Here is a 227,278-nt window from a genome sequence, read left to right on the forward strand (position 1 = left end):
TTCGGACCCGTCCTTGGCGTGGGGCAGATCGGGGTGACGACGGATCGTGCCCGTGGCAGAGCAAGGCGCATCCAGCAGAATCGCGTCAAACGTCCCCTCGAACCGGCGCGCATCGACGACAACGACTTTGGCCGGCAGATGCACCCGTGCAAGGTTTTCCCGAACCCGCTGCATCCGCTGTTTGGAGTTATCGACCGCCGTCACCTGCGCACCTGCGGCGGCAAGCTGCATGGTTTTGCCCCCGGGCGCGGCACAAAGGTCGAGCACGGCCTCGCCTTTTTGTGGCGCAAGGATTTTAACGGGCAGCGCCGCGGCGGCGTCCTGCACCCACCAATCGCCTTCGGCAAAACCGGGCATGGTGGTGACCTGCCCCGCATCGGCGACGCGCACCGATCCGGTGGGCAAGACGGTGCCGCCCACGGCCGCGGCCAAACCTTCAGGATCTCGTTTCGCGGTCAGATCCAGTGGCGCACCTGCGAAATGCGCGGCCTCGATTCCCGTCATCGCGTCGGGCCCCCAGGCTTCGGTCAGCGGACCCCGTAGCCATTTTGGCAAGCGCGGCGCGCGCAAGGCCGCCCATGCCTCTGGCCCTTCGGCGGCGATTTTGCGCAAAACGGCATTGGTCAGCCCCTTGAGGTGCCCGAGTTTCTTATGCGTCGCGACCAGTTCGACCATCGCATTCACCACCCCGTGGGCCGCGCCGCCCTGGCACAGTTCGACCGTGCCGACGCGCAGCGCGTTGCGCACGGTCAGCGGCGGGTATTTCGACAGGTGTTTCTGCAACAGACGGTCGGCGCGTTCCATCCCGCGCAGGGTATCCATCGCCAGACGCTGCGCCCGTGCGCGGTCATCGGGGGGCAGCTTGTCCAACGCCCCCGCCGACAAGAGCTCAGACATCAGACGTTCTTCCCCCAGGATCATATCCAATAGGTACACCGCACTTCTGCGGGCCTGAACGCCGGTGTCTGACATGCGATACGCTTTCTTCTTTGGGGTGCCCGGGTTGTCTGGGCTTGGTTCCGGCGTATATCAAGGGGACAGTGGCCTCAAGAGGATGAGAGTATGACCGAAGCCGGCAAACGCCCCATGCCAAGCCCACCCCATGATCCGACACCCATGCCGGAGCCCGGGCCGGATATTCCGCCAGAACCCACGCCCGATCCGATGCCGATGGTACAAGAGCTTCCCGCCGCCGCGCAGCGCGCGCTGGCGGAGGCCGCCGAACGCCGCAAGGCCGCGCAGGCGCTGGACCTGCCGACGGAGCTTGGGGGCCGCGACGGACCAGAACCTGTCCGCTACGGCGATTGGGAGAAAAAGGGCATCGCTGTCGATTTTTAAGACACGTGCCCCCTATTCGCTGACAATGCGTCGCGCAGATCAAGATTATGGCCAAGCGCCCTGTGGCGCTTGCACTTAGGCGAGGCTATTTCAACGAGAAGACTGCCGACTGCCCTGCACCCTTATCCGAGGTAAAGCGGATTTTCCCACCGTTTACAGCGACTTCCTGACAATTGTAGCCAAGGTCGTCATCGCCCCAGATCAGGCTTCGGCAGAAATACCCGCCCTTCCAGACCCATTGGCCCGACACATCCCACACGGCACCTGTACCCGATATGCCGCCGCTTTCAGTAACGCGCAATTCGACCAGCGGGCGGGTCAGTGTTTTACCCTCCACCACCGAAACGAAATCGCGCTGACTGTCCAGTTTCTGGAATTCTGCCCAAGCGGCCCCGGTCAGCGCAAAGAACGCTGCGCAGGTCAGTAACGTCAGTTTTTTCATCACACCCTCCAACCAGATTGTTCCCATGAACATACGGGCCAGAGGTTAAGATAGTTTCACCACGGTTAAGCGACAGGGCGGCGGCTGGCGTCAGTCGTTCAGGCCCAGAACGTCAAGCATATCATAGGCTCCGGCAGGTTTCCCCTGCCCCCAAACGGCAGCTTTGATGGCACCGCGCGCAAAAACCGCGCGATCAGACGCGATGTGGCGCAAGATGATTCGCTCGCCCGCGGCAGCGAACATCACGTCATGTTCGCCCACAATGTCGCCCCCGCGGATCGCTGTGAACCCGATGTCACCCCGCTTGCGCGCGCCGGTGATCCCGTCACGCCCGCGGTCAGAGACATCCGCCAGCGCAACCCCGCGCCCTTCCGCGGCGGCTTCGCCCAGCATCAGCGCGGTGCCCGACGGCGCGTCGACCTTCTGGTTGTGATGCGCCTCTATCACCTCGATATCAAAGTCTTCATCAAGCGCGGCCGCGACACGTTTGGTCAACTGGGTCAAAAGGTTAACGCCCAGGCTCATGTTGCCCGCCCGCACGATCACCGTCTGCTTTGCAGGTCCGTCCAGCTCGCCAATCTGCGCGTCGGTCATACCGGTGGTGCCGATAACATGGACCACACCCGCATCGGCCGCGATCTTGGCGAAGGCGAGCGTCGCTTCCGGAGCGGTGAAATCGATGACCGCCTGCGCGCCCTGCATCGCCTCTGCCGCGTTATCGGTCACGATCACGCCAACAGCAGTGCCGCCCATAGCAACGCCGATATCCTGACCGACCCACGCATGTCCGGCACGTTCTACCGCACCCGCCAGATGCACCCTGTCGCTGGCAGAAACCTGCCCAATCAACATCTGGCCCATGCGGCCCGAAGCCCCTGTAATCACTATGCCGGGTGTATCGCTCATGTTATGCTCCTTATTCGGTTCCGGTTTAGCGCGTGGTGATCTGCTTGGCAAAACCTCAGCGAACCCTTAGATGAAGCGCATGGCAAAGAACAAGTTTCATGAGGGCTCAGGCCCGTCGCAACGGCAGCTTCGCGTAGGCGAAACCATTCGTCGCGCCCTATCGGATGTTCTGGCGCGTGGCGATGTCCACGACCCTGAGCTGAACCGGATGTCGATCACCGTGGGCGAAGTACGCGCCTCCCCCGACCTGAAGATCGCGACGGCCTATGTGCTGCCTTTGGGCGGAGACGGCCAGGAAGACGTGCTTAAGCTGCTTGCGCGCAACAAGGGCGAGCTCCGCCGGTTGATGGCGAAGAAGCTGGTCCTGAAATACGCACCGGACCTGCGGTTCCAATTGGACGAAACGTTCGACCGTATGGACGAAACGCGCCGGATGCTGGCGCAGGACGTGGTGCGCCGCGATGCCGACGCCCCCGACCGCGGATCGGAAGACGCGTGAAACGGTTCTGGGCCGCGCTTGGCTTCATGGGCTGGGCCGCCGCGCCCGTCCAAGCCGAAACCTGCGAAACCCTGACCTATAACGGCACCGGCTATACCCTGTGCCACGTCGACCTGACGCAGGACCGGCTTGAGCTGTTCCTCTATGATGCGGACGGCAAACCGTATGGGTATTTCAACACATTGAATACGGCGTTGAAAAAGCGCGGCGCACAGCTGGGCTTTGCGATGAACGCGGGCATGTATCACGATACCCGTGCGCCGGTGGGCTATTACCTTGAGAATGGCAAAGAATATCAGCAGGTGATCAGCAGCGACGGCCCCGGTAACTTTGGCCTGCTGCCCAATGGCGTGCTCTGCCTGCGCGACGGGCGTGCCGATGTTATCGAAACCAAAGCGTTTCTGCGCGACGCCCCCGACTGCCGCAGCGCCACACAATCGGGACCGATGTTGGTGATCGATGGCAAGATGCATCCGCGCTTTCTGAAGGATGGCGCCTCGCGCTATATCCGCAACGGCGTCGGCACCAGCGCCGATGGCAAACGCGCGGTTTTTGCCATCTCGAACGAGACGGTGAATTTCTATGATTTCGCACTGCTGTTCCGGGATCACCTAAAACTGCCAAATGCGCTTTATTTTGATGGCAATATCTCGAGGATGCGCGCACCCGATCTGGGCCGCAATGACCTGGGCTTTAGCGCGCTTGGCCCTATCATTGGCGTCGTGAAGCCCGACGCGCCGTAGCGCAACAAGAGTTTTCTTGCCTTCGGCGAGGATTTTTCACCATTTGGAAGCCAGAGTCTCTGGGCAATCTTGCCGGACCTTTGATAGGAGGCGGGCAAATCAATTAAGGGCATTTGATATGGGACGCAGGCGCAAGGGACGGGATATTTCGGGGTGGTTGGTGGTGGACAAGCCCGCTGGCCCGACCTCTACGACCGTGGTGAACAAAGTCCGTTGGGCGCTGAACGCGAATAAGGCGGGCCATGCGGGCACCCTTGACCCCGAGGCCACCGGCGTTCTGGCGATCGCGCTTGGCGAGGCGACCAAGACGGTTCCCTTTATCACGGACGCGATGAAAGCCTATGAGTTCACGGTCCGCCTTGGGATCGCGACAAATACCGATGATGCCGAGGGCGAGGTCATCGCAACCTCGGAGCTGCGACCCGATGACGACGCGATCAAGGATGCTTTGGGCAAGTTTATCGGTGACATTCAGCAGGTGCCACCGCAGTTTTCCGCCGTGAAAATCGACGGCCAGCGCGCCTATAAACTGGCGCGCGACGGTGAAACGATGGAACTGGCAGCCCGCCCGCTTTTTGTCGAACAGCTGCTGCTGGTGGACCGCCCCGATGCCGACCACGTGACGTTGGAGATGGTGTGCGGCAAGGGCGGCTACGTCCGGTCGATTGCGCGCGATCTGGGACAAGCCTTGGGATGTCTGGGCCACGTGCGCGAATTGCGCCGCATCTGGTCGGGCCCGTTCGAGGCCTCTGAAGGGCTGACGCTGGCGCAGATCGAAGAGATGGCGCGCACAGACGCTTTGGACGCGCATTTGCTGCCGTTAGAGCAAGGGTTGCAGGACCTGCCAGAGGTGAAAGCCACGCCGGAAGGGGCCACCCGTCTGCGCAACGGCAATCCCGGCATGGTGATCGCCCATGACGTTGAATATGGCGACGAGGTCTGGGCGTCGTTTGAGGGCCGCGCCGTTGCTGTTGGGCGTTTCAAGGCGGGCGAATTGCATCCGTCGCGTGTGTTCAACCAGCCCGGTTCTGCGTGATCACGCGCAGCCATACCAAGGGCGACGCGCCGTCGACAGCTGTCTATTCGGACTGCGAAAACTACCGCTATAGTCTGACCCGCGTCTGGACCCCCGAGGCGGAGCGGGTGCTGTTCGTCATGCTAAATCCGTCAAAAGCGACGGAAATTGAAAACGACCCAACGGTCGAGCGGTGCGAGCGCCGTGCCCGCGCCTTGGGCTTCGGGGGGGTTCAGGTCACCAATATCTTTGCCTGGCGCGAAACCAGCCCCAAGCTGATGCGTCAGGCCAAAGACCCCGTCGGCCCTGATAACGATATGATTTTGAACGAAGGTATCTTGTGGGCCGATCAGGTGATCGCGGCTTGGGGCACCCATGGCGCACATCTTGGACGGGGTGCGCAGGTGCAAGAACTGCTATCGCGCAGCCAAACGCCCGTGTACCATTTGGGCCTGTCCAAAGACGGGCACCCCAAGCATCCTTTATATATCCGATATACTCAGGAACCGATTTTCTGGGGTCTTTAGGGCAAGCTTAACTTTCTTGATTCTATGGTGCTGATGCGGCCTTGGGTTTTGGGGCTGTTTCATCTGTATCCCCGCGTGATGCGGGCAATAGGGTCGGGTTTGCACATGCTGTTTCTTGCCGGATTAATGGGGTTGATCACCGTCGGGGCCGCCGCCTTTATCGACATCGGGGTCGAGGAAGAGGAGTCTGCCACCGACGATGATGCACCGGCCGGCGATGTGATCTCCGGCACCCCCCGGGATGACCTGATTATCGGCTCGGGCGGCAGCGATCAGATCGCGGGCTATGGCGGTGATGACCTTGTGGAGGCGCGGAATGGCGATGACACCGTGTTTGGGGACAGCGGCGATGATACCTTGAGGGGCGGCGCGGGGAACGATGACCTGCATGGCAATGATGGCGATGATCTATTGGTGGGGGCCGAGGATGCGGATGGGCTTACCGGCCATAATGACGATGACATCCTGCAGGGCGGCGTGGGCCACGATACGCTAAACGGCTCTGCCGGGGGTGATACGCTATTTGGGGATAGCGGGGATGACGCCGTGATGGGCGGTTTGGGCGATGACCTGCTGATTGGGGGGCGCGGGCAAGACGCGCTCTTTGGTGGATGGGGGAACGATACGATAGACGGCACTGTCGATCCGGACCGGCAGGATGCGCGCGTCACCGATATTGACGAAGGGGATTACCTGAATGGCGGCGGCGGCGATGATGTGATCCTTGCGGGATCAAACGATACGGTGACCCCGGGCGCAGGGCGTGATGATGTGATCCTTGGTGATTGGGTCAGCCCCGATGGCATCGTCGATATCCGCAGTTTCGACATAGAAGATGACAGCCTGCTGCTGGTCTGGGACGACAGCGATGCAGCCGCGACAGCGCCCAAAGTGGCAGTTGCGCCGGATCCGGAGGATCTGCACTCCCATCTGATATCAATGGACGGTGCGATTGTGGCGATGGTGCAGTCGGACCAGTTGCTGATGCCGGGCGACCTATCGCTTATCCCCCTCAGCTCGGCCCTCGCTGCGGGGCTAACGCGCGGCTGAACCGCCGATGCCCTCTCACCGGACAAAGAAGCCAACGCGCCCCGCGACGCATTAATCCTTTGCCAAGGGGGCGAAACTTTCCTATACGCCCCCATCGCCCGATGATTCCTGTCAGCGGGTGATACTCCATGGGCCTGTGCTGGACGACATCCCGGCCTGTGCCATCACTTTAACCTTTCGAAAAGGAGACCCCGATGTCGATTACGCAAGAAGAAAAAGCACGCGTCATGAAAGAATTCGGCACCAAAGAAGGCGACACCGGTTCGCCCGAAGTACAGGTTGCCATTCTGTCCTCGCGCATCGCAACGCTGACCGAGCACTTCAAAACCCACAAGAAAGACAACCACGGTCGCCGTGGCCTTTTGAAAATGGTTGCGACACGCCGGAAGCTTCTGGACTATGTCAAAGGTAAAGATGACGCGCGTTATCAGGACCTGATCAAACGTTTGGGCCTGCGCCGCTAATCAGCGCTGCACCGCCACAACGATGAAAACCGCGCCCTGGCAACAGGGGGCGGTTTTTTCGTTTCCCCCTGTGCTTTAGTGATGTTCGCCAAAAGGAAAGCCTATGCCAATCAACCTGCGTGATCTCACCCCGCAAGATACCAATGCAGCCGCGCTGCTTTTCTTTGCTGCGGTGCATCAGGGCACCGCGGATGTGTATTCGGCCGAACAACGCATCGCTTGGGCCGGAAAAGTCCCCGCACCCGCCACATGGCGAGGGCGGTTTGATAGTGTCGCGGGTATCGTGGCCGAGATAGACAACCGTATGGCGGGCTTCATGACCCTTGACCGCGAGGGGCTGATCGATCTGGCCTTTGTGCATCCCGATCATATGGGCACGGGCGTGGGGCGCACTGTGTATTTTGCCATCGAAGACCGTGCCCGCATATTCGGCGTGCGACATCTTCGGACCTTTGCCAGCGAAAAGGCAAAGCCGTTTTTCACGCGTATGGGCTGGACCGTCGAGGCCCCCAACATCGTCACCAAAGGCGGGATCACCTTGCAAAACTACAAGATGTTCAAGACCTTGTCAGGCTGACCCTCCCGCCGCTCTGCTGCGGCTTGCAATCTGTGGCCTACAGGGCCGCGTGCAGCGATCAACGCTTCCCTTCCCATCGCAGGCAAACTGCTGTATGGCCGCACAATCTGAAAGCCGGCGCCCGGACTCCAGCGCCCGACAAAGAAGATACCGGAGTCAGGGGGAATATGCCCTCTACGCAAATGGCCCGATCCGGGCCGAAACAGGAAACGTAGATGTTTAATGTAACGAAAAAATCCATGCAGTGGGGCGAAGAGACGCTGACACTGGAAACTGGCAAAGTGGCCCGTCAGGCAGACGGTTCGGTGATTGCGACACTGGGCGAAACCAGCGTCATGGCGAACGTCACCTTTGCACGCCAGCAAAAACCCGGTCAGGACTTCTTTCCGCTGACCGTCCACTACCAAGAGAAATACTATGCCGCCGGTAAAGTACCGGGTGGCTTCTTCAAGCGTGAGGCCCGCCCCACCGAGAAGGAAACCCTGACAGCCCGTCTGATCGACCGTCCGATCCGCCCGCTGTTCGTTCCCGGCTTCAAAAACGAAGTTCTGGTGATGTGTACCGTTCTCAGCCACGATCTGGTCAATGACCCCGATATGGTCGCCATGATCGCTGCCTCCGCAGCGCTGACCATTTCCGGCGCGCCGTTCCGTGGCCCGATCGGTGCCTGCCGCGTTGGTTTCGAGGATGGCGACTACGTTCTGAACCCGACCGTCGACGACATGCAGGACCTACGCCTGAACCCTGATCAACGTCTTGATCTGGTTGTTGCCGGCACCAAAGAAGCCGTGATGATGGTTGAATCCGAAGCCTATGAGCTGTCGGAAGAAGAAATGCTGGGTGCGGTGAAATTCGCGCACGAGCAGATCCAGCCTGTTATCGACCTGATCATCGATCTGGCCGAAGACGCCGCGAAAGAGCCGTTTGACTTCCAGCCGGTTGACTATTCGGACCTGTCCGCTGCTGTCAAAGCCGCTGGCGAAGACGCCATGCGCGCCGCCTTTGCAATCGCCGACAAGCAAGAGCGCACCGCCGCTGTTGCCGCTGCCCGCGAAACAATCAAAGCCGCGCTGACCGAAGAGCAACTGGAAGACGCGAACCTCGGGTCCGCTCTGAAAGGCCTCGAAGCGTCCATCCTGCGTGGGGACGTGGTTAAAACCGGTAAGCGTATCGACGGCCGGAAGACCGACGAAATCCGCGACATCGTGGCCGAAACCGGCATCCTGCCCCGTACACACGGGTCGTCGCTGTTCACACGTGGCGAAACACAGGGTCTGGTTGTGACCACTTTGGGCACCGGCGATGACGAACAGTTCATCGATGCGCTGCACGGCAACTTCAAATCCAACTTCATGCTGCACTATAACTTCCCGCCCTATTCGGTTGGTGAAGTTGGCCGTGTCGGTGGCCCCGGCCGTCGCGAAATCGGTCACGGCAAGTTGGCTTGGCGTGCTTTGCAGGCGGTTCTGCCTGCCTCCACCGACTTCCCCTACACCATCCGCGTTGTGTCCGAGATCACTGAATCGAACGGCTCCAGCTCGATGGCGTCGGTTTGCGGTGGCTCCTTGTCCATGATGGACGCAGGCGTTCCATTGAAAGCGCCCGTCGCGGGTGTTGCCATGGGTCTGATCCTGGAAGAAGACGGCTCCTACGCGATCCTGTCCGACATCTTGGGTGACGAAGACCACCTTGGCGACATGGACTTTAAAGTAGCCGGTACCGAAGCAGGTATCACGTCGCTGCAGATGGACATCAAGATCGCCGGCATCACGCCCGAGATCATGGAGAAAGCTCTGGCACAAGCCAAAGCGGGCCGTGTGCACATTCTGGGCGAGATGAACAAAGCCATCTCCGGCGCGGGTGAGTTCTCTGTCCACGCCCCACGCATCGAAACGATGCAGATTCCAACCGACAAGATCCGTGAAGTGATCGGGTCCGGCGGTAAGGTGATCCGCGAGATCGTTGAAGTGTCCGGCGCGAAAGTCGACATCAACGACGAAGGCATCATCAAGATCGCATCGCCAAACGGCGACTCGATCAAGAAAGCCTATGACATGATCTGGTCCATCGTGGCCGAGCCTGAGGAAGGTGCGGTTTACACCGGTACCGTCGTCAAGATCGTTGATTTCGGTGCCTTCGTGAACTTCTTTGGCAAGCGCGACGGTCTGGTCCACGTATCCCAGATCGAAAACCGCCGCCTGAACCACCCTTCGGATGTTCTGAAGGAAGGTCAGGAAGTGAAAGTGAAGCTGCTTGGCTTTGACGATCGCGGCAAGGTGCGCCTGTCGATGAAAGTTGTCGATCAGGAAACCGGCGAAGAAATCAAGAAAGAAGAAGGCGGCGAAGCGTAAGCTTCTCCACCCCTTTTGAAATGACGAAAGCCCCGGCCTATGTGCCGGGGCTTTTTTTGTGCCGTGACGGGTTTGTCCCGTTTAGCTTTAGCTTTCCATAAAGCTGTCCAGACGGTCCCAGAGCGAGTTATCCAGCAGCAGCTTGAAGCGCAGGTAGAAACCTTCCTGATACAGGTCGCTACGCAGGGCCGACTTGTTCATCGCGCGGTTATAGCCCAATGCAACTAGCGCACCTTTGGTAGGGGCAAACCCGATCTCTGCGCCGATACCGTTGGTAGCATTGCCTTGGTCGTCCCACAGATGCGCGGCGTTCAAGCCGATCTGGAACCGGTTGTCGCCGAACTCGTAGTTAAAGCCAGCCTGCACCAGTTGCGTGGTGGCGCGGGCAGAGAACCCGCCAAGGGTGGTCAGCTTTTGCGACTGGCCCGCGTATTTCGCGTTCAGGCGCAGGTCGGCGTCTACTTCATAGGCCGCGTCCACGGACCACATATGGGTCACCGATTTGGTCTCGCGCTGTTCGATGCGGTGCTCGTACCATGCCAGCACTTCGAGGCGTGGATCGTGAACCGGACGGTAGGCGATACCCGCACGCGACCGGATCCGGCGGTGGTCACGACCGTCGCGCTTGTCCAGTGCAACACGGGTACGGCCCAGCACGGTGAAGTCAGGTGTGACCTTACCCGCGATGCCAAAGCTGGCGTAATGGGTGTTGCCGTTGTCTTCAAAGGTGGTGTCCGCATCGGCATCGCCCACCCAGCTTTCCGCGCTGGACCCCCACTTCGCGCCAAGGGCAACGCTGGTCAGACGGTGATCGTCGCTTTCCATGCTGCGGGAATGTTCAATCCCGAAGCTGAAGCTGGTGTTCCCGTTCATGGCCCATTTGCCCATCATCGCCTGGGTAAACATGGTGTCCGAAGATCCCAGACCTTTGACAAAATCGGTGCTCCCGCGCAGCCAGTCATTCAGGTCGTAAGAGAAACCCAGCTTGGAGTGTGTGGCCATGCTGTCGTCGCCAAAGGTCATTTCGACCTCGCTATAGGCACGCCAGCCGGGCACGGGCTCTCGGTACATGCCCAGGGTCAGCTCTGTCGGACGGTCCGAGCCGCCAAAGGGGTGACGCAGCTCTGCGGTGATGACGGTGCCGGGGCGGTTCGCAGGGGTCCAGTGGCCGCCAAGGATCAGACCGGGATGGGCCTTCTTCGAGGTTGCGGTGTGATCCAGACGATACTCCAGCCCGATGTAGCCTTTGAAGTTTGTGCTGAACTCTTTGGCATAGACAGCATCCACGGTCAGACGCTCGATGTCAGAGGTGCGGTCACGTACATAGTCCACACCAAGAACAAAGTCGCTGGTCCCGTCGATCTCAAAACCGTAGTTCAGACGTGCGCGGGTGGTGCCGGGCAGTGCCAGACCGCCGCGCGAGGCAAATTTCTCGCCGGTGTGAACCATTTCGAAGTTGAAGTGTCCGGTTTCCTTGCGGATGTCATAGGACAGACGGTAGGCGGTATCCGATACGCCATTTGCATCTTCGGAGCGCGCAGCCTCGGCTTCCCACACGCCACCCTGCGTCCCCTCGTGACGGATATAGGCAGAGTGCAGACGCTCGCGGGCGGTGTTGCCACGGTCGGCATCGGCATGCACGATACGTGCGCCAACGGTGGTGCGGTCGGTCAGCGCGAGGTTCACCTCACCGCCATAGAGCCAGTAGCGGTCGGCCCCTTCCACATCGACTTCGTAGGTGACGCGCACCGACACAGGGTTGCCCTGACCGTCGAACTGGCGCACCGCATCGTCAAAAGTGATCGAGTTGCCAAAGAAGTCCAGCAAGTAGTCGCTGCCGCGGCGCAGCGGCGTGGTCGAGATGACATCCCCGCCCTCTTCATCGCGCACCAGCAGTTCAACCCGCTCGGAGCCTTGTACATAGCCGTCCAGATCCAGGTCATAGGGGCCGGACACACCACGCCCGAGGAATTCCTGCACGCGCTGCTCTTGGGCAGTACGGGCACCGAACAGGGTCACGCCGACCTTGTCGTTTTCCCAATGGGCCTTGGCACCGGTCACCACACGACGCATGCCGTCAAGCTTCAGCGCGCTGGCTTCGGGTTCGATCGCGATGTCACCGTAAAGGATGTACGAACGACCCTTTTCGACCTTAACGTACAGGTTTTCCGAGGATTGCGCGTCGAAGCCACGTTCGGAGTTGTCACCATACACAGGGTAGAACTCGTCGCCACGGATGTCGCGGAACAGGCGGTCTTCGGTGTCACGGTCCGAGCTATAGCGCAGTGTCAGCAGCGCATCACCCGAGATCACGCCCTTGAGGTACACTTCACCCCGCAGACCGGTGGTTGTGTCTTCGAAAGAGCTGAAACGATCCGCGTCCAGCAGCTCACCCTTCGCACCGCCCAAGGCCACGGCCCCTTCGATCACGCCAACCATGATGCGCTGGTCCAGATCGGGGGTGAATGTGATGGTCTCTTCGGCGCGGCCAAAGGCACCGCTAATGGTGATACGGTCTGTGCCCGCAACCTGTGGCGGGATCAGCCCAAAGGTGGCCTCGCCGTTGTCCAGATAGACCTGCACGCCGGGGGTGCCTTCGCGGATGTCGGCCACGTCCCACAGGGCCAGCTTGGCGCTAAGGGTCACGGTACCGGAGGCAGGTACAGGCATGCCACGGGCATCCAGCACACGCACCACAACCGGGATCACGTCGGTCGGCGATGCGGGCGCGGAATCGGGCATGATCACCTCGAACTTGGCGGGCTTGCCGGGGGCAACCACGGTGATTTCCTCGCGGACACGTTCGATGCCGAAACCGTCACGGCCGACCAGCGTCAGGGTGTTCTGCCCCGCGTCCAGTTTCACCGCGACAAAATCCAGTGCCTGCGTGTTGTTCTTCTCGAAGCTTGTACGCTCGCCCACGCGGTCGCTGCTCAGCTCGCGGCCGTTCACCAGCAGGCCCAGCGACAGATCGCCCTTGCCCTTGACGCGCACGCTTTGGGTGCGGCGATCCAGTGTCTGACCATCGGTCAGGTCCACGAAACCGGGTGCATCGTCCAGCGTCTTGATCAGCATCTCAAGCGACTGGCGCTGCGCCTTGCCGGAGGCTTTTTCAGAGACGGAGTTCGCCGCGCGGTTTTCATCCAGACGCTGCATCAGACGCGAGGTCAGCTGTGTGGTGGTCGCCACACCGGCTTCGCTGCGCACCGAACGTACCGGCGCACGCTGGCCTTCGATCGGCAGGTCGGCAGCGGTCAGCGCGTTGGATTGGGGCTGCTCGGCAAAGTATTTCTGACGTTGGTCAACCTCGGCCATCGCTTCGGGGGTGCAGTCCAGCACGGCGAAGTGCTCGGCGCGCAGTTCCCCTTTGCGCAGCGGGATCAGGCGCGACCCACCACGCAGCAGATCGTTGGTGCGGGTTACGGTCACTTCGGTACCAACGGGCAGGGTTTCGTCCTGCACAAGGAACGCATGGGTCACGGGGCGCAGACCGAAAAGGGAGTATTTACCATCCATATCGGTCACAACCGACAGGCCCTCTTGGGTCACGATACGGACGCCGGGGATGCCTGGTTCAGTGTGGTCGCCACGGATACCGTCTTTGTCACAGTCCATAAAGACCGACCCGATGACAGTGGCTTCGCGGGCGAAGACGCCACCGCTGTTGTTCAGCTTGACCATTGCGCGGGCAGTCTGGGACTGCATCACGGTACCGGTGCCCGCCTGACGACCCGTCAGAACTGCGGTGTTCTCGTTGCGGCCTTCGCGGGCGGCTGCGGTGAACTGCATGACATAGGTCAGCTCGTGGCTCGACAGGGGGGCCAGCATGCCCAGGTCATAGGTCATGTCACCCGACGCATCGACGGCAGGGTCTTCCATTGTCTCGCCGTTGAAGGTCACCGACCCTGCAACCAACTGGCTGCCAAAGGCGGGGCGATCCATGATCTCGGCACCGATCAGCGCCTGGTTCATATTGTTGGTGAAGTTCAGGGTGTAGACCACGAACTCGCCCGCGCCGACCATGTCCTTGTCGGCCTGCTTGTCCAGCGCCAGCGGCACACCATAGTGTGGGTCCGCAGGGATGTCCGAGATATCGAGCATCCCACCGGCGTGGCGGAAGCTTGCCATATAACCGGCCCCCGCAACGCGACGGTTAAAGCCGGGGAAGTCGGCGCGCACGGAAGGAACCTCCCATGCGGGGGCGTTCATCACGGCATACTGGTATTCACCGGCAGGCATGTCACCGAAGCTGAAGAAGCCGCGGGCATCGGTCATACGGCGCGCCATTTCGGCACCGCTGTTCATGTCCATCAGCGCGATGGCCACATCACCGATCGGCTCGTTGGTCAGCGCATTGAACAGGAAGTTACCTGGGGTGATCAGCAGCTCGTCTTGCAGCGCGGCACCGGCACAATCGGCAGTGGCGATCAGGCGGTCACCGTCGGTGGTCGCGATCACATTGTCGCCGGATACGGGCACATCCATCCGCGCCATAGGAACGGCAGCGGTAAGGAAAACACCGTTGTTAGGGTCTGTTTCTGTGGCCGTCACACGCTCTACATCGCCGGTCAGGAAGCTGCGCAGCGTGATCATCGCACGATCTGCGGACATCGTTTCGTTGCACGCACCGGCTGTCAGGCGCAGGCGGGTATCGCTGTTTGGCACGGCGTGCGGTTGGTCTGCTGCGGTTTCAGGATGTTCAAAGTGCAGGGCGCCGGTCCCGGCAGCATCGCGGCTGTAAACCGTTGTGTTAGAGTCTACATCAACTGTGCGATCTTCCATTTTCACGAAGCTGCGGGCGGTGTTGGCGACCTCTACGTCGCCCAGGTTCATGGGCACCGTTACAGTGAACGCAGGGTCGCGGGCGAAACCGATTTCGTAGTCGCCCTCGTGAAAGAAAGCCACGGCGTCGACCTCACCAGCTGGGCGCGCAGTCTGGTAATCATGACGTGCATCGCCTGCCGCGTGATACAGCGCAACCATGCCGCTTGGGTCGGTGATGCTGTGGAAACGGGCGTTCAGTGGCACCTCGTCGCGCAGCAGAACACCTGTGGCGGCGGCCCCGTCGATGCGGATCGGGGCACCGTGTACGTCACCATAGGCCAGCACTTCACCGTCCGAGTCGTTGCGCAGGCGCAGCGTGTAGGTCAGCTGTGTTTCGTCTTCCATCTCGCGGACGGATTGTTCCTTTTGCAGCTCAAGTGAGCTGCCCATGATGGTGGTCTTGCCAGCTGCGGCCCCCCTCAGGATGCGACGTGCCGCGAAGCCTGTTGTGCTTGTGGCGGATACCGACAGCACCGACTGCATCAGCGTGGCGGGAGTGGCATAGAAGGAGGTGCGGAATTCGTAGATGAGCTGAGCGCTATCGCCCACATCCATGAACATCGGCGCGCCCGAGCTGATCGTGGCTTCGCCATTGTCGATACGACCATTGGCATTCGCGTCATAGACAAGGCGGGCGTCGTTCATCATGGCGGCACCCTCTTGGTGCTGCATGGTCATGGCGGCGTTCAGCGGGACGTTCCCGATGTTGGCGACCTCGAAGTAGTATTGCGCCATCGCGCCACGGGTCAGCATCAGTTCGGAGTATCCGTTGACATCCAGCGCCGGCACTGCGGCTACTTTGGCGTCTACGGCGTTCGAGTATACGGTCTCGATGATGCCCAGCGCTTCGTTAAAGTAGGTGGTCTGCGCGACGTTCCGGATGAAGGTTCCTGCGGGTACCTGCTTGGCAGCGGCGCCGTGCGGCAGGAGGGAGATCACCAGCGCGACGATCCAGAAACACGACATCATGCGGAGGGCGGTTTTGTGAAAGGTGCGGTCCATTTGATCAATCCCTGTTCTATCTTTTCTAAGAGGAGAGGAAGTGTGGTTCCCCCGGAGCGAGGGGGGGAAGGGTGCTCCGGGGAAACCTGGGGTTCGTTTACTGATCCACCTGAACGGTGAATTCTAGCGTGGCGAACCCACCCGGAAGGACCGTGCCGTGGTCGCTCGAGATATTGCTCGGAGTGACTGTGGCGGTGCTACCTGCCGGGAAGAGCGTTTCGCTGCATGTGCCACCACAGTTGGTTACCGATGTGTAGGCAGGGGCGGCATCAGAAATGATGACGTTTGCAGCGGGAGAGGAGCCGGTGTTTTCAGCTTCCACTTTGTAGCGGATGCACTGACCGGGAGAGACGTCCTGACGGGTCTTGGTAAAGGTCCCGACGGTGCCGTCGCAGTTGGCGTCGATGTACTGGTACTTGCTCAGCGTGACGTCGCCAGAGATGATCACGATCCGGTCTTCTACTGCGTTGTCAGCAGTATCCGCGTCGGTCGCTGTGCCACCGTTCAGCGAGGGATCAAGGCTGATGGTACCGATTTCGGTCACACCGCTTGTCGCTGTCGATGGTGTTTGCACACGGTAGATGACCGAGATGCTTTCACCGGGGGCAAGCCCGTTCACACCAGCCGAGACACCGTCTGTCAGATCATTAAAGTTGTCGATCACCGGCTCGGAGGGGTCGATCACACCGTTGTCGTTTGCATCCCAGAACAAAGCGCCCGAGAAGTTGTTCAACCCTGTGTCGTTGATCGCACCTTCGGTGATCGCAACGTTACCGGTGTTGGTGATGGTGTGCACCATGTCGACGATACCACCGGGCGAGGCCTGGGCGTTCTGGTCATCGATGATCTCTACGTTGTAGATCTCGTTCACGGTCACTTCGTTGACGATCCGGTCGCCTTGGCCCGAGACAGAGGACACCAGCGCGATGTCGACCAATGTGTCACCCGGTGCCTGATCTGCCGGCGGGGTTACCACAACGGTGAAGGTATCGCTTGCACCAGCAGGGATGGTCCCGGTGTTGCTGATCGCGGACCCGTCAGCGGAGCGGAATTCGACGGTCCAACCGGCGGGCAGCGCTTGTGCCAGCGAGAGGTTGTAGCTGTCGGATACCGGGCCGTTGTTTTCAACGACCATGTCGTAGGTGACCGGTGCACCGGGGTCGGTGGCATAGTTCACCCAAGGCGCGCCGCTGTTGGTGGGGTCAAGGCCATCGCCTTCGGAGCCTGCGACTGCGTTCTCAAGATCAACGGCAGAGGCAAGGATCGCACCGGTGAAGGTCGCTGTCGATGTATCGGAAACACCCGAGGCATCGGAGGTGGTGGATACGGTGGCGTTGAAGTTGGCAGCAGCCGTTGGGGTCACATCTGTTGGCAGTGTTGCGATCAAGGTGACCTTGGCGCTGTCACCCGCAGCAAGCGGACCGACGGAACCGATGATCGGTGTCACACCGTCTGCACCCACAAACCGGAAGGTTGTGCCATCGGGGTAGTCGACGTTGCTGACATCAAGCGTCAGGCTGTCGGTCTGGTTCGACCGGTTGGTCAGCACGAATTCATGCTTCACTGTGCCACCCTGGGCCGCGTCGCCAGTTTCTGTCACGACATCGTCGTTTGCCGCGTCATCATCTGTTGCCGAAGCAGTCGTTGGATCCGCCGCACCAGCACCGTCGATGGCTGTATCAGCGATGGAGACCGCGAATTGGTCATCCACAATGATCGAAGCTGTGTTCGAGGGTGGGAAGGCAACGTTATCGATTGCCTGTGTGGCGACGTTTTCAATGATACCCGCATCAGCAGTGTCGAGGATCACAGCTTGGAACGTCACACTACCGGAGCGGCCGGAACCGACGCTCGAGATGTTGAAGTTGACGCTCTGGCCGTTGGTATCAAAGGCGATTGTCTCGCCCGAGCCATTGGTCGCATCTACCGAAGAAGACCCGTTGGCGTCATCCAGAATACCCGCGGCGTCAGACCACCGTGCCGAACCGGGCACATAGGCCAAGCGACCGTCCAGAATGTCATCGACGGTATAGTTGTTCGCAGCAGCCAGACCGGTGCTAGAATATGTCAGCTCGATGCTCACGGTATCGCCGGCATCGACGATGTTGGGGTTACCGCCGGACGCTGCATCTGCGACCATGGACTTGACCAGCTCGACAATCGCGTCGTTCGAGATGGTTAGCGTATCGGTGTTGACGGCTGTCTCTGTGCCGTCAAGATCAGACCTTGCGGTCACTGTGATGCTGTCCGACCCTGTTGCGTTCGAGGGGACAGAGACTTCGATGACGACGCCGAACTGCTCGCCCGGTGCCAATGTTGGCGTTTCGGTCAGCGGTGTGGCGCTATCCGCGACACCATCCATGTTCGCATCCGGATAGAAGACGATGGCAGAGGTATCGAGCGTGCCTGTGTCTGTCTCTACTGCGGTCAGTGCGAAGAAGTCTGCGCCGTTCCCTTCGTTGGTAACAATGTGCGGCAGGAAGGCTTTACCACCGGGTGCGATGGTTTCATTGTTGTCCGAAGTCAATGTCACGCCAGCAACCTGCTGAACGATCGTTTCAACCGTGTTCGACGTGACCGTGATGGTATCGCCGGCTTGGTTCGTATAGGTCGCAACCGCTTGGTTGCCGATCACGGACCCGGCTTCTGGTGCGGCGGCCAAAGCAGCTGCGCCAAATGCGGCGGTAACCGCCATCGCGCTTGCAGAGCGCATGAAGAAAGATTGATGTTTCACGTTAGTCATTCCTTAGATTTATCTAGATTAGGTAAATTGGATCAGGTTCCCCCCGATCAGTTGACGCGCACCCGATAGCTGTTGAGTGCGATTTCGCCTGACTCCAAAGGTTCGCTGAGCGTCCAACGGACGGCAGCAATCTGATCCTCAGGAAGTGGTTCTGGTTGAAGTGTGCCATCTGCACCGGCGACCATGCGGGTGGCGGGAAGTGTGGACCATTCAAGGCCATCGTTTTCAGGGTCGAGATCAGCCTGGACTTCGAACACGGCCTTGATCGATGTGCTCTGTGCGCCAAGCGTCAGGGTGACCCCTTCGGGTACGGGCGCCGCAATAACGATCCCCGCAAGTGCGTCTGCAGTCGTGTTCTCGTGCTGCAGTTGGTATTGGATGACCTCGCCAGGGCGGACGGTGCCCCGCTCGATCAACTGCTCTTCGCCACCGTCATTGGTTTCGACGATGCGGAAAGAAAATGTGCTGGAAAGTGCGTCAGCAAAAGCCGGCACGCCGGCGACAGAAATCGCGACACCAGCAAGCAGTGCACGGGCGATTTGTTGAGTTTTGAAAGTCATAATTTTTTCCCCTAGTTGCCGACCACCGCCGGCGGTTTTGATGAACCGGCCCAGTGTTTGGGCTGTCCTGAACTCATCATCAGGGGAAATGTCTCGGGGTGCATTCTCGCTTAGGGCTAGGTTTTTGATCTGCTGGGCAGCCCCCTACCCGTCCGTATATGCGGCGCTATCAATTCGATGGCGAAACACGCAATTCGCGCGGTGATTGCAGACGTAAACCCGCATCTCGCCGCGCAAAGCAGGCGAGTCACCCTCATGTAAAAGGGCGTTGATTCTATTTATTTTGGGGAATGTTTGGCCCGATCCGGGCCTTGATCACCGAAAACCCCGACCGGATAGCCGGACAGGGCGTTTCGTATAGTTAGCTGTCAGTGAGAATGGCCGTGCCCGCCATGATCGTCATCGTCTAACGATCCGTGTACCGCAAACTGGTCAATTCCCGCATCCTGCGGTTCAATGAAGCGATAGCTTTCGCGCACACCGCTGTCGGAAAGCTCGCGTGCGACGGTCAACAAGGTGTTTGGCGCGTGGTCGGCGCAAAGCTCCATCATCTGGGCGACTTCCTCTTCCGCGACGGGGCGAGCCGCTTCGGGCGACGGCGCGCCATAGATCTCGACGAAATGCTTCATCAGTTGCAAGGTGATCGCTTCAACCTCGAAGGGTTCGGCTTTGGTCACGGCAACAAAGGTGACGCGGCCAAACGTCTCTACGCCCATCCAGCCATTCGCGAAGGCCTGCCGCGCCTTGCCGGTCAGATCACCTTCGGACCAGTTCGAGAATTCGAACCCGCCAGAGACGCACCATTCACCCGTGCGCGCGGGCGCGTGGAACACATTGCGGTCGCTTTCATCAAAGTGGATGGCGCGGGCGAGGAAGAGATCGCTCATGGGGTTGGCTCCAGCAGGTCGGTCAGAGGGATAAGATGCGTGGTCGTATCGGTTTTCAGCAGCAGGCCAAAGTTTTCGTCGATACCGGTAAAGTCGCCAGTCAGATCGCCATAGGTGATCTGATCGCCCATGGCCCAGGCCAATCCGGTCCATTCCTTATGCAAGGGGCCCGCGCCCTCGTCATCCCAGCGGTTCAGCGCCACCAGCATATGCCGCGCCCAGGCCTCTAGCAGCTCGACCGGGCTCACCTCGGCACACCCCTCGCCGTAAAGTGTGGTGACATCGGGCGTTTCGCCCGGCGTGTCGGATTGCGGCAATAGCTTCACGTGAAACGAAACGACCAGCCAGTCGGGCACGTGATGAGGGTCTGTATCAGACGACGCCGCCCGCATCTGGCCGCAGATCGCACCGTTCAAACGCAGATCGCCGTTCCACGCGAGATGCACCCCCACCTCTGGCGGGGCGAGCGCGCCAAGCGCGTTCTGGAAGCCCACGGCACAAAGCGGGAGCATCGCCATCGCTTGGGCCAACGGCACCTCGGGCGCAAAGACGATGGCGGCCTGCAATACGCTTGGCCCCAGATTATACAGCACCAGCCCCGCATCACACCCCTGCCGCGCCTCTGCGCAGGCCTGAGCGAAGGGGTCCTCCGCCTGTGCGCCGGTCAACAAAGGGGGGAAGACGGGGCTGTCGCTCATGCGTGCCCGCCCGCGATCAGGGCCTTGGCCACCTTGCGGAAGCCTTCGGCCTGCGTGCTGTCGGGTTTCGACACCACAATCGGCGCGCCCCCGTCAGCCGCGACACGAATATCCAGATGCAACGGAATCTCGGCCAACAAAGGTACGCCCAGCTTTTCAGCCTCGGCGGCGACGCCCCCATGCCCAAAGACATGTTCCTCGTGCCCGCAGTTAGAGCAGATATGCGTGCTCATGTTCTCGATCATCCCGAGGATCGGGGTCTTCAGCTGGTTGAACATGTCGATCCCCTTACGGGCATCCAGCAGCGCCACGTCCTGCGGTGTGCTGACGATGATCGCGCCGTCCACATGGGCCTTTTGCGCCAGCGTCATCTGCACATCGCCGGTGCCGGGGGGCAGATCAACAATCAACACATCCAGCGCGCCCCATTGAACCTGCATCATCATCTGCTGCAACGCGCCCATCAGCATCGGGCCGCGCCAGACAACCGCCTGATCGTCGTTGGTCATCAACCCGATCGACATCATCGTCACGCCAAAGTTGCGCATGGGCAGGATCGTCTTGCCATCGGGGGACGCAGGCCGCCCGGAAACGCCCAGCATCCGCGGCTGCGAGGGGCCATAGACATCGGCATCCAGCATGCCCACGCGACGCCCTTCGGCGGCCAGCGCACAGGCAAGGTTCGCGGCAACGGTAGATTTACCCACCCCGCCCTTGCCTGACGCGATGGCGATGATCCGGTCCACGCCGGGGATCTTCTCGGGCCCCGCGGGTTCGGACTTGCGCCCCAACTTCAGGTCGGGCGGCGGTGCCTGCTTGGAATGGGCCGTCAGCACGGCCGAGACAGAGGCAACGCCCTCAAGCGCCTTTACAGCCGCGTCGGCCTCGTCGCGCAGCTTGGCGTAGGCGTCGGCGTGGCTCGGGTTGACCTCAAGCACAAAGCGCACCGCGCCGTCGTCGACGGTCAGTGCCTTCACAAGCCCAAGCTCTACAATATCCTTACCGGAGACGGGATCGTTCAGGGTTTTCAGGCAGGCCAGTACGGCATCACGGGTGACGCTCACGCTTCGGACTGCCCTTGGATCTTGCCAGTCACGACATGTTCAAGGTCCAGCCCGTCGATGGTCAGCACCACCTTGGCCTCGAATGTCTTGCCGCCGGTGTCGCCGTTTTCGCGCATCGCTTCTTCGATCGCCTGCTGCGAGGTCACACCGACCTGCTTGAGGAACTTGCGCATCGACATGTTGAAATCATCGCTCATGATTTTCTCCTGTTCTTTGGGTGGGTCGGCACAGCGCTTAGTGATCTTTGCGCTTGCTGAAATAGTCTTCGGATGTGCGCACACGCGGGCGTTCTTTGCCAGCCAACGGATTGTTCTGCGCGTGGTACTGCGCGTTGATCCGGCAGTTGTCGCACATCTGGATCATCTTCGCCGCTTCGGAGGAGGCGAACATCGCGTGTTTTCCTGCCAGCTTTTCGGTGATCTTCTCAACCGTGGACTTCACGCCGAAAAGCGACCCGCATTCGATGCAGGCAAAGGGCTCTTCCTCGTGCAGCACCACTTGAGTGAAGGCCTGCGCAGTCAGGTTCAACTGCGGCTTTAGTGTAATCGCATTCTCGGGGCAGACGTTCGCACATAGCCCGCATTGCAGGCAGGCATCTTCTTGAAAGCGCAGCTGGGGCAGATCGGGGTTATCGCCAAGCGCCCCGGACGGGCACAGCGACACACAGGACAGGCAGAGCGTGCAGGCATCGGTATCCACCAGCACCGCGCCATAGGGGGCGGCGTCGGGCAGGTCGATCACCTTGGCCTCGGGCTGCAGGGTCTTGCCTGCAAGCCGTGCGACCTGACGGCGGGTGCCCAGAGGCAGCAGCGTGTCATGCGCGGGCTGCGCGGTTTCGGTGACCAGCGCGGTTTCCAGCGCATCGGGGTCGGCTACGTCAATGAGGCGGATCGTATCGGTGCCGCTGATCGCGCGGGCAATCTCGGCCTGCACCTCGATCACGTCACGCTCTGTACGCGGCGACAGCAATACATCCACATGCACAAAGCCGCAGCCAAGTGCGGCGAGCATTTCTGCATGGCCAAACCCCGCCAGCGCATCCACAGCCAGCGGGATGACATCAACCGGCAAGCCCGCGCCAAAACGCGCGTAAAGGCGGATCATTTCGGCCCCGTGGTCGTCGTCATGCACCAGCAAGCGCGGCGCGATGCCGCCTGCCTTGCGATAGGTCGATGCCAGCGTCGACAACCGGCGGAACAGGGTATCTACGGGCGGCGCGTCATAGGTGATCGCCCCCGAGGGGCAAACCGCAGAACAGCTACCGCAACCCGCGCAGATCATCGGGTCAATCGCCACATGTTCCCCGGCCGAGGTGATCGCCCCCGTCGGGCAGAGGTCCAGACAGTTGGAACAGGCGGGCTGCCCGGCCCGCGAATGGGCGCAAAGACTTTCACTCAGCCGCACGTAAAGCGGCTTTTCAAAGGTGCCGACCATCTGCATGGCCTCGCGCACGGCTTCTGCCACGGCGGGCTTGCTGCCCGGATCGGCTCGCAGATAGCCGTCACGTTTGTGCGGCGCGGGAAACAGCGATGTATTCCCCGTCAAATCCAGAATGATATCGCATTGCGACTTGGCCCCGTCCCGCGGCGCGGTGAACGAAGGCGCGCCGCGCCCACCGGGGATCAACATCTGCAACTGGTCAAAGGTCAGGCTGAAATCGCCCAATGCGCCCGACGCCTTGCGCAGGTCGCCTTTGACCACGTCAAAACGCGGATCAACCGCCCCGTCATAATCGCCCTGCCACAGTACCGTCACCGCCAGCGTATCGGCCACCATCTCTGCCACCTCAAGCGCGAGAGCGGGCGGGGCCATGATCAGACACGTGCCCTCAGACACGACATCCATCACCCGTGGTGCCGGTGCGGCAAGCTGCTGCTCCGCCATCAGGGCGGCCATCTTGGGCGTCGCGTCGCCCTGATCGTCGTGCCAGCCGGCGCGATCGCGAATATCGACGAACTGGGGCACCTCTGCGTTGATCTCGGCGGCCAGCTCTTCGAAACGGGGGCGTTCCTGCTGGCACGCGATCACGGTGTTGCCCGCGGCCATCGCCTCTGCCGCGGTGCCGATCTGGTCGGTGCACAGACAGCTATAGACCTTAGAGCACGGCAGACCCGTCGCCTTTGACAAGGCAGGCGCGTCAATATCCTGACTGCCCAGACAGTCGCACAGCAGAAAAGTCTTTTCCATAATCTCCTCGGGGACAGCACCGGATGGGATGGGTCAAGCGGCGGGGCACTGTCGGCGCTCGCACGCCAAGCTAGTGGTGTTCGCGACCCGCCGCAAACCCCTAATTGCCCCTGCGTCCCGCAAAAGGGCTGTTCGCACCTACGGCATGAATTACCTAACAAAAACAGTCGGAAAGACCGAAACCCCAGTCAAATATGGCAAATGCTGACGCATGGGAAATGCCGCATTGCAGCAATCACAAAACTGTGTGATTCAACCCTAGAATCCTCTTTGATACGCGTTATGATTACGTCAATATGAGGCCGGAAACGCCTGAAACATCATCGGAAACCAAATTGAACGCACCGCTTAAATCAGCGCAAACGATGCCCGTCGGGGTAGTCCTTCGCAAGTCACCCGGCGTGACGAAATGGGCGAAGGTCGTTTGGCGTGCGGTTTGTGTCCTTCCCGGTGCCGACCCCGCCGATTGGAAGCTGCTGCGTACCGAAGGCGAGGTGTCCGACTATCACGTGACCACTGTGCCGCTGACGCTGTACCGCTCTGACACCGAAGCCTATGTGCACGGGCTCGCCGCGAATGTGCCCTGTCTCTATGTCATCTGCCGCGAAACCCGCGACCCTGCCCGCCCGCTTGAGGTGGTGATGGTTACCGCCTCTCCCTATGAGGCGCAGGATTACAGCGACAATGGCGAAGATATCGTCGAAAAGGTCATGATGACCCCGCAGGTCCATGCCTGGATCAGCGCCTATGTCGACACGCACCACGAAGAAGAAGCCTTTGTGAAGCGTCGGCGCGACAAATATCAAGAGCCGAAGCAAGACGGGATCGGGGACGCGCGCATCTCGCAGACGACCGATGTCTACCGCGCACCGCGCACGTCGCGTTCGGGATCCTCGCAATGACCCGTCACACATCCTTCTGGGATCGCCGCCGCGCTGCCGTCAAGGCAGAGGAAGCCGCCGCGCAGCAAGCCGCCGCAGAGCAGGCAGAAGCGCAGCATCAGGCCGCGCTGGCGGAAAAATCCGACGCCGAACTGCTGGCAGAGTTTGATCTGCCCGACCCTGATACGCTGAAAGCGGGCGATGATTTCTCGGCCTTTATGGCGCGTGCCATCCCCGAGCACCTGCGCCGCCGTGCACTGCGCAAACTGTGGGTTTCCGATCCGGCGCTGGCCTGTCTGGATGATCTGGTCGACTACGCTGACGACTATACCCAAGCCTCTGCCGTGACGAATTTCACTACAAGCTATGAGGTTGGCAAAGGGCTGCGCCGTCATATCGAAGATGTCGCGCGCAAGGCTGCGGCCGCGCTCGACACCGCCACCGATGCGGCAGAAACACCTGTTGAAACAGAGCCGACCCCGTCCATCGTTCCGGCAGAGGTCGACGCACCCGCCGTTGCCGTGGCCCAAGCCGATACCCCCGCAGCGCCCCCCGTCGCCGAAACAGCGATGGAAGAATCCGCAGCCCTGCCCCCGCGCCGCATGGCCTTTCGTTTTGAGGAGCAAAGCGCATGACCGCTGCCGCCCAAGCCACCCAAGTCTCTGCCGAAGATCGCCTGCGCGCCGATCTGTACAATTACCTTGGCGTGATGCTGGCCCGCCCTGCGGATCAGATGTTGCTGGACCAGACCGCCGGCCTGTCCGGCGATGACAGCCCGTTGGGCGAGGCGATCAACGGGCTTGCGCGCGTGGCCAAGGCCATGACCCCCAAGAAAGTGCAAACCGAATTCAACGCGCTGTTCATTGGTCTTGGTCGGGGCGAGCTGCTGCCCTATGCCAGCTACTACCTGACCGGCTTTCTGAACGAAAAACCCCTCGCCGCCCTGCGCAGCGATATGGCCGCACAGCGCATCAGCCGCGCCGAGAATGTCTTTGAACCCGAAGACAACATCGCATCCCTGATGGAGATGATGGGCGGTATGATCGTCGGGCGCTTTGGGGCTCCGGCCAGCGACGCCACGCAGCGGGCGTTTTTCAACAAACACATCGCGCCTTGGGCGGGTCACTTCTTTACCGACCTGCAAGGGGCCAAGAACTCCGTCCTATATGCCGGGGTTGCCGCAGTCGGCAGCGCCTTCATGGACATTGAACGCGAAGCATTTCGTATGACGGCGGGATAACCGCACCACATCAGGCGGGGCTTCCCCCCGCATAACCAAGGAAAGGGGTACAACCCATGACCCAGGATACCAAAGGCACCAACCGCCGCAATTTCCTGAAACTGGCAGGGACAGCCGCACCGGCAGCCGCCGTTGCCGTGGCCAGCAGCGGCACCGCCGCCGAGGCGCAGCCAGTCGATCTGCAATCGGACAAGATGCAAGATACCGCGCACACCCGCGCCTATCTGGAAAGCACACGCTTCTAATTCAGTGATCATCACCCCGCGTGCCTAACCACCGCGGGAGGGAAACTCAGCCCCGGTCCGACCCACACGGTCAGAGCACGCGGGCATCAAGGGAGACTATTATGCTTCGGAAAAAGACCAACGGGATGGCACGACGGCCCCAGCGGGCGGGCATGCTATCCGACATCGCGGAAAAATCCGTTGACCGTCGCGCATTCCTGCGCGGGTCCGGTCTGGCCATCGGCGGCCTTGCGGCGATCGCATCGACCGCGGGCTCTGTCACACAAGCGTCAGCTGCCACCGCCGTCAGCGGCGCGGTAGAGACGATCAAATCTGTCTGCACCCACTGTTCGGTTGGCTGTACCGTCATCGCCGAAGTGTCGAACGGCGTCTGGACGGGTCAGGAACCCGGCTGGGACAGCCCGTTCAACCTTGGCTCGCATTGCGCCAAAGGGGCGTCGGTACGCGAACACGCCCACGGTGAACGCCGCTTGAAATACCCGATGAAAAAAGAGGGTGGCCAGTGGGTCCGGATCAGCTGGGAACAGGCGATCAACGAGATCGGCGACAAGATGAACGTGATCCGCGAAGAAAGCGGTCCCGATTCCGTCTACTGGCTCGGCTCGGCCAAGCACAACAACGAACAGGCGTATCTGTTCCGCAAGTTCGCGGCCTATTGGGGCACCAATAACGTCGACCACCAGGCGCGTATCTGTCACTCCACCACCGTTGCGGGCGTTGCGAACACATGGGGCTACGGCGCCATGACCAACAGCTACAACGACATCCACAACAGCCAGGCGATCTTTGTCATCGGCGGCAACCCTGCCGAGGCGCACCCCGTGTCGCTGCTGCACCTGCTGAAAGCGAAAGAGCAGAACAACGCGCCGATGATCGTGTGCGATCCGCGCTTTACCCGCACGGCGGCCCACGCGGATGAATATGTCCGCTTCCGTCCCGGTTCGGACGTGGCGTTGGTCTGGGGTATCCTCTGGCACATCTTCGAGAACGGGTGGGAAGACAAGGAATTCATCCGCACCCGCGTTTGGGGCATGGACCAGATCCGTGACGAAGTCGCGAAATGGACACCCGAAGAAGTCGAACGCGTCACCGGCGCACCTGCGTCGCAGCTTGAACGCGTTGCGCGCACCCTGGCCAACAACCGTCCCGGCACCGTGATCTGGTGCATGGGCGGCACGCAGCACAGCAACGGCAACAACAACACCCGCGCGTACTGCATCCTGCAGCTGGCTCTTGGCAACATGGGCACCGCAGGCGGCGGCACAAACATCTTCCGCGGCCACGACAACGTGCAGGGTGCCACAGATCTGGGCGTTCTGGCCGATACGCTGCCGGGCTACTATGGTCTGTCCGCAGGGGCATGGGCCCACTGGGCGCGGGTTTGGGAAGAAGACCTTGAATGGTTGCAATCCCGCTTCTCCAAGGCGTCGTTCAACGACACCTCGATGATGAACCTGACCGGTATCCCCGTGAGCCGCTGGATTGACGGCGTGCTGGAAGACAAGGAAAACATCGACCAGCCGGACAACACCCGCGCGATGGTTCTGTGGGGCCACGCGCCCAACTCTCAGACCCGTCAAAAGGAAATGGTCACCGCGATGGAGAAACTCGACCTGATGGTCGTTGTCGATCCATATCCAACGGTGTCCGCCGTGATGCAGGACCGCCAAGACGGGCTGTATCTGTTGCCCGCAACGACCCAGTTCGAAACCCGCGGCTCTGTCACCGCGTCCAACCGGTCGCTGCAATGGCGTGATCAGGTCGTCGAGCCCCTGTTCGAATCCAAGCCCGACCACACGATTATCAAGCTGTTCGCGGACAAGTTCGGTTTCAGCGACCGTCTGTTCAAGAACATCGCGCTGGACGGGGACGAACCCAACATCGAGGACCTGACCCGCGAGTTCAACCGCGGCATGTGGACCATCGGTTACACCGCACAAAGCCCCGAGCGCATGAAGATGCACATGGCCAACCAGCACACCTTTGACCGCACCACGCTGCGCGCCAAAGGCGGACCGGCCGACGGGGACTTCTATGGTATGCCTTGGCCCGCATGGGGCACCCCCGAGATGAACCACCCCGGCACAGCGAACCTGTACGATATGTCGCTGCCCGTTGCCGAAGGCGGTCTGACCTTCCGCGCCCGTTTCGGTGTGGAACGTGACGGGGACAACCTGCTGGCCGAAGGCGTCTACAGCGCTGGTTCCGAGATCAAGGACGGCTACCCGGAGTTCACCATGTCCATGCTGCGTGAACTGGGCTGGGACAAGGATCTCACCGACGAAGAGATGGCCGTGATCAACTATGTTGCAGGCTATCCCGAAGGCCAACCAGCGAACGCAAAGCCGGACGAGGAAGTCGGTGAAACATCCCAGACCGGCGAGACCCCGTCGGACTATATCGCCGACACCGGTGGCGTGAACTGGAAGACCGACCTGTCGGGCGGCATCCAGCGTGTCGCGATCAAGCATGGCTGTGCCCCCTTCGGCAACGCCAAGGCCCGTGCCGTGGTCTGGACCTTCCCCGATCCGGTGCCAATCCACCGCGAACCGCTGTACACCAACCGTCGTGATCTGGTCGCCGACTACCCGACCTATGACGACAAGAAGTTCTGGCGCCTGCCCACCATGTACAAGTCCATCCAGGAGAATGACTTCTCCAAGGACTATCCGATCGTGCTGACCTCTGGTCGACTCGTGGAATACGAAGGTGGCGGCGACGAAACCCGATCCAACCCCTGGTTGGCCGAGCTTCAGCAGGACATGTTCATCGAGATCAACCCGCGCGACGCTAACAATCTGGGTGTGCGTGACGGTGCCGATGTCTGGGTCGAAGGCCCCGAAGGCGGCAAGGTCAAGGTGATGGCGATGGTCACGGAACGTGTCGAAAGCGGCGTGGCGTTCATGCCATTCCACTTTGGCGGCCACATGGAAGGCGTTGATTTGCGGGACAGATACCCAGAGGGGGCCGACCCATACGTCCTGGGTGAATCCACCAACACCGCGCAAACATATGGCTATGACTCAGTAACTCAGATGCAAGAGACCAAAGCGACTCTCTGCAAAATCTGGACAGCGTAAGGAGACTATTAAGATGGCAAGAGCAAAGTTTCTCTGCGACGCCGAACGCTGCATCGAATGCAACGCCTGCGTCACGGCCTGTAAGAACGAACACGAAGTACCGTGGGGCATCAACCGCCGTAAGGTCGTCACCATTCAGGACGGCCAACCCGGCGAGCGGTCGATCTCGGTTGCGTGTATGCATTGTTCCGATGCGCCCTGTATGGCGGTCTGCCCTGTAGACTGCTTCTACCAGACCGACGACGGCATCGTTCTGCACTCAAAAGACCTGTGCATCGGTTGCGGTTACTGCTTCTACGCCTGCCCCTTCGGCGCGCCGCAGTATCCACAGGCGGGCAACTTCGGGTCGCGTGGCAAGATGGACAAATGTACCTTCTGCGCCGGTGGTCCCGAGGAAAACCACTCCGAAGCGGAATTCCAGAAGTACGGCCGCAACCGGATCGCCGAAGGCAAGCTGCCGATCTGCGCCGAGATGTGTTCGACCAAAGCGCTGCTGGCCGGTGACGGCGATGTCGTCTCGGGCATCTACCGCGAACGCGTTGTCGCGCGCGGCTTTGGCTCGGGCGCGTGGGGCTGGGGCACGGCATACGAGCAAAAGGGCGGCTAAGCCCCCTTTCGCATATTCATGCTTTCCTTGGCCCGCTGGCACCTGCTGCTGGCGGGCCAACTATCTTTATCCTGTCGGAGGTCCCGATGACATTGCTGCGCGTTCTGCTGCCTCTCATATTTCTTGTGTCCTTTGCCGGTCTCTCCGCCGCGCAGGATACCTCGGGCGATGCCTCGGTCTTGCAACCGGGCCAACAGTCGCTTGAAGACATCATGGCCCGCCAACGCGGCGAGGACGTGCCCTTTGGGGCCGAGCTTCCCTTACCGCTAGAGGGCAACCCGCCCCCCGCCGAATCTCATCTTGGACCGCTTGGTAGCGCATCCGATGCGGACCTGTGGCGCGAGATCCGGGCGGACGCCCTGCCCGACGCGCGCGCCAGCAACCGCGGACCTGCGGCCAAGGTTCTGATGCAGGACGGTGGCATGTGGTGGCTGAACTTCCGTCACGGCCCGCTGCTGACCTATGGCAGCCTGCTGTTGGGTGTCACCGTCGTGCTGATGGCGATTTTCTATCTGATCCGCGGACGTATCCGTATTGAACACGGGCGCGCGGGTATCACCATCGAACGGTTCAAATTCATCGAACGCTTCGGCCACTGGCTGATTGCAAGCTCGTTCATCCTGCTGGCCATCACCGGTCTGCTATCGCTTGCGGGGCGCAAACTACTGATCCCGCTGTTCGGGCACGAGGCGTTTTCGACCTTCGCCATCGCGAGCAAGTGGATCCACAACAACGTGTCATGGGCCTTTATGCTGGGGCTGGTGATGGTGTTCGTCATGTGGATCGTCCACAATCTACCGGATCGCACAGACATCAACTGGATCCTCAAGGGCGGCGGGATCTTCGGCAAGGGTCACCCCCCCGCCAAGAAGTTCAACGCCGGTCAGAAGCTGATCTTCTGGGCCGTCATCATTCTGGGCACCTCGATCTCTGTCTCGGGTATTTCGCTGCTCTTCCCGTTCGAACTGACGATGTTCGAACCTACGCTGGCGCTATTGAATGACATGGGCGTACCGCAACTGTTGGGGCTTGGCACAATAGACGCCACGCTGACCCCGCAAGAGGAAATGCAATATGCCCAGCTGTGGCACGCCGTTATCAGCTTTGTTCTGATGGCGGTGATCATCGCGCATATCTATATCGGGACACTCGGCATGGAAGGCGCGTTCGAGGCGATGGGGTCGGGCGACGTCGATCTTGAATGGGCGCGCGAGCACCACAGCATCTGGGCCGATGAAGTTGTCGCGAAGCAGGGTAAACCTGCCTCTGGCACGCAGCCGGCAGAGTGATATGATGCACCCAACGCCCCCCACCCAGCGTGCCAATGCGCATCAACGAGGTACGGAATGAAAGCTTTTATCACTGCCATCGTCGCCTTGGTCATTCTTGCTGCGGGCATGAACTTTGCGTTGGACAACGCAGGGTTCTCCGCGGCCGAGCAGACCTCGTCTGATCGCAATGTCCGGCTGGGCGACTAAGACCGCATCCTATGCATAGCAAACTCCGACGGCCCGCCCGATGAATGATATCTGGGCGGGCCTTTCTTCTGCGTTCTGGCTGGTTGTTACCGGCGATCCCGACCTGATCGAGATTACGCTCAGGTCGTTGCAGGTCAGCCTTACGGCGCTGGTCATTGCCTCGGCCATCGCGCTGCCCTTCGGCACATGGCTCGCCATCCGCCGTTTCCGCTTCCGCCGTACCGCGATTGCGGTGCTGAACTCACTCATGGGATTACCGCCCGTCGTGGTGGGGTTGATCGTCTATCTGCTGCTGTCGCGCGCCGGTCCCTTCGGGGTGCTGGGGCTGCTGTTCACGCCCACGGCGATGATCATTGCGCAGGTGATCATTATCACGCCGCTCATCGCCTCTATCACCCATCAGGCGATGCGTGATCTTTGGGCCGAATACCACGATCTGCTGATCTCGCTGAACACCACCCCGACGCGGCGCATCCTGACGCTGATCTCGGACGGCCGGCGGGCCTTGTTGACGGCGGCGCTGGCAGGCTTTGGCCGCGCCATCGGCGAGGTCGGCGCGATCATGATTGTGGGCGGCAACATCGACCACGCCACCCGCGTGTTGACCACCGCCATCGCGCTGGAAACCGGCAAGGGTGATTTCGCACTGGCGCTTGGGCTGGGCTTTGTGCTGATCGCGCTGGCGCTGAGTGTGAACCTGATCATCCACGCCCTGTCGCGCACAGAAAGAGAGGGCAGATGGTGACCCCCCTGCTGCCCGCCCATATGCGCGACGTCAGCGTCACCCGCCGCGGCAAGCGATTGCTGGGCCCCGTGGACCTGACCCTTGGCAAAACCGGCTTCACGATCCTGCTAGGCCCCAATGGCGCGGGCAAGACGACATTCCTCAAGGCGCTGCACGGGCTTGAACGGCTGTCGACGGGCGCGGTCACATGGGCCGTGCCCGATGACCTTGCGCGGATGCGACAGGCCTATGTCTTCCAAAGCCCCGTGATGCTGCGCCGGTCGGTGCGCGCCAATCTGGGCTATCCGCTGGCGATACTTGGCCAGCCCAAGGCGCAGGTGAACAAAGCGGTAGAGGCTTGGGCGGCTCGCATCGGCCTGACGCCCGCACTGGACCGCCCCGCGACGGGGTTGTCCGGTGGCGAGAAACAAAAGCTCGCCCTGGCCCGCGCCTTGATCCGCACCCCCGAGATGCTGCTGCTGGATGAGCCCTGCGCCAATCTGGATGGCCGCTCCGTCAAGGATATAGAGTCGCTGCTACAGTCTGCCCATCAGTCAGGGACGCGCATCGTGATGGCGACCCATGATCTGGGTCAGGCGCGGCGCCTTGCAACTGAAATATTGTTTCTGTTTAAAGGTCGTATTCACGAGGCTGGCCCGGCGCCCGATGCGTTTGACGCCCCGCAGACCCCGGAATTCAAATCGTTCCTGAATGGAGATATTTTGATATGAGATCCTTGATTACCGCTCTTGTTCTAGCACTTGGCACCACGGCTGCGCAGGCGGACACCATGAAAATGGCTGTCACCACGTCCTTCAACAACTCTGGTCTGTCCGACGTTCTGCTGCCCGCCATCAAAGAAGATCTCGACCTTGACGTGCAACTGCTGATCGTCGGCACCGGTCAAGCCTTGCGCTTGGGCGAAGCAGGCGACGTCGATGCCATTCTGGTACACTCCAAGAAAGCCGAAGAGGCCTTTGTCGCCGACGGCTATGGCACCCACCGCCGCGAGATCATGTATAATGATTTCGTCCTGATCGGCCCAAATGACGACCCCGCCGCGATCAAAGACGCAGAGGCTGCGAAGGACGCGCTGGTCAAGATCGAAGCCGCCGAGGCCCCTTTCGTGAGCCGTGGCGACGATAGCGGCACCCACAAGAAAGAACTCTCGCTTTGGGCCGGTGCTGATCTGGACCCCGCGACATTCGGTGAATGGTACAAAGCTGTTGGCGCGGGCATGGGCGCGAGCCTCAACACCGCTGCAGGGATGGGGGCCTATATCATGTCCGACCGTGCAAGCTGGTTGAACTTTGACAACAAGGCCGATCTGGCAATCCTCTTTGCAGGCGATCCAGTGCTGTTCAACCAATATGCCTATATTCCGGTGAACCCCAAAAAGCATGCGCATGTAAACAAAGATGCCGCGGCCCAGTTGGAAGACTGGCTGGTCGGCGACCGCGCCAAAGACCTGATCGACAGCTATACGATCAACGGCGAAAAGCTGTTCACCTTTAACGCCGAGCAGTGATTTAAACGGTTTGAGAACGTCACCAAGCGCGGTATCAAACCGTATGAAATCATTGATCATCCATATGTCCACCAGCACCGCGCGGCACGCCAATGTCGCGCGGTTGCTGCAGGATCTGCCCGATGCGCAGGTCGTCGAAGCGGTGAATGGCCGCGACCCTACGCAGGTCGCAGATGTGCGCATCCACTCTGGCAACCTGCACAGCCCGTCCTATCCCTTCGCCCTGACACCGGCCGAGATCGGCGTCTTTCAAAGCCATCGCAAATGCTGGCAGATGATCGTCGATCAGGGCTGGGATTACGCGATGATTGTCGAGGATGACCTCGCCGTGTCGCGGCCAGAGCTGGACCGCGCGTTGCAGCTTATCCACCAGAATATGACGCCCGATATGTACCTGCGCCTGCCGCCCAAGATGCGAGAGCTGCCCGCAGATGTCGTGGCGCGTGACGGCGATATGGCGTTGATCCTGCCCAAGCGGATCGGCTTGCAGTGTTGCTGTCAGGTGGTGGGGCGTGATGCCGCGCAGCGTTTGCTTGACGGATCGACCCAGATTGACCGCCCTGTCGATACATGGCTGCAGATGCATTGGGTGACGGGGCAAAAGCTCCACGCCCTGCTTCCCAATGGGCTAAGCGAAATCGCCAATCAGATCGGCGGGTCAACCATCCAGCAAAAAACCCGCACCAGCGGCAAGCTGATGCGGGAATTAAAGCGGGCGTGGTATCGCACGCAGGTTAAATTGCGACCTCAGAAAGCCTGAGATCCGGCCCTTAGCTGGGCGCTTTGGTGGTGCGCAGGTAGGGCAGGATCTTGTTGAAGTCGCCGAACTTCGCCTTGGCGTCATCGTCCGACAGGGTTGCGGGGATGATTACGTCGTCGCCGACATTCCAGTTCGCCGGTGTCGCCACGCCCTTTCCGGTCGAGGTTTGCAGCCCGTCCAGCGCGCGCAGAACCTCGGCAAAGTTGCGGCCCACGGTCATCGGGTAGGTCATCGACAGCTTCAGCTGCTTGTCCGGCCCGATGATGAACACGGCGCGGACTGTGGCGCTGTCGTTGGGGGTGCGGCCATCGGGCATATAGGCGTCGGCGGGCAGCATGTCGAAGGCTTTGGCAACGGTCAGGTCGTTATCCGCGATGATCGGAAAGCCCGCTTTGGCACCGGCGAAGGTCTCGATATCGCCTTTCCATTTCTTGTGCTCTTCAACACCGTCCACGGAAATGCCCATCACCTTGGTGCCGCGCTTTTCCCATTCGTCGGCAAGCTGTGCGACTGCACCGAATTCCGTGGTGCAGACCGGCGTGAAATCCTTTGGGTGCGAAAAAAGGATCGCCCAGCTGTCGCCCACCCAGTCGTGCAGGCTGATCGTGCCCTGATCGGTTTCGACAGTCAGATCGGGGATGGTATCGTTGATGCGCAAGGACATAATATTCTCCGGCTTCATGGTTTCGGTTTGTCGTTCTCCACTTATGTAAGACGTTGCGCTGCCGGTTTCACCCCCTCACTTGCGGGTCTCCAGATGTGGTGACATGGTACGCGCAACAGGCTGGGGGAAACGTCCCCGGCACCGCATGACAAAAGGAGTTTTCCCATGCTGGAGAAGCGCGAGTTTTACATCAACGGTGAATGGGTATCCCCCGCCAAGCCGAATGACTATCACGTGATCGACCCCACCACAGAGGAGCCCTGCGCGGTCATCTCGCTTGGGGATCAGGCGGATACCGATGCCGCGGTTGCCGCCGCCAAGGCCGCCCTGCCCGGCTGGATGGCGACGCCTCCGGCGGAACGCATCGCCCTGCTGGAAAAGCTGCTAGAGGTCTATCAGGCCCGCGCCGAGGATCTGGCCAAAGCGATGAGCACGGCCATGGGTGCGCCGATGGATCTGGCCCGCACGTCGCAGGTTGGTGCCGGCTCTTATCACCTGAGCAACTTCATCAAGGCCGCGAAAGAGTTCAAATTCGAACAGCCGCTTGGCGATCACGCCCCGAATGACCGGATCATCCGCGAAGCCGTGGGCGTTGCCGGTCTGATCACGCCGTGGAACTGGCCGATGAACCAGATCACGCTCAAGGTCGGCGCGGCGATTGTATCGGGCTGCACGATGGTGCTGAAACCTTCCGAGGAAAGCCCGCTGGACGCGATGATCTTTGCCGAGTTGATTGACGAGGCAGGCTTCCCCAAAGGGGTGTTCAACCTTGTGAACGGCGATGGCGTCGGTGTCGGCAGCCAGATGTCGTCGCATAAAGACATCGACATGATCAGCTTCACCGGCTCCACCCGCGCGGGCACGCTGATCTCGAAAGCGGCGGCGGATACGCTGAAAAAGGTCCACCTTGAACTGGGTGGCAAAGGCGCGAACATCATCTTCAACGATGCGGATGACAAGGCTGTCAAACGCGGCGTGCTGCACATGATGAACAACACCGGCCAGTCGTGTAACGCCCCCAGCCGTATGCTGGTGCAGTCGGATGTCTATGACAAAGCCGTCGAAGAAGCAGGCGCTGTGGCGTCGCAGGTTACCGTTGGTCCTGCCTCCGAAGATGGGCGTCATATCGGCCCCGTGGTCAATGAATCGCAGTTCAACAAGATTCAGGACCTGATCCAGAAGGGCATCGACGAAGGTGCGCGTTTGGTTGCGGGCGGCACCGGACGTCCCGACGGCTTGAACCGCGGGTTCTTTGTCAAACCCACTGTCTTTGCAGACGTGACCCCAGACATGACCATCGCGCGCGAGGAAATCTTTGGGCCGGTTCTGTCGATCATGAAGTTCGACAGCGAAGAGCAAGCGGTCCAGATCGCCAATGACACGGTTTACGGCCTGACCAACTATGTCCAGTCGCAAGATGGCGAGCGTCGCAACCGTCTGGCGCGTCAGCTGCGGTCGGGCATGGTCGAGATGAACGGCCAAAGCCGCGCCGCAGGGTCGCCCTTTGGCGGCATGAAGCAGTCGGGCAATGGCCGCGAGGGTGGCATGTACGGGATCGAGGACTTTACCGAGATCAAGGCCGTCTCGGGTTGGGCCGCTGAATAAGCAGCCCCTCGGCATCCCCCACAAACACCAAGGCCACCCTGCGGGGTGGCCTTTTTCGTCTGCGCCCTATGGCGTTTAGAACGGTGCCTTGGCGCGGATCTTGGTCGAATGTCCGCCCTGAGGATGGTTGAACCGCAACTCCTCTGAATGGAGCATCAGGCGCGGATACGCCAACGCGGGCCCAGTGGCGTAAAACGGGTCCCCCAGAATCGGATGGCCGAGGCTCAGCATATGCACCCTCAGCTGATGGCTGCGCCCTGTCTTGGGGCTAAGGCGCACCCGCGCGGTGTCGCCTTCGTCTTTCAGCACACGCCAGTCTGTTTGTGCGGGTTTACCCGTTTCATGGCAGACCATCTGGCGCGGGCGGTTCGGCCAATCCACGATCAGCGGCAGATCAATGGTGCCGGTCTTTTCCTGCGGTACCCCCCAGACCCGCGCGACATAGGTCTTGCGCGTCATCCGCTTTTCAAACTGCAATCCCAGATGGCGCTGCGCATGGGGCGTCAGCGCAAAGATCATCACGCCCGAGGTGTCCCGATCCAGACGATGCACCAGCAGCGCGTCCGGAAATGCGTCCTGCACCCGCGCGATGAGACAATCGGCCAGATGCGGCCCCTTGCCTGGCACCGACAGCAAGCCCGCGGGCTTGTCGACCAGCAACACTTCGGCGTCTTCATGCAGGACAACCAGCGGATCTTGGGGCGGATTATATTCTGTTTCCATAAGTGTCCGTCTCAGAGTTAGGGTAGGTTTTCAAGCCAATCTGTACCAAAGGACCCGGAATGCATCCTACTATTACCACGATGATTGATGTTGTCGCCAAGGGGGATTCGGAAAAGATCGCCCCGTTGCTGGCGGAAGACGTCACCTTCATGCCGCCGACATATTACAAGACCTGGACCGGCCGCGCCCCTGTGGCAGCGGTCCTGGGACACGTCGGCAATGTCTTTAGCGATTTCAAATACCGCCGGATCATGGGGGAAGGGACAGATTGGGCGCTGGAGTTCCAGTGCAAGATCGGGGATTTGGATGCCGTTGGCGTCGATCTGATCACCCTGGGTGACGACGGTCTGATCGCCAAATTCGAGGTGGTGATGCGCCCCTATAAATCCATCGGAGCCCTACGCGAGGCGATGAACGCACGGGTGATGAAAGACCCCAGCTTCCTCGCCTTCAAGGACGCGCTGTCCTGAGCGAATGATATAAGGATCGAGGGGCGCAACATGTCTGCGCCCCTCCTAGCACCTGATCAAGCCGGTTTGTGCCGCATCTGCCGGAACAGTGAAATCGAATAGATCACCAGCGCCCCCCAGATCAGCGGAAAGGCAATCATGCGCGCCCGCCCAAAGGGTTCGTCGAAGACCAGCACTGCGCAAAGGAAGATCATCGTCGGCGCGATATACTGCAAGATGCCGATGGTCGACAGCCGCAGCCGCTTGGCTCCGTTGGCGTAAAAGATCAGCGGCACCGCCGTGACCACGCCGCAGCCCACCAGCATCCACGTATTGAAGGGCACGCCCTGACCAAAGTGGTTTTGCCCCGTCATGATCAGGTAAACCAGATAGGCCAGCGCGGGGGCGAGCAGGATCAGGACCTCAAGCAGGAAACCCTGGTTTGGCCCGATCGGCAGCCGCTTTTTCGCCAGCGCATACAGCCCGAAGGTGAGCGTCAGGCTCAGCGCGACCCAAGGAAAGCGACCGGAATCAAGCGTCAGGATCGCGACAGCGACGGCTGCGAGCCCGATTGCCGCAAGCTGAAGTCTCGACAGACGTTCTCCCAGCAGCAGCGCCCCCAGCAGGATGCTGAACAACGGGTTGATGTAATACCCCAAGGCCGCGTCCAGCGCATGACCCGAGTTCACCGCCCAGATGTAGATGCCCCAGTTGACCGAGATCAGCGTCGCCGTGACACAGCCCATCGCCAAGGTACGCGGCGACCGGAACGCCTCGCGCAGGGTGGCGGTGCGCCCCAGAAGGATCAGCACCAATGCGCCCACGGGCACTGACCAGACTACCCGATGCACGACAATCTCTGCCGCGGGAATATGGGCGATGGCCTTCATGTACAGCGGCAGAAACCCCCAAAGACCATAGGCCCCGATCGCAAAGGCAAGCCCTTGGGGCGTGTCCTCGGGCGGGGCGGGCTGGGTGTTGGATAGGGTATCTGGGTTGCGCATATCGTGTCTCCTTGGGGTCTGCTTACGCCCGCAGGACCGCAGGGACCAGAGGGAAAGACTGACCCAAGGGCACTTGCCCCACAGGCGCGCGGGATCAGCCCGTGATCACCCCTTAGGCATCGGCGTATGCGCGCTGCCCAACAGCACCCCGTAGATGATAAAGCTGACCGCCATCACGCGGCGGAACCAGACGTTGAACACCGCCCCCAAGGCCGCCCGCCCCAGCCCCGCCCCAAGCGCCGTAAACCCGGTATAGCTGGCCGCGGTCAGGGTCAGCGCCGTCGGCACGATCACGATCATCTGGTCCCAGATCGGGACATCCGGCTGCACGAACTGGCTGAAGGCCGCAAGATATCCGGCGACCGATTTCGGGTTGATCGTCGCAATCGCAAAGGCACGCCAATAGACCGACGCGGCGGGGCGATCCTCCATCACCACAGGCTTGCCCGCCATGACCAGCCCGCGCACGCCCAGATAGATCAGAAACCCTGCCCCGATCATCTTGGCCACAAAGAACCCCGTGGCCGAGGCCGTCAGCAGCGCCGTCACGCCAATCGCTGACAGCGCCAGAAACAGCGAGGCCTGCGTCAGGATCGCCAGCACCCCGACCATCGCCCGCGCAAAGCCCAGGTTCATCCCGTTGCTGATACAGTTCACCGCGTTCGGCCCCGGCGTGGTGACAAACACCACCCAGAACAGGGCAAACACGAGCCAAGCGTCAAAGCTCATGACATTTCCTTTGATCAACGGGCAGGATCACCGGCCTAGACGTTTGCGAAAACAGATTTCAGAATCGCGGCGAGTTCGTCGGCGTCGGTCTGGTCAAACGCGGCGGGCTGGTTGCTGTCGATATCAAAGACACCCAGCAGCTCTCCGGCCCCGTTCCAGACGGGCAGGACCAGTTCAGACCGCGTGGAGGACGCGCAGGCGATGTGGCCCGGAAAGGCATCCACATCCGCAACCAGCTGCGTTTCGCCGGTGCGCGCGGCAGCACCGCAAACGCCACGCGCGAAGGGGATCACAAGACAGCCATGCCCGCCCTGATAGGGCCCGATCTTAAGCAGCTCTGGCGCGGTCACACGGTAGAACCCCGTCCAGTCAAAGCGGTCGTCGGCGTGGTGCACCTCGCAGGTGACGGTGGCCATCAGCGCGACGCTGTCGGTTTCGCCGTCGGTCAAGGCGTGGAGGGTTTTGGAGAGGGTAGGATAGTCAACGCGCATAAAATTGCCTTTTGTTACTGTCGGACCGGGGGGCTGTCTGCCCCCCGACCCCCGAGGATTTAATCCATTTGGAAAATCAGGGACGTTCGATCGCAATCGCGGTGCCTTCACCGCCGCCAATGCAGATCGCCGCGATACCCCGTTTCAGCCCGCGCTTTTCCAGTGCGTTCAGCAGGGTCACGATAATACGTGCGCCAGAAGCCCCGATGGGGTGGCCAAGCGCACAGGCACCGCCGTTCACGTTCACGATGTCATGGGACAGCCCCATTTCATGCATGAAGGCCAGTGGCACGACGGCAAAGGCCTCGTTCACTTCCCACAGATCCACGTCGTCTTTCTGCCAGCCCAACCGATCCAGCAGTTTCTGCGCCGCCGGTACGGGCGCGGTGGTGAAAAGCCCCGGTGCCTGCGCGTGACTGGCGTGGCCGAGGATATGCGCGCGGACATTCAACCCTTGGGATTTGGCTGCTGTTTCAGATGCCAGCACCAATGCCGCCGCCCCGTCCGAGATGGAAGACGCATTCGCCGCCGTGACTGTGCCGCCCTCGCGGAAGGCGGGTTTGAGTTCGGGGATCTTCTCGGGCCGTGCGTTGCCGGGCTGTTCATCCGCCGAGATGGTGACCGACCCTTTACGCGATTTCAGATCAACCGCTGCGATCTCGCCATCGAACGCGCCGCTGCTTTGCGCGTCGAGCGCGCGGGACAGGGAGGCCAGCGCATAGTCATCCTGCACGGCGCGGGTGAATTGAAATGTCTCGGCGCAGTCTTCGGCAAAGGTGCCCATCAGGCGGCCCTTGTCATAGGCGTCTTCCAACCCGTCGAGGAACATGTGATCGATCACCTGACCGTGCCCCAACCGCGCGCCGCCCCGCATTTTCGGCAGCACATAGGGCGCGTTTGTCATGCTTTCCATCCCGCCGGCGATCATGGTATCGGTCTGACCCAAGGCGATCTGGTCGAAGGCGATCATCGCCGCCTTCATCCCCGAGCCGCACATCTTGTTCAGCGTTGTCGCCGGCACCTCTTCGCCCAGACCTGCCTTGAAGCCGGCCTGACGCGCGGGAGCCTGGCCCTGCCCTGCGGGCAACACACAGCCCATCAGCACCTCGTCCACGGTATCGGTGCCGGCACCGTCCAGCGCCGCCTTGATCGCATGCCCCCCCAGATCGGCCGCGGTCAGATCGGCAAAAGCCCCCTGAAACCCGCCCATCGGCGTCCGCGCAGCCCCTGCTATCACGACTTTTTCCATTTCGTCCCCTCCCCGGGAAATGATCATCTTTTGGTAAGGTATCGGCGCTATGTCTTCTGGCGTCCGGGACACCTTGGAGATGACCATATGAAACTCTCGACCAGAACAGAAGGGCAGCTGCAAATCATATCCGTGATGGAAGACCGTATTGATGCCGCCGTTGCCCGCGCCTTTAAAGAAGCCATGCGGGATATGATCGAAGATGGGCCACCTGTGGTTATTCTGGATCTGGGGCAGGTGAACTTTATTGATTCCAGCGGGCTTGGCGCGGTAGTGGCGACGTTGAAACTTCTGTTGCCGGACCGCAGCCTGACGCTGGCGGGGCTGACGCCCTCGGTTGATCGGGTGTTCCGATTGACGCGGATGGACAGCGTTTTTCCCCTTTTCCCCTCATTGGACGCCGCATTGGCCGCGCAGGTGCCCGCATGAGCGCCCCGAACCGGAACGAAGGCACAGTCGGTCAGCCGGATACCCCCTATGGGTTCGAGGTGACGTTGGAAGCCTCTGCCGATGCGGTACGCGCGGCCCTTGGACATATCCGCACAGAACTGGCCGATCGGGGGCTATTGGAAGAGAACCTCGAGATTGTGGAACTGGTGCTGGCCGAGACGTTGAATAACGTGGTCGAGCACGCCTATGCCGGATTGCCCCAAGCGGGGTTAATCGGGGTGCGCGGGGCCTATGCGCCTGATGACTTGCGGTTTCGCATCACCGATCTGGGCAAACCGATGCCGGGCTTCACCCTACCCCCGGGTGAAGCATTCGATGTGCTGAAACTTGCTGACGAACTGCCCGAAGGGGGATTCGGCTGGAGCCTGATCCGGTTGCTGAGCTGCGAGCTGGAATATTCGCGCACCGGTGATATGAACCTGCTGGCGCTGCGCATTCCGCTTGCCGCGGGATAAGCTGGGTTTGGGGGGCCGCCACTAGGGGGGCCTTTGCGGCCGAGGGTTAAGTGTTGGTCACCTTTGGGGCAGCTTGAAGCAACGCTTCGCAATAGCGCCTCAAAGGTTTCATAATTCCGCCCAGCTTTGCGGGCAACGTCGGTTCTGTAGCTGCATATGGCTTCCCTCGGCGTTGCGTTTTAATAGCCCCCACCCAGTACGCAACGCCGAGGCACATTTGCTGTGCCCAATCCCCCTTGCAGTGCCCAACTCCCCTTTAGTGATTGCCCGCCCGTCCTGCACCGCGCTACGTTCAGGCCGATGACAGCAACCTGAGGCCAATGACATGCGCGACTTTCACCTTCCCGGACGATCCCCCGTTCTGGCGAGCAATGGCATGTGTGCCACGTCCCATCCTTTGGCCGCAAAGACCGCTGTCGATATTCTTGAGCGGGGCGGCAACGCGATGGATGCCGCGATTGCCGGTGCCGTGCTGCTGGGGATTTGCGAGCCGCAGATGACGGGGATCGGCGGGGATTGCTTTGTGCTGTATTCGCCAGCGGGCAGCGACGAGGTGCACGCGCTGAACGGATCGGGCCGCGCCCCTGCTGCGTTGGACGCCGCCCATTTGCGCGACGCTGGTGAAAAGACGGTACCGCTGCGCAGCGCCCATGCCGTGACCATTCCCGGCGCGATCGACGCGTTTTGCCACCTGTCCGACACCATCGGCACCATGGGTCTGGACACAATTCTTGCCCCAGCGATCCGCTATGCCGAAGAAGGCGTGCCCGTGGCGGCACGTGTCGCCTTTGATTGGGGCAATGATGCGGGCACCTTGCAGGGGGCCGCACGCGATTTCTATCTGACCGGCGGCAAGGCCCCAAAGACCGGCGACATCTTCCGCGCCCCCGGTCAGGCCGAAGTCCTGCGTCGGATCGCCAAGGACGGGCGCGATGCCTTCTATACCGGCGAAGTGGCCGAAGATATCGTCGCCTCTCTCAATGCGATGGGGGGCAAGCACACGGCAGAGGATTTCGCCGCCACCGCTTGCACCCCGGGTGAGCCCCTTGCCTCCAGCTATCAGGGCGTTGAGGTGCTGGAACATGCGCCGAACGGTCAGGGGGCGACGGCACTGTTGATGATGAACATGCTGTCGCATTTCGACATTGCATCCATGGATCCTTGGGGCGCGGAGCGTGTGCATATCGAGGCGGAAACCGCCAAGCTGGCGTATGATGCGCGCAATCGTTTTCTGGCGGACCCGGACCACACCGCACGTCTGGCCCATATGCTTGCGCCCGAAACGGCGCGGGAGCTGGCGGCGTTGATCAACCCGAAGAAAGCCATGACCGACCCCGTCGCCCTGTCAGAGGCGGTGCATAAGGATACGATCTATATCACCGTGGTGGACAAGGATGGGATGTCCGTGTCGTTGATCTATTCGATCTTCCACGGTTTCGGGTCCGGCATCGCGTCGGATAAATTCGGTATCCTGCTGCAAAACCGCGGTGCTGGTTTCACCCTTGACCAAGGGCACGCGAACGAGCTGAAGGGCGGCAAGCGGCCGATGCATACGATCATTCCGGGGATGATCAAACGCGACGGTAAGGTGATCATGCCGTTTGGCGTGATGGGCGGGGCCTACCAGCCCAATGGCCACGCGCGGTTTGTCTCTAACCTGACGGATTTCGGGCTAGACCCTCAGGCCGCCATCGACGCCCCCCGCGCGTTTTCCGACAATGGCATCCTCAAGGTCGAACGCGGCTATAGCGATGCGGTCCGTGCCGAGCTGGCCGAGATGGGGCATAAGGTCGAAATTCCGGCCACAGCCATCGGCGGCGCGCAGGCGATCCAGCTGCATGACACCGGTTTGCTGGAGGGGGCGAGCGACGCACGCAAGGATGGGTGTGCCCTGGGCTATTGAACAAGGATGCAGGGCGCGGGTCACCCGCGCTTTGCCTCAGTTCAGCTGGAAGTGCAGCGGATAGGCCCCATCGGTGAACGGACCGAAGAGATCGGGGATATCGGGATGGTCCACAGGTTCGCCCGAGTAATCGGCCACGAGGTTCTGCTCGGACACATAGGCCACGTAATAGCTTTGTTCGTTTTCGGCCAGCAGGTGATAATAGGGCTGGTCTTTCTCGGGGCGGCTGTCTTCCGGAATAGCCTCATACCATTCTTCGGTATTGGCAAATTCGGGGTCCACGTCAAAAATCACCCCTCGGAAGGGATGTTTTTTGTGCCGGACGATCTGGCCCAAGTGGTATTTCGCGCGCGTTCTTATCATAACATCGGTGCACCTACCGTTCGTTCGTAGTCCCTTCAAGGGGCTTTTGTCCAATCCTGCGACGCGCAACCAAGGAAACAGTTTGTGAACCTCGCCCTGACAGTGCTTGAAATTGTGGCTCCTGTGTTCCTGCTCGCGGGGATCGGCTTTGCCTGGGTAAAGCTGGGGTTCGAGTATCGCATCCAGTTTGTGACCCAGCTGGCGATGACCCTATCGGTGCCCTGTCTGATTTTCGTGTCGCTGATGACAACGCAGATCGACCCCGCCGCGCTGAGCGCTTTGTCACTGGCGACAGTGGCGGCCTATGGCGGGGTGACGCTGCTGGCTGCGGTGATCGTGCGCGTGTTCGGGTTGAACCGTCGGACGTATCTGGCCCCGATGATTTTCGGGAATACCGGCAATCTGGGTCTGCCGCTCGCGCTTTTTGCCTTTGGCGACACGGGGTTGGGTTATGCCGTTGTGGTCTTTGCCATTATGGCCATCTGGTCGTTCACCTTTGGCATCTGGCTGGTCGCGGGCTCTGGCTCGTTCGGGAAAGTCATCCGTGAACCGCTGGTCTGGGGCACGGCATTGGGCGCATTGTTTCTGGTTCAAGGCTGGGAAACGCCGATGTTTCTGACCAACACGCTGTCCCTGCTGGGTCAGATGGCGATCCCGATTATGCTGATCACATTGGGCGTTGCCGTGGCACGGCTGTCCCCCGGCGGGATCGGGCGCGCGGTGGTGTTGTCGCTGATCAAGCTTGCGATCTGCATCGGTATCGCCGCCTTGGCGGGCTGGTTCTTTGACCTTGATAAAATCGCGTTTGGCGTGCTGGTCTTGCAGGTCGCCACACCGGTGGCGGTGACATCCTACCTGCTGGCAGAGAAATACGGTGCGGATGCGCAGTCTGTCGCGGGGCTGGTTGTCGTCTCTACCGTGCTATCGGTTGCCGCTTTACCGCTTATGCTGGGGTTTCTGCTGTAATTTCTGGTGGGCGTCGGCAGGGCAATCTGATAAACTAAATGTAATAAAAACACGATAAAAGCGAGAGGCCGATGAGCAGAACCTTTTGCGCCCTGATAATTGCTGTGCTTTTGGCATCATGTAGTGGCGGTCCGACCAGTGCCCCACGAGACCTTGATAACGCATGTGCGATTCTCAAAGAGCGCCCAGAATATTACCGTGCATTCCGTGCAGCTGAACGCCGTTGGGGCGTGCCTGTCCATGTGCAGATGGCCACGATCCATCAGGAAAGCAAATTCATCGCGGACGCCCGTACGCCGTTCCGCTATGTTATCGGTGTGATCCCCATGGGCCGCCAGTCCAGCGCCTTTGGCTACAGCCAAGCGCTTGATGCGACATGGGATGAATATCTGGCCGAAGCTGGCGGTTTCCGCGCCAAGCGCGACCGGATCAACGACGCGTCGGATTTCATGGGGTGGTACATGAACAAGAGCCGCGACAAGAATGGCATTCCCCTGCACGACGCGGAGAACCAGTATCTGGCCTATCATGAAGGCAACACAGGCTATGCGCGCCAAAGCTATAATTCGAAACCTTGGCTGGTCGCCGTGGCCCGCAAGGTGCGTGCGCGCTCCGATATGTATCAGCAGCAGATTGCAGGGTGTCGCCTGTCACGTTGGTAAGCTGACCAACACCGGATAAAGAAAGGGCCCCGAACGCATGTTCGGGGCCCTTTTTCCTTAGCGGTTCACCTGACCGGGGCTGCCGACGTCAAACAGTTTGTTGGGCAGGCTGCCGCCCTTCTGCAGGTCGCCCAGAACCACGGTGGTCTTGGTGCCGTTGCCGTCGTTGATGATCCACTGGCGCAGCTCGACCGGGTTGCCGGTGAACTTCAGCTCGATATTGCCATATTCAGGATGCGCGGGGTCTTGGGCGCGCACAGTGGTCGCGGTGCCGTCATAGTTATGCCCCGTCACCATCTTGGCCTGACCAAGGTTCACATTCGCGGCCAGAATGATCGACAGCGGCGTTTTGGACAGCGGGTATGTCTCTGCCGGTTGGTTGGATTTCTTGTCGTAGATCACAACCGTATTGCTGCCCGCCACGACAATCCCCGAATCCGGTGCGTTGTATTCAAAGCGCACTTTGCCCGGACGTTTGATGTAGATCGTGCCGGTGCTGATCGAGCCGTCGTCGTTGATCTGGGTGAATTCGCCCTTGGCGGTTTTCAGATCGTTAAGATAGCCGGAAATCGCGTTCAGCGGCAGTTTGTCGGCGGCGGCGGGCATCACAGCTGCCAACCCCAGACCAATGGCCAGAACGGTGGTTGTAACAAAACGCATCATAGTCTTCCTATTCTTATTCCAGTGCCTTGCCTTCGACATAGGGCTTCGCGTCATGATATACGATATCACGCAGCAGGATATCGCCTAACACGCCCGAAATGCAAAAGGGGCTGGCCTGTTCCCAAGCCAACCCCCGGCGCCGCAATGACGTTCCGATTATTTTTGCGCGCTACCCCTGCTCTGGTATCAGGATCTCGCGCTTGCCCACGTGGTTGGCGGGCGAAACAAGGCCCGCGTCCTCCATCTGTTCGACCAGACGCGCGGCTTTGTTATAGCCGATGCCCAGCTTCCGCTGGATGTAGGATGTCGAACATTTGCGGTCTTTTGCAACGATCGCCACAGCCGTGTCATATTGCGCGTCTTCGCTGTCGGTATTGCCGCCCAGACCCAGAACCGCGTCGATGTTCCCTTCTTGGTCATCGGATGGCCCTTCGACCACACCCGACACATAATCAGGTTCACCATAGGCCTTGAGGTGGTTCACGATCTCTTCGACCTCTTCGTCGCTGACAAAGGGACCGTGGCAGCGCACGATCTTGGATCCGCCCGCCATATAGAGCATGTCACCCATGCCAAGGAGCTGCTCGGCCCCCATCTCGCCCAGGATCGTACGGCTGTCGATTTTCGAGGTCACCTGGAAGGAAATCCGCGTCGGGAAGTTCGCCTTGATCGTGCCGGTGATGACATCGACCGAAGGACGCTGTGTCGCCATGATCAGGTGAATACCCGAGGCCCGCGCCATCTGCGCCAGACGCTGGATGCAGGCTTCGATCTCTTTGCCCGCGACCATCATCAGGTCGGCCATCTCATCCACGATCACGACGATATAGGGCAGCGCTTCGGGCTTGAATTCATCCGTCTCAAAGATCGGCTCGCCCGTATCTTCGTCAAAGCCGGTCTGGACGGTGCGGCTGAACATCTCTCCCTTGGCCAGGGCCTCGCGGACACGACCGTTATAGCCTTCGATGTTGCGCACGCCCATCTTGGACATCTTGCGATAGCGCTCTTCCATCTCGCCCACGGTCCACTTCAGCGCGACAACGGCCTTTTTCGGGTCGGTCACAACGGGGGACAGCAGATGCGGGATGCCGTCATAGACCGACAGTTCCAGCATCTTGGGGTCGATCATGATCATCCGGCATTCTTCCGGCGTCAGCTTGTACAGCAGCGACAGGATCATTGTGTTGATCGCAACGGATTTACCCGAACCAGTGGTCCCCGCGATCAGCAGGTGAGGCATCTTGGCAAGGTTCGCGACCACAGGGTCACCGCCAATGTCTTTGCCCAAGGCCAGCGGCAGGCGCATGGTGCTGTCGCCGAAATCACGCGCAGCGAGGATTTCACGCAGCACGACTTTCTCGCGGTTCTCGTTAGGTAGTTCGATGCCAATCACGCTGCGCCCCGGCACGGTGGACACACGCGCCGACAGTGCCGCCATAGAGCGCGCGATATCGTCCGCCAGACCGATCACACGGCTCGCCTTGAGGCCCGGTGCCGGTTCCAGCTCGTACATGGTGACAACGGGGCCCGGACGGACGGCGACGATTTCACCCTTTACGCCATAATCATCCAGCACGTTTTCCAGCATGCGCGCGTTCTCTTCCAGCGCGTCGTCGCTCAGGTGCAGGCGTTCGACATTATCCGGGCTTTCCAGCAGGTTCAGCGGCGGCAGTTCAAATCCGGGGTGCGTGTCCTCAAAGGTCAACGCAGGCTGTGCCTCGGCCTGAGCCTGTTTGCTGGGCTGCACCGGCTTGCGCATCTGCGGCTGCACCACCTTGCGCGGCTGAGCCACGGGGATCTGCATGGCCGGTTCCCGCTCTGCCTCTTGCAGTGGCAGGTGGCTGTCGGTCATTGGTTCATCATCCAGAACCGCCATATCCGCGTCGTGATCCGGTTCGGAGGGGGTAAGCTCGAGCACGGGGCGCTCCGCGACCAAAGGTGCACGGCTTGCGGTTAAAGGCGGCTCCGCCCGAGTAGGGGAGGGGGCCGGCGCACCGGTCAATGGCGGCTCTTCGCGGCGGGCACCACGGGCGGTGGTATCCAGCAGAAGCGGGTCAGGGCCACGCCCGCGACCACGGGTCAAGGGGGCGGTGGTGGCCGTATGCACAGCCCCGCCGGTGCGCACGCGGCTTTTGATCACATCGGCGATCTTGGATTTGATACGGTCGCTGCTGGGGGCTTCGTCCAGCTCGGGTTCAGCCCATGTTTCGACCAATTCAGGTTCGGGCAGCGGGTCGGCGCGTTTGACCAGCGTCGGCATCTTCGACAGCAGGCCGGTTTTTGGCGCAGGTGCAGGCGCGTCGCTATAGGTCAGTTCGTCGTCATAGTATCCTTGGCTGGCCGCGAATTGCGCGTTCTCCTCGGCCTCGATCCGGTTGCGTTCACGGCGTTCAAGCTGGCGGGCCTGAATGCCCTGCGCGGCGGCAACCGCCCCCGACGCCCCCCGCCCCAGAAGGGTCATCAAACCGGCATAAGCCATGATCAGCCCGACCAGCATGAAGCGGAACAGACGTTGCAGTTCAAGTCGGGTGAAGCCGACAACAAAGGCACCAAAGGCAAGGATCGCCACGCCCATCAAAAGCGACATCAGCTTGATCGTAAAGGTCGACCCGATCGGCAGGACGGTCAGGATCACGCCCATGACCGTGTCGCCAAAAAGCCCGCCCAGACCAAAGCTATGGGTTTGCAGCCAAGCCGCATCCGGCGTCAGCGTTGCCCCGTAGATCGAACACAAGGCGACAGCAATCGGGGCAAAGATCAAACGGCCCACGGCGCGTTCCTCGCCGCGGTGCAGGGCAAAGCGTGCGCCCCAGGCCAGAAGGATTGCCGCGACAGACCAAGCGCCCCAGCCCACGATCATGAACAAAGGCGCGGCCAGCGACGCGCCCATGCGCCCCAGCCAGTTCTGCACCGGCGCATCGGTGGACACCATAAAGTTGGGATCGTCAGGGGTGTAGCTGCCGATCATCATGGCGGCCATAAGGCCCAGGGCGATCAGCCCGAGGCCCAGCAGTTCCTTGCCGCGTTTTTCGATCGCTTCGGCCATGTTGGTGTCTAGCAAAGGGTCGCGCCCACGTGTCTGATATGCCATTGCTCTGATCCCTCGTCTTATTCTGGATAGAGACAGCGGCGGATCGCTTCGATCCCGCGCGTTGTCTCTTCTTTTGGGGCGACCATCGCCACCCGAATATATTGTTTCCCGGGGTTTTCGCCGTTCACGCTTTGCGCCAGATAGCCGCCCGGCAGCACCCGCACGCCGGTTTCACGCCAGAGTTTCAGCGCCGCAGCTTCGTCATCTTCCACCGGCAACCACAAAAAGAACCCTGCCTCGGGGCTTTGGTACCCGGGGACGTTGCCGAGAATACGGTCGGCGACCTCGTACTTCTCGATGTAAAGCGCGCGGTTCTCGGCCACATGGGCTTCGTCGTCCCAGACCGCAGCCGACGCCGCTTGCAACGGCAACGGCAGCGGAGCACCGGCATAGTTCCGCAGCTGCTTGATCTCGCGCATGGTATTGGCACCCGACGCGACAAAGCCGGACCGCAGCCCGGGCAGGTTCGACCGTTTCGACAGCGAATGGAAAATCACCACACGATCCGGATCGGCCCCGACCTCTTGCGCGACTTGTAGCGCCCCGACGGGCGGCGTGTCGCGGTAGATCTCTGAATAGCATTCATCCGCGAAAATCTTGAAATCGTATTTTTCTGCCAGCGCGATCAGATCGGTCCAATACGCACGGGTGGCCACGGCCCCCTGCGGGTTGGCGGGCGAGCAGATATAGGCCGCGGTGGTCCGGTTCAGCACATCTTCGGGCAGGCTGGCAAAATCGGGCAAATGCCCTGTTTCGCGCGTGGCAGGCACCATCACCGGATCAGCGGCACCGGAAATCGCGGCGATCATATAGACCTGATAGAACGGGTTCGGCATCAGAATGGCGGGCTTGCGGCCATTCTTCGTCTCGGGACAGGTGGCCATGACGGCGTTATACAGCCCTTCGCGGGTGCCGTTCAGCGGCATCACCTGCGTGTCCGCATCCACATTCACACCGTAGCGTCGGTTGATCCATCCGGCAATCGCGCCGCGTAACCGGGGCGTGCCGTCGTTGGCCGGGTAGCTGTTAAATCCGGCAGCATTTTCGGCAATCACATCGGTGACCCATGCCGGAAAAGCATGTTTCGGCTCGCCAATCGTCATGTGGATCGGCGTGCCACCGCCTTCATGCGCATCAAGCAATGCGCGCAGGCGCGGCCACGCGTGGGCCGGAAGGTTCGAAAACCGCTCGGGGTACATCATTTCACTGCCTCGGGTTCGGGATCATTCACGCCCCGTTTGTTCCAGAGTACCCAAGGGCTTGCCCCGCGTCCAGACATTGCAGGACGCAGGGCAAGGTTTGTGTCATTTAGGCCAATGCGTCTTCGGCGGCTGCGGCAATGCGCAGCAGGTGCTCTTCGCCAAAGGGCTGGCCCATCAGCATGATCCCGCAGGATGGGGTGCCCGTGGGCAGGGTCACCGCCGCCAGCCCCATAAGATTCCCGATACGCGTGTTGCGCAGGGTCATAAGGTTGGCAGAGACGTAATAGTCATGCTCGGTTTCCAGCCGGTCCAGTTTGGGGGGTAACAGCGGTGCGGTGGGGATCAGCACCGCGTCATAGCCCGCCACAGCTTTCACATAGGCCGCGCGGATCTGGTCAATCTTGGCCCAGGCCGCCACATAATCAGGGCCGGAGTGGGATTTACCCAGACGGAACCTTTCAAGGATTTCGCCATACATCGCATCCGGGTTCGCCTCGATCACGTCGCGCCACAGGCCGTAGGCTTCGGCGGTGTAAAGGCACCCGCTCAGCGGCATCGCCTCTTTAATTGGCTCGAAATCGATGTCCTCGATCACCGCGCCGGCCTCCTTTAGCCGCGCGACGGCATCGTCGAAAGCCGCCGCGGGGGCGTCTTCAATATCGTCGAACGCCACAGTTCGCAGGATCGCAAAGCGACGCCCTTCGATGTCGGTGCTGCCCATGTCCATCGGCTTGGACCCTTCGGTGAGCGCCAGCAACAGGCTCGCATCCTCGACCGAGCGGCAAAGCGGGCCCACCGTGTCGAACTTGGCCGCCAGCGGCACGGCCCCCTCAAGCGACACACGGCCCGAGGTGGTTTTCAGCCCCACAAGATCGTTCCACGCGGCAGGCACCCGCACCGATCCGCCGGTATCCGACCCGATCGCCGCCGCCGCCAGACCGAAAGCGACAGAAGCCGCAGCCCCGGACGACGACCCGCCCGACACGGCAGCTTCATCGTTCACGCAAGGGGGAGTGGCGGTGCTGGGGTTATACCCGAGCCCCGAAAACGCCAGCTCGCTCATATGGGTCTTGCCCAGACAGACCAACCCCATCGCGGTGGCATTCGCCAACACGCGCGCGTCGCGGTCCGGCACGCGGTCTTTCAGCAGGGCGCTGCCCGCCTCTGTCGCGATCCCGGCGGTGTCGAACAGGTCTTTCCAGCTGATCGGCACCCCGTCCAGTGGCGACAAACGCTGCCCCGCGCGCGCGCGATCCCGCGCGGCTCCGGCCTCGGCCAGGGCCCGGTCGGCGGTCACGCGGGCATAGATACGATCCCGCAGGGGGTGGGCGTCGATCGCGTCAAGATAGGTCTGACACAGCACAACAGGGTCGATCTGGCCGTCCCCGATGCCCCGTCCCAGATCTGCGGCTGTCATGGTTAACCACTCTTGCATGTTGCTTCCTCGAATAATGCTTTGGAAAAGGGACGGTAGCGACGCCAGCGCGCATGGACAATCCCTGCTGCACGCCCATATCTAAAGCTATGGATTTTGATACAGATATCGCAATCGTCGGTGGTGGGCTGAATGGCCCGTCACTTGCCTTGGCTTTTGCGCAGATCGGGCTGCGGATCACATTGATCGACAGGCTGCCCGCTGCCACGCGGGAAGATGCGGCGTTTGACGGGCGATCCTATGCGCTGGCGTTGACCTCGACACGGATGCTCGGGGCGCTCGGGATCTGGGAGGGCGTGAAACCCCACGCGCAACCGATGCTCGAGATCAAAGTGACGGACGGGCGCGCGGGCGAAGGCCCCTCCCCTTTCTTCATGCATTTCGATCACGCAGAGATCGAAGAAGGGCCGATGGGCCATATGGTCGAGGACCGCCACCTGCGGCGCGCCTTGGCAGAAGCGGTGAGCGCTGAGGCCCGCATCACGCGGTTGGACGGCGAAACGGTCATCGCGCAAGACGCCGCCCCGGCGGGCGTCACCCTGACACTGGAAGACGGCAAGACCCTGCGCACGCGTCTGGTTGTCGGCGCGGATGGTCGCGCCTCGGGCACCGCCACGCGGGCGGGGATCAAACGCATCGGCTGGGATTATGCGCAAACCGCGCTGGTCTGCGCCATCGCCCATGATAAACCCCATCACGGGGTCGCGCATCAGTTCTTTATGCCCCCCGGTCCGCTGGCGATCCTGCCGCTGACCGAAAACCGGTCCTCCATCGTCTGGAGCGAGACCGCCGCCAACGCAGCGCATATCCACGCGCTGCCGGACGAGGGATACCTCGACGTGCTTCGCCCTCGCTTTGGTGATTTTCTGGGTGAGATTTCCCTTGCCGGTGCGCGGTACACTTACCCGCTGAGCCTATCGCTGGCGCATTCGATGGTGGCACCGCGTGTCGCGCTGCTGGGGGATGCCGCACATGGGGTGCACCCGATTGCCGGTCAGGGGTTGAACGCCGGCATGCGCGATGTCGCCGCGCTGGCAGAGGTGATCGCTGATGCGCAACGGCGCGGGCAGGATGTCGGCAGCACCACGGTGCTTGAGCAATATCAGCTGTGGCGTCGCTTTGATAACACCGCGCTGGCATTGGCGACGGACAGCTTCAACCGGTTGTTTTCCAACGACAACCCGCTGCTGCGTCTTGCACGTGATGTGGGGATGGCGGCGATTAACGCCCTGCCCGATGCCCGTCGCGGTTTCATGCGCGAGGCGGCGGGGCTGACGGGCACCCTGCCCCGTCTGATGCAGGGTAAGGCGCTTTAGGGGGCAGCCTACCCCCGGCGGGTCAGTCGATAACCCGCGCTTCGTCCACCAGCATCACGGGGATACCGTTGCGGATCGGATAGGCAAGACCGGCCGCTTCCGAGATCAGCTCTTGCTTGTCGGCGTCATAGGTCAGGCGCATCTGCGTGCGGGGGCAAATCAGCGCCTCTAGCATGCGGCGGTCGAATGGTATCTCTTCGGCGTTCAATTCATCATCTCCCCTTCTTGGCCACCCCGCAGGGTGTATTCGATCAACGTCAGCAACGTCTCGCGTCGGGTAGAGAGGGATGGTGCCTCGAGCAAGGCCTGTTTGTCTTCGCAGTCAAGATCCAGCATCATCGACAGTGAATTGATCAACAGTTCATCGTCGGCCTCTTGCAACGTATCCCAATCTGCCGACAGGTTTCGCGCGTCGAAGTAACGGCCAAGCGTGTTCAGGAAATTATCGCGGTCGAAACTGCTGTCCTGTTCATCCTTGCCAAGATCGCGTTCAAACCCGTCCCAGTTGACATCGCAACGGCGGTAGGGCGCGAAGCCTTCGACCTCTTTCACCACCCGGAAACGCGAGATCCCCGCGAGGGTGATCATATAGCGCCCGTCCTCAGTCTCGGAAAACTGGGTGATCCGCCCGGCGCAACCAATGGTTTGCAGCCCCGGACCGTCGCGCCCCGGCACCACATTGGGCTGCACCATGCCGATCAATCGCCCCGGCGTTTTCAGACTGTCTTCGATCATCTGCAGATAGCGCGGTTCAAAGATATGCAGCGGCAACCGCGAGCGCGGCAGCAGCAATGCGCCCGACAACGGGAAGATCGCGATTGTGTCTGGCAGGTCCGATTGCTGTATCATGTAAGCTTACCTAGGGCGCGCACAGCCTTATGCAAATATCATAGAGCTAAGTTTACGACGACCATTCAGCGCAATCGGATCATTGGGTTTCAACGCCTCGAAAATGGTGAACAATTGCGTCTTGGCGGCGCCGTCATTCCATTCACGATCCTTGCCGAAAAGCGTCAGCAGTTGATCCACAGCGGCCTGCGTGTCGCCATGCGCATAAAGCGCCTGCGCCAGATCGAAACGCGCCTGCATGTCATTAGGGTTGGCATCCACCGCCGCCTGAAGCTCTGCCACGGGGCCCGCATCGGCTGCCTGTCGTGCCAGTTGAAGCTGCGCATGCGCGGCCTCAAGCTCGGGCGCTTTAGAGATTTCGATGGGTGCGCCGTTCAGATGCGCTTCGGCCTGATCAAGCTGATCCAACGCGATATAGGCGCGCACCATCCCGCCATAAGCACCGGCATGGTTCGGGTCTTCGCCCAGGATCGCGGCAAAAGTGTCCAGCGCGTCCTGCGCCGCCCCTTCGGCAAGCATGTCATCCGCGGCGGCCACGGCCTCTGACAGCTCTTCACCGGGGGCTTCGCCGCCGCCCGCTTTGATCACGCGGTCGATGAACGCCTTGATCTCGGACTGTGGCAGGGCCCCCTGAAAACCGTCAACCGGCTGGCCCTTGAAGAAAGCATAAACGGTCGGGATCGACTGGATCTGCAACTGGCCTGCGATCTGTTGGGCCTCGTCAACGTTGATCTTGACCATCTTGACCGCGCCTTTGGCCGCGCGCACCGCGTCTTCGAGCATCGGGCCAAGGGTTTTACACGGGCCGCACCACGGGGCCCAGAAATCGACAATCACCGGCACCGTTTGCGATGCCTCGACAACATCGGCCATGAAGGTCGCTTCGCTCGTGTCTTTGATCAGATCGGCATCACCGGCACCGGCGGGGGAAAGGTTCAAATCCATCATATCAAAATCCTCGCTTGGGGTTGCCCTTTATATGAGGGCGCGTCTGTCTATTTCAAAGGTCGAATGTCGCAAAGACCGGCGCGTGGTCGCTGGGCTTTTCCCAACCACGGGCGTCGCGCAACACGCGGCTGGAATGTGCCGCGCCCGAGATATCGGGCGTTGCCCAGACGTGATCCAACCGGCGGCCCTTGTCTGCCGCATCCCAATCCTTGGCGCGGTAGGACCACCAGCTGTACAGGTTGCCTTGCGGGATATCCTGCCGCGTTACGTCAACAAAACCACCGGCGTCCTGCGTCTCGGCAAGCTTTTCGACCTCTATCGGTGTGTGGCTTACCACCTTGAGCAGCTTCTTGTGATCCCAGACATCATCCTCGCGCGGTGCGATGTTCAGGTCGCCCACCAGAATGGATTTCTCGGGCTTGTCGCCGTGGAACCAGTCGCGCATGTCCGCCAGATAATCGAGCTTCTGGCCAAACTTCTCGTTCACCTCGCGGTCGGGCACGTCGCCGCCAGCGGGCACATAGAAGTTATGCACCGTCACCCCGTTTTCGAGCTTTGCCGCAACATGGCGCGCGTGGCCCAGCGTCGCAAAGTCCTGATCACCGGCATCCACCAAGGGCAAGCGCGACAGGATTGCCACACCATTGTATCCTTTTTGCCCTCGTGCCACCATGTGGGTGTAGCCCGCTTCGATGAAGGCCGCGGTGGGGATTTTGTCGACCGGGCTTTTGCATTCCTGCAAACACAGCACGTCTGGCCCATGTTCAGCCAGCAGCTTGAGCACAATCGGTTCGCGCAACCGGACAGAGTTGATATTCCATGTGGCCAGCGTGAAAGGCATGAGGCAGCTCCCTTGGGTCAGATCGCGCGCACCCTACCGCGAAATACGCAGCGTCCACCATGCCGAATTACCGGCACTTCCGGGCTGCGGACAAAAAAAGACCGGGCACAAAGGCCCGGCCTAGTCCAACAGGGAGGTATGTATCATTTCCCGGATACAAACTTCGGGTTCAAACCGATCGACGGGTCATGAAAACCCCGTCTCTCGCAGGAATAACCAGCGGCACCCGCTTGGGTTCCACAATTATGAAATAATTCTGTATCCACCTGATTCAGTTAACAAAATTCTTGCGTTGGAGGGATCAGGCTCGATCTTCTGGCGCAGGCGGTAGATGTGGGTTTCCAACGTGTGCGTAGTGACACCGGCGTTATAGCCCCAAACCTCGTGCAAAAGCGTGTCGCGCGGGACGACGCCCGCGGCAGCACGGTATAGGAACTTGAGGATATTCGTCTCTTTTTCGGTCAGCCTGATTTTCTTGTCGTCTTCGGTGATCAGCAACTTGGCCGACGGCTTGAACGTATAGGGCCCAAGCTGGAAAATCGCTTCTTCGGATTGTTCGTGCTGGCGCAGCTGTGCTCGGATGCGCGCCAAGAGAACGGGGAATTTGAACGGTTTGGTGACGTAATCATTCGCGCCTGCATCAAGACCCATGATCGTATCCGCGTCACTGTCATGCCCCGTCAGCATCAGAATCGGGCTTTTCACGCCTTGGGTGCGCAGGTCGCGACACAGGTCACGCCCGTCGATATCCGGCAACCCAACATCCAGAATGACCAGATCATACAAGGCTTCGGCGGCGCGGGTTTTGGCGTCTGCGCCATTGCCTGCTTCGAATACATCAAAGTCTTCGGTCAGCAATAATTGCTCGCTCAGCGCGTCGCGCAGGTCGTCGTCATCATCTACGAGCAAGATTTTCTTTAGCTGGGCCATATCAACTCATCCTCTACAACTTCACTTTAGATGTGTTCACAAAGCCGTGCGTGCAAGAGTAGCAGGTGTTTGATCACACGACCGTGCGAAATTGTCGCGCAATGTTTCAATCCGCCGGTTTCTGCAGTAAGAAATGTGACAACATAACATGAAAGATTTCAAATCATGGTTTTTGGGCCCGATATAACCGAGCAACTGGCACGCGCCCGTGCGGACCTGCGTTTGGGCGTTCCCATTGTACTGGCGGGATCGCGGCCGGTTCTGGTTATGGCGGCCGAAACGCTGACACCCGCGCGGCTGACCGGCCTGCTGGCCATGGGCGGCGAACCGGTGCTGGCGATCAGCGCCCGACGCGCCGAAACCCTGAAAGCGCGCGCCTACGATGGCAGCTTTGCGCGGGTCCTACTGCCACGGGACGCCACATTGCGGTGGGTGAAATCCATCGCGGATCCGGCGGACGATCTGCGCAGCCCCCTGAAAGGCCCCCTGGCCTGCGCACGTGGGGGCGATGCAACGCCGCACGGCTTGGCGATTGATCTGATCAAGTCAGCGCGCCTGCTGCCAGCTGCGGTGATCCTTGACCTTCCGGATGCAGGTCAGTTCGCCCAGCAAAACGGCCTGACGATGATTAACCTGAGCGCGGCACAACCGATCCTTGCCGCGCGCAGCCCCTTGCATCCGGTGGTGAATGCGCGTCTCCCGATGGAGGTGTCAGAGGCCGGACGCCTGCATATCTTCCGCCCCGACGACGGCGGAGAGGAACACTACGCCATCGAAATCGGCCGCCCCGATCGCAGCAAACCCGTGCTCGCGCGGCTGCATTCGGCCTGCTTTACCGGCGATATCATGGGCAGTCTGAAATGCGATTGCGGGCCACAGCTACATGCCGCGCTGACCCAGATGGGGACCGAAGGGCACGGCGTGTTGCTGTACCTCAACCAAGAGGGGCGCGGCATCGGACTGACCAACAAGATGCGTGCCTATTCTCTTCAGGATCAAGGCTTTGACACGGTCGAGGCGAACCACCGTCTGGGCTTTGAAGACGATGAACGGGATTTTCGATTGGGGTCGGACATCCTGACATCAATGGGGTTTTCGTCGGTGCGCCTGCTGACCAACAACCCCCGCAAGGTCGAGATGATGGAGGCAAGCGGCGTCAAAGTCGCAGAGCGCGTCCCTCTCAAGGTCGGCGAGAATAGCCACAACCACGCCTACCTTGCGACAAAAGCCGCCAAATCCGGGCACCTTCTGTGACACCCGACGATCTGGTCCTCACGCCGCGGGGCGTCCGGTTTCAGGGGCAGCTTTACCCCTGCACCATCGGCAAAACCGGGATCACCCACAATAAGCGCGAGGGCGACAAAGCGACGCCTGCGGGCATTCACCGGATTGTCGGTATGCTCTACCGTCCCGACCGCATTCCCGCCCCTGTGCCGTGGGCGATGCCGATTGGCCCGCGTGATCTTTGGTCTGATGACGGGACGCAAGACGACTATAATAGCCTTGTGCAGGCCCCCTACCCGCACAGCCACGAGGTTCTGCGCCGTGCCGATCCCCTATACGATCTGGTGATCTTGACCAATTGGAACTGGCCCGATGCCGTTGCAGGGCGCGGGTCGGCGATCTTTATCCACCAGCAGCGCCGACCGGGCTATCCCACCGAAGGCTGCGTCGCGTTTTCACGCGCGCACCTTCATGACATAGCGGCACGGCTGACCCGTCATAGCCGTTTGATCGTCTAGCAGGCAGCCTTAGCCCGCGCTGCGTTCCCCAAAGATAGCAGAGCCGACGCGCACATGGGTCGCACCAAGCGCGATGGCCTTTTCAAAGTCGCTGCTCATCCCCATCGACAAGTCGCCTACCCCGTTTCGCGCCGCAATCTTGGCCAGTAACGCAAAATGAAGCGCGGCTTCCTCGTCGACCGGCGGGATACACATCAATCCGCGCACGGGTAGATCAAGCGACTGACATTCCTTGATAAACGCATCCGCATCTGCCGGTAGGACGCCTGCCTTCTGTGCCTCTTCGCCGGTGTTCACCTGCACGAACATATCAGGGCAGCGCCCCAGTTCCTGCGCCAGCCGCGCGAAGGTTTGGGCCAATTTAGGACGGTCGAGCGTGTGGATCACGTCGAACAGCTCCATCGCGCTGCGCGCCTTGTTGCTTTGCAGCGGGCCGATCAGGTGCAAGCCCACTCCGTCATACTGTTGTTGAAAGGCGGGCCATTTGCCCTCCGCCTCTTGCACGCGGTTTTCGCCAAAATAACGGTGCCCTTCGTCCAGAACAGCCGCCACGCGGGTGTCCGGCTGCACCTTGCTCACCGCGATCAATTGGACGCTGCCCGGCGTGCGGCCTGCGTCAGCTTCGGCTTTGGCGATGCGGGATGTGATGTCGTGCAAGCTCATGTCAGTCGGCCCTCGTTGTTAAGGGCGCACAGAACAACAGCTTGGCGCAAAAGAAAAGGGGCAGACCAACGGCCTGCCCCTCTTTTAGACTGTATCGTTCAACTTAGAAGTTGAAGCGAACACCCAGGTCCGCAACCGTATGGCCCGCAAAAAGCTTCGCAACACCACCACGGAGCGACGTGCCGCCACCCAAGTCGTGGTTGAAATCGATACCGTAACCAGTGTTCTGCGTCGGCGTACCAAAGATGGTGTCCGCGTCAGAAATGTAGGCTTCGATATTTGTTGCTGCGCCAACATCAAAGCGTGCAGCCAACGTGAATTGATCACCGTTGGTGCCGTTATCTGCCCAAGCAAGGGAAACAAACGCTGGACCGATGTTACCACCAGCAGATGCTGCCAGTTCCGTATCGGACGCACTGTTGGAATCTTGACCACCCAGTGCAAATTTCCAACCGTTCCATGCGTATGCAACATATGCTGCAACACGCTCGTTTGCACCGTCTGATGCGGACACATGAACTGATAGGTCGCCAGCGGAGTACATAACCTCGACGGCGTTGTTGGTCGAAGCCGCGCCAGCACCGTCGGAGTCGTACGCGTCACCACCAAACCGGTAGGGTGAGTATTCGTATTGCAAACCGGTCAAACCCAAGTCGATCGGGTACATGCCAGGCATGAATTCCAAAGCGCCGAAGATGTTACCAACACCAACTTCTAAACCGCCGGAACGGGCAAAGAAACGAGGCGCGTTGATACCAGTACTGTTGTACGAACCATCACCAGCAGGTGGTCCGAAAATCTCGTCATTTTCCTGCTCGATCCGCACACGCGCACCAAACGTAACGCCAGCGTCCGATTCGGCTGTGGCGTCGATCTGAAGGCGGAAGCGGCTGGTGATATCCACAGAGCTGTCGCCAGTGCCGTCATCGCCGAATGTCTGGGCGATACCGTTGGCACCCGCTGCGCTTGAATATATAACACCAAAACGGCCGTAGCCGCCGAATGTAACGTCTGCAGCTGCAACGCCAGCGGTCGCAACCAGAGCTGTTGTAGCGAAGAGAACTTTTTTCATGAGTTATCCCTCGGTTTGAATTCATATGCCCATACCGGGGAATCCGGTAGAGGTATGAGTGTGTTTTCAGCGTTTGCCTTTGTTTTGGCAAGGATCGCGGAAGCCTTGGCATCATTGGAAAAAACTGTGATGCAGCTATGTCACAGTTGCGCAACCCCGCTGAATGCTCGGACCGGCCAAGAACGCAGATGCACAGGTGCCCTGTACTCTAGTATATACTGACATTGCGCTTGCCCACCGAACCCCGCTTGGATAGACCTGTGCCCAAACAGGCAAAGGACGGTCGAGATGGTGCGCAGTTCGGTATTCAAATCTACACTAGCCCTCGTGGTGGTCTCAGCGCTTGGCGCATGCGGTGGCCTGAACTTCGGCCCGCCCAACGACAACGACCCGAACCTCGGGCTGTCTCCGACGAACCCCAACTATGTCGAGACGAACCCAGACAACACCATTTGGGCGATCTTCAACCGCAAAGACAATGACACCAGCGTGTCGGTCAACAAATACCTGTGGTCCGCGTCGCTCGAAGTTCTCAACTTCCTGCCCGTGCAATCCATCGACCCCTATACCGGTGTGATCGTGACCGGCTATGGCACCCCCCCGGGGGGCAGCCAGTCCTACCGCGCGACGGTCCTGATTGATGATCCCGCGCTTGATGCACGGTCGCTGAACATCGCGCTGCAAACCCGTGGTGGCCGCACGGTCAGCAAAGCAACCTCTCGCGCGGTCGAAGACGCGATCCTGAGCCGTGCGCGTGAAATGCGCATTGCCGACGCCAAATTCTAAGCCCGCACCCGTCTATTCCCCATTATCACGCCGGGCCACGCGCTAGTCGCTCGCCCGGCGTTTTTCGTTGATAAGGTCTGCCAAGATGCCCTCCTACTCCCCCGCCGAAATCGAAGCCCGCTGGCAAGCCGCCTGGGAAAAGAACGATGTGTTCCAAGCGGTACGCAACGCCGACAAGCCGAAGTACTACGTGCTCGAGATGTTTCCCTATCCGTCGGGGCGCATCCACATGGGCCACGTGCGGAACTATACGATGGGCGACGTGATCGCGCGCTACAAGATCGCGACGGGGCATAACGTGCTGCACCCGATGGGCTGGGATGCCTTCGGGATGCCCGCTGAAAATGCCGCGATGGCGATTGGCGGTCACCCAAAAGACTGGACCTATGGCAATATCGCCGACATGCGCGACCAGATGAAACCGCTGGGGTTGTCGATCGACTGGTCGCGCGAATTTGCTACCTGCGACCCCGAATATTACGGCCAGCAGCAGGCGCTGTTCCTCGATTTCCTGTCGGAAGGGCTGGTCTATCGCAAGAACGCCATCGTGAACTGGGATCCGGTCGATATGACCGTTCTGGCCAACGAACAGGTCGAGGCAGGACGCGGCTGGCGTTCCGGCGCGCTGGTGGAACGTCGCGAGCTGACGCAATGGTTCTTTAAAATCTCCGACCACTCGGAAGAGCTGCTTGATGCGTTGGACACGCTTGATAACTGGCCCGCGAAGGTCAAGCTGATGCAGGCGAACTGGATAGGCAAATCGCGCGGTCTGCAATTCGCGTTCTCGACCATCGACGCGCCGGAAGGTTTCGACCGGATCGAAGTCTACACCACGCGCCCCGACACCCTGCTTGGCGCAAGCTTTGTCGGCATTTCACCCGATCACCCGCTGGCCAAACTGCTCGAGAAAGACAGTCCCGAAATCGCGGCCTTCTGTGCCGAATGTCGCAAGGGCGGCACGACCGAAGAAGCGATCGAGACTGCCGAAAAGCTGGGGATGGATACCGGCCTGCGTGTGCGCCACCCCTTCGATACCGCGTGGGAACTGCCCATCTATATCGCGAATTTCATCCTGATGGACTACGGCACGGGGGCGATCTTTGGCTGCCCCGCCCATGACGCACGGGACTTTGAATTCGCCACAAAATACGGGCTGCCGATCACGTCGACCTTCTTGCCGTCCGAGGACGCAGACCCAAAGCTCTCCGCGCCCTTCGTGCCGGCGAAATCCGAAAAAGTGTATTACAACGGCGGCTTTGCCGGCGAGAAATGGCAAACCGGCGAAGAGGCGATCATTGCGGCCATCGACGCCTGCGAAGCGCAGGGGGTGGGCCAAGGCGTGACCAAATACCGCCTGCGCGATTGGGGCCTGTCCCGGCAACGCTACTGGGGCTGCCCGATCCCGGTCGTGCATTGCGACACCTGCGGCGTGGTGCCCGAAAAGAAAGAGAACCTGCCGATCGAGCTGCCCTATGACGTCAGCTTTGACACGCCCGGCAACCCGTTGGACCGACACCCCACATGGCGCGACTGCGCCTGCCCGTCTTGCGGTGCGCCCGCGAAACGCGAAACCGATACGATGGACACATTCGTCGATTCCTCTTGGTATTTCGCCCGCTTCACCGCGCCACGTGCTGACACGCCGACCAATATGGCGGATGCGGGATACTGGATGAATGTGGACCAATATATCGGTGGCATCGAACACGCGATCCTGCACCTGCTGTATTCGCGCTTCTTCGCCCGCGCGATGCAGATCACCGGCCACCTGCCCGAAAAAGCGATTGAGCCGTTTAACGCGCTGTTCACGCAAGGCATGGTAACACATGAGATTTACCAGACCCGCGACGCAAATGACCGCCCCGTCTATCACCTGCCCGAAGATGTGACCGACGGTAAACTCGCCGATGGGACAGAGGTTGAAATCATCCCCTCGGCCAAGATGTCGAAGTCGAAGAAAAACGTGGTCGACCCGCTGGGGATCATCGCGAACTACGGGGCGGATACCGCCCGCTGGTTCGTTCTGTCCGATTCGCCTCCCGAACGCGATGTCGAATGGACCGCATCCGGGGCAGAAGCCGCGTATAAACACCTTAACCGCGTGTGGAACATCAGCACCCGCATCGCCGAGATGGACGATACCACCGCAGGCACTGGCGACGACGATCTGCTGCGCGCGATGCACAAGACCATCCACGATGTCACGATGGGGGTGGAATCCTTTGGCTTCAACGCCGCGATTGCCAAGCTTTATGCCTTTACCGCGACGTTGCAAAAATCCAAGGCGGGCAAAGCCGCACAGCGCGAAGCGATCATGACGCTGGCCCAGTTAATGGCCCCGATGACCCCCCACCTGGCAGAGGAAATCTGGACCGCGCAAGGCGGCGACGGTCTGATCACCACCTCGTCCTGGCCGCAAGCAGACGAAGCGATGCTGGTCGACGATACGGTGACCCTGCCGATCCAGATCAACGGCAAACGCCGCGCGGAAATTCAGGTACCTGCCGATATGCCGAAGGAAGAGGTTGAAAAGATCGCGCTAAGCCACGAAGCTGTCATTCGTACCCTTGATGGGGCCACGCCCAAAAAGGTCATCGTTGTGCCCGGACGGATCGTCAATGTCGTTGCTTAACCGCCGTTTTCTTATCGCATTGCCACTGCTGGTCCTGGCGGCCTGCGGGTTTCAACCCGTTTATGGCCCCGGCGGCACTGGCACGGCGCTGCAAAACGCGGTGCAGGTCGACGCGCCGAATGATGCCTATTCCTACACGCTCGTTCGCGAGATCGAGACGCGGTTGGGCCGCGCCGCCAGTCCGCGTTATGCTTTGGCCCTGACCGTCGATACCTCGGAAGAGGGGTTGGCGATCGACAGCGAAGACAACACCACACGGTATAATCTGGTCGGCAAGGTCGATTTCGCCCTGCGCAACCTCAGCAGTGGTCAGATCGAGGTATCAGGAAATGTCGAAAACTTTACCGGCTATTCCGCGACCGGTTCGACTGTTGCAACGCTCGCGGCAGAACGTGATGCCCAAAAACGCTTGATGGTCATGTTGGCCGACCAGCTGGTCACCCGCCTTTACGCGGCCGATCTGACCCCATGAAGCTGCCCCCGCGCGACGCGAATGCCTATTTCGCCAAGCCCGATCCGACGAAGACCGGGCTGCTGATCTATGGCGGCGATGCGATGCGCGTCGCGTTGAAACGGCAAACTTTCCTGAAAAACCTGCTGGGCCCCAATGCCGAAGAGGAAATGCGCCTGACCCGTATTCAGGCCGCTGACCTGCGGCGGGATGCGCCTATGTTGCTGGACGCGATCAAGGCCGTGGGTTTCTTTCCGGGGCCGCGCGCGGCTTTTGTGGAAGACGCCAACGACAATATCGCCAAAATCCTGACCGATGCGCTGGCCGACTGGCAGCCGGGCGACGCGCAGATCGTCGTGTCGGCGGGGGATCTGAAGAAAACCTCCAAGGTGCTCAAGGCGTTCGAGGCACATAAGAACGCTTTCGCCACTCCGATCTACGACAATCCGCCCGACCGGGCAGAGATTGAACGCGTGCTTGCCGAAGCAAAGCTCAGCCCCGAGGCGGATGCGATGGGGGCGCTTAGTGAATTGGCGCGGGTGCTTGATCCGGGCGATTTTCGTCAAATGGTCGATAAAATCACGCTTTATAAGATCGGCGACGCAGGCCCGCTCACGGCAGAGGATGTGGCCAACTGCGCCCCCACCTCGACAGAGGCAGAGGTCGACGACATTCTCCACGTCGTGGCAGAGGCGCGCGCGGGCGACATCGGCCCGGTGATGGCCAAGCTGCAGGCCCAAGGGGTGAACGCCGTGACGCTGATCATCATGGCGACACGTCATTTTCGCACGCTTTACCGCATCGCGAGCAATCCGGGCGGCCAGATCTGGGGCGTGCGCGACCGCGATCGCGCCATGCGTCAGGCCAAAAACTGGGGTGCGGCCAAACTGGAAACCGCACTGACCGTGCTGACAGACACCGACCTGACGCTTCGGTCAGCAGGCCAACACGCGCCGACGATGGCGCTGGTCGAACGCGCCTTTATCCGCCTCGCCATGCTGGGGGCACAACGCTAAATTCAGGTTAATTCTTGGGAGGGAATGTCGATGTATAAGGTAATCGGGGCAACCAAAACGCGGGCGATGCGGGTGATGTGGATGCTCGAGGAGTTGGGCCAGCCCTACGATCACCTGCCCTGTGCGCCACGTTCGGACGAGGCAAAGCAATACAACCCGTCCGGCAAAATTCCCGCACTTGTGGACGGCGACGACGTGCTGACCGATTCTGTCGCGATCATGCAGTATCTGGCGGACAAGCATGGCGCGCTGACAGCCCCCCCTGGCACCGCGGCCCGAGCGCATCAGGATGCGCTGACCTTCTGGCTGATCGACGAAATGGATGCGATCCTTTGGGCTGCGGCGAAACACAGCTTTGTTTTCCCGCAGGAACAGCGCGTCCCCGAGATCAAGGATAGCCTCAAAGCCGAATTCGCCCGCTCTGCTGCGATCCTGTCAGACAGGTTGGACGGACCGTTCCTGATGGGGGAGGAGGTCACCATACCGGATTTGCTGGCGACCCATTGCATCAACTGGTCCATCGGCGCGGGATTTGCGCGGGTGGATGACAAGCTGGGAAATTGGGCCAAGTCCATGCGTGACCGCCCCGCGTTCAAGGCCGCCGCCACCCGCGAAGGTTAACCCCGCTGCGCCCATGCGGCAGCGTGTTGGCCGGCCCATCGGCCTGTCGCAAGGCAGGCCGAGATCAGATACCCGCCCGTCGGGGCCTCCCAATCCAGCATTTCACCTGCAACGAAAACGCCGGGGCGGGCGTGTAGCATCAACCCGTCATCCAGCGCATCAAGCTTTACCCCGCCTGCGGTTGAAATCGCCTCGTCCAGCGGGCGCAGCCCTGCGTGTTTCACCGGCAGCGCTTTCAGCAACCTCGCCAAGTCAGTCGCGTTCGCCGGCAAGGGGCGCGCCATTTCCTGAAGCAGCGCAATTTTGGCCACATCCAGTTTGAGCGTTTTGCGCAGATAGTTTGCCACGCTCATCTTGCCACGTGGCTTAGCCAGCTTTTCGACCAGCGCCTCGCGGGATTGGTCCGGCAGCAGGTCCAGCATCAGCGGATGCCCTTCACGCAGCCCGCGCGACACGGTGTAGATCCCGCCGCCTTCCAATCCGCGGGCGGAAATAACCGCCTCCCCCCGCGATCGGTGGGTGCCTGATTTCAAGCCGATCCCTTTCAGCGCCGCGCCAAAATGCGCTTCCATATGCGGCGACCAGTTCATCGCGATTCCTGCATTGGCAGGCGCAAAAGGCGCGATATCGACGCCCGCGTCGCGCAGCGGCAAGGCCCAAGCACCGGTGGACCCCAAGCGTGACCAGCTTGCCCCGCCCATGGCCAGCACGGTGACATCGGCCGGCAAGCCTTTCATGCCGTCTGGCGTATCGAAGACCGGCGCGCCGTCTTCCCATCCGGTCCAACGCCAGCGGGTGTTCACCGCAACACCTGCATCGGCCAGCCGTGCCAGCCACGCACGCAGCAGCGGCGACGCCTTCATCACGGTCGGGAAAACCCGCCCGGTAGAGCCGGTGAATAGGGTTTGCCCCATTCCCTTGGCCCATTCCTGCACCGCCGTAGCATCGAAACTGTTGAGAATGGGTTCAAGCGGTTCTTTTGCCGTCGAAAAAGCGTTCAGGAATTTGGCGTGTTCTTCGGCCTTGGTGATATTCAGCCCCGATTTACCCGCCATCAACAGCTTGCGCCCGACGGATGGCTTGTGATCGCAGACCGTCACAGCCAAGCCTGCCGCGGCCATCATTTCGGCCGCCATCAGCCCTGCAGGCCCCGCGCCGATGACAACCCCGCGGCGGGCGGGCAAATTTTCTGATGTCATGACGTGCTCTTCCATTCGGGTTAAGGATATAGCTGTGAGTTACAGCGGCACCATTAACTTGACCTTAAACCAAATGCACGACGATCGTGCTTATTCCAATAAAAGGGCAGAATATGCGCATCATTTTAATCATCTCGGGCCTCACACTGCTGGCAAGCTGCGGCGTGCCCTTTGTCCCGTTCATCTAACCGCCTGACCTAGGGCATCTCGGTAGGGGTTTCGGGCGGGGCGCACATCGCTTTGATCCCAGTGGCAATTTCGGGCGTGGCGGCAACGGTATCGGCGACGATATCGCGTGCGCTTTGCATAAGCTCCTCGGCTGGCACAATACGATCGACCAAGCCGAACGTTAGTGCCTCTTGGGCGGTGATCTTCTGCCCGCCCATCAGAATAAGCTTGCTGCGCGCAGGGCCGATCAAGGCTGCCATACGTGCGGGGTCGCTGGGTTGGGGCAAGAACCCCAGCTTCATCACTGGATAGAAAAATTTGGCCCCGGGCACGCAGATCCGCAGATCGCAGGCCAGCGCCATCCCCATAGCGCCCCCCGCCAGCGTCCCGTTCAGCGCACAGATGCTCAGCCCCGGCAGCGCGGCAATCGCGCCCGACAGCCTCTCCCATATGTCAGAGACAGCGAGCCCCGCGCGCGCCTCGTCCAGATCGGCACCGGCGCTGAACACTTTGCCAGTACCCGTCAGGATCACCGCGCGGGCGGCTTGGGCGTCTTCCATGAACTCGGCCAGGGCGACCAGCATCTCGTGGGTGAGGGAATTCGCCTTGTCCGGCCGGTTGATCGTCGCGACCCAGACGGGGCCTTCGCGGTCGAAATCGATCATACCAGACCAATCGCTTTGCGGATGCCCTCGTCGCGCAGCGAGATTTCCTCGCCACAGTATGTGTCGGCCTCGGCGCTGCACATCCACAACAGGGCCCGCGCGGGCCAATCGGCGGGAATGTGATCTTCCCACGCCAGTTCGCTGACGGGGTTGATGCCGCTTGCCTTGATCTCGCGCTGCATCTGGGTTGCGACCGTGCCCGGCGACAGACCGATGGCGCGGATCCCGTTTGCGGCTTCCTCCAGGTGGATCGAGCGGCCCATCATGTTCACCGCCGCTTTGGACGCGCAATAGTGGCTCCAGGCTTCGATGGCGTGATGCGCGGCACCCGAGCTGATGGTCAGGATCGACCCGCCGCCTGCGTCTTTCATCACGGGCAAGACAGCGCGCATGCCGTTGTAGACGCCCTTGAGGTTGATATCGATGACCTGCGACCATTCGTCAGGGTCCGACGTGGAAAGATGCGAGATCGGTTCAATCACACCGGCGTTGTTGATGAGCACGTCGACGCCACCAAAGGCCCCCAGCACCGTTTCCACCGCCGAGGACATCTCACCGAAACGGGCCACATTGCAGGGGATCGCGATGGCTTGCTTGCCGATTTCGCCCGCCAGATCGGCAATCGCGTCCTGAGACCGCGCCATCAGCACGACATTCGCCCCTGCGTCTGCAAAAACCCGTGCCGCTTCGGCCCCGATCCCGCGGCTGGCACCGGTGATCATCACGGTTTTACCTGTCATATCCATCGTATAATTCCCTTCGTCATCAATAAGCCCCGCACGGGGCCTGCCGCACGCGGCGTTTGGTGACATCGTTAGCAACTACATTCGCCAGCGCCAATCAAAAGCGCCCCCGCGGGCGGAACATCGCAGATTGGCGCGGGTCGCTTTGCCTTGTAAGGTGGCGTCGGGCGCTTACCTTTAGCGCAACCGCGCTGTCACCGGATAGCCGCCCGCGATTTGCGACAAAGGAATTTTTCATGATCCGCCCTCTCTTCGGCAGTGCCGCCCTTTCAGTTCTTTTCACCTCGTCCAGCGCTTTGGCGGATGTGACGCCGCAGGATGTGTGGCGTGACTGGCAGGACCATATGCAAAGCATGGGCTATGCGCTGACGGCCACCGAAAAGGTATCCGGGGATACGCTCGCGGTGAGCAATGTCCGCTTTGATCTGACGAGCGAGCCTGATCTGGGCCAGATCTCGATGTCGCTTGAACAGCTGAGCCTTGTGCAAAACGACGATGGCACCGTGTCGGTGGTCATGCCCGACGCAATGCCCTTGGTGTTCGAAATCACCCCGACCGACCCGGATGAAGACCGCGTGCGCGCAGCGCTGATCGTGAACCAGACCGGCCAAGACATGCGCGTGAGCGGGACGCCGACCGACCTGAGCAGCGCATATGCTGCCGGTCTGCTGGGCTTTACGCTGGATCAGATGACAGTGGGCGACGAGACCTTCGGCCCCGACAACGCGTCGCTGAATGTGGTGCTGAACAACGTCGAATACGCCTCTAAATCGGTGCTGGACGATATGCGCGCCTATGCGCAGGACGGGTCTATTGCGTCGATGACGTTTGACATGCGCTTCAAAGACCCCAAAGAGCCCGCCATCGCGACGATCAACGGCACCTCGACGGATATGACGTTCGACGGCGACGGGCGGTTGCCGCTTGGTATTGCGCAGGCCAGTGATATGGCCGCCATGCTGCGGGCAGGCATGACCGGCGCGGGCACGTTCACCAGCGGCAACAGCACCATGACGGTAGACATCGAAGATCCCGAGAATGGCAATATGTCTGCCGCTGTCGCCTCTGAAGGGGGGCGTTTGACGGTTGAAACCAGCGCCGACGGCATGAGCTATGCCGGTTCGCGTCAAGGCATGGCGCTGTCAGTGCAGCCGCAGCAGTTTCCTTTCCTTCTGTCCTTCGGCCTCGATAATGCGGCGTTCAACCTAAGCGCGCCGGTGCTCAAGTCCGACGATGCGCAGGACGTGGCCCTTGGGCTGAACCTCGAAGGGTTCACCATGTCGGATATGGTCTGGGGCATGATCAACCCGCAAGGCACCCTGCCCCGCGATCCTGCCAACCTGTCGCTGGATGTGTCCGGCAAGGCGCGGCTGCTGATGGATTACTTTGACCCCGAGGCCGCGACCAGAATGGCCGAGACCGGACAGGTGCCAGCACAGCTGGATAGCGTGAACCTGAATGCGCTGATCGTGGATGCACTGGGGGCCAAGCTGACCGGCAATGGCGCGGTCACATTCGAGCATGACGAGAACGACCCCACGGCGCTCAAGCCGTCGGGCGCTGTAGACCTCAAGCTGGTGGGCGGGAACACCTTGATCGATACGCTGGTGTCCTCGGGCTTGCTGCCTGCGCAGATGGCGATGGGTGCGCGTATGATGATGGGCATGTTCGCCGTCCCGGCCGAGGGTGAGGACGATACGCTGAAATCCAAGCTCGAATTTACCCGCGACGGGCAAATCCTCGCCAATGGGCAGCGGATCAAGTAACCCTTCGCGGCCACGGCCCTCCAGCGACTGGCGTCCCTTGCACAGCTGCGGCAGGGGCGCTAGCAGTCTTTCACCCATTCAAGGAGTATCCCCCCATGTCGCAATCCATTGAGGCGCTGACCAAGTCGTTGCTGCATGCCGCCCGTCAAGCGGGTGCGGATAGTGCTGATGCGATGGCCGTGCGCGGGACATCGGTGAACGTCGATGTCCGTGGCGGGGTGCTGGAACAGGCCGAACGGGCCGAGGGCGTCGATATCGGGCTGCGGGTTTTTGTCGGGCGACGCTCGGCCAATGTCTCTGCTTCCGACACATCGGACCGCACGATCGAGGAAATGGCGATCCGCGCGGTGGCAATGGCGAAAGAGGCCCCCGAAGATCCCTACATCGGCCTTGCCGATCCCGACCAGCTGGCGACGGACTGGGATGTCGAGACGCTTGAGCTTTACGACCCCGCGCCCGAGCCTTCGCCCGAAGCGCTGCAGGATGACGCCGCCCGCGCCGAGGCCGCAGGACTGGCCGTCAAAGGTGTCAGTCAGGTGCAGTCCGCGGGTGCGGGCTATGGCGCGCAACAGGTATTTATGGCGGCCAGCAACGGGTTCGAAGGCGGATACCGCCGTACCGACCGCGGGCTGTCCTGCGTTGCAATCGCCGGCACCGGCACAGGGATGGAGCGGGACTATGACGGCGACAGCCGCATCTTCCAGACCGACCTGCGCAGCCCCGAAGACATCGGCACCAAAGCCGGTGAGCGCGTTCTTGAACGCATGGGGGCACGCAAACCGCCCACGGGGGCCTATCCGGTGTTGTTTGACGAACGCATTTCCTCGGCGCTGATCGGGCATCTTCTGTCTGCGATCAGCGGCACGGCGATTGCACGCGGTGCCTCGTGGCTGCGCGACGCTATGGGCGAACAGGTGCTGCCAAAGGGCATGTCCCTGATCGAAGACCCGTTTCGCCCCCGCGTCGCAGGGTCGCGCCCGTTCGATGGCGAAGGGCTGCCCACGTCGCGCCGCACCATCGTGGACGACGGGATGTTGCAGGGCTGGACCCTTGATCTGGCAACCGCGCGCAAGCTGGGGCTGACCCCGACCGGCAATGCCGCACGCGGCACCGGATCGAACCCCGGTCCGGCCACATGGAATATCGCGCTGTCCCAGGGCAATGCCACCCGCGCGGACCTGATCCGCGATATGGGCACAGGTCTTTTGGTGACGTCGATGATCGGGTCGACCATCAACCCCAATACCGGCGACTACTCTCGTGGGGCGTCCGGTCTGTGGATCGAAAACGGCGAGATCACCCACGCGATCAACGAATGTACCATTGCGGGCAATCTGCGTGATATGCTGCAATCGATTGTACCAGCCAATGACGCGCGCGCGCATCTGAGCCGCGTTGTGCCGTCGCTTCTTGTCTCGGGAATGACCCTTGCCGGCGCTTGATGACCTCTCCCTTCTGATCGAGGCCGCACGCCGCTCGGGCGAGATTGCGACCTCTTTCACCGGCAAGACCGCGCAGCGTTGGGACAAGCCCGATGATGCCGGCCCGGTGACCGAGGCTGACCTTGCGGTGAACGCGATGCTGCACCAGACGCTGACGGCGGCACGCCCGGATTATGGCTGGCTGTCCGAGGAAAGCGACGACGGTACACGGCGGCTGGGGCAGCGTGATCTGTTCATCGTCGACCCGATTGACGGCACACGCAGCTTTATCGAAGGGTCTGACACCTGGTCCCATTCCCTTGCCATTGCGCGCGACGGGAGGATTACGGCGGCGGTGGTGTTCCTGCCCATGCTCGACCGGCTCTATGCCGCGGCGGCGGGGGCCGGTGCCACCCTGAACGGGCAAAGCATCTCTGTCTCGGACATCGCCACATTGCCCGAGGCGACCGTGCTGGCCACGAAACCGGTGATGGACATGCAGCATTGGACCAAGGGCGACCCCGGCTTCAAACGCGCGCACCGTCCGTCACTGGCCTATCGGCTGGGGCTGGTGGGTCAGGGTCGTTTTGACGGCATGGTCACGTTGCGCAAAAGCTGGGAATGGGACATCGCCGCAGGGGCGCTGATTGTCACCGAAGCAGGCGGGCAATGCACCGACCGCACGGGGCAACCCCTGCGGTTCAACAACCCCGATCCACGCCTGAACGGTGTCGTCGCGGGGGGCGATGCCGTCCATGGGGCGCTGCTAAGCGGCCTTGCCCAGACCCAAGCCACCCCTTAGATTGCCCCCAAGGCCATCTGTTTGAAAACAAAGGACCGCGATATGACCCAACGCTTGCACCTCGTCTTTGGGGGCGAACTGATTTCGCCCACCGGTACCGCGTTCAAAAACGTCGATGACATCCATGTCGTCGGGATTTTTCCGAACTACGCCAGCGCCTATGACGCCTGGAAAAACGAGGCACAGCGCACGGTCGATAATGCGCATATGCGGTATTTTATCGCGCATCTGCACCGTCTGCGCGACGAAGAGGCTGCGGCCTCCTCTACCGAAGAGCTGGGGTAAACTCTTATGGCGCGGTCGCTTGGGCTGTCGGCCTATCGCGCCTTTACCGGTCGCGGGGGCGTGCCGCCATTCACCCCCGTGGCCAAGCGCCCCACCGGAGAGCTGGTCTGGTGCCACGCCCCCGAACCCGGCAGCTTGTTCGCGATACAGGATCTGGCCATTCGCCTGTGCCGGAGCCGTCCGGGGCTGAGTGTTCTGATCACCGTCCCCCAAGCCTTGGTGCCGGTCGACCTGCCGCCGTGTAGCGAAGCCGACGTGCTGATCGATACGCTGCCCGAAGACCACCCGACGCTTGCCAAAAACTTTATCGATTACTGGCAGCCCGACGCCTGTGTCTGGGCATGGGGGCGACTGCACCCGAATATGATTGCAGAGATGACCACACAGGCCTGCCCGATGTTCCTGATCGATGCCGACAGCGACGGCTTTGACGGGCGACGCGACCGGTGGCTGCGCGATCTGACCCGCGATCTGCTGATGCATTTCTCGGCGATCATGACGCGGTCGGAGGCGGGGATGCAACGGCTTGTCCGGCTTGGGCTCGCCCGCAAGGACATAGAGCTGACCCCCGCCCTTCAGGCCGGTGGCCGCGTGTTGCCTTGTATGGATTCCGATCTGGCCGATCTGTCAGCTGCGGTTGTGGGTCGCCCGATCTGGTTCGCCAATCAGGTGCTCGAGGGTGAGCTGAACACTGTGCTCACCGCGCACCGCCAAGGGCTCCGTCTGTCACACCGGCTGTTGCTGATCCTCGCGCCCGCCGACCCCAAGCAGGCCGATGTTTTCGCGCAGCGGATGGAGGATCAGAACTTTCGCGTGCTGCGATGGGGCGACGCGGGCTATCCCGATGCCTCGACTCAGGTGATGATCGCCGATGATCCGGCAGAGATCGGCTTGTTCTACCGGCTGGCCCCTGTGTCCTTTCTGGGCAACTCGCTGATCAACGGCAGCGGTGGCTGTGATCCGTTCGAGGCCGCGGCCCTGGGATCGGCTGTGCTGTACGGGCCGAAAGTCCGGCGGTATCTGCCACTTTATACCCGGCTGGCTGCCGAAGGGGCCGCGCGGATCGTGAATGATGCCACAGCGCTTGGCACCGCCGTGAACCGGCTGATCGCGCCAGATCAGGCAGCGACGATGGCGCAGGCGGGGTGGGATGTGATCAGCCGCGGTGCGGCCGTCACCGACAAGGTGATTGACCTTGTGCAGGAAACGCTTGACCAGCGAGAGACCACATCATGAAACGCGCCCCCGCCTTTTGGCACCGTCCCACGCCCGATTGGCGCGCGCGCCTGTTGCAACCTCTGGGCGCGCTTTATGCGCGTGCCACTGCCCGAAGGCTGGCGGCGGGCACGCCGCTGCGTCTGGATATTCCGGTGGTCTGCGTCGGCAACATCAACGCCGGAGGCACGGGCAAAACGCCAACGGTCATGGCTGTCGTCGAACATCTGCGCGACAGGTATCACACGCCCCATGTGGTGTCGCGCGGTTACGGCGGCACGCTGAAGGGGCCGGTGCAGGTTGATCCGTCGCGCCACACCGCCGCACAGGTGGGGGATGAACCGCTGCTGCTGGCCGCCTTTGCCGATGTCTGGGTTGCGCAGGATCGCGCAGCGGGGGCGCAGGCCGCGGCGGACGCAGGGGCCTCGGTGATTGTCATGGACGACGGCTTCCAGAACCCCGCGCTGCATCAGGACCTATCGATTGTGGTGGTGGATGCGGCCAAGGGGTTCGGCAACGGGCTGTGCCTGCCTGCGGGCCCCTTGCGCGAACCCGTTGCTACGGGTCTGGCGCGGGCGGATATCGTGCTGTCCATCGGTGGCGCCGCAGATCAGGCGCAGTTTGACGCGACCGACCTGCCCCGCGGGCTGCCGCATGTGCGTGCCGAACTCACCCCCCTGCAAACGGGGATGGATTGGTCCGACACCCGCGCGCTGGCATTTGCAGGGATCGGCCACCCCGAGAAGTTTTTTGCCACCCTGCGCGATCTGGGGGCAGAGATTGTCCACGCCGAAGCGCTGGAGGATCACCAGCCGCTGAACCCTGCGCTGATGGGACGGCTAGAGGCGGATGCCGCCCTGCGCGGCGCACAGTTGGTCACAACAGAAAAAGACGCGGTGCGTCTGCCCGCGTCTTTCAGAATGAAGGTGATAACCCTGCCTGTGCGACTGAAGTTCGATCCTGAAAACGCGCTATTTGCCGCGCTGGATCAACTGCCGAAACCGGCATAACCGCCAGAGCTTCCAGCGAAGCTCCGGCAGCGTGTCGGGGCGAACCTAGTCGTCCTGCCCCAGCTTTGGCGCGGCGCGATGCAAAGCCAGTTCAGCGCCCGAGAATTTGAACGGCGACCGGATGCCCGGCACCCCGTCCAGCTCGACCTTCATGCCACGCGCGATGACTTGGGGGTCTTCGAACATATCGGCCATGTCGTTGATCGGCCCGGCTGGCACGCCCTCTGCCTCGCAGGCGGCGAGCAGATCGTCGCGGGTGCGTTGGCTGGTAGCCCCATTCAGACGGCGGATCATCTCGGGCCGGTTGGCGACGCGGTCGGCGTTCTTGGCATAGTCGGCCGAACTTGCCATATCATCCAGCCCCAGCATCCGGCACAGCCGTTGGAACTGCCCATCATTGCCCGTGGCAATGATCAGATGCCCGTCAGAGGATGTGAACACCTCGTAGGGGGTCAGGTTCGGGTGTGCGTTGCCCATCCGCGTCGGCGCATTGCCCGTGGTCAGATAGTTCATCGCCTGATTGCCCGTCACCGCAACAGCGCAATCCAGCAGTGCCATGTCAATATGCTGGCCCACGCCGGTCTGGCTGCGCTGGTGTACCGCTGCCAGAATGGCCGTGGTGGCATAGACGCCGGTAAAGATATCGGTGATCGCCATCCCGTGTTTCTGCGGCTGACGGTCGGGTTCACCCGTGATTGACATCAGGCCGGACATGCCTTGGATGATGAAATCATAGCCCGCGCGATGCGCATAGGGGCCGTCTTGCCCGAAACCGGTGATCGAGCAATAGATCAGCTTGGGGAACTGCTTGGACAGGCTGGCGTAATCCATCCCGTATTTGGCAAGCCCGCCGGTTTTGAAATTCTCGATCAGGATGTCGGCATCGGCCAAAAGCTCTTTCATCTTGGCCTGACCCTCATCAGTGGTCAGATCGACAACAACCGAGGCTTTGCCCCGGTTGGCCGAATGGAAATACGACGCGGATTTATCTTCCCCGCGCTCGATGAACGGAGGCCCCCACTGGCGGGTATCGTCGCCCGCCGGGCTTTCGACCTTGATCACCTCGCAGCCGAGATCCGAAAGCGTCTGACCGGCCCAAGGGCCTGCCAGAATACGTGCCAGCTCAATAACCTTGAGCCCTGCCAGCGGGGCCGCCATTATTCTTCCAGCGCTGCGTCGATGATCTCTTTCATCTCGGCATAGGGCATGTTGGAGTATTTCTTGCCGTTGATGATGAAGCTTGGCGTGCTGTTGATGTCATCCGCCTTCTGGTTTTCTTCCCACCATGCGACCAGCGACTGTGCTTTTTCACCGTCTTGCAGACAGGCGTCCAGTTCAGCGTTGTCGAGCCCGGCCAGACGGCCGATTTTGCGCAACTCTTCGACGATCGCGGCAGGCTCTCCGGCGCGGACCCATTCGGACTGACCGGCATAGATCATGTCGGTGATGCCAAAGAACTTGTCCTCGCCACCGCAGCGCGACACCATCGACGCCCAAAGGCCGTAGCGGTCAAAATAGACCTCGCGGTAGGTGAAGCCGATTTTGTCGTTGTCGATGTAATCCGCCTTGAGCTGCTGGAACGGGCCTTGGTCAAAGGCGGCGCAGTGCGGGCAGGTGTAGGATGCGTATTCGATGATCTGGACCGCTGAATCGGGGTTGCCCAATGTCATGTCCTGAATTTCGGTGGTTGCAGCAGGTGCATCCGCCTCTGCCGTGTCGGCTGACTGCGCGTTGGCCGCGCTGACCAGCGGGTTGATCGGTGTGCTGTTCACGGCATTTGTACCGCTGAAAGCGTACCAGCCACCTGCTGCAGCTACGGCAACAGCCGCAAGGATGGGGAATGTCGGTTTCATGTGATTTCCTTTTTCAGCGTTTGGTCTTGTTCAATATGTTCTCGCCCAGACGTGCAAGTGCATCGCGCAGGGCCTCGTTCGCGACAGGGCTGACGGTTTCGGCAGCACGCTGTTGCAAGACGGGGTCGTTCGGCGGTTCGGGATGGGTCTTGGGTTGCGGCGCAAAAGCGACCTGGCCTTCGGCAAAGCCGGTGGCAGCCGTCTGGGTCACCCGCACCCGCGCAATCGCGTTGAACCCGTAAATGGCGTTCACCTTGGCGCGCAGCTGTTCCTTCTGCATCTCCAGCATGGGCGCATTTGCCCCTGTCGTCAGCAAGGTCAGCGTCGCCCCCATACCGCCGCGGCCATAGCTGACCTCAACAGGGCGCGAGATGGCCGCGACGTCCTGACCGACGATTTCGGCCCATTGGGTCAACAGACGGGATTGGGCAAAGCCGCGAGTCTCGCTCGCCTGACGGATCTTGGCCGAAAGCAGGCTATCCGTCCTTTTGAACCCTTTTGTACTGGTACGCCGTGGCGCCATGACTATCTTTCCCGAATGACTAGCCACAACATAGCGATCCCGCCTCGTATCACCAGCCATACCCAACCGAAAAGGTTATAAACATTGCGTGACACCGACCCCTCCGGCGACCTCCCGCTGATCCTTCTGGAATGGTACGATGTCCATGCGCGCGCGATGCCTTGGCGCGTGCCGCCAGCGGCGCGGGCGGCGGGCGTGCGCCCCGATCCCTACCGCATCTGGCTGAGCGAGGTGATGCTGCAACAAACCACCGTCGCAACCGTGCGCGACTATTTCCAACGGTTCACCGCGCGCTGGCCGACGGTCGCTGATCTGGCAGCTGCTGCGGATGCGGATGTGATGGGAGAATGGGCCGGACTGGGCTATTATGCCCGTGCCCGCAATCTGCTGAAATGCGCCCGCGCTGTGGTGGCCGATCATGACGGCCACTTCCCCGCCGACCACGCGGCCTTGCTGAAGCTGCCGGGAATTGGCCCTTATACTGCTGCGGCTGTATCCTCTATCGCGTTTGATCTGCCGTTCACGGTGCTGGATGGCAATGTCGAACGGGTGATGGCGCGGCTTTATGACATCCACACCCCCCTGCCCGCCGCCAAGCCCGACCTCATGGCACGTGCTCAGGCGCTTACCCCAACCACCCGTCCCGGAGATTACGCCCAAGCGGTGATGGATCTAGGGGCCACGATCTGCACCCCCAAATCCCCTGCCTGCGGCATTTGTCCGTGGCGCGCCCCCTGCCTTGCCCGCCGCAATGGCACGGCGGCCGAACTGCCCAAGAAGACCCCGAAGAAGCCGAAACCGATCCGCCATGGCACGGTCTATCTGGGGCAGCGCGCGGATGGTGCCTGGCTGCTTGAGACGCGCCCCGACAAAGGGTTGCTCGGCGGTATGCTCGGGTGGCCCGGCACCGACTGGATCGAGGCCGACGGCTCGCGCCCCGCAGGCACGCCGCCTGCCCCCGCCGACTGGCACCCCCTTGCCGGGGAGGTGCGGCACACGTTCACGCATTTCCACCTGATGCTGACCGTCATGCACGCGCCCCTAACGAATGACACGGTGCCAGCACGCGGGCACTTTGTCACGCGGGATGATTTCCGCCCGTCGGACCTGCCCACGGTGATGCGCAAAGCCTATGACTTGCTACGTTAGCGGCGGCGCGGCATAGTTTGTCGCAGCCAAAGCTGTGCCCGATCCCCTTGGGCCAGATAACCCGAAAAGGCCGTGCAGCATGACCTCGCCCACCACAAACATAAGCACCGACCAGCTGTCGCAGTTCCGGCGTGCGCTGCCTTTTGCCCTGTCCTTCGCGCTGATCCCGCTGGTCTGGATCTCCGCCACCGTCGGCGGCTGGACCGTGATCCTGATGCCGCTGGTCACATGGTATCTGTTTTCGATCATCGACGCGATCGCGGGGCTGAACCTTGATAACGCCGATCCGGACGCATCAGACGGCGACCTGTTCTGGTATCGCATGATCACGACCGCGTGGATGCCGGTGCAATTTCTCACGCTGTTCGGGTTGCTATGGTACGCGCCACAGGCCGTGCATCTGTCCGGCTGGGAGAAAGCCGCCGTCTTCTTCGGCGTCGGCGTCATGACGGGCACCATCGGGATCAACTACGCCCACGAGCTGATGCACCAACGCAATAGACGCGAACGCTTCTGGGCCGATGCGCTGCTGGCGATGGTGCTCTATTCGCACTTCCGGTCTGAACATCTGCTGGTGCACCACCGCTATGTCGCCACCCCGCGCGATCCGGTGACCGCACGCTATAACGAAGGGTTCCACCGCTTTTACCCGCGCGTGCTGCGGCAATCGCTGGTGTCCAGCTTTCAGGCCGAAAAATCGATGCTGGCACGCAAGGGCAAACCCTGGATCGACCTGAGCAACCCGTTTTTCAAATACTGGGCGCTGCAAGCAGGCTGTCTGATCCTCGCCGTGGTCCTTGGCGGTTGGGTCGGGCTGGGCCTGTTCCTGCTGCAAGCGGGCGTGGCGATCTGGCAGCTTGAGCTGGTGAATTACATCGAACACTACGGTCTGACGCGCAAACATCTGGGTGACGGCAAATATGAACACGTCCAGCCGCGTCATTCGTGGAACGCAGCGCATAAGGCGTCCAACTGGCTGCTGATCAATCTGCAACGCCATTCCGACCACCACTATAAACCCGACCGGCGGTTTCCCGTGCTGCAAACCTATGGCGACGCAGAAGCACCGCAACTGCCCTATGGCTACCCCGTCATGACAATGGCCGCGATGATGCCCTGGGTCTGGCGGCGCGTGATGAACCCACGGGTGCGGGAATGGCGCCGGACCTACTACCCCGAGATCACAGACTGGGCCGAGTATAACGCAGGCAAGACCCCCTATCCCCGCTGAACATCGCTGAACCTTCCTGACCGCCTGAAACGAAAAAGACCCCGCCAATGAAAGGCGGGGCCAAGGTGAGTGTCCTTATGGGCACGCCTTCTCATGAGGCGGCAAGGACACCGGCGGTGTTCGTAAATAGGGTGTGAAAGTGGGGAGAGGCCTAGTTGGCCATCTCTGCCCGGATCTGCTGGCGCAAGATATCGATCGGCACGCGTTTGCCGTCTTTCTTGTAGCACCAATATGTCCAACCATTGCAGCTTGGCGCTTTCTCATAAGCCGCACCGACTTGGTGGATCGATCCTTTAACCTCGTTCCCGACAAGCGTGCCATCGGCACGGACCTTGGCGGAATACCGGCCGTTAAGGGAATAAAGCTCTTCGCCCGGGCGCAGCATGCCACGTTCAACCAGCTGGCCAAACGGCACGCGCGGCTCGGCGCGTTTCGAGGTGGTGGTCTGCAACGCTTCTTTGTCGAACTTGCGCACGGATTTGATCCGCTTTTCGGCAACCTTGCGATACGCCTCTTCCCGTTCAATCCCGATAAAGTCGCGGCCCAGCATCTTGGCAACGGCGCCTGTGGTGCCAGTCCCAAAGAACGGATCAAGCACGACATCACCGGGGTTGGTGGACCCCACAAGGATACGGTGCAACAGGCTTTCGGGTTTTTGCGTCGGATGCGCTTTATCGCCCATCTCGTCCTTCAGACGTTCGTGACCGGTGCAGATCGGCAGCACCCAATCACTACGCATCTGGATACCTTCGTTCAGCGCTTTCAACGCTTCGTAGTTGAAGGTGTATTTGGAATTCTCGTCCTTGCCGGCCCAGATCATGGTTTCATGCGCATTGGTAAAACGCTTGCCGCGAAAGTTCGGCATCGGGTTCGACTTGCGCCACACCACGTCGTTCAAGATCCAGAAACCCGCATCCTGCAATGCGGCACCAACGCGGAAAATATTGTGATAGCTGCCAATAACCCAGATCGCGCCATTGGGTTTCAACAGACGCCGCGCGGCTTTCAGCCATTCGCGGGTAAACTTGTCATAGACGGCAAAGCTGGAAAACTGGTCCCACGCATCATCGACCGCATCCACCTTTGAATTGTCGGGGCGATGCAAGTCGCCACGCAACTGCAGGTTATAGGGGGGATCTGCAAAGATAAGGTCCACCGACTCTGCCGGAAGCGCATTCATCGCTTCGATACAGTCGCCAGAAATGATCGTGTTTAAAGGGAGTGCTGCCGCACCCTTGGTCATCGTCTTCATAATAGCTGCCTCTTGCCCGGCACATTGTGTGCTCTTGGTTATCCACAAGATGCCCCGACAGACGATTCCTGGTCAATTTCTTTTTTGAATCAAGTGGTTAGTTATTTATCTTGATACAACATGTTGTGTACGGGTTTGAACAAACGTCTATGGTGTGGGGTCACACCAATTTTCTGCAACGCCTCCATGTGCTTTTTCGACCCGTATCCCATGTTGGTTTCCCAGCCATATCCGGGGTGCTGTTGCGCCAAGGACAACATGACACAATCTCGACATATTTTGGCCGCAATTGATGCCGCGGAAATCGACTGCGACCGAGCGTCTCCCTTGATCACGGGTTCGGCAGGCAAGGTCAGATCGCGCGGGATCACATTGCCGTCGATCAACGCATAATCGGCGGGGGTCTTCAGCCCCTCCAGCGCGCGCAGCATGGCAAGGTGGCTCGCCCTCAGGATGTTGAGCTCTTCAATCTCTTCGACCGAGGCATGGGCAACGCTGACATCCGCAACCTGCAAAAGCTCTTCATACAGGCGTTCTCGCGCAGGTTTGGTCAGCTTTTTTGAATCGTTCAGCCCCTCGGGAATGCGATCCGGGTCCAGCACCACGGCAGCGGCAGTGACCGGCCCCGCCAAGGGCCCGCGCCCCACCTCGTCCACGCCGGCGACCCGCTCAAAGCCGCGCGCATGGGCGGCCCGTTCAAATTCAAAATCTGGTTTCATGACCCGTGAAAACCCCAACCCGCGCCAAAGCTCAAGCCCCGCCCACGCGAATTGTGACCTTGCGAAGACTGCGATGTCACAATCGCAAAAGATATCCACAGCACATAAGAAAGGGAGGGATGCCCGAACATCCCTCCCTTCCCCACCCGAGAGCATCGAAATGCCCCCGGTATTGGCACGCTGAGATTAACCGCGCGCCAAACTGTATCCCGCGCCGCGCAGGCAGCGGGCGTCATACCCATAGCGGGTGCCCCGATGGGTCCGGATCTGCTGCGCGCATTGCTGCGGCAGACGGTTGGCATGACGGAAATTATTCTCAAGACAGCGGCGGCCGAACATCAGCACCTGACCGCGACGCGTGTCAAAACTCTGGAAACACTGTTTGGGCAGCAGCTTGGCGTTGGCATGGGTGTGATGCTGCTTGCGCTTGTAGCCCTTGGGCAGCGGACGCGGCTCTACCCGGTGGCGCGATTGCGGCGCGCGGTAGACGGGCACGCGCTCGGCCCGTTGAGGGCGTGGAGCGCGGTACACAGTGTTTGGCGCGTGGCGGTGCTTTGATACTTCCTGCCGGGCACGTTCCTCGTCACGCTTGTTCTTGTCGTGAATGATCTTGCCGACAATGGCCACGCCCAAAACACCGACCGCGATTTTCGCCAGATCCCTGTTGCGGTCGCCCGCGGCGGCGGGGGCAGCAGTAAAGGCGGTGATAGCGACGGCTGCGGCTGCAATCGAGGCGATGAATTTATGGTGCAATGTAAAGCGCATTGTCTGATCCTTTCGGTTGGGGGCAACATGGGAAGCACCCCATGCAAAGCCATCAAGAGCGAGGCCGTGGGATCAAACTGGCCGCACCCCCCTCAGACAGGCAATAACACCCCCCTGTTATCGAATAACAAAGCGGTACAGACCCAATGGATATTGAATATCCGCCCGGATAGGCGCAGTCTGATCGTCATGAAACACATCCTCCTTTCCCTGGCTGCTGCGGGGCTTCTGGCCCTCTCCGCCCCCTCTGCCCAAGCGGCGGAATGTTTTGCCGACTACAAGGCAAAGCAGGAAAACCCCTTGCGCCTGCATTATGGTGTGGCGCAGGTATCCGGTGACTGCAGCCGTGCCTCGGCGCAGGCCCAATTGACGGACCGGCTGGCTGCAAATGGCTGGACGTTGCTGACGATCGTCTCTGTCTTTGGCAAGGATGGCCTAAACCAAAGGAAAGCGAGTGCCGGACCAAATTTCCTCCGCTTCTGAGATGCGCCGCACGGGCGGGCGTTTTGTCGGCGGTGGTATCGCGGCCGTTGTGACGATCATTCTGATCGGCGCAGGGCTGTTGCTATGGGCCCTGCCCGACGCCAATGCCTTTAACGCGCAGGTGGAACGCATCTTTGTCGAGAACGACGATCTTACGACTCAGGCCGAAATCAAACTGCTTGAAATTCTCGCACAATCGGGCACCGCGTTTTCCGAAACCCTGTCGAGCTACCGGATCGTGATCATCGTGCTGCTGGTCTTTGCGACGGCCATGCTGGTCGCGGCGCTGGTGTTCCTGATCATGCTCGTGGGCTTCAACCGCCGCATGGCGCAGATCGAACGGGTGGGGATACAAGTAAACTCGCTCCTCATCAGCCGCGAGGAAAACACCGTCTACCTCAACAACCTCGGCTTCAAACTGACCGCCGCCGCGATGGAAACGATGTCGGTCCTTGCCGAAGCGCGCATGGATGACGATGTGCTCTCAGGCTCCGAGATCGAGGGCATGATCTCGGGCCGGACCGCCGCTGACTGCGACGAAGCAGCAGGGGCCACGCGCATCAAACGTCTGCGCGATACATTGGGCAACCAGATCGTGTCGGAACTGCTGGTCAAGAATATCGCGCGGCGCGGCTATATGCTGGCCATCGACAAAGACGTGATCAAGGTCATCTGACCTCTTCATTTTGCCCTGAAAACTCCGGGGGAGTCGCGCCTGCGCGACGGGGGCAGCGCCCCCCTGCCCGGTCTCGTGTCATCCGCGACATTCACCCCCGCTTTGTCGATCCGCGCTTTATCAGCTCCACGCCGAGCCGGATATGCGGCGTGTGGATGGCCGCGCGGTCAGCGATTGCGTCCCGAAGCAGGGTCATTGCCCCTGCACCGACCTCGTAGCGCGGCGTCGCGACAGAGGTAATGCCCGGGTTCAGGTGCCGCGACATTTCAAGGTCGTTGAAGCCGCAGATACCCAGATCGTTGGGGACGTTGATGCGACGGCGTTCGGCCTCGAACAGCGCGCCGGCGGCGAGGTCGTCATTATTGCAGAACACAGCATCGGTGTCTGGCGCTTGCGCAAGAAGATCGCTCAGCAGTTGCCCGCCCATACCCACCGAGGACGGGTAGGTCGTCGTGATCACGCGGCTCGGATCATACACGCCGCGCGCCTGCGCTTCGGCTGTGAACCCCGCAAGCCGCGCCTGCGAGCGCGGGTCCATTCGCGCGCCCAGAAATCCGGGCTTTTTGTACCCCGCATCAATCAAGTGCCGCGTGCCTTCGACCGCACCATCGTAGTGTGAGAACCCGATCATGAGATCAATCGGAGAGTCCGACACGTCCATAATCTGCACGACGGGACAGGGCGCGGACTTGAGCAGGGTTCGTGCTGCGTCGGTTTGGTCGATCCCTGCCACAATCAGCCCCGCCGGACGCTGACGCAGGAAGGTACGCAAAAGGTTTTCTTCCTTGCTGGGGCTATAGCGGAAATTACCGATTTGCACCGATAAGCCCGACCCGTCGATCACATCGTAAACACCGCGCAAGACGTCAGAAAACACCGCGTTGGTCAGCGATGGGACCAGCAGACCCACCACATTTGTCCGCTCGGACGCAAGCGCCGAAGCGGCTTGATCCGGTACATACCCAAGCAGTTCGATCGCAGCCTGAACCTTCTTTCGCACACCAGCCGAGACCATGTCGGGGGCACGAATCGTCCGCGATACCGTGATAGCGCTGACACCGGCCTCTGCCGCGACTTCATTCAACGTAACCCGCTTGTATTTAGTGTTCTTTTCCATGTGATAAAACCTATCACGTGCACAGCTCTTTGGGAATAGTTGACAGATGACAGCGCTGTCATTAGCGTCCGCCCATCGTCACCGTTTACGGTTACGACTTTTTAGGGAGGATAAATACATGCGCTTTACCGCTAGGCTTCTGGCCGCAACCGCACTTGTCAGCGCCGGGCTGGCCGGTGCCGCTGCTGCACAAGATTTTTCGCTCAAGTTCCAGTCATCTGATCCGGCAGGCAACGCCAACTTCTTGCTGCAGCAAGAATGGGCCAAAGACGTCGCCGCCAAAACCGACGGCCGCGTCGAGGTCGATCTGCTGCCCGTTGAAACAATCGTCGCCCATACTGAATCTCAGGATGCCGTGGCGGCTGGCATTATCGATGGCCACGTCACCGATACCTCTTATTTCGCAGGGAAAGAGCCGGCGTTTGGTCTGATTGCCAATCCGGTCGGGGCATGGTCAGACCCGCAGCAGATGTTCGACTTTATGGAGAACGGCGGCGGCAATGAGCTGATGAACGAAATGCTTGAACCCTACGGTTTGCATTTCATCGGCGCGACGACCCCCGGCCTCGAGGCGTTTCTGTCGAAGGTGCCGCTGGACGGTGTGGACGATCTGAAGGGGCTGAAGATGCGCGCCCCCGAAGGTATGGTGCAGAAAGTCTTTGCCGCGGCGGGCGCGTCTCCGGTCAACCTGCCTGGCTCCGAGGTCTTCACCTCGCTTGACAAGGGTGTGATCGACGCTGCGGATTATACCGTCTTCTCGACCAACCACGCGCAGGGCATGCATGACGTGGCAAACCATCCTGTATACCCCGGCTTCCACTCCATGCCGCTGGTCGAGGTGTCGATCAACAAAGGTGTATGGGATTCGATGCCCGAGGATATCCAAAGCGCATTGGTGGAGTCCGTAAAAGACTTCCGGCAGCTCCAGGTGTCGACCTTGGCCGAACGGGACATGGCCGCGGTGAAAGAAGCCGAAGCCAACGCCGATATCACCGTGCACAATTGGTCCGATGAAGAGCGTGCGAAATTCCGCGCCTTCGCCAAGACCGAATGGGAGAAGGCGGCCGAAGCATCCGACGCATCGCGCAAAGTCTATGACACGCTGACCGCCTATCTCGAAGAAAACGGGCTGCTGCAATAAGCGCCGAAGCACCAGCACCCTTCCGGACAGACCAGAGGGGTGAACGCTCGGGAGGGGCATATGCAAGACAGGACAGATCCCAAGGTCGCGGCCAGCGCACCCGTGGATATTGACGCACCCAAGGGGGCGATCCCAGAGGCCGGGCTGCTAGGGCGCGGCATCGACCGGATCGGCATCCTTTTTGCCTTTGCGATCCTCGCCTCTGCCGCGATCCTAGGGATCGAGGTGGTCTTGCGCTATGTCTTTGACGCCCCGACGATCTGGGCGCATGAGACGGTGATCTTTCTGAATGCCACCGCTTTTGTCTATGGGGGGCTCTATGTTGTATCGCGGGATGCGCATATCCGTGTGGTCCTGATCTATGACTACCTATCAGCCCCGTGGCGGCGCGTTTTCAATGTGGTAATTTCGCTGGTCTGCCTCGTGGCGACAGCCTTCTTCGGCTGGGCCGCATGGCAAAGCCTTGTGCGAGCGGTCTGGACGCCAACCGGCGCGATCCGGCTGGAAAGCAGCGGCAGCGCATGGGATCCACCCACGCCGGGGATGCTTAAAATCTTTCTCTTTACAATTCTCGTGGTCATGGCCGTGCAGTTCGCTGTGCTTGCTTGGAACTACATGACAAAACAGGACCGGTGATGGACCTTCTCACAGCGCTGTTCGACTTTAAGGCCATGGGGATCGAAGTGGCGACAGGGGCGATGTTCGTCACCTTGTTCCTGCTGCTGATCACCGGCATGCCACTGGCTTTCGTGACCCTGCTCGTGGCGCTGATTTTTGCGCTTGGCTGGTTCGGTCCAATGGCCGTGCCGTTGATCACCAGCCGCATCTTCAGCTTCGTCAATTCCTTCGTCTTCGTGTCCGTACCGATGTTCGTATTGATGGCCGCGATCCTTGATCGGTCGGGCATTGCACGCGATCTGTTCGACGCCATGCGCGTGGTCGGTGGCCGTCTGCGGGGCGGCATCGCGATCCAGACTTTGCTGGTCGCCGTGGTGCTGGCCGCCATGTCCGGCATCATCGGGGGCGAGGTGGTGCTGCTGGGTCTGCTGGCACTGCCCCAGATGTTGCGGCTTGGTTATGACCGGCGTCTGGCCATCGGCGTATGCTGCGCGGGCGGGGCCTTGGGGACAATGGTGCCCCCGTCCATCGTGTTGATCATCTATGGTCTGACGGCGTCCGTCTCTATCGGGGATCTGTTTACCGCGTCCTTCCTGCCCGGTCTGATGCTGGCAAGCTTCTATATCATCTACGTGCTGGTGCGGGCCTACATGAACCCCGACATCGCCCCGATCCCGGAACCGGACGAGACCTCGACAGCCGAGAAGATGCGTCTGCTCAAAGGGTTGATCTTGCCAATCATGGTGGTGATCTTTGTGCTGGGGTCGATCTATGGCGGCATTGCCTCGGTCACCGAAGCCTCTGCCATCGGGGTGATCGGCGTGACCCTGTCCACGATGATCCGCGGCGAATTCACCACAGAGCTGATGGTGGGCGCGGCCAAGCGGACGCTCGCGACCGTCGGGATGATCGTCTGGATCGGGATCGGAGCCTCGGCACTGGTCGGGGTCTTTAACCTGATGGGCGGCATCACCTTTGTCTCTAACCTGATCACCGGCGTGTCCGACAATCCAACCGTGATTGTCTTGTTCATGATGGCGATCCTCTTTGTCCTTGGGATGTTTCTGGACTGGGTAGGGATTGCGCTGCTGACCATGCCGATCTTTGTCCCGATCATTCGCGATCTTGGTCTTGATCCTGTGTGGTTCGGTGTGGTCTTCGCCATGAACATGCAGGTCAGCTTCCTGTCGCCGCCCTTTGGTCCTGCCGCCTTCTATCTCAAGTCGGTGACACCATCCGATATCTCTTTGGGAGAGATCTTCCGCTCTCTCCTGCCCTTCATTGCCCTTCAAATCCTCGCGCTCGCTATTCTCATTGCCTTCCCGGGCGTGACCGGCCGCTGAAAGACGAATTATGACCGACACCAAATCTCTGCGCTCCCGTAAGTGGTTCGACAATCTCGACGATCCGGAGATGACCGCGCTTTATATTGAACGCTACCTGAACTACGGGCTCACGCTTGAAGAACTGCGGTCAGGCAAGCCGGTGATCGGGATCGCGCAGACCGGCAGCGACCTGAGCCCGTGCAACCGCCACCATATCGAGCTGGCCAAACGGACCCGCGACGGGATCATCGCCGCCGGAGGCATCCCGATGGAAATTCCGGTGCACCCTATCCAGGAAACCGGCAAGCGTCCGACCGCGATGCTGGACCGTAACCTCGCTTATCTTAGCCTCGTCGAAAGCCTGTATGGCTACCCGATCGACGGCGTCGTGCTGACCATTGGCTGTGACAAAACCACGCCGGCGCTGCTGATGGCAGCGGCGACGGTGGGCATGCCCGCCCTGGCCTTCTCTGTCGGGCCGATGCTGAACGGCTGGCACCGGGGCGAACGTGCAGGATCGGGGTCGGTGATCTGGCAGGCGCGGCAAGAGCTGGCGGCCGGCACAATCGACGCCGAAGAATTCCTCGAGATCGCGGCCTCTTCCGCCCCCTCGGTCGGGTTCTGCAACACGATGGGCACCGCGTCGACGATGAACTCCCTGTCAGAGGCTCTGGGTATGCAGCTGCCCGGCGTTGCCTCTATCCCCGCACCTTACCGCGAACGCGGGCAAGCGGCCTATCATACGGGAAAACGTATCGTTGATATGGTCCATGCAGACCTGCGCCCGGCCCAGATCATGACCCGCGAAGCCTTCGAGAATGCCATCGTCGTCAACTCCGCACTAGGCGGTTCAACAAATGCGCCGATCCACCTCAATGCCATCGCCGCGCATCTTGGCATCGCGCTGAGCAACGGAGACTGGGAGGAATTCGGCCACGCCGTGCCACTCCTCGTCAATATGCAGCCGGTCGGCACCTATCTGGGCGAAGACTTCCACCGAGCGGGGGGCACAGCCGCTGTGATCGGTGAATTGTTGCGGGCCGGGCTTTTGCCACATCCCGATGCGCTGACTGTAACCGGTCAAACGATCGCCGAACTCTACACCGACACGCCGATCCTTGATGAGGATGTGATCCGCCGCGCGGCGTCACCGTTGAAACCCAATGCCGGTTTCCTGAACATGCGCGGCAACCTGTTCGACAGCGCCTTGATGAAAACCTCTGCCATCGACGCGGGCTTTCGGGCGCGCTATTTCTCGAACGCACAAGAGGCATTTGAAGGCCGTGTCGCGGTATTCGACGGACCAGAAGACTTTCACGCCCGCATCGATGACCCCGCGTTGGGGCTGACCGACGACAGTGTTCTGGTGATGCGTGGCGCAGGGCCCAAGGGCTATCCCGGCGGGGCCGAGGTGGTGAACATGCGCCCGCCAAGCTATCTGATCAAACAGGGCGTCCGCGCCCTGCCGTGTATCGGCGACGGGCGGCAGTCGGGCACCTCTGGCTCCGCGTCGATCCTTAATGCATCGCCCGAAGCTGCGGATGGGGGCGGGCTTGCGCTGTTGCAAGACGGCGATCCGATCCGGATCGACCTGAAACAGCGCCGCGTTGATGTGCTGCTGGATGAAACCGAGCTTGCCGCGCGCCGCGCTGCGCTGGACGCTGCGGGGGGCTATGCGCAGCCAGAAAGCCAATCCCCCTGGCAAGAGATCTTCCGCGAGAAAGTACGCCCCTTCTCCGAAGGTATGGTCTTTGAAGGCGCTACCGAATACCGCGACATCACAAGCCGCGGCCTGCCGCGCAACAACCACTGACCCATGCGCGACTTCGATATTATCTGCATCGGCGAACCGCTGGTCGAGTTCAACCAGATCAACGGGACGCAGTGGCATCAGGGGTTCGGTGGTGACGTGTCAAACGTCGCCATTGCCGCTGCCCGTCTCGGCGCGCGCAGCGCCATGGCGACGTGCTTGGGCGACGACGGTTTCGGGCAAGAGCTTCGCAATCTTTGGAGCCGCGAGGGCGTCGATGCCTCCTGCGTTGCGACGGACGCATCGGCCCCGACGGGGCTCTACTTCGTGCGGCACGGGTCGGATGGGCACCGGTTCGAGTATCGCCGCGCAGGGTCTGCTGCCAGCCGAATGACCGCAGACAGCTTGCCTGTTGACGCCATAGAGCGCGCCCGGTTCACCCATCTGTCCGGCATCACTCTGGCGATCAGTGCCAGCGCGCGCGATGCCGGTCTGGAGGCGATGCGTATCGCACGGGCGGCCGGACGGCAGGTGTCTTTCGATCCGAACTTGCGGCTGGCGCTCTGGCCCCTTGAGCAAGCCCGTTCCGTGATTACCCAAGCGCTCGGGCTGGCGGATATCGCGCTGCCGGGTCTGGATGACGCGCGCCAGATTACGGGGCTGGACACCCCCGAAGGCATTGTGCGGGCGTTTCACGAAATGGGGCCGGACATCGTCGCCCTGACCCTCGGAGAGGACGGCGCGCTTCTGGGGCACGCCGGAACGATAACGCATATCCCCGGCGTTCGGGTCACAGCCGTCGACGCCACAGGTGCCGGAGACTGTTTCGACGGGGCCTTCCTGACCCGCCTGTCAAAAGGCGACACCCCCGAAGCCGCATGCCACTACGCCGTCGCGGCCTCTGCGCTGTCTGTCCAGGGCTACGGCGCCGTCGCCCCGCTGCCCACTGTTGCCGACATGGCGGCGGGTTAAGCAAACGTCTGCGCGGGCGGGGGCAGCGCCCCCTCTGGACACTCCGTAATGCTTGACCCTAGGGTACGCCGAAACAGCACCAAGGATCATGCCCATGCCAGCCCCCTTCAACGCATTCAAACAGGCTTTGAAACAAGGCGACACCGTCTTTGGCTGCTGGCTGGGTCTTGCGGACACCTATAGCGCCGAACTGATGGGGACCGCCGGTTTTGACTGGCTGGTGATCGACGGCGAACACGCGCCGAACGACCTGCGCTCTATCATGGCGCAGCTTCAGGTGCTTGAAGCCTCTGACAGCCATCCCGTCGTGCGCGTCCCCGTGGGGGAGACCTATCTGATCAAACAGATGCTGGATGCGGGGGCGCAGACCCTGCTGGTGCCTATGGTGGATAACGCCGATCAAGCCCGCCAGCTGGTGCGCGATGTCACCTATCCGCCTCACGGCGACCGCGGTGTCGGCTATGCGCTGACCCGTGCCGCGCGTTTCTCGCAGATCGCGGATTACGGCACCACGGCGGATGATGAGATCTGCCTGCTGGTGCAGGTCGAAAGCGTGAAAGGCCTTGAGAACCTGAATGCGATCCTCGCGGTCGACGGGATCGACGGCGTGTTCATCGGCCCTGCGGATCTGGCGGCTGATATGGGGTACATGGGCAATGCGCTCCACCCCGAGGTGCAAGACGCGATCATGACCGCGCTGCACAAGGTACACGCGGCGGGCAAGGCACCGGGCATCTTGTCGACCCACGACGACATGACCCGCGACGCGCTTGAGGCCGGGGCGCAGTTTGTTGCGGTCGGGGCGGATGTTCTGCTGCTCAGCCACGCGGCGCAAGCGCTTGCGGGCAAATGGCGTGACACACTGACATGACGCGCGGGGTAGCTTTGTTGGGGCTGGGCTATGTGCTCAGCCAGTTTTTCCGTGCCTTTCTGGCCGTGCTCAGCCCGTCACTGCGCGTTGATCTGGGGGCCACGCCCGAAGACCTCGCCTTTGCGTCGGGGCTTTGGTTCTTCTCCTTTGCGGCGATGCAACTGCCTGTGGGATGGGCGCTGGATACAGTCGGGCCGCGGCGCACGGCGGCCAGCTTGCTGCTGGTGGGCGGGGGCGGCGGGGCGGCTTTGTTCGCGGTGGCGACGCAGCCGCTGCATATCAATCTGGCGATGGTCCTGATCGGGATCGGCTGTGCGCCGGTGTTGATGGGAGCCTACTATATATTTGCGCGTGAATTCGCACCAAGCCGCTTTGTCGTGCTCGCCTCTGTCATGGTGGGCATCGGCACGCTTGGCAATCTCGTCGCATCCTATCCGATGGCGATTGCGGCGGAAACGATCGGCTGGCGCGCGTCTCTTTGGGGGCTTTGCGCCATCACCACGCTCACGGCGGTTGGCATCTGGAGCGTCGTGCGCGACCCCGCCACCCCCGAAGGGGAGCAACGCGGCAGCCTTCTTGGCGTGTTCAAGATCAAGGCGCTGTGGTTCATCTTTCCCATCATGAGCGTCAGCTACGCCCAGGTCGGCGCGTTGCGCGGGCTTTGGATCGGCCCCTATTTCGAGGATGTCTTTGCCGCGAACGCTCACCAGATCGGCTGGGCGACCCTATTGATGGGCATCGCGATGGTGGCAGGCAGTCTTGCCTATGGCCCGCTGGACCGCGTGATCGGCAGCACAAAATGGGTGATTGTCGGGGGCACGGCGCTGAACCTTGCGGCCTTGGTGGCGCTTATGCTTTTCCCCGACAGTGGCATCATTCTTGCCACCGCGCTGATGGCCGCTGTCGGTTTCTTTGGCGCGACCTATGCGGTGATCATCGCCCACGGCCGCAGTTTTATGCCGCCGCAGCTGGTCGGGCGGGGCATGACCCTGTTGAACCTGTGCAGCATTGGTGGCGTTGGCGTGGCGCAGTTCCTGTCGGGCCGCGTCTATGCGGCCAGCCAGCCCGCCGTCACCGCGCAGGCCCCCTATGTGATGATTTTCACCCTGTTTGCCGGGCTCATGGCAGCGGGTCTGTTCGTCTACCTGTTTTCCCGCGATGCAGGCGAATAGGCCACGCCCCCTTCCCCCGCGGGCCCAAGCGGTATAAGAGGCCCGCACCATCACATTTTAGTATTGGAGTTTTAAGATGGGTTATCGCGTCGTCATCGCGGGTGCCACAGGCAATGTGGGCCGTGAAATGCTGAACATTCTGGCCGAGCGCCACTTCCCTGTAGACGAAATCGTGGCACTTGCCTCGCGCAAGTCTATGGGATCCGAAGTCAGCTTTGGCGACAAGACGCTCAAGACGAAAGACTTGGATACGTTCGACTTCACGGGCTGGGATATGGCGCTGTTCGCCGTCGGTTCGGAAGCGACCAAAAAATACGCACCCAAGGCCGCCAAGGCCGGTTGCGTGGTCATCGATAACTCGTCTCTGTACCGCTACGATCCCGATATCCCGCTGATCGTGCCAGAGGTGAACGCCGACGCGATCCACGATTATTCCAAGAAAAACATCATCGCGAACCCGAATTGCTCGACCGCGCAGATGGTTGTCGCGCTCAAGCCGCTGCACGACCGCGCCACGATCAAACGTGTTGTCGTGTCGACCTACCAGTCGGTGTCCGGTTCGGGCAAAGATGGCATGGACGAACTGTGGGACCAGACCAAATCGATCTACAACCCCACCGACGACAAGCCCGCGAAGAAATTCACCAAACAGATCGCCTTTAACGTGATCCCGCATATCGACGTCTTCATGGACAGCGGTGACACGAAAGAAGAATGGAAGATGATGGTAGAGACGAAGAAAATCGTCGATCCCAAAATCAAGGTCACAGCGACCTGTGTCCGCGTTCCGGTCTTCGTGGGCCACGCCGAATCGATCAACATCGAGTTCGAAGAGCATCTGGACGAGAACGAGGCCCGCGACATCCTGCGCGAAGCCCCCGGTATCATGGTGATCGATAAGCGCGAAGACGGTGGCTATGTCACCCCCGTTGAGTGTGCGGGCGATTTCGCAACCTTCATCAGCCGCATCCGTCAGGACAGCACGATCGACAACGGTCTGAACCTGTGGTGTGTCAGCGACAACCTGCGCAAGGGTGCCGCATTGAACGCCGTGCAGATCGCGGAACTGCTGGGCCGCGAAGTGTTGAAAAAAGGCTAAGCGCCCCCTGATCTTTATGTTGGGAAAGGCCAGTGCGATGCGCTGGCCTTTTTCATGTCCGGCATGTTCAGATCAACGCTGCCGCGGGCGCTTTGGTGATCAGGCGGCGCTCTGTTTGTCTGACAGCGTGGCAAAGTCGAACCACAGCTCTTGTTGCCGGTATCCACCCTTGATCAGATGTCCGCGTCGCAGCACCTCGGGAAAGTCATCGGCCCAGTCACGGTAGCGGTCATTGCTCACGACAACCGCCCCCATCTCGCGCGCGGCGGTCAGGATGAAGGGATCGGCCGGCGATCCGCTTGGCACGACCATCACCTGATCCACCGGCAGCTTCAGCATCGCCGCCAGCGCCGCATCATCTTTGTAAGCGTTCGTCAGCAGATGCCCTGCGTTGGCATCAAAGACCACGCCTGTCTTGAAGCCAAGGTCTTTCAGGGTCCGCACCACGTCCTGCACGGGCGTGATCAGCGGCGTGCCGCCCCACCAGTACATGACGTTTGACCCGTCAATCACCACCGCCCCACGGGCACTGCGCCGGGATTGGCCCGCCAACCATACCCGCGCCTCGCGCAGGAGCAAGATGGCGCTGGCGATGGCACAAGGCCCCGCCAGCAAAACCAGATCCCCCCAAACCGGCTGGGAGGTCGCGATGACCGTACCGATGATCGACACGGTCAGCAAAAGCGCAGGAACGATCACGCGCAGGTGCCGCCGGAACCGTCCCTGTCAGACCAGCCCATTATACAGGCCGGAACATCTCTTTATCGGCGCTATAGCACTCGAGCCCGCCCTCGCCGATGTTGTGCCACAGGCCATGCAACGTCAGCTCGCCCGCTTTGACCTGCTGCGCCACAAAGGGGAACGTCATCAGGTTCTCAAGAGAGGTCATAACAGCGTGTTTCTCAAGCTGGCGCGCCTGCTCTTTCGGGTCTTCGATGTCCGATACCGCATCGTATTTCGGGCGCAGGATATCCATCCACCGACCGACAAAACTGTCCTTGGCATCCAGCGCTGGCGCGTTGCCTTTGCACATGTCCAGACAGCCCTGCACACCGCCACAGCTGGAGTGACCCAACACGATAACATGCGCAACTTTCAACGACTGAACCGCATATTCAACCGCGGCCGACGTACCGTGCTGCTGCCCGTCAGGCTGGTAAGGTGGCACCAAGTTGGCGATATTGCGGTGAATAAAGAATTCACCCTGATCCGCCCCAAAGATCGATGTTACATGCACGCGGCTATCGCAGCACGAAATGATCATTGCACGAGGATGCTGCCCGTCGCTGGCCAAACGGCGGTACCACGACTCGTTTTCAGCGTAACTGGTTGCTTTCCATCCGTGATACCGTTGAACCAGATAATTCGGGAGCGGTTTCGCGTTATCCATCTCTGTCTCGCCTTTACTAAATTTTAACCAAATTACTCTGAATTCGCATCGTATTCGAGCGAAAACGCACACGGCCGTAAACGAATTGGACATCAATTGGCCGACATAGTGCAGATGCGCTGTGGGGGCGTAATGATGAGGTGACTCTAATGTATGTATTGCAAATGCGGCCAGTCGAACAAGTCCGCGTAGATCAGGAACGTCTGGGTATCCTGTATGACCAACTGGGTGAATCAGGGGCCGAAGATGTCGTCTGTCGCGCGATGGAGGAATTGGCCCTGCGCATGTCCCACTGCGACCGTCTGTATCAGGCATCCAACTGGCTTGAGCTGCGTAAAAACTGCCGGTCGCTGATTGCGATTGCCGAACAGGTGGGGCTGCAAAAGCTGGCAAACGTCGCGGGGGATGTGATCTGCGCGATCGACCAGAACAGTCACGTCGCGATCGGGGCGACGCTCACGCGGCTGATCCGCATCGGCGAACGGTCGCTGACCGCGATCTGGGACACGCAGGATGTGACCCTTTGACGGGCTTGCAGCGCCACAGGATACGTCTAGGCTGCGCGCGACTATCACGCACGAAAGGCCCAGCCCTATGTCCGCTCTCTTCGCCGATCCCTCCGCCGCTGCGATCCCGCTGCATCTGATTGCGTCCGATGCCCTGCCTGACTGGCTCGACGGGCAATCCGATGCCACACGCACTTGGGTCGCGGCACAGGGGTTTACCGGCGCGTTGGGGCAGGCGTTGTCGCTGCCGGGCGAAGATGGCGCGCTGCGCATGGCTCTGGCGGGCTACGGTACGGCCAGCGCCCGCAAACGGGGGCGCTTCCATCTGGCAGGTGCCGCGGCAAAGCTGCCCAAGGGCGACTATGACCTGCACGCCGACCTGCCCGCGGCAGAGCTCGCGGTGGAGGCTCTGGGGTGGCTGCTCTCGTCCTATCGGTTTGACCGCTATGCCACGCAATCGCCGATGGCCGCCCGCCTTGTTGCGCCCGCTGGGATCGACGCCGATCACATCCGCGCCCTCGCCCAAGGGGAAATGCTGACCCGCGACCTGATCAACACGCCCGCCTCGGATATGGGCCCGCCCGATCTGGAAGCCGCAGCACGTAAACTGGCAGATCAACACGGGGCACAGATCTCTGTCATCACGGGCGACGATCTGTTGGCACAGAACCTGCCGCTGATCCATACCGTCGGCCGCGCCGCCGACCGCGCGCCCCGGCTGATCGACCTGACCTGGGGCAAAACCGGGAAAAAGCTGACGCTGGTGGGCAAAGGCGTATGTTTTGACACCGGTGGGCTTAACCTGAAACCCGGCGCGTCGATGGGTCTGATGAAAAAGGATATGGGTGGCGCGGCGGCGGTACTGGGTCTGGCGCATATGATCATGGCCACGGGGATGGACCTGCAACTGCGCGTGCTGATCCCCGCGGTTGAAAACGCGGTCTCCGGCAATGCTTTCCGCCCCCAAGACATCCTAACCTCGCGCAAGGGCCTCACGGTCGAGATCAACAATACCGACGCCGAAGGCCGGTTGGTGCTGGCCGATGCGCTGGCACTGGCGGACGAGGACAAGCCCGATCAGATTATCTCTATGGCGACGCTGACCGGTGCCGCACGAGTCGCCGTGGGCCCCGATCTTGCCCCCTATTTCAGCGACGATCCCGATTTCGTCGCCGCGTTGGAATCCGCTGCCGCCACCCACGCCGACCCCGTCTGGCGTATGCCCTTCCACACGCCCTACGAACCGCTGATCGAACCCGGTATCGCCGATCTGGATAACGCCCCCTCTGGCGGGTTCGCGGGCTGTATCACCGCCGCGCTGTTTCTGCGTCGCTTCGTCACCGACAGCCCCTATGCGCATTTCGACATCTACGGCTGGCAACCAAGCGCCGCCCCTGCCCGCGCCAAAGGCGGCGTGGGTCAGGCCACACGCGCGCTGCATGCCAGCCTCGGGGCGATCTTGTCAAAATGACCGACCGACGCCTGCATCCCGACCCCAAGCGGATCACCGAAAAGACAGCGGCGCAGATCACCCTGCCGGTCGTTGATCTGAACCGCAGCCCCGACGGCCCCCGCGACCGGCAAGCGCTCTTGGGTGAGGCGCTGACCGTGCTGGATCGCACCGATGGCACCGCCTATGTGCAACTGACCAAGGACAACTACTGCGGTTACATATCCGAAACCGCCATCGGCCCTGCGGTCCGCCCGACTCACGTCGTCACCGCACCCGCCACCCACGCCTATGCGCGTGCCGATCTGAAATCACCGGATGTCAGCAGCCTCAGCTTTGGCAGCCGCGTTGTTGTGACGGGAACGGAAGGCCGATTTGCCCAGACCTCGCTTGGTCATATCCCGACCCAGCACCTCGCACCGATTCCGCACGCTTTCCCGGACCCCGCCGCCGTCGCGGAGCTGTTTCTCGGCACGCCCTACCTCTGGGGCGGGAACAGCCGCTGGGGGATCGATTGCTCGGGCCTCGTTCAGGCCGCCTTCCTCGCCTGTGGCATTCCCTGTCCCGGTGACAGCGATCAGCAGCAGACCAGCTTTGCCGAGCCCGTGGCAGGTGCAGGCCCCGTCCCGCGCGACATCCGACGCAATGACCTTCTGTTCTGGAAAGGCCATGTGGCGCTGGTCCTCGACCCTTCCACCATGATCCACGCCAATGCGCATCATATGGCCGTCACCCGCGAACCCATCCAGGACGCACTGACCCGTATCGCCACAGCCGACGGCCCGCTGACCGGGCAAAAACGGCTAAGCCCTTCCAAATGGCCTTAAATCCGTCCGCCCCCTCGGCCGGCGCGGCGGTCTAGGTGTCGACGGCGCGGATCATCTTGCGTTCCAGCACGCGCAGCACGGCAGCCAGATCCTGACCGCGGCGCAATACCTGTCCATTGGCCCCGATCACCGCGTACATCCCTTGCTTCAACCGCAGCTTGGGACGTTTCTCGATCCGGTAAAGCGGCATCTCTGCAGTGCGTCTGAAGATTGAAAACACCGCGACCTCGCGCAGCGAAGAGATTCCATAGTCGCGCCATTCCCCCGCTGCGACCATGCGCCCATAGAGCGACAGGATCGGGCCAAGCTCCGTCCGGTGAAAGGAAACCTGTTCGGGCGCGCGTTCATTCTGCGGGTGTGAGGGATGAATATGCACTGTCATGTTTTGACAGTTGCGCCCTTCGCCGCTCAAATCAAGAGAGCCACCGATCAATTCTCTTGAACGCGTTACATTATTTGTGCAAGCATCCAAATTGTGAAACATAAAGGCCCACCATGACCCCGCAACTCCGCGCCGAAAAATCCGCCGCTGCCATGTGGTCCACCGATACGGCCAGCCAGGCTTTGGGGATGCGCATCGACCATATCGCCCCCGGCACGGCGGATCTGTCGATGGTGGTCACCGCAGCCATGTTGAACGGCCACGGCATCGCCCACGGCGGGTATATCTTCACCCTCGCCGACAGCGCCTTTGCCTTCGCCTGCAACAGCTACAACCAGCTTGCCGTCGCCCAGCAGAACCAGATTTCCTACCTCGCACCGGGGAAGGCTGGCGAACGGCTGCACGCGGCGGCACGCGAACAATCCAGAACCGGACGCTCCGGCGTCTATGACGTGACAGTCACGGGGGAGGATGGGCGCACCATTGCCTTGTTCCGTGGCCTGTCACGCACCATCAAAGGCCACCATTTCGAGGAGGAAATGACCCCATGAAAGACCTCACGCCTGCCCGATCGTCGCTTGACCCGATCGAGCTTGCCAGCCGCGATGAAATCAGCGCCCTGCAATTGGAGCGGCTGAAAAAATCCCTGCACCACGCCTATGCGAATGTGCCTTTCTACCGTCAAAGCTTTGATGCCGCGGGCGTCCACCCCGACGATCTGAACGACCTAAGCAATCTGGCAAAATTCCCCTTCACCGTGAAAACCGACCTGCGCGACAACTATCCCTTCGGCATGTTCGCCGTGCCCCGCGACCAGTTGGCGCGCATCCATGCGTCCTCGGGCACCACCGGCCAGCCGACGGTCGTGGGCTACACCAAGAATGACCTCGCCAATTGGGGCAGTGTCATGGGGCGGTCCTTGCGCGCGGCAGGGCTGAAACCCGGCGACATGCTGCATAACGCCTATGGCTACGGGCTGTTTACCGGAGGGTTGGGGGTGCATCTGGGGGCAGATAGCCTTGGGCTAAGCACCGTACCGATCTCGGGCGGGATGACCCCGCGACAGGTCCGCCTGATCGAGGATTTCAAACCCGACGGCATCACGGTCACACCCTCTTATGCGCTGTCGATCCTGGATGAATACGCGCGTCAGGGCATCGATCCGCGCCGGTCTTCGCTGCAAGTAGGTATCTTCGGGGCCGAACCCTGGACCAATGCCATGCGGCTCGAGATTGAACAGGCGTTTGATATGCACGCTGTCGATATCTATGGCCTGTCCGAGATTATGGGCCCTGGCGTGTCCTGCGAATGTGTCGAAACCAAAGACGGTTTGCACATCTGGGAGGATCATTTCTACCCCGAGGTCATCAACCCCGAAACCGGACAGCCCGTGGCCGACGGCGAACAGGGGGAGCTGGTCTTTACCTCGCTCACCAAAGAGGCGTTTCCCATCATCCGCTACCGCACCCGCGATTTGACCCGCCTGCTCGCCGGCACCGCCCGCAGCATGCGCCGGATGGAGAAAGTCACCGGCCGCAGCGACGACATGATCATCCTGCGCGGCGTCAACGTCTTCCCCACCCAGATCGAAGAGGCGTTGATGGCCACCCCCGGTCTCGCCCCGCATTTCCAGATCGAGCTCAGCAAGCCCGACCGCATGGATCAGATGCGGGTGCTGTGCGAATGTGTCGACGCCACCGTCGACGATGCCGCCCGGCAAACAGCGGCACAGCAGCTGGCCGCGCAGATCAAGGAAACCGTGGGCATCAGCGTGATGATCGACGTGGGCGATGTGAACACCATCACCCGTTCCGAAGGCAAAGCGGTGCGGATTATCGACAACCGGCCCAAGGGCTAAGCCGCGTAGCGCGCCAGAAATACATCGACCGCGCTGTCTACCACGCGGTCGATCTCTGCCTGAGAAATCCTGTCGATGATCCCAAAGGTCAGTCGCAGCCAGACATCCCCCTTGCAAAGCTCTCCGAATTGGTCGGCCGCCAGTAGCGGGTCCTCCATACGCAGCTGCCCACGCGCGACAGCGGTCTCGAAATACCCCGCCATCTCGCGCCGGACCACAGCTGGGCCAGAGTTGTAAAAACGCTGGCCAAGCTCGGGGAAGCGGTCACATTCGGCCACACACAGGCGAAACATCTGCTGACCAAAGGTCGATGTGATGAACCCCAGCAGATGCCGACCGGCCAGCCCCAGCACCACACGCGGCGGCGCATCTGTGTCGATGCTGTCGAAAGCCTGCCGCGACTGGCGGGCACATTCGGTATCGGCGACCTCCATGAACAACAGACGTTTGTCGGGGAAATAGCTGTAAAGCGTCGCCTTGGACACACCGGCGGCACGGGCAATCGCATCAACGCTCGCGCCCTCAAACCCGTCCGCCATGAAGACATCACGCGCCCCCGCAAGAACCTGATCGAATTTACGGCCCTTACGAACCTTGGTCTGGTCACTGGTCATGAAGGCTCCGGCAGTTTGAAAGGCAGAGTATAAACTGAACCGTTCAGTTCCAAGTCCCAAATGCAGCCCCCCACCCCAAAGCCTGTGTATTTGCGTCACAGCACTGTTGCCCCGTTGCACGAAGCACAGGCAGCCGCTACCAATTTCACATGCTGGCGATCTTTCTCAAGACACTTCCCTTTTTCGCGCTGATCGGCTTGGGCTATTGGGCCGGGCGCACGCGGTTCTTCACGGCAGAGGCCACGGCCTATCTGACCAAATTCGTCTTCTATTTCGCCCTCTCTGCCATGCTGTTCCGCTTTTCCGCCAACCTCTCTTTGGCCGAGGTGTGGGACAGCCGCCTTGTCGCGGCCTATCTATGGGGCACGGGCTTTGTCTATGGCATCGCAACGCTGACAGGCTTTCTGCGCCGCCTCGATGTCCCCGCCACCGCGATGGAGGCCCAATGTGCCGTGATCGGCAACACCGGCTTCCTCGGCGTGCCCATGCTGACCCTGCTGCTCGGGACAGAGGCAATCGGCCCCGTCGTGCTGGCCCTGGCGGTGGATCTGATCGTGTTTTCCAGCCTCATCGTGATCCTGATCACCGGGGCGCGCGATGGTCAGCTGAGCCTGCGCGCTTTGCGCACGATTTCCGTGGGGCTGGTGAAAAACCCGATGATCGTCGCCATGACCCTTGGCTTTATCTGGTCCGGCCTTCAGATCCCGATCCCTGATCCGATGAACGAATTTCTGGCCATCCTGGGCGGGGCCGCGACCCCCGGCGCGCTTTTTGCCATCGGGGCGTCGCTGGCGACGAAATCGGCGGAGAAGCTGCATGTCGCGGGCTGGCTGTCGTTTTGCAAACTCGTGCTGCATCCGGCCTTTGTCGCCTTTGCCGCGCTGTGGCTGTTCAACGTCGATCCGTATAAGGCGGGCGTGATCATCGCCACCGCCGCGCTGCCGGTCGCGGGCAATGTCTATATGCTGGCCCAACATTATAACGTCGGACCGCAACGGGTGTCTGCCGCAATCCTTGTCTCGACACTGCTCAGCATCCTCAGCGTCAGCCTTGTCATCGCGTGGGTCACCGCGCTTTAGCCTTCACCCTTTCGCAAATACTCAGCCAGCGCAGCGTCCTGCCCTTGCCGCGCAGACCGAGGGCCGATAGCCATAGACCAACCAGACACAGGAGACGCCCGATGAAAACGATTTCCGAAAACGCCAGCTTCCGAGGCACCCAAGGCGTCTATTCCCACCGTTCCACCGCCTGCAACTGCGACATGACCTTTGCGCTGTTCCTGCCCGAAGAGGCGCAGCAGGGCCCGGTGCCCTTGATGTGGTTCCTGTCGGGGCTGACCTGCACCCATGAAAACGCGATGACCAAAGCGGGGGCGCAGGCATGGGCCGCGGAACACGGTATCGCGGTGGTCTTTCCCGACACCTCCCCCCGCGGCGAGGATGTGGCCGACGACGACGCTTATGATCTGGGCAAGGGCGCGGGCTTCTATGTGAACGCCACCCAAGACCCGTGGGCACCGCATTTCCAGATGTGGGACTATATCGCCGACGAACTGCCGGCGCTGCTGGCTGAAAACTTCGCGCTGGATATGGACCGGCAGGCGATCTGCGGCCACTCCATGGGCGGGCACGGGGCGCTGACGCTGGCGATGAACCTGCCGGGGCGCTTTACCTCGGTCTCGGCTTTCGCGCCGATTGCGCATCCAACCAGCAGTGACTGGGGCCGCAAACAACTGGCAGCCTATCTGGGCAGTGACGAGACAACCTGGGCCAAACATGACGCGACGCTTTTGATGGCGGAACGCGGCTTTGACGGGCCGATCCTCATTGATCAGGGCACCGATGACCAATTCCTTGACCTGCTGAAACCCGAAGCACTGGCCGAGGCGATCGCGAAAGCCCGCCAGAACGCCACATTGCGAATGCAGCCGGGCTATGATCACAGCTATTTCTTCATCTCGACCTTCATGGAAGACCACATCGCCTTCCACGCCGATGCGCTTTATGCGCGATAGGGCGCGGCGATGACGGTGCTTTATATCGACGCGGACGCCTGCCCCGTGAAGGCAGAGGCGAAACGCGTCGCCACCCGCCACAAGGTGCGGATGTTTGTGGTGTCCAACGGCGGGCTGCGTCCCTCGCAGAACCCGCTGGTCGAAACCGTGATCGTCCCCGATGGACCCGACATCGCCGACATCTGGATCGCCGAACGCTGCGGCCCCGGTGACGTCGTGGTGACCGGCGACATTCCCCTTGCCGCGCGCTGCGTCGAAGCCGGCGCGCGGGTGCTGAAACACAACGGCGAAGCACTGACCGCAGCCAATATTGGCAATGTGCTGGCGACGCGTGATTTGATGGCCGACCTGCGTGCCGCGGACCCGTTTCGCCAGGGCGGCGGCAAAGGGTTTACAAAGGCCGACCGCTCCCGTTTTCTGGACGCGCTAGAACGCGAGCTTCGCGCGGCACAACGATAGGGCAAGGGCGGCGCAGGTGCCCCCATCGACCCGGCAAAAGGAAGAGCACATGAAACCAGCGGCAGTCGTCTTTGACATCGGGAATGTGCTGATCGAATGGCAGCCCGAACGGTTCTATGACTCCGTGATCGGAGAGGACCGCCGCCGCGCCATGTTCGCCGAGGTGGACCTGCACGGCATGAACGATCTTGTCGATAGCGGCCAGCATTTCACCGACACGATCTATGCCGCCGCTGAAGCCAACCCCGTCTGGCGCGACGAGATCCGCATGTGGCATGATCGCTGGATCGAAATGGCCGCCCCCGTGATCCCCCGCTCTCTCAGGCTGAAAAAGGCGCTGCAGGCCAAGGGCGTGCCGGTGTTTTCGCTGACCAATTTCGGCATCCAATCCTATGATCATGCGGCAGAACACTACCCTTTCCTGCGCGCCTTTGATCGCGATTTCATCTCGGGTCATATGGGTATGATCAAACCCGACCCCGCGATCTATGCAGCGCTCGAGGAAGGATCGGGCCTGTCCGGCGACGCGCTTTTGTTCACCGACGACCGTATCGACAATATCAACGCCGCCAACGCCCGCGGCTGGCAGACCCATCATTTCACCGGGCCGGACGGATGGGCTGACAGGCTCGTCGCTGCGGGGCTGTTGACCGAAGCAGAGGCCGCATGACCCAGTTCGACATCATCCCCTTCGACGCCGGCGACGCGCTGCTGGACTGGATCGGCCTGACCGACGCACTGGCCGAGGGGCACAACCTGCCGCGCGCCGAAATCGCGGATACGTTTTTGTATCGCGGCAAGGATACCTTGCTGAACCGCGCCGCATGGATCGACGGGCTGGGTTTGGCGGTGAAATCCGCCACCATCTTTCCCGACAACCCCGCCAAAGGGGCACCGATGGTGAACGGCGGCGTGTCGCTTTACGCAGATGATCACGGCGCGCTCGAGGCTTTGGTAGATTTTCACCTCGTGACCAAATGGAAAACCGCCGGTGACAGCCTGCTCGCCGCGCGCAGGCTTGCCCGCCCTGACAGCCGCAAAATCCTGATCGTCGGCGCGGGCACCCAAGGGCGCGGGCTTCACGCTGCCTACCGGGCGGCGTTTCCCGATGCCGAATTCACGGTGTGGAACCGATCCGCCCCCAATGCTCAGGCGATGGCACGTGATATCGACGGGCTGCGCATCGCCGATGATCTTGAGGCCGCGGTGCGCGACGCGGACATCATCACCAGCGCCACCATGTCGACCGAACCGCTGATCAAGGGCGCGTGGCTGCAACCCGGCCAGCACCTTGACCTGATCGGTGCCTACCGCCCCGACATGCGCGAGGTGGATGATACGGCGCTGACCCGTGCCCGGGTCTTTGTCGACAGCCTCGACACCACGGTTGAACATATCGGTGAGCTGAAGATTCCGATGGCCCAAGGTGTGCTGAGCGCAAGTGACATCGTCGCGGATTACTATGATCTTGGCGCGTTCACCCGCCAGTCAGAGGATGACATCACCCTGTTCAAAAACGGCGGCGGCGCACATCTCGACCTGATGACCAGCCGCTATATCCTTGACCGGTGGCGCGCTCACAGATGATCTGGTTTCTTCTCATTGCGGCTCTGATCATCGCAATCCCGCTTGTGATCGAACGCAACCGTGCCGAAATGGAGGACGCGGACCGCGGCAGCGCCCTTGGCCAATTCGCAGAGCTGCCCGACGGCGTGACCCATTACGCGTGGACCGGCCCCGCTCAAGGCCCTGTCGTCGTTTGCATCCACGGGTTGACCACCCCCAGCATCGTCTGGCGCGCGGTCGCCCGCGGGTTGGCGTCGATGGGGTACCGGACTCTGACCTATGACCTTTACGGGCGCGGCTATTCTGACCGTCCGTCTGGCCCGCAAGATCGCCAGTTCTTTATCAAACAGCTGCAAGACCTGCTGGAAGATCAGGATGTCACCGGCAGCTTCACCCTGCTGGGTTATTCCATGGGCGGCTCTATCGCGACGTGCTTTGCCGCCGCTTTCCCCGAACGTGTCGAACGGCTGATCCTGCTGGCGCCCGCTGGGATGGGGCTGGCACCGAACAAGCTGGTGGACTTTATGGCCAAAACCCCGCTGGTCGGCGATTGGCTGATGCTGGCGCTGTTCCCGCCGACCTTCCGGCGCGGCATCAGGGCCGAACGTGACATCCCCGTACAGGTCCGCCACATCCACGACCATCAGGCCGAACAGTTGGACTATAAGCAACATGTTCCTGGGGTGTTGGCCAGCCGTCGCGGTATTCTGGCGGATGTGCTGCGGGACGAACACCGCGCGATCCGGACGCATGATATCCCTGTGCTGGCGCTTTGGGGGCAGGATGATCAGGTGATCCCCGCGTCAGCCATCGGCAGCCTTGCCGAATGGAACCGCGCCGCCGAACACGAGGTGATCAAAGGCGCAGGCCACGGCCTGCCCTATACCCATGCGCCCCAGATCATTGCAGCGATCAAGGCACATATCGACACGGCGGATAAGGCGACAGATTAACTCGTCACCAGCCCGGGCAACCGCTTCTCGCGGATGGGTAAATGGATCAGCGCGCTAAACGCGCCCACGGCCACACCGATCCACCACACGGCGGTGTAATCGCCGTAAGCGTCGTACATCCGCCCGCCCAACCAGACCCCCATAAAGCTGCCCAACTGATGGCTGAAAAACACGATCCCATAAAGCGTGCCCATGTAGCGCAGCCCATAGATATGCGCGACCAGCCCGCTGGTCAGCGGCACCGTCGCCAACCACAATGCCCCCATCCCGATGGAGAACAGGATGACCGACACCGGCGTGATCGGCAGCAGGATAAACAACGCCGCAATCACGGTACGTCCGGTATAGATCGCAGCCAGCAGGTACTTTTTGGAATAGCGTTTGCCCGCCCACCCCGCCAACAATGTTCCGGCGATATTGGCCAGACCGATCAGGGAAATCGCCACCGCACCCAGGGCAGAGGTTGTTGTGATCCCGATGTTATGCAGCACACCACCCGCAAGGATCGGACCGCAAAGTTCGGTCACGAAGGCAGGAAAATGCGCGGTGATAAAGGCCAGCTGATAGCCGCAGGAAAAGAAGCCGATAAAGATGAAGGTAAATGTCGGGTCGCGCAGCGCCTTGCCCAGGATTTGCGACAGGCTTTCCTCCAGCTCGGCCTTGCTGGCCATCGCGGGGGCGCGCATCAACGGCAGCGTCAACAACATCGCCATGATCGCGCCCGCAAAGACAAGAAAGGTCGCCTGCCAGCTGAGGAACCCCAGCAACCATTCCGCCACTGGCGCACCAAAGACCTGACCCGCGCTGCCCGCCGCCGTGGCAATGGCCAGCGACATCGACCGGTTCTCGGCCGTTGAGGCGCGGCCAACCACGGCCAAAATCACGCCAAAGCCCGTTCCCGCGATCCCGAAACCCACCAACCACGCATAGGTTTGGTGTTCAATCGGTGACACCGAATTGGCCGACAGCACCAGACCCACGGCATAGACCACGGACCCGATGATAATGGCGCGGCGGTCTCCGATCTTCTCGGCCATCGCGCCAAAGATCGGTTGACCGATGCCCCAGGCGAGGTTCTGGATCGCGATCGCCAGCGAGAATTCGGAGCGCAGCCAGCCGAACTCTTCCGCGATGGGGATCTGAAAGACGCCAAAAGAGGCACGCACGGCAAAGCTGACCATGATGATCAGACACCCGACGATCAGCACCGGTGTGAAGATTGACGTATTTTTCTCCATGATGACCCCCGAAGCACGTGGCGCCACCGTAGCTTTGAAACCGGGGCCGTCAATTTCAAAACTGCGCGCATATCGTCCTGCGGGGGTTCTTCCCAAAGCCTGTGGCACATAGTAAGCCAAAGGCATGACCGATTTACGCACCATTTACGATAACCGCGTTGCCGACGGCAGCCTGTCGCCGGACCCCGCGCAAGAGGCCGTACTGCCAGAGCTTGACCGCATTCGCAGCGCCTTGATGGCCCCGCAGAAAAAGGGCTTTTTCAAGCGCGCGCCCGAGCCACCGCAGGGGCTGTATCTTTGGGGTGGTGTGGGTCGCGGCAAGTCGATGCTGATGGATATGTTCGCGGCAAATATGGGCGATGTACCAACGCGGCGGGTGCATTTCCACGCGTTCATGCAGGAAATTCACAACGCAATGCATGAGGCGCGGAAAACAGGCGTCGACGATGCGATTGCGCCAGTCGCAGCCGAGGTCGCGAATAGCGTGAAGCTGCTGGCCTTTGACGAGATGCAGATCACCGACATCACTGACGCCATGATCGTTGGCCGGCTTTTTGAGGCACTTTTCGCCGCTGGTGTGGTGGTGGTGACAACGTCGAACCGGATACCGGATGACCTCTATAAAGACGGTCTGAACCGCCAAATATTCCTGCCCTTCATCGAATTGATCAAAGAGAAGATGAAGGTGATGGAGCTTGCCAGCCCGCGCGACTACCGACAGGACCGATTGGCGGGTACGAAATCCTATTTCACCCCCGTCAACCCAGAGAGCCGTGCCGCGATGAATGCCGTCTGGGAGGATTTGGCTGGCGGCCCGGGGGAGGAGCTGATCCTGCGGGTGAAGGGGCGCGATGTCGTCGTGCCCGAGTTTCGCAACGGTGTCGCCCGCGCCAAGTTCCACGCGCTTTGTGGTCGACCCCTAGGGGCGGCAGATTATTTGACATTGGCAGAGGCCGTGCGCGTGTTGATGCTGGATGATATCCCCAGTCTTGGCCGGTCAAACTTCAATGAAGCCAAACGCTTTGTGACCCTGATCGACGCGTTATACGAGGCTAAGGTGAGGCTGATCTGCTCGGCCGCGGCCGAACCCGAAATGCTATATCTGGAGGGGGAAGGCACCTTCGAGTTCGAGCGTACGGCATCGCGTTTGCGCGAAATGCAGGGGGAAGGCTGGGGCGCTTAATTGCGCCGCCGCCCCGGGGCGTACCCATCCCGCTGTAGATCGACTGCAGCCAGATAGAGTGGCGCGGCCTGATCGTGGTAAAATGCGACGGACTGGCGGATCTGCCGCCCGTCGCGAGCATGATCTTGATCGCCGTCAGTCTGGCGGGCGGCCAAAGCCTTGCGTTCGGCGACAACAACCGCCGTCAGCAAACCTGCCGTATCCAGCGCACCAGAGGCTGTCGTAAGCGCCGGTGGTACTTTGAAATCGCCTTTGGCCGCCGCGCTGTTCAGCAAAGTATCAATATAGCTGTCCGACCGCTCCGTGCTAATCGCCCAGATCAGGTAGGATTCAAGCACTTGGCCGCGTTTGCTATCATCGAACGATTGGACGATCGCGCTGACGGCATCGCCCACGTCAAAGGAAGCGTCTTTGTGCATCTTGTTGAGCAGCGTCGCAGGCGACAGCGGCACAAAGGCTGGCCCACCGGAGGCCAGATACGCCACCTGTCCATTGGCATAGCCCTGCGCGGCGTCGTGGCCCCCGGAAGATCGCCAGTGATCGACGATAAAGGTCACACCGACAAAGATTGCGAGCAGACGGAGATGGCCGAACACCATCCTGCGCAGCGCAAGGAAATTCTGATACGTATTGGTCATTGCATTGGTCCCCCCAAAGGCAAAAATGTTACCCTCGGACCTTAGGACGCAAATTCCCTACAAATCGTAAATATAGCCAATTCTAATTGTTAAAAGGCTATCCGTTTTCCCGCAAAATTGCGCCTGCCAGATAGAGCGAGCCGCAGATCAATACCCGCGCGTGGGGCACCTTCGCGACAATGGTTGCAAGCGCTTCGGCGACGCCAGGTGCCTCTTGCGCGGTCAGGCCGACGTCGATCGCTGCGCGCGCGGTTTCGGTGGCCGGCAACGTTGCTGCTTCGCCGGGGATCGAGACGGCGAACAATTGTTCTGCATGACCGGCCAGCGGGTGCAGATAGCCGCCGATATCCTTGGTGTTCAACATGCCACAGATCAGGAATGTGGGGCGGGCGGGCATGTCTTCTAGCACCGCCGCGATGGCGTCGCCCGCAGCAGGGTTATGCCCGCCGTCCAGCCATAATTCGGCCTGCGGCGCACTGTCGATCAGCGGCCCGTGACGCAGACGTTGCATTCGGGCGGGCCATTCGGCGCGGGTCACAGCGGCCTCGCAGGCTTGCGCGGAGGCCCCCAATTGTCGCAGTGCCGCCAAAGCCGCACCGGCGTTGGAAATCTGGTGCGCGCCCAACAGGTTAGGCTTGGGTAGGTCCAGCAAACCCGTGTCATCCTGATAGACCATCCGTCCCGCTTCGGGGGCCACATGCCACTGCTGACCATAGGCAAAAACGGGGGCGTGGTGGCGTGCCGCCTGCGTCTCTATCACCTCGAGCGCGGCATCTTGTTGCGGGCCGACGACGCAGGGCACGCGACGTTTGATGATGCCGGCTTTTTCACCCGCAATCTCCGGCAGGGTCGTGCCCAGAAACTGTTGGTGATCAATCGACACCGGCGTGATGACGGTCAATGCGGGCTGGTCGATCACATTGGTCGCGTCCAGACGCCCGCCAAGGCCGACCTCAAGCAGGGTATAATCCGCCGGAGTACGGGCAAAGGCCAGGAGCGCGGCGCAGGTCGTGATCTCGAAATAAGTGATGCTCTCGCCGTTGTTGGCGGCGTAACATTCATCCAGCATCTCGGTCAGCGCGGCTTCGGAAATCAGCTCTCCGGCAAGGCGGATGCGTTCGTGAAAGCGCGCCAGATGGGGCGAGGTATAGGCGTGGACGCGGTGGCCATCCGCCTCAAGCCCCGCACGGATCATCGCCTGTGTCGATCCTTTACCATTGGTACCGGCAATATGGATCACAGGGGGCAGGTCGTTCTGGGGGTTGCCCAAAGCGTCCAGCAGCCGCCACATGCGATCCAGCGTCAGGTCGATAATCTTGGGATGCAGCGCCATCATACGCGCCAGCACTGCATCCGATGTGTTCTGCGTCATTTCGCCTTGGGTTCCGCCGCTTCGGCTTTGGGGGCCGCATCGGGTTCTGGCGTCAGCGCATGGGCAATATCGCCGCCTTCGGTTGGCGCAGGCAGATCGCCGCGCACCGCGGGCGGCAGCTTCATCAGCATCCGCGTGATGTCGATCAACTCGTCCCGCATCTGGGTGCGAGGAGTCACGCGGTCCAGCATGCCGTGGTCCAGCAGATATTCGGCGCGCTGGAAGCCTTCGGGCAGCTTTTCGCGAATGGTCTGTTCAATCACACGTGGGCCGGCAAAGCAGATCAGCGCATTGGGTTCCGCAATCTGGACATCCCCCAGCATCGCATAGCTCGCCGTGACACCACCGGTCGTGGGGTGGGTCAGAACGACGATATAGGGCAGCCCCGCTTCTTTCAGCATCTGCACGGCGATGGTGGTGCGCGGCATTTGCATCAGGCTCAGGATGCCTTCTTGCATACGCGCGCCACCGGCGGCGGAGAAGAGAACCAGCGGGCATTTCAGCTTAACCGCTTTTTCAGCCGCGGCGATGATGGCATTGCCGACATACATGCCCATGGACCCGGCCATAAACGAGAAGTCCTGACCTGCCGCGACGATCGGCGTGCGGCCGATTTCACCGGTGGCGACCAGCATCGCTTCGGCTTCGCCCGTTTGTTTCTGGGCGGCCTTCAGACGGTCGGGGTATTTCTTCTGATCGCGAAAATGCAAAGGGTCCGGCGTCGGCGCGGGGACTTTGACTTCGGTAAAGATGCCGCCGTCGAACAGCGCCTTGAAGCGTTCACGCGGGGTAATCGCCATGTGGTGACCACAGCTGGTGCAGACGTTCAGGTTGTCCGACACCTCGCGGTGGAACAGCATGGTGCCGCACTCTTCGCATTTCGTCCACAGATTGTCCGGCGTCTCGCGACGCGAGAAGATGGAGTTGATCCGAGGACGGACGTAGTTGTTGATCCAGTTCATGGTGAACCTTTGCTTCCAGTTTCGCCTTCCAAATAAGCTGACGCGCAGTAAATTGCAATCAACGGCGGATCGCCAACCGTGCGGCAAGCCAGCTGACCAGCATCAGCGCGAAATCGACGGGCAACCACGCGCGCAACGCGTCAACATCATCCATCCCGAAGGGGGTCAGATACAGCGCCAAACCCGATAGGTCATCGGGCAGAGAGGTGATGACGATCGCCGCGACATTATTGCAGAAATGCACTGCAATGGCTGGCCCCAGCGACCCTGCCCGCGCGGTCAGATCGGCCATCAACATCCCGAAGACACCGGCCCAAAGTGCTATGACCAGCGCATTTTCGCCGGCTTGATCGGGAAGATAGTGCCCAAGCGCGAAAATCACGGCCGGCAGCACCATCCACACCAGCGGAGAGGTGAACCGTGCCGCCAGCTGCTGCTGGACATAACCGCGAAAGACGATCTCTTCGGCGCTGACCTGTACCAGCACCCCGAGCAGCGAAAACGGCAGCAGCATCAGCCATGTGCCAAGCGCGAGGTTGGGCACATAGGGCGCGCCAAGGTTCCACGGTGGCAGCAAATAGGTCACCGCACCAAGCAGCACCAGCATCTTGAGCACGGCCCAGAACTGCGGCACCACAAGCCCCGACGGGCCGATCAGGCCTCGCACGGGACGTTTGTGGATCACCCGTGTCACCACGGCCACGCCGACGATCATCAACCCGAAGCTGCCAAGCAGCAGGAACATCGCCATCGGCGTCTTGCCTGACAGCAAGCTGTCATAAAACCCGTCCGCACGCGGCCCCATCAGGTTGAACAGGGTGGTGAACATCAGGTTGTTGAGCAGCAGGTAGATCGCGGTTGCCGCAAGAAAACCCAAGATCAGCCGCCACAGCGCCGCCGAGGGGATCGCAGGGGCGACAAAGGCTTTGTGGGCAGCGTATCGGGTCACGCGGGGTCATCTCCTACGGGCGGGGGCAAGGCTTCGTCTTCGCGCGGAATATCCACCCGTGCCGCACGAAGCAAGTCGGCGGCGTTGGTCAGATGGCTTGATACCGTGCGTAGAAGGCTCAGCAGGATCACACGGTCGTTTTCAACCACCGACTTGAATTGATCCGCGCCGATCCGAAGGAAACGGCTGTCTTCGAGGGCGACAAAATCCATCTGCCGCGACTCGTTCACGATGACCGAAAGGTCACCGATCAACCGCCCCTTTTCGACGGTCGAGACGTGATGCGCCAACCCTTCGGGGTCGCGCCAGCTCAGCTCTCCCTTCCCTGACAGACAGAGGTAGACCGCATCTGGACGTTGGTCTTGAGCAAAGACCATTTCCCCCTGTGCGACGGTGTACCACTGCGCCGCAAAGGCCAGCAGGCGCTGGTTGCGCGGGTCGAGGTTGCCGAACAAGTCGTTGCGCGCGATGATCCGCAGCTTGCGTCGCAAATCGTCCGAGATGCTGTCGTCCTGACTGGGGATATCAACCTGCGCCAGACCGTCAATCCGCCCGCCACGGATCTTGATGTACATGTCGAAATCGTCAGGATTGGCAAAGGAGCTATCCATGTAGATCTGGGTCGTTTCGGGCAGCAGTTCGCTGACCTTGTCGCGCAACCGTTGCAAGCTTTCCGCGTCATGCCCCGCAAGCGACTGGTTCAGGATCAGGATATCGGGTCGTTTCATCGCCGCGCGGCTGAATCCGGCGCGTCCCTGAAACATCATCGCGATATTTGACCCGCCGATGCTGACCGGCAGATCAAAGACGTTGAGCGCGACATCCTGTTGCAGCCCGTGTTTCTTGAACACGTCCGACACCACATCCAGAACCAGATCCGCCTGAAGCCCCGCCACGGCGGAAATCCGGCCATACAACACGTTTTCGAGTATCGTCAGACGCGGCAGATACTGGTCTGGTGTGATCGGCACGAACATATCCCGCGCCCGTTCGCGCATCTCGGCCCCCTGCTGCTTACGGATTTTCAGGATCTCGTCCTTGAAGGTCGCAGGGAAAGCCGGGCCGATCTGTTCGGCCGTGAAGGCAAAGGGCACGGTAAGCAGCAACGAGAATTCATCCTCGCTCAGCGCTTCATCCCCTTTGGCGCGACGCCGCAGCGCGATATCGACCAGTTGTTCGTACAGTTCTTCCTCGATGCCGAGCGCGGTGAACAGCGGGTGGTCGGTGCCATCACGTCCAAAGGTCTGGTGCAACGTTTCTACGAGCGTCTGTGAAATCGCGATGCCCTGCTCGGCCAGCCCCTGTTCGATGATCATCGCCAGAAAGCTGCGTTCAAGCGCCAGACCCGCCTGCGAGATGCTGCGGATGGGCGCGGCGAACATCAGGTTCCCCCCAAGCGGCAGCGCCGGGTTGAACCGATCTGGGTCAAAGCGGTGCACCACCTTGTCCAGCCCTTGCTCTTTCAGCCGCTCGTGCACCTCGTCGCGCAGGGCAACCACGCGGGCCGCAAGCTCGGGGTGTTTTTCGGGGTCCATGCGATCGGCGGCCATGCGACGGAACATCATGTCCTGTGTGCCAACGGCGCCGGCCAGCTCATACCACCAGTCGTTGATGTCCTCGCGGGTGCTCAGATCGGCGAGCCCGGGGTCCAGCCAATCCGCCTTGGTGCTGTCCAGACTATTGCCCGACCGCTTTGTCTCGATCGCGGCGCGGTCGGTTTTCTTGGGGTCCCAGAGGACGGTTTTCGGGCTCGACCGCAGGGGCATCAGCAGATTGTCTCCGACGGTGCCCTGAAACAGATAGGGGTGCGCATCGGAATAGCCGATCCGCGCCGCAAGCACGGCCTGATGCAGCTCTGCCAGATTATGCCCCGCCATCGTGATCCGCCCGCGGCTCGGCACGGCCTCGCGCACCAAAAGCTCTGCCAGCGCGTTGCGTTCGGATTGGTTGGGCATCTCAAGCGCGACGCGCGCGCCTTTGGGTATTTCGAAGTTCAGATCATCCAGGATCGTATTCCCGTCCGGCGTGCGCAAAGACACATGTTCCAGCACAATTGGGCCGCGCAGGTGCGGGACGTCTTCGGGCTCGCCTTCGAACAGGCGCGCGTCGATCTCGCCGCGCGGGGCGAAACGTTCAATGACCACATCCCACCGCAGCGACATGTCCTGCGTCTGGTTATAATAGGTCAGCAGTTCCTTCCACGGGCTCGACAAATCCTTGTAGGCCGCCAAGGCCGCGACCAGCGCGCCCACCGTGATCTGCCCCTTGATCGCAAGATACCCCCCCACGGCATAGAAAAAGAACGGTGTCAGCTGGGTGATGAAGTTGTTGAGAAACTTCATGAAGAATTTCTTCTGATAGATCTGGAAGCGGACCTCGAACAGTTGGCCAAGCCGGTCGGTGAACAGCGCCAGACGGTAACGCCAGCCGCCGTTGGTGCGCAGATCGGTGATACCGGCGGCAGTCTCGCCGATTTCCGACGACAGGTGCCGCACTTCCTTGATCCGCTGTTTGTTCAGCAGGTTGATCTGCCGCTGCAGCATCGGGATGAGATACGCCTGCAACGGGATCAATGCGACGCCCGCCAACCCGAACCACGGGGATTGCAGGAAGAGGAACAGCAGGATGATCAGCATCTGCCCCGCCTGGAACACAGGTTGGGCGACCGCATCGCCCATCAACCCGCCCATCGGCTCTGCCTCCGAGGTGACCATCGACACCAGCTCGCCCTGACTGGTGTTTTCGAAATAGCTGCGCGGGAAACGCATCATCCGCGCGATCAACTGATAGCGGAAGCGACGCAGTAGCCGCTCTGCCAGCACCCCCTTCATCGTGTTCAAACGCATCTTCATCAGGCCGTGGATCAGCACCGAGAAAAGATAGGCAAAACACAGCACCATCAGGAACTGCACCTGACTGAACGACATCCCGAAAACGTCGATCACATCGGTCTCTGCCCCAATGGCATCGTTGATGATGCGCTTGGGCAGTTCGAGGGTGATGTAGAGGATCGGGAAGGTAATCAGCGTGAGGACAAGCAAAACCAGTTGGTCACGACGGGAGTATTTCCAAATAAAGGAAAAAATCGAATGCTCCATGCAGGGTCGCTTTCGCTAGGGGCGGCACAGAGCCAAGGATTATTTAACACCTAAGCCCACAGCCCGCGCTGTTCAACTGGTGGCTTGAGCCTTGCAGCGACAGGGCTGGGTGGCTATTCCGGTGTAAACGTCCACTCAGGGAGGCCTGCCACATGTCCACCAACACCCGCTTTGATAAATCCAGACTGCCAAGCCGGCACGTGACCGAGGGGCCAGAGCGCGCACCGCACCGGTCCTATTACTACGCAATGGGCATGACCGAAGAAGAGATTCACCAGCCTCTGGTGGGTGTGGCAACCTGCTGGAACGAAGCGGCCCCCTGTAACATCGCGCTGAACCGTCAGGCCCAAGCGGTCAAGGTCGGCGTCAAGGCGCAGCAAGGCACGCCACGCGAATTCACCACCATCACCGTCACCGACGGGATCGCCATGGGCCACGAGGGCATGCGCTCTTCTCTGGCGTCGCGCGAAGCGATTGCCGACACGGTAGAGCTGACAATGCGCGGTCACTGCTACGACGCGATTGTCGGTCTCGCGGGCTGTGACAAATCGCTGCCGGGCATGATGATGGCGATGCTGCGGCTAAACGTGCCGTCCGTCTTCCTCTACGGTGGGTCGATCCTGCCGGGCAAAGTCCCGGAAGGGGCCGATGTGCCTGCTGATTTCGCCAGCCGCGACCTGACTGTGCAAGACGTTTTCGAAGCCGTGGGTAACTACCAGAACGGCAGCATGTCGCAAGCCGCGCTTGAAGTTCTGGAACGCGTCGCTTGCCCCACAGCCGGTGCCTGCGGGGGCCAGTTCACCGCCAACACCATGGCCTGCGTGTCCGAGGCAATCGGTCTGGCGCTGCTGAACTCCTCTGGCATGCCTGCGCCCTATGAATCCCGCGACGCCTATGCGGCGGCCTCGGGTGAAGCCGTCATGAACCTGATCGAAAAGAACATCCGCGCGCGCGACATCTGCACCCGCGAAGCGTTCGAGAACGCGGCGCGTATCGTGGCCTGCACCGGCGGGTCGACCAATGCCGGTCTGCACCTGCCCGCTATGGCCGCCGAGGCGGGTATCGACTTTAACCTCAGCGATGTATGCGACATCTTCCGCGACACCCCCTATTTCGTCGACATGAAACCCGGCGGGTCGCATGTGGCAAAAGACCTGTATGACGCGGGCGGCGTGCCTGTTGTGATGAAAGAACTGCGCAAGGCTGGCCTGCTGCATGATGACTGCCTCACCGCCTCGGGCCTGTCCATCGGTGAAGAGCTCGACAAGATCGAACGCGAGGCCGACGGCAAGGTGATCCACGCGATCGAAACACCGATCAGCAAGACCGGCGGCGTCGTTGGTCTGCAGGGCAACCTCGCGCCCGAAGGGGCCATCGTGAAAATCGCTGGCATGTCCGAAGACGACATCGTCTTTACCGGTCCGGCGCTGATCTTTGAATGTGAGCAAGACGCGTTCGAAGCCGTGCAAAACCGGGCCTACAGCGAAGGCGACGTGTTCGTGATCCGCAACGAAGGCCCCGCTGGTGGCCCCGGCATGCGCGAAATGCTGGCGACCACGGCGGCCCTGTCCGGTCAAGGCATGGGCAAAAAGGTAGCGCTGATCACCGACGGCCGTTTCTCCGGCGCGACACGGGGTTTCTGCGTTGGTCACGTCGGCCCAGAAGCCGCGCATGGCGGACCGATTGCCTTGCTCAAACAGGGCGACATGATCACGCTGAACGCGATCACCGGTTCGATCTCGGTCGATATCTCGGACGAGGAAATGGCAGAGCGCAAAGCGGCTTGGCCCGGTGCCCGCAAAACCAACTATCAAAGCGGCGCACTGTGGAAATACGCGCAGCTTGTGGGCCCAACCTATCTTGGTGCGGTGACGCATCCCGGCGCGAAGGCGGAAACACATGACTATATGGACCTGTAAAGGTCCGCTTGCCGCCGTTGGCGTGATGCTTCTGACCGCCTGCGAGGGCGGTCAGGGGCTTGGCGCGTCCTCGGGTGCCGCCAAGCCGCCGTTGTCCCGCGCGAAAATGGCCGGAGGGGTCGAACTGGTCGCCCCCGATGGTTTCTGCATCGACCAAACCAGCCTCGAGGCGCGCTTTGCCGTGATTGCACGCTGTGACGGATTAGGGGCCCCTGCCTCTGCGGGGGCAGCACCGCGTGGGTTGATCACGGTCAGCCTGACCCAGTCCAAACCCGGCTCCCTGCCAAGCGCCCAGCAGATCGCGGCTGAAACCTCGCTGCAGAATGTGAGCGATGTGGAGAAAGGCGACCAAAGCGTCACATTCCGCGCGCAGGGGCGTATTCCTGTCGGTGGGATTTCCCCCAACCAATGGCGCGGCGTCGCACGGATGGGCACGCAAACCGCCGGTATCGCCGTCTACGGCCCCGAACGCGGCGAGATCGTCAGCGCCTCTGGCCGAAGGGTTCTGACGCAGTTGATCACCCGCAGCATCGACGCCAGCGCACCTGCAAAAACCACCGTCGCGCAACGCAACTAGCGCGCCGGCCTCTTGGCCCATTTCATTTGTGCCCTCACGCCACAGGCGGTAGGGTACGACCAACAACCCATTCGTAATCGGGGCAACAGGCACATGCGCAAACTCGGGAAAAAGCTGATCGACAGCGCCTTGATCGCGCGGTTTACCCGCCGCTGGTCCGCCAAAGCCGACCGTGCCCCCCAGACAGAACTGTCCGTGCTGCGCAAACAAGCAGGCCAAGCACGCGCCTTGCGTCGACATCTGGACAAGTTGATCTACACCGCCGAAGACCGGCTTGCCCTGCCCCGCATCGGCTCTAACAAGTTCTCTCGGCCCCATAACACCGATTGGTCCTGGCGCCCGCAGCTTTGGCGCGCGCCCTTGACCAAATCGGGGCTGTCGTCGGTGCAATCCAAGGCGACCATGGGCGATGAGGTCACGATTTTCCACGACTGCACCCTGTCCGAACTCGGCGTCCGGCAAATCCGCAACCTCGAAGAAAACCATCTAGCGCCCTATGGGCTTCGGCTTGAGGTCTACCGTTTCGACGGGTCTTTCCTGTCTTTGGTGCTGGACCTGCAGGATGATTGCGTCGACGGGATGAAGCGCACCCATGTCCTGCGTGTGGACGCTGTGATCGAGATGGAAAAACCGATCGAGATTTTCGCCCGCCTGAACATCCGCCACGGGCCCAACACCGAACAAATGGTGCAGGAACTGCCGCTGAACAAATCCGAGGTCACGGCAGAATTCGACCTCGCTTATTCCAACCTGAACGAAAAACGCGTCGAGAAAGCCTGGATCGACCTGATTTTTGAAGGGCCCGAAATGAACCAGATCATGCTGCGTGACCTGACCTTTTCGCGCCGCCCCCGCGCCCAGTTGTAGGAGCCCCGCATGAGCAACCTGACCCTCACCAAAACCCAGATGCGCGACGGCACATGGCAAGGGATCGTGACCGGCGCGGACGATACCAAACCCGATCTTGTGGTCACCCACGCCGATGCCGATGTCGCGGGGGTGCAGTTGGAACATGACGCGTCCTCGGATCACTGGGTGCTCAGCATCCCTGTGCCCGCTGCCGCAATCGCCGATGGGCTGCACACATTGCTGGTGGTCGACCGCGCGTCTGGCACGACATTGGCCAGCATCACCCTGATCGGGGACGAGGTCACCGGCCCCGATTTGCGCGCCGAGGTGGATTTGCTGCGCGCCGAACTTGATATGCTGAAACGTGCGTTCCGGCGGCACTGTGTCGAAACGACCTGACGGCGCTTGCTTGCTTGCCCCTGTGACGCGATGTATCCCTTGGCAAGACTGAGCCCTTCAGAGGACCCTCGTAATGGCAGTGAAAAGACGGACTATCGGCGTGATCGGCCTTGGCAACTTTGGCTCTACGGTCGCAACCGAGCTACAGCGTTTTGGCAACTACGTGATCGGCGTGGACCTGAACGACCAGCGCGTCAGCAACCATGTCGAAAAGCTGAGCCAAGCCGTTATCGTGGACGCCCGCGATGATGCCGCCCTGCGCGAGGCCGGGTTGGGCGACTGTTCGATGGCGCTGGTTGCCATGGGCAGTGATCTTGAATCAAGCATCCTGTCGGCCATCAACCTGAAACTGCTGGGCGTCGAGACGATCTGGGCCAAGGCCAAGACAAAAACGCACCACCGCATCTTGTCGAAACTGGGTGTCGACCGTGTGATCCACCCCGAAGTCGAAGTCGGCCAGCATATCGCGCAGGTGATCCACAACCCCTTGGTGCGCGACTATGTCAGCCTCGGGAACGGGTACCACGTGGTCAACTTCCGCATCCCCGAAGCGCTTGAGGGCAAATCGCTCGAGACGTTGTCATACGGCAAGAAGTTCGACCTGCGCTGTCTGGGCGTGATGCGGGGCACCGAATATATCGGGCGCGACGGGTTGGACTGCACGTTGCAACGGGACGATCTGTTGATCCTGCTCGGGCAGCGCACCGACCTGCGCAGCTTTGCGGCAAGCCTTTGAAACTCTTTTCAAAGTCACATAAAAGCGCGTGGCGGCTTCTGCCCCCGCCCGCCGTGCTTGTGTTGATCTATCTGACGATGGTGGTTCTGGGCGGATTGATCCTGTGGACACCGCTGGCGAATACTGCGGGGATCAGCCTGTCGGACGCGCTGTTCACCTCTACCTCTGCTGTTACGGTGACGGGGCTGGCGGTGGTCGATACCGGCACCGCCTTTACCGGCTTCGGGCAGGCGGTCATCGCGCTTTTGATCCAGATGGGCGGCTTGGGGTTGATGACCTTTGCCGTTCTGGTGCTGTCCGCGCTTGGTATCCCTTTGGGGATGCCGCAGCGGATTATCCTGCGCGAAGATCTGAACCAGCCGAGCATCTACAATCTGACCTCGCTGGTGATGGCGATCCTGAAGATCGCCATTCTGGCAGAGCTTATCGGCGCTGCTTTGATGGCCTTTGTCTTCGTGCCCGAATTCGGTCTGGCGCAGGGGCTTTGGCATTCGGTGTTCCTAAGCATTTCTGCATTCAACAATGCGGGGTTCGCGCTGTTCCCCGACAGCCTAAGTAACTGGGTCAGCGATCCGATTATCAACGTCGTGATCCCCGCGCTGTTCATCATCGGCGGCATCGGGTTCATCGTGCTGGCCGATATCTGGGAAAAACGCAGCTGGCGACGGCTCAGCCTGCACAGCAAGCTGATGCTCACCGGCACGGTGGTACTGATCCTGCTGGCCTGGGCGCTGTTTGCAGCACTTGAATGGCGCAACCCCGCGACCTTGGGCCAGTTCGGCAACCTTGGCAGCAAGCTTTGGGCCAGTTGGTTTCAGGCCGTCACCCCACGGACAGCGGGCTTTAACACGCTTGATTACGCAGAGGTCCACGAGAGTACGGCGTTGATGACCATGACGCTGATGCTGGTCGGCGGCGGTAGCACGTCGACGGCGGGCGGCATCAAGGTGACCACGCTCATCGTGCTGATCCTCGCCACCGTGGCCTTCTTCCGTCGCAGCACCAGCCTGCATGCCTTTGGTCGGTCGATGGGGCCGGATGAAGTGTTCAAGGTCATGGCGCTGACCACGATCAGCATCCTTCTGGTCCTGACGGGCATCTTCATCATGTCGATCAAACATGACGGAGAGTTCATCGACCTCGCGTTCGAGGCAACATCGGCCTTTGGCACCGTCGGCCTGTCGCGCGGTGCCACGGCAGAGCTTGATAGCACCGGCCGCGCGATGATCATGCTGATGATGTTTCTGGGCCGCGTCGGCCCGCTGACCATCGGGTTCTTTCTGGCGACGCAATCGGTGCCCCGCGTGCGCTACCCCGAAGGCAAGGTCTATCTGGGCTGAACACCCGCCCTTGGCCCAATAAAAAAGACCGGCCTGCATATCTGCGGACCGGTCCTTAATGCTAACGCGTGATCGGTGCGCTTACTTCTTCGGGCCCAATGCGGACAGACCCTTGAGGATGTCGATGGCATAGGCCAGCTGGTAATCCTCTTCCCGCAAGGACGCAGCTTTTTCGGCCTTGGCGCGGTCTTCCATGATCTGGTCGACCTGATCGTCGGTCAGGCTGTCGTTGTTCAGGCTTCCGCGCAGGTCTGCTTCGGACCGCAGGGGACGTGCTGTTGCATCCTCTTCCTCGTTGTCCGCAGGCCGTGCCGGTGGCTGGGCGACGATGATGTCGGGGGACACGCCAAGTGCCTGAATAGAGCGGCCCGACGGCGTGTAGTATCGCGCTGTGGTTAGGCGCATCGCCCCTTCACCGCGCAGCGGCATGATCGTCTGCACCGACCCTTTGCCAAAGCTTTTGGTCCCGACGACAATCGCGCGACGGTGGTCTTGCAGGGCACCGGCAACGATCTCGGAAGCCGAGGCAGAGCCACCGTTGATCAGCACCACAATCGGCTTGCCTTCGGCCAGATCGCCGGGGGTGGCGTTGGTGCGGTCGCCATCCGCGGCATCACGGCCACGGGTGCTGACGATCTCGCCCTCTTCAAGGAAAGCATCCGACACAGCGATGGCCTGATTCAGCAGACCACCGGGGTTGTTGCGCAGATCGACGACAAAGCCGCTGACATTCTCGATGCCGCCGGCGGCCTTGACCTGCTCTTCCAGACCCTCTTTCAGCTTGGGGTAGGTCTGTTCGTTAAAGGTGGTGACCCGCAGCACAACTGCGTCGCCTTCGGTACGGGCGCGCACCGCCGTCAGCTGGATGGTATCGCGCACCAGCGACACGTCGAAGGGTTCGGTCTCGCCTTCTCGCACCACGGTGATCTCGATCTCTGATCCCACCGGGCCGCGCATCAGCTCGACCGCGTCATCCAGCGTCAGCCCCAGCAGGCTTTCGCCGTCCACATGGGTGATGAAATCGCCCGCTTCGATACCCGCTTCAGAGGCAGGCGTGCCATCAATAGGGGAAACGACTTTGACGAAACCCTCTTCCTGCGTCACCTCGATGCCGAGACCGCCGAATTCGCCACGGGTCTGGTCGCGCATCTTCAGCGCGTCTTTCGGCGACAGGTAGCTGGAGTGTGGATCAAGCGAGGTAAGCATGCCGTTGATCGCGGCCTCTACCAGCTCTTCGGTGTCGACCTCTTCGACGTATTGCGCACGGATGCGTTCAAAGATGTCGCCGAACAGATCAAGCTGTTCATAAACGTTGCTGTTCTTTTCAGTTTCCTGTGCCAGCAAGGGGCCCGCAATCTGCGTCGTGGCAATTACCCCTGCCAGCGTACCGCCCACGGCAGCCATCACGAACTTCTTCATCGTTTATCCATCCTTATCAGTTCGGAACCAGTCTGACGGGTCCTGCGGAACATTGTTCTCTCTTACTTCTATATAGAGCGTTTCTGAACGCTCCACGCCAGCCCCATCACCATTTGGTGACAGCGCCTGTTGATTTACGCCGGCCGGGCCGCCCATAAGACCAATCGGCGTCTCTGCCCCGATCACCTGCCCTGCCTCGCCATAAACCACATCCAGCCCTGCCAATACAAACAACGCCCCGGCCCGAGGTTCAAGAATGACCACGTTTCCCAGGTCCAGCAGCGGGCCGGTGTAGCGGATTGTCGCCGCCGTGGGCGATGTCACGATGGCACGCGGGCGGGTCGCGAGGATAATCCCGGGGCGCGTCACCCCCGCCGCATCGGTTTCATTGGCACGGCGCAGGATCACGCCCTGCACCGGCAAGGTCAGGTCGCCCTTCTGCCCTTCGAAATCGGCGGGCGCATCCGCAATCGGGTCCGAGGTCATCTCGGACAGGCCGCTGGCGAACCCCGATAGCGTCTCGGAGGTCGAGATCAGGATCGCGGTGCGCACCGGGTCTTCGTTGAAGCGTTTGGGCAGATCAGTCCGGTTGGCCATCGCCTGATTAAGCTCTGTCCGGGCGCGCTGGATTTCCGTCAGCCCCTCCTGCAAGCGCTGTGCCGCATCGGTCTGAAGCGCCCGCAGGGTCTGCACGTCTTCAAGATCCTGCCGCAAGACATCGGCGCGGGTGTTCAGGGCCGGTGTCAGTTCTGCCAGCAACATACCCGCGCGTGCCGTGCCAACGGGCCCTTCAGGATGCAGGAACAAGGTGGGCGACGGGTTACCGCCGATGCTTTGCAACACGCCCAGCAACTGCGCGACCTCGCCATCGCGGGCCTGTAGCTTTTTGCTCAGCTGCGCCTCGTTGATGGCCGCCTGACGCAGCCCCTCGCGCATGGCCCCAAGGCCGGTTTCAAACGCCTGAATCGTCTGGGTCAGCGCCTGCACGCGGTCTCGCGCCCCATCTGCAGCGTCCAACTGGGCAGAGGCCGCTTCAAGGTCGGCCATCGCGCGACGCGCCTGTTCTGCCGCCTCGGTTTGCGCAAACACGCCGACGGGCCAGAACATCAGGGCAAGGGCGCAAAGGCGGATCATTCGAGCAGCGACTTTCCCGTCATCTCGGCGGGTTGATCCAGCCCCATCAACTGCAACACTGTCGGCGCCAGATCGGCCAGACGACCGCTGCGCAGGCTGGCCCCATCGGGCCCGCCGACAACCGCCACGGGCACGGGGTTGAGCGTATGCGCCGTATGCGCCCCGCCGGTTTCGGGGTCAATCATCGTTTCGCAATTACCGTGGTCCGCGGTGACGATCATCGCGCCGCCGACCTCCTCAAGCGCTTCTAGCACGCGCCCAAGGCCGGTATCCACTGCCTCGCAGGCCGCGATGGCGGCATCAAGATCACCGGTATGCCCTACCATATCGGGGTTCGCGTAATTCACCACAATCAGGTCGTAGCGGTCCTTGATCGCTTGCACGAAGCGGTCGGTGACTTCCGCGCAAGACATCTCTGGCTGCAAATCATAGGTCGCCACATTCGGCGACTTGGGCATATAGCGGTCCTCGCCCGTTGTGGGTGTTTCCTCGCCCCCGTTCAGAAAGAACGTCACATGCGGGTATTTCTCTGTCTCAGCCAAGCGGAACTGCCGCAGGCCGTGCTGCGCGACCCATGCGCCAAGCGTGTTCACGATCTCGGGCTTGGGGTACATGGTGGTCATGAACGCCCCATGCGCCTCGGAGTATTCCGCCATGCCCATGACCGCAGACCACGCAGGCCGCGCACCTGTGTCGAAGGCGTCAAACTCCGGATCCGCAAGCGCCGACATGATTTCGCGCGCGCGGTCGGCGCGGAAATTCAGGCAGAAGATCCCATCCCCGTCCTGCACGCCGGTGTAGCCCTCCAGCACCGTGGGCGTGATAAATTCATCGTTTTCGTCCAGACCATAGGCATCATTCACCGCATCGCGGGCGGTTGGGGCGGCACTGCCCTTGCCCTGCACGATCGCCTCATAGGCTTTGGCAACGCGGTCCCAGCGGTTGTCACGGTCCATCGCGTAATAGCGCCCCGAGACGGTCGCGATACGCGCCCCGTCGGGCAAGGCGGCTTGCAGCGTCTCGAAATAGCCCAAGGCCGAGCGCGGCGCGACATCGCGCCCGTCGGTCAGCGCATGGATCACCACCGGAATACCCTGCGCCCGCAGCGCACGCACCGCGGCAATCATATGCGTCAGGTGCCCATGCACCCCGCCATCAGAGACAAGCCCCATCACATGCGCCGTGCCGCCGGTCTGTTTCAGCGTCTCGACAAAGTCCAGCAACGGTTGATGGGTGGCAAACGCGCCTTCCTCGATCGCAAGATCGATCTGTCCCAGATCCATCGCGACGACACGACCAGCCCCGATATTGGTATGCCCCACCTCGGAGTTGCCCATCTGCCCCTGTGGCAGACCCACATCAGGCCCGAAGGTGGTCAGCGTCGCCGAAGGGCAGCTTTGCATGATCCGGTCGATATGCGGGGTCTTTGCCAGAAGGGGCGCGTTGCCCTGAGGGTCATCGCGCAGGCCCCACCCATCCAGAATGCACAATACGACAGGTTTTGGGGTGTTCATCCTGAGACCGCTCCGCAGGTTTACAGTGGTTTTCCGTCTTTTAGCGGCTCTGTGGCCGATGGTGAACCTAATTCAACGCAGTTTACAAACTTGTAAGCAGAGGGTGGCCAAATCACACGGCGCACCCTTGCCCTGCCTGCGCGGTTTGGTCATAAGATGGGCGCATCAAAGCCAAGGACGACAGCATGACATCCCAAGCACCGGAAACCCGCATTGTGAACACCTGGCGCGTCGCCTGTGACGGCAGCGAAGGCGCCTTGGGGCACCCGCGCGTCTGGCTGCAAATCCCGCAAGACAAGGGCTGGGTCGAATGTGGGTACTGCGACTGCAAGTTCATCCACGCCGAGTTTGAGGGCAAGGTCTGACCAAAGCGTTACGATGGCTGGGCGCGCTTGCGCTTTTGCCCGCGTGCTTTGTGCTTGCCGCAGTGATCGGTGCCCTCTGGGCCGCTCCTGCCTCTGATGAACCGCGCGCGGTGCCAACGCGCGAGGTGCTGCTGGTCCACGGACCCATCCACTATGATCTGCTGATCCCGATTGATGATATCTCGGGCCCGCGGTTTGCCGCGCTCGAGACGCGGGGTCTGCCGCTATCGCATCCCGATGCGCGGTGGCTTGTCATCGGATGGGGGGCGCGCAAGTTTTATACGGAAACCCCCACCTATCGCGAATTGAAACCCGGCAATGTCTGGCGCGGGATTATCGGCGATGACGCGGTGCTGCGAATTGATGTCATTGGCCCCATCGCTCCGACCGCCAAACGCCGGACCGTGACGATGTCCGAAGGCGCGTACCGCAGGCTGGTCGCGAATGTCTGGTCGGCGCTTGACCGCGGCCCTGACGGGCTGCCGCAACGTGTCGATGTGGATGGGTATACCGCCACCGATGGGTTCTTTGCCGCCAAAGGACGCTTTAGCCTCCTGCGCACCTGCAACGTCTGGATCGGCGACCAACTCCGCGCGGCAGGGCTGCGGTTCGGACGCTGGACGCCGCTCCCCTTGTCGGTGAGCCTGTCCTGGCGCCTTTACCAAAGCGAGCCCCGCTAGGCAGGGACGCTCCGCGGGGAGTTTATTTGGCAAAATGAAGCCGGTCGCGGGCAATTGGCCGCTGGAGAGTTTGCCGGCTTCGTGGCACAAGAAAGCTTGTCTTAAAGAGGAGCACCGACATGTCCGGCACATTTGGCAAAGGTCACCATCTGCATCTGATCGACGGGTCGGCGTTTATTTTCCGCGCCTATCACGCGCTGCCACCGCTGACGCGCAAGTCGGACGGGCTGCCGATTGGTGCGGTGGCGGGTTTTTGCAACATGTTGCACCGCTATGTCGAAGGCAACACAGGGCCGGATGCACCGACCCATGTGGCCGTGATCTTTGACAAGGGTAGCCACACTTTCCGCAATGACATGTATGACAAATACAAGGCCAACCGCGAGGCCATGCCCGAAGACCTGCGTCCGCAGATCCCGCTGACCCGCACCGCCACCGAAGCCTTCAATATCGCTTGCAAGGAAAAGGAAGGTTTCGAGGCGGACGACATCATTGCCACGCTCGCCGTACAGGCACGGGCCGCAGGTGGCCGCTGCACCATCATCAGTTCGGACAAGGATCTGATGCAGCTGGTCGGCGGCGGTGTTGAAATGCTGGATGCGATGAAAAACAAGAGCATCGACCGCGACGGTGTGTTCGAGAAATTCGGCGTCTATCCCGATCGTGTGGTGGATGTGCAGGCGCTGGCGGGCGACTCTGTCGATAACGTCCCCGGGGCACCCGGGATCGGGATCAAGACTGCGGCTTTGCTGATCAACGAATATGGTGATCTCGATGCGCTGCTGGAGCGCGCGGGCGAGATCAAGCAGCCCAAGCGGCGCCAGACCCTGATCGACCATGCCGACCAGATCCGCCTGTCCCGTGATCTGGTCAAGCTGGACGAGAACACACCGCTGGACTTCACCCTTGAGGATCTTGAGGTGCGCGACCCTGATGCAGATCAACTGCTCGGCTTTCTGGCCGAGATGGAGTTTCGCACCCTGTCCAAACGTGTGGCCGAGGTGCTGGGGAAAGAGGCCCCCACCATCGCCGAGGCACCGGTCGCCGCCGATGCCCCGGCCGCGGCGGATGTGCCCTTTGACGCAGAGCTGTATGAACACGTCAGTGACACAGCCGCGCTACAGGCCTGGATCGACCGTATCTATGAATTCGGCTATGTCGCCGTCGATACAGAGACCACCGGGCTGGACGATATGGTCGCGCAGCTTGTCGGCGTTTCGCTTTGTGTCGAACCGGGCAAGGCCTGCTACATCCCGCTTATCCACAAGGCGCGCGGCAGCGATGATCTGTTCGGGAGTGATGATCTCGCCGAGGGGCAGATCCCTACCGAAGAGGCGCTGCGCCTGCTGACCCCGATGCTGGAGGATCCCTCGATCCTCAAGATCGGGCAGAACATGAAGTACGACAGCAAGATTTTCGCTCAGCTGGGGATCAATGTCGCGCCCATCGACGACACGATGCTGCTGTCCTACGCGATGCACGCCGGGCTGCACGGCCACGGCATGGATACGCTGTCTGAACGTTATCTGTCGCACACACCGATCCCGATCAAGCCGCTGCTGGGGACAGGCAAATCGGCCATCACCTTTGATAAGGTGCCGCTCGCCGATGCGGTGAAATATGCCGCCGAGGATGCGGATATCACTCTGCGTCTGTGGCAATTGTTCAAACCCCAGCTCCACCGCGTCGGGGTAACGAAGGTCTATGAAACGCTTGAACGCCCGCTTGTGCCTGTTTTGGCGGCAATGGAACGCTCTGGCGTGAAGGTGGACCGCGATACGCTGAGCCGGATGTCCAACGCCTTTGCCCAGAAGATGGCGGGGCTTGAGGACGATATCTATGAGCTGGCCGGGCGCAAGTTCAACGTCGGCTCGCCCAAGCAACTGGGGGAAATCCTGTTCGACGAGATGGGGCTGGAAGGCGGCAAGAAAGGCAAGACGGGGGCCTATGCCACCGGTGCCGATGTGCTTGAGGACCTCGCGACAGAACATGACCTGCCCGCGCGGGTGCTGGACTGGCGACAGCTGTCCAAGCTGAAATCGACCTATACCGACGCGCTGCAGGATCACATCAACCCCGACACAGGCCGTGTGCATACGTCCTATTCCATCGCGGGGGCGTCGACCGGGCGGCTGGCCTCGACCGATCCGAACCTGCAAAACATCCCGATCCGGTCCGAAGAAGGACGGCGCATCCGCGAGGCCTTTGTTGCAGAGCCGGGCAAGGCGCTGGTCGCGCTTGACTATTCCCAGATCGAGCTGCGGATTCTGGCGCATATCGCCAATATCCCCGAGCTTAAGCAGGCGTTTCAGGACGGCATCGACATTCACGCGCTGACCGCTTCGGAAATGTTCGGCGTGCCACTGGACGAGATGACCTCGGACGTGCGTCGTCAGGCCAAGGCGATCAACTTTGGCGTGATCTATGGTATCTCTGGCTTCGGTCTGGCGCGCAACCTGCGTATCCCGCGCGCCGAAGCACAGGGGTTCATCGACCGCTATTTCGAACGTTTCCCCGGCATCCGTACCTATATGAATGACACCAAGGCGTTCGCCAAAGAGCATGGCTTTGTGCAGACGCTGTTCGGGCGCAAGATCCACACGCCCGAGATCAGCGCCAAGGGCCCCCGCGCCGGTTTTGCCCAACGGGCAGCCATCAACGCGCCAATTCAGGGCACCGCCGCCGATGTGATCCGCCGCGCGATGATCCGCATGCCCGACGCGATCAAGGATCTGCCCGCCACCATGTTGTTGCAGGTCCACGATGAATTGCTGTTCGAGGTGGAGAAAGGGGCCGAGGACGATCTGATCGCCGCCGCACGCCACGTGATGGAGAATGCAGCCGATCCGGTGGTCAAACTGGATGTGAAGCTCGACGTGGATGCGGGCGTCGGGGCGAGTTGGGCGGAGGCGCATTAAGCGTCTCTGAAGTGCCCCCTGCGGCTAGCTGAGTGTCATCCAGCCGAGGCTGTCCTCGGTCCGTGGGCCGGGGATATATTCGCCACTGACCCAGCCGCGATACCCCGCGCGGCGCAGGGCGGCGAAAAGCGCGGGGAAATCAACTGTACCCGCCCCCGGCGCGCTGCGATCGGGCGCGTCGCCAAGCTGCACATGTACGATCAGGTCTTTGTATTGATCGAACACCGCCACCGCGTCGTCGTGGATCATCTGCGCGTGGTAGCTGTCATATTGCAGCCCGACGTTCGGCCGGTTCACAGCACGCAGCACATCGGCGGCAAGCGCGTAGTCGTTCATGAAATACCCCGGCATCGCGACGGGGTTCAGCGGCTCAACCGTCAGGGTAAGCCCCTTGGGCGCGATATCAGCCGCCCAGATCAGATTGTCGATGAAGGTCTGCCGCGCCAGCGCGCCTTGCCCATTGCCCGCCATGACATGCAGATAGCGGGCCTTGAGCGCGGTGGCATATCGAAACGACCGCTGGATATCGACGCGGAAACGGGCCGCCTGTTCGGGCACCGCGGCAAAGCCCTGAGCGCCACCGGTGTAATTGGGCGGCGGGGCGTTGATCAGGATCAGCTGCAAGCCGTTGGCGACACAGGCGCGCAGTGTCTCTGTGGCGGCCAGATCATAGGGGAAAAGCACCTCTACGGCGGTAAACCCCGCCTTTGCGGCGGCGGCAAAACGGTCAAGATAGGGCAGCTCGGGCCACAGCAGAGTAAGGTTCGCGGCTGGCTTCATGAAGGATCATCCGGTTCGGGCCGCTATCGTCGCGCTATGGCAGGCAGGATCAATCGGGCAGTTCGTCCGAGGGGATAATACCAAAGAAGCTGCCGCCCGACCATACGCCGAACCAGCCGTCATGATGCACGCCAAGCTCGACCAGTCGGTAAAAGCTTTTCCGGTCGATCAGCGCCTCAAGGTTGCGGCGGATACGGACGTAGGGCGCGGGTTCACCATCTTCTGGGTCGCGCTCAACTCGGATAGGCAGATCGGGGCCTGCGACGGCGATGTCTTCCAGGTTTGTCTGGAAGGTCAGCCTCTGGTCGGTGCCACTGCCTTCGGCCTCGAAATCGATGGCGACAAAGGGGGCGTCCTCGACCTTGATGCCGACCTTTTCAACCGGCGTCACAAGGAAATAATCATCTTCTTCGCGGATCAGAATCGATGCGAACAGCTTTACCAGCCCGATGCGTCCGATGGGGGTGCCTTGGTAGAACCAAGTGCCGTCGCGTTTGATCTCCATGTCCAGATCACCACAAAACGGGGGGTTCCACTTTTCAACCGGCGGCAATCCGCGTGTTTTGGCGGCGGAAACAGAGGCGGCAAGGCTTTCTGCTGTCGGGGTCACGGTTTTTTGTCCACTCATTGCTTTTGCCATTTCCTGTTCACACGATACACTTACATCTAACTGATATAACCCCGAGGACGCAAAAGTCATGACCCAAGCCCGCGATATGGTAGCAGAAATCGAGACGCTTGGCGAAAAGCTGGCCGAGGCGAAGGCGTCGATCAACCGGCGTTTCATCGGGCAGCAACGGGTCGTTGATCTGACGCTGACGGCGCTGCTCTGCGGTGGCCACGGGCTGCTGATCGGTCTGCCGGGTCTGGGCAAGACGCGGCTGGTCGAAACGCTGAGCACGGTGATGGGGCTGGATGGCAATCGGGTCCAGTTCACGCCCGATTTGATGCCTGCCGATATTCTGGGGTCAGAGGTGCTGGACACCGCCGCCGATGGCACCCGCGCGTTCCGCTTTGTCGAGGGGCCGATCTTTTGCCAATTGCTGATGGCGGACGAGATCAACCGCGCCTCGCCGCGCACCCAGTCGGCTTTGCTACAGGCGATGCAGGAAAAGACCGTGACCGTCGCCGGACAGGACCGCGCCTTGGGGCATCCGTTTCACGTGCTCGCCACACAGAACCCCATTGAGCAAGAAGGCACCTACCCGCTGCCCGAAGCCCAGCTTGACCGCTTTTTGGTGCAGATCGACGTGGCCTACCCCGACCGGGAGACAGAGCGGGATATTCTGCTGGCCACCACAGGGGATACCGATGCGCAGGCCGCCCCCGTCTTTACCACGGCAGAGCTACTGGCCGCGCAAACGCTGCTGCGGCAGATGCCCGTGGGTGAATCGGTGGTCGAGCTGATCCTTGATCTGGTCCGCGCCTTCCGCCCTGACGGGCCTGATGCCAGCCCGCAGGTGCGCGATACCGTGGCGTGGGGCCCCGGCCCACGCGCCGCACAAGCGTTGATGCTGACGGTGCGGGCACGTGCTTTGTTGCAGGGGCGTCTGGCACCGTCGGCGGAGGATGTCATCGATATGGCCCGTCCTGTGTTGCTGCACCGTATGGCGCTGAACTTCGCGGCGCGCGCTCGTGGTGACAGCCTATCCGTGCTGATTGACACAACCGCTGCCAGCCTGATCGGGAAAAAGGCCGCGGCGTGAACAGCCCCGACACCCTTCGCATCCGATCAGAGGAGCAATCCGCCCGTTTGCCCGCGCTGCTGGCCCGTGCAGAGCATCTGGCCGGTGCAGTCCTGCTGGGTGCCCATGGGCGTCGACGCGCAGGGGTGGGGGATGATTTCTGGCAATACCGTCCGGCACAGGCCGGGGATAGCCGTCGCAGCATCGATCACCGGCGTTCGGCCATGGGGGACCATGAGTTCGTGCGCGAACGCGAATGGCAGATCGCGCAGTCGGTCATGCTTTGGGTCGATCAGGGGGCGTCCATGCGCTTTGCCTCGACCGCTGCGCTGGAACAGAAGGGCGACCGCGCGCGGCTGATCGGGTTGGCGCTGGCAATCCTGCTGCAACGGGGCGGTGAACGGGTCGGGCTGACCGGCAGCGCCCTGCCCCCGCGATCCGGCAGGCCGCAGATCCTGCGCCTTGCCGAAGCCCTGTGTCAGGACGACGACGCCGACTACGCCCCGCCGGAACATCGCGCCATGATCCCCCATGCACGGGCTGTGTTCATCTCTGACTTCATGGGGGATCTTGCGGGGGTGACCACCGCGCTGACCAAAGCGGCGGACCGCGGGGTGCGTGGCGTGTTATATCATGTGCTGGACCCCTCGGAAGAGGCCTTCCCCTTCACCGGCCGCACCATCTTTGAAAGCGTTGGCGGCACCCTGCGCCACGAGACCTTGAAAGCGAACGACCTGAAAGACCGCTATCTGGAACGGCTCGCCGCGCGCAAGGCAGAGCTGCGGCAGCTTTGTGCCCTGACTGGCTGGCAATACGGGCTGCACCACACCGACAGCACCGCACAATCGGCGCTTTTGTGGCTCTATGCGGCGCTGGATACGCGCAGCGGGGGGGCAGCATGACCGTTCTGGGGGGCATCGGCTTTACCGCGCCGTGGATGCTGCTGGCGCTTCTGGCGCTGCCGATCCTGTGGCTGATCCTGCGCGCGGTGCCGCCTGCACCGATCCGACGCCGCTTTCCCGGTGTGGCGCTGCTGCTTGGGCTGAGCGATGATGAAAGCGTGTCGGATCGCACGCCGTGGTGGTTGCTGCTGCTGCGCATGCTGGCGGTGGCCACGTTGATCATCGGGCTGGCCGGACCGATCCTGAACCCGCAAGAGGAACAGACCCAAGGCACCGGCCCGCTGCTGATCGTGCTCGACGGGTCTTGGGCGGGAGCCACGCGTTGGCCGCAGCAAACCGAAGCGCTAGAGGCGCAGTTGACCCGTGCGGCACGCGCTGGACGCACTGTCGGTTTTCTGACCCTCACCCGACCAGAAGCACCCGCCTTTCAATCCGCTGACGCATGGCGCAGCCGTCTGGCCGGGTTTGATCCCGCCCCCTGGCAGCCCGCCCCCGCCGACATTGACCGCGCGATAGAGATCGCGGACACGCTTGGCGGCTTCGATACCCTGTGGTTCAGCGACGGGCTGGCCTATGCCGGGCGCGACGCGATGCTTGATGCGCTTCAGGACAAGGGCAGCGTCGAGGTCTATCAGACTGGCGCAGACGTGCTGGCACTGGCCCCCGCGACCTATGAGGACGGGGCGATTACCCTGACCGTCAAGCGCGCCCTCGCTGGTGCCGAGCGGTCGGTGACCATCACGGCGCAGGGTCGTGATCCGGCGGGCAATATCCGCGTCCTCGCCAGCGTTCCGGCCACATTCGACGCAGGATCAACACAGGCCAGCGCGGCCCTGTCCCTGCCCGCAGAGCTGCGCGCGCGGATCACGCGTTTCGACATCGCGGGCCAACGCTCCGCCGGGGCGACGACGCTGGTGGATGATGCGCTGCGGCGGCGCGAGGTTGGGCTGATCGCCGGACGCGAAAACCGCGAGGGGCTGGAGCTGCTGTCCCCCCTGCACTACATCGAACAGGCCTTGGCCCCCGCCGCCGATCTGATTGAGGGGGGGATTGGCGATGTGCTGCCCGCAAACCCCGATGTGATCGTACTGGCCGATATCGCGACCCTGTCGGAGGCAGAGCAGGCCCCCTTGATCGACTGGATCGAAGCCGGCGGCATGTTGGTGCGTTTCGCCGGTCCACGCATCGCCGCCAGCGACATCAGCCGAGATACCGAAGACCCTCTGATGCCTGTGCGCCTGCGAGCCGGTGGCCGCAGTGTCGGCGGCGCAATGAGCTGGGGTGCCCCGAAAACGCTGGACAGCTTCCGCGAGTCCTCTCCTTTCTACGGTCTGGAAATACCGCAGGATGTGACCGTCTCGGCCCAGGTCGTCGCGCAGCCCGACCCGACACTGGCAGAGCGTGTGATCGCATCGCTGAGCGATGGCACCCCGCTGGTCACCCGCAAGCAGGTAGGACAGGGGCAGATCGTATTGTTTCACGTGACAGCCACGGCCGAGTGGTCGACGTTGCCGCTGTCGGGGCTGTTTGTGCAGATGATGGAACGGTTAGCGATTTCTTCATCTTCCGCCGGTATCGAGGCTTCGGACCTGCAGGGCACGACGTGGACGCCCCTGCGCGTGATGGACGGGTTTGGCACACTGTCTGACGCGGGTACGCTGCCCGGTGTGGACGGGGCTGATCTGATGGCCGCGCCTGCGGGCCCAGACCTGCAACCGGGGGTCTATGCCTCTGGCGATCGGCGCATTGCGCGCAATGTGGTGGTTGCAGATACCACCCTGCCCCCCGCGGCATGGCCAGCGGATGTGCCAGTACGTGGGCTTGATGTGGCCGATGAACAGCCGCTTGCCGGTTGGCTGTTGTCCTTGTCGATCCTGCTGCTGCTCGCTGATGTCCTCGCGTCGCTGTCCTTGTCGGGGCGGCTGCTCAGGCACAGCAATGCCGCAGGGCTGATCCTTGCGGCGCTGATCTATGCGCCGACGCAGGCCGATGCGCAGGCGGACGACAGCTTTGCCCTGAACGCCACGGCGGAGATGACGCTGGCCTATGTGATCACCGGCAACGCGTCGGTTGACGAGATGTCGGATGCCGGATTGCGCGGGTTGTCGGATACGCTCTATTTCCGCACCTCGGTCGAACCTGCCAACCCCATCGGGGTAGATCTGGAGCGGGATGAGCTTGCCTTCTTCCCCATGCTATACTGGCCCATCACCCCCGATCAGCCCCGCCCATCGGATGCGGCCTATCGCAAGCTGAACGACTATCTGCGCTCCGGCGGGATGATCCTGTTCGACACACGTGATGCGAATATCGCGGGCTTCGGGGCCGCCAGCCCCAATGGGCGCAAGCTACAAGATCTCGCCGCGCCGCTGGACATCCCGCCGCTTGAACCCTTGCCTGCGGATCACGTGCTGACCCGCACGTTCTATCTGCTGCAGGACTTCCCCGGACGGCACAGCGGACGCGATCTGTGGGTAGAGGCATCGCCCCCCGGCGCCGAACAGGTAGAGGGGATGCCGTTCCGCAATCTGAATGACGGGGTGAGCCCGGTTGTCATCGGTGGCAATGACTGGGCCGCGGCCTGGGCCGTGTCCTCGAACGGCGCGCCGATGGTACCGATCGGGCGCGGTTTCGCCGGGGAACGTCAGCGCGAGCTGGCCTACCGGTTCGGCGTCAATCTGGTCATGCATGTACTGACCGGCAACTATAAATCCGATCAGGTGCATGTGCCTGCGCTGCTGGACAGGTTGGGCCAATGACATCGACCATCATCTTCGACCCGCTGATCCCGCTGCCGATGTTATGGGGCGTTGCCGCACTGGCGCTGGTGGCCGTTGCCTTGGCGGTGCTGCGCGGGTTGCAAGGCTGGGCGCTGCGGGGGGCGGCGATGCTCGTCGTTCTGGCGGCGCTTTCTGGCCCCTCCGTGCAGCAGGAAGACCGCGCGCCGCTGACCGATATCGTCGTGATGCTGGAAGACGAAAGCGCCAGCCAATCCCTCGCAGACCGGCCCGCACAAACCGCCGCCGCCGCAGAGACGCTGGCAGCACAGATCACGGCGCGCGAGAATACGGAACTGCGCCGCGTGACCGTGCCCGATGGGGAGGGCGATAGCGGCACGCAGCTGATGACCGCCCTGTCAGAGGTGCTTGCCGAAGAGCCGCGCGCCCGTATCGCAGGCATCCTTGCGCTTAGTGACGGACGCCTTCACGACGCCGACCTGCCAGTCGATCTGCCCGCACCGATGCATCTGTTAATGACCGGAAAGCAAAGCGATTGGGATCGCCGCCTGTCCGTCCGCAACGCCCCTGCCTTTGCCATCATCGGCGAACCCGTGACCCTGACCCTGCGCATCGACGACCTTGGGGCCGCCCCGCAAAAAGACGCGCTGGCCCCGCTTGAAATTTCGGTCGATGGGGAGCCGCCGCAGACCTTCCGCGTCCCCGTGGGGCAAGATCTGGAACTGCCCGTCACCCTGCCCCACGGCGGGCGCAATGTGATCCGGTTCTCGCTGCCCGAGGCCGAAGGAGAGCTGACCGACCGCAACAATGCCGCGCTGATCCAGATCAACGGGGTGCGCGACCGCCTGCGGGTGCTTCTCGTCAGCGGGGAGCCGCATCAGGGCGGGCGTACGTGGCGCAATTTGCTGAAATCAGACAGCTCTGTCGATCTGGTGCATTTCACGATCCTGCGCCCGCCGGAAAAACAGGATGGCGTGCCGGTGGACGAACTTTCGCTGATCGCCTTTCCCACCCGCGAGCTGTTCATGGAAAAGATCGAGGATTTCGATCTGATCATCTTTGACCGCTACAAACGCCGCGGCATCCTGCCGTCGCTTTATCTTGAGAATGTCGCGAATTATGTGCGCGGCGGGGGTGCTGTGCTGGTCGCTGCCGGGGCGGATTTTGCCAGCGCCGACAGCATCTACCGCTCCCCCCTCGGAGAGGTCTTGCCCGCCACGCCAACCGCGCGGGTGATCGAACAGCCCTACCGCCCGCTAGTGTCTGAGCTGGGGCACCGCCATCCGGTGACCAGCGGCTTGCCCGAACAGGAAACATGGGGCCGCTGGCTGCGGCAGATCGACGTGGCCGATCCCTTGGGACATGTGGTGATGACCGGCGAAGATGACCGGCCGCTGCTGATCCTGAACCGTGTGGAAAAAGGGCGCGTTGCGCTCATGGCGTCTGATCATGCGTGGCTTTGGAACCGTGGCTATGAAGGTGGCGGCCCGCAGCTAGAGCTGTTGCGACGCTTGGCCCACTGGATGATGAAAGAACCCGAGCTTGAGGAAGAGGCCCTGACCGCCACAGCCGAAGGCCAGACCATGCGCATCACCCGTCGCACGCTGGGGGACGACATCCCGCCTGTCACCCTGACCAACCCCGATGGCAGCACGGCAGAGATCACGCTTTCGCCAGCCACGCCGGGTGTCTTCGAAGGGGTTTACGAAGGCCCCGAGATTGGTCTGTACCGGCTGGAAAATGGCGACCAAAGCGCGGTGATCGGTTTGGGCCCCGCCGCCCCGCGGGAATTTGTGGAAACGATTGCCAGCGACGAAACCCTCGCCCCCGTACTTGCGCCCCTGCGCGGTGGTGTCGCGCGGATCGAAGACGGCCTGCCCCGCATCCGCGACATACGTGTCGGGCGCCCCGCAGCCGGACGTGGATGGATCGGTCTGACCCCTCGCAACGCCTATGAAACACGTGACGTGCGACAGATGCCGATCCTGCCCGCGTGGCTCGTCCTGTTGCTGGGCAGTGCCCTGATCCTTGCAGCCTGGCTGCGCGAAGGGCGGCGTTAATCTTAAAAACAACGCCACCGCCCGATAAATCGCGCAACGCTTAAACAGTTGTTCACCCCAAGCCCCGCATGATCCCCCCGATAGGAGGGATTCGGAGCTTTGGATGAAACCAGCTGACCAGCTTGCCCATGAACAACGCCGCCGCGCAGAGGTGGAAGCGCTGCTTGAACAAACCCAGGCAGAGCTTTGTGCCGCTTACCGCAAGCTGGATGACCACGCGCAAAATGTCTCTGTCGAGATTTCTGAAACACGGGCGGAGGTTGAAAACATCCGCGGCGAAAACAAACGGGTGATGTCCGATCTATGTGCCGCGCGGGAACAGATCGAACTGACCCAACGCCGGCTGTGGCATTCGGTCGAAACCATCCACGACGGCTTTGCCTTTTTCAACAAAGACAATGAAATGATCATGGCCAATCGGTCTTATCTGGCCGTGTTCGACGATATCGATGCCATCCGTCCGGGTGTCAGCTACTCTACCATCCTTCGCGTGCTCACCGATGAAGGGATCGTTAACATCGGGCGCCGCACGCCAGAGGAATGGCGCGCCAAGATGCTTCTGCGATCGCAGCAAAAGGCTCCGGCACCCATCATCATAAAGCTTTGGAATGGCGCATATATCAAGATTGTCGATCAAAGGGGAAAAGGCGGTGATATCGTATCACTCGCCCGCGACATTACCGAAACCGTGGAATATCAACGCAAGCTCGTCGATGCCCGCGCCACGGCCGAGGCAGCCAACAGCGCGAAATCGCTTTTCCTCGCCAAGATGAGCCACGAGATCCGCACACCGATGAACGGGATCGTAGGCATGACGGAGGTGCTTGGCGATACCGCGCTGACCCAAGACCAACGCCTATATGTCGACACCATAAAGACCTCTGCCGAAGCGTTGCTGGTCATCATCAACGACGTGCTGGATTTCTCGCGCATCGAGGCAAACCGGCTGAGCATCCACCCCGCCCCGTTTGATCTGGAACGTGTCTTCCAAGAGGTATTGCTGCTTTTACAGCCCCTTGCGGTGCAAAAGGGGCTGGACCTCGCGCTGGATTACGACCTGTTCCTGCCGCGCAAACTGGTCGGGGATGCAGGGCGCATTCGGCAAGTGCTTACCAATCTGGTGGGAAATGCTGTTAAGTTTACGCAAAACGGGCATATCCTGATCCGCGCCACGGGGCTACCTGATGCGGGCGCTGGCAACGTGCTCATCAAAATCTCTATCGAGGATACGGGCATCGGCATCGCGCCGGACATGATTGAACATATCATGGGGGAGTTTACCCAAGCCAGCAGCGACCCCAGCCCCAATGCAGAGGGGACGGGACTGGGGCTCGCCATCTGCCAACGTCTGGTACAACTGATGGGGGGCGAGATTTGGGTCACGTCAGAGCATGGAGTTGGGTCGTGCTTCGGCTTCGAACTGCCCCTGAAGGCCCAAGAGGACAGTGCCGCGCCGCCGCTAAAGCCACCCCCCTTCCTGCGCCATGTTCTGATTGTCGAAAGGGAAACGATCTGCCGATCGATCTTGCAGCGCAATCTGGAACATATCGGTGTGCGCGTGACGTCCTGTGGCACCGGCTCAGAGGGGCTGGCCGCGCTGGACGGCAGTATTGATCTGCTGCTTGTCGACGACACGCTGCCCGATATGGACGGGATCGAATTTGCCCGCGCGGTGCACGTCTCCGACCCCGCGACCCAGGTAATCCTGTACAGTCAGACACCCGACAAAATCCGCGATAGTATGGATGATACGAGCGTGCGCCGGATCATGAAGAACCCGATCAGCGTCACCGAGCTGCTGGCCGAGGTGTCAACGATGCAGCCGGTGCCTGTTGGTACCCGCCCGATGCGGGTCTTGGCGGCCGAGGACAATAAGACCAATCGTCTGGTGCTTCGAAAGATGCTGCAACGGCTGAACATCGACCTGCAACTTGCCACCAACGGGCAAGAGGCAGTTGCGCTGTTCGAAACCTTTCGGCCCGATCTGGTGTTCATGGACATTTCTATGCCCAAGATGAATGGAAAAGACGCCGCCGCCGCCATTCGTGCGCTGGAAGGCGAGGCAAGCAGCTGCCCGATTGTCGCGCTGACAGCGCATGCCATTCAGGACGAAAAGGAAAGGATACTCGCCGCCGGGCTGGATCATTTCCTCACCAAACCCTTGCGCAAGGCGGAGCTTGTGGCGCTCCTTAACCGTTACTGCCCCAACGCGGCTTTCCCGCTGGAGGGTCAGTTGGTGGGATAGGGCCGCACAAATACAGGTTTTTCCGGCGTCGACAGCTCTTTCTGCCATGCGTACCCGCCAATATCGAAATCCTTGATCGCCTCGGCGTCGGTAAGCCGGTTCTGCACCACGAAACGCGCCATCGCGCCGCGGGCTTTCTTGGCGTAAAAGCTGACAATCTTGGGCCCTTTGCCGTCCGATTTATCTTCCATGAACTGTGGTGTCACAACCGTCGGCACCAGCGCCTTAAGGTCGACAGCGCCGAAATATTCCTGGCTGGCACAATTCACCAACACCTTGCGGTTGGTCTGTTCCGCCTGTTCGTTCAACGCTTCGGACAGGCGCGCGCCCCAATAGTCGTAGAGCGATTTGCCCTGCGGCGTTTTCAATCGGCTGCCCATCTCAAGCCGGTACGCCTGAATGGCGTCCAAGGGTCGCAGCACACCATAAAGCCCCGACAGAATGCGCAGGTGATCTTGGGCATAGTGCAGTTCATCAGGGTCCAGGCTGGTCGCTTCCAGCCCCTGATAGGTGTCACCAGCAAAGGCAAAGGCAGCGGGGCGCACAACATCGGGGGACGGATTTTCCTCGAACGCGGTGAAACGGTCGCGGTTCAGCTTGGCCAGTTTCTCGCTCAGGTGCATCAATGATTGCAGATCACCAACGCTCAGCTCGCGGGCCACCTTGACCAAGGCGACCGCATCATCCTGCAGGTCGGGCGTCGTCATATCGACGTCGCGCGGGGTCCAGTCCATTTTCTTGGCGGGAGAAATAACGGTCAGCATGGATTTTCCTTTTTTGGTCGCAGCAAGAGCTAGCCCGCTTGTTGCAAAACGTCCAGAAATGCGGGGCCAAACCTTTCGGTGCGTTTCTCGCCCAAAATGCGTTCGATGGCATCAAGGTTCGGCGCGTGCAGCTGCGCCACTTTTGCCAGCAGCGAAGTTGAGCAGCTCAACGGCTTTTCGCCGCCATCCGCCCCGCGAGACAAGGTGGTTTGCACTTCGCGCAATTGATCGAACACCGACCCTGCCGCGCGTCCCGCCAGCTTGCGCCGCGTCGGGTGCATCTCGGCGGCGGCCCCGTTGATCACCTCTAGAAACGCATCGCCAAAATTCTCGAGCTTTTTGGCCCCCACCCCGCCGATACGTGCCATGGCGTCCAGTGTATCCGGGCGTTTCTCGGCCATCTCGATCAGGGTGCGGTCGTTAAAGATGATATAGGCGGGCACTTTGGCGGCTTCTGCCAACCCGCGTCGCTTCGCCTTGAGCGCAGAGAGCAGCGGCGCGTCCTCGTCGCTGACCATCGCCCTGACCGCAGGACGGCGCTGCGATGCGGCGGCGCGGATACTGTCCCGGCGCAGAGAGATCGACGCCTCACCGCGCAGGATTGGCAATGCGGCATCGGTCATGCGCAGCGCACCGTGACGTGCGGCATCGGGGCGCACCAGATCGTGCCCCATCATTTGCCGGAACACCGCCTGCCATTCGCGTTTGTCATATTCCTTGCCCACGCCATAGGTCGGTAAATCGCTGTGCCCGCGTTCACGGATTTTATCGGTTTCATTGCCCAGCAGGATGTCGATCAGATGGCCTGCGCCAAACCATTCCTCGGTGCGCAGCATCGCCGACAGCGCCTTGCGCACGGCGGTGGTCCCGTCAAACACATCGACAGGCGTATCACAAAGGTCGCAATTACCACAGGTGACATCGGTTTCGTCAAAGTATTTCAACAGGTTCGCACGGCGACACGCCAATGCTTCGGCCAGCCCCAGCAGCGCGTTCAGCCGTGCATGATCAGCGGCGCGCCGTTCGGGCGGAGCGAGCCCTTCGTCGATCTGGCTGCGGCGCAATCGGATATCATCGGGGCCGAACAACGTCAGCGTCTCGGCCGGCGCACCGTCGCGACCCGCCCGCCCGATTTCCTGGTAGTAGGCTTCGATGGATTTGGGCAGATCGGCGTGGGCCACCCAGCGGATATCCGGCTTGTCGATGCCCATGCCAAAGGCCACTGTCGCCACCACAATCAGCCCATCTTCCTGCTGGAAACGGCGTTCGGCGGTGCGGCGGTCGTCCGCCTCCATCCCACCATGATAATGCAGTGCCAGATGTCCGTCGTCGCGCAACGCTTTGGCCAGCCCTTCGGTCTTGGCCCGCGTTCCGCAATAGACGATGCCCGACTGCCCCCTACGCCCTGACGCAAAGTTCAGTATCTGCGCGCGCGGCCCGTTTTTGGCCGCAAAGGCCAGATGAATATTGGGCCGGTCGAACCCGCGCAGGAAGGCGCGCGGGGGGACACCGTCGAATAGTTTCTGAACGATCTCGGCTTGGGTTTCCGTGTCCGCCGTTGCGGTGAACGCGGCCAACGGAACGTCAAGCGTACGACGCAATTCGCCGATGCGCAGGTAATCGGGGCGGAAATCATGGCCCCACTGGCTGACGCAATGCGCCTCGTCCACGGCGATCAGCGATACGCCAACCCGTTTGAGCATGCCCGTAACCGACCCGGCAGCGAGCCGTTCTGGGGCCATATAGAGCAGCTTGAGCGTCCCGGCCTCAAGCCCTTCCCACACGGCATCGGTTTCCTCGGGCGTATTGCCAGAGGTCAGCGCCCCCGCCCCGACGCCAAGCTCTTGCAGCGCGCGGACCTGATCGCGCATCAGGGCAATCAACGGCGATATCACCACCGTCACCCCGTCGCGCAAAAGCGCAGGCATTTGGAAACAAAGAGATTTACCACCACCCGTGGGCATGATGGCCAATGTGTTTTCGCCGGCGGTAACGGCCTCTACAATCTCTTGCTGGCCGGGGCGGAACCCGTCAAATCCAAAGACATCACGAAGTAGCGTGGCGGCGCCTGACATGAAAAACCCAACTGTATCTAACCTGCAGTTTGCAGAATCTCATAGTCGCGGGCGGGGAACAATCCCTGCCCGTGCGTCCGGCGGGGTCTTTGCCCCAGCAGCCGCCCGATCAGTAGAACAGCGCGGCGTTGTTGATCAGCAGGATACGCAGAACGGCAACGGCGATCAGAACGACCAGCGGTGCCAGATCAAGCCCGCCCATTTGCGGCAGAAAGCTGCGGACCCGCCCGTAAACAGGCTCCAACAAGCGATTCAGCCCATCCCAAACTTGCGCCACCAAAGGTTGACGAAGATTTAAAACCTGAAAATTAATCAGCCAGCTCATGATGACATGTGCGATGATGATGAACCAAACGATGTTCAGCAGAAGCATCAGGATCTGAAACAGGGATGTCATAAGGGGGCCTTTCGTTGCACAGCGCGAAAGTAGGTGCGCTGGCATCAAAGAACAAGAGCGGCAGCGCGTTGGCACGCCGCTCTTGGTAAAATCGCATCACATCACGCTTGCATCGCGTTGATGACGACAGAAAAATCCAGACTATCGACCTGAAGCATGGACCAATCGGCGAAATGCCGTGTCTCGATCGGCTTTTCGTCGAGGATTTTGAAGCCGCTGTGACGACTGTCTTTCTGGATGTTTTCGATCAACTGGCGGATGGCGGCTTCTTCGCCCTCAAGCACCTGACAAAAGTTGCGTCCGTTGTAGGCCAAGGCACCGGTGACACCGTGTTTTTCATTCTCGCGCATAGCGACGGTAAATATGTCGGCAACATCCGTCTTAGAGACCGAAGGAACTGCGGTGCTGAAGTACAAAAGCCGGATCATCGACATACGGAGCCTCGTAAAATTATCCAAAACATTCTTAACGTTGGCACCCTGTGTAGGCAAAAAGAATTTGAAAAGCGACCCTTTTGAGATGTCTTATGACATACTGATGGGAAATTCACGCTAGCGTTGCGCCCAACACCGCTCTTGCGCCGCGTAGGGCTGCTGCACTACCGTCCGTCAAAACAGGAGAAAGCAGTCATGGCAGCCACGTCAGCGCGCAAGAAAATCTGGGGCTGGTATTTCTTTGACTGGGCCAGCCAACCCTATAACACGCTTCTTCTGACGTTTATTTTCGGCCCCTACTTCGCGCAAACTGCAACGGCAAATCTTGTGGATAGCGGCATGGCGCTGGATGCGGCCAAGGCGCAGGCACAGGCCTATTGGGGCTACGGGCTGACGGTTGCGGGGATCATGATCGCGATACTGGCCCCGACCCTTGGGGCGGTTGCTGATTCATCGGGCAAACGGATGCCGTGGATCTGGCTGTTTTCGGGGCTTTATGTGGTGGGATCAGCCGCGCTGTGGTGGACCGCGCCGCAAGATTTCTCGGTCCTGTGGGCGCTCTTCTTCTTTGGCATTGGCCTGATCGGGATGGAATTCGCGACAATTTTCACCAACTCCTATCTGCCAGAGTTGCATCCCGACCCGGGAGAGCGCGGGCGGCTGTCAGGGTCAGGCTGGGCTTTTGGCTATGTCGGCGGTGTTGTGGCGCTGATTGTGATGATCGCGCTGTTTCAGGCGGGCAGCAACGGGCGCACGATGGCGGGGCTGAGCCCGCTCTTCGGGCTGGACCCCGCGACCAAAGCCGATACGCGCATCGTCGGGCCGCTGACCGCAATCTGGTACGCGGTCTTTATGATCCCCTTCTTTCTGTATGTGCGCGATACGCCGGTGACCGGCGCGGCGCGGTACCGCGTGGGGCAAGGGCTTTCTGATCTGTGGGTTACGCTGAAGAACCTACCGCGTCACCCGTCGCTGCTGGCCTATTTGGGGTCATCCATGTTTTACCGCGATGCGCTTAACGGAATGTACACATTCGGCGGGATATACGCGCTTGGCGTATTGAACTGGAGCATTATTGATATCGGCGTCTTCGGGATACTTGCCGCGATTTCAGGCGCGGTGTTCTGCTGGGTGGGCGGGCGTGTGGATCGTGCGATCGGGCCGATGCCTGTGATCGTAACATGCTGTCTGATCCTGATTGCAACGGCCGTGCTGATCATCTCGCTGACACCCAACTCGATTATGGGCATCACGCTGGCCGAAGGTTCCTCCGCGCCCGACATCGCCTTTTACATCGCCGGTGCGTTGATCGGTGCGGCGGGCGGGGCGCTGCAGGCATCGTCGCGCAATATGCTGACCCGTCAGGGCAACCCCGACCGCATGACAGAGGCGTTTGGCCTTTACGCGCTGTCGGGCAAAGCGACCTCGTTTCTGGCCCCTGCGCTGATCGCAATCGCAAGCGACGTATCCGGCAGCCAGCGGATCGGGATCGCCCCTGTCGTAGGGCTGTTCATCATTGGCCTGGTTCTGTTAGTCTGGGTGAAACCGAATGGAGATTTCGCGAAATGATCCTGACACGAATCCTCACATGTACCGCGCTGGCCCTCACGCTGGCGGCCTGCGGCGGGTCACCGTCCAAGCCGAATGCGGAAGCGTCCAAAATCCTGCCGACCATCGGGTCGTCGGGGGGCGCGCGCAGCAACATTCAGGCCAAGAAGCTTTTTGGCGCGAAAGCCGACGGGTCACGGCAGTCTTCCGCCGCTTACGGCAGCTATTCAAAGGGCTGTGTCGCGGGGGCACAACAACTGGCGGAAACGGGGCCGACCTGGCAAGCGATGCGCCTGTCGCGCAACCGCAACTGGGGCCACCCGGAGATGATCGATTACATTAAAACGCTCAGCGCGAAGGCCGCGCAGCAACCCGGATGGGAAGGGCTGTATGTCGGCGATATCAGCCAACCCCGTGGCGGCCCGATGCTGACAGGGCACGCCAGCCACCAGATGGGTCTGGACGCCGATTTCTGGATGCTTCCGCCCAAGTCGCTGTCGCTCAGCCGGGCAGAGCGTGAAAGCATTTCGTCTATTTCCATGCGGCGCACACGTGGAGCCTATGTGAACAGCAGCTGGACCCCGCAGCACCATCAGGTGCTCAAGGCCGCGGCATCTGATCCCCGCGTGGCGCGCATCTTTGTTTTCCCCGGGGCCAAGGTGCAGATGTGTGCCGACGAAAAGGGCGACCGCAGCTGGCTGCGCAAAATCCGCCCTTGGTACGGGCACCACTATCATTTCCACGTCCGGCTGAGCTGCCCCAAAGGGGCGACTGGCTGCGTCAACCAGGATCCGCCCCCTGCGGGCGACGGCTGCGCCGATGCGCGTCAGTGGCAGGCGAATATCCTGAACCCGCCCCCACCAAACCCCAATGCGCCCAAGCGCAAGCCAAAGCGCGAACTGCTGCTTGCTGACCTGCCAGCGCAATGCCAATCCGTGCTGGATTCGAACTAAGCTTGCTACAGATCCTTTTTGCCCTCGGCTTTGCCTCCGCTGCTTTTGCGGCGGGTGCAAATGGCCCTATCGCGCAGCATCAGCAGTTGACGTGGGAGCATGACGCCCCCTGGTTCGGTGGCCTGTCCGGTGTCGAGATGCGCGCGGATGGCAAACAGCTTACCGCGATCAGTGACCGCGGGCGGATCATCGTGGCCGACCTGTCGCGCGACGCGCTTGGCACGCTGACGGGGATGGAGATCATCCATTCCGTCGCGCTGCGCGATAAGAACGGCGCGGTGATGGACAAACCCGAGGCCGACGCCGAAGGTCTGGCGATTGCGCCGGATGGCAGCATCTTTATCAGCTACGAGGGCGATCATCGCATCGCGCGTACCAACCTTGCCGATGGCACCCCATTGCAGTTCATCGCCCCGCCCGAGGGCGCATTGCTGCGCAACAACGCCGGGTTTGAAGCTTTGGCGGTTGATGCAACGGGCGCGCTTTATGCCTTGCCCGAGGATAACCGCGGCGATCAGATCCCGCTGTACAAATACCAAGACGGCACGTGGCGCATCGCGACCTACCTCGAAAATGACAGCCCCTTTGTCCCCGTGGGTGCGGATTTCGACGACGAAGGTCGGTTGTACCTGCTTGAGCGTACGGTCACCCCGCTGGGGTTTCGCACACGCCTGCGGCGGATCGAACTCTCTGGGGGTCAGGCCAGCGCGGTGACGCTGCTGCAAACCCTGCCCGCGCGATATGACAATCTAGAGGCGCTGACCGTTTGGCGCGACGCCATCGGGCGCACGCGGGTGATGATGATATCGGACGATAACTTCCTCTCCGTGCAGGAAACCCAGGTGATCGAGCTGACGATTACGCAATAGCTTGCGCGGGTGCCCCGCCTTCCCTACAACGCATTACGTCTGCGATCCCCGCAGGCCAAGTCGCCGCACCCTTGCAAAAAACGGTTTCAAATATGACACGCACCTACCTTCCCGGCATTCTTGCCATGGCTGCCATCGTTGTGGCCTCCAACATTCTTGTTCAGTTCCTCTTTGGCCAATGGCTGACCTGGGGCGCGTTCACCTATCCGCTGGCGTTTCTGGTCACCGATGTGATGAACCGCGTCTACGGCAAGGACGCCGCGCGCCGTGTCGTGCTGGTGGGTTTTGTGGTCGGGCTGGTCTGTTCGCTGATCGGGACACAGATCATGGGCGAATTCGGGCCGCTGGTGACCCTACGCATCGCGATCGGGTCCGGTGTGGCATTCCTTGTGGCGCAATTGGTCGATGTCGCGATCTTCTCTGCGCTGCGCGATGGCACGTGGTGGCGTGCGCCTTTGGCCAGCACGCTGGTCAGCAGCACGCTTGATACGTTGCTGTTTTTCTCGATCTCATTTTCTGGTGCCCTGTCGTTCCTGCATCCTGCAACCGATGTGTCCTGGGCGGCCGAAATGTTGCCATTGCTCGGCAGCGGCCCGCTCGCGCCGCTTTGGGTATCGCTGGCCGTTGCAGACTGGTCTGTGAAACTCGGGATTGCGCTGATTGCGCTGATCCCCTTCCGCATCATCACTGCACAACTTTTGACCCGCAGTTGATAGGCACCCTTTTGTGAACCGTGACGGGTGCAGAAAACGTTTTGCGTTTTCAGATTACTGTGCCAGTCTTCAAGTGAGTTCAACAAATGTAAAGGAGGTGATCCAGTGTCAAGAACGGTATTGGAGCGAGGTGTCGGAACAGCTTGGGAGGTATCCCGTTAGGGCAGCCCCTGACGGTTGAAACAACCCGGGTGGATCGCCGATCTAACCGATCCCACCTCCTTAAACCATTCGATTGGGCCGCTCCGCACCGGGGCGGCCCTTTTCGTATCTGGGCGTTGCCCTTTCCCTTGGGTCTGCGCGATGCGATAGTCGCGATGAAGGAGAGTTTGATGCTGCGGATCACGGACGAGATTGCCATTCAGGACTGGGAGCTGACGGAAAGCTTCATGCGTGCCTCCGGGCCCGGCGGTCAGAATGTGAACAAGGTCTCGAGCGCCGTGGAACTGCGGTTCGAGGCCGCGACCTCCCCTTCTATTCCGACGCCGGTCAAAAACCGTCTGCGCAGACTGGCGGGCCGTCGTTGGACGACCGAGGGCGCGTTGGTGCTGCAATGTGACGAAACCCGAAGTCAGGTCCGCAACCGCGAGATTATCCGCGAGCGCCTGAAGGAACTGATCACCGCCGCGTTGAAGCCGCCCAAAAAGCGTATCCCGACACGCCCCACGCTCGGTTCGAAGAAACGCCGACTGAAGGCGAAAAAGACGCGGGGCGAGGTGAAGGCGCTGCGCGGGCGGGTAGATCCGCCGGAATAGCCTGCCGCGGGGCCTGCCCTGCGCCGCCGTTCCATCACTTCTATAGCAGCCCCCCTATCTCGCCGTTTTTTGCCGGTATGCGCCCCCGATCGGCAAATCGCCGCCAGAGGGACGAATCCGCGCCGGAACGGATCGCCGCGGCCCCGTGTTCCCCTCGCAGACATACAAGCGATGTCTGGTAGTAAATCTAAGGAGAACTCAGATGAAACTTACGACCACAACACTGATCGCGACCCTGATGGCCACCGGCGTTTCCACCGCAGCGATGGCGCAAACCTCTGTTGATGGTGCCGTTGGCGGCGCAGCAGACGCAGGCTCGGGCATCAGCGCTGACGTTGGCGCATCCGGTTCACTATCCACCGATTCCACACTAAATCAAGCCAAGGGTGCCGTGACCGACGCCGGCGACACCGCGCAGGAAAACTATGGTCAGTTGATCCAGGAACTGCGCGCCGGTGCCGAAACCGACACGCAGACCCAAGCAGAAATTGACGCGTTCGATGCCGACGCCAAGCTGGACGTCGTAACCGTGTCAGAGCTCAAGGCATCCAAACAGGGGACCACAACCGCGCTGGACGACGCGCTGGACGCACAAGCCGAGGCCGTTGATGACATGCGCGCCTCAGTTGACGCCAATGCCGACCTGAGCGCAGAGCTGGAAGCCGAAGGCTTTACCTCGGAAGAGGTCGTGGCCGTGCGCGGTAACGGTATGGGCGGTCTGACCCTGATCGTCGACGACCGCGGCTAAGCGATTTGCAGTTATGCCCCGCACCCCACGCAGGCGGCATAAAGCAGAGGGGCCGGTGGGAAACCACTGGCCCCTTTTGCCGTCGGATCAGACGATAACTTTCTGAGCCGCCTGATCGCCGACGCCAAAGACACGTTTGTAACGGTCGATCTCTGACTGCGGGCCCATTGCTTTGTTAGGGTTATCCGACAGTTTCACCGTCGGGCTGCCGTTCGCCTTGACCGCTTTGCACACCAACGAAAACGGGGCGAGCGCGTCGTCAGGCACCAGCCCGCGGAAATCGTTTGTCAGCAAGGTGCCCCACCCGAAGGAGGCTTTGACCTTGCCCGCGAACTGTTGATGCAGTTCCTTGATCTTGGCGACATCCAGACCGTCGCTGAAAATAACCCGCTTTTCACTGGGGTCTTCACCGCGGGACTTCCACCAGTCGATCGCGGTCTGTGCCGCCACCGCCGGATCACCACTGTCGACGCGGATGCCGGTCCAGCCCGCCAGCCAGTCGGGCGCGTTATCCAGAAAGCCTTTCGTGCCATAAGTATCCGGCAGAATGATGCGCAGGTTGCCTTCGTGTTCATCGTGCCAGTCTTGCAGAACGTCATAGGGCGCTTGCGCAAGTGCGGCGTCGTCCTTGGCCAATGCGGCATAGACCATCGGCAGTTCATGCGCGTTGGTGCCGATCGCCTCGACCTCTCGGCTCATGGCGATTTTGCAGTTTGACGTACCGGTAAAGGCGTCGCCCAGGCCTTCCTGCATGGCCTGCACACACCAATCCTGCCACAGGAACGAATGGCGGCGACGGGTGCCGAAATCGGCGATGGACAGATCGGGAATTTCCCGCAGGGCTTCGATCTTTTCCCAGACACGGGTCATGCCGCGCGCGTACAGCACCTGCAGTTCGAACCGGCCCATACGGTCCAACACGGCGCGGCTGCGCAGCTCCATCAAGACGGCGAGGGCGGGGATCTCCCACAGCATGACTTCGGGCCACGACCCTTCGAATGTCAGCTCGTATTGGTCGCCCTTACGCTCAAGATGATAGGGCGGCAGGCGCAGACCCTCGAACCACTCCATGAAGTCGGGGCGGAACATCTGACGCTTGCCGTAAAAAGTATTCCCACGCAGCCAAGTGCTTTCCCCGCGGCTGAGTGACAGCGACCGGATGTGATCAAGCTGTTCGCGAAGCTCGCCTTCGTCAATGAGATCGGCCAGCGGGATATGCTTGGAACGGTTGATCAGGCTGAATGTGACCTGTGTTTCCGGCTTGTTGCGAAAAACCGACTGGCACATCAACAGCTTATAGAAATCCGTATCGATCAGGGACCGCACGATAGGGTCGATCTTCCACTTGTGGTTCCAGACGCGGCTTGCAATGTCGACCATGTTCAAAGCTCCCTTAGGCGGTGTGTTTGTGGCCCATCCATCTTGTACGGGCAAGGGAATTGCCGCTGACACAGTGCAAAACCTGTGGTAATCCACCGACTTAACCCCCTAAGGAGCGCTGCTAGATGCTGGAATGGCCCAATCTCTTGCGAGAGTTGATTACCTTGTTTGTCGTGATCGACCCTATTGGCAGCCTTCCCGTCTTTCTTTTCGCGACAGCCAACGTCCCGCAACACCTGCACAAAAGCTTTGCGATGCGGGCCGTACTGGTGGCCGGTCTGGTCTTGCTTGGGTTCCTCGTGGGCGGGCAATATCTGCTTGAGAACCTTGGGCTGCGGCTGGGGTCGTTTCAGGTCGCGGGCGGGATTATCCTGTTCCTCTTCGCGCTCAGTATGATCTTCGGCGACCCGAAACCGACACAGGAAATCGAGGCGGCAGAGCGGGATCATCTCGCCGGTGCGGTCTTTCCGCTCGCCATGCCGTCTATCGCATCTCCGGGGGCGATGCTGGCGATTGTAATCCTGACGGACAACCACACCAACCAGATATCAGACCAGCTGGTCACGGCGGGCCTGCTGGTGGTCGTGCTGCTGTTCACGCTTGTGCTTTTGTTGCTCGCAGGGCGGATCGGTCACCTGATGGGGACCACCGGCGCCAGCGTGATCAGCCGCGTCATGGGGATCATTCTGGCGACCGTCGCGGTGGATGCCACGCTTGGCGGGCTGGATGCGCTGGATATCCTCAACATCGCCCCCGTCGAAGACGCCCCGCTTAGCGCAGAGTAACCCCCGCCGTCGTCATCGCCTCGCGCGCGGCAGAAAGCGACCCGTCCAAATCGATCGCACGACACAGGTCCAAGCGGACCTCGACATCAAAGCCCAGCTTCGCCGCGTCCACGGCGGAAAAGTTGACGCAGAAATCAAGCGCCAGCCCGACCATCGTCAGCGTGGTGATGCCACGTGTCCGCAAATACCCTTCAAGACCGGTAGGCGTCTTCTGGTCATTTTCGAAGAACGCAGAATAGCTGTCGATGGCGGGGTTATACCCTTTACGAATGATCATGTCGGCACGGGTTTGATCCAGCCGCGGGTGGAACGCGGCCCCGTTGCTGCCTTGGACACAATGATCCGGCCACAGCACCTGCGCGCCATAGGGCATCTGCGTCACCTCGAACGGTGCCTTATCCGCATGGGACGACGCAAAGGAGGAATGGCCCGCCGGATGCCAGTCCTGCGTTAGAACCACCGCATCCACCTGCCCCATCAGCGCGTTGATCCCGTCGACGATCGCGTCGCCGTCTGTCACCGCAAGAGCTCCGCCGGGGCAGAAATCATTTTGCACATCAATCACGATCAGGGCGTGGGTCATATCGGGTTCCTCATGGGCCAGCTTGTGCCAGGGGACATAGCACGGCGGGTGCGGCACGGCACCCCCTTGCCTGAACCGCCGCATGGGCGTATCTCAGCGCGCATGTATACCATTGCCGCCCTCTATCATTTCAGCCGTTTTGACGCGCCTGACGCCCTGCGCCCGCCGTTGATTGCGCTTTGTGCGCAACATGACGTCAAAGGCACGCTGCTTGTCGCTGCCGAAGGCATCAACGGCACCATCGCCGGCCCCCGTGCGGGGATAGACGCGGTCATCGCGCATATCCGTGCCCTGCCCGGCTGCACCGATCTTGAGTGGAAGGAAAGCACCGCCACAACGCCGCCCTTCGGCAAGATGAAGGTCCGCCTGAAGCGCGAGATCGTGACCATGGGTCAGCCCGATGTAGATCCGCTGGCCAAGGTCGGGCATTACGTCGATCCCGCCGACTGGAACGATCTGATCGGCCGCGACGATGTTGCCGTGATCGACACGCGCAATGATTATGAGGTCGCGATCGGCACCTTCGACGGGGCCATCGACCCGGAAACCCAGAGCTTTGGCGAATTCCCCGCCTGGTGGGAGGCGAATAAGGACCGGTTCCACAACAAGAAAATCGCGATGTTCTGCACCGGCGGTATCCGGTGTGAGAAATCGACGAACTACCTGATCGGCCAAGGGGTGGAGGACGTGTTCCACCTCAAGGGGGGCATTCTCAAGTACCTTGAAGAAGTCCCCGAAGAGCAAAGCAGCTGGAAAGGCGATTGCTTTGTCTTTGATAACCGGGTCAGCGTTGGTCACGGGTTGAAAGAAGGGCCGCATATGCTGTGCCACGGCTGCCGTCGCCCGATCCTGCCCGAAGATACCGCAAAGCCCGGATACGAGGCCGGCGTCAGCTGCCCGCAGTGCGTCGGCGAAACCTCTGACGCGGATAAGGCGCGGTTCCGTGAGCGCCAGCGGCAGATGACGCTTGCCAAAGCACGTGGCGAAACCCACCGCAGCTGATCACGCTGTCGGCCCGCCCTGTTCCAAGCGCGGGCCTGTGGCGCAGGTTAAGCCCCGAACCCTTCGCGCCCGATAGAGACATAGGCCGAGAAACCGGCGCGTTTGGCATCTTTCGGGCTGTAGATATTGCGCAGATCTGCCATCGCAGGGGTCGCCATGCGCTTGGCCATCCGCTTGAGGTCCAGCGCGCGGAATTCGTTCCACTCCGTCAGAATGACCAGCGCATCCGCATTTTGCGCGGCCTTATAGGCATCCTCCAGCCACGACACGCCCGGCAGCAAGGCTTCGCCCTCGCGTTTGCCCTGCGGATCAACCACACGCACCTTGGCCCCGTTGCCCACCAGCGATGGCACAATCGTCAAGCTGGGAGAATCGCGCATATCGTCGGTGTTGGGCTTGAACGTTACCCCTAGCACCGCGATGGTCTTGCCGTTTACCGACCCGCCACAGATGTCGACCACCTTGTCGATCATCCGGCGTTTGACCTCGTCGTTCACCTTGATCACGGTTTCGGTCAGCTGCATCGGCACCGAATGATCCTGCCCCATCCGCGCCAAGGCCTGCGTGTCTTTCGGGAAGCAGCTCCCGCCGTAGCCCGGGCCCGCGTGCAGGAACTTGGACCCGATCCGGTTATCCAGCCCCATGCCTTTCGACACCATTTTCACATCTGCGCCAGTGCGTTCGCACAGCGCCGCGATTTCGTTGATAAAGGTAATCTTGGTCGCCAAAAACGCGTTGGCGGCGTATTTGATCATCTCTGCGCTTTCCAGATCCGTCGACATGATCGAAAACTCGCGCAGCGAGAGCGGGCGGTAGATGTCCTTCATCACCTGTTCGGCGCGTTCATTCTGCGTGCCTACAACCACGCGATCGGGGCGCATAAAGTCGTCAATCGCGGCCCCTTCACGCAGGAATTCCGGGTTCGAGGCAACGTCGAATTCGGCCTTGGGATTGGCTTTAGCGACGACCTGTTTGACCTGACGGTTGGTGCCCACGGGCACAGTCGATTTGGTGACGATCACCGCATACCCCGTCAGGACAGAGGCGATCTCTTCTGCGGCGGCCATGACATAGGTCAGATCCGCATGGCCATCCCCGCGCCGGGTCGGTGTCCCAACCGCGATAAACACGGCATCCGCACCATCCACTGCACTGGCAAGGTCACCTGTGAAAGACAGACGACCCGCTGCAACGTTCTTGGCCATCAAGTCATCAAGACCGGGTTCGTAGATCGGGACGATGCCCTTTTCCAACTTCTCGATTTTAGACGGGTCTTTGTCGACACAGACAACTTCATGTCCGAAATCCGAGAAACAAACACCCGAGACCAAACCGACATAGCCGGTGCCAATCATCGCAATCTTCATGAAACTTTATCCTAAATCAATTTGACAGTCAGCAAGCCAAGCCAGCCGGTGCACCCACATCTAGTGATCTGACAGCGCAAAACCAAGATAGGCAAATGGCATCAGAAGCCGACGCAAGCGCCCCAGTTCGAACTTTCGCAGCCGCTTTTGCATGACCTGAGGATAGGGCCGATCGATGGGTTTGCCCATCACCAGATCCGCGACCAGCCCGCCCGAATAGCTGCCCATTGCAACACCATTCCCATGATAACAAAGACTTGCATAGACAGCACCGGGGTCAGGGAGCTTGCCGACAAAGGGCATTTGCGCGCGCGACAGACATACCATACCGGACCATTGGTAGGGTGTCTCAACGTCTTTCCACGCCGGGAAAAACTTTTCAAAATCGCGGCGTACACGCGCAATGGCGCGCGTCTCTGCCGCTTTGCCCGTCACCAAACCGCCGCGCATACCGAACAACATCCGGCGGTCCGGCATCAGCCTGAAATAATGTAGCAAATTGCGTGTATCTGCGGACATATAATCGCTCTTCCACCCAGCGGCATCAAGCTCTGCCTCGGTCAGGGGGCGGGTCACAAGGACCGTCGACTGCGTGGGCATATAGCCCGCAGATAGCCCCGGCACCAAATCTTCCGACGAATACCCGTTCGTAGCGACAATCACCTTCTGTGCAAGCACCCTGCCCTTGGGCGTTCGAACGTCGTGACCCTGCGCCGCCTGCCGCACCTCGAGCGCAGGCGTACCATGGTAAATGACCGCACCCGCCTTTTCCGCCGCCGCAGCAAGGCCGGTCACGTATTTCCGCGGATTCAGCGCAAAGCCCGCCGGAATATGCAGCGCCCCGTGGAACGGCCCTGAAAGCCCATGCGCCGCGAAATCCGCGGGATCAATAAGCCGCGCCTCCAGCCCGTAGTTTTCTCGCACCTCGCGGGCGCGCGTGCGAAAATCGTCCATATCCTTGGGCCGATGCGCCAGCTCGATCTCCCCGTCCGAGTGGCGGTCAACCTCGATCCCATGCCGCGTGATCAACGCGTCAACAAAGTTGATCGCCGCCAGCTCAGCCGCGCGAAAGCGCAACCGATCCTCGCGCCCCGCAAGCTTGTCCAGCGCGGCATCACTTAGCCGTCCGCCCCCAAGGCAGCAAAAGCCCCCGTTGCGGCCCGACGCGCCCCAGCCGACGTATCGGTTTTCCAGCACGACCGCAGAATATCCAGCCTCCGCAAGGCGCAACGCGGCAGAGAGCCCTGTAAAGCCGCCCCCCACAATCGCCACGTCACAGGATACGTCACCTTCCAACACAGACCTGTCGGTAGCGGCGCAGGTTTGATCCCACCAACAATTTTCCCTAGGCGCATCTGTATAGGCAAAATCGTTAAATATTCGTTTCATGCCGCCGCTCTTTCATGCCACGGCGCGTTCCGCCGCCTGCACATCGCGTTGCGCCTTGATCGCCTTGCGCTTCGATATCAGTGACGCCGTGATTACCCCGAAAGTCACGATTCCAATCATGATGGTGGATAATGCGTTAATCTCGGGCGAGACGCCAAGACGCACCGCGCTCCAGATCTTGATCGGCAGGGTTGTGGAGGACGGGCCCGTGGTAAACGAAGCGATAACAAGGTCGTCCAGCGAGAGCGTAAACGCCAACAGCCACCCCGAAATGACAGCCGGCGCAATGATCGGCAAGGTCACCAAACGGAAGGCGTCGAAAGGCGAACACCCAAGGTCCAGCGCCGCTTCCTCCAGCGATCGGTCAAAAGTCACCAGCCGCGATGACACGACCACTGACACGTAGCACATCGAAAAGGTCGTGTGTGCCAGCACGATGGTCAGCGTCCCCCGGTCCAGCCCGATCCCGATAAACAGAAGCAACAGCGACAGGCCGGTAATCACCTCCGGCATGACCAGCGGCGCGTAGATCATACCCGAGAAGAGCGTACGCCCTGCAAACCGCCCCCCGCGCACAAGAATGTATGCCGCCATCGTCCCCAACACCGTTGCCAGTGTAGAGGATGCCACCGCGACCTTTAGCGTTACCATCGCAGCATTCAGAAACGCCTCATTCTGAAGCAGCTCGCCGTACCATTTCGTCGAGAAACCGGCCCAGACAGTCACCAGTTTCGAACTGTTAAAACTGTAGATGACCAACAGGATCATCGGCAGATAAAGAAAAGCAAACCCGAGGGTGAGCGACGTAATATTGAACCAGCTTGCGCGTCTCATGACTCCACCTCGGCCTGACGTTGCTGGTTGCGTTGGAACAGAACGATTGGAACGATCAGTATCAGCAGCAGGATCACCGCCACCGCGCTCGCGACGGGCCAGTCGCGGTTGTTAAAGAACTCCTCGAACAAGACCTTGCCGATCATCAACGTCCCTGAACCGCCCAACAAAGACGGGATAACGAATTCGCCCAGCGCGGGGATAAAGACCAGGAAACACCCTGCAATGATCCCGTTGCGAGACAAAGGTATCGTGACCAACCAGAATGCCTTTAACCGTGAACATCCCAGATCTTCAGCGGCCTCGATCAAGGATTCGTCCAACCGATCCAGCGCGGCATAGATCGGTAGAATCATGAATGGCAGATAAGTGTAAACAATTCCTATATAGACCGCGGTCGTCGTGTTCATGATCGTCAAAGGCGTATCGATGATGCCCAACCACAGCAGGAATTGATTCAAAAGCCCCTCATTACTCAGAATACCGACCCATGCGTAAACGCGGATCAGGAAACTGGTCCAAAAGGGCAAGATCACCAGCATCATGAGGGTCGGACGCCATTCTTCGGGCGCGCGAGCCATGCCGTAGGCCATGGGGTAGCCCACCAAAACCGCTAAAACTGTAGATATTAACGCAATCTTCAAACTGCTTAGGTAAGCCTTCCAGTAGAGATCGTCCGACGCAAGAAAGGTAAAGTTTTCCAGATCGAATGCCGCGAACATCGCCCAGATCCCGTCCTTTGCCGTCGGGGAGTAAGGAGGAATCGACAAAGCCAGATCAGAGAGAGAAATTTTAAAAACAATGATGAAAGGAATGAGAAACAGCGCGAGCAACCAGGCATAGGGCACCGCGATAAGGAAAAAGCGACGCATATTCATCGCTCCAACAGGACGCCGGCGGTGGCGCTCCACGAAATCCAGACCTTATCTTCCCACGTGATCGTGCGGCGCGACAGCCGACGCGTGTTTGCGGTCTGTGCCTTGATCACTTGACCACCGGCCAAGTGGACATGGTAGGTGCTGAGATTGCCAAGATATGCGATGTCCAGAACGGTGCCCTGAACAGCGTTCTTCATTTCTGTCGGCTTCTCGGTAGAAATCGCGATCTTCTCCGGTCGGATCGCAAGATGAGCTTCCTGCCCATCGCTAAAGGGGCGTTCTGATGCCGCAAGCAAGGGGGCCTCATTCGCGACCCAATCAAGGTGGTACATATTCTCGCCTGCGGGCTTCACCGTGCCAGAGATAATGTTCACGTCACCGATGAAGTCAGCAACGTAGACGGAATTAGGTGCTTCGTAGATACCTCCTGGCGTCGCGACCTGGATGATCTGCCCTTCGTCCATCACAGCCACGCGGCTCGCGACGGTCATCGCTTCCTCTTGGTCGTGGGTAACGATAACAAAGGTGGTCCCCGTGCTTTCCTGGATATCCATCAGTTCAAACTGGGTGTCCTGACGCAGCTTTTTGTCCAGCGCGCCAAGCGGTTCGTCCAGTAGCAAAAGCTTCGGCGCTTTGGCGAGGGACCGCGCAAGCGCGACCCGTTGACGTTGCCCCCCCGAGATTTGGTGGGGTTTGCGTTTGGCAAATTTAGTAAGGCGCGTCAGCTTGAGCATCTCTTCAACGCGCGCGGCGATATCTGCCTTGGACATATCCCCTCGTTTCAACCCAAAGGCGATATTCTCCCAGACAGACAGATGTGGGAACAGGGCATAGGACTGAAACATCATGTTCACCGCCCGCTTGTTCGGCGGGATGCCCGCGATATTCTTACCCGCCAATTCGATCTTGCCCGCGCTTGGGTTTTCAAACCCGGCAAGCATGCGCATCATCGTTGTTTTACCGCAGCCCGAGGGCCCCAGCAGAGCAAAGAACTCGCTTTCATAAATACTCAAAGACAGATCATCGATCGCAACGAAATCGCCAAAACGCTTTGTCACATTCTCGAAGCGGATAAGCGGCTTTTCGTTCGGGTCATCCCACGGGGCGAAAACGGGTTGGCTCACTTTGATCTATCCTTTGCACAGCGTTTACCCCTCCGAATGGAAGGGTCCGGTTGATCGGGTCAAAACCGGTAAGGCTTTGACCCGATGCGATTTTAGATACCAGATTTGATCTTCGTCCACATACGCGTGACGACACGCTGTACCTTGGGTGAATATGAAGAAATGGTATACAGGTTTTCCAGCGTGGCTTCGTCTGGGTAAATCGCTGTGTCCCCGATTACGTCTTCGGCAAGGAACTCCTGGCTCGCCTTGTTGCCGTTCGCATAGTAGACGTAGTTCGACGCGGCGGCCATATTCTTTGCGTCCATCATGAAGTTCAAGAACTTATGTGCCCCATCCGGGTTTGGCGCATCCGCTGGAATAGCCATATTGTCGAACCACATCAGCGCCCCTTCTTTCGGCGCGTAATAGGCGATTTCGACACCGTTATCCGCCTCGGCCGCGCGGTCACGCGATTGCAGGATGTCACCCGACCAACCGAAGGCAACGCAGATATCACCGTTGGCCAGTGCGTTAATATACTCCGAGCTGTGGAACTTTTGAACGTGGGGGGCAACCGCCGTCAAAACAGGCTCTGCCTTCGCGATCACATCGGGGTCCTGGGTTTGGGGATCTTCGCCCAGAAACTTCAGCGCCGCGGGGATCATTTCTGTCGGAGCGTCAAGGAAATGCACGCCACATTCGGCCAGCTTTTCCATATTCTCGGGCTTGAATACGAGGTCAAGCGAATCGACAGGGGCATCTTCGCCCAGCACTTCCTTAACCTTGGTCATGTTCACGCCAAGCCCGGTGGTGCCCCACATATAGTTAACGGCATATTCATTCCCGGGGTCGTATTTCGATACGCGGTCCTCGATCACGTCCCACATGTTGGTGATGTTCGGCAGCTTGTCTTTGTCGAGCTTCTGGAAAACCCCTGCCGTGATCTGGCGTTCAAGGAAGGTACCAGTCGGGACAACCACGTCATAGCCGGACCCGCCTGCAAGCATCTTGGTTTCAAGCACTTCGTTACTGTCAAACACGTCATAGATCAGATCAATGCCGGTTTCTTTTTCAAATTTCTGCAACAGGTCTTCGTCGATGTAGTCGGACCAGTTATAGACCCGCACCTCTTCACCCAAGGCGCTGGTGGCGATCAATGCCGTTGCTGCGATTGAGCTGAGCAAGCTATATTTCATTCTCATCTCCCGTTGTGTAGGCTCAGTTGATCCGAACCTTTCGTCAATTTGATCAAGTTTTGCGTCATGCGACAAGATCATTTATAATTTTACGCAGGTGCATGCCGTGGTTCAAAATGTGGTTGAGTACAATTTAGGCAAATTTGATGAACGTAAATTCCACTGACCTTGCGTCGCAAAAGCCTTTGGAAAGCCCGGCCAAGGTGCCGGCCCATCAGCATGTCTATGAACGCGTGCGCAAGCTGATCCTGTTTGGCGATCTTGCCCCCGGTCAGGCGGTCACCATTCAAGGCCTTGCAGAAACCCTTGATGCGGGCATGACCCCGGTGCGCGAAGCGCTGCGCCGTTTGATCGCCGAAGGCGCGCTGGTGCATCAGGGCAATCGCCGCGTATCGGTCCCTGTGCTGGACCTCGAAGGGGTTAACGAGCTGGAATTCATGCGGAAAACCCTTGAGGCAGAGCTTGCTCAACGTGCCACAAGCCGCATGTCAGAGACTGTTTTAAGCGAACTCGCACAGGTGGACGACGCGCTGAACCACGCGATTGATCGTGGGGATATCGGCGAATACCTGACCCAGAACTACCGCTTTCACACCATCGTCAACACCTGTGCCGAGGCCCCTATTCTGGCCGCCACCGTCGACCGTTTATGGCTGATGTTCGGCCCGTCGCTGCGCGTGGTCTGCGGTCGGTTTGGCACGTCGAACCTGCCGGATAAACATGCCGACTTGCTGGCAGCTTTTCGCGAAGGCGATGCGGCAAAGGCTGCGCAGGCCATGGCCGAGGATGTTTCTCAGGGCATGGTCCAGATTCGCGCCTCTCTTTGATTAAAATCTGATCGGCTGATAGCCGTTTATCATCACCACAGCAGAGCGATTCGATTGACTCTGCATAATTTGATCATATTCTGAGCCCAATCTTCCCTCCCCATTCCCAGAGGTGTTCTTTATGGCCCATATCACCAACCACATGCCCACCGCCGAGCTGCAAGCACTTGACGCCGCGCATCACATGCACCCGTTCACCACCAATGACGAACTTGCCGAGAAGGGCGCGCGGATTATCACCCGTGCCAAGGGCGTCTACCTGACCGACAGCGAGGGGAACGAGATCCTTGACGGGATGGCGGGTCTTTGGTGCGTCAACATCGGTTATGGCCGTCAGGAAATGGCCGACGTCGCCGCGCGCCAGATGCTCGAGCTGAACTACTACAACACTTTCTTCATGACCTCGCACGTGCCCGCCATCGCTCTTGCAAAAGAGATCGCGTCACTGGCCCCCGGCGATCTGAACCATGTGTTCTTTGCCGGGTCGGGGTCCGAAGCGAATGACACCAACATCCGGATGGTGCGCACCTATTGGGCCATGAAAGGGAAGCCAGAGAAATCCCACATCATCAGCCGCAAGAATGCCTATCATGGGTCGTCGATGGGGTCCGGCTCCCTTGGTGGCATGAGCTATATGCACGAACAGGGTGGCATGCCGATTCCCGGCATTCACCACATCAACCAGCCCGACTGGTGGGTGGAAGGCGGCGACCTCACGCCTGAGGCGTTCGGCCTTGCCCGCGCGCAAGAGCTTGAGGCCAAGATCCTTGAGCTTGGGGCAGATAATGTCGCGGCGTTCATCGGTGAACCCATTCAGGGCGCGGGCGGGGTTATCGTGCCGCCAAGCACCTACTGGCCCGAAATCCAGCGTATTTGTGACAAGTACAATGTATTGATCATCGCGGACGAAGTGATCTGTGGTTTTGGCCGGACAGGCAGCTGGTTCGGGTCCGAGACGATGGGGATCAAGCCGCATATCATGACCATCGCCAAGGGCCTAAGCTCTGGCTACCAGCCGATTGGCGGGTCCATTGTGTGTGACGAGATCGCGCAGACCATCGGGTCTGGGGAGTTCAATCACGGCTATACCTATTCGGGGCACCCCGTCTGCTCGGCCGTGGCACTGGAAAACCTGCGGATTATGCAGGACGAAAACATTCTGGATCACGTGAACAATGTTGCCGCCCCCGCCCTGAAGGAAGGGCTGGCCAAACTGGCAGAGCATCCCTTGGTTGGCACCGTCAACGTCGCGGGCCTTATGGCGTCGCTGCCGCTGTCCCCGCGCAAAGAAACGCGGTCAAAGTTCGCAGGCGATGCAGGAACCGTCGGTTATATGTGTCGTGAACGCTGCTTTGCGAATAATCTGGTGATGCGCCACGTCGGCGACCGGATGATCATCTCGCCACCGCTGGTGATCACCCCCGAAGAGATCAAAGTATTCATGACGCGCGCTACCAAAGCGCTGGATGAAACCTATACCGCGGTCAAAGAAGGCGGCCTGCTCAAGGCAGCCGAAGACCACGCGCAAGACGCTGAATCGCCGCTCGGCTAAGGCGTGACATACATTCGGGACGAGGCGCAAAGGTCGCCCGTCCCGCCGCTGGAAGCACTGCAAGGAATTGTCTGTTTGCGACATCGGCAGTGGCTGACCAGCGCTCAAAATCGCCGGGTTCAGGGCGAGCCGCTGATGCTTAACCTATGGCAGATATTAACGAATTCCCCTTATTTCAAGCAAGCTGCACAGTAATTCCGCAGGCAAAAGAACTGTTTCTTGTCAAATAACCGTCGATCTTCCCGCAATTGACGCTTTCTGCCCAATAGTGTCGTTAATTGGTTGCAAAGCGGAAACCAGCCAGTTTTAACTTCCTGTCAACAAGGGCGCTTGAACGTCACAATAAACGGGGAGCCAGCTTTGGCAGATACTTCAGCAACGAATGCGTTCGTAGAATTTGAACGCGTGCAGAAAAGCTATGACGGCGAAAATCTCGTCGTAAAAGACCTCAACCTGTCGATGCCGAAAGGCGAGTTTCTGACAATGCTCGGGCCATCGGGGTCCGGCAAGACCACCTGCCTGATGATGCTGGCGGGTTTCGAAACGGCCACGCATGGCGACATCCGGCTTGATGGTAAATCGATCAACAATATCCCGCCGCACAAACGCGGCATTGGCATGGTGTTCCAGAACTACGCGCTTTTCCCGCATATGACCGTTGCCGAAAACCTCGCCTTCCCGCTTGAGGTGCGCAAGATCGGCAAGTCCGAGCGTGAAGAGAAAGTGAAGATCGCGCTGGACCGTGTTCAGATGGGCGACTTCGGCGGCCGCCGTCCGGCACAGCTTTCCGGTGGTCAGCAGCAACGTGTTGCCTTGGCCCGTGCTTTGGTCTTCGAACCCGAACTGGTGTTGATGGACGAACCGCTGGGGGCGTTGGACAAACAGCTGCGCGAAACACTGCAGTTCGAGATCACGCATCTGGCGCATGAACTGGGCATCACCGTGGTCTACGTGACCCACGACCAGACCGAAGCGCTGACGATGTCCGACCGCGTGGCCGTGTTCGAAAACGGGCGCATCCAACAGTTGGCCCCGCCCGATCTGTTGTATGAAGAGCCCGAAAACAGCTTTGTTGCGCAGTTCATCGGCGAGAATAACACTCTTGAAGGCGTTGTGACCGAGATCAAGGGCGGCACTTGCCTTGTGCAGTTGGACGGCGGCGGCCTGATCGAGGCAAAGCCGATCAACGTGACCCGCGCCGGCGAACGCACCCGCGTATCGATCCGCCCCGAACGTGTCGAATTCAACAAGGACCGGATGCAGGAAGGGGCACATACCCTGAAAGCCGAAGTGCTTGAATTCGTCTATATGGGCGACATCTTCCGCACCCGCCTGCGGGTTGCCGGGACCGACAACTTTATCATCAAGACACGAAACGCACCCGATCAGGTACGTTTGAAGCCAGGCCAGCAGATCGAGATCGGCTGGTTGGCAGAGGATTGCCGCGCCCTCGACGCATAAGCGTCAGGACGCGGCCGGCCGTCCAACGTTCGACGGCGTCGCACGAGGCTGTGGTTAAGCCCGATATCACACCCTCAAGACCCTAACGGGCATATAATGGGAGACTATCTAATGAAGTTTACGACAACGCTACTCGCATCCTCCGCGATCATTGGCGCTGGCACATTGGCATTCGCCGATGCGCATGCGGACATGGCCAAAGAGATGACGCTTGTTTCCTGGGGTGGCGCTTACCAAGCCAGCCAAGACAAAGCGTATCTGCAGCCCTATCTGGAAATGCACCCTGAACTCTCTGCTGTTTGGGATGAAAGCTCCAACGAAGCCGTGGCGAAGCTGCGCGCGATGAACGAAGCCGGCAACGTGACCTGGGATCTGGTCGACGTGGTTGCCGCTGACGCCATCCGCCTGTGCGACGAAGGTCTGGCGATGGAAATCGACGCGGACGAAATGCTGGCTGAAGCCCCCGACGGGACATCCGCTGAAGACGACTTTGGCGACCTGCTGGTCAGCGACTGCTTTATCCCGCAGATCGTGTATTCGACCACATTCGGGTATCGCACAGACATGGTTGGCGACACGCCTCCAACCAAAATCTGCGACGTCTTCGACACCGAAGCCTACCCAGGCAAGCGCGCGCTTGAAAAGCGCCCCATCAACAACATGGAATGGGCGCTGCTCTGTGACGGCGTTGCAAAGGACGAAGTCTATGACGTTCTGGCAACTCCGGAAGGTCAGGAACAGGCTCTGGCCAAGCTCGACACCATCAAGGACGACGTGATCTGGTGGTCCGCCGGTGCCGACACGCCACAGCTGCTGGCCGATGGCGAAGTCGTCATGGGTTCCACCTACAACGGCCGTCTGTTCAGCGTTATCGAAGAGCAAGACCAGCCCGTTGCAATGCTGTGGGACGCACAGGTGTTCGACCTTGACGGTTGGATCATCCCAGCGGGTCTGCCTGACGACCGTCTGGCGCGCGTCAAAGACTTCGTGAAATTCGCGACAGACACCCAGCGTCTGGCGGATCAATCGCAGTACATCAGCTACGGCCCTGCCCGTTTGTCCTCCGCTCCTATGGTTGGCAAGCACGCAGAACTGGGCATCGACATGGCACCACACATGCCAACCGACCCGGCCAACGCAAAGAACACGTTCCTCTACAACTACGAGTTCTGGGCTGACTACCGCGACGACATCGACGCGAAGTTCCAGGCATGGTTGGCGCAATAATCGCCTGAACCATTCGGAGGAGGCCGCTTTGGCCTCCTCCACCCCTTATTTGTTTTTCCATTTTCCCGACCTTCCAGCGACCTAACCCCATGGGGCCGATATGAGCGATACCGCCGACGCGACGAACGACACACCTGAACAGACCGGCCCGATGCTGGCCGCGGACGGCACACCGCTGAAACGCAGCCTGAACCGTGCGCTCCGTCGTCAGAAGCTCAGCGCGCTTTTGCTGATCGCCCCTCTGCTGATCTTTATCCTGATCACCTTTATCGCGCCGATCGCCGATATGCTGTTCCGCTCTGTCGAGAACCAGATCGTCAGCGACACGCTGCCCCGCACCACGCAAACCCTGTCCGACTGGGACAGCGAAAGCGGTGAAACCCCCGGTGCCCCCGTCTACAAGGCGCTCTACGAAGACCTGTTCATCGCGCAGGAACGCAAATTGCACACCCGTCTGGGCTCAAGGCTCAACTACGAGCTGACCGGCGCATCGTCCCTGTTCCGCAAATCCGGCCGCGGCGTGGATGACATTGGCGAAGTGTTTCAGGACCAGTTCGAGGATCTGAACGACTTCTGGAAGAAGGGCGAAAACTGGAACGCTCTGCTTGGCTCCGACGCATGGCTGGCAGAGATTTCCGACTGGAAAAAATCTTCCGGCGACGACCAGCCCGCGTTTGAAATGCGCGAAGGCATGGCAGAGCTTCTGCCCGAGACCGCCGAATACTACGAAATTTTTGCCGACTTCGTTCAGAACGACGACGAAGACAACCTGTACAAGGAAGACCCATGGGCGCTGATCTACTCGGCACTCTATGACGACCTGACAGGCCCCACGGCATCGCAAATCGCCAGCTATTCAGGCCCGGCATCAGCCGAATTGACCGAGGCTGCCGCAGCCGCCCCTACATTCGACGCAGTCGATTACAAAACAGCCTTCACCGAGATTGACGACGATTGGGGCAAAACCCCTATCTGGAGCACCATCCGCGCCTACAGTCCCGCGCTGACCAACGGCTATTTCCTGAATGCCGTCGACATGCAGAAAACGGCTGACGGTCCCGAATTCCGCCCCGACAACGAACGCATCTACGGCACGCTGTTCCTGCGCACGCTGTTCATGTCGGTCTGCATCACCCTCAGCTGTATCCTGCTGGGCTATCCGGTGGCGTGGATCCTCGCCAACCTGCCCGCGCGTACCGCGAACCTGCTGATGATCCTCGTGCTGCTGCCCTTCTGGACCTCGCTTCTGGTGCGGACATCGGCGTGGAAGGTCATGCTGCAACAACAGGGTGTGATCAACGATACACTGGTGTGGCTGGGCCTGGTGGCCGATGACAGCCGTCTTGCGCTGATCAACAACCAAACCGGCACGATCATCGCGATGACGCACATCCTGCTGCCCTTCATGATCCTGCCGCTCTATTCCGTGATGCAAACAGTACCGCCCAGCTATCTACGTGCGGCAAAGTCGCTGGGGGCCACGAACTGGACAGCCTTCTGGCGCGTGTATTTCCCGCAATCGGTGCCCGGCATCGGCGCGGGGTCGATCCTCGTGTTCATCCTGTCGATCGGCTATTATATCACGCCGGAAATCGTCGGCGGCACCACGGGGACATTCATCTCCAACCGGATTGCCTATCACATCTCCAGCTCGCTCAACTGGGGCCTCGCGGCCGCGCTTGGGGCGATCCTGCTGGCCGTGGTGCTTGGGCTTTACTGGGCCTACGACAAGATCGTCGGCATCGACAACGTGAAACTGGGAGGCTGATATCATGGTCGCACTCACACCTATCTCCCGCAAACCCGTCGGTTTCTATGTACCGGTTGTCGCCGCAGCAGGCGCCTTTGCCGGGCTCTTTGTCGGCACCGCCCAAGGCAGCGGACTGCTGGGCATCCTGATCGGAGCGCTGTCCATGGGGGCGCTGGCCTTTGTGCTGACGCAGCTGATCAAGAACGAAACCATCGCCCGCTGGACCTCTGTCATTCTGCTGGCGGTGATCGGCTTTATTCTGGGCGGCGTGCCCATGCTGGTTCTGGGGGCCATCTTCGGCTGGTTCTTCGGCTGGTTCAGCTTCTGGCTCTACGAGGGACGCTACCGCGCCAAGGTCGCGCCCTATCTGACCCCGGGTCAGGTGCTTTGGCACTTTGCCTTCCGCATCATCTGCGGCGCGATCCTTGTGTTCCTGATCACACCGATCCTCGTGGTCATGCCACTTAGCTTCAACGCCGAGAACTTCTTTACCTTCACCCCTGAAATGCTGCGTTTCGATCCCGAAGGGTATTCGCTGCGCCACTACAAAGACTTCTTCAGCAGTTCCGCATGGCAAGGTGCCGTCTGGAACTCGATCAAGATCGCCCCGGCCGCGACCCTTCTGTCGGTCAGCTTCGGCACCCTCGCCGCCATTGGCCTGAGCCAGCAGCACGTGCCGTTCCGGCGCGCGATCATGGCAATCCTGATCTCGCCCATGATCGTCCCACTGATCATCTCGGCGGCGGGCATGTACTTCTTCTACAGCCGCGTCGGCCTGCAGGGCACATATGTCGGCGTAGTCCTGGCACACGCGGCCTTGGGCATCCCCTTCGTCATCATCACCGTCACCGCGACACTGGTAGGCTTTGACCGCTCTCTGACCCGCGCGGCGGCGAATATGGGGGCCAATCCGGTCACAACCTTCTTCCGCGTGCAAATGCCGTTGATCCTGCCGGGCGTGATCTCGGGCGGTTTGTTCGCTTTCATCACCTCGTTTGATGAAGTCGTCGTCGTGCTCTTTGTCGGGTCTGCGGGTCAGAAAACGCTCCCATGGCAGATGTTTACCGGCCTGCGCGAACAGATCAGCCCCACGATCCTTGCCGTTGCGACGATCCTCGTGGTCATCTCGATCTGCCTGCTGACCGTGGTCGAACTGCTGCGCCGCCGCTCCGAACGGCTGCGCGGGATGTCCCCCGGCTAAGCCGCTTCCAAATGGTTTAAAATCCTCGCCGAAGGCACGCGCCGGACCGAAAGGTCCGGCGCGTTTCATTTACGCCAGATTATTCCGCCGCGGCTGCGCGCAGCGTCTCCAACAATCGGGGGGAGGCATAGCCGTCAGGCACAAGCCCCTGCGACAATTGGAACTCGCGCACCGCATTGATGGTCAGCGGGCCGATCTTGGCGTCGATCTGGACCGTATCAAACCCCTGCGCCGTCAACTGTGTCTGAAGCTCGATCCGTTCGTCATAGGTCAGCGCGCGGTCTTGCACCGGCCAGCTGGACTCAATCGGTCCGCCCCCGGCGATACGATCCGCCAGATGCCCCACGCCGATCACATAGGCATCGGCCGAATTATAGCGTTCGATCACCGCGAAATTCGCATAGATCAAAAACGCCGCGCCCTCTGCCCCACCGGGCAAAAGCAGGGACGCAGGGCCGTGATCCCCCAGCGATCCTGTCACAGGGCGCACCCCAAGCGCACGCCATTCCGCTGCCGTTTTCAGGATATCCCGCCCCGCCAGAAGATAGTCGAACCCCTCGGGCAGCCGTACCTCGACGCCCCAAGGCTGCCCTTGGACCCATCCGAAATGCTTGAGATACGCCGCGGTAGAGGCAAGCGCGTCACGTGGATCATCGCTCCAGATATCGCGTTTGCCATCGCCGGTGAAATCCTCGGCATATTGCTGGAAAGACGAGGGCATGAACTGCGTGTGCCCCATTGCACCAGCCCAACTGCCCTGCATCCTCGCGGGCGTGGTATCGCCCGCCTGCAAGATCCGCAGCGCGTCCAGCAGCTCCCCTTCAAAGAACGCCCTCCGCCGTCCGTCATAGGCCAATGTCGCCAGCGAGCTGAGCACCGGATCGCTGCCCCTGAAGGTGCCATAGGCGCTTTCGAGCCCCCAGATCGCGGTGACGATCTCTTTCTCGACGCCATAGCGCGTTTCGATCTGGGACAGCGCGTCGGCCTGCTCGGCCAGCGCCTTCTTCCCGTTGGTGACCCGTAGATCAGAGGTCGCGGTCTCCAGATAGGCCCAGATTGTTTTGGTGAATTCGGATTGGTTGCGGTCGCGGCGGATGACCTGCGGGTCATAGCGTACGGTCTGCATCGCGCGGTCAAAGACCGCACCGTCGATCCCTGCGGCCAAGGCACGCGCACGGAAGGCGGTCACCCAGTCCTGCAACCCCGCCGCGCTGCCCGGCTTTTGCACCATGGCGGGCGGGCGCGCAGTGCCCTCGGCCCCCGCAGCGATCACACCTGTGGCAGCCGTCACCGAGAGTGTCACCCCGCCAACCAATGCGCAAATTTTCAGCAGTTCCATTCCCGCGCCCTTCCCCAGCATCACGCTGCAAGCCTAGCGTCAAACGCCGCGCCCAGAAAGGCGGAGTTGCCCGCTGTGCGTGTTACTGCCTGCCTGTTCCTGCCTCGTATTCCCGTTCCGGGGTTAGCGTCGTGTGCGTTTGACCTTGCGTTTCACCTTATCCGCCTTGCGCTTGGCTTTGACACCCTTGCGCTTGGGGTTGGTGCGGCCCGCAGGGCCACCGCGTCCGCGCCGCGCCCCTTGGCCGCCCTTGGGCAGGGCGTCACCCTCAAGCGTCAGCAGTTCCAGCGCGATGCCCCCGGTGACCGGGACCGCCTCTGACAGGCGCACGGTGACACGCTGCCCGACAGAGATGATCATGCCCGTATCCGACCCCATCAGCGTGCCGGCCTCTTGGTCGAAATGGAAATACTCGCGCCCCAGCGACCGCATGGGCAGCAGCCCGTCGGCCCCGGTTTCGTCCAGCTTCACAAAGGCTCCAAATCGCGCCACGCCGCTGATCCGGCCCGAGAATTCATTGCCCACACGTTCCGACAGATAGGACGCGAGATAGCGATCGGTGGTGTCGCGCTCTGCCATCATCGACCGGCGTTCCGTGTCCGAGATATGCGCGCCGGTCTGTTCGATGTCCTCGATATCATGCTGGCTTAGCCCGTCATTGCCCCAGCCGTGGGCAGTGATCAACGCGCGGTGCACGATCAGATCCGCATAGCGCCGGATCGGAGAGGTGAAATGCGCGTAGGACCGCAGCGCCAGACCAAAGTGCCCGATATGCGCAGGCCCGTAATAGGCTTGCGTCATCGACCGCAGGGTCGACAGGTTGATCAGCTCTGCATCATCCGTGCCCGCCGCATCGTTCAGCAGCTTGTTCAGATGGCGCGTATGCAGCACCTGTCCCTTGGCCAGCGTATAGCCCGCCGCCTGCGCGGTTTCGCGCAAGGCGTCCAGCTTGGCGGGAGAGGGTTCTTCGTGGATGCGATACAGCAGCGGCGTTTTCTTGGACAGCAGAGTCTCGGCGGCGGCGACATTGGCCAGCACCATGAACTCTTCGATCAAGCGGTGCGCATCCAGCCGGTCCTTGAAGTTCACCGATTTAACGGTGCCGTCCTTGTCCAGCTCTATCCGCCGCTCGGGCAGGTCAAGGTCCAGCGGCTGACGCTCGGCGCGGGCAGCTTTCAATGCGGCATAGGCGGCGTAGATCGGTTTTAGCACAGGCTCCAGCAACGGGCCGGTACGGTCATTGGGGGCACCGTCAATCGCGTCCTGCACCTCTTCGTAGTGCAGCGAAGCGGGCGAGCGCATCAGCCCGCGATGGAAGCTATGGCCGATCTTGTTGCCCGCCGCATCCAGCACCATGCGGACAGCGATACAGGCCCGCGGCACGCCTTCGTGCAACGAACACAGATCCCCCGACAGACGGTCGGGCAGCATCGGCACCACACGGTCGGGGAAATAGGTGGAATTGCCCCGTTTGCGCGCCTCGCGGTCCAGCGCAGAGCCGGGGGTGACATAGGCGGCAACATCGGCAATCGCGACCCAGACGACATGGCCGCCCTCGTTCTTGGGGTCTTCGTCAGCATGGGCATAGCATGCGTCATCATGGTCCCGCGCGTCCGACGGGTCGATGGTGATCAGGGGCAAATCGCGCAGATCCTCGCGCCCTTTCAGGCCCACGGGTTTCGCGGCATCGGCCTGCGCCATCACGTCGTCAGGAAAGTCGTCGGGGATACCATGTTGATGGATCGCGATCAGGGACACGGCCTTGGGTGCCGACGGGTCCCCCAGCCGTTCGACGATACGCGCCCGTGGCGATCCCATGCGCGCCTTTGGTCCGGCCTGCTCCGCCTCGACCAGCTCACCATCCTTGGCCCCGTGGGTCGCGTCTCCGGGCACCCACCATTCCTTGTCGGACCCTTTGTCGATGGGCACAATGCGCCCGCCCTCTGTGGTCTTGCGAAAGATGCCCAAGACCCGCTGCAGTTTCGCGCCAATGCGGCGGATCAGCCGCGCCTCGTAGTGGTGGTCTTGCGCCTGTACCAGCGTCAACCGCGCCAGGATACGGTCGCCCGCACCCAAGGCCGGGTCAGAGGCACGGGGGATCACCAGCACCACGGGCTCCACGCCTTCGCCCTGCCACTCCATCGGTTTGGCAAACAGATCGCCATCCTTGTCCGGCCCCGTGACCTGCAACACAGACACCGGCGGCAAGCGGTCAGGGTCCTGATAGCTGCGCTTGCGCTTTTCCAGATGGCCTTCGGCCTCCAGCTCTTTCAGCACGCGTTTCAGATCGATCCGGGCCGCCCCCTTGATGCCGAACGCCTTGGCGATGTCACGCTTGGCGGTCAGAGTGGGGTTTTCGGCGATCCAGTCAAGGATCTCGGGCTTTGAAGGTATTTTGCTCATGCTTCACGAGGTAGCACGCGCACCCCGCTTCGTCATGGGCAAATCGTCGATTGTATCCACGTCCCGTAATGTGGCGACCTGTGCGATGCGGTGATCGGGCAGCGTGGCGACGGTATCGGCCAGCGCATGCTCCGTGGACCAGCGGACGTTTTCAAACAGGCGCGGCGGCACGGGGCGGGCGCGTTTCAGCCCGACCAGCCAATAGCCCCCGTCCGGTGCAGGCCCGAACACCGCGTCATGCGACCCGAGCGCGCAAAACGCATCGGCCACCCGCGCCGCGGTCACACCCGGAATATCCGCCCCGATGACACAGACCGGCCCCGCGGGCGCAGAACGCAGCATACGGCCCATACGGTCGCCCAGATCACCGCGCCCCTGTGGCCAGCGCGGCAGATGCGCGGGCCAGACACGGCTGGACAGCCCCGCCCGATCCGGCGCGACCGCCAGCACCACCTGCCAGCGCGGATCTTGCACACGGCGGATCAACGCGCGGGTCTGATGCCGGAACCACCACGCGGCAGCGGTCATGCCCAGATCACGGCCAAGCCGCGTCTTGACCCGCCCCGGCAGCGGCTCTTTCACCATGATGACCAGCGTGCGGTTCAAAACGACAGCACCATCTCGCGGTGATCAATGCCGGCGTCGTCAAAGACCGGCCCCTGCGCCACGAACCCCAGCTTTTCGTAGAACCCCAAAGCATGCAACTGCGCGCCGAGCTTCACGAAGCGCACGGCAGGATCCTTGCGCGCCTCGTCTACCGCCGCGCGGATCAGCGCCGCGCCAAGCCCCGTACCGCGGTGGGATTTGATCACACATACGCGCCCGATCTTGGCCGTATCACCCTTGATATGCATCCGCGCAGAGCCGATCGGCAGCTCTTCCTCGGTGGCAAGGAAATGCGTCGCGTCGTCATCGCGGTCGTCCATTTCATCGGCTTCCGACACGTTCTGCTCTTCGATAAAGACGATCCGGCGCAGCAGGTGACAGCTGGCGAGGTCTTCGGTCACGGCGATATGGGCGGTCATGCGAAATAGTCCTTCAGGATGCGGGTATAGATGGATTTGAGCTGGTGGATCTGCGCCACCTCGACGTTTTCATCGACCTCGTGCATGGACTGACCAACCAGCCCGAATTCAACCACAGGGCAATGGTGCTTCATGAACCGCGCATCCGACGTCCCGCCAGAGGTGGACAGCTCAGGCGTCACCCCCGTCTCTGCCTGCACCGCTTTGGACACCAGATCAGACAGCTCACCCGGTGGCGTGATAAAGCTCTCGCCCGAAATCTTGACCTTGAGCTCGACCTGCACGCCGAAACTGTCGCGGATCGCGGCGGCCTGTTCCTCCAGCCAAGTGGTCAGGCTAGCGCCCGAATGCTTGTCGTTAAAACGAATATTCACCGTCGCGCGGGTTTCAGCGGGGATCACGTTGGTCGCGGGGTTGCCGGTATCGACGGTGACAATCGCCAGCGTGGAGGGATCGAAATGGTCCGTCCCCTCGTCCAGCTGATGCGAGGCAAGCTGATCCATCAGCCGCATCATCGCAGGCATCGGGTTATTGGCGCGATGAGGATAGGCCGCATGGCCCTGTTTGCCGATCACGCGAAAATGCGCGTTCAGCGACCCGCGTCGCCCGATCTTGATCATCTCGCCCATTTTGTTCGGACATGTCGGCTCCCCAACAAGACAAACATCCATTCGTTCGCCCGCCTCTTGCATGTAATCCAGCAAGGCGCGGGTGCCGTCGATGCCTTCGGCTTCCTCGTCACCGGTGATTGCCAGCACGATGGACCCATCCGGGGGCGTGTCGCGGACAAAGTCGATGGCCGCGGCGGTAAAGGCTGCCACACCGGATTTCATATCGGTGGTGCCGCGCCCGTACATGATGCCGTCTTTGATCTCTGCGCCAAAAGGCGGCATCGTCCAATCGGCCTCGTTCCCGATGGGCACGACATCGGTGTGACCGTTAAAGCCAAAGCTGCGGGTGTTACCCCTGTTGCCCCAACGCGCAAAGAGGTTCTTGATCCCGCCACGGTCCGCCCAGGCACAATCAAACCCCGCCTCGGTCAGCAGATCGAACAGCACCTCTTGCGCGCCCCCGTCTGCGGGGGTGACCGACGGGCAACGCACCAGTTTGGCGGTCAGGTCTACGGGATCGATGCTGGACATATGAGGGCTCCTTCGGCGTGTGTCGCGGTGTTGCCCTACATTTGTGGGGAAAATGCACCAAAGCCAAGGGGCAGCGCGGAAATACACAAAGCGGTGAGCCACATAGCCCACGCCAGCGCTGCAAAGTCGCGCAGGAACCTTAGTCGAAGAAAGGCGTCATCTGCGCAATAATGACAGAGTTTTCATCCAGCGCCCGCGCCATCAAGGCCCGTTCGTCTTCGTCAATCTCGTGGCCTTCGGCCTCGCGGTCGGCAATCGTGCCGTATCCGGTCACGTCCAACGGGTTGGTATCGGCCTGTTTCAGGATGGCGACCGTCTCGCGCACGGCTTCGGCTTCGTCGATACCCGAGGCAAAGCACATCAGCGCAGCGCCCGTCGCCTTGTCCGGCAGGCCGTCGCCCTCTTTGCGGCCAATCTCGACCAGCAGCGTATAGACCTGCTGGCGCGACGGTTTCTTGGGTTTCTTCTGGTCAGACATAAAAAGGGCCACCGCATTAAGATGCGGCAGCCCTATCGTGTTCTGTGACGTCTGAAAAGGGTCAGCTACGTCCGCGTACCAAACGTGTGACCCAAATCAACAGGCAGGCCCCAATGACACCGACGACCAGCTGACCAATCCAGCCACCCAAGGTCGCACCGACGATTGTCATCAGCAGGAAGTTGGCGACGATCGCGCCAATGATCCCCAGAATAATGTTCATGATCAGTCCCATATCGGACTTCATGATCTTTTCCGCGATCCAACCGGCCAGACCACCGACGATTATTGCTGCGAACCAACCCAGACCTGTCATTTCAAATTCTCCATAAATCTTGTTTCATAGAGTGAACTCACAGGTCTGTGAAAAGGTTCCCTTAGTCGCGCAGCAGCTCGTTGATCGAGGTTTTGGAGCGGGTCTTTTCGTCGACGCGCTTCACGATCACGGCGCAATAAAGGTGCACACCGTTCTTCGACGGCATGGACCCCGCCACAACGACCGACCCCGCGGGCACTTCGCCATAGAAGACTTCGCCGGTTTCACGGTCGAGGATTTTGGTCGACTGGCCGATGTAAACCCCCATCCCCAGAACGGAGCCTTCGCGGACGATACAGCCTTCGACCACCTCGGAACGCGCACCGATAAAGCAGTTGTCTTCGATGATTGTCGGGCCAGCCTGCATGGGCTCGAGCACGCCACCGATGCCAACGCCACCCGACAGGTGAACGTTCTTGCCGATCTGCGCGCAGGACCCGACGGTCGCCCATGTGTCAACCATTGTGCCGCTGTCGACATAGGCACCGATGTTCACAAAGGACGGCATCAGCACGACGCCCGGCGCGATATAGGCCGATTTGCGCACGACACAGTTTGGCACGGCGCGAAAGCCTGCCTCTTTCCAGTCGGCATCGTTCCAGCCTTTGAACTTGCTATCGACCTTGTCCCACCAGCCGCTGCCCTGCGGGCCGCCGTCTTGCTGTTCCATATCCTTGATGCGGAAGCCCAGCAGGACCGCTTTCTTGGCCCATTGGTTCACATGCCAGTCGCCGTTCTCCATCTTTTCGGCAACGCGCAGCTTGCCGCTGTCCAGCGCGGCCAGCGTGTCTTCGATCGCGTCACGTGTTTCGCCGGTGGTGGCCGAAGTGATCGTGTCACGGGCGTCCCAGGCGGCTTCGATGGCGGTTTCAAGTTGGGCGTTCGACATGGGTGTAGCTCCGGCGAATGAGGGTCAAATGTTGCGCTTGGCTATACAGTCGTCGGGGCTGTGGTGCAATGATGTCCGATGGCGTGGTCATTTGCGGCAAAGGCAGGCATGTTGCAGCAAAGGGCGCCCGTCGCCCGCACAGACCGGAGAGTATGATGACCGAATCCAAACGCCACCCCTTGCGCAAGGCCGGCGACGACCGCGCCACCGCGCAGGATGTACCCGACACGCCGCAAACGCGCGCCCCGGCATACCGGCTGGCCTTTACCGATGACGACTTCATGTGCCGTCAGGAGTTGCGCCCCGTCCGGCTGCAACTGGAATTGCTCAAGCCCGAGATGGAGCTGGACGCCCATGGTGTGAAATCCACCATCGTCCTGTTCGGCGGCGCGCGTATTCCCGCCCCTGCCCATAAAGACAAGGCCCGCACCAAGACACTGGCCGATCTTTCGCATTTCTATGACGAGGCCCGCGAATTCGCGCGGCTGATGACGCTGAAATCGATGGAGAGTGACGGGCAAGACAACGTGATCGTCACTGGCGGTGGCCCCGGCGTGATGGAGGCAGGCAACCGCGGTGCCGTCGACGCCGGCGGGCAATCTATCGGGCTGAACATCGTTCTACCCTTCGAACAGGCCCCGAATGAATATGTCACACCGGAGCTGTGCTTTAACTTTCACTACTTCGCGATCCGCAAGATGCATTTCCTGATGCGCGCGCGGGCGATCTGTGTTTTCCCCGGCGGCTTTGGCACGCTGGACGAAATGTTCGAGACGCTGACCCTGATCCAGACAGGCCGGATGAGCCGTGTGCCGTTCCTGCTGTTCGGCCGTGCCTTCTGGGAAAAGATCATCAACTGGGATGCGCTGGCTGACGCGGGCACGATCTCTGATCAGGATCTGGACCTGTTCCAATTCGTTGAAACCGCCGACGAGGCGATGAGGCTGATCGAGAACTGGGATACAGCCCCCGCCCGAGAGGAAGTCCCCGGGCGTTCAAAATAAAAGGTTCCGGTCAGATCAGGCGCAAAGATCGGCCGGAAGCACACAGACCTCAACGTGATGCGGCAGCGTTTCCAGAACGGACCCGTGGTCCGTGTCACGTACCCCATAACCATACCCGGCCAGTCGATGTTTCCATTCGCGGTAGGACAAGGCGCTTTCGCGTTCGCGGGTGACAAGCGCCAGTACATCGGCAGTGATAAAGGCGTCGTTCTTGATAATAACAGTCATCGCAGTATCGCTCCTGATTGTGTTGTCGATGGAAACAATATTCTGGGCGATGATGACTTAATTTCTGCTTAATTGTGGCGGCCCCAAGGTCATTTCAGGGTGACCCCGCCACAATCAAACGCCTTGAAATGCAAACAGCCGCCCCAATCGGGACGGCTGCATCGTGGATTTCACGTTGAATTAAGGGCGGTTACATCCCCGCGTCAGCCTCGATCTGCTTGCGGGACTTGCGTTCACGCTCTGTCGCCGATTTCAACTGACCGCAGGCCGCCATGATATCTTCACCCCGCGGTTTACGCACGGGCGAGGCGTAGCCTGCCTGATACACGATCTCGGAGAACGCGCGGATGCGGTTGTTCGACGACCGCTTATACGGCGCGCCGGGCCATTCGTTGAAAGGGATCAGGTTGATCTTGGCGGGGATACCGCGGATCAATTCAATCAGACGATGCGCATCAGCGTCTGAATCGTTCACACCATCCAGCATGACATATTCAAAGGTGATCCGTTCAGAGTTGCTGACTTTGGGGTAGGCCCGCAGCGCCTCTATCAGCTCGGCGATGTTCCAGCGTTTATTGATCGGCACCAGCTTGTCGCGCACCTCGTCCGTGGTGGCGTGGAAAGATACAGCCAGTTGGCAGCCAATCTCTTCGGCGGTGCGCGCGATCTCTGGCACAACACCGGAGGTCGACAAGGTGATCCGGCGGCGCGACAGCTGGATCCCCTCGGGGTCCATCGCAATCTTCATCGCGTCGCGCACATTCTCGAAGTTATAAAGCGGCTCGCCCATGCCCATCAGCACGATGTTGGACAACAGCCGCGGCGCATCGGTCAGCGTACCGGGCACGGGCCATTCGCCCAGATCATCCCGCGCCACCATCACCTGCCCGATAATCTCGGCCGCGGTCAGGTTGCGCACCAGCTTTTGCGTGCCGGTATGACAAAAGGAACAGGTCAGCGTGCAGCCGACCTGAGAGCTGACGCACAAGGTGCCGCGCCCCTCTTCGGGGATATAGACCACCTCGACCTCATGGCCGCCCGCAATGCGCACCAGATATTTGCGCGTACCGTCTTCGGACACCTGTTTGGTCACGACCTCGGGCACCTCGATCACGAACTTCTCGGCCAGCTCGGCACGGAAGGCTTTCGACAGGTTGGTCATATCGGCAAAATCGCGGGTGCCCCATTGATAGATCCACTGCCAGATCTGCCCCACACGCATCTTCGCCTGTTTCTCCGGCGTGCCTTCCGCGATCAACGCGGCGCGCATGGCATCACGGGTCAACCCGACAAGGTTCACCGGCCCCTCCGCCTGCTTACGCGGAATGGTCATGACATCTTGAGTAATCGGCGCGGTCGCAGACATGGGGATTCTCCGGTGTGCAGGGGTTTGAGCGCTCTATATAGGGATTTTTCCCTAAATCAAAAGGAAACGCCGCATTGCTGGGCCGGGCTGAGTGCATAGCTTCGCCCGTCATGGCCGCTTTATCGACCAAACCCTTGGCCCAAACCGTGGTATGAAAAAGCCCCGCCAATGGCAGGGCTTTGCGATCAGTTCAGGCGGAAATACCTAGCCGCCGCAGCGTTTGGCCGCATCTTCAACCGCAGCTGTGAACCCCAGAAGCGAGAACGTGTCCTCGGTCTGTGTCCCACGCCCGGAACGGCCCGTCAGCTTTGCATCCGCGCCACGTTTCATCGCGGCGATGATCTTGTTGTCGTCATCGGTGGTCGCAGGCCAGGCCCATTCGCCTTCGGTGAACAGCTCGAACGTGGTGCCGCCGATGTTCATGTTGACCGTCGACCCCGAAGCAAAGGGGTAGCCGCCGGTAAAGGCCACCTGCCCCTTGGCCCCCGCGCTTGGACGGTAAAAGACCATCAGCAGGGTCTGGCCACGGTTCACCGCCACAACGCGACCATCGCGGGAGTTTACGGATTCTTTCGGCGTGGACACGCCCCAGCATTCGGTCGGGTTGTCTTCGACGAATACGCTCCAGTCCGTCTCTGCTGCCACGCGGTTCGTGCTTTGCGCTTGCGCGAAAACGCTGCCTGCGCTCAGACCCGCCAGCGCCGCCGCAAAACCAATCGTCCTAAAGTTCATCATCTACCTGGGCCTCCAGCCGCCATTAACCTCAACATCACCACAATTCCCCAATGGCAGCCCTTCGGGAGGCGCTCTTGATCAAAGGAACTGTATTTCTCTCGTCAACAAGCATAATAACGGCAAACAGGCGACACACGAAACCCTGATTGGCAGGAATTCGCCAACGAAAAGGATAATTCATGACCCAAGCAGCCCCCTTTGCTGAAATCTGGCGTGGTCCGTTTCTGGAAAGCGTGCATTCGGGTCATGCGGTGGTCTGTGACAGCAGCGGTCAGATCCTGCAGGCTTGGGGCGATCCCGACACGGTGATCCTGCCGCGCTCCTCTGCCAAGATGATCCAGGCGCTGCCCCTGATCCAGTCCGGTGCCGCAGATGCCTATGGCCTTGGGCCCCAACATCTGGCGCTGGCCTGCGCGTCCCATCAGGCGGCGGATCTGCATGTGGGCATCATTTCTGACTGGCTCAAGACGTTGGGGCTGGACGACCGCGCCTTTCGCTGCGGCACGGCAGTTCCCGGTGACGAGGCAGCGCGCAATGCGCTGGTGTGTCCCGGCACGCAGCCTTGCCAGATCCACCATGAATGTTCCGGCAAACACGCAGGCTTCCTGACCGTAAACACCCATATGGGCGGCGGTGCGGATTACGAAAAGCCGGACCACCCCGTGCAACGCGCCTGTCTCGAGGCGTTCGAGCGTGTGACCGGCACCACCTCGCCCGGCTTCGGGATCGACGGCTGCTCTGTCCCGAATTTTGCAACCACGCTACACGGTATGGCCCGCGCCATGGCGCATTTCGCCGCTGCTCCCGACGGGTCGGCCGAGGCGCGGCTGCATCAGGCCATGCGCCTACACCCCGACCTTGTCGCCGGCGAGACCCGCGCCTGCACCAATCTGATGCGCGCGATGAACGGCAAGGTCGCGCTCAAAACCGGGGCAGAGGGGTTCTTCATCGCAATCCTGCCGGATCAGAACATCGGCGTGGCTCTCAAGGCGGCCTGTGGCACCAAACGCGCGGCCGAATGCGCGATCACCTCGGTTCTGGTCAAACTCGGCGCGCTCGACCCGAACCACCCCGAAGCGTTGAAATACCGCAATGCCCCGATAGAAAACCGGCGCGGCATCATCACGGGCACGCTCAAACCTGCCGCTGGCTTTGCGTAACGCCGCTTCCAAATGTTTTAAAATCCCGGGGTATGGGGCAGCGCCCCATGCAGCTTGCGAGCCTAGATGACGAATTCGTCCTTGGCGTACCCCTGCACATAAAGCAGCGCCGTCAGATCGCCAAAGTTGATCCGCACGTCACATTCCGCCGCCACGGCGGGCTTGGCGTGCAGCGCCACGCCCATGCCCGCACGCGCCAGCATGCCCAGATCGTTTGCCCCGTCGCCCACGGCGATCACGTCGTCCTCTGACAGCCCCAGCCGCGCGGTGATCTGTTCCAGCGCATCGACCTTGGCCTGTTTGCCCAGGATCGGCACGCCGACGTCGCCGGTCAGCACGCCATCCGATGCGATCAGCGTATTCGCGCGGTTCTCGTCAAAGCCAAGCGCCTCTGCCACGGCGGCGGTGAACGCCGTGAAACCGCCCGACACAAGCGCCGCATAGGCACCATTTGCCTTCATCGTGGCGATCAGGGTCTTGCCGCCGGGCATATGGGTGATCCGTTCGGCCAGCACGCGGGTGATCACCGCCTCGTCCAACCCCTTTAACAGACCAACCCGTTCGCGCAGGGCGGCGTTGAAATCAAGCTCTCCGTTCATGGCGCGGGCGGTGATATCTTTCACGCGGTCCCCGACCCCGGCTTCATCTGCCAGCTCGTCGATACACTCCTGCTGGATCATGGTGCTGTCCATATCCGCCAGCAGCATCTTCTTGCGGCGGCCTTCCGACGGGGTGATCACCAGATCAACCCCCATCCCCTGACATTCGGCCCAGACATCCCAGCGATTGCCCGGCATCCGCTTCATGTCAAAGCCCGCCGCCTCGTCCGGAGCAAGCCAGACCGCATCCCCGCCGCCCCATGCGTTGCGCACGGCATCGACCAACGACGCCTCAAGCTGCGGGCGTTGAGGAGAGGTTAGAAGGGTCACACTATGCATGGGTCAGGTCCGTTCGGGTCAAATCAGTCTGGGGCGCATCTTGCGCATTGTTTTAACGGGGTTTCCACCCCTGTTCCAGCGCTCCTGCGGGGGAAGGTTGCGCGCTTTGCCCAAGCGGCCCGAACAGACCTCCTTGCGCGTTATCCTGCCCGCCCTTATGTTACAAAATATGTAAACTGAAAAATGTCAGGTAACATTTAAGTTGCGTCGAATCGCGACTATCCCTACGCTCGTCAACCAAGGGAGACTTTCATGGACGCTTTTATTTGTGACGCGCAGCGCACACCCATCGGCCGCTTTGGCGGCGCATTGTCATCGGTCCGCGCCGATGATCTGGCAGCGGCACCGATTGCCGCACTGATGGCCCGCAATCCTGATCTGGATTGGTCCAAAATCGATGACGTGATCTTTGGCTGTGCCAACCAGGCTGGCGAAGACAACCGTAACGTGGCCCGTATGGCGGCCCTGCTGGCCGGCCTGCCGGTCGATGTGCCCGGTGCAACGATCAACCGTCTGTGTGCCTCTGGCATGGATGCGGTCGGCGTCGCGGCCCGCGCGATCAAGGCAGGCGACATGGATCTGGCGATTGCCGGCGGCGTCGAAAGCATGACCCGCGCGCCTTTCGTGATGCCCAAGGCGGAAACCGCCTTCTCGCGCAACAACGCTGTCTATGACACCACCATTGGCTGGCGCTTTGTGAACCCCAAGATGAAGGCGCAATACGGCGTCGAATCCATGCCCGAAACCGGCGACAACGTGGCTACGGATTATGATATCAGCCGCGAAGATCAGGACGCCTTTGCCAAGCGCAGCCAGGACCGCTGGGAAGCCGCGGACAAGGCCGGTGTTTTCGCGGACGAGATCACCCCCGTGTCGATCCCGCAGCGCAAGGGCGACCCGATTGTCTTTGACCGCGACGAACACCCCCGCCCCGGCACCACGATCGAAGCGCTGACCAAGCTGCGCCCGATCAACGGCCCCGACCTGACCGTGACCGCGGGCAATGCCTCTGGCGTCAACGACGGCGCGGCGGCGATGCTGATGGCCTCTGAGGCGGCGGCGTCGCAGCACGGGCTGACCCCGATGGCACGCGTCGTTGGGATCTCTGCCGCCGGTGTTGAACCGCGCGTCATGGGGATCGGCCCTGTTCCTGCCAGCCAGAAAGTGCTCGCCCGCGCAGGTCTAACCATCGACCAGATGGACGTGATCGAGCTGAACGAGGCATTCGCATCACAAGGGATCGCCACATTGCGCGCGCTTGGCGTGGCGGATGATGCGCCTCATGTGAATGCCAACGGCGGCGCGATTGCCATCGGTCACCCGCTGGGGATGTCCGGTGCCCGTCTGGTGATGACCGCAGCCCTGCAGTTGAAACGCACAGGCGGCCGCTATGCGCTGTGCACCATGTGTGTCGGCGTCGGCCAAGGCGTCGCCATCATCCTCGAACGCGCTTAACGCAATTATCCCCCTGAAAGGATCTGAACGATGTATGCACAGATGATCAAATCCACCGGCCAAGGTGTCAAATCTCTCGAAGAGATGGATCCGCAGGAACGCGCCTTTCAGGAACGGATAAATGCGGGCGGCAAGATCGAACCGAAAGACTGGATGCCGGAGGGGTATCGCAAGAACCTGATCCGGCAGATCGGCCAGCACGCGCATTCGGAAATCGTGGGCCAGTTGCCAGAAGGCAACTGGATCACCCGCGCCCCGACGTTGGAGCGTAAGGCGATCCTTCTGGCCAAGGTGCAGGACGAGGCTGGCCACGGTCTGTATCTCTATTGCGCGGCCGAAACACTGGGGGTCAGCCGTGACCAGCTGACCCGCGACCTTCTGTCGGGCAAAATGAAATACAGCTCTATCTTCAATTATCCGACCCTGACATGGGCCGATATGGGGGCTGTCGGCTGGCTCGTGGATGGGGCCGCGATCATGAACCAGGTGCCCCTGCAACGCACATCCTACGGCCCCTATGCCCGCGCGATGGTGCGTATCTGCAAAGAAGAATCGTTCCACCAGCGCCAAGGCTACGACATCATGATGAAGATGGCGAAGGGCACAGACGCGCAGCGCAAGATGGCGCAGGACGCGCTGAACCGCTTCTGGGGGCCTGCGCTGATGATGTTTGGCCCGTCGGACGAAAACTCTGTCCATTCGGCGCAATCGATGGCGTGGAAGATCAAGATGAACTCCAACGACGAACTGCGTCAGAAGTTCGTTGATGAATGTGTCCCGCAGGCCGAATATCTGGGCCTCACCGTTCCCGACCCCGATCTGAAATGGAACGAGGAACGCGGGCATTACGACTTTACCCAGCCCGATTGGGACGAATTCTTTGACGTGCTCAAGGGCAATGGCCCCTGCAATACCGAACGGCTCGCCGCGCGCAACAAGGCGTGGGACGACGGCGCGTGGGTGCGGGACGGTTTGATGGCACATGCGGCGAAGAAACGCGCCGCGAAACTGGCAGCGGAGTAAGCAAGATGAGCAGCCCAGAAGCAAAACCCTACCCCGGCACCCAAGCGGTCGACCACGGCAAGGCGCGCGCCGACGAATGGCCCCTGTTCGAGATTTTCATTCGCGGTCAGCACGGGCTGAGCCATCGCCACGTCGGGTCGCTTCACGCCGCTGACGCCGAAATGGCGATCAAGAATGCCCGCGATGTTTATACGCGCCGCAACGAAGGCGTGAGCATCTGGGTCGTCGAGGCCGCGCATATCGCCGCCTCCTCGCCCGAGGAAAAAGGCCCGCTGTACGAGCCCGCCAACGACAAAGTCTACCGCCACCCCACCTTCTTTGACATTCCAGACGAAGTGGGGGCGATGTGAGCACGGCAAATATAGACCCTAACAAAGGCGATTTGTTCGAATTTCTATGCCGGATGGGGGATAACACCCTTGTTCTGGGACACCGCGTTTCGGAATGGTGCGGCCACGCCCCCGTGCTGGAGGAAGACATCGCGCTGGCGAATACCGCGCTGGATCTGATCGGCCAGACCACGCTTTGGCTGGATCTGGCGGGTAAGGTCGAAGACGCGGGTCGCGATGCGGATCGGCTTGCCTTTCACCGTGACGTCTGGGATTTCCGCAATCTGTTGTTGGTCGAACAGCCCAACGGCGATTTCGGCCAGACGATCATGCGCCAGTTCCTGTTTGACGCATGGCACCTGTCGCAGCTGACCGCCCTGATGGAAAGCAGCGATGCACAGATCGCCGCCATCGCGGAAAAGGCGAGCAAAGAGGTGACCTACCATCTGGAGCGCGCGACAGACACGGTGATCGGCCTTGGCGACGGGACCGAGGAAAGCCACCGCCGCATGCAGAACGCGCTGGACCTGTTGTGGCCCTATGTCGGGGAAATGTTCGTCGCGGACGCTGTGGACGAGGCTATGGTCTCAGCAGGCATCGCGCCCGATCCTGCCTCCCTGCGCCCCGCCTATGATACCTTGGTGAACGATGTCTTCACCGCCGCCACGCTAATACGGCCCGAGAGCGATTTCGGGCATCGCGGCGGCAAATCCGGTAAACGCCATTCGGAACATCTGGGGCATATGCTGACGCAGATGCAATGGCTGCAACGCGCCTACCCGGATGCGACATGGTAGTCGAAAAGCCTTCGTTAGAGACTGTTTGGGGCTGGCTTCACGCCGTGCCGGACCCCGAGATTCCGGTAATCTCGCTGACCGACCTGGGGATCATCCGCGATGTGCAATGGCAGGATGACACGCTAGAGGTCACGGTGACGCCGACCTACTCCGGCTGCCCCGCGACGACGATCATCAACCTTGATATCGAAACGGCATTGCGCGGGCACGGGATCGAAAAACTGGCTCTAAAGCGGCAACTTTCGCCTGCCTGGACCTCTGACTGGATGACCGACGCAGGCCGTGCCAAGCTGGAAAGCTACGGCATTGCCCCGCCCCAACCCGCAGGTGGCCCCGAACGCTGCCCCCGTTGCCAATCAACGCATCTGGAAAAGATCAGCCAGTTCGGATCGACCCCCTGCAAGGCGCAATGGCGCTGCACCGACTGTCTGGAACCCTTCGATTATTTTAAGTGTATCTGACCCATGAGCCAATTCCTCCCCTTATTAGTGACTGATATTCACCGCACCATCCGCGACGCGGTGATCTTGACCCTACACCCCGAAGACCCAAAGGCGTTTGCCTTCAAGCAGGGTCAATATCTGACCTTCAAACAGGACTTCGACGGGACCGAGCTGCGCCGCAACTATTCGATTTGCGCCGGTCTGGACGACGGCTTGCTGCAAGTGGGGATCAAGCGGGTCGATGGCGGTGCCTTCTCTACCTTTGCGAACGAGGTGTTGAAGGTCGGGGATACGCTGCATGCCATGCCCCCCCAAGGCACGTTTTCCGCCGGGTTAGAGCCTGATCGCGCGCGGAATTACCTTGGGTTTGCCGGTGGCTCGGGGATCACGCCGGTGCTGTCGATCCTCAAGACGGTGCTGAAACGCGAGCCCAAATCGACCTTTACGCTGGTCTATGCCAACCGTGCTGTTAACACGATCATGTTCCGCGAAGAGCTGGAGGATCTCAAGAACCGCTATATGGGCCGGTTGAGCGTCATTCACATGCTGGAAAGCGGGCAGGACATTGACCTGTTCACCGGCCGTGTAGACCAGAATAAATGCGCCGAGTTGTTCAAGACCTGGATCGACGTGTCGGACATGGACATGTCCTTTATCTGTGGGCCGGAGCCGATGATGCTGGCCATCGCGGATGCCCTGAAATCCCACGGGTTAGAGCCTGATCAGATCAAGTTCGAACTGTTCAGCGAAAGCCAGCAGGGCCGTCTGGCGAAACAGGAAATGGCCAAGCGCAGCGAAGGTCAGGCGCAAACGCAGGTGACCGTGAAAATCGACGGCGCGCAGCACAGCTTTACCATGGCCAAGGGGCAATCGGTGCTGGATGCCGCGCTAGAGAATAACCTTGATGCGCCCTTTGCCTGCAAGGCAGGGGTCTGTTCGACCTGCATGTGCAAGGTCACCGAAGGCGAGGTCGAGATGCTATCGAACCACGCGCTGGAGGACTACGAAGTTGAACGGGGATACCGGCTGAGCTGCCAAAGCTATCCGCTGAGCGACACGCTTTTCATTGACTACGACCATCACTAAGGGGCCCAATATGCGCGATATCCAAAGCTTTGCCGCCGGACAATGGATCAACCCCGGCGCCGGTGCACGCAACATCGCAAGTGCTATCACCGGCGATGTGATCGCCCAAGCCGGCAATGACGCGCTGCAGGTTCAAACGATGCTGGCCTATGCCCGCGACGTCGGCGGCCCTGCCCTGCGCAAGCTGACCTTTCACGACCGAGCCCGGATGCTCAAGGCCGTCGCGCTCTACCTCAATGACCATAAACAGAGCCTATACGAGCTGTCGTTCGACACAGGCGGCACGCAGGCTGACCACATGATCGACGTGGATGGCGGGATCGGCACGATGCAGGTCTACGCCGCCAAGGGTCGCCGCGAAATGCCGGATGATCAGGTCTATCTGGACGGCCCCGTCGAACAGCTGGGCCGCGCGGGTCAGTTCATGGGCCGCCACATCTGCACGCCGTTGCAGGGCGTTGCGGTGCATATCAACGCGTTCAACTTCCCCGTTTGGGGCATGTTGGAAAAGCTCGCCCCGACGCTGCTTGCCGGGGTGCCTGCCATCGTCAAACCCGCCACCGCCACCTGTCAGGTGACCGAGGCCTGTTTCCGCCTGATGATCCAATCCGGTATTCTGCCAGATGGCGCGATCCAGTTGGTGACGGGGGGCTTGGGCGATATGCTGGACCACCTCGATTGTCAGGATGTCGTCAGCTTTACCGGCTCTGCTGAAACGGCACTGAAACTGCGCAGCAACCCTGTGTTGGTCGAACGCTCCGTCCGGTTCGCGTCTGAACAGGATAGTCTCAATGCCTCGGTGTTAGGGTCTGATGCGGGTCCCGGCACGCCCGAGTTTGATCTGTTTGTGAAAGAGGTCCAGCGCGAGATGACGGCCAAGGCGGGGCAGAAATGCACCGCCATCCGCCGGATCATGGTACCGCAGTCCCATGTGGATGCGCTGATCGCTGCGCTGTCGGACCGGCTGGCCAAAGTCGCCATCGGCGATCCCCGTCTTGAAGGCACGAAAATGGGCGCGCTTGTTTCGCAATCGCAGCGCCGCGACGTGCTGGAGAAAGCCGCCCTGATCGGGTCAGAGGCGACGCGTGTCTTTGGTGACCCCGATGCCTTTGCGGTCGAGGGTGCGGATGCCCAGAAAGGCGCATTTGTCCCGCCGATGCTGTTCCACTGCGCCGATCCCGATGCCGCCACGCATGTGCACGACACCGAGGCTTTTGGCCCTGTGTCCACCATCATGCCCTACCGCGACACCGACCACGCCATCGCGCTGCTGAACAAGGGCAAAGGGTCACTGGTCGCCTCCATCATCACCCGCGACGGCGAGACCGCACGCAACATGGTGATGGGCGCAGGCGCGTTTCACGGGCGGCTCTATTTCAACAACCGCGACTCGATGGCCGAGGCGACGGGCCACGGTGCCCCCCTGCCCCACATGGTCCACGGGGGTCCGGGGCGTGCAGGTGGCGGCGAGGAACTGGGCGGCGTGCGCGGTGTCATGCACTATATGCAGCGCACCGCCATTCAGGGCAGCCCCGATATTCTGACCGCCATCGGCAAGCAATGGGTGCCCGGCGCGACCGAGATTTCGGACCGCGACCACCCGTTCACCCGCCGCTTTGACGCGCTGGATCTGGGCGAGACGTTCAATTCTGCCAGCCGCACCGTGTCGCTGGAGGATATCGAGACGTTCGCCCATTTCACCGGTGATACGTTTTACGCGCATATGGATGACGCTGCCGCCAAGGCGAACCCGTTCTTTCCCGGCCGTGTCGCCCATGGCTATCTGCTGCTGAGCTTTGCCGCAGGGCTGTTCGTGCAGCCTGACCCCGGCCCTGTGCTGGCGAATACCGGGCTGGACAGCCTGCGCTTTATGGCACCGGTGCAGGCGGGCGACAGCATCAAGGTTCGGCTCAGCGTCAAGGCAAAGACGCCTCGCAATGACGAATACGGTGAGGTACGCTGGCACGTGACCCTGACCAATCAGGATGATGCCGCCGTGGCCGAGTATGAATTGCTGACGATGAATGCCTATTGACGACTTTGACCTTGCGATCGCCCCTCTGAAAGACCTTGGCGGCCAGCGCGTCTGGTCTTTGATGATCAGTCTCTTTGGTGATCTGGCCCGACAGGAAGGGCAGATCATCGGCGGGCCGGTGCTGTCGGCGATCATGTCGGCGATGGACGTCCGCCCCGAGGCCGCGCGCGTGGCCCTGCATCGTTTGCGCAAGGACAAATGGATCGCGTCCGAGAAACACGGGCGGATCAGCCATCACAGCCTGACCCCCGAAGGCCGCGCCCAAAGTCAGGCGGCCAGTGGCCGGATCTACGCCACCCCTGACGATCTGCCGGAGCACTGGCAAATGGTCGTGACCGATGACGCCGACACCGGCGCGCTGGAAAAGGCGGGATTCACCACGTTGATGCCGCGCCTATATGTCGGGGACGCCGCCCTGCCTGTGCCGAAAGATGCCGCCACGCTGCCCGGTCAGGCTGTCCCCGACTGGATGAAACGCCAGCTAGAGCCTGCCTCCCTTGCCGAAAGCTATGCGCAGCTGTCAGACGCCTTGCACCATGTCGCGCGCGACCTTGCCGGTGCCGACACGCTAACGCCGTTGCAAATTGCGACCCTACGCTGCCTGATCGTGCATAATTGGCGCCGCCTTGCGCTGAAGCATCCCGCGCTGCCGCGTCCGCTGATCCGCGATGATTGGGCCGGTCTGGTCGCGCATCAAAGGGTCGCTGCCCTGCTCGCGGCCTATCCACGCCCCGACCTGCCGGAAATCGCCACCGCCTGAGGCCGCGCAGAAAGCGATGCTTTCCCAACGCGCGCCGTCGGGATATAGGGAGGGCATGACAAATACAGTTTACCAAAATGACCTGCCCGACGGGCTGAACCTTGGACCGATGGTCGCGATCGATTGCGAAACCATGGGGCTGCATCCGCACCGTGACCGGCTGTGTGTCGTGCAGCTGTCCGGCGGTGACGGGAACGCGCATCTGGTCCAGATTGCCAAGGGCCAGACCGAGGCCCCTAATCTTTGCGCCCTGCTTGAAGACCCGCATGTGCTCAAGCTGTTCCACTATGGCCGGTTTGACATTGCGGCTTTGCTGAACACCTTTGGGGCCAAGGCCGCGCCGGTCTATTGCACCAAGATCGCCAGCCGCCTTGTGCGCACCTATACCGACCGCCACGGGCTTGCCAAACTCTGCCAAGAACTGCTGAGCGTCGATATCTCCAAACAGCAGCAATCCAGCGATTGGGGTGCCGAGACGCTGACCAAAGCGCAGATCGACTATGCCGCCTCGGACGTGCTGCATCTGCACAAGCTGCGGGACGTGCTGAACCAGATGTTGATCCGCGAAGGACGCATCGAGCTCGCGCAAGCGTGTTTTGAATTTTTGCCAACCCGTGCCCAACTCGATTTGGACGGCTGGCCCGAAACGGATATTTTTGCACACGCATGACCACACCTTTCCTAGATACCGCCCGCCGCGTCATCCGCACCGAAGCCCAAGCGCTTGAACAACTGGCCGACAGTCTGGACGACCGTTTTCGTCAGGCCATCGACCTGCTGGTCGCGACCCGTGGGCGGGTGATTGTCACCGGCATCGGCAAGTCCGGCCATATCGCCAAAAAGATCGCCGCGACGCTGGCAAGCACCGGCACGCCCGCGCAGTTCGTCCACCCTGCCGAGGCAAGCCACGGCGATCTGGGGATGATCACCGGCGATGATGTGGTGCTTGCGATCTCGAACTCGGGCGAAGCGCCGGAGCTTGCCAATCTGATCGCCTATTCGCGCCGCTTTTCCATCCCGCTGATCGGCATCACCAGCCGCGCGCAAAGCAGCCTTGGCGCGCAATGCGACGTGGTGCTGGAACTGCCGCAACTGTCAGAGGCCTGCGGGACCGGCGTGGTACCGTCGACATCGACCACGATGACATTGGCGATGGGGGATGCTGTGGCGATTGCCCTGATGGAAAACCGCGCCTTCACCGCCGAACATTTCCGCGAGTTCCACCCCGGTGGCAAACTTGGCGCACGGCTTAGCCGCGTCGCTGACCTGATGCACACGGGCGATGCGCTTCCGCTGGTGCAGGTCGATGCCCCGATGTCCGACGCGCTGATGGCGATGAGCAGTAAATCCTTTGGCGTGGTGATTGTCACCGACAGCAACGGCGCGCTGGCCGGTATCATCACCAGCGGCGATTTGGGGCGTCACCTGGACGGGCTGATGTCCAAAACCGCGCGCGAGGTCATGACGCCGACCCCTGTCACCGTCGCACCCGACGCGCTGGCGGAGAAGGCCGTGGGCATCATGAACGCCCGCAAGATCACCTGTCTTCTGGTGCTGGACCCGGCCCAAGGGGACATCCCCGCAGGTCTGCTGCATATCCACGACTGCCTACGCGTCGGTCTGGGCTAGGGCGCGATGCAGGGGGACCGTTACACAAGGCTGATCTCTTGGCTCAAGGTGCTGTTTCCCTTGGCAGCGCTTGGCCTGCTATCGACCCTGTTCCTGCTGTCGCGCGCGATTGATCCCGGGCAGGCCATCCCCTTTGCCGAGAAAGAGGTGCAAGATCGCCTGCGCGACCAGCAGATCACCGGCCCCTTCTTTACCGGCGCAACGTCAGAGGGGGACGAGCTGTCGTTCTATGCCGATGTGCTCACCCGCCCCGACGGGCAGACCGGCATGAACCACGCCGAAAACCTGCGTGCGACGATCAACACCCCCGAGGGATCGACCTTTCGCCTGCAATCGGATCTCGCCGATTTTGACATCGCCGAGGATGTGGCCGATCTGCTGGGCAAGGTGATCCTGACGACCTCGACCGGATACCGGCTGCAAAGCGAAAAGATCACGTCAGACCTGTCGGGGCTGAATATCCAGTCGCCGGGCGCGGTCCACGGCACCACCCCAGGTGGTACGCTGGAGGCTGGCGCCATGTCGATAACGCAAACAGATGAACAAACCGCCCCCCAATTGGTTTTCACAAACCGGGTGAAGCTGATATACAAACCGAAATCCAAATCAGAGTGACGCACGTGAAACACCTACTGCTGCCCGTTTTCCTGCTCCTTTCCGCGATGCCAATCGCCGCACAAGGGACCAATGTGGCCTTTGGGTCGATCCGTCAGGATACCGGCCTGCCCGTCGAGGTGACCGCCGACAACCTGTCAGTCGATCAAGGGGACGGATCGGCTGTTTTCACTGGGAATGTGCTGATCGGTCAGGGCGAGATGCGCCTGTCCGCCGCACGCGTTCTGGTTGTGTACCGTGCAGACGCCGAAGGCATCGCGCGGCTTGAAGCGACGGGCGGTGTGACCCTTGTCTCGGGCAAGGACGCCGCCGAATCAGAGCGCGCGGATTACGACATCGACACGGGCACGATCGTGATGTCGGGGAACGTGCTGCTGACCCAAGGGCGCAATGCGCTCAGCTCTGACACGATGAGCGTCAAGCTGTCGGACGGCACGGCGCAGATGTCCGGCCGCGTGAAAACAATCCTGCAAACGGGCAGCAACAACTGATGTCTTCCCCGAATTTGACGGTCACGGATGGCGCAAGCGGTCTGCGCATCGAACACCTGCGTAAATCCTACCGCAAGAAAACCGTCATCCGCGACTTCTCGATGGAGCTGAACCGGGGCGAGGTTGTTGCCCTGCTGGGGCCGAACGGGTCCGGCAAGACGACCACGTTTTACGCCGTGGCCGGGCTGGTCATGCCCGAAGGCGGCACTGTCACGATTGATGGCAAGAACGTCACCACCCTGCCGATGTATCGCCGCGCACAGCTTGGCATCGGCTACCTCCCGCAAGAGATGAGCATCTTTCGCGGGCTGAGCGTGCAAGACAATATCTCGGCGATTCTGGATATCTCTATCTCTGACGCGCGCGGGCGGCGTGAACGGCTTGAAGCCTTGCTGTCGGAATTTTCCATCGAACACCTGCGCCGTGCGCCGGCCTTGGCCCTGTCAGGCGGGGAGCGTCGCCGCGTGGAAATCGCCCGCTGTCTGGCGGCCGATCCCAAATACCTGCTGCTCGACGAGCCCTTTGCGGGCGTGGACCCGATTTCGGTGGATGACATCCGCCATCTGGTTGCCGATCTGAAAAAGCGCGGCATCGGCGTGCTGATCACCGACCATAACGTGCGGGAAACATTGGATATTGTGGACCGTGCCTACATCTTGCACGAAGGCACTGTGCTGATGTCCGGCACCCCGGAAGAGGTCGTGCAGAACGAGAATGTGCGCCGGGTCTACCTGGGCGATAACTTCCGCATTTCCTAATCAACTACAGACATATTGCGCTAGTTTCCGCACATCCATGCGCCGGATTCATTTGACAACGCGGCCCAATCACGCGCTCAATAGGACTATGGCGAGACGGCGTATCATGTTTGTGCTGCATCCCCCCCCTTCCCAAAGGGATGGTGTCTCTCAAACTCGTCGCATCGTCATTCACCCGCATCTGACCCCGCCTTTACCGCATTTTATGCGGCCTATGGTGTTGTCCGGATCATAAGAACAAGGAGAATTTATGCGGTACCAAATCAGTGGCAAACAAATCGACATCGGCGAAGCCCTGCAAACGCATGTGAAAACGGAATTGGGCGAAGCTGTCCAGAAGTATGCTGAGCGTCCGACGGACGCGAATGTCATCTTTTCCAAATCCGGTCACGAGTTCGTCTGCGAAACGACGGTGCACCTATCGACTGGCCTTACGGCGTCAGCGAAAGCGCATGCTACTGATATCTATGGATCTTTCGATTCATGTGCAGCAAAGATGGAAAAGCAACTAAGGCGTTACAAGCGACGGTTGAAAGATCACCATCGCGAGCGTGCGCAACCGGTTGAACTTTTCGGTGCATCCTCGTATATCCTCGCCTCAGAAAGCGATTCAGACGCGCAGGAACCCGAAACACTCCAACCCATGATCATCGCGGAAATGCAGACCAAGATCGCGACCTTGTCTGTGGGTGAAGCTGTGATGCAGATGGAAATTTCGGGAACGCCTGTCGTGGTCTTCCGCAAAGACGGTCAAGAAGGCGTAAACGTTGTCTACCGTCGCGATGACGGCAACATCGGCTGGATCGATCCGTCGTAACCCAAACCGGACCCATCAGCGGCCGAGAACAGAGCGAGCAGAATGAATTTTGCGAAACTCCTAAAGCCGGGGGCTGTCAAAGTCCTCACATCGGCCTCAAGCAAGAAACGCCTGCTCCACGACATCGGGGAGCTGGCGCATAATGCTTACGGCTTGAAAGCCGCCACGGTGGTCGAAGCCTTGATGACGCGCGAATCCCTTGGTCCGACAGGCGTGGGCCACGGGGTCGCGCTGCCCCACGCGCGGCTTGAAGGTCTGGACAATGTGCTGGGGGCCTTTGTGCTTCTGGACAAGCCGATCGATTTCAACGCGGTCGACCGCCAGCCGGTCGATATCGCCTTTGCCCTGTTTGCCCCTGAAAGCGCGGGTGTCGAACACCTCAAGGCGCTGGCGCTGGTGTCGCGTACACTGCGCAATGCCTCTGTCTGCTCTAAGCTGCGGGCCAACCCGGACCCTGCCACGCTTTACGCGATCCTGACCGAAGCACAGGCAACGCAGGCCGCCTAAGCGGCGCTACCCCCAGCTTTTGAACCCGAACATCATATAGTCCCGTTGGTACGCGTCGGATGCGCGTTTTTCGATGTCGGCATCATAGATGTCGGCCAGCGCAAAGGGGTGGGTTGCGGGTCGTGCGGGCAAGGCTGCGGGCGGTTGCACCCCGACGCTTTGCGCCAAGGCTGACAGCTCTGCGGCCAGCTCATCCTCGCGGATGATCCGGTCGGGCAAGGCAAATTCGCCGAACCCCTGTACCGCCTGCGCCTGCGTGCACCACGCCTGATCCACACGGATTGCCGTCTGCCCGTTCAGATTCCCCTTGAGGAAGGTCAGAAACGCCTTGAACGCCGCGCGATGCGCGTCGGCGTCATAGCTGTTGTCCGGTTCGCCTTTCGGCAGCGGCAGCTTGTAGCGGTTGATCAACGTCGTGCGCAGCTGCGGGTAGCTGCCTTTGCCTGTGGTCACGATGTGCCGGCAGAACGCGTCATGCGCACGGTCCACCGGATGCCGCAGCACGGTGAAACTGCGGTGACCGGGGTGCCGGCGCTTCCATTGGCGTAACTGTTTCTGGTTCAACTTGGTTTGCAGCTTGTCCCGCCCGACACCATCCAGCGCCGCCATCCAGTCCAGCACCTGCGGCTCTGGCCCGCTGCGCAAGGGCAAATAAAGCAACGGTGCTTCGGCCGCCGTGACATAGGACGGCACCACCGGCCCGCGGCGGGGTTCGAAATTCGGGGTGCGGGTCAGGTCGAAGCGATCCATCCGGCCAAGCGCATCCAGCATATCGTCATAATTGCTGACCTTGGCCGAGATCGGGTCGGGGTTCTGCTTTTTCAGACTTTTATCCAACGCCTCTAGCGGGTGCTCCACGCCCAGATACCGCGCCAGACCGTTCATCACCTCGACGCTTTGCAGATCCTCATAGGCCACGTAAAACGCCGTCTGCCCCAGCTTCTGCAACCGGTTCAACAGTGTCAGTTGGAACGCCTGAAGTGCCTCTAGGTGGTCCGAGAATTCTTCTTCGTCAAAGACGGCTTGCGCCTTCTTCCGCGCTTTCACATCCGTCAATTTCCACTGACCGGTGCTGCGCGCGATCTTCCAGCTGACGTAGCTTTCGACAGGGTTGCGCGTCAGGATGATCTTGGCGCAGGTGTCGTCTTCCAGCAGCGGATCCAGAACGCGCGGATCGTGGTTGTGGAAATAGCGAAACCCGCCGATGCCCTTGGTCTTGTCGCGTATCGCAACCAGCAGTTTTGTCGGGTCGTCGTCCCGTGTTTGCTGGTCTATGCCCAAAATCTCGGTGCTTTTGGGGTAGCCGATAAAATGCGGGTTGAAGGCCTCGCCGTGGCAGGTGATCCCGTCAAAGGCGTTCAGGTTACTCTCCAGAAAGTTGGAACCCGTGCGCATTTCGGCAAAGACGACAAAGCTTTTGAATTTAGAACTCATATTTATTGCACCAGATAGGGTTTGCGCGGCGGTTTCTGGGGGGCCGACATGCCACGTTCAACGGGGAAGTCGCCCATCAGATAGGGGTGCATCCCCTGGTTCTTGAGGTTCTGCAGGAATTGGCCAAAGCCGGTGAGATCCGCCATCTTCGGAACCTCGGACAGACGACCGGTTTTGACCTGCCCGATCTCGTCCAGAATGCTTTGCAGCGGCTCCATCGGGGCTTCGATGAATTCGGCCATCGTCCAGATCCGCACCCGCGCCTTGGCATAATGCGACCGCAGCACCTTCATGTGTTCGCTTTCGATCTTTTGCAGCGCGGCGGCGGTGCGGCGAATGTCGGCGAAATCCTGATTGGACCGGAATAGCGGCACGGCCCAAGCTCCGGTGATCACCGACACCTGCGCATTCGGATCCTTGGCGATGTTCCAGACGATATCCTGATTGTCCTGTGGTCCGAACTGGAAGCATTGACGTTCGCCACGGGTGTTCCAGATCAGATTGGTCAGAAACGCCTTGGGGTCGTAGTCGCGTATCTTGGCGCTATTGCTCAGCGCCCCGTTGATCGAGTTCTGCCCATCGGCAAAATGCACGCGATCCGGTGCGAACAGATGGCCATGCACCCGCGCGCCGGTGGATTTGGTGAGCCAGGGTTCAAAGTTCTCGAACAGCTCGACAAATCCCTGAAACACGGAATAGGGCGCGGCAGTGACGCCGTTTTCCCAATCTTCATTGGGGAAGCGGCTTTGCATATAGAGCCCCGCCCGCCCCCGCGTGCGCCGTTCAACCGCTTTGGCAAAGACACGGTCAATCTTGCCGGGGTTCGGCTCTGTCCGCTTCATGGCACCCGCCTCATCGGTAAGGAAAGCCTCGTAGAGCCTGTCCGCTTTGGGCCATATCTTGCGCGCGACAAAGCAATCGGACCGCCGCAGAAGCTGGAGGTGATCGTCGTAAAAGATATGCGGCTTGCCCTGAAAATCGAATTTGGACAGGGTCAGCGACCGACTTTCGATCTGGGTCGAATACAGCCGGGCGAGCGTCTGGAAGTAGCTTTCATCCGGTATCCAGACGTGGCGGAAATAAGCGTCGTATGCCGCGCGTTTCGGGTCTTGCAGGATCGCCGACAGGGTTTGTCGCGTCAGGCACCACCATTGCGACCCCATATGCGGCACAACCCCCTTGGGGATACGCCGTTTGAGCCCGATAAAGCGTTGAAAGGCAACCGCCTTGTCGAACAGATAGCGCCGCCGTTTCCACGAGAAGGGAAAACGCATGGTAAAACGTTCTTCGTCCAGCCCGCCAACGGTCCAGGGCACATCGGCTGTAGTGGCGCTTTCGATAAAATCGGTGCGCGGGCGGGCGGCAAGATAGTCGATCAGCTCTTTCACCGGACGCAGCGGCAGGCATGACCCCGATGCCAGATATACATGGCGCACATCCGGAAAGCGGTTCAGCATCATCTCGGACGCGGTTTGCGAGGCGGCCACTAGCCCCCATGTCCCCCATTCGCAACGGTATCTTTTGCTGAACACCAGCGCGGGCACATCCGCCAACGCCTGCACAAAAGCATCATGGGTCTGGCGTGGCACCGATTTATCGACATGGATCACCACCGGACAGCCCGCCGCCGCCCAATGCCGCGCGACCTGTTCGGCGCGGCCAAGGGCGGTGTGCACCAGCATGACGATCCCGACGCTCATGCCCAGTTCCCCTTGGACATGAGACCCAGAATCTCGAGCTGGCGCCAGTTGATATATTTCTCGGACCACTTGCCCCACAGCTTCGGGTTCTGGTCGGGGTTGTTGGCATAGGTCTTGTATTCGATGGATTTGGCATAGTGCTGGCCGCGCACAAGTTCCTCTGCGGCCTTGGCGCTAAAGGTATCCAGAAATTTGGCATGTAGCAGCACGCCTGATGCTTTCTCTCCGCCCCATTCGTCATAGACACGGTTCAACCCGCGCGGCAGCAGCATATGGGTGGAACTGACATAGGCATAGCGCCGGTCCCATTTGACCAGGGGCACCTTGTTCAGCGCGGGGGCCTTGGCGGGCTTGTGTTTGAAAAATACCCGCGCACGCGGCCCGCCCTGTATCCACAGGTTTCCATATTTGGCATTGCGCGAAATCGCGTAGTTGCCGCTGTCGAACCACGATGCGATCTCCATCGGGTTCTGCCCCTCTTGATAGGGTTCATCCCCCAACCGTCCCTTGGGGTAGACATCCAGCAGCATCGCACCAAAGCTGCGGATCTCGCAGTTGTCCAGCCAGTCGGTCAGCGCCTGAACCGGCCGCGTATCGCAAAACGGATAGACAAAGAATTCATCCGGATCGACCACCAGCACCCAATGCCCGTGCGCGTATTTGCGTTTGAGGTAGTTCATCCAGTCGACACCGAACCCCGACCGCCGATAGCTGGCATCCGTATGCCAGACAGAGACATCCTTCATCCCGCGCAGGTAATCGGCACTGCCGTCGTCGGACCCGTTATCGACAAAGAGAAAGTGGTTGATCCCCAGCTCTCGATAATACTCCAGGAAATACGGGAGCCGGATTTTCTCGTTCCGCATGGTGCAGACAAGCAAGACATCATCGGGACGGATGGCGCTGGTGTTGTCCTGAACATGTGTCAGCTCGGACGACTTGCGCAGCGCCCGGATCAACCGCCGCTTGCGCCGCACGCGCATCTTGTAAGAATCCCAAAGGCTCACGTGTTCTCCATACCCTGCGCGGAATGCCCCGCCGGCCTAGGGCCTTCATTCCATCAGGTTCCAAGCCAATATGTCATGGGCCGTGTTCATAAACAACGTACTTTGAAACAGTTACGCGTTGCCGGAATGACGGTCAGGCCGGGGAATATCAGGCCCAGGGGCTGCGCATCAGGTCGCAGTCTTCCAGATCCGCCGGCCCGGTATAGCGCCGCGCATCCGCGTGCCACAGATCGGGGGAGTCAGCGATCTGGTCATAGTAACCGTCAAACTGTTCCGGGTTGTGAAAATGCTGCCCCCGTGCCTTTTCCTGACGGGACTTCGCAATGATCTCTGGCAGGAACTTACTGTGCAGCAACACCCCCGAGACCGTCTTCCCCCCCGGCCCATCGTAGATGTCATTCAGCGCGGGCGGCAGGAGGGAATGGGTCGAATTCACATAGACATAGCGCCGATGCCAGCGGATCAGCGGTATCTTGTTCAACGTCGGTGACTGCGTGGGACGATCGGCAAAGAAAACCCGTTCGCGGGCACCACCCTGCACCCAAAGGTTGTTCATCGGCCACTGGCGCACCGCCCGATAGGGGGCGGGGTCGAACCAATCCAGCACCTGCGCCGGGTTTTGGCCGGGGTCATAGGGCTGCGCGCCCAATGGGCCCTTCGGGAACATATCCAGCATCAGCGTGCCGAACCCTTTGCGCGCTTTACGCTCAAGTTGATCGGTCAACACGGGCAGTTTCCGCGTCTCCATCTGGTCATAGACCAGCAGCTCGTCCGCATCGACGGTCAGGCACCAGCGCCCGTGCCCATGCCGCCACAGCAACCAGTTCAGCCAATCCAGCCCGAACCGCGACGCGCGATAGCTGGCAGAGGTTTGCCACAGGGTCACATCGGGCTGTGCCGCCAGCATTTCGGTGCTGCCATCGTCACTGCCATTGTCGATCATCAGAAAATGCGCAACGCCAAGATCGCGGTAGTGATCCAGAAAATACGGAAGCCGCGCGGACTCGTTGCGCAGCACGACAAAGGCGAGCACGCCGTCGCGCGGAATGGTGGGCCGCCTTGGCGCTTTCAACTGATGCCGCGACCGCAATGCACGCCACAGCAGCCGCCGCCGTTTCAACCGCATCCGATAGGCACCCCACAAGCGGGCCCCTCGGGATGCGGGAACAGCGGCGCTGTCGGTCATGCGCTATAGTGGCCGGTCTGGTGCCATCTCCACGCGTCGGTGATCATCTGCTGCAGGGTTGACCGTGTGGGCCGCCAGCCCAGCTCTGTCTCGGCGCGGACCGAGCCCGAGACCAGTTTGGTGCAATCGCCCGGTCGCCGGTCGCCTTCGGTCATGGGGACGGCGCGGTTGGTGACCTCGCGGCTGTGTTCCACAACCTCGCGCACGGAAAACCCGGTGCCGGTGCCCAGATTGAACACGCGACTGCCCTTATCCTCTCGCAGCCAGTTCAGCCCCAGAACATGGGCATCGACCAGATCGCAGACATGCACATAATCACGAATGCAGGTGCCATCGGGCGTATCGTAATCGGTGCCAAAGATCGTCAGCGCATCGCGTTTGCCGTCGATAGCGTCCAGCATCAGCGGGATCAAATGTGTCTCGGGCTGGTGGAATTCGCCGACCTCCCCTTCGGGGTCGGCACCGGCCACGTTGAAATAGCGGAAGATCACACTTTGCAGGCCATAAGCCGCCTCGAAATCGCGCAGGATATCTTCGATCGCGCGTTTGGAGGCCCCGTAGGCGTTGATCGGGTGCTGCGCGCTATTTTCATCCAGCACGACATTGTCCTGATCGCCATAGGTCGCGCAGGTGGACGAAAAGACGAAGTGTTTGCAGCCTGCGGCGACCGTCGCCTCGATCAGGTTCAACGACCCTTCGACGTTGTTGCGCCAATAGGTGCCGGGCTGTTTCATACTATCGCCCACTTGGCTAAGCGCGGCAAAATGCATGACGGCGACCGGCTGGTATTGTTCAAACGCGGCGTCAATCTCGGCGCGGTTCAGCAGGTCACCCTGCACGAACGGGCCGAATTTTACTGCGTCACGCCAGCCGGTGACCAGATTATCGAAGGTAACGGGGGTATGCCCTGCCGCGGCCAGCGCCTTGCACGCGTGCGACCCGATATAGCCCGCACCGCCGGTGACCAAGATATTCGCCATACGCCCGTCCCTATCGTCCAGCGCTTATTGCGCTGCGGTTTCACCCTGCATGATGTCTTGCAGATACGCACGCAGATCATCGCGCAGCTCTTCACGCGCCAGCCCGAAGGACACGGTCGCCTGCAAGAAACCGGATTTGGAGCCGCAGTCGAAACGCTGGCCCTTGAAGCGGTAGCCATAGACATCGTTGCCTTGGGTCAGCTCTGCTGCAATAGCGTCGGTCAATTGGATTTCCCCACCCGAGCCGGACTTCAGCTGGTTCAGGTTCTTCAGCACGTTCGGCGACAGGATATAGCGGCCGATTACCGCAAGGTTCGACGGTGCGTCTTCGGCTTTGGGCTTTTCGACCATGCCCTTCACCTTGACCAGTTCACCATCTGTTTGGCCCTCGTCGATGTCCAACATCCCGTAGGAGGAGGATTTTTCAGGGTTCACTTCCATCGCCGCAACCATGTTGCCGCCGGTCTCGTTATAGGCTTCGATCATCTGCTGCAGGCAGGGCTTATCGGCAGCGATCACGTCATCGGGCAGCATCACCGCAAAGGGCTCGTTGCCGATCAGACGACGGGCGCACCATACCGCGTGGCCCAGACCAAGCGCTTTGTGCTGGCGGATATAGGCGATGGCACCGCTGTCCATATTGGTGCTTTTCAGGATCTCCATCAGCTCTGTCTTGCCCTTGGAGCGCAGTTCCTGTTCCAGCACGGGAGAGTGATCAAAGTAATCTTCCAGCGCGCCCTTGCCGCGGGAGGTGACGAAGATGAATTCCTTGATGCCCGCCGCGCGGGCCTCGTCGATGGCGTATTGCACCAGCGGGCGATCGACCAAGGTCATGATCTCTTTGGGGACAGATTTCGTCGCGGGCAAAAACCGCGTTCCCAAACCAGCCACCGGAAAAATCGCTTTTGTTACTTTCTTAGCCATGTGAAATCGTCGCCTTTATACATTTACGTGCGGATAACCGAGTTAGCGCTCATTGAATTGCAAACCACCATGCTGCCAGCCCTAAATATGGGCAGCGCCTAAAATATGGCGGCTTCTTGCTGATTTTGCGGTCAAAAGCTCCTTTATGCCGCAGCTTGCACATCTTTGCGCCTTATCCGCCGTTTTCGTTAAATAAATCAAAACGTCGGATCGCTGTGGCTTTATTCTTTACAGGTTGCACGCCCCACCGCAATATTGGTGATTGCGGGGGGCGGTGCGGTTACGCCAACCCCATCTCGGCCATCATCGCTTCGATCTTTGGCACATCTTCGGGGTTGTTCAGCTCCCAGAACTGGCGGCCCTTGGCCTCGACCTCGACACAGAGCACCTTGTGGCTGTTTTCCATAAAGCGCAGCTGCTCCAACCCCTCAAGCTGTTCAAGCGGGCCGACCTTCCATGACGGATAGGCCGCCAGCGCGTCGGGGCGATAGGCATAGACGCCCACGTGGTGAAACACCGGCGTGGCATCGGTATCCTCATAGGTTTTCGACGTGAACGGCACGACTTCCTTTGAAAAATACATCGCCGCATGATCCGCTGCGAAAACGGCGGTGGTGCCCCCCACCCGACCTGCTTTGCGGTCGGCCAGCAGCCCGTTCAACGCCGCGCCATCGCAGCGCAATACCGGCGTCGCGATCCCGGCATCAGGGTCGCCTTGCAGACCCTGCACAAGGCTTTCGACAAACCAATGTGGTGTCAGCGGCGCGTCGCCTTGCAGGTTCACCACGATGTCGTAGCCACCACCCAGAACCGCATGGGCTTCGGCGCAACGCTCTGTCCCGTTAGCACAGTCGACCGAGGTCATCACCACCTCGGCCCCGAAGGCTTCGGCGGCGTCCTTGATGCGATCATCATCGGTTGCCACAACGACCTTGTCGACGCCCTGAACCTCGCAGGCAGCACGCCAGCTGCGTTCGATCAGGCTGCGTGCCGTACCGCTCGCCCCTGTCAACAGCGCCAGCGGTTTCGCCGGATAGCGGGTGGAAGCATAGCGGGCGGGAATGACAATAAGGACCGACATCAGGAGGCTTTCAGTTCAACGCCCGGCGCATGGGCGATAAAGAAGGGGTTGGCGAAATCGGCTTTGCCGTAGGTCAGCGGGGTCAGGTCGTCAAAGCGCACAACGGCCCCACCAGCGCCGGTCAGAACCGCGTGGCCTGCAGCCGTGTCCCATTCCATCGTGCGCCCGACGCGTGGGTACAGATCCGCCTCGCCCGTGGCGATCAGGCAGAACTTCAACGACGAGCCTGCGCTTTTCATGTCGCGCACATTGTATTTCGCGATGTAGTCATCGGTCGCCTGATCGCGGTGCGACTTGGACGCGACGACCATCAGCGCGGCATTATCCGGCGTAGAGACTGATATCGGCTGCACAGGGCCCATGCTGTCTTTTGGGAAATCGCCGGTTTCCTCGACCGCGCTGCCATCGGCCAGCGTGAAGAACATGCGCGAACGGGCGGGGGCATAGACAACACCGCGCCTCGGCACGCCGCCTTCGACCAGCGCGATGTTCACGGTGAAATCGCCCCGACGGTTGATGAACTCTTTCGTGCCGTCCAGCGGGTCCACGATCAGGAATGTATCGCCCGACGCCGAATGGGTGGCCGACTGCTCTTCCGTGACAAGCGTCACATCAGGGAACGCCGCGCGCAGCCCGTCCGAGATGATCTTGTCCGCCGCTTCGTCGGCAATGGTCACGGGGCTTTCGTCGGATTTGGTTTTGACCTCGAAATCATTCGCGCCGTAAATCTCCATGATCTTGTCGCCTGCTTCGATCGACAAACGGCGCATCACCGTTACCAGTTGCTCATAATCCATAATGTCGCGGCCTTTTCAGTTTCGTTGATTACTTTGCGCAAACCCCTTATGATTGCGCCTTGACGGAACAGCAAGAATTCCGTGCGAGGGTACGTCACAAAGAGGCTTTACGATGTTTCAACCAAGGCGCACCAACACGGGCAATTTCCGCTCGGCCGTTAACTTCTTCGAACTCGTCTACCACTCCGTCGTGCGCTCTGTGCGCAAGCAGCACAATAATGCCTTTGCCGCCATCGGGATCAACATCCTGCAAGCGGTGATCTTTGTTGGCGTGTTCTATGTCATGTTCTCGGTTCTGGGGATGCGCGGGTCGGCCATTCGGGGCGATTTCGTGATCTACATCATGACCGGCATCTTTCTGTTCATGGTGCACACCAAAACGGTTGCCGCCGTCGCCGCTGCCGAGGGGCCGGCAAGCGCGATGATGAAACACGCGCCGATGACCACGATGATCGCACTGGCTGCGGCGGCCTTGGGCGCGCTGTATATTCAGATGCTATCGCTGATCCTGATCATGTCGGTCTATCACCTCGCCTTCAATCCGGTGGTGATCTACGACCCGTCGGGCGTGATGTTCATGCTGATGATCGCGTGGTTTACGGGCGTGGCCGTGGGGATGGTGCTGCTGGCCATCAAGCCTTGGGCACCGGCCTTTACGCAGATCTTCACGACGATTTACCAGCGGGCAAATATGATCGCCTCGGGCAAGATGTTTCTGGCCAATTCGCTGCCGTCCTTCATGCTGGCCATGTTCGACTGGAACCCCTTGTTCCACGTCATCGACCAGGCGCGCGGATATGCGTTTATCAACTACAACCCGCGCTACAGTAACTGGGAATATGCGGTTTGGGTCGGTGTGGTCCTGATGGTGATCGGGCTGATGGGTGAATTCTACACCCGTAAACATGCCTCCGCGAGCTGGAGCGCGCGACGCTAGGCTCAGGTCACGACCCGCAGCGTGATGTTGATCCGCCCGCCTTTGGGCAACAGCGTCGAAGACCCCGCACGAATGCGATCGATCCCGTGATAGTTCAGCCGTGCCTCGCCGCCCATGACGACGACATCGCCCGATTGCAGCCACAGGCTGTCGGTCTTGCCGCCGCGCTTTTGACCGCCGACGCGCAACATCCCTTCGTCGCCGAGCGAGATGGACACGACCGGCCAGCGGAAATCCGTCTCGTTCTTGTCCTGATGCAGGCCCATTTTCGCGTCTGACGCGTAATAGTTGATGAGGCAGGACTCCGGCTGCCGCTCCAACCCCGTCAGGTCATTCCAGATCGCCAATACCTCAGTCGGAATTGCAGGCCACGGGGTGCCGTTGGGGTGGGTTGGCGCATAGCGATAGCCCTGCGTATCGGACAGCCAGCCATAGTCCCCCGCGGAGGTCATACGCACCGACATCTGCTGCCCGCTTGGCATGACGGGACGGAAGAACGGCACCTGTTTGACCACCCCGCGCACGGCATCCAACAGCCCGCGCTGTGCCGACAACGTAAGGTAAGATTTGTGAATTTCGAAGCCGCGTAACCGCAATATCGTCATCTAAACGCCCTTCTTGCCTGCTTTCGCGAAAAATCCACGCAGAATCCGCCTCTCCTTTCTCATGCAACGGTTGCAGGGTCCATATCTGCTCCTTATATACGCCGAGAACCGCTAAAGGCATCCGGCCTTTGGTGAAAAAGATCGGGGCAAAGGTGCCACAACGGGCCTGCGCTTCGTGTCATCGCCTTGAGTAAAAGAGGGATCAAACATGGCCAAAGTTATTGGTATCGACCTAGGAACGACAAACAGCTGTATCGCCATCATGGACGGCAGCCAGCCTCGCGTTATCGAAAACGCCGAAGGCGCGCGCACCACGCCCTCCATCGTTGCGTTCACAGACGACGAACGTCTGGTTGGGCAGCCTGCCAAACGGCAAGCGGTTACCAACCCCGACAACACAATTTTCGGCGTGAAACGTCTTATCGGCCGTCGCAATGACGACGCGGATCTGGCCAAGGACAAAAAGAACCTGCCCTTCACCGTCATGGACGGTGGGAACGGTGACGCATGGGTACAAGCCAAGGGCGAGAAATACTCCCCCTCGCAAATCTCTGCGTTCATCCTTGGCAAAATGAAGGAAACAGCGGAATCCTATCTGGGCGAAGAAGTCACCCAGGCCGTGATCACTGTTCCTGCCTACTTTAACGACGCTCAGCGTCAGGCGACCAAAGATGCGGGCAAGATTGCCGGTCTGGAAGTGCTGCGGATCATCAACGAACCGACAGCGGCGGCCCTGGCCTATGGTCTGGACAAGAAAGACACGCAAACCATCGCGGTCTATGACCTTGGCGGCGGTACATTCGACGTGACCATCCTTGAAATCGACGATGGCCTGTTCGAAGTGAAATCCACCAACGGTGACACGTTCCTCGGCGGTGAAGACTTCGACATGCGCATCGTGAACTACCTTGCGGATGAATTCAAAAAGACCAACGGCGTCGACCTGACCCAAGACAAGATGGCGCTTCAGCGTCTGAAAGAAGCGGCAGAGAAGGCCAAGATCGAACTGTCCAGCGCAAGCCAGACAGAGATCAACCAGCCGTTCATCTCGATGGGCAAAGATGGCTCGCCACTGCACATGGTGATGAAGCTGACCCGCTCCAAGCTGGAGCAATTGGTTGGTGACCTGATCAAAGCGTCGATGAAGCCCTGCGCAGCCGCGTTGAAAGATGCCGGTGTATCCGCATCCGAGATCGACGAAGTCGTTCTGGTCGGCGGTATGACCCGTATGCCGCGCGTCATCGAGGAAGTGACCAAGTTCTTCGGCAAAGAGCCCCATAAGGGTGTTAACCCTGACGAGGTTGTTGCTTTGGGTGCGGCCATTCAGGCCGGTGTTCTGCAAGGCGACGTCAAAGACGTTGTTCTGCTGGACGTGACACCGCTGAGCCTTGGTATCGAAACGCTGGGTGGCGTGTTCACCCGTCTGATCGACCGCAACACCACGATCCCGACGAAGAAGTCGCAGGTCTTCTCGACCGCCGAGGATAACCAAAGCGCCGTGACCATCCGCGTCTTCCAAGGGGAGCGTGAAATGGCTGCGGACAACAAGATCCTTGGCGCGTTCAATCTGGAAAGCATCCCACCCGCACCCCGCGGCATGCCCCAGATCGAAGTGACCTTTGACATCGACGCAAACGGTATCGTTGCCGTAGGCGCGCTGGATAAAGGCACAGGCAAAGAGCAGAAGATCACGATCCAAGCATCCGGCGGTCTGTCCGATGCGGATATCGAAAAGATGGTGAAAGACGCCGAAGAAAATGCCGACGCCGACAAAGAGCGCCGCGCATTGATCGAGGCGAAAAACCAGGCGGAATCGCTGATCCACTCGACCGAGAAGTCGCTGGAAGAGCATTCTGACAAGGTTGACCCGACCACCGTCGAAGCGATCGAACTGGCCATTGCTGCACTGAACGACGAACTGGCGACCGACAATGTTGATAAGATCAACAACGGTATCCAGAACGTTACCGAAGCGGCGATGAAACTGGGCGAAGCCATCTACAAGGCGGCTCAGGACGAAAACGAAGACGTTGCCCCGGCTGCGGATGCACCCGAAGGTGACGACGATATCGTCGATGCCGATTTCGAAGATCTGGACGATAACAAGCGCGCGTAAGCACGCCCACGGAACCACTGAAGGGGCCGGTCCGCTTGCCGGGCCGGCCCGTCACGTTCCAGCGTAGGAGCTAATTCATGGCCAAACGTGATTACTACGAGACGCTCGGCGTCGCTAAAGGTGCCTCTGCCGACGAGATCAAAAAGGGCTACCGCACCAAAGCCAAGGAATTGCACCCCGATCGCAATGCCGACAACCCCAATGCCGAAGCCCAGTTCAAAGAAGCGAACGAAGCTTACGAAGTCCTGAAAGACCCCGAAAAGAAAGCCGCCTATGACCGGTATGGTCATGCGGCCTTTGAAGGGGGTATGGGCGGTGGCGGTGGCCATCGTGGCGGCGGCTTTGGCGGCGGCGGTCAGGGCGACTTCTCTTCGGCGTTCTCTGACGTGTTTGACGACCTGTTCGGCGACTTCATGGGTGGCCAACGGGGCGGCGGCGGACGCCGTGCCGCGCGCGGTGCCGATCTGCGCTATAACCTCGGGATTACGCTCGAAGACGCGTATCGGGGCATGCAGAAGTCGATCAACGTGCCCACCTCTGTGGCCTGCGATTCCTGTAACGGTTCCGGGTCAGAAGGCGGCGCAGAGCCGACCACCTGCCCCACCTGTTCCGGTATGGGCAGGGTCCGTGCTCAACAGGGCTTTTTCACGGTCGAACGCACCTGTCCGACCTGTTCGGGCATGGGTCAGATCGTCAAGAACCCCTGTAAATCCTGCCGCGGTGCCGGGCGTGTTGAAAAAGACCGTGCGCTGTCGGTCAACATCCCTGCGGGCGTTGAAACCGGCACACGTATTCGTCTGGCCGGCGAAGGCGAAGCAGGCATGCGCGGCGGGCCGTCGGGTGATCTGTACATCTTTATCGAGGTGCAGGACCACAAGCTGTTCGAACGCGACGGGCCAAACCTGTTCTGCCGCGTTCCCGTTTCGATGAGCACCGCCGCCCTTGGGGGCAGCATCGAGGTGCCAACGATCGACGGTGGTCGTGGCCGCGTGCAAATCCCGGCGGGCAGCCAGTCCGGTCGCCAGATGCGTCTGCGCGGCAAGGGTATGCCCCCGCTGCGTGGGGGTGGTACGGGCGATATGATCATCGAACTGGCAGTCGAGACGCCGGTAAACCTGACCAGCCGCCAAAAGGAATTGTTGCAGGAATTCGAAAAGGAATCCTCCAACAACAATCCTGAAAGCAGCAGCTTCTTTTCGTCGGTAAAATCCTTCTGGGATTCGATGAAAGGGTAACACCTGAGCATACAAAACATCGGGCGGGGCGCAGGCTCCGCCCTTTTTGTTTCTGCCCCTGCCCGCGTTAACGGGATGATAACCTCTTTGGCCGCAAGCTGGGCCAATGGGACGCAACAACGCTCACTTCTCTGACCCGCGCCTGCCCTTTCTGGGGGACGAAGCGGTGCCCGCACCGCCCGCATCGGGCAAACAGCCGTCGTATATCGCGGATCACCGACAACGTTTGCGCGCACGCTTTATGCAGGGCGGTGCCGCAGCGATCCCGGACTATGAACTGCTTGAACTGGTGCTCTTCCGCGCCATCCCGCGCCGTGATGTCAAACCGCTGGCCCGTGCACTAATGGACAGGTTCGGCGACTTCAACCGCGTGATCACCGCGCCTGAACCACGGCTTAGGGATATCTCGGGCGTGGGCGACGCAGTGATTGTCGAGCTTAAGGTGATTGAAGCCGCAGCCCACCGTATGGCGCGTTCAAGGGTGATGCGACAGCATGTGCTCTCAGGCTGGGACGCTCTGCTTGACTATTGCCACACCACGATGGCGCACCGCGAAACCGAACAGTTCCGCGTCATCTATCTGGACCGCAAGAACGTCGTCATCGGCGATGAGGAACAGGGCAAGGGCACTGTCGATCACGTCCCCGTCTACCCGCGAGAGGTCGCCAAACGCGCGCTTGAGCTGAACGCCAGCGCGCTTATTCTGGTGCATAACCACCCCTCGGGCGACCCTACTCCATCGCAAGCCGACATCGGCATGACGCAGCAGATTTTCGCAGCCTGCAGCGCCCTTGGGCTGACCCTGCACGACCATCTGATCATCGGCAAATCACGCGAGCTTAGTTTTCGCAGCGAAGGGTACTTATAAGCGCAACTGTCGTGTTCGAATTTGCGGAATTTACCGGATCACCCCTCGGCACTAGCTTTGGCCTATGTCCAATACGCCGCCCCCCGACCCGCTTTCCCTGATGCAGCGCGATGGCCTGCCCGATCCGTTGCGTGCGTTGATCAAAGCCTTCCCCCGCGACGGTTGGGAGGAGAACCCGAATTACTCCCGCCTGATCGCGTTCTGGTTGGATCGTCATATGATGTTCCGCCGTCTGCTGGACCAGATGGAGGGGGACGCGCAACTGGTGATGGACCGGGTCGAGCCGCCCGAGACCTACAAACGCAAACTGTCGCGTTTCGGCGGGATGCTGATCAACGAGCTGCACGGTCACCACCATATCGAGGATGCCCAGTATTTTCCGGTGATGGCGCAGCTTGACCGAGGTGCGGCGCAGGGGTTCGAGATTTTGGATCGCGACCACCACAGTCTTGATGGTATTTTGAACGATCTGGCCGAGACGGCGAATACCGTCCTGCGCCATGAGGGGGACGCGGCAGGTTTCCTTGACAGTACCGCGGCCATGAAACAGCGGCTGGATGCGCTCAAGCCCATGCTGAACCGCCATCTGGTCGACGAAGAAGAACTGGTCGTGCCGGTGCTGCTGAAATACGCCCCGCCCCAGTTTCGCTAGGGCTTAGCGCACCCAGACCTCTACCCGCCGGTTGGCCTGACGCCCCCATGCGGTATCATCACAGGCCATTGGCATCGCCTCGCCAAAGGCGTCCAGATCCAGCGTCACACGTTCCAGATTGGCGGTCACCGCCGCGGTGATCACCGCTTGCCGCACGGCTTCTGCCCGACGCAGCGCGATGTCACGGTTGGCGAAAGACGCGCCCTGCCCGTCACTGAACCCCACGAACAACAAACGGCGCGCGTCGTACTGCCCCACCTCGAGCGCGCGGGCGAGTTGCTGCACGTTTGACCGCGATTGTGCATCCAGACGCACCGATCCCGCCTCGAACCGGAAAGAGGTCGACAGCCGCGCCATGGGCTTCAATGCCGCATTCATCCGCTGTAGTTCCTCAAGCGTGATTTCCGGCCCCGCGACAGCAATCGCGTTTGTAAATCGGTTGCCCTGATCCTCGACGGGGATCTCCTCGGGCGTCTGATCCACAAACCCCGCGCGCCGGATCACGATCTGCGCCGCAGGGCTGCGGGTAAAGGCCAGAAACTCACGCGCCACCTGCGGCAGACGGCGGGCCGGAAAGTACAGAAACATCGGCGCGGTCAGCGGGTAATCTTCGGTCTTGATGGTGCGGCGCGAGGCATCGAGCGCAAAGCCACAGCTGCCAGAGAGCGTCAACACATCGGTATCACGCTGTTCGGCATAGCTGGTGATGCCAAGCGCGAAACTGTCGTTTGCCACCGCTTCCGCCAGATCGGCGGGGCGGGCATGGCGGGTGATATTGTCGGTGAACTTCAGCGTCGCGGGCCGCATCACCTGATCACTGATCGCCTGTGCCAGCCCGCTGCTGGTATCGGGCAGATGCAGATCAATGGGTGCGTCCGGCCCGCCAAGCGCCTGCCAGTTGGTCACCTTCCCCGCAAAAGCCCGCGCCAACATCAACGGAGAGATCTCCTTGACCGGGTTCGAGGCCGACACCACCGGCACGACAGCATCAAGCGACAGCACGCGGCTGCGGTTCAGGCCCGTCATATCACCCAACCCCGCCTCGCGCGCGCGGACCCGCTCTTCGGGGCGCATTTCGCGCAGGGACATCACGATATCCGCCTCATCTGCCAGAAGATCGGCAAAGCCTTCGTCACTGTTGCTTGCCCGAAACATGAACAGTGCAACGGTTTGTTCACTTTTTTCGTCGATCAACCGGTAGGTAAAGCGGTGTTCGTCTTCATCCTCGCGCACAGCGGTATAGCCGTTGCGCTGCGCAAACCCGTCGATCAGGGCAGGCATCAACACTTCGCCCATCGTAGCCGATCCCGAAAGCTGCAGCTCGGCGACGAAAGGGTCCAGATTGGGGCAGCCCGGCCCTTCGCATTGAACGCCGGTGCTGTCGATCGTCAGCTCGCCATATTCGGTTTCTACGCGGTAGAACTCGCCATCAAAGCCCAGCAAGGTACCGCTTAGTTCAATCTTGCCATCGCGGGAGGACAGCGCGACATCCTGCGCCCCTGCGGACAGCGTCGCCGAACATAAGAAAAGTGCGGCGAGAACCGCCGCACGTATAATCGTGATCATAAGACCCCAAGCGTTGCGTTAGTGTCCCGCAACCTTCATGTCTTGGAGCAGATTATTCAACACAAGAAAGCTGCCGACCGCATCACAATCCGGCACTGCGACGCTTAGGTCGCGGGTTCTGAGCGTGGCATCGCCAAGCAGTTCGATCGATTGCGCCTCTATCTCCTGGCCGCAGTTCGCCTGGATCACTTCGGCTTCCACGGTCAGCGCAACGCGGGCATCGGCGTTTTCCATCGCAGCGGGGAATGTGTACACCTCGGCCACCAGTGGCTCTGCCGCGCTGAGGTCGCCGTTCACAGTCATAAATCCGCCTTCACCGGTGATCGCAGAGGCAACGCTGCGCGGCTTGCCAGCCCAGACATGGCCCGAACCATCATAGTCGGACCCGAATTCGCGGGCGTGCATCTGGAAACCCGTGTCGCCCTTCCATTGCAGAACCACGCGGTCAAATTCGGCCAGATCGTCGATCTTCGCATCCGCAATCGCACCTTCGCCGTTTCCGAAAGCAATGACGAAGGTCGCATCCTGCGCAAGCGCCGGAACGGTGATGTCCAGCGCGCCGGTGTCAGATGTGGTTTGGGTAAAGATCATGCCGCTGTGATGCACTGTGATCCGTTCGTTTGGCATGCAGGGTGCCGCCAGTGTGAGGTTCACCATAGCTGCCGCGACGGGGCGCGCGTTTGCGGTGATATCGCAGGTCTGTGTGGCCGCTGGCTCCGTTGCAATTGGGGCGGAAACTGGGCGAGAGATCGGTTCGTCCGCGCTTGCAGCGGCCAACATGACGGGGGCAGAATCGGGCAGCTCCACCGTGGGCTCCAGCGGGGCTGCATTGAACTCGGCCGAGGTGAGGACGATGTCTTCGACCTCGAGCACGGCATTCTCGTTGCTTAGCCGGCGCAGCTCTTGCTCTTTCACAGCGGCGTCAGAGCCATAGCGGGCTGTCGCAGCGTCAGAGCTTTGCATCACGTAGCCGATGCCCAAGGCGCAGGCGAGCGTGCCAGCAGCTGTCGCGATCTCTTTCATACGTGCCATCTAAGGGTCCTCACTGGGATAACTTCCCAATGAATATCGCCTAGCAGAGCGGCCCTGTTATGACCCTTGAGGGGAAAGATTTGGGCAGTTTTGAGGCATGCCCAAGCCTTGCTTAACTGTCGTAATAGCCCTTGCCGTAGGCCCCATAGGCACCGTATTCGCCGCCATAGCCATAGCGTTTCATGCCCTTCTCATCGATCTGGCTGAGCACAAGACCGGTGATCCGCTGGTTCGAGTTGTGGAAGAAGCGCATCGCTTCCTCGACCAGTCCCTTGTTCGTGCTGTCCCATTTTACAGAGAACAGGATCGCATCGGCATTCTGCGAGATGATACGAGCATCCGGCACAACCAGCACAGGCGGCGTGTCGATGATGATGAAGTCATACTGGTCGCGCATCTCGGAGATGAAGGATTTGAACCGATCGGAGGAGAAGATATCCGCCGCGTTCACATTGGTCTTTTCGCCGCCCAGAACATCCGCGCCAAAACCGTCAGGCGTATGGATCGCATCGGCGAATTTCACATCGCCGTTCAGGACAGACGCGATGCCGTTGCGCGGCATATCGGGGAAGTATTCATTCAGCGTGCGGCGGCGGATATCGCCTTCGACCAGCAGGACGGATTTACCCAGACCGGACAGGAATTTCGCCAGCGACAGCGAGATGGTGGTTTTACCCTCCCCCGGGATGGACGAGGTCGATACGATAACCTTCGGCTTTTTATCGAGGTTCGACAGCATCAGCGAGGTGCGCAGGTTACGGATCGCTTCGGCGGCGGCAGACGTTGGCTTGTCCGACAGATACTTGAGCGTGTCCTTGCGGTGACGCGTAGGGAGCAGCGGGATCTGCCCGATCACAGAATAGCCGGTATGTTGCTCAAGCTCGTTCGCGGTGCGGAACGTGCGGGTTCTGAATTCGCGCAGCAGCACGAGCCCCGAGCCGACCATCGCCCCGAGGATCATCGCCAGCGCAATGATCTGCGATTTCTTCGGCGCGCTTGGTGAATTTGGCACGACCGAGCTAGATAGCATGCGGCTGTCGGCCTTCTGAATGCCTTCTTGGGCAGAGGTCTCTTTGAGGCGGGTCAGGAAATATTCATACAGCAGACGCGTTGCTTCGGATTCACGGGTCAGCTGTTGCAGCTCAATCAGGTCTTGTCCTTGCGAGGCCAGCTGCGCCGCAAGCTCTTCTTCCGAGTTACGCAGCGCCTCAAGTTGTTGCGTGCTGCGCACAAGATCGGCCCGAACCCGTGTCATCACCGTATCAAATCGCAGATCAAATGCCGTCTGGTTCGTTTCCGACGACAGCCCGTTGCTAAAGATACGCGTCAGTGCGGCGTCTTGCGCGGCGTCGAGCTTTTCATCCGGCGTCTGCGCGGCCTCTAGGTCAGCAAGGCGTGTTTGAAGCCCCTCGCGCGTCAAGGCGGCACCGTCAATGCGGTCACGGAGCTCTTTAATCTGACGCTCAAGCGCTTGCAGGCCCTCGATCGAAACCAGTTGGGTGCGCGCCGTAAATTCGGATACTTTCTTCTCGGCATTCTCAAGCTCGATCTGAAGCTCGGACACACGGTTGCTTAGCCATTCAGTCGCTTTTTCCGTCGCCTCGAATTTCACTTCGATCTGGTTGAGGATGTACAGTTCAACAATCGTATTCGCGATCTGGGCAGATTTAACCGGAGATTCCGTTTCAGCCGTGACGTTGAACACAAGGCTTTGGCGGATGTTAGAAACCGAGACCTTGTTCAGCAAAGATTGAATCACACTGTCCCGAACCTTTGCCCTATGAAGTTCAGTCTCTGGTACTTCCGGGGAGGGAGTACTGGAAGTTAGCAGCGACCGTATCCCAGATATCACGCGACTGCGCATGGACGGTTCTCTCAACCGTCCATTGAATTCTGGATCGGCGATCAGATTCAACCGGTCTACGACCTTGCCGGCTAAACCCCGCGATTTCAAAACTTCAATTTCCGTGTTGATCTCCGTTGAATCGCCCGAGAACCCGCCAACCACGGCCTGCAGGTCCACGATGCTGTCTTCTTTGGTGTCCAGAACCACAACCGCGGTGGACCGATAGGTCGGCACAGCCACGCCATAGGCATAGTACCCCGCCAGCAGCATGAAGATCAGTGTGACAGCAGCGATAATCAGTTTGCCGCGCCACAACGTACCAATCAGCGCGCCAAGATCGATGGTGTCGTCATCTTCGTCCCTGGGCCCGGAAAAGTTCGATTGGCTTTGGTTCATCATATGCATGTGGTCCGTTGATCATGGCCAGAACTGGCTAAAAGTAATGTATCAGGCAAGATGCCCGCGGTATCGCAGGTAGCGTCAACGGGCATGAGATGAAGAAGGTCTGCCTGTTATGCGATTGCGCCCAAAGGGTGATGGCGGCCTTGCTAAATCCTTATGAAAAAAATTCAATCAAAAGTCGTGTAAAATTGTCCCCTATCGGGAAATCGCGCTGGAATTACGTCACTTTAGTCCATTCTTGGCGATATAGCTGGCCAAATCAAGGATCAGTTGCCCCCGTGCCGCCGCTATGGCAGCCGGACCCCCCTTGGGGTCGAAAGCTACGGTCAGGTCAAACAACCCCGATCGTTCGCTTCCACCGGTGGATACGGCGACGAAATACTGGCCCGAGGCGCGGAACTGGCCTGTTTCAGCGGCCAGCAATTCGCTGAACCGCAGCTCAAGCCGGGCATCGGGGTAGGCTTCGAATGGCCAAGGCTCGGATGCGATCCGGCGGTTGGTGAGACGCGACAGGTTCTCGCTCAATTCCAGAGCGACGGCGCGTTCGGGCGAATCCGCCCAAAGTTCGTCGGAAGAACTCACCAACGTACCGTTCGATTTGCGCACGTGGATTTCATCGGCAGCCGCATAGCTGGGCAGCGATACGTCACGCACTTCGACCGAAGTGAAGCGGATGCTCACCTGCTCTGTGACCGGGGGCATGTCCACGGCATAGCGATCTGCGGATCCACAAGCGGCAAGAAAGGCCACGAAACCAAGGCTTGCGATACTTTTTACGACGTTCATATTTTACCGTCCCAGCAACAATGAATTGGGGTTACGTTCAATGGTGCGCGCCAAGGATGCAAGCGCATCGGCCGCTTTTTGGATATCACGCATGGTTTCTTGTGCGGTACGGCTGATCTGATCACCCTTGTTGTACCCTTCAATTGTACGCTCTGCCTGCGTGAACAGGGTCGACAGACGGTTCACGATCTGTGGCAGGTCTTGTGCCGACACCGCGATATTATCCGCCGCGTTACGCGCTGATGCCAGCGTCTGGTTCACGTTCTCGACCGCGCCGCCTTCGCGCAGTTCCTGCAGCGTATAGTTCAGCTCGTCCAAGGCGTTTTTCAGCGATCCGGGCAGCGCCACGGCGTCCGGCGTACCAATCACCTGATCGGCAGAGCGGGTCAGCGCGGTCAACTCGTCCACCAGCTGTTGCAGTTCCAGCTCGCTTGCCTTGGCGGCGACGGCCTGCATCTCTTCGACCAGTTCGGGCACGCCCTCGGTCGAGGTGCTGAAGGATGTGGCGGCCTCCGAGACGGAGTCGACCGCATCCAGCAGACGTCTCGCCATCTGCTCTTCCTCGAGTGTCGCGACCAGCGTCTCGACACGCAGCAGCGTGGCGTTCAGCGATACGGGGATATTCTGCACCTCATCCGACGATACCAGCCCCGTGACCTCGTTGATCAACGTGCGGACATCGCGCGGGGTCTGTTGCAGCTCGTCGCTGCCAACAAAAGCCTGTAGTGAATTCATCAGACCGATGGCGCTGTTCAGCAACTCTTCGATGGGCAGGTTGTTGATGCGGCTAAAGACACCTTCGACGGTGGCAGCGGCATCTGATGTTTCGTTCTTGGTCGTCGGCATAACAGGGAAGTTTTCGCCCGCGGCCACCAGACGCCCGTTTGGCGCGTCTTCGACCACCACCAGTTCAACCTTCAGACCACCGGTCAACAGGCTGGCGGAGGCAAGCCGCGCGCGCAGACCATTCACGACACGGTCCTGCAGGAACGCCAGCGCGCTTTCCGCGGATACTTCGCCAGGCAGGCCAAGCCGCGCGGGCTGGATGGCCAGCGTCACGTTCAACCGGACGCGGCTGTCACCAAACTGGTCGTAATCCACGATACCGGCAAGGGTGTCGACCTCGCCGATGTTCAGACCGCTCAGCTCGACAGGGGCGCCAACGGCCAGTCCGGAAACGTTTTCATCAAAGATCACGTTGATCAGCAGCGGCTCGACTTCCGAGGCGTTGAAAACGGCGCTGCGGGCGTCTTCCTTGCTTGGGAAAATGTCGAATACGGTGCCGTCTTGCACGCGGTCGCCGCCGGAAACGAATGTATCAAACGTCACCCCGCCCCCGATAAGCGTCGCAATGGACTGAAAGTCGATCTCGGCACCACCTGGCCCGAGGGAGAGGCTGAAACCAGAGCTGTCCCAGAAGCGTGTGCTGCTGTTGATCAGGTTCCGGTGCTCTTCGTAAATCAGCGCCTCTACGATGGCAAAGTTCCCGCGTGGGGCGATCTCTGCCTTACCCAGACGGCCCACCTCGATCCCGCGATACATGATCGGGGCATCATCGGTCAGGGTGCCGTTGCCGACGGTGCGAAAGGCGATTTGCAGACCGGATTGCCCGGCGCGGATCAGCGGTGGCGAATCCGACCCGACGAACCGTTCGGCAAAATCGCCCACTTCGTCATTCCAGCTGCCCTCGATATAGACGCCGCTGAGCACCGTACCCAACCCCGAGATCCCCTGCGCCGATACCTCGGGCTGGACGATCCAGAAGGACGCGCTGGCGTCGATAAAGGGGGCGACATTCTTGTCCACGCGGATCGACGCGACGACCTTGCCCAGACCGGTGGTAAAGCCGACTTCCTCGACCCGGCCAACGGTCACGTCACGGTAACGCAATTCGGTCTCGCCCGCCTTGATGCCGGCGCCTTTGTCAAATTCGACAAAAATCACCGGACCGCGGGAATTGTAGCTGTTGAACGCAACACCCAAAGCCGCAACCAACGCCAGGATCGGAATGATCCAGACGATCGACGCGCTGCTCAGGAACAGTTTGCGCGCGGATTTAACCTTAACCTCGGGTGGCGTGTCAGACATGTTGATCGGGGTCCCCATCGAAAGCATTCGTGTCCCAGATCAGTCTGGAGTCGAAGGCCTGTGCAGAAAGCATGGTAAAAATGACCGACAAGGCGAAAAACATGCTCGCAGGGCCGGGGTTAATGGTCGCAAGGGTTTTGAGTTGCACCAGCGACGAGAGGATCGCAACCACAAAGATATCGATCATAGACCAGCGGCCGATATACTCTACAATTTCATACATCACATGGCGCGACCGATGTGCCGCCGCATTACGCGTCTTAACGCTGACCGCCAGATAGGCGATTGCCCAGAACTTGGCCAGCGGGATCGCGACCGACGCGAGCAGGATGATAAAGGCAATACCGTAGGAGCCGTGATGCGCCAGTTCGACCGCACCGCCGACGATGGTGCTTTCATCCACCTGAAACAGGGTCCGCGTTTTCAGCATCGGATACATATTGGCGGGGATATAGCACATCAGCCCCACGACCCAGAACGCCCAGACCCGCTGCATACTGCCAAAGTCACGCGACAGCATCTTGTGGCCGCAGCGTTGGCAGACAGGCGTGCCGATAGGCCACGCACGGGTGCACCGTGTGCAGGCCACCAACCCCATTTCGCGGGCGCTTAGGATTTTTTGGGATTTTCCAGCGAATTCCATACCGACCATTTACACATGAATTTGTCCTGCGCCACAATCAGAACAACCAAACCACAAAACATCCAGAAAGCTGGCCCAAACCCCACAGTTGCCAGATCGGCAATCTTCACCAGCGCCACGGCACAGCCAAGCGCGAAAATCTCGGCCATCGACCACGGTTGCAGCGCTTGCGACAGGCGGAACGCCTGCATTGCGTGGCGTGCGGGCGGCAGGTCCAGCACGATGGGGACCAGTACATAAAGCGTCAGCATCACCCGCGCCAAGGGCACCAGCATGATCAAGGCAGCCGTCGCCAGCGACAGCAGCAAAAGCGGCCCGCTGGAAAACGCCAGCGCCGCGTCCATCACAGAGACAGAGTTCTTGTTGCCCGCCGCATCAATATCCAGAAACGGAAAGAACGTCGCGCCAAGGATCAGAACAAAGGTGGCAATGGCGATGGCAATGATCTTCAGCCCCGCCTTTTTGCGCGGTTCGATCAACACGGTGTGGCACCGTTCGCACACCGCCTTCTCGCCGACCTTGGGCACCTTGAGGTGGTACACGGCGTCGCATTGGGGGCAGACGATAATCTCCTCCAGATTGACGGATGGTGCAGGGTCGACAGTGTCTTTCATCCCCTTGGTATAAAGGAGATCACAAACCGTGTGTATCGAATTCTGGACACGAAAAATTCATCCTCCACGTCGGCGGAATCCCGTCAATGCAGGTTCCAGCGCTGGAACATTCGCGCAGTGTCTTTGTTGTGTCGGTGAAGATAGCGAAGATGAAAGGAGCTTTCTAATGACACAGATCACAGACGCGAAAATTCTGATCCTATCCACCAATGGTTTCGAGCAATCCGAGCTGGAGCGCCCATTGAATGACCTCAAGGCCAAAGGGGCCACGGTGCATGTTGCCACCCCTGATGGCGAAGACATCAAGGGCTGGGACAAGGACGACTGGGGCAACACAGTTGCTGCCGATCAAGCCCTGTCAGATGTCACTGTTGATGACTACGACGCGATTGTCCTGCCCGGCGGTCAGATCAACCCCGACCTGCTGCGCGCCAACAAGGACGCCGTATCGCTGATCAAAAGCTTTGCTGACGCGGGCAAGACCGTTGCCGCGATCTGCCACGCCCCTTGGCTGCTGATCGAAGCAGGCATTATCAAAGGCCGCGCCGCAACCTCCTACGCCTCAATCGCGACGGATGTGAAAAACGCCGGTGCGCATTACGAGGACAGCGAAGTCGTCGTGGACCAAGGCATCATCACCAGCCGCTCCCCCGAAGATCTGGATGCGTTTATTGCCAAGATCGTCGAGGAAGTCGAAGAAGGTGAACACAACCGCAAAGCCGCTTGAATTAGGCGACAGCGAAACACCAAGGCGGGGCATGCGCCCCGCCTTTTTTCGTGCGCAGGGATAGAGTTACGCCACAACCCCCGGCATCAGGACGTTGCGCGAGCCTTCCTCGAACGCGTCCAGCTTCTGATGCCAGACGGTTCCGGGCCAGCGATGCTCCATCTCGCGTTTGCGGGGGCGATAGACAGCGGTATACAGCGTGCCGAAGCCTGCGTTGAACTGGTGCGAATAGAGCGGCGGTTTCAGGAACGTGTTGATGAATTTCTCTTCCGGATCACGGTGGAACCGCAACCGTTGCAGCAGATATCTTTCGCGTTCAACCGTCGCCGTAAAGCGCGCATGGCTGATCCATTCGACATTCTCCTGATGGTTGGTCGCCACCGCTGCCTTGGTGATGATCGCAGGCCGGTCCGGTGCCATCAGCGCCGTCAGATACTTGCGTTTGCGGTCCAGCACGGTGACGTTATAGCTCATGTGGGTCGGCACACGTGCCAGAATTTCGCCCGCTTGCTCGGCAGTCTCGCAGGTTTGCAGCACATAGCGCAGGATCAGCGGCACGCCAAAGCCCACCCCCACCACACGACGGCCCCCAAAGGTGAGCGATATAGACAGCCCCGCGTCGTTCACCCCGTCCACCAGCCCGAACAACCCGTCAGAGGTGCCCATCACGCGGCGCCCCTTCCAGCCGGTGTGCAGCACCAGACTGTCGAAAGCGTTGGTGTTATAGTCATAGTTGCGCACCATGACAGGTTCCTTGCCACCCCAAACCGCCTGACTGCATCCCGATAGATAGGGCGGCGGGCAGTAAAAGCTCAGGAACCTTGCCGCCAGATCACCCCCGCCCGCCTGATCACATAGATCTTCGTACAGCGGGATGAGGTCGGGCATATACGCCTTGAGCGCACGACGACATTCGGCATAGGTCGGGCGTGCGGGCTCGCCCTCCTTCAGCCACCATTTACGGTAGAAGGGCCAATATTCGGCGAAAAGCCCGGCCCATTTGGGACCGGGCAGTTCTTCTGAAATGGCACGCCACAGCATGTGCTGCCCTTTCGGTGCTTAGAGGATTTTGAACGCCGGATCAGACATCGCCGGACCCGCCTCTGCGACGGGCAGAGGACGACCGTTCACCGATTGCTTGATCCCGTGAATCCACTTTTTCGCGCGCTCATTCAACTGGAAAGACTTCGTCATCGACCGACCGCGGGTCACAAGGATGCCAATATCGGCCCCTTCATAGCGGTAATCACCCGGTTGCAGGATGCGCAGGAAGAACGCTTCGTTCTCGGACTCCACGGCGCGACGGTGATAATCGAAACGGTCGAACACAACGCGGCCATCTTCCAACATCTTGTAAATGCCTGTTTCGGGCGCTTCGGTGCAGATATCGACGCTGTCTTCGGTATGTTTGATCACCATCTGGCTCCAGCCGTCGATCATCTCGGGGTCGGCCCAACGGTTGTTCAGCTCTTCTACATCCAGATTGAATTTCTTCTTGCTGAATTCCAGCAGGTGGAACAGGAACAAGGGCGCATCCGCATGGGCAAAGGCGGCGTGGTTCGTCATCGACGACGCGCCCGTGATGCGCGGGTTCAGCTCGCCCAGCCAGATGTCACCGGTCTTTTTGTCGATCAGGAAGTCGAGCTCGAAATAGCCGCGATAACCTTCCTTGCGCAGCTGTTCGCCGAACTTATAGGTCAGCTCGCGCGCTTTCTGACGGACCTTGGGCGGGAAGGCGGTCGACAGGATTTCGTTGCCACACCAGCCCCCGCGATAGGGCGTCAGATCCTTGAAACCGACCAGTTCCGTCATCAAGGGGCCAACGATCGTGCCTTCCTTGGTGGCGCAAGCCTCGATCGCGGAACCGCGGCAGTCGATCCGCTTCATGATCTTGATCTCGCCCTCGCCGACGATCTCGGATTCATGACGGCGGAAGTCTGCTTCGGACTTGATAAAGAACGTCGTGTGGCCACTGTCACCAAAGGCGGATTGCAGCACCAGATCGTGACCGATCCCGGCCTTCTCGCAGGTCTTCTTGAGGTCTTCGTAATCCTTGACCTCGGCCAGCACGTTCGGCACCGACGGCACACCGGCCTTGTTGCCGATCCGCACGGTTTCGATCTTGTTGTCCATCTTTTGGCGCAGCTTGGCCTTGGGAAACCAGACATCTGCCCCCAGTTCTTTCGACAGGCGTTCGGTTTCCTCGTCGAACATCAGGAACACGAACTTGGGCTTGCCACCGCGCCGCTTGACGAAATCGATGACTTCTTTGTGCTGCAACAGATAGTTGTTGATGTCTTCGATGCTCTGGAATTCAGCGTGGGGCTGTTCCGAGGGGCAGAACACATTGGGGTGCTTGCCGCCGTAGCAGTCGATGTAGCAGATATACTTAAAGTTTTTCACCCACTCATCGAGACCAAGAAGGTTAAAGTTCGTGGCCGAGATAAAGTAAACAGGGTCTTCGTTACGGTGAAAGAACCGACGAATTTCCGAGATATTCTTGAGAACAGTCGTTGCCATGATATTTGGTCCTTTGCTTAATCTTAGTCAGGTGAAGACGACAGGTTTTTCTTGCGCACCCGTTTCAGCGCCGCATCCGTAAAGACGCGCAGCCCCAGATCGGGGCGGTAACCGTGGATTTCGCTGACGTCCAAATTCCGCATGAACGACAGGATTTCCTGGCTTACCACCTGTCCGGGGACGAGGATTGGAAAGCCGGGGGGATAGGGGATGATAAAGCTGGCGGACACGACCGTCTGGTTGGCGTCCATCGCCTCTTTCAGCGTGCCGTTCAGCTCTAGGTAATCAGTGTTCTTCTCGTCATAAGCGAGGAAGAACGCCGTGCGGATATCCCCTTCGGAGGTGACGTCGTCGTTGCGGAAGGCCTCGTGAAAGCGGCTGAAGTCCGGCAGCGGCGGGTAGTTCTCCATCAGGTTGGCGACGCGGTTGTCGAAAGACCGACGCTCCATCTTGCTGGCGTCATCCAGACGGTCATCCAGCGATTTCGCGATCTCGACCAGCACCTCGATCAGATAGGCCACGCTGGACCGCGTGGTGCCGATATTAGTCATGAACAAGACCGTGTTGCGCGATGTCTTGTTGATCTGGATGCCGTATTTATCCATCAGGATATCGGTCTTGAACGTGTCACCGTCCCAGCCCGTCCCGCCGACCAGCAGCGTTACGCGGCTGGCATCAAGGACGAACTGGTCTTTCTCCCAGCAGTCCCACATATCGGTCCAGCCCTGTTCTTGATGGTAATAGCTGGTCACCCCGCTTTCGCGGTATTCCTCGGGGATCATGTCGCCCGCTGTCAGCACCTTGAAGTATTTGCTCAGCAGCGGGTGGTCGGCAATCGCACGACGCATGGACAAAGCGGCCTCGATCTGGCGCTGCACGAATTCAAAGCCTTCAAGCTCTACCTGTCGTCGCCCCACATCAAGCGAGGCGATGATCTGGTAGTTCGGCGAGGTCGAGGTATGGGTCATATAGGCTTCGTGGAAGCTTTGTTCGACCTCGCCCTTAAAGTCCTGATCATTCACGTGAATCATCGACCCCTGCCGCAGGGATGTGAGCGTTTTATGGGTCGATTGCGTGGTATAGACCCGCACCCGCGAATCCGGTGCAGGGATCAACCGCGTGTTCAGCAGCGTCTCGTCGTCGGCATCCTTCAGTTCAGCCTGCTGCTTTTCATAGGCGACGCGGTGGTCGTCCGACTTGAACCGCGCGCGCAGCGTATTGGCTGCGTTCATGCCCGTACGCTGGCGGTAGGTCGGGTTGAAACGGGCAAAAGCGAACCACGCCTCGTCCCACAGGAAAATGAGGTCGGGCTTGATCGCCAGACATTCCTCCATCACCCGTTCGACGTTATAGACCAGCCCGTCAAAGGTGCAGTTTGTCAGCAGCAACATGCGCACCTGATCCAGCTTGCCCGCGGCCTTGAGCGCCAGAAGCTGATGCTTGATCTCGCGCAGGGGCACGGCACCGTACATGGAATATTCATTCAGCGGGTAGCTATCAAGGTAGCACACCTGCGCCCCCGCCAGCACCATCCCGTAGTGGTGGGATTTGTGGCAATCGCGATCGACCAGCACGATGTCACCGGGGCGTACCAAGGCCTGCACCACGATCTTGTTGCAAGTCGATGTCCCGTTCGTGGCAAAGAACGTTTGCTTGGACCCGAAGGCGCGACTGGCAAGCTCTTGCGCCTCTTTTATCGGCCCGTGCGGTTCAAGCAAGCTGTCCAGCCCGCCCGAGGTGGCAGAGGTTTCGGCCAAAAAGATGTTCGGCCCGTAGAACGCGCCCATGTCCTGAATCCAATGCGACCGCGTGATCGACTTGCCGCGGCTGATCGGCATCGCGTGGAAAACGCCCGTGGGTTGTTTGGAATATTCGACAAGCGCCGTGAAGAAGGGCGATTTGTTCCGCGCCTGCACCCCGCGCAAAATGTTCAGATGCAGCTCCATAAAGTCTTCTTGGTTATAAAAGACCCGACGGCAAATCCCCAGATCCAGACCCGCGATATCCTCGACCGACCGTTCGGTCACCAGATAGGCGTCCAGCTCGGGGCGAACCTTGGCGATCATGCGGCATAGTTCGGGGCCGTAGTTCTCGGGCTGGAGCTTGTCGATCTCCTCCTGCCCACCAGCGCGGGCGAGGTAGCGGACCAGTATCGTCTCGTCCATCTTGGACTTGAGCGTCAGGCCCGGGCGCACAACGATGGCCTGGATGTTGTGGTTGAACAGCACCGCGATCAGCGCGTCTTCGATGGATTTGACCACCACGGCTTCGTAGTGGAACGGGTCTTCGGGGCGGCGCATCCGGCTGACGTTGGATTTCAGCCAGCGCTCTTGCTGGTCGTTCACATCATCGACGATCAGCACCTCGAAATACGGCTTGGTCAGCGCCCGCGCCTCGGGAGAGAGCATCGCCTCGTCGTCATGTTCGTCGTGATCGATGCTGTCGCGTTCCAGCGGGATGGTGCGACGGCGATAGGCCCCTGTTGTCAGCGCGCGCGTGATGCGGTTCACCGCAAAGGCCATGTCGTCAAAGCTGTTGTTATTCAGCATCCGCTGCAGGTGTTCGAACGCCGCCATGCCCGGAAAGGCCCAATAGGGTTCGATCAGCGACAGGGAGTCAAACAGCGCGGCGCATTTGCTGCGCAGGGCGTCGGTTTCCTTGGCTGTGGTGGCGCGGGTCAGGCCGCTTGCCGCTTCACGCAGCGCGCTCCATCGGTCGGACCTCAGCTGAATTGCCGACGAATAATCGTTCATAGAATGCATCAATCGTACTCCGCTTTGGGCGGTCGACTGCTGCATCCCGGTGTCCGGCACTTTTGAAAAGCGCCGGACCTGAACGCCGCAGCCTAGCCGCTAGATGTCGGCCCGCTGCCCGGCAGATCACCGGGCTTTACGGGTGGATTTGGTGTCGCTGCAGCCGGAGCCACAGGTGTTTCGGCAGGGGCCGTGATATTGGCAGTCCCCGCCGTTGGATTTGGTAGCGGTTCGGGGGCAAAGCCCGGCTGAACCGCAGGTGTCGTTGTTTCATGCCCTTTGAACACGGGCGCGTCCGGGACCCGCTGCGCGGGCACATCGACGTGCAGACCGGCGCGGGTTCCCTGATGGGGCACCTCAAGCGGACCAAGCGTGTTCAGATAGGCGTCTGTCCCGCTGGAACGGTCATAGATCGAGAAGTCGGTAGACCGGTCGCGGAAGGATTTAAGCACCTGCCCCAGACCCTTCATGCCGGTTTCGCGCTGACGACGCACCATCGACAGATCGACTTCGATCGGGAACATGTCTTCCTGACCGGCGGACTGGTGCAGGACCATCGATGTCGGATCGACAACCAGCGACTTACCGACACCGCCTGCGCCCAGACCGTTGACCGCAAAGACATAGCACTGGAACTGCGCCGCGGTCGCGCGGGCAATCGCCAGCTCTGCGTCGCGGTCGGTGGTGCCGGTCAGAACCGGTGTCAGCAGAACCTCGACGCCTTGGCTGGTCAACTGGCGCGTGGTTTCGGGGAACCACATGTCATAGCAGATCGACAAGCCGAAACGCCCGACTTCCGGCACGTCGAACACACAGAATTCGGTGCCTGCCGCGATGCCGGATTCATAGGGCCGGAACGGGAACATCTTGGCGTAGCGGCGGATGATCTCGCCCTCGGGGTTGATCACCACGGCGGTGTTGTACACGCGCCCGTCCTCGGGGTTCTTGAGGAACATGGAACCGGGGATCAGCCAGACACGGTGCTTGCGTGCAGCAGCCTGAAACACCTCGAGCGTTTCATTCTCGGGGGGCAATGCAAACCGGTCAAGCGGGCCAAAGGGGGCGAGCTCGGAAAACAGGACCATCTGGGTCCAGGGAAAACGCGCCATCAGGATGTCCAGTCGCTGGATCATGCCATCGACGTTGGACTCCAGCGCGTTGACGTACATCTGCACGCCTGCAATCGCAAAAGGTGTCATAACTTGTCACTCCGTCCAAACGGGCGGAAGGGGCCGGAAATACTCCGCCCATACGCCCAAGGTGACAAGTCCATACTCCCATTGTTGGGAATATTAAACACGTGACGTGATGGCGAACCCACCGTCATTTGCATGGCTTCTATGCGTAACATGCACAAACTAATTTGCTACACCACCGCTGCTTTGTGGGCCGCACGTGCATTGCGGCCCCGTTGCATGACGACCACGAGGGCCAGCAACAACAGCGCAGGGATAAACATCCAGTATTTACTTGGGGTTGCGACGGGTTTGAGCACGCGCAGCACCTCTTGGTCCCAATCCAGACCCGCCGATTGCGCGGCAGAGTTGTACAGAACGTCGTCGATGAACATCTGGTCGCCCTCGACACGGGTGATCACGCCGGCAGCCTCCAGCCGTTCTTCGCCCGTGGTGCCTTCGTTGATTGGCAGAAGGGCGACAAATTCGATCGGATCACCCAGATCATTGATACCCGCGACGCGCAGGCGCAGATCCTCCCCAAGCGGTGTGTCGGCCGCGGCCTGCACAATCTCGGCCGGTGCTTCTTCGGTATAGGGCGGAAAGACCATATCCATCCAGAAACCGGGCCGGAACAGGGTAAAGGCGATCAGCAAGAGGGCAATCGTCTCGTAGAAGCGGTTCCGCGCAAGGAACCAGCCCTGGGTCGCCGCTGCAAACAACAGCATCGCAAAGGTCGCGACAATGAAGACGAATATACCCTGCACCATCGTCACATCAATCAGCAGAAGTTCGGTGTTGAAGATGAACAGGAACGGCAGCGCCGCCGTCCGCAAGCTGTAGAAGAACGCGACGACACCGGTCTTGATCGGATCCCCACCGGACACAGCCGCGGCGGCAAAGCTCGCCAGCCCGACCGGAGGCGTCACATCAGCCATGATGCCAAAGTAGAATACGAACAGGTGCACGGCGATCAGCGGCACGATCAGACCGTTCTGCTGCCCCAGTGTCACAATGACAGGTGCCAGCAGCGCCGACACAACGATATAGTTTGCCGTTGTCGGCAACCCCATCCCAAGGATCAGCGACAGGATCGCGGTCAGGAACAGGATCGCAAGGATATTGCCGCCCGACAGAACCTCGACCACATCGGCAAGCGCCGACCCAACGCCGGTCTGGCTGACCACGCCCACGATGATACCAGCGGTTGCCGTGGCGATCCCGATACCGATCATATTGCGCGCCCCGACGACCAAGCCGTCGATCAGGTCGCGCACCCCCGCGACCACATCATTGGCAAACTGGCTTTCGCCCCGGAAAATCGCCATCAGCGGGCGCTGTGTCACGAGGATAAAGATCATGTAGGTCGTGGCCCAGAACGCTGACAGGCCAGGGGACAGACGATCCACCATCAACGCCCAGACCAGAACGACGATCGGCAGGATAAAGTGCAGGCCCGACCGCACCGTTGGACCGGGCAAAGGCAGACGTGTCACCGGCTCGTTCGGATCATCCAGAACCAGCGGCTCTTCCTTCGACCCGATATACAGCAGACCGGCATAGACCGCGGTCAGCAAGGCAAAGATGATATAGCCCGCGCTGTTCGGGAAGGCAGGACGCAGCCAGCCCATGCCATAGTAGACAGCAAAGCTCAGCGCGCAGATGCAGGCGATGATAAAGGCGGACACCAGCAAGCGCTGCACAATCGGCTTGGGCGTATAGGGGCGTTCCAACCCGACCATACCGGCCTTCAGCGCTTCGAGGTGCACAATATACACCAGCGCGATGTAAGAGATCACCGCGGGCAGAAACGCGTGTTTCACCACATCGAAATAGGGGATGCCCACATATTCAACCATCAGGAAGGCCGCGGCCCCCATGACGGGCGGCATGATCTGACCGTTGACCGAAGACGCAACCTCGACCGCGCCAGCCTTTTCAG

General features: G+C 60.6%; 216 protein-coding genes (2 of these 216 only partly in view). 117 read left to right on the plus strand and 99 right to left on the minus strand.

The features are described from left to right. Positions 1 to 972, minus strand: the 5' portion of a protein-coding gene (locus tag C1J04_RS00390) for an RsmB/NOP family class I SAM-dependent RNA methyltransferase (RefSeq protein ID WP_005850248.1). 300 nt of this gene lie to the left of the window's left edge; 972 of the gene's 1,272 nt are visible here — the first part of the coding sequence; the start codon lies at positions 970 to 972; its stop codon lies beyond the left edge, outside the window. Between the two features lie 90 nt (positions 973 to 1,062). Between C1J04_RS00390 and C1J04_RS19820 the strand changes: the two genes are divergently transcribed. Next, positions 1,063 to 1,338, plus strand: coding sequence for a DUF1674 domain-containing protein (locus C1J04_RS19820; RefSeq protein ID WP_005850250.1), 276 nt, complete (start codon positions 1,063 to 1,065; stop codon positions 1,336 to 1,338). 85 nt (positions 1,339 to 1,423) lie between these two features. Here the strand turns inward: C1J04_RS19820 and C1J04_RS00400 are convergent, their stop codons facing one another. Further along, on the minus strand, positions 1,424 to 1,780 hold the full coding sequence (locus C1J04_RS00400; RefSeq protein ID WP_235183737.1) for a dihydrodipicolinate reductase: 357 nt from the start codon (positions 1,778 to 1,780) through the stop codon (positions 1,424 to 1,426). Positions 1,781 to 1,870: 90 nt separating this feature from the next. Beyond that, entirely contained in the window at positions 1,871 to 2,686 is an 816-nt protein-coding gene (gene dapB / locus C1J04_RS00405; RefSeq protein ID WP_037953959.1) for a 4-hydroxy-tetrahydrodipicolinate reductase, read from the minus strand. Between the two features lie 79 nt (positions 2,687 to 2,765). Between dapB and rbfA the strand changes: the two genes are divergently transcribed. From rbfA to pnp, 8 genes are all read left to right on the plus strand, one after another. Further along, positions 2,766 to 3,185, plus strand: coding sequence for a 30S ribosome-binding factor RbfA (gene rbfA / locus C1J04_RS00410; RefSeq protein ID WP_037953962.1), 420 nt, complete (start codon positions 2,766 to 2,768; stop codon positions 3,183 to 3,185). After that, a complete protein-coding gene (locus C1J04_RS00415) occupies positions 3,182 to 3,928 on the plus strand; it encodes a phosphodiester glycosidase family protein (RefSeq protein ID WP_009825469.1) in 747 nt (248 codons plus the stop codon). The genes rbfA and C1J04_RS00415 overlap by 4 nt, the downstream gene beginning before the upstream one ends. 118 nt (positions 3,929 to 4,046) lie before the next feature. After that, the gene (truB, locus tag C1J04_RS00420; protein WP_005850261.1) at positions 4,047 to 4,964 is read left to right on the plus strand and encodes a tRNA pseudouridine(55) synthase TruB; all 918 of its coding nucleotides are present in this window, start codon (positions 4,047 to 4,049) and stop codon (positions 4,962 to 4,964) included. Beyond that, positions 4,961 to 5,470 (plus strand): DUF1643 domain-containing protein, encoded by a 510-nt coding sequence (locus C1J04_RS00425; protein ID WP_009825470.1) that lies wholly within the window; start codon positions 4,961 to 4,963, stop codon positions 5,468 to 5,470. The genes truB and C1J04_RS00425 overlap by 4 nt, the downstream gene beginning before the upstream one ends. A gap of 105 nt (positions 5,471 to 5,575) precedes the next feature. Further along, positions 5,576 to 6,520: a calcium-binding protein gene (locus tag C1J04_RS00430; protein WP_037954524.1), complete on the plus strand. Its 945-nt coding sequence runs from the start codon at positions 5,576 to 5,578 to the stop codon at positions 6,518 to 6,520. A gap of 194 nt (positions 6,521 to 6,714) precedes the next feature. Next, the gene (rpsO, locus tag C1J04_RS00435; protein WP_005850267.1) at positions 6,715 to 6,984 is read left to right on the plus strand and encodes a 30S ribosomal protein S15; all 270 of its coding nucleotides are present in this window, start codon (positions 6,715 to 6,717) and stop codon (positions 6,982 to 6,984) included. Between the two features lie 103 nt (positions 6,985 to 7,087). Further along, positions 7,088 to 7,561, plus strand: coding sequence for a GNAT family N-acetyltransferase (locus C1J04_RS00440; protein WP_009825472.1), 474 nt, complete (start codon positions 7,088 to 7,090; stop codon positions 7,559 to 7,561). A 215-nt stretch (positions 7,562 to 7,776) separates the two neighbouring features. Next, a complete protein-coding gene (pnp, locus tag C1J04_RS00445) occupies positions 7,777 to 9,912 on the plus strand; it encodes a polyribonucleotide nucleotidyltransferase (protein ID WP_009825473.1) in 2,136 nt (711 codons plus the stop codon). A gap of 87 nt (positions 9,913 to 9,999) precedes the next feature. Here pnp and C1J04_RS00450 read toward each other — a convergent pair whose 3' ends face one another. The 8 genes from C1J04_RS00450 to C1J04_RS00485 form a co-directional block, all read right to left on the minus strand. Further along, the gene (locus C1J04_RS00450) at positions 10,000 to 15,738 is read right to left on the minus strand and encodes a DUF11 domain-containing protein (RefSeq protein ID WP_009825474.1); all 5,739 of its coding nucleotides are present in this window, start codon (positions 15,736 to 15,738) and stop codon (positions 10,000 to 10,002) included. A gap of 97 nt (positions 15,739 to 15,835) precedes the next feature. Further along, positions 15,836 to 18,481, minus strand: a complete 2,646-nt coding sequence (locus tag C1J04_RS00455; RefSeq protein WP_009825475.1) for an NEW3 domain-containing protein — start codon at positions 18,479 to 18,481, stop codon at positions 15,836 to 15,838. Positions 18,482 to 18,528: 47 nt separating this feature from the next. Continuing rightward, entirely contained in the window at positions 18,529 to 19,041 is a 513-nt protein-coding gene (locus C1J04_RS00460; protein ID WP_005850277.1) for a hypothetical protein, read from the minus strand. Between the two features lie 368 nt (positions 19,042 to 19,409). Next, positions 19,410 to 19,928, minus strand: coding sequence for a DUF6505 family protein (locus C1J04_RS00465; RefSeq protein WP_005850279.1), 519 nt, complete (start codon positions 19,926 to 19,928; stop codon positions 19,410 to 19,412). Continuing rightward, positions 19,925 to 20,626 carry a biotin/lipoate--protein ligase family protein gene (locus tag C1J04_RS00470; protein ID WP_009825476.1) on the minus strand — a complete coding sequence of 234 codons (702 nt, stop codon included), beginning with the start codon at positions 20,624 to 20,626 and terminating at the stop codon, positions 19,925 to 19,927. Before C1J04_RS00470 ends, C1J04_RS00465 begins: the two co-directional genes overlap by 4 nt. Continuing rightward, positions 20,623 to 21,690: an iron-sulfur cluster carrier protein ApbC gene (gene apbC, locus C1J04_RS00475; RefSeq protein WP_009825477.1), complete on the minus strand. Its 1,068-nt coding sequence runs from the start codon at positions 21,688 to 21,690 to the stop codon at positions 20,623 to 20,625. Before apbC ends, C1J04_RS00470 begins: the two co-directional genes overlap by 4 nt. Further along, positions 21,687 to 21,887 (minus strand): DUF6494 family protein, encoded by a 201-nt coding sequence (locus tag C1J04_RS00480; protein ID WP_009825478.1) that lies wholly within the window; start codon positions 21,885 to 21,887, stop codon positions 21,687 to 21,689. The genes apbC and C1J04_RS00480 overlap by 4 nt, the downstream gene beginning before the upstream one ends. Positions 21,888 to 21,924: 37 nt before the next feature. Then, positions 21,925 to 23,877, minus strand: coding sequence for a 4Fe-4S binding protein (locus C1J04_RS00485; RefSeq protein WP_009825479.1), 1,953 nt, complete (start codon positions 23,875 to 23,877; stop codon positions 21,925 to 21,927). 365 nt (positions 23,878 to 24,242) lie between these two features. Between C1J04_RS00485 and C1J04_RS00490 the strand changes: the two genes are divergently transcribed. The 12 genes from C1J04_RS00490 (at position 24,243) to C1J04_RS00540 (ending at position 34,420) form a co-directional block, all read left to right on the plus strand. Then, positions 24,243 to 24,779 (plus strand): DUF3305 domain-containing protein, encoded by a 537-nt coding sequence (locus tag C1J04_RS00490; protein WP_005850288.1) that lies wholly within the window; start codon positions 24,243 to 24,245, stop codon positions 24,777 to 24,779. After that, positions 24,776 to 25,393, plus strand: coding sequence for a DUF3306 domain-containing protein (locus C1J04_RS00495; RefSeq protein WP_009825481.1), 618 nt, complete (start codon positions 24,776 to 24,778; stop codon positions 25,391 to 25,393). The genes C1J04_RS00490 and C1J04_RS00495 overlap by 4 nt, the downstream gene beginning before the upstream one ends. After that, the gene (locus tag C1J04_RS00500) at positions 25,390 to 25,998 is read left to right on the plus strand and encodes a TorD/DmsD family molecular chaperone (protein WP_009825482.1); all 609 of its coding nucleotides are present in this window, start codon (positions 25,390 to 25,392) and stop codon (positions 25,996 to 25,998) included. Before C1J04_RS00495 ends, C1J04_RS00500 begins: the two co-directional genes overlap by 4 nt. Positions 25,999 to 26,054: 56 nt before the next feature. After that, on the plus strand, positions 26,055 to 26,243 hold the full coding sequence (locus C1J04_RS00505; RefSeq protein ID WP_005850294.1) for a twin-arginine translocation signal domain-containing protein: 189 nt from the start codon (positions 26,055 to 26,057) through the stop codon (positions 26,241 to 26,243). A gap of 101 nt (positions 26,244 to 26,344) precedes the next feature. Next, positions 26,345 to 29,323 (plus strand): formate dehydrogenase subunit alpha, encoded by a 2,979-nt coding sequence (locus tag C1J04_RS00510; protein WP_037953965.1) that lies wholly within the window; start codon positions 26,345 to 26,347, stop codon positions 29,321 to 29,323. Positions 29,324 to 29,336: 13 nt separating this feature from the next. Beyond that, positions 29,337 to 29,930 carry a formate dehydrogenase FDH3 subunit beta gene (gene fdh3B, locus C1J04_RS00515; RefSeq protein WP_005850298.1) on the plus strand — a complete coding sequence of 198 codons (594 nt, stop codon included), beginning with the start codon at positions 29,337 to 29,339 and terminating at the stop codon, positions 29,928 to 29,930. An 86-nt stretch (positions 29,931 to 30,016) separates the two neighbouring features. Further along, entirely contained in the window at positions 30,017 to 31,219 is a 1,203-nt protein-coding gene (locus tag C1J04_RS00520) for a formate dehydrogenase subunit gamma (protein WP_009825484.1), read from the plus strand. Positions 31,220 to 31,276: 57 nt separating this feature from the next. Then, the gene (locus C1J04_RS19670) at positions 31,277 to 31,408 is read left to right on the plus strand and encodes a hypothetical protein (RefSeq protein WP_005850301.1); all 132 of its coding nucleotides are present in this window, start codon (positions 31,277 to 31,279) and stop codon (positions 31,406 to 31,408) included. A gap of 40 nt (positions 31,409 to 31,448) precedes the next feature. Then, positions 31,449 to 32,153: an ABC transporter permease gene (locus C1J04_RS00525; RefSeq protein WP_005850303.1), complete on the plus strand. Its 705-nt coding sequence runs from the start codon at positions 31,449 to 31,451 to the stop codon at positions 32,151 to 32,153. Then, complete coding sequence (locus C1J04_RS00530) at positions 32,147 to 32,863, plus strand: energy-coupling factor ABC transporter ATP-binding protein (protein ID WP_009825485.1); 717 nt, start codon at positions 32,147 to 32,149, stop codon at positions 32,861 to 32,863. The genes C1J04_RS00525 and C1J04_RS00530 overlap by 7 nt, the downstream gene beginning before the upstream one ends. Next, positions 32,860 to 33,660, plus strand: a complete 801-nt coding sequence (locus tag C1J04_RS00535) for a substrate-binding domain-containing protein (protein WP_009825486.1) — start codon at positions 32,860 to 32,862, stop codon at positions 33,658 to 33,660. Before C1J04_RS00530 ends, C1J04_RS00535 begins: the two co-directional genes overlap by 4 nt. 43 nt (positions 33,661 to 33,703) lie before the next feature. Further along, the gene (locus C1J04_RS00540) at positions 33,704 to 34,420 is read left to right on the plus strand and encodes a glycosyltransferase family 25 protein (protein ID WP_009825487.1); all 717 of its coding nucleotides are present in this window, start codon (positions 33,704 to 33,706) and stop codon (positions 34,418 to 34,420) included. A 10-nt stretch (positions 34,421 to 34,430) separates the two neighbouring features. Here C1J04_RS00540 and C1J04_RS00545 read toward each other — a convergent pair whose 3' ends face one another. After that, entirely contained in the window at positions 34,431 to 35,084 is a 654-nt protein-coding gene (locus C1J04_RS00545) for a peroxiredoxin (RefSeq protein WP_037942750.1), read from the minus strand. A gap of 165 nt (positions 35,085 to 35,249) precedes the next feature. On the opposite strand from C1J04_RS00545, the gene C1J04_RS00550 reads away from it, so the two are divergent. After that, a complete protein-coding gene (locus tag C1J04_RS00550) occupies positions 35,250 to 36,689 on the plus strand; it encodes an aldehyde dehydrogenase family protein (RefSeq protein WP_005850313.1) in 1,440 nt (479 codons plus the stop codon). A 75-nt stretch (positions 36,690 to 36,764) separates the two neighbouring features. On the opposite strand, the gene C1J04_RS00555 is transcribed toward C1J04_RS00550, so the two are convergent. Then, positions 36,765 to 37,412: an RluA family pseudouridine synthase gene (locus tag C1J04_RS00555; RefSeq protein ID WP_005850315.1), complete on the minus strand. Its 648-nt coding sequence runs from the start codon at positions 37,410 to 37,412 to the stop codon at positions 36,765 to 36,767. A gap of 59 nt (positions 37,413 to 37,471) precedes the next feature. Between C1J04_RS00555 and C1J04_RS00560 the strand changes: the two genes are divergently transcribed. Further along, positions 37,472 to 37,882 (plus strand): nuclear transport factor 2 family protein, encoded by a 411-nt coding sequence (locus C1J04_RS00560; RefSeq protein WP_009825489.1) that lies wholly within the window; start codon positions 37,472 to 37,474, stop codon positions 37,880 to 37,882. Between the two features lie 56 nt (positions 37,883 to 37,938). Here the strand turns inward: C1J04_RS00560 and rarD are convergent, their stop codons facing one another. The 4 genes from rarD to C1J04_RS00580 all read right to left on the minus strand — a co-directional run bounded on the left by rarD (position 37,939) and on the right by C1J04_RS00580 (position 41,334). Next, positions 37,939 to 38,865 (minus strand): EamA family transporter RarD, encoded by a 927-nt coding sequence (rarD, locus tag C1J04_RS00565; protein ID WP_009825490.1) that lies wholly within the window; start codon positions 38,863 to 38,865, stop codon positions 37,939 to 37,941. 105 nt (positions 38,866 to 38,970) lie between these two features. Beyond that, positions 38,971 to 39,594: a LysE family translocator gene (locus C1J04_RS00570; protein WP_009825491.1), complete on the minus strand. Its 624-nt coding sequence runs from the start codon at positions 39,592 to 39,594 to the stop codon at positions 38,971 to 38,973. 35 nt (positions 39,595 to 39,629) lie between these two features. Then, positions 39,630 to 40,085, minus strand: coding sequence for a GAF domain-containing protein (locus C1J04_RS00575; RefSeq protein WP_037953968.1), 456 nt, complete (start codon positions 40,083 to 40,085; stop codon positions 39,630 to 39,632). A 76-nt stretch (positions 40,086 to 40,161) separates the two neighbouring features. Further along, positions 40,162 to 41,334, minus strand: a complete 1,173-nt coding sequence (locus C1J04_RS00580; protein WP_037953970.1) for a thiolase family protein — start codon at positions 41,332 to 41,334, stop codon at positions 40,162 to 40,164. A gap of 87 nt (positions 41,335 to 41,421) precedes the next feature. Here C1J04_RS00580 and C1J04_RS00585 point away from each other — a divergent pair, with 87 nt between their 5' ends. From C1J04_RS00585 to C1J04_RS00595, 3 genes are all read left to right on the plus strand, one after another. Next, positions 41,422 to 41,763, plus strand: coding sequence for an STAS domain-containing protein (locus C1J04_RS00585; RefSeq protein ID WP_009825494.1), 342 nt, complete (start codon positions 41,422 to 41,424; stop codon positions 41,761 to 41,763). Further along, the gene (locus C1J04_RS00590) at positions 41,760 to 42,239 is read left to right on the plus strand and encodes an ATP-binding protein (RefSeq protein WP_009825495.1); all 480 of its coding nucleotides are present in this window, start codon (positions 41,760 to 41,762) and stop codon (positions 42,237 to 42,239) included. Before C1J04_RS00585 ends, C1J04_RS00590 begins: the two co-directional genes overlap by 4 nt. A gap of 325 nt (positions 42,240 to 42,564) precedes the next feature. Continuing rightward, positions 42,565 to 44,142: a gamma-glutamyltransferase family protein gene (locus tag C1J04_RS00595; RefSeq protein ID WP_037953973.1), complete on the plus strand. Its 1,578-nt coding sequence runs from the start codon at positions 42,565 to 42,567 to the stop codon at positions 44,140 to 44,142. 36 nt (positions 44,143 to 44,178) lie between these two features. On the opposite strand, the gene hspQ is transcribed toward C1J04_RS00595, so the two are convergent. Then, the gene (gene hspQ, locus C1J04_RS00600) at positions 44,179 to 44,505 is read right to left on the minus strand and encodes a heat shock protein HspQ (RefSeq protein WP_005850331.1); all 327 of its coding nucleotides are present in this window, start codon (positions 44,503 to 44,505) and stop codon (positions 44,179 to 44,181) included. Positions 44,506 to 44,589: 84 nt separating this feature from the next. Here hspQ and C1J04_RS00605 point away from each other — a divergent pair, with 84 nt between their 5' ends. Both C1J04_RS00605 and C1J04_RS00610 read left to right on the plus strand, forming a co-directional pair. Further along, the gene (locus C1J04_RS00605) at positions 44,590 to 45,471 is read left to right on the plus strand and encodes an AEC family transporter (RefSeq protein WP_009825499.1); all 882 of its coding nucleotides are present in this window, start codon (positions 44,590 to 44,592) and stop codon (positions 45,469 to 45,471) included. A 71-nt stretch (positions 45,472 to 45,542) separates the two neighbouring features. Beyond that, positions 45,543 to 46,133, plus strand: coding sequence for a transglycosylase SLT domain-containing protein (locus C1J04_RS00610; protein WP_174226590.1), 591 nt, complete (start codon positions 45,543 to 45,545; stop codon positions 46,131 to 46,133). A 57-nt stretch (positions 46,134 to 46,190) separates the two neighbouring features. On the opposite strand, the gene C1J04_RS00615 is transcribed toward C1J04_RS00610, so the two are convergent. The 4 genes from C1J04_RS00615 to C1J04_RS00630 form a co-directional block, all read right to left on the minus strand. After that, entirely contained in the window at positions 46,191 to 46,793 is a 603-nt protein-coding gene (locus tag C1J04_RS00615; protein ID WP_005850339.1) for a LolA family protein, read from the minus strand. Between the two features lie 172 nt (positions 46,794 to 46,965). After that, on the minus strand, positions 46,966 to 49,887 hold the full coding sequence (locus C1J04_RS00620) for a DNA translocase FtsK (protein ID WP_009825503.1): 2,922 nt from the start codon (positions 49,885 to 49,887) through the stop codon (positions 46,966 to 46,968). A gap of 17 nt (positions 49,888 to 49,904) precedes the next feature. Beyond that, on the minus strand, positions 49,905 to 51,086 hold the full coding sequence (locus C1J04_RS00625; RefSeq protein WP_009825504.1) for an aminotransferase class I/II-fold pyridoxal phosphate-dependent enzyme: 1,182 nt from the start codon (positions 51,084 to 51,086) through the stop codon (positions 49,905 to 49,907). A 109-nt stretch (positions 51,087 to 51,195) separates the two neighbouring features. Further along, on the minus strand, positions 51,196 to 52,524 hold the full coding sequence (locus C1J04_RS00630) for an amidase (RefSeq protein WP_037953976.1): 1,329 nt from the start codon (positions 52,522 to 52,524) through the stop codon (positions 51,196 to 51,198). Positions 52,525 to 52,613: 89 nt separating this feature from the next. Between C1J04_RS00630 and C1J04_RS00635 the strand changes: the two genes are divergently transcribed. Continuing rightward, complete coding sequence (locus C1J04_RS00635; protein WP_009825506.1) at positions 52,614 to 53,840, plus strand: FAD-dependent monooxygenase; 1,227 nt, start codon at positions 52,614 to 52,616, stop codon at positions 53,838 to 53,840. A 22-nt stretch (positions 53,841 to 53,862) separates the two neighbouring features. Here the strand turns inward: C1J04_RS00635 and C1J04_RS00640 are convergent, their stop codons facing one another. The 5 genes from C1J04_RS00640 to C1J04_RS00660 all read right to left on the minus strand — a co-directional run bounded on the left by C1J04_RS00640 (position 53,863) and on the right by C1J04_RS00660 (position 57,408). Then, entirely contained in the window at positions 53,863 to 54,015 is a 153-nt protein-coding gene (locus C1J04_RS00640; RefSeq protein WP_009825507.1) for a Trm112 family protein, read from the minus strand. A gap of 29 nt (positions 54,016 to 54,044) precedes the next feature. After that, positions 54,045 to 54,689, minus strand: a complete 645-nt coding sequence (locus C1J04_RS00645; protein ID WP_005850355.1) for an LON peptidase substrate-binding domain-containing protein — start codon at positions 54,687 to 54,689, stop codon at positions 54,045 to 54,047. Positions 54,690 to 54,716: 27 nt separating this feature from the next. Continuing rightward, entirely contained in the window at positions 54,717 to 55,637 is a 921-nt protein-coding gene (trxA, locus tag C1J04_RS00650; RefSeq protein ID WP_009825508.1) for a thioredoxin, read from the minus strand. Between the two features lie 52 nt (positions 55,638 to 55,689). Continuing rightward, positions 55,690 to 56,478, minus strand: coding sequence for an exodeoxyribonuclease III (locus C1J04_RS00655; protein WP_009825509.1), 789 nt, complete (start codon positions 56,476 to 56,478; stop codon positions 55,690 to 55,692). Between the two features lie 243 nt (positions 56,479 to 56,721). Continuing rightward, the gene (locus C1J04_RS00660; protein WP_005850360.1) at positions 56,722 to 57,408 is read right to left on the minus strand and encodes a response regulator transcription factor; all 687 of its coding nucleotides are present in this window, start codon (positions 57,406 to 57,408) and stop codon (positions 56,722 to 56,724) included. A 165-nt stretch (positions 57,409 to 57,573) separates the two neighbouring features. Between C1J04_RS00660 and ribA the strand changes: the two genes are divergently transcribed. Together ribA and C1J04_RS00670 are read left to right on the plus strand one after the other, a co-directional pair. Further along, positions 57,574 to 58,662, plus strand: a complete 1,089-nt coding sequence (gene ribA / locus C1J04_RS00665) for a GTP cyclohydrolase II (RefSeq protein ID WP_009825510.1) — start codon at positions 57,574 to 57,576, stop codon at positions 58,660 to 58,662. Beyond that, the gene (locus tag C1J04_RS00670) at positions 58,659 to 59,150 is read left to right on the plus strand and encodes a L,D-transpeptidase family protein (protein WP_009825511.1); all 492 of its coding nucleotides are present in this window, start codon (positions 58,659 to 58,661) and stop codon (positions 59,148 to 59,150) included. Before ribA ends, C1J04_RS00670 begins: the two co-directional genes overlap by 4 nt. A gap of 9 nt (positions 59,151 to 59,159) precedes the next feature. Here C1J04_RS00670 and C1J04_RS00675 read toward each other — a convergent pair whose 3' ends face one another. Next, on the minus strand, positions 59,160 to 59,813 hold the full coding sequence (locus tag C1J04_RS00675; RefSeq protein WP_009825512.1) for a YggS family pyridoxal phosphate-dependent enzyme: 654 nt from the start codon (positions 59,811 to 59,813) through the stop codon (positions 59,160 to 59,162). A gap of 103 nt (positions 59,814 to 59,916) precedes the next feature. Further along, positions 59,917 to 60,885 (minus strand): porin, encoded by a 969-nt coding sequence (locus C1J04_RS00680; protein WP_009825513.1) that lies wholly within the window; start codon positions 60,883 to 60,885, stop codon positions 59,917 to 59,919. 288 nt (positions 60,886 to 61,173) lie between these two features. Here C1J04_RS00680 and C1J04_RS00685 point away from each other — a divergent pair, with 288 nt between their 5' ends. From C1J04_RS00685 to C1J04_RS00705, 5 genes are all read left to right on the plus strand, one after another. After that, positions 61,174 to 61,671, plus strand: a complete 498-nt coding sequence (locus C1J04_RS00685) for a DUF3576 domain-containing protein (protein ID WP_005850370.1) — start codon at positions 61,174 to 61,176, stop codon at positions 61,669 to 61,671. 85 nt (positions 61,672 to 61,756) lie between these two features. Further along, positions 61,757 to 64,303 carry a leucine--tRNA ligase gene (gene leuS / locus C1J04_RS00690; RefSeq protein WP_009825515.1) on the plus strand — a complete coding sequence of 849 codons (2,547 nt, stop codon included), beginning with the start codon at positions 61,757 to 61,759 and terminating at the stop codon, positions 64,301 to 64,303. Next, positions 64,290 to 64,775, plus strand: coding sequence for an LPS assembly lipoprotein LptE (gene lptE, locus C1J04_RS00695; protein ID WP_009825516.1), 486 nt, complete (start codon positions 64,290 to 64,292; stop codon positions 64,773 to 64,775). The genes leuS and lptE overlap by 14 nt, the downstream gene beginning before the upstream one ends. Next, positions 64,772 to 65,770 carry a DNA polymerase III subunit delta gene (gene holA / locus C1J04_RS00700; protein WP_009825517.1) on the plus strand — a complete coding sequence of 333 codons (999 nt, stop codon included), beginning with the start codon at positions 64,772 to 64,774 and terminating at the stop codon, positions 65,768 to 65,770. The genes lptE and holA overlap by 4 nt, the downstream gene beginning before the upstream one ends. A gap of 30 nt (positions 65,771 to 65,800) precedes the next feature. After that, a complete protein-coding gene (locus tag C1J04_RS00705) occupies positions 65,801 to 66,391 on the plus strand; it encodes a glutathione S-transferase family protein (RefSeq protein ID WP_037942696.1) in 591 nt (196 codons plus the stop codon). Here C1J04_RS00705 and C1J04_RS00710 read toward each other — a convergent pair. The 3 genes from C1J04_RS00710 to C1J04_RS00720 form a co-directional block, all read right to left on the minus strand. Continuing rightward, positions 66,388 to 67,590 carry a TIGR03862 family flavoprotein gene (locus tag C1J04_RS00710; protein ID WP_037953983.1) on the minus strand — a complete coding sequence of 401 codons (1,203 nt, stop codon included), beginning with the start codon at positions 67,588 to 67,590 and terminating at the stop codon, positions 66,388 to 66,390. The genes C1J04_RS00705 and C1J04_RS00710 overlap by 4 nt on opposite strands. Positions 67,591 to 67,787: 197 nt before the next feature. Further along, positions 67,788 to 68,423 carry an enoyl-CoA hydratase/isomerase family protein gene (locus tag C1J04_RS00715; RefSeq protein ID WP_009825520.1) on the minus strand — a complete coding sequence of 212 codons (636 nt, stop codon included), beginning with the start codon at positions 68,421 to 68,423 and terminating at the stop codon, positions 67,788 to 67,790. After that, on the minus strand, positions 68,420 to 69,169 hold the full coding sequence (locus tag C1J04_RS00720) for an SDR family oxidoreductase (RefSeq protein ID WP_037953985.1): 750 nt from the start codon (positions 69,167 to 69,169) through the stop codon (positions 68,420 to 68,422). The genes C1J04_RS00715 and C1J04_RS00720 overlap by 4 nt, the downstream gene beginning before the upstream one ends. 233 nt (positions 69,170 to 69,402) lie before the next feature. On the opposite strand from C1J04_RS00720, the gene C1J04_RS00725 reads away from it, so the two are divergent. From C1J04_RS00725 to lpxK, 6 genes are all read left to right on the plus strand, one after another. After that, the gene (locus tag C1J04_RS00725) at positions 69,403 to 70,932 is read left to right on the plus strand and encodes a DUF2125 domain-containing protein (protein ID WP_009825522.1); all 1,530 of its coding nucleotides are present in this window, start codon (positions 69,403 to 69,405) and stop codon (positions 70,930 to 70,932) included. Positions 70,933 to 71,027: 95 nt separating this feature from the next. Continuing rightward, positions 71,028 to 72,374: a TldD/PmbA family protein gene (locus C1J04_RS00730; protein WP_009825523.1), complete on the plus strand. Its 1,347-nt coding sequence runs from the start codon at positions 71,028 to 71,030 to the stop codon at positions 72,372 to 72,374. Then, the gene (locus tag C1J04_RS00735) at positions 72,361 to 73,155 is read left to right on the plus strand and encodes a 3'(2'),5'-bisphosphate nucleotidase CysQ (RefSeq protein ID WP_009825524.1); all 795 of its coding nucleotides are present in this window, start codon (positions 72,361 to 72,363) and stop codon (positions 73,153 to 73,155) included. Before C1J04_RS00730 ends, C1J04_RS00735 begins: the two co-directional genes overlap by 14 nt. A gap of 42 nt (positions 73,156 to 73,197) precedes the next feature. After that, positions 73,198 to 73,440: a DUF4170 domain-containing protein gene (locus tag C1J04_RS00740; protein WP_005850395.1), complete on the plus strand. Its 243-nt coding sequence runs from the start codon at positions 73,198 to 73,200 to the stop codon at positions 73,438 to 73,440. Positions 73,441 to 73,446: 6 nt separating this feature from the next. After that, positions 73,447 to 74,676 carry a 3-deoxy-D-manno-octulosonic acid transferase gene (locus C1J04_RS00745; protein ID WP_009825526.1) on the plus strand — a complete coding sequence of 410 codons (1,230 nt, stop codon included), beginning with the start codon at positions 73,447 to 73,449 and terminating at the stop codon, positions 74,674 to 74,676. Beyond that, positions 74,673 to 75,665 (plus strand): tetraacyldisaccharide 4'-kinase, encoded by a 993-nt coding sequence (gene lpxK, locus C1J04_RS00750; RefSeq protein ID WP_009825527.1) that lies wholly within the window; start codon positions 74,673 to 74,675, stop codon positions 75,663 to 75,665. The genes C1J04_RS00745 and lpxK overlap by 4 nt, the downstream gene beginning before the upstream one ends. A 45-nt stretch (positions 75,666 to 75,710) precedes the next feature. On the opposite strand, the gene C1J04_RS00755 is transcribed toward lpxK, so the two are convergent. The 3 genes from C1J04_RS00755 to C1J04_RS00765 are packed head-to-tail and all read right to left on the minus strand — an operon-like array spanning position 75,711 to position 78,041. After that, on the minus strand, positions 75,711 to 76,823 hold the full coding sequence (locus C1J04_RS00755; RefSeq protein ID WP_009825528.1) for a CaiB/BaiF CoA transferase family protein: 1,113 nt from the start codon (positions 76,821 to 76,823) through the stop codon (positions 75,711 to 75,713). Beyond that, positions 76,823 to 77,518: a DsbA family protein gene (locus C1J04_RS00760; protein ID WP_009825529.1), complete on the minus strand. Its 696-nt coding sequence runs from the start codon at positions 77,516 to 77,518 to the stop codon at positions 76,823 to 76,825. Before C1J04_RS00760 ends, C1J04_RS00755 begins: the two co-directional genes overlap by 1 nt. Before the next feature lie 13 nt (positions 77,519 to 77,531). Next, positions 77,532 to 78,041, minus strand: coding sequence for a DUF721 domain-containing protein (locus tag C1J04_RS00765; RefSeq protein WP_005850403.1), 510 nt, complete (start codon positions 78,039 to 78,041; stop codon positions 77,532 to 77,534). An 84-nt stretch (positions 78,042 to 78,125) separates the two neighbouring features. Here C1J04_RS00765 and C1J04_RS00770 point away from each other — a divergent pair, with 84 nt between their 5' ends. Then, complete coding sequence (locus tag C1J04_RS00770; RefSeq protein WP_009825530.1) at positions 78,126 to 79,190, plus strand: A/G-specific adenine glycosylase; 1,065 nt, start codon at positions 78,126 to 78,128, stop codon at positions 79,188 to 79,190. Positions 79,191 to 79,269: 79 nt separating this feature from the next. After that, a complete protein-coding gene (locus tag C1J04_RS00775) occupies positions 79,270 to 80,421 on the plus strand; it encodes an alkane 1-monooxygenase (protein WP_009825531.1) in 1,152 nt (383 codons plus the stop codon). Positions 80,422 to 80,572: 151 nt separating this feature from the next. Here the strand turns inward: C1J04_RS00775 and C1J04_RS00780 are convergent, their stop codons facing one another. The 3 genes from C1J04_RS00780 to C1J04_RS00790 form a co-directional block, all read right to left on the minus strand. Further along, entirely contained in the window at positions 80,573 to 81,673 is a 1,101-nt protein-coding gene (locus C1J04_RS00780) for a site-specific DNA-methyltransferase (RefSeq protein WP_005850409.1), read from the minus strand. 101 nt (positions 81,674 to 81,774) lie between these two features. Then, entirely contained in the window at positions 81,775 to 82,392 is a 618-nt protein-coding gene (locus C1J04_RS00785) for a ribonuclease HII (RefSeq protein WP_009825532.1), read from the minus strand. Between the two features lie 186 nt (positions 82,393 to 82,578). Continuing rightward, a complete protein-coding gene (locus tag C1J04_RS00790; RefSeq protein ID WP_009825533.1) occupies positions 82,579 to 83,157 on the minus strand; it encodes a hypothetical protein in 579 nt (192 codons plus the stop codon). 189 nt (positions 83,158 to 83,346) lie between these two features. Here C1J04_RS00790 and C1J04_RS00795 point away from each other — a divergent pair, with 189 nt between their 5' ends. Both C1J04_RS00795 and C1J04_RS00800 read left to right on the plus strand, forming a co-directional pair. Further along, positions 83,347 to 83,640: a hypothetical protein gene (locus C1J04_RS00795; protein WP_009825534.1), complete on the plus strand. Its 294-nt coding sequence runs from the start codon at positions 83,347 to 83,349 to the stop codon at positions 83,638 to 83,640. A gap of 1 nt (position 83,641) precedes the next feature. Further along, entirely contained in the window at positions 83,642 to 84,316 is a 675-nt protein-coding gene (locus C1J04_RS00800) for a winged helix-turn-helix domain-containing protein (protein WP_009825535.1), read from the plus strand. 91 nt (positions 84,317 to 84,407) lie between these two features. Here C1J04_RS00800 and C1J04_RS00805 read toward each other — a convergent pair whose 3' ends face one another. After that, entirely contained in the window at positions 84,408 to 85,433 is a 1,026-nt protein-coding gene (locus C1J04_RS00805; RefSeq protein ID WP_009825536.1) for a LacI family DNA-binding transcriptional regulator, read from the minus strand. A 118-nt stretch (positions 85,434 to 85,551) separates the two neighbouring features. On the opposite strand from C1J04_RS00805, the gene C1J04_RS00810 reads away from it, so the two are divergent. The 8 genes from C1J04_RS00810 to C1J04_RS00845 all read left to right on the plus strand — a co-directional run bounded on the left by C1J04_RS00810 (position 85,552) and on the right by C1J04_RS00845 (position 94,381). After that, positions 85,552 to 86,574 (plus strand): TRAP transporter substrate-binding protein, encoded by a 1,023-nt coding sequence (locus tag C1J04_RS00810; protein WP_009825537.1) that lies wholly within the window; start codon positions 85,552 to 85,554, stop codon positions 86,572 to 86,574. A gap of 60 nt (positions 86,575 to 86,634) precedes the next feature. Then, positions 86,635 to 87,210 (plus strand): TRAP transporter small permease subunit, encoded by a 576-nt coding sequence (locus C1J04_RS00815; RefSeq protein WP_009825538.1) that lies wholly within the window; start codon positions 86,635 to 86,637, stop codon positions 87,208 to 87,210. Further along, on the plus strand, positions 87,210 to 88,535 hold the full coding sequence (locus C1J04_RS00820; protein WP_009825539.1) for a TRAP transporter large permease: 1,326 nt from the start codon (positions 87,210 to 87,212) through the stop codon (positions 88,533 to 88,535). Before C1J04_RS00815 ends, C1J04_RS00820 begins: the two co-directional genes overlap by 1 nt. Positions 88,536 to 88,545: 10 nt before the next feature. Then, a complete protein-coding gene (locus C1J04_RS00825; protein ID WP_005850424.1) occupies positions 88,546 to 90,330 on the plus strand; it encodes an IlvD/Edd family dehydratase in 1,785 nt (594 codons plus the stop codon). A 3-nt stretch (positions 90,331 to 90,333) separates the two neighbouring features. Then, complete coding sequence (locus C1J04_RS00830) at positions 90,334 to 91,239, plus strand: sugar kinase (RefSeq protein ID WP_114865226.1); 906 nt, start codon at positions 90,334 to 90,336, stop codon at positions 91,237 to 91,239. Between the two features lie 94 nt (positions 91,240 to 91,333). After that, the gene (locus C1J04_RS00835) at positions 91,334 to 92,110 is read left to right on the plus strand and encodes an aldolase/citrate lyase family protein (RefSeq protein ID WP_037953988.1); all 777 of its coding nucleotides are present in this window, start codon (positions 91,334 to 91,336) and stop codon (positions 92,108 to 92,110) included. Next, positions 92,107 to 93,282: an MFS transporter gene (locus C1J04_RS00840; RefSeq protein ID WP_009825542.1), complete on the plus strand. Its 1,176-nt coding sequence runs from the start codon at positions 92,107 to 92,109 to the stop codon at positions 93,280 to 93,282. Before C1J04_RS00835 ends, C1J04_RS00840 begins: the two co-directional genes overlap by 4 nt. Before the next feature lie 76 nt (positions 93,283 to 93,358). Beyond that, positions 93,359 to 94,381 carry an aspartate-semialdehyde dehydrogenase gene (locus tag C1J04_RS00845; RefSeq protein WP_005850430.1) on the plus strand — a complete coding sequence of 341 codons (1,023 nt, stop codon included), beginning with the start codon at positions 93,359 to 93,361 and terminating at the stop codon, positions 94,379 to 94,381. 99 nt (positions 94,382 to 94,480) lie between these two features. Here C1J04_RS00845 and C1J04_RS00850 read toward each other — a convergent pair whose 3' ends face one another. Together C1J04_RS00850 and C1J04_RS00855 are read right to left on the minus strand one after the other, a co-directional pair. Continuing rightward, on the minus strand, positions 94,481 to 95,080 hold the full coding sequence (locus C1J04_RS00850; RefSeq protein WP_005850432.1) for an NYN domain-containing protein: 600 nt from the start codon (positions 95,078 to 95,080) through the stop codon (positions 94,481 to 94,483). A 40-nt stretch (positions 95,081 to 95,120) separates the two neighbouring features. Then, the gene (locus C1J04_RS00855; RefSeq protein ID WP_037953990.1) at positions 95,121 to 95,771 is read right to left on the minus strand and encodes a carbonic anhydrase; all 651 of its coding nucleotides are present in this window, start codon (positions 95,769 to 95,771) and stop codon (positions 95,121 to 95,123) included. A gap of 149 nt (positions 95,772 to 95,920) precedes the next feature. Between C1J04_RS00855 and C1J04_RS00860 the strand changes: the two genes are divergently transcribed. From C1J04_RS00860 to C1J04_RS00870, 3 genes are all read left to right on the plus strand, one after another. Further along, positions 95,921 to 96,298: a hypothetical protein gene (locus tag C1J04_RS00860; protein WP_005850435.1), complete on the plus strand. Its 378-nt coding sequence runs from the start codon at positions 95,921 to 95,923 to the stop codon at positions 96,296 to 96,298. A 67-nt stretch (positions 96,299 to 96,365) separates the two neighbouring features. Next, positions 96,366 to 97,748 carry a leucyl aminopeptidase family protein gene (locus tag C1J04_RS00865; RefSeq protein WP_009825545.1) on the plus strand — a complete coding sequence of 461 codons (1,383 nt, stop codon included), beginning with the start codon at positions 96,366 to 96,368 and terminating at the stop codon, positions 97,746 to 97,748. Continuing rightward, positions 97,745 to 98,554, plus strand: a complete 810-nt coding sequence (locus C1J04_RS00870; protein ID WP_009825546.1) for a C40 family peptidase — start codon at positions 97,745 to 97,747, stop codon at positions 98,552 to 98,554. Before C1J04_RS00865 ends, C1J04_RS00870 begins: the two co-directional genes overlap by 4 nt. Positions 98,555 to 98,585: 31 nt before the next feature. Here C1J04_RS00870 and C1J04_RS00875 read toward each other — a convergent pair whose 3' ends face one another. After that, positions 98,586 to 98,936, minus strand: coding sequence for a DUF2794 domain-containing protein (locus tag C1J04_RS00875; protein WP_037953992.1), 351 nt, complete (start codon positions 98,934 to 98,936; stop codon positions 98,586 to 98,588). 113 nt (positions 98,937 to 99,049) lie between these two features. Between C1J04_RS00875 and paaI the strand changes: the two genes are divergently transcribed. Both paaI and paaK read left to right on the plus strand, forming a co-directional pair. Further along, positions 99,050 to 99,487, plus strand: coding sequence for a hydroxyphenylacetyl-CoA thioesterase PaaI (gene paaI, locus C1J04_RS00880; RefSeq protein WP_009825547.1), 438 nt, complete (start codon positions 99,050 to 99,052; stop codon positions 99,485 to 99,487). Then, positions 99,484 to 100,794, plus strand: coding sequence for a phenylacetate--CoA ligase PaaK (gene paaK, locus C1J04_RS00885; protein ID WP_009825548.1), 1,311 nt, complete (start codon positions 99,484 to 99,486; stop codon positions 100,792 to 100,794). Before paaI ends, paaK begins: the two co-directional genes overlap by 4 nt. Here paaK and C1J04_RS00890 read toward each other — a convergent pair. Further along, on the minus strand, positions 100,791 to 101,408 hold the full coding sequence (locus C1J04_RS00890) for a TetR/AcrR family transcriptional regulator (protein ID WP_009825549.1): 618 nt from the start codon (positions 101,406 to 101,408) through the stop codon (positions 100,791 to 100,793). The genes paaK and C1J04_RS00890 overlap by 4 nt on opposite strands. Positions 101,409 to 101,557: 149 nt before the next feature. On the opposite strand from C1J04_RS00890, the gene C1J04_RS00895 reads away from it, so the two are divergent. The 6 genes from C1J04_RS00895 to C1J04_RS00920 all read left to right on the plus strand — a co-directional run bounded on the left by C1J04_RS00895 (position 101,558) and on the right by C1J04_RS00920 (position 106,400). Then, the gene (locus C1J04_RS00895) at positions 101,558 to 102,487 is read left to right on the plus strand and encodes an AEC family transporter (RefSeq protein WP_009825550.1); all 930 of its coding nucleotides are present in this window, start codon (positions 101,558 to 101,560) and stop codon (positions 102,485 to 102,487) included. 101 nt (positions 102,488 to 102,588) lie between these two features. Then, entirely contained in the window at positions 102,589 to 103,422 is an 834-nt protein-coding gene (fghA, locus tag C1J04_RS00900) for an S-formylglutathione hydrolase (protein WP_009825551.1), read from the plus strand. 9 nt (positions 103,423 to 103,431) lie between these two features. Further along, on the plus strand, positions 103,432 to 103,881 hold the full coding sequence (locus C1J04_RS00905) for a YaiI/YqxD family protein (RefSeq protein ID WP_009825552.1): 450 nt from the start codon (positions 103,432 to 103,434) through the stop codon (positions 103,879 to 103,881). A gap of 49 nt (positions 103,882 to 103,930) precedes the next feature. Beyond that, positions 103,931 to 104,551 (plus strand): HAD family hydrolase, encoded by a 621-nt coding sequence (locus tag C1J04_RS00910; RefSeq protein ID WP_009825553.1) that lies wholly within the window; start codon positions 103,931 to 103,933, stop codon positions 104,549 to 104,551. Further along, positions 104,548 to 105,468: an ornithine cyclodeaminase family protein gene (locus tag C1J04_RS00915; RefSeq protein ID WP_009825554.1), complete on the plus strand. Its 921-nt coding sequence runs from the start codon at positions 104,548 to 104,550 to the stop codon at positions 105,466 to 105,468. Before C1J04_RS00910 ends, C1J04_RS00915 begins: the two co-directional genes overlap by 4 nt. Then, complete coding sequence (locus C1J04_RS00920) at positions 105,465 to 106,400, plus strand: alpha/beta fold hydrolase (protein WP_009825555.1); 936 nt, start codon at positions 105,465 to 105,467, stop codon at positions 106,398 to 106,400. Before C1J04_RS00915 ends, C1J04_RS00920 begins: the two co-directional genes overlap by 4 nt. On the opposite strand, the gene C1J04_RS00925 is transcribed toward C1J04_RS00920, so the two are convergent. Further along, positions 106,397 to 107,638: an MFS transporter gene (locus C1J04_RS00925; RefSeq protein WP_009825556.1), complete on the minus strand. Its 1,242-nt coding sequence runs from the start codon at positions 107,636 to 107,638 to the stop codon at positions 106,397 to 106,399. The two genes, C1J04_RS00920 and C1J04_RS00925, sit on opposite strands and share 4 nt — an antisense overlap. Before the next feature lie 124 nt (positions 107,639 to 107,762). On the opposite strand from C1J04_RS00925, the gene zapE reads away from it, so the two are divergent. Next, positions 107,763 to 108,821 (plus strand): cell division protein ZapE, encoded by a 1,059-nt coding sequence (gene zapE, locus C1J04_RS00930; protein ID WP_005850456.1) that lies wholly within the window; start codon positions 107,763 to 107,765, stop codon positions 108,819 to 108,821. Here the strand turns inward: zapE and C1J04_RS00935 are convergent. The 5 genes from C1J04_RS00935 to C1J04_RS00955 all read right to left on the minus strand — a co-directional run bounded on the left by C1J04_RS00935 (position 108,818) and on the right by C1J04_RS00955 (position 115,840). Beyond that, positions 108,818 to 109,459, minus strand: coding sequence for a hypothetical protein (locus tag C1J04_RS00935; RefSeq protein WP_009825557.1), 642 nt, complete (start codon positions 109,457 to 109,459; stop codon positions 108,818 to 108,820). The genes zapE and C1J04_RS00935 overlap by 4 nt on opposite strands. 97 nt (positions 109,460 to 109,556) lie before the next feature. Continuing rightward, positions 109,557 to 110,831 (minus strand): bifunctional folylpolyglutamate synthase/dihydrofolate synthase, encoded by a 1,275-nt coding sequence (locus C1J04_RS00940; RefSeq protein WP_009825558.1) that lies wholly within the window; start codon positions 110,829 to 110,831, stop codon positions 109,557 to 109,559. After that, complete coding sequence (gene accD / locus C1J04_RS00945; RefSeq protein ID WP_005850460.1) at positions 110,828 to 111,793, minus strand: acetyl-CoA carboxylase, carboxyltransferase subunit beta; 966 nt, start codon at positions 111,791 to 111,793, stop codon at positions 110,828 to 110,830. Before accD ends, C1J04_RS00940 begins: the two co-directional genes overlap by 4 nt. Before the next feature lie 58 nt (positions 111,794 to 111,851). Continuing rightward, positions 111,852 to 112,742 carry a CPBP family intramembrane glutamic endopeptidase gene (locus C1J04_RS00950; protein ID WP_009825559.1) on the minus strand — a complete coding sequence of 297 codons (891 nt, stop codon included), beginning with the start codon at positions 112,740 to 112,742 and terminating at the stop codon, positions 111,852 to 111,854. Next, a complete protein-coding gene (locus tag C1J04_RS00955; RefSeq protein ID WP_009825560.1) occupies positions 112,739 to 115,840 on the minus strand; it encodes an ABC transporter transmembrane domain-containing protein in 3,102 nt (1,033 codons plus the stop codon). The genes C1J04_RS00950 and C1J04_RS00955 overlap by 4 nt, the downstream gene beginning before the upstream one ends. A 152-nt stretch (positions 115,841 to 115,992) precedes the next feature. Between C1J04_RS00955 and ilvD the strand changes: the two genes are divergently transcribed. From ilvD to C1J04_RS00985, 6 genes are all read left to right on the plus strand, one after another. Beyond that, positions 115,993 to 117,759 carry a dihydroxy-acid dehydratase gene (gene ilvD, locus C1J04_RS00960; protein WP_009825561.1) on the plus strand — a complete coding sequence of 589 codons (1,767 nt, stop codon included), beginning with the start codon at positions 115,993 to 115,995 and terminating at the stop codon, positions 117,757 to 117,759. After that, positions 117,740 to 118,336, plus strand: coding sequence for a hypothetical protein (locus tag C1J04_RS00965; protein WP_037953994.1), 597 nt, complete (start codon positions 117,740 to 117,742; stop codon positions 118,334 to 118,336). The genes ilvD and C1J04_RS00965 overlap by 20 nt, the downstream gene beginning before the upstream one ends. A 93-nt stretch (positions 118,337 to 118,429) precedes the next feature. Beyond that, positions 118,430 to 119,203, plus strand: a complete 774-nt coding sequence (locus C1J04_RS00970; RefSeq protein ID WP_009825563.1) for a DUF6478 family protein — start codon at positions 118,430 to 118,432, stop codon at positions 119,201 to 119,203. 9 nt (positions 119,204 to 119,212) lie between these two features. Next, the gene (locus C1J04_RS00975) at positions 119,213 to 119,584 is read left to right on the plus strand and encodes a hypothetical protein (protein WP_009825564.1); all 372 of its coding nucleotides are present in this window, start codon (positions 119,213 to 119,215) and stop codon (positions 119,582 to 119,584) included. A gap of 73 nt (positions 119,585 to 119,657) precedes the next feature. Then, the gene (locus C1J04_RS00980; protein WP_005850470.1) at positions 119,658 to 120,320 is read left to right on the plus strand and encodes a potassium channel family protein; all 663 of its coding nucleotides are present in this window, start codon (positions 119,658 to 119,660) and stop codon (positions 120,318 to 120,320) included. Positions 120,321 to 120,397: 77 nt separating this feature from the next. Next, positions 120,398 to 121,660 (plus strand): TrkH family potassium uptake protein, encoded by a 1,263-nt coding sequence (locus C1J04_RS00985; RefSeq protein WP_198009218.1) that lies wholly within the window; start codon positions 120,398 to 120,400, stop codon positions 121,658 to 121,660. An 81-nt stretch (positions 121,661 to 121,741) separates the two neighbouring features. Here C1J04_RS00985 and C1J04_RS00990 read toward each other — a convergent pair whose 3' ends face one another. The 3 genes from C1J04_RS00990 to gpmI are packed head-to-tail and all read right to left on the minus strand — an operon-like array spanning position 121,742 to position 125,727. Then, positions 121,742 to 123,079 (minus strand): S41 family peptidase, encoded by a 1,338-nt coding sequence (locus C1J04_RS00990; protein ID WP_009825566.1) that lies wholly within the window; start codon positions 123,077 to 123,079, stop codon positions 121,742 to 121,744. Positions 123,080 to 123,082: 3 nt separating this feature from the next. After that, complete coding sequence (locus C1J04_RS00995) at positions 123,083 to 124,213, minus strand: murein hydrolase activator EnvC family protein (protein ID WP_005850474.1); 1,131 nt, start codon at positions 124,211 to 124,213, stop codon at positions 123,083 to 123,085. Beyond that, positions 124,210 to 125,727: a 2,3-bisphosphoglycerate-independent phosphoglycerate mutase gene (gene gpmI, locus C1J04_RS01000; protein WP_009825567.1), complete on the minus strand. Its 1,518-nt coding sequence runs from the start codon at positions 125,725 to 125,727 to the stop codon at positions 124,210 to 124,212. Before gpmI ends, C1J04_RS00995 begins: the two co-directional genes overlap by 4 nt. A gap of 185 nt (positions 125,728 to 125,912) precedes the next feature. On the opposite strand from gpmI, the gene C1J04_RS01005 reads away from it, so the two are divergent. The 3 genes from C1J04_RS01005 (at position 125,913) to polA (ending at position 129,690) form a co-directional block, all read left to right on the plus strand. After that, complete coding sequence (locus C1J04_RS01005) at positions 125,913 to 126,092, plus strand: zinc-finger domain-containing protein (protein ID WP_005850479.1); 180 nt, start codon at positions 125,913 to 125,915, stop codon at positions 126,090 to 126,092. Positions 126,093 to 126,142: 50 nt separating this feature from the next. After that, positions 126,143 to 126,772: a TIGR02117 family protein gene (locus C1J04_RS01010; RefSeq protein WP_009825568.1), complete on the plus strand. Its 630-nt coding sequence runs from the start codon at positions 126,143 to 126,145 to the stop codon at positions 126,770 to 126,772. Between the two features lie 119 nt (positions 126,773 to 126,891). Beyond that, positions 126,892 to 129,690 (plus strand): DNA polymerase I, encoded by a 2,799-nt coding sequence (gene polA / locus C1J04_RS01015; protein WP_009825569.1) that lies wholly within the window; start codon positions 126,892 to 126,894, stop codon positions 129,688 to 129,690. A gap of 24 nt (positions 129,691 to 129,714) precedes the next feature. Here the strand turns inward: polA and C1J04_RS01020 are convergent, their stop codons facing one another. Beyond that, a complete protein-coding gene (locus tag C1J04_RS01020) occupies positions 129,715 to 130,470 on the minus strand; it encodes a hydroxypyruvate isomerase family protein (RefSeq protein ID WP_009825570.1) in 756 nt (251 codons plus the stop codon). Between the two features lie 49 nt (positions 130,471 to 130,519). Beyond that, positions 130,520 to 131,098, minus strand: a complete 579-nt coding sequence (locus tag C1J04_RS01025; RefSeq protein WP_005850487.1) for a DUF1285 domain-containing protein — start codon at positions 131,096 to 131,098, stop codon at positions 130,520 to 130,522. Positions 131,099 to 131,168: 70 nt separating this feature from the next. Here C1J04_RS01025 and C1J04_RS01030 point away from each other — a divergent pair, with 70 nt between their 5' ends. The 5 genes from C1J04_RS01030 to C1J04_RS01050 all read left to right on the plus strand — a co-directional run bounded on the left by C1J04_RS01030 (position 131,169) and on the right by C1J04_RS01050 (position 140,100). Further along, complete coding sequence (locus C1J04_RS01030) at positions 131,169 to 132,176, plus strand: AAA family ATPase (RefSeq protein WP_009825572.1); 1,008 nt, start codon at positions 131,169 to 131,171, stop codon at positions 132,174 to 132,176. Further along, positions 132,173 to 133,057, plus strand: coding sequence for a DUF58 domain-containing protein (locus tag C1J04_RS01035; protein ID WP_009825573.1), 885 nt, complete (start codon positions 132,173 to 132,175; stop codon positions 133,055 to 133,057). The genes C1J04_RS01030 and C1J04_RS01035 overlap by 4 nt, the downstream gene beginning before the upstream one ends. After that, the gene (locus C1J04_RS01040) at positions 133,054 to 135,816 is read left to right on the plus strand and encodes a DUF4159 domain-containing protein (RefSeq protein ID WP_114865227.1); all 2,763 of its coding nucleotides are present in this window, start codon (positions 133,054 to 133,056) and stop codon (positions 135,814 to 135,816) included. Before C1J04_RS01035 ends, C1J04_RS01040 begins: the two co-directional genes overlap by 4 nt. Continuing rightward, positions 135,813 to 137,855 carry a membrane protein gene (locus C1J04_RS01045; RefSeq protein ID WP_009825575.1) on the plus strand — a complete coding sequence of 681 codons (2,043 nt, stop codon included), beginning with the start codon at positions 135,813 to 135,815 and terminating at the stop codon, positions 137,853 to 137,855. The genes C1J04_RS01040 and C1J04_RS01045 overlap by 4 nt, the downstream gene beginning before the upstream one ends. A 103-nt stretch (positions 137,856 to 137,958) precedes the next feature. Beyond that, positions 137,959 to 140,100, plus strand: a complete 2,142-nt coding sequence (locus C1J04_RS01050) for a response regulator (RefSeq protein ID WP_009825576.1) — start codon at positions 137,959 to 137,961, stop codon at positions 140,098 to 140,100. Here C1J04_RS01050 and yaaA read toward each other — a convergent pair. From yaaA to C1J04_RS01070, 4 genes are all read right to left on the minus strand, one after another. After that, the gene (gene yaaA, locus C1J04_RS01055) at positions 140,085 to 140,864 is read right to left on the minus strand and encodes a peroxide stress protein YaaA (RefSeq protein ID WP_009825577.1); all 780 of its coding nucleotides are present in this window, start codon (positions 140,862 to 140,864) and stop codon (positions 140,085 to 140,087) included. The genes C1J04_RS01050 and yaaA overlap by 16 nt on opposite strands. Positions 140,865 to 140,893: 29 nt before the next feature. Next, positions 140,894 to 142,939 (minus strand): DNA helicase RecQ, encoded by a 2,046-nt coding sequence (gene recQ, locus C1J04_RS01060; RefSeq protein ID WP_009825578.1) that lies wholly within the window; start codon positions 142,937 to 142,939, stop codon positions 140,894 to 140,896. A 109-nt stretch (positions 142,940 to 143,048) separates the two neighbouring features. Then, the gene (locus tag C1J04_RS01065; RefSeq protein WP_005850500.1) at positions 143,049 to 143,336 is read right to left on the minus strand and encodes a YggT family protein; all 288 of its coding nucleotides are present in this window, start codon (positions 143,334 to 143,336) and stop codon (positions 143,049 to 143,051) included. 101 nt (positions 143,337 to 143,437) lie between these two features. Continuing rightward, entirely contained in the window at positions 143,438 to 143,764 is a 327-nt protein-coding gene (locus C1J04_RS01070; protein ID WP_254655126.1) for a BLUF domain-containing protein, read from the minus strand. Between the two features lie 201 nt (positions 143,765 to 143,965). Here C1J04_RS01070 and C1J04_RS01075 point away from each other — a divergent pair, with 201 nt between their 5' ends. The 6 genes from C1J04_RS01075 (at position 143,966) to C1J04_RS01100 (ending at position 149,356) form a co-directional block, all read left to right on the plus strand. Next, positions 143,966 to 145,339, plus strand: a complete 1,374-nt coding sequence (locus tag C1J04_RS01075; protein WP_037953999.1) for an MFS transporter — start codon at positions 143,966 to 143,968, stop codon at positions 145,337 to 145,339. Further along, positions 145,336 to 146,271: a penicillin-insensitive murein endopeptidase gene (gene mepA / locus C1J04_RS01080; RefSeq protein ID WP_009825581.1), complete on the plus strand. Its 936-nt coding sequence runs from the start codon at positions 145,336 to 145,338 to the stop codon at positions 146,269 to 146,271. Before C1J04_RS01075 ends, mepA begins: the two co-directional genes overlap by 4 nt. A 2-nt stretch (positions 146,272 to 146,273) precedes the next feature. Continuing rightward, positions 146,274 to 147,140 (plus strand): esterase-like activity of phytase family protein, encoded by an 867-nt coding sequence (locus tag C1J04_RS01085; RefSeq protein WP_009825582.1) that lies wholly within the window; start codon positions 146,274 to 146,276, stop codon positions 147,138 to 147,140. A gap of 92 nt (positions 147,141 to 147,232) precedes the next feature. Continuing rightward, positions 147,233 to 147,853 (plus strand): queuosine precursor transporter, encoded by a 621-nt coding sequence (locus C1J04_RS01090; protein WP_037954002.1) that lies wholly within the window; start codon positions 147,233 to 147,235, stop codon positions 147,851 to 147,853. Between the two features lie 332 nt (positions 147,854 to 148,185). Then, positions 148,186 to 148,608 (plus strand): alternative ribosome rescue aminoacyl-tRNA hydrolase ArfB, encoded by a 423-nt coding sequence (arfB, locus tag C1J04_RS01095; protein WP_005850506.1) that lies wholly within the window; start codon positions 148,186 to 148,188, stop codon positions 148,606 to 148,608. Between the two features lie 202 nt (positions 148,609 to 148,810). Continuing rightward, complete coding sequence (locus C1J04_RS01100) at positions 148,811 to 149,356, plus strand: hypothetical protein (protein WP_009825585.1); 546 nt, start codon at positions 148,811 to 148,813, stop codon at positions 149,354 to 149,356. A gap of 87 nt (positions 149,357 to 149,443) precedes the next feature. On the opposite strand, the gene pncB is transcribed toward C1J04_RS01100, so the two are convergent. Beyond that, positions 149,444 to 150,736 (minus strand): nicotinate phosphoribosyltransferase, encoded by a 1,293-nt coding sequence (gene pncB, locus C1J04_RS01105; protein WP_009825586.1) that lies wholly within the window; start codon positions 150,734 to 150,736, stop codon positions 149,444 to 149,446. Positions 150,737 to 150,861: 125 nt separating this feature from the next. On the opposite strand from pncB, the gene C1J04_RS01110 reads away from it, so the two are divergent. Further along, positions 150,862 to 151,521: a MarC family protein gene (locus C1J04_RS01110; RefSeq protein ID WP_009825587.1), complete on the plus strand. Its 660-nt coding sequence runs from the start codon at positions 150,862 to 150,864 to the stop codon at positions 151,519 to 151,521. Here C1J04_RS01110 and pncA read toward each other — a convergent pair. After that, positions 151,508 to 152,104, minus strand: coding sequence for a bifunctional nicotinamidase/pyrazinamidase (gene pncA / locus C1J04_RS01115; RefSeq protein ID WP_156775845.1), 597 nt, complete (start codon positions 152,102 to 152,104; stop codon positions 151,508 to 151,510). The genes C1J04_RS01110 and pncA overlap by 14 nt on opposite strands. 102 nt (positions 152,105 to 152,206) lie before the next feature. On the opposite strand from pncA, the gene trhO reads away from it, so the two are divergent. After that, positions 152,207 to 153,106, plus strand: a complete 900-nt coding sequence (trhO, locus tag C1J04_RS01120) for an oxygen-dependent tRNA uridine(34) hydroxylase TrhO (RefSeq protein ID WP_009825589.1) — start codon at positions 152,207 to 152,209, stop codon at positions 153,104 to 153,106. A 47-nt stretch (positions 153,107 to 153,153) separates the two neighbouring features. On the opposite strand, the gene C1J04_RS01125 is transcribed toward trhO, so the two are convergent. The 6 genes from C1J04_RS01125 to C1J04_RS01150 all read right to left on the minus strand — a co-directional run bounded on the left by C1J04_RS01125 (position 153,154) and on the right by C1J04_RS01150 (position 159,876). Continuing rightward, positions 153,154 to 154,473: a UDP-glucose dehydrogenase family protein gene (locus C1J04_RS01125; protein ID WP_009825590.1), complete on the minus strand. Its 1,320-nt coding sequence runs from the start codon at positions 154,471 to 154,473 to the stop codon at positions 153,154 to 153,156. A 60-nt stretch (positions 154,474 to 154,533) separates the two neighbouring features. Beyond that, complete coding sequence (locus tag C1J04_RS01130) at positions 154,534 to 155,862, minus strand: NAD(P)/FAD-dependent oxidoreductase (protein WP_037954004.1); 1,329 nt, start codon at positions 155,860 to 155,862, stop codon at positions 154,534 to 154,536. A 12-nt stretch (positions 155,863 to 155,874) separates the two neighbouring features. Then, positions 155,875 to 156,696, minus strand: coding sequence for an ABC transporter permease (locus C1J04_RS01135; protein ID WP_009825592.1), 822 nt, complete (start codon positions 156,694 to 156,696; stop codon positions 155,875 to 155,877). Further along, on the minus strand, positions 156,693 to 157,568 hold the full coding sequence (locus C1J04_RS01140) for an ABC transporter permease subunit (protein WP_037942582.1): 876 nt from the start codon (positions 157,566 to 157,568) through the stop codon (positions 156,693 to 156,695). Before C1J04_RS01140 ends, C1J04_RS01135 begins: the two co-directional genes overlap by 4 nt. Before the next feature lie 2 nt (positions 157,569 to 157,570). Next, positions 157,571 to 158,698, minus strand: a complete 1,128-nt coding sequence (locus C1J04_RS01145) for an ABC transporter ATP-binding protein (protein WP_009825594.1) — start codon at positions 158,696 to 158,698, stop codon at positions 157,571 to 157,573. A 92-nt stretch (positions 158,699 to 158,790) separates the two neighbouring features. Next, positions 158,791 to 159,876: a polyamine ABC transporter substrate-binding protein gene (locus C1J04_RS01150; RefSeq protein WP_009825595.1), complete on the minus strand. Its 1,086-nt coding sequence runs from the start codon at positions 159,874 to 159,876 to the stop codon at positions 158,791 to 158,793. 146 nt (positions 159,877 to 160,022) lie between these two features. Here C1J04_RS01150 and C1J04_RS01155 point away from each other — a divergent pair, with 146 nt between their 5' ends. The 6 genes from C1J04_RS01155 (at position 160,023) to C1J04_RS01180 (ending at position 167,894) form a co-directional block, all read left to right on the plus strand. After that, a complete protein-coding gene (locus C1J04_RS01155) occupies positions 160,023 to 160,703 on the plus strand; it encodes a GntR family transcriptional regulator (RefSeq protein WP_050766216.1) in 681 nt (226 codons plus the stop codon). Between the two features lie 121 nt (positions 160,704 to 160,824). Beyond that, entirely contained in the window at positions 160,825 to 162,255 is a 1,431-nt protein-coding gene (locus C1J04_RS01160; RefSeq protein WP_037954007.1) for an aspartate aminotransferase family protein, read from the plus strand. Positions 162,256 to 162,615: 360 nt separating this feature from the next. Further along, entirely contained in the window at positions 162,616 to 163,716 is a 1,101-nt protein-coding gene (locus C1J04_RS01165; protein WP_005850522.1) for an ABC transporter ATP-binding protein, read from the plus strand. A gap of 111 nt (positions 163,717 to 163,827) precedes the next feature. Then, the gene (locus C1J04_RS01170; protein WP_009825599.1) at positions 163,828 to 164,943 is read left to right on the plus strand and encodes an extracellular solute-binding protein; all 1,116 of its coding nucleotides are present in this window, start codon (positions 163,828 to 163,830) and stop codon (positions 164,941 to 164,943) included. 100 nt (positions 164,944 to 165,043) lie between these two features. Continuing rightward, entirely contained in the window at positions 165,044 to 166,711 is a 1,668-nt protein-coding gene (locus C1J04_RS01175) for an ABC transporter permease (protein ID WP_005850527.1), read from the plus strand. Between the two features lie 4 nt (positions 166,712 to 166,715). Then, on the plus strand, positions 166,716 to 167,894 hold the full coding sequence (locus C1J04_RS01180; RefSeq protein WP_005850529.1) for an ABC transporter permease: 1,179 nt from the start codon (positions 166,716 to 166,718) through the stop codon (positions 167,892 to 167,894). Between the two features lie 79 nt (positions 167,895 to 167,973). Here the strand turns inward: C1J04_RS01180 and C1J04_RS01185 are convergent, their stop codons facing one another. The 8 genes from C1J04_RS01185 to dapD all read right to left on the minus strand — a co-directional run bounded on the left by C1J04_RS01185 (position 167,974) and on the right by dapD (position 175,486). Further along, the gene (locus C1J04_RS01185) at positions 167,974 to 169,233 is read right to left on the minus strand and encodes a lytic murein transglycosylase (protein WP_114865228.1); all 1,260 of its coding nucleotides are present in this window, start codon (positions 169,231 to 169,233) and stop codon (positions 167,974 to 167,976) included. A 123-nt stretch (positions 169,234 to 169,356) separates the two neighbouring features. After that, a complete protein-coding gene (rnr, locus tag C1J04_RS01190) occupies positions 169,357 to 171,636 on the minus strand; it encodes a ribonuclease R (RefSeq protein ID WP_009825601.1) in 2,280 nt (759 codons plus the stop codon). A gap of 3 nt (positions 171,637 to 171,639) precedes the next feature. After that, positions 171,640 to 172,242 (minus strand): TIGR04282 family arsenosugar biosynthesis glycosyltransferase, encoded by a 603-nt coding sequence (locus C1J04_RS01195; protein ID WP_009825602.1) that lies wholly within the window; start codon positions 172,240 to 172,242, stop codon positions 171,640 to 171,642. Then, positions 172,239 to 172,661, minus strand: coding sequence for a GNAT family N-acetyltransferase (locus C1J04_RS01200; RefSeq protein WP_009825603.1), 423 nt, complete (start codon positions 172,659 to 172,661; stop codon positions 172,239 to 172,241). Before C1J04_RS01200 ends, C1J04_RS01195 begins: the two co-directional genes overlap by 4 nt. Further along, complete coding sequence (gene dapE / locus C1J04_RS01205) at positions 172,658 to 173,803, minus strand: succinyl-diaminopimelate desuccinylase (protein WP_009825604.1); 1,146 nt, start codon at positions 173,801 to 173,803, stop codon at positions 172,658 to 172,660. The genes C1J04_RS01200 and dapE overlap by 4 nt, the downstream gene beginning before the upstream one ends. 139 nt (positions 173,804 to 173,942) lie before the next feature. After that, positions 173,943 to 174,281, minus strand: coding sequence for a hypothetical protein (locus C1J04_RS01210; protein ID WP_005850537.1), 339 nt, complete (start codon positions 174,279 to 174,281; stop codon positions 173,943 to 173,945). Positions 174,282 to 174,342: 61 nt separating this feature from the next. Beyond that, a complete protein-coding gene (locus C1J04_RS01215) occupies positions 174,343 to 174,597 on the minus strand; it encodes a GlsB/YeaQ/YmgE family stress response membrane protein (RefSeq protein WP_005850538.1) in 255 nt (84 codons plus the stop codon). A 61-nt stretch (positions 174,598 to 174,658) separates the two neighbouring features. Then, positions 174,659 to 175,486, minus strand: a complete 828-nt coding sequence (dapD, locus tag C1J04_RS01220; protein ID WP_005850539.1) for a 2,3,4,5-tetrahydropyridine-2,6-dicarboxylate N-succinyltransferase — start codon at positions 175,484 to 175,486, stop codon at positions 174,659 to 174,661. A gap of 152 nt (positions 175,487 to 175,638) precedes the next feature. Here dapD and C1J04_RS01225 point away from each other — a divergent pair, with 152 nt between their 5' ends. Beyond that, on the plus strand, positions 175,639 to 176,490 hold the full coding sequence (locus C1J04_RS01225) for a TIGR00730 family Rossman fold protein (protein ID WP_009825606.1): 852 nt from the start codon (positions 175,639 to 175,641) through the stop codon (positions 176,488 to 176,490). 15 nt (positions 176,491 to 176,505) lie between these two features. On the opposite strand, the gene C1J04_RS01230 is transcribed toward C1J04_RS01225, so the two are convergent. The 3 genes from C1J04_RS01230 to C1J04_RS01240 form a co-directional block, all read right to left on the minus strand. Beyond that, a complete protein-coding gene (locus tag C1J04_RS01230; protein WP_005850541.1) occupies positions 176,506 to 176,718 on the minus strand; it encodes a hypothetical protein in 213 nt (70 codons plus the stop codon). A 190-nt stretch (positions 176,719 to 176,908) separates the two neighbouring features. Next, entirely contained in the window at positions 176,909 to 178,084 is a 1,176-nt protein-coding gene (gene rlmN / locus C1J04_RS01235) for a 23S rRNA (adenine(2503)-C(2))-methyltransferase RlmN (RefSeq protein WP_009825607.1), read from the minus strand. A 204-nt stretch (positions 178,085 to 178,288) separates the two neighbouring features. After that, positions 178,289 to 178,819, minus strand: coding sequence for an invasion associated locus B family protein (locus C1J04_RS01240; RefSeq protein WP_009825608.1), 531 nt, complete (start codon positions 178,817 to 178,819; stop codon positions 178,289 to 178,291). 179 nt (positions 178,820 to 178,998) lie between these two features. Between C1J04_RS01240 and C1J04_RS01245 the strand changes: the two genes are divergently transcribed. Next, positions 178,999 to 179,979 carry an asparaginase gene (locus C1J04_RS01245; RefSeq protein ID WP_009825609.1) on the plus strand — a complete coding sequence of 327 codons (981 nt, stop codon included), beginning with the start codon at positions 178,999 to 179,001 and terminating at the stop codon, positions 179,977 to 179,979. A 62-nt stretch (positions 179,980 to 180,041) separates the two neighbouring features. Here C1J04_RS01245 and serB read toward each other — a convergent pair whose 3' ends face one another. Continuing rightward, positions 180,042 to 180,917: a phosphoserine phosphatase SerB gene (gene serB / locus C1J04_RS01250; protein WP_005850546.1), complete on the minus strand. Its 876-nt coding sequence runs from the start codon at positions 180,915 to 180,917 to the stop codon at positions 180,042 to 180,044. 252 nt (positions 180,918 to 181,169) lie between these two features. Here serB and pcaF point away from each other — a divergent pair, with 252 nt between their 5' ends. From pcaF to C1J04_RS01325, 15 genes are all read left to right on the plus strand, one after another. Continuing rightward, entirely contained in the window at positions 181,170 to 182,372 is a 1,203-nt protein-coding gene (gene pcaF, locus C1J04_RS01255) for a 3-oxoadipyl-CoA thiolase (protein WP_009825610.1), read from the plus strand. 30 nt (positions 182,373 to 182,402) lie between these two features. Continuing rightward, positions 182,403 to 183,395, plus strand: coding sequence for a 1,2-phenylacetyl-CoA epoxidase subunit PaaA (gene paaA, locus C1J04_RS01260; protein WP_009825611.1), 993 nt, complete (start codon positions 182,403 to 182,405; stop codon positions 183,393 to 183,395). Positions 183,396 to 183,400: 5 nt separating this feature from the next. Then, positions 183,401 to 183,745 (plus strand): 1,2-phenylacetyl-CoA epoxidase subunit PaaB, encoded by a 345-nt coding sequence (gene paaB / locus C1J04_RS01265; protein WP_005850550.1) that lies wholly within the window; start codon positions 183,401 to 183,403, stop codon positions 183,743 to 183,745. Positions 183,746 to 183,798: 53 nt separating this feature from the next. Beyond that, a complete protein-coding gene (gene paaC / locus C1J04_RS01270) occupies positions 183,799 to 184,521 on the plus strand; it encodes a 1,2-phenylacetyl-CoA epoxidase subunit PaaC (protein ID WP_009825612.1) in 723 nt (240 codons plus the stop codon). After that, a complete protein-coding gene (gene paaD / locus C1J04_RS01275) occupies positions 184,515 to 184,982 on the plus strand; it encodes a 1,2-phenylacetyl-CoA epoxidase subunit PaaD (RefSeq protein WP_037954009.1) in 468 nt (155 codons plus the stop codon). Before paaC ends, paaD begins: the two co-directional genes overlap by 7 nt. A 3-nt stretch (positions 184,983 to 184,985) precedes the next feature. Next, positions 184,986 to 186,050, plus strand: coding sequence for a 2Fe-2S iron-sulfur cluster-binding protein (locus C1J04_RS01280; protein WP_037954012.1), 1,065 nt, complete (start codon positions 184,986 to 184,988; stop codon positions 186,048 to 186,050). 10 nt (positions 186,051 to 186,060) lie between these two features. Further along, positions 186,061 to 188,085, plus strand: a complete 2,025-nt coding sequence (paaZ, locus tag C1J04_RS01285) for a phenylacetic acid degradation bifunctional protein PaaZ (RefSeq protein ID WP_009825615.1) — start codon at positions 186,061 to 186,063, stop codon at positions 188,083 to 188,085. Then, positions 188,075 to 188,845: a PaaX family transcriptional regulator C-terminal domain-containing protein gene (locus C1J04_RS01290; protein ID WP_009825616.1), complete on the plus strand. Its 771-nt coding sequence runs from the start codon at positions 188,075 to 188,077 to the stop codon at positions 188,843 to 188,845. The genes paaZ and C1J04_RS01290 overlap by 11 nt, the downstream gene beginning before the upstream one ends. Positions 188,846 to 188,900: 55 nt before the next feature. Continuing rightward, positions 188,901 to 189,515 (plus strand): ribonuclease D, encoded by a 615-nt coding sequence (locus C1J04_RS01295; protein ID WP_005850559.1) that lies wholly within the window; start codon positions 188,901 to 188,903, stop codon positions 189,513 to 189,515. Then, positions 189,512 to 190,474 (plus strand): KpsF/GutQ family sugar-phosphate isomerase, encoded by a 963-nt coding sequence (locus C1J04_RS01300; protein ID WP_009825617.1) that lies wholly within the window; start codon positions 189,512 to 189,514, stop codon positions 190,472 to 190,474. The genes C1J04_RS01295 and C1J04_RS01300 overlap by 4 nt, the downstream gene beginning before the upstream one ends. 48 nt (positions 190,475 to 190,522) lie before the next feature. Continuing rightward, entirely contained in the window at positions 190,523 to 191,089 is a 567-nt protein-coding gene (gene lptC, locus C1J04_RS01305; protein ID WP_254693843.1) for an LPS export ABC transporter periplasmic protein LptC, read from the plus strand. Continuing rightward, a complete protein-coding gene (locus C1J04_RS01310; protein ID WP_009825619.1) occupies positions 191,086 to 191,580 on the plus strand; it encodes an LptA/OstA family protein in 495 nt (164 codons plus the stop codon). The genes lptC and C1J04_RS01310 overlap by 4 nt, the downstream gene beginning before the upstream one ends. Continuing rightward, entirely contained in the window at positions 191,580 to 192,338 is a 759-nt protein-coding gene (lptB, locus tag C1J04_RS01315) for an LPS export ABC transporter ATP-binding protein (protein WP_005850564.1), read from the plus strand. The genes C1J04_RS01310 and lptB overlap by 1 nt, the downstream gene beginning before the upstream one ends. Positions 192,339 to 192,588: 250 nt before the next feature. Next, positions 192,589 to 193,155 carry a ribosome hibernation-promoting factor, HPF/YfiA family gene (gene hpf / locus C1J04_RS01320; protein WP_005850565.1) on the plus strand — a complete coding sequence of 189 codons (567 nt, stop codon included), beginning with the start codon at positions 192,589 to 192,591 and terminating at the stop codon, positions 193,153 to 193,155. A 42-nt stretch (positions 193,156 to 193,197) separates the two neighbouring features. Beyond that, on the plus strand, positions 193,198 to 193,662 hold the full coding sequence (locus C1J04_RS01325; RefSeq protein WP_009825620.1) for a PTS sugar transporter subunit IIA: 465 nt from the start codon (positions 193,198 to 193,200) through the stop codon (positions 193,660 to 193,662). 6 nt (positions 193,663 to 193,668) lie between these two features. On the opposite strand, the gene C1J04_RS01330 is transcribed toward C1J04_RS01325, so the two are convergent. From C1J04_RS01330 to cysQ, 8 genes are all read right to left on the minus strand, one after another. Next, on the minus strand, positions 193,669 to 195,096 hold the full coding sequence (locus C1J04_RS01330; RefSeq protein WP_009825621.1) for a nodulation protein NodH: 1,428 nt from the start codon (positions 195,094 to 195,096) through the stop codon (positions 193,669 to 193,671). 2 nt (positions 195,097 to 195,098) lie between these two features. Beyond that, complete coding sequence (locus C1J04_RS01335) at positions 195,099 to 196,796, minus strand: DUF5927 domain-containing protein (RefSeq protein ID WP_009825622.1); 1,698 nt, start codon at positions 196,794 to 196,796, stop codon at positions 195,099 to 195,101. Next, positions 196,793 to 197,779: a glycosyltransferase family 2 protein gene (locus C1J04_RS01340; protein WP_114865229.1), complete on the minus strand. Its 987-nt coding sequence runs from the start codon at positions 197,777 to 197,779 to the stop codon at positions 196,793 to 196,795. The genes C1J04_RS01335 and C1J04_RS01340 overlap by 4 nt, the downstream gene beginning before the upstream one ends. 172 nt (positions 197,780 to 197,951) lie before the next feature. Then, on the minus strand, positions 197,952 to 198,989 hold the full coding sequence (locus C1J04_RS01345; RefSeq protein WP_037954015.1) for a glycosyltransferase family 2 protein: 1,038 nt from the start codon (positions 198,987 to 198,989) through the stop codon (positions 197,952 to 197,954). Further along, complete coding sequence (gene galE, locus C1J04_RS01350; RefSeq protein ID WP_009825625.1) at positions 198,986 to 199,969, minus strand: UDP-glucose 4-epimerase GalE; 984 nt, start codon at positions 199,967 to 199,969, stop codon at positions 198,986 to 198,988. The genes C1J04_RS01345 and galE overlap by 4 nt, the downstream gene beginning before the upstream one ends. Before the next feature lie 24 nt (positions 199,970 to 199,993). Further along, complete coding sequence (gene galU / locus C1J04_RS01355; protein ID WP_005850578.1) at positions 199,994 to 200,893, minus strand: UTP--glucose-1-phosphate uridylyltransferase GalU; 900 nt, start codon at positions 200,891 to 200,893, stop codon at positions 199,994 to 199,996. Positions 200,894 to 201,173: 280 nt separating this feature from the next. Continuing rightward, a complete protein-coding gene (locus C1J04_RS01360; protein ID WP_009825626.1) occupies positions 201,174 to 201,974 on the minus strand; it encodes a 3-deoxy-manno-octulosonate cytidylyltransferase in 801 nt (266 codons plus the stop codon). After that, complete coding sequence (cysQ, locus tag C1J04_RS01365; protein WP_009825627.1) at positions 201,974 to 202,771, minus strand: 3'(2'),5'-bisphosphate nucleotidase CysQ; 798 nt, start codon at positions 202,769 to 202,771, stop codon at positions 201,974 to 201,976. Before cysQ ends, C1J04_RS01360 begins: the two co-directional genes overlap by 1 nt. Before the next feature lie 112 nt (positions 202,772 to 202,883). On the opposite strand from cysQ, the gene C1J04_RS01370 reads away from it, so the two are divergent. Continuing rightward, positions 202,884 to 203,708 carry an ABC transporter permease gene (locus tag C1J04_RS01370; protein ID WP_009825628.1) on the plus strand — a complete coding sequence of 275 codons (825 nt, stop codon included), beginning with the start codon at positions 202,884 to 202,886 and terminating at the stop codon, positions 203,706 to 203,708. 2 nt (positions 203,709 to 203,710) lie between these two features. On the opposite strand, the gene C1J04_RS01375 is transcribed toward C1J04_RS01370, so the two are convergent. Then, positions 203,711 to 204,313 (minus strand): alpha-ketoglutarate-dependent dioxygenase AlkB family protein, encoded by a 603-nt coding sequence (locus C1J04_RS01375; RefSeq protein WP_009825629.1) that lies wholly within the window; start codon positions 204,311 to 204,313, stop codon positions 203,711 to 203,713. A 208-nt stretch (positions 204,314 to 204,521) separates the two neighbouring features. Between C1J04_RS01375 and dnaK the strand changes: the two genes are divergently transcribed. The 4 genes from dnaK (at position 204,522) to C1J04_RS01395 (ending at position 209,184) form a co-directional block, all read left to right on the plus strand. Beyond that, positions 204,522 to 206,429, plus strand: coding sequence for a molecular chaperone DnaK (gene dnaK, locus C1J04_RS01380; RefSeq protein ID WP_005850585.1), 1,908 nt, complete (start codon positions 204,522 to 204,524; stop codon positions 206,427 to 206,429). Positions 206,430 to 206,506: 77 nt separating this feature from the next. Further along, positions 206,507 to 207,664 (plus strand): molecular chaperone DnaJ, encoded by a 1,158-nt coding sequence (dnaJ, locus tag C1J04_RS01385; protein WP_009825630.1) that lies wholly within the window; start codon positions 206,507 to 206,509, stop codon positions 207,662 to 207,664. A gap of 106 nt (positions 207,665 to 207,770) precedes the next feature. Then, a complete protein-coding gene (radC, locus tag C1J04_RS01390) occupies positions 207,771 to 208,532 on the plus strand; it encodes a RadC family protein (protein ID WP_009825631.1) in 762 nt (253 codons plus the stop codon). 64 nt (positions 208,533 to 208,596) lie between these two features. Then, positions 208,597 to 209,184, plus strand: a complete 588-nt coding sequence (locus C1J04_RS01395) for a hemerythrin domain-containing protein (RefSeq protein WP_009825632.1) — start codon at positions 208,597 to 208,599, stop codon at positions 209,182 to 209,184. 3 nt (positions 209,185 to 209,187) lie between these two features. Here C1J04_RS01395 and C1J04_RS01400 read toward each other — a convergent pair whose 3' ends face one another. From C1J04_RS01400 to C1J04_RS01430, 7 genes are all read right to left on the minus strand, one after another. Next, on the minus strand, positions 209,188 to 210,750 hold the full coding sequence (locus tag C1J04_RS01400; RefSeq protein WP_009825633.1) for a substrate-binding domain-containing protein: 1,563 nt from the start codon (positions 210,748 to 210,750) through the stop codon (positions 209,188 to 209,190). An 18-nt stretch (positions 210,751 to 210,768) separates the two neighbouring features. Continuing rightward, entirely contained in the window at positions 210,769 to 211,782 is a 1,014-nt protein-coding gene (locus tag C1J04_RS01405; protein ID WP_009825634.1) for a hypothetical protein, read from the minus strand. Between the two features lie 112 nt (positions 211,783 to 211,894). Beyond that, the gene (locus C1J04_RS01410) at positions 211,895 to 214,033 is read right to left on the minus strand and encodes a GumC family protein (protein WP_009825635.1); all 2,139 of its coding nucleotides are present in this window, start codon (positions 214,031 to 214,033) and stop codon (positions 211,895 to 211,897) included. Positions 214,034 to 214,252: 219 nt separating this feature from the next. Next, positions 214,253 to 214,816 carry a PqiC family protein gene (locus tag C1J04_RS01415; protein WP_009825636.1) on the minus strand — a complete coding sequence of 188 codons (564 nt, stop codon included), beginning with the start codon at positions 214,814 to 214,816 and terminating at the stop codon, positions 214,253 to 214,255. A gap of 3 nt (positions 214,817 to 214,819) precedes the next feature. Beyond that, a complete protein-coding gene (locus tag C1J04_RS01420) occupies positions 214,820 to 216,931 on the minus strand; it encodes an MlaD family protein (protein ID WP_254693844.1) in 2,112 nt (703 codons plus the stop codon). Further along, on the minus strand, positions 216,897 to 217,502 hold the full coding sequence (locus tag C1J04_RS01425; protein ID WP_009825638.1) for a paraquat-inducible protein A: 606 nt from the start codon (positions 217,500 to 217,502) through the stop codon (positions 216,897 to 216,899). Before C1J04_RS01425 ends, C1J04_RS01420 begins: the two co-directional genes overlap by 35 nt. An 11-nt stretch (positions 217,503 to 217,513) precedes the next feature. Further along, positions 217,514 to 218,161, minus strand: coding sequence for a paraquat-inducible protein A (locus tag C1J04_RS01430; protein ID WP_005850602.1), 648 nt, complete (start codon positions 218,159 to 218,161; stop codon positions 217,514 to 217,516). Between the two features lie 166 nt (positions 218,162 to 218,327). Between C1J04_RS01430 and C1J04_RS01435 the strand changes: the two genes are divergently transcribed. Beyond that, positions 218,328 to 218,888: a type 1 glutamine amidotransferase domain-containing protein gene (locus C1J04_RS01435; protein ID WP_009825639.1), complete on the plus strand. Its 561-nt coding sequence runs from the start codon at positions 218,328 to 218,330 to the stop codon at positions 218,886 to 218,888. Positions 218,889 to 218,954: 66 nt separating this feature from the next. Here C1J04_RS01435 and C1J04_RS01440 read toward each other — a convergent pair whose 3' ends face one another. From C1J04_RS01440 to C1J04_RS01460, 5 genes are all read right to left on the minus strand, one after another. Continuing rightward, entirely contained in the window at positions 218,955 to 219,929 is a 975-nt protein-coding gene (locus tag C1J04_RS01440; protein WP_009825640.1) for a C45 family autoproteolytic acyltransferase/hydolase, read from the minus strand. 18 nt (positions 219,930 to 219,947) lie between these two features. Beyond that, the gene (locus tag C1J04_RS01445) at positions 219,948 to 221,408 is read right to left on the minus strand and encodes a biotin carboxylase (RefSeq protein WP_009825641.1); all 1,461 of its coding nucleotides are present in this window, start codon (positions 221,406 to 221,408) and stop codon (positions 219,948 to 219,950) included. A 23-nt stretch (positions 221,409 to 221,431) separates the two neighbouring features. Beyond that, the gene (locus tag C1J04_RS01450; protein WP_037954018.1) at positions 221,432 to 224,170 is read right to left on the minus strand and encodes an aminotransferase class I/II-fold pyridoxal phosphate-dependent enzyme; all 2,739 of its coding nucleotides are present in this window, start codon (positions 224,168 to 224,170) and stop codon (positions 221,432 to 221,434) included. Between the two features lie 83 nt (positions 224,171 to 224,253). Then, complete coding sequence (locus C1J04_RS01455; protein WP_009825643.1) at positions 224,254 to 225,360, minus strand: carbon-nitrogen hydrolase family protein; 1,107 nt, start codon at positions 225,358 to 225,360, stop codon at positions 224,254 to 224,256. Positions 225,361 to 225,527: 167 nt separating this feature from the next. Next, positions 225,528 to 227,278: the 3' portion of a TRAP transporter permease gene (locus tag C1J04_RS01460; RefSeq protein WP_114865230.1), read on the minus strand. 1,018 nt of this gene lie beyond the right edge of the window; 1,751 of the gene's 2,769 nt are visible here — the last part of the coding sequence; its start codon lies beyond the right edge, outside the window; the stop codon is at positions 225,528 to 225,530.

Source organism: Sulfitobacter sp. SK025 (assembly GCF_003352105.1).
Classification (GTDB): domain Bacteria; phylum Pseudomonadota; class Alphaproteobacteria; order Rhodobacterales; family Rhodobacteraceae; genus Sulfitobacter; species Sulfitobacter pontiacus.

What these genes read in the sequence shown, in the direction of transcription:
- C1J04_RS00755 (WP_009825528.1), bottom strand. Translation starts at nt 76,823, where the DNA reads ATGGCGGCCCCGCTGGCAGGGCTCAAGGTTATTGAGCTGGCACGTATT.
- C1J04_RS00485 (WP_009825479.1), bottom strand. Translation starts at nt 23,877, where the DNA reads ATGGAAAAGACTTTTCTGCTGTGCGACTGTCTGGGCAGTCAGGATATT.
- polA (WP_009825569.1), top strand. Translation starts at nt 126,892, where the DNA reads ATGTCCGGCACATTTGGCAAAGGTCACCATCTGCATCTGATCGACGGG.
- trxA (WP_009825508.1), bottom strand. Translation starts at nt 55,637, where the DNA reads ATGATGGATTTGAACCTTTCCCCCGCCGGTGCCGGTGATGCCGATCTG.
- C1J04_RS00940 (WP_009825558.1), bottom strand. Translation starts at nt 110,831, where the DNA reads ATGACGCAGAACACATCGGATGCAGTGCTGGCGCGTATGATGGCGCTG.
- dapD (WP_005850539.1), bottom strand. Translation starts at nt 175,486, where the DNA reads ATGTCGAACGCCCAACTTGAAACCGCCATCGAAGCCGCCTGGGACGCC.
- C1J04_RS00865 (WP_009825545.1), top strand. Translation starts at nt 96,366, where the DNA reads ATGTCCGCTCTCTTCGCCGATCCCTCCGCCGCTGCGATCCCGCTGCAT.
- C1J04_RS00585 (WP_009825494.1), top strand. Translation starts at nt 41,422, where the DNA reads ATGAAACTCTCGACCAGAACAGAAGGGCAGCTGCAAATCATATCCGTG.
- C1J04_RS00610 (WP_174226590.1), top strand. Translation starts at nt 45,543, where the DNA reads ATGAGCAGAACCTTTTGCGCCCTGATAATTGCTGTGCTTTTGGCATCA.
- C1J04_RS00785 (WP_009825532.1), bottom strand. Translation starts at nt 82,392, where the DNA reads ATGAAACCAGATTTTGAATTTGAACGGGCCGCCCATGCGCGCGGCTTT.
- C1J04_RS01425 (WP_009825638.1), bottom strand. Translation starts at nt 217,502, where the DNA reads ATGGGGTTGGTGGCCTGCACACGGTGCACCCGTGCGTGGCCTATCGGC.
- gpmI (WP_009825567.1), bottom strand. Translation starts at nt 125,727, where the DNA reads ATGAACACCCCAAAACCTGTCGTATTGTGCATTCTGGATGGGTGGGGC.
- C1J04_RS01040 (WP_114865227.1), top strand. Translation starts at nt 133,054, where the DNA reads ATGACCGTTCTGGGGGGCATCGGCTTTACCGCGCCGTGGATGCTGCTG.
- C1J04_RS00765 (WP_005850403.1), bottom strand. Translation starts at nt 78,041, where the DNA reads ATGGCGCCACGGCGTACCAGTACAAAAGGGTTCAAAAGGACGGATAGC.
- C1J04_RS00560 (WP_009825489.1), top strand. Translation starts at nt 37,472, where the DNA reads ATGCATCCTACTATTACCACGATGATTGATGTTGTCGCCAAGGGGGAT.
- paaC (WP_009825612.1), top strand. Translation starts at nt 183,799, where the DNA reads ATGGGGGATAACACCCTTGTTCTGGGACACCGCGTTTCGGAATGGTGC.
- C1J04_RS01140 (WP_037942582.1), bottom strand. Translation starts at nt 157,568, where the DNA reads ATGCGTCGCTTTTTCCTTATCGCGGTGCCCTATGCCTGGTTGCTCGCG.
- C1J04_RS01075 (WP_037953999.1), top strand. Translation starts at nt 143,966, where the DNA reads ATGGCAGCCACGTCAGCGCGCAAGAAAATCTGGGGCTGGTATTTCTTT.
- C1J04_RS00630 (WP_037953976.1), bottom strand. Translation starts at nt 52,524, where the DNA reads ATGCAAGAGTGGTTAACCATGACAGCCGCAGATCTGGGACGGGGCATC.
- C1J04_RS01410 (WP_009825635.1), bottom strand. Translation starts at nt 214,033, where the DNA reads ATGCATATGATGAACCAAAGCCAATCGAACTTTTCCGGGCCCAGGGAC.
- lptB (WP_005850564.1), top strand. Translation starts at nt 191,580, where the DNA reads ATGTCTTCCCCGAATTTGACGGTCACGGATGGCGCAAGCGGTCTGCGC.
- C1J04_RS01440 (WP_009825640.1), bottom strand. Translation starts at nt 219,929, where the DNA reads ATGCTGTGGCGTGCCATTTCAGAAGAACTGCCCGGTCCCAAATGGGCC.
- C1J04_RS01200 (WP_009825603.1), bottom strand. Translation starts at nt 172,661, where the DNA reads ATGACCGCCCATATCGCCGTGACCGAAGACCTCGCCAGCTGTCACCTG.
- C1J04_RS01280 (WP_037954012.1), top strand. Translation starts at nt 184,986, where the DNA reads ATGAGCCAATTCCTCCCCTTATTAGTGACTGATATTCACCGCACCATC.
- C1J04_RS00590 (WP_009825495.1), top strand. Translation starts at nt 41,760, where the DNA reads ATGAGCGCCCCGAACCGGAACGAAGGCACAGTCGGTCAGCCGGATACC.
- C1J04_RS00955 (WP_009825560.1), bottom strand. Translation starts at nt 115,840, where the DNA reads ATGGAGCATTCGATTTTTTCCTTTATTTGGAAATACTCCCGTCGTGAC.
- C1J04_RS00985 (WP_198009218.1), top strand. Translation starts at nt 120,398, where the DNA reads ATGGTGGTTCTGGGCGGATTGATCCTGTGGACACCGCTGGCGAATACT.
- C1J04_RS00790 (WP_009825533.1), bottom strand. Translation starts at nt 83,157, where the DNA reads ATGCGCTTTACATTGCACCATAAATTCATCGCCTCGATTGCAGCCGCA.
- C1J04_RS01110 (WP_009825587.1), top strand. Translation starts at nt 150,862, where the DNA reads ATGCTGGAATGGCCCAATCTCTTGCGAGAGTTGATTACCTTGTTTGTC.
- cysQ (WP_009825627.1), bottom strand. Translation starts at nt 202,771, where the DNA reads ATGGATTATGAGCAACTGGTAACGGTGATGCGCCGTTTGTCGATCGAA.
- C1J04_RS01415 (WP_009825636.1), bottom strand. Translation starts at nt 214,816, where the DNA reads ATGAACGTCGTAAAAAGTATCGCAAGCCTTGGTTTCGTGGCCTTTCTT.
- C1J04_RS00655 (WP_009825509.1), bottom strand. Translation starts at nt 56,478, where the DNA reads ATGCCTTTCACGCTGGCCACATGGAATATCAACTCTGTCCGGTTGCGC.
- C1J04_RS19820 (WP_005850250.1), top strand. Translation starts at nt 1,063, where the DNA reads ATGACCGAAGCCGGCAAACGCCCCATGCCAAGCCCACCCCATGATCCG.
- dapE (WP_009825604.1), bottom strand. Translation starts at nt 173,803, where the DNA reads ATGTCCAGCATCGATCCCGTAGACCTGACCGCCAAACTGGTGCGTTGC.
- radC (WP_009825631.1), top strand. Translation starts at nt 207,771, where the DNA reads ATGGGACGCAACAACGCTCACTTCTCTGACCCGCGCCTGCCCTTTCTG.
- C1J04_RS01245 (WP_009825609.1), top strand. Translation starts at nt 178,999, where the DNA reads ATGACCCAAGCAGCCCCCTTTGCTGAAATCTGGCGTGGTCCGTTTCTG.
- C1J04_RS00635 (WP_009825506.1), top strand. Translation starts at nt 52,614, where the DNA reads ATGGATTTTGATACAGATATCGCAATCGTCGGTGGTGGGCTGAATGGC.
- C1J04_RS00820 (WP_009825539.1), top strand. Translation starts at nt 87,210, where the DNA reads ATGGACCTTCTCACAGCGCTGTTCGACTTTAAGGCCATGGGGATCGAA.
- dnaJ (WP_009825630.1), top strand. Translation starts at nt 206,507, where the DNA reads ATGGCCAAACGTGATTACTACGAGACGCTCGGCGTCGCTAAAGGTGCC.
- C1J04_RS19670 (WP_005850301.1), top strand. Translation starts at nt 31,277, where the DNA reads ATGAAAGCTTTTATCACTGCCATCGTCGCCTTGGTCATTCTTGCTGCG.
- rarD (WP_009825490.1), bottom strand. Translation starts at nt 38,865, where the DNA reads ATGCGCAACCCAGATACCCTATCCAACACCCAGCCCGCCCCGCCCGAG.
- C1J04_RS00510 (WP_037953965.1), top strand. Translation starts at nt 26,345, where the DNA reads ATGCTTCGGAAAAAGACCAACGGGATGGCACGACGGCCCCAGCGGGCG.
- C1J04_RS01230 (WP_005850541.1), bottom strand. Translation starts at nt 176,718, where the DNA reads ATGACTGTTATTATCAAGAACGACGCCTTTATCACTGCCGATGTACTG.
- pnp (WP_009825473.1), top strand. Translation starts at nt 7,777, where the DNA reads ATGTTTAATGTAACGAAAAAATCCATGCAGTGGGGCGAAGAGACGCTG.
- hspQ (WP_005850331.1), bottom strand. Translation starts at nt 44,505, where the DNA reads ATGATAAGAACGCGCGCGAAATACCACTTGGGCCAGATCGTCCGGCAC.
- rnr (WP_009825601.1), bottom strand. Translation starts at nt 171,636, where the DNA reads ATGAGCAAAATACCTTCAAAGCCCGAGATCCTTGACTGGATCGCCGAA.
- truB (WP_005850261.1), top strand. Translation starts at nt 4,047, where the DNA reads ATGGGACGCAGGCGCAAGGGACGGGATATTTCGGGGTGGTTGGTGGTG.
- C1J04_RS00525 (WP_005850303.1), top strand. Translation starts at nt 31,449, where the DNA reads ATGAATGATATCTGGGCGGGCCTTTCTTCTGCGTTCTGGCTGGTTGTT.
- C1J04_RS01450 (WP_037954018.1), bottom strand. Translation starts at nt 224,170, where the DNA reads ATGCATTCTATGAACGATTATTCGTCGGCAATTCAGCTGAGGTCCGAC.
- C1J04_RS01420 (WP_254693844.1), bottom strand. Translation starts at nt 216,931, where the DNA reads ATGCTTTCGATGGGGACCCCGATCAACATGTCTGACACGCCACCCGAG.
- C1J04_RS00925 (WP_009825556.1), bottom strand. Translation starts at nt 107,638, where the DNA reads ATGGAGAAAAATACGTCAATCTTCACACCGGTGCTGATCGTCGGGTGT.
- C1J04_RS00855 (WP_037953990.1), bottom strand. Translation starts at nt 95,771, where the DNA reads ATGGATAACGCGAAACCGCTCCCGAATTATCTGGTTCAACGGTATCAC.
- C1J04_RS01100 (WP_009825585.1), top strand. Translation starts at nt 148,811, where the DNA reads ATGAAACTTACGACCACAACACTGATCGCGACCCTGATGGCCACCGGC.
- ilvD (WP_009825561.1), top strand. Translation starts at nt 115,993, where the DNA reads ATGTCCACCAACACCCGCTTTGATAAATCCAGACTGCCAAGCCGGCAC.
- C1J04_RS00875 (WP_037953992.1), bottom strand. Translation starts at nt 98,936, where the DNA reads ATGACAGTGCATATTCATCCCTCACACCCGCAGAATGAACGCGCGCCC.
- mepA (WP_009825581.1), top strand. Translation starts at nt 145,336, where the DNA reads ATGATCCTGACACGAATCCTCACATGTACCGCGCTGGCCCTCACGCTG.
- C1J04_RS00660 (WP_005850360.1), bottom strand. Translation starts at nt 57,408, where the DNA reads ATGGCCCAGCTAAAGAAAATCTTGCTCGTAGATGATGACGACGACCTG.
- C1J04_RS01090 (WP_037954002.1), top strand. Translation starts at nt 147,233, where the DNA reads ATGACACGCACCTACCTTCCCGGCATTCTTGCCATGGCTGCCATCGTT.
- paaD (WP_037954009.1), top strand. Translation starts at nt 184,515, where the DNA reads ATGGTAGTCGAAAAGCCTTCGTTAGAGACTGTTTGGGGCTGGCTTCAC.
- C1J04_RS00745 (WP_009825526.1), top strand. Translation starts at nt 73,447, where the DNA reads ATGGCGCGGTCGCTTGGGCTGTCGGCCTATCGCGCCTTTACCGGTCGC.
- galU (WP_005850578.1), bottom strand. Translation starts at nt 200,893, where the DNA reads ATGGCTAAGAAAGTAACAAAAGCGATTTTTCCGGTGGCTGGTTTGGGA.
- C1J04_RS00535 (WP_009825486.1), top strand. Translation starts at nt 32,860, where the DNA reads ATGAGATCCTTGATTACCGCTCTTGTTCTAGCACTTGGCACCACGGCT.
- C1J04_RS00715 (WP_009825520.1), bottom strand. Translation starts at nt 68,423, where the DNA reads ATGATCGATTTCGACCGCGAAGGCCCCGTCTGGGTCGCGACGATCAAC.
- C1J04_RS00500 (WP_009825482.1), top strand. Translation starts at nt 25,390, where the DNA reads ATGACCGCTGCCGCCCAAGCCACCCAAGTCTCTGCCGAAGATCGCCTG.
- pcaF (WP_009825610.1), top strand. Translation starts at nt 181,170, where the DNA reads ATGGACGCTTTTATTTGTGACGCGCAGCGCACACCCATCGGCCGCTTT.
- C1J04_RS01130 (WP_037954004.1), bottom strand. Translation starts at nt 155,862, where the DNA reads ATGAAACGAATATTTAACGATTTTGCCTATACAGATGCGCCTAGGGAA.
- C1J04_RS00845 (WP_005850430.1), top strand. Translation starts at nt 93,359, where the DNA reads ATGGGTTATCGCGTCGTCATCGCGGGTGCCACAGGCAATGTGGGCCGT.
- C1J04_RS00795 (WP_009825534.1), top strand. Translation starts at nt 83,347, where the DNA reads ATGAAACACATCCTCCTTTCCCTGGCTGCTGCGGGGCTTCTGGCCCTC.
- yaaA (WP_009825577.1), bottom strand. Translation starts at nt 140,864, where the DNA reads ATGCTGACCGTTATTTCTCCCGCCAAGAAAATGGACTGGACCCCGCGC.
- C1J04_RS00625 (WP_009825504.1), bottom strand. Translation starts at nt 51,086, where the DNA reads ATGTACCCCGAGCGGTTTTCGAACCTTCCGGCCCACGCGTGGCCGCGC.
- C1J04_RS00905 (WP_009825552.1), top strand. Translation starts at nt 103,432, where the DNA reads ATGACGGTGCTTTATATCGACGCGGACGCCTGCCCCGTGAAGGCAGAG.
- C1J04_RS00835 (WP_037953988.1), top strand. Translation starts at nt 91,334, where the DNA reads ATGCCAGCCCCCTTCAACGCATTCAAACAGGCTTTGAAACAAGGCGAC.
- C1J04_RS00860 (WP_005850435.1), top strand. Translation starts at nt 95,921, where the DNA reads ATGTATGTATTGCAAATGCGGCCAGTCGAACAAGTCCGCGTAGATCAG.
- pncB (WP_009825586.1), bottom strand. Translation starts at nt 150,736, where the DNA reads ATGGTCGACATTGCAAGCCGCGTCTGGAACCACAAGTGGAAGATCGAC.
- C1J04_RS00740 (WP_005850395.1), top strand. Translation starts at nt 73,198, where the DNA reads ATGACCCAACGCTTGCACCTCGTCTTTGGGGGCGAACTGATTTCGCCC.
- paaA (WP_009825611.1), top strand. Translation starts at nt 182,403, where the DNA reads ATGTATGCACAGATGATCAAATCCACCGGCCAAGGTGTCAAATCTCTC.
- C1J04_RS01290 (WP_009825616.1), top strand. Translation starts at nt 188,075, where the DNA reads ATGCCTATTGACGACTTTGACCTTGCGATCGCCCCTCTGAAAGACCTT.
- C1J04_RS00540 (WP_009825487.1), top strand. Translation starts at nt 33,704, where the DNA reads ATGAAATCATTGATCATCCATATGTCCACCAGCACCGCGCGGCACGCC.
- C1J04_RS00480 (WP_009825478.1), bottom strand. Translation starts at nt 21,887, where the DNA reads ATGAGCGATGATTTCAACATGTCGATGCGCAAGTTCCTCAAGCAGGTC.
- C1J04_RS00465 (WP_005850279.1), bottom strand. Translation starts at nt 19,928, where the DNA reads ATGAGCGATCTCTTCCTCGCCCGCGCCATCCACTTTGATGAAAGCGAC.
- C1J04_RS00980 (WP_005850470.1), top strand. Translation starts at nt 119,658, where the DNA reads ATGGCAGTGAAAAGACGGACTATCGGCGTGATCGGCCTTGGCAACTTT.
- C1J04_RS01180 (WP_005850529.1), top strand. Translation starts at nt 166,716, where the DNA reads ATGGTCGCACTCACACCTATCTCCCGCAAACCCGTCGGTTTCTATGTA.
- rpsO (WP_005850267.1), top strand. Translation starts at nt 6,715, where the DNA reads ATGTCGATTACGCAAGAAGAAAAAGCACGCGTCATGAAAGAATTCGGC.
- C1J04_RS00920 (WP_009825555.1), top strand. Translation starts at nt 105,465, where the DNA reads ATGATCTGGTTTCTTCTCATTGCGGCTCTGATCATCGCAATCCCGCTT.
- leuS (WP_009825515.1), top strand. Translation starts at nt 61,757, where the DNA reads ATGCCCTCCTACTCCCCCGCCGAAATCGAAGCCCGCTGGCAAGCCGCC.
- C1J04_RS01400 (WP_009825633.1), bottom strand. Translation starts at nt 210,750, where the DNA reads ATGATCACGATTATACGTGCGGCGGTTCTCGCCGCACTTTTCTTATGT.
- C1J04_RS00935 (WP_009825557.1), bottom strand. Translation starts at nt 109,459, where the DNA reads ATGACCAATACGTATCAGAATTTCCTTGCGCTGCGCAGGATGGTGTTC.
- C1J04_RS01445 (WP_009825641.1), bottom strand. Translation starts at nt 221,408, where the DNA reads ATGGCAACGACTGTTCTCAAGAATATCTCGGAAATTCGTCGGTTCTTT.
- C1J04_RS00550 (WP_005850313.1), top strand. Translation starts at nt 35,250, where the DNA reads ATGCTGGAGAAGCGCGAGTTTTACATCAACGGTGAATGGGTATCCCCC.
- C1J04_RS01325 (WP_009825620.1), top strand. Translation starts at nt 193,198, where the DNA reads ATGAATTTTGCGAAACTCCTAAAGCCGGGGGCTGTCAAAGTCCTCACA.
- C1J04_RS01210 (WP_005850537.1), bottom strand. Translation starts at nt 174,281, where the DNA reads ATGTCTGACCAGAAGAAACCCAAGAAACCGTCGCGCCAGCAGGTCTAT.
- C1J04_RS00595 (WP_037953973.1), top strand. Translation starts at nt 42,565, where the DNA reads ATGCGCGACTTTCACCTTCCCGGACGATCCCCCGTTCTGGCGAGCAAT.
- C1J04_RS00505 (WP_005850294.1), top strand. Translation starts at nt 26,055, where the DNA reads ATGACCCAGGATACCAAAGGCACCAACCGCCGCAATTTCCTGAAACTG.
- C1J04_RS01335 (WP_009825622.1), bottom strand. Translation starts at nt 196,796, where the DNA reads ATGAGCGTCGGGATCGTCATGCTGGTGCACACCGCCCTTGGCCGCGCC.
- C1J04_RS00800 (WP_009825535.1), top strand. Translation starts at nt 83,642, where the DNA reads ATGCGCCGCACGGGCGGGCGTTTTGTCGGCGGTGGTATCGCGGCCGTT.
- C1J04_RS01225 (WP_009825606.1), top strand. Translation starts at nt 175,639, where the DNA reads ATGATGACCGAATCCAAACGCCACCCCTTGCGCAAGGCCGGCGACGAC.
- C1J04_RS01070 (WP_254655126.1), bottom strand. Translation starts at nt 143,764, where the DNA reads ATGATCCGGCTTTTGTACTTCAGCACCGCAGTTCCTTCGGTCTCTAAG.
- C1J04_RS01065 (WP_005850500.1), bottom strand. Translation starts at nt 143,336, where the DNA reads ATGACATCCCTGTTTCAGATCCTGATGCTTCTGCTGAACATCGTTTGG.
- C1J04_RS00470 (WP_009825476.1), bottom strand. Translation starts at nt 20,626, where the DNA reads ATGAGCGACAGCCCCGTCTTCCCCCCTTTGTTGACCGGCGCACAGGCG.
- C1J04_RS01170 (WP_009825599.1), top strand. Translation starts at nt 163,828, where the DNA reads ATGAAGTTTACGACAACGCTACTCGCATCCTCCGCGATCATTGGCGCT.
- C1J04_RS00870 (WP_009825546.1), top strand. Translation starts at nt 97,745, where the DNA reads ATGACCGACCGACGCCTGCATCCCGACCCCAAGCGGATCACCGAAAAG.
- C1J04_RS00400 (WP_235183737.1), bottom strand. Translation starts at nt 1,780, where the DNA reads ATGAAAAAACTGACGTTACTGACCTGCGCAGCGTTCTTTGCGCTGACC.
- C1J04_RS00545 (WP_037942750.1), bottom strand. Translation starts at nt 35,084, where the DNA reads ATGTCCTTGCGCATCAACGATACCATCCCCGATCTGACTGTCGAAACC.
- paaI (WP_009825547.1), top strand. Translation starts at nt 99,050, where the DNA reads ATGACCCCGCAACTCCGCGCCGAAAAATCCGCCGCTGCCATGTGGTCC.
- C1J04_RS00430 (WP_037954524.1), top strand. Translation starts at nt 5,576, where the DNA reads ATGCTGTTTCTTGCCGGATTAATGGGGTTGATCACCGTCGGGGCCGCC.
- C1J04_RS00890 (WP_009825549.1), bottom strand. Translation starts at nt 101,408, where the DNA reads ATGACCAGTGACCAGACCAAGGTTCGTAAGGGCCGTAAATTCGATCAG.
- C1J04_RS00810 (WP_009825537.1), top strand. Translation starts at nt 85,552, where the DNA reads ATGCGCTTTACCGCTAGGCTTCTGGCCGCAACCGCACTTGTCAGCGCC.
- C1J04_RS01340 (WP_114865229.1), bottom strand. Translation starts at nt 197,779, where the DNA reads ATGCGCGTGCGGCGCAAGCGGCGGTTGATCCGGGCGCTGCGCAAGTCG.
- C1J04_RS01330 (WP_009825621.1), bottom strand. Translation starts at nt 195,096, where the DNA reads ATGAGTTCTAAATTCAAAAGCTTTGTCGTCTTTGCCGAAATGCGCACG.
- C1J04_RS00760 (WP_009825529.1), bottom strand. Translation starts at nt 77,518, where the DNA reads ATGAAACCGACATTCCCCATCCTTGCGGCTGTTGCCGTAGCTGCAGCA.
- trhO (WP_009825589.1), top strand. Translation starts at nt 152,207, where the DNA reads ATGTATACCATTGCCGCCCTCTATCATTTCAGCCGTTTTGACGCGCCT.
- rbfA (WP_037953962.1), top strand. Translation starts at nt 2,766, where the DNA reads ATGGCAAAGAACAAGTTTCATGAGGGCTCAGGCCCGTCGCAACGGCAG.
- C1J04_RS00570 (WP_009825491.1), bottom strand. Translation starts at nt 39,594, where the DNA reads ATGAGCTTTGACGCTTGGCTCGTGTTTGCCCTGTTCTGGGTGGTGTTT.
- C1J04_RS01020 (WP_009825570.1), bottom strand. Translation starts at nt 130,470, where the DNA reads ATGAAGCCAGCCGCGAACCTTACTCTGCTGTGGCCCGAGCTGCCCTAT.
- C1J04_RS00840 (WP_009825542.1), top strand. Translation starts at nt 92,107, where the DNA reads ATGACGCGCGGGGTAGCTTTGTTGGGGCTGGGCTATGTGCTCAGCCAG.
- ribA (WP_009825510.1), top strand. Translation starts at nt 57,574, where the DNA reads ATGGTTTTTGGGCCCGATATAACCGAGCAACTGGCACGCGCCCGTGCG.
- C1J04_RS00580 (WP_037953970.1), bottom strand. Translation starts at nt 41,334, where the DNA reads ATGGAAAAAGTCGTGATAGCAGGGGCTGCGCGGACGCCGATGGGCGGG.
- serB (WP_005850546.1), bottom strand. Translation starts at nt 180,917, where the DNA reads ATGCATAGTGTGACCCTTCTAACCTCTCCTCAACGCCCGCAGCTTGAG.
- accD (WP_005850460.1), bottom strand. Translation starts at nt 111,793, where the DNA reads ATGAACTGGATCAACAACTACGTCCGTCCTCGGATCAACTCCATCTTC.
- C1J04_RS00520 (WP_009825484.1), top strand. Translation starts at nt 30,017, where the DNA reads ATGACATTGCTGCGCGTTCTGCTGCCTCTCATATTTCTTGTGTCCTTT.
- recQ (WP_009825578.1), bottom strand. Translation starts at nt 142,939, where the DNA reads ATGTCAGGCGCCGCCACGCTACTTCGTGATGTCTTTGGATTTGACGGG.
- C1J04_RS01160 (WP_037954007.1), top strand. Translation starts at nt 160,825, where the DNA reads ATGGCCCATATCACCAACCACATGCCCACCGCCGAGCTGCAAGCACTT.
- C1J04_RS00450 (WP_009825474.1), bottom strand. Translation starts at nt 15,738, where the DNA reads ATGGACCGCACCTTTCACAAAACCGCCCTCCGCATGATGTCGTGTTTC.
- C1J04_RS01405 (WP_009825634.1), bottom strand. Translation starts at nt 211,782, where the DNA reads ATGGCACGTATGAAAGAGATCGCGACAGCTGCTGGCACGCTCGCCTGC.
- C1J04_RS01155 (WP_050766216.1), top strand. Translation starts at nt 160,023, where the DNA reads ATGAACGTAAATTCCACTGACCTTGCGTCGCAAAAGCCTTTGGAAAGC.
- galE (WP_009825625.1), bottom strand. Translation starts at nt 199,969, where the DNA reads ATGGCGAATATCTTGGTCACCGGCGGTGCGGGCTATATCGGGTCGCAC.
- C1J04_RS00965 (WP_037953994.1), top strand. Translation starts at nt 117,740, where the DNA reads ATGACTATATGGACCTGTAAAGGTCCGCTTGCCGCCGTTGGCGTGATG.
- C1J04_RS00645 (WP_005850355.1), bottom strand. Translation starts at nt 54,689, where the DNA reads ATGATACAGCAATCGGACCTGCCAGACACAATCGCGATCTTCCCGTTG.
- C1J04_RS01150 (WP_009825595.1), bottom strand. Translation starts at nt 159,876, where the DNA reads ATGAAATATAGCTTGCTCAGCTCAATCGCAGCAACGGCATTGATCGCC.
- C1J04_RS00705 (WP_037942696.1), top strand. Translation starts at nt 65,801, where the DNA reads ATGTATAAGGTAATCGGGGCAACCAAAACGCGGGCGATGCGGGTGATG.
- C1J04_RS00530 (WP_009825485.1), top strand. Translation starts at nt 32,147, where the DNA reads ATGGTGACCCCCCTGCTGCCCGCCCATATGCGCGACGTCAGCGTCACC.
- C1J04_RS00640 (WP_009825507.1), bottom strand. Translation starts at nt 54,015, where the DNA reads ATGCTAGAGGCGCTGATTTGCCCCCGCACGCAGATGCGCCTGACCTAT.
- C1J04_RS00830 (WP_114865226.1), top strand. Translation starts at nt 90,334, where the DNA reads ATGCGCGACTTCGATATTATCTGCATCGGCGAACCGCTGGTCGAGTTC.
- C1J04_RS00555 (WP_005850315.1), bottom strand. Translation starts at nt 37,412, where the DNA reads ATGGAAACAGAATATAATCCGCCCCAAGATCCGCTGGTTGTCCTGCAT.
- holA (WP_009825517.1), top strand. Translation starts at nt 64,772, where the DNA reads ATGAAGCTGCCCCCGCGCGACGCGAATGCCTATTTCGCCAAGCCCGAT.
- paaB (WP_005850550.1), top strand. Translation starts at nt 183,401, where the DNA reads ATGAGCAGCCCAGAAGCAAAACCCTACCCCGGCACCCAAGCGGTCGAC.
- C1J04_RS00995 (WP_005850474.1), bottom strand. Translation starts at nt 124,213, where the DNA reads ATGATCCGCCTTTGCGCCCTTGCCCTGATGTTCTGGCCCGTCGGCGTG.
- C1J04_RS00780 (WP_005850409.1), bottom strand. Translation starts at nt 81,673, where the DNA reads ATGAAGACGATGACCAAGGGTGCGGCAGCACTCCCTTTAAACACGATC.
- C1J04_RS00915 (WP_009825554.1), top strand. Translation starts at nt 104,548, where the DNA reads ATGACCCAGTTCGACATCATCCCCTTCGACGCCGGCGACGCGCTGCTG.
- C1J04_RS01215 (WP_005850538.1), bottom strand. Translation starts at nt 174,597, where the DNA reads ATGACAGGTCTGGGTTGGTTCGCAGCAATAATCGTCGGTGGTCTGGCC.
- C1J04_RS01045 (WP_009825575.1), top strand. Translation starts at nt 135,813, where the DNA reads ATGACATCGACCATCATCTTCGACCCGCTGATCCCGCTGCCGATGTTA.
- C1J04_RS00720 (WP_037953985.1), bottom strand. Translation starts at nt 69,169, where the DNA reads ATGGATATGACAGGTAAAACCGTGATGATCACCGGTGCCAGCCGCGGG.
- C1J04_RS01175 (WP_005850527.1), top strand. Translation starts at nt 165,044, where the DNA reads ATGAGCGATACCGCCGACGCGACGAACGACACACCTGAACAGACCGGC.
- fdh3B (WP_005850298.1), top strand. Translation starts at nt 29,337, where the DNA reads ATGGCAAGAGCAAAGTTTCTCTGCGACGCCGAACGCTGCATCGAATGC.
- C1J04_RS00895 (WP_009825550.1), top strand. Translation starts at nt 101,558, where the DNA reads ATGCTGGCGATCTTTCTCAAGACACTTCCCTTTTTCGCGCTGATCGGC.
- C1J04_RS01135 (WP_009825592.1), bottom strand. Translation starts at nt 156,696, where the DNA reads ATGAGACGCGCAAGCTGGTTCAATATTACGTCGCTCACCCTCGGGTTT.
- C1J04_RS00490 (WP_005850288.1), top strand. Translation starts at nt 24,243, where the DNA reads ATGCCCGTCGGGGTAGTCCTTCGCAAGTCACCCGGCGTGACGAAATGG.
- C1J04_RS01185 (WP_114865228.1), bottom strand. Translation starts at nt 169,233, where the DNA reads ATGGAACTGCTGAAAATTTGCGCATTGGTTGGCGGGGTGACACTCTCG.
- dnaK (WP_005850585.1), top strand. Translation starts at nt 204,522, where the DNA reads ATGGCCAAAGTTATTGGTATCGACCTAGGAACGACAAACAGCTGTATC.
- lptE (WP_009825516.1), top strand. Translation starts at nt 64,290, where the DNA reads ATGTCGTTGCTTAACCGCCGTTTTCTTATCGCATTGCCACTGCTGGTC.
- C1J04_RS01435 (WP_009825639.1), top strand. Translation starts at nt 218,328, where the DNA reads ATGACACAGATCACAGACGCGAAAATTCTGATCCTATCCACCAATGGT.
- C1J04_RS00825 (WP_005850424.1), top strand. Translation starts at nt 88,546, where the DNA reads ATGACCGACACCAAATCTCTGCGCTCCCGTAAGTGGTTCGACAATCTC.
- C1J04_RS01295 (WP_005850559.1), top strand. Translation starts at nt 188,901, where the DNA reads ATGACAAATACAGTTTACCAAAATGACCTGCCCGACGGGCTGAACCTT.
- C1J04_RS01360 (WP_009825626.1), bottom strand. Translation starts at nt 201,974, where the DNA reads ATGTCGGTCCTTATTGTCATTCCCGCCCGCTATGCTTCCACCCGCTAT.
- C1J04_RS00970 (WP_009825563.1), top strand. Translation starts at nt 118,430, where the DNA reads ATGCGCAAACTCGGGAAAAAGCTGATCGACAGCGCCTTGATCGCGCGG.
- C1J04_RS00495 (WP_009825481.1), top strand. Translation starts at nt 24,776, where the DNA reads ATGACCCGTCACACATCCTTCTGGGATCGCCGCCGCGCTGCCGTCAAG.
- C1J04_RS01050 (WP_009825576.1), top strand. Translation starts at nt 137,959, where the DNA reads ATGAAACCAGCTGACCAGCTTGCCCATGAACAACGCCGCCGCGCAGAG.
- C1J04_RS01370 (WP_009825628.1), top strand. Translation starts at nt 202,884, where the DNA reads ATGTTTCAACCAAGGCGCACCAACACGGGCAATTTCCGCTCGGCCGTT.
- C1J04_RS00775 (WP_009825531.1), top strand. Translation starts at nt 79,270, where the DNA reads ATGACCTCGCCCACCACAAACATAAGCACCGACCAGCTGTCGCAGTTC.
- C1J04_RS01345 (WP_037954015.1), bottom strand. Translation starts at nt 198,989, where the DNA reads ATGACCGACAGCGCCGCTGTTCCCGCATCCCGAGGGGCCCGCTTGTGG.
- C1J04_RS00460 (WP_005850277.1), bottom strand. Translation starts at nt 19,041, where the DNA reads ATGACTTTCAAAACTCAACAAATCGCCCGTGCACTGCTTGCTGGTGTC.
- arfB (WP_005850506.1), top strand. Translation starts at nt 148,186, where the DNA reads ATGCTGCGGATCACGGACGAGATTGCCATTCAGGACTGGGAGCTGACG.
- C1J04_RS01375 (WP_009825629.1), bottom strand. Translation starts at nt 204,313, where the DNA reads ATGACGATATTGCGGTTACGCGGCTTCGAAATTCACAAATCTTACCTT.
- C1J04_RS00455 (WP_009825475.1), bottom strand. Translation starts at nt 18,481, where the DNA reads ATGACTAACGTGAAACATCAATCTTTCTTCATGCGCTCTGCAAGCGCG.
- pncA (WP_156775845.1), bottom strand. Translation starts at nt 152,104, where the DNA reads ATGACCCACGCCCTGATCGTGATTGATGTGCAAAATGATTTCTGCCCC.
- C1J04_RS00675 (WP_009825512.1), bottom strand. Translation starts at nt 59,813, where the DNA reads ATGAGCTTGCACGACATCACATCCCGCATCGCCAAAGCCGAAGCTGAC.
- C1J04_RS00440 (WP_009825472.1), top strand. Translation starts at nt 7,088, where the DNA reads ATGCCAATCAACCTGCGTGATCTCACCCCGCAAGATACCAATGCAGCC.
- C1J04_RS01300 (WP_009825617.1), top strand. Translation starts at nt 189,512, where the DNA reads ATGACCACACCTTTCCTAGATACCGCCCGCCGCGTCATCCGCACCGAA.
- C1J04_RS00910 (WP_009825553.1), top strand. Translation starts at nt 103,931, where the DNA reads ATGAAACCAGCGGCAGTCGTCTTTGACATCGGGAATGTGCTGATCGAA.
- C1J04_RS01125 (WP_009825590.1), bottom strand. Translation starts at nt 154,473, where the DNA reads ATGAAGATTGCGATGATTGGCACCGGCTATGTCGGTTTGGTCTCGGGT.
- C1J04_RS00685 (WP_005850370.1), top strand. Translation starts at nt 61,174, where the DNA reads ATGGTGCGCAGTTCGGTATTCAAATCTACACTAGCCCTCGTGGTGGTC.
- C1J04_RS00615 (WP_005850339.1), bottom strand. Translation starts at nt 46,793, where the DNA reads ATGCGTTTTGTTACAACCACCGTTCTGGCCATTGGTCTGGGGTTGGCA.
- C1J04_RS00805 (WP_009825536.1), bottom strand. Translation starts at nt 85,433, where the DNA reads ATGGAAAAGAACACTAAATACAAGCGGGTTACGTTGAATGAAGTCGCG.
- C1J04_RS00575 (WP_037953968.1), bottom strand. Translation starts at nt 40,085, where the DNA reads ATGCGCGTTGACTATCCTACCCTCTCCAAAACCCTCCACGCCTTGACC.
- C1J04_RS00815 (WP_009825538.1), top strand. Translation starts at nt 86,635, where the DNA reads ATGCAAGACAGGACAGATCCCAAGGTCGCGGCCAGCGCACCCGTGGAT.
- zapE (WP_005850456.1), top strand. Translation starts at nt 107,763, where the DNA reads ATGACCGATTTACGCACCATTTACGATAACCGCGTTGCCGACGGCAGC.
- hpf (WP_005850565.1), top strand. Translation starts at nt 192,589, where the DNA reads ATGCGGTACCAAATCAGTGGCAAACAAATCGACATCGGCGAAGCCCTG.
- C1J04_RS01430 (WP_005850602.1), bottom strand. Translation starts at nt 218,161, where the DNA reads ATGAAAGACACTGTCGACCCTGCACCATCCGTCAATCTGGAGGAGATT.
- rlmN (WP_009825607.1), bottom strand. Translation starts at nt 178,084, where the DNA reads ATGTCTGCGACCGCGCCGATTACTCAAGATGTCATGACCATTCCGCGT.
- C1J04_RS00725 (WP_009825522.1), top strand. Translation starts at nt 69,403, where the DNA reads ATGATCCGCCCTCTCTTCGGCAGTGCCGCCCTTTCAGTTCTTTTCACC.
- dapB (WP_037953959.1), bottom strand. Translation starts at nt 2,686, where the DNA reads ATGAGCGATACACCCGGCATAGTGATTACAGGGGCTTCGGGCCGCATG.
- C1J04_RS01455 (WP_009825643.1), bottom strand. Translation starts at nt 225,360, where the DNA reads ATGACACCTTTTGCGATTGCAGGCGTGCAGATGTACGTCAACGCGCTG.
- C1J04_RS01025 (WP_005850487.1), bottom strand. Translation starts at nt 131,098, where the DNA reads ATGAGTGGACAAAAAACCGTGACCCCGACAGCAGAAAGCCTTGCCGCC.
- C1J04_RS00990 (WP_009825566.1), bottom strand. Translation starts at nt 123,079, where the DNA reads ATGAAGAAGTTCGTGATGGCTGCCGTGGGCGGTACGCTGGCAGGGGTA.
- lpxK (WP_009825527.1), top strand. Translation starts at nt 74,673, where the DNA reads ATGAAACGCGCCCCCGCCTTTTGGCACCGTCCCACGCCCGATTGGCGC.
- C1J04_RS00710 (WP_037953983.1), bottom strand. Translation starts at nt 67,590, where the DNA reads ATGACATCAGAAAATTTGCCCGCCCGCCGCGGGGTTGTCATCGGCGCG.
- C1J04_RS00975 (WP_009825564.1), top strand. Translation starts at nt 119,213, where the DNA reads ATGAGCAACCTGACCCTCACCAAAACCCAGATGCGCGACGGCACATGG.
- C1J04_RS01030 (WP_009825572.1), top strand. Translation starts at nt 131,169, where the DNA reads ATGACCCAAGCCCGCGATATGGTAGCAGAAATCGAGACGCTTGGCGAA.
- C1J04_RS01395 (WP_009825632.1), top strand. Translation starts at nt 208,597, where the DNA reads ATGTCCAATACGCCGCCCCCCGACCCGCTTTCCCTGATGCAGCGCGAT.
- C1J04_RS01005 (WP_005850479.1), top strand. Translation starts at nt 125,913, where the DNA reads ATGACATCCCAAGCACCGGAAACCCGCATTGTGAACACCTGGCGCGTC.
- paaZ (WP_009825615.1), top strand. Translation starts at nt 186,061, where the DNA reads ATGCGCGATATCCAAAGCTTTGCCGCCGGACAATGGATCAACCCCGGC.
- C1J04_RS01240 (WP_009825608.1), bottom strand. Translation starts at nt 178,819, where the DNA reads ATGATGAACTTTAGGACGATTGGTTTTGCGGCGGCGCTGGCGGGTCTG.
- C1J04_RS00620 (WP_009825503.1), bottom strand. Translation starts at nt 49,887, where the DNA reads ATGGCATATCAGACACGTGGGCGCGACCCTTTGCTAGACACCAACATG.
- fghA (WP_009825551.1), top strand. Translation starts at nt 102,589, where the DNA reads ATGAAAACGATTTCCGAAAACGCCAGCTTCCGAGGCACCCAAGGCGTC.
- paaK (WP_009825548.1), top strand. Translation starts at nt 99,484, where the DNA reads ATGAAAGACCTCACGCCTGCCCGATCGTCGCTTGACCCGATCGAGCTT.
- C1J04_RS00680 (WP_009825513.1), bottom strand. Translation starts at nt 60,885, where the DNA reads ATGAAAAAAGTTCTCTTCGCTACAACAGCTCTGGTTGCGACCGCTGGC.
- C1J04_RS00730 (WP_009825523.1), top strand. Translation starts at nt 71,028, where the DNA reads ATGTCGCAATCCATTGAGGCGCTGACCAAGTCGTTGCTGCATGCCGCC.